196 protein-coding genes, 3 tRNA genes, 1 pseudogene and 3 riboswitches (2 of these 203 running past the window's edge) are annotated in these 230,686 nt (G+C 74.0%); of the genes and pseudogenes, 82 read left to right on the forward strand and 118 right to left on the reverse strand.

Features of this window, described 5'->3' with window-relative positions; all coding sequences use genetic code 11:
- On the reverse strand, positions 1-93 hold the 5' end (the start) of the coding sequence (locus tag OKX07_RS16045; RefSeq protein WP_265628992.1) for an NlpC/P60 family protein. The gene continues 1,260 nt to the left of window position 1, outside the view; the window shows 93 of its 1,353 coding nt (coding positions 1-93); the start codon lies at positions 91-93; its stop codon lies beyond the left edge, outside the window.
- A 190-nt stretch (positions 94-283) separates the two neighbouring features.
- On the opposite strand from OKX07_RS16045, the gene OKX07_RS16050 reads away from it, so the two are divergent.
- A complete protein-coding gene (locus OKX07_RS16050) occupies positions 284-847 on the forward strand; it encodes a DUF4255 domain-containing protein (protein ID WP_265628993.1) in 564 nt (187 codons plus the stop codon).
- Positions 848-899: 52 nt separating this feature from the next.
- On the opposite strand, the gene OKX07_RS16055 is transcribed toward OKX07_RS16050, so the two are convergent.
- Together OKX07_RS16055 and OKX07_RS16060 are read right to left on the reverse strand one after the other, a co-directional pair.
- Positions 900-4,490 (reverse strand): eCIS core domain-containing protein, encoded by a 3,591-nt coding sequence (locus OKX07_RS16055; RefSeq protein WP_265628994.1) that lies wholly within the window; start codon positions 4,488-4,490, stop codon positions 900-902.
- 604 nt (positions 4,491-5,094) lie between these two features.
- The gene (locus tag OKX07_RS16060) at positions 5,095-7,095 is read right to left on the reverse strand and encodes an AAA family ATPase (protein WP_265628995.1); all 2,001 of its coding nucleotides are present in this window, start codon (positions 7,093-7,095) and stop codon (positions 5,095-5,097) included.
- Between the two features lie 186 nt (positions 7,096-7,281).
- On the opposite strand from OKX07_RS16060, the gene OKX07_RS16065 reads away from it, so the two are divergent.
- Genes OKX07_RS16065 through OKX07_RS16080 form a run of 4 tightly spaced genes read left to right on the forward strand, consistent with a single transcriptional unit; the run spans position 7,282 to position 9,954 of the window.
- Entirely contained in the window at positions 7,282-8,835 is a 1,554-nt protein-coding gene (locus OKX07_RS16065) for a phage tail sheath family protein (RefSeq protein WP_265628996.1), read from the forward strand.
- Positions 8,836-8,864: 29 nt separating this feature from the next.
- Positions 8,865-9,311, forward strand: a complete 447-nt coding sequence (locus OKX07_RS16070) for a phage tail protein (RefSeq protein ID WP_265628997.1) — start codon at positions 8,865-8,867, stop codon at positions 9,309-9,311.
- A complete protein-coding gene (locus OKX07_RS16075; RefSeq protein WP_265628998.1) occupies positions 9,311-9,793 on the forward strand; it encodes a hypothetical protein in 483 nt (160 codons plus the stop codon). The genes OKX07_RS16070 and OKX07_RS16075 overlap by 1 nt, the downstream gene beginning before the upstream one ends.
- A complete protein-coding gene (locus OKX07_RS16080) occupies positions 9,787-9,954 on the forward strand; it encodes a hypothetical protein (RefSeq protein ID WP_265628999.1) in 168 nt (55 codons plus the stop codon). Before OKX07_RS16075 ends, OKX07_RS16080 begins: the two co-directional genes overlap by 7 nt.
- Before the next feature lie 66 nt (positions 9,955-10,020).
- On the opposite strand, the gene OKX07_RS16085 is transcribed toward OKX07_RS16080, so the two are convergent.
- Positions 10,021-12,300 (reverse strand): hypothetical protein, encoded by a 2,280-nt coding sequence (locus OKX07_RS16085; protein WP_265629000.1) that lies wholly within the window; start codon positions 12,298-12,300, stop codon positions 10,021-10,023.
- Positions 12,301-12,664: 364 nt separating this feature from the next.
- On the opposite strand from OKX07_RS16085, the gene OKX07_RS16090 reads away from it, so the two are divergent.
- The 8 genes from OKX07_RS16090 to OKX07_RS16125 all read left to right on the forward strand — a co-directional run bounded on the left by OKX07_RS16090 (position 12,665) and on the right by OKX07_RS16125 (position 19,853).
- Positions 12,665-13,123, forward strand: coding sequence for a hypothetical protein (locus OKX07_RS16090; RefSeq protein ID WP_265629001.1), 459 nt, complete (start codon positions 12,665-12,667; stop codon positions 13,121-13,123).
- A 93-nt stretch (positions 13,124-13,216) separates the two neighbouring features.
- The gene (locus OKX07_RS16095; RefSeq protein ID WP_265629002.1) at positions 13,217-13,711 is read left to right on the forward strand and encodes a phage tail protein; all 495 of its coding nucleotides are present in this window, start codon (positions 13,217-13,219) and stop codon (positions 13,709-13,711) included.
- On the forward strand, positions 13,708-14,460 hold the full coding sequence (locus OKX07_RS16100; RefSeq protein WP_265629003.1) for a hypothetical protein: 753 nt from the start codon (positions 13,708-13,710) through the stop codon (positions 14,458-14,460). Before OKX07_RS16095 ends, OKX07_RS16100 begins: the two co-directional genes overlap by 4 nt.
- Positions 14,457-16,220 carry a VgrG-related protein gene (locus OKX07_RS16105; protein ID WP_265629004.1) on the forward strand — a complete coding sequence of 588 codons (1,764 nt, stop codon included), beginning with the start codon at positions 14,457-14,459 and terminating at the stop codon, positions 16,218-16,220. Before OKX07_RS16100 ends, OKX07_RS16105 begins: the two co-directional genes overlap by 4 nt.
- Before the next feature lie 52 nt (positions 16,221-16,272).
- Positions 16,273-16,662 (forward strand): PAAR domain-containing protein, encoded by a 390-nt coding sequence (locus OKX07_RS16110; protein WP_265629005.1) that lies wholly within the window; start codon positions 16,273-16,275, stop codon positions 16,660-16,662.
- A gap of 25 nt (positions 16,663-16,687) precedes the next feature.
- The gene (locus tag OKX07_RS16115) at positions 16,688-17,197 is read left to right on the forward strand and encodes a GPW/gp25 family protein (RefSeq protein WP_265629006.1); all 510 of its coding nucleotides are present in this window, start codon (positions 16,688-16,690) and stop codon (positions 17,195-17,197) included.
- Positions 17,194-19,155, forward strand: a complete 1,962-nt coding sequence (locus OKX07_RS16120; protein ID WP_265629007.1) for a putative baseplate assembly protein — start codon at positions 17,194-17,196, stop codon at positions 19,153-19,155. The genes OKX07_RS16115 and OKX07_RS16120 overlap by 4 nt, the downstream gene beginning before the upstream one ends.
- Positions 19,156-19,295: 140 nt before the next feature.
- The gene (locus tag OKX07_RS16125) at positions 19,296-19,853 is read left to right on the forward strand and encodes a phage tail protein (RefSeq protein WP_265629008.1); all 558 of its coding nucleotides are present in this window, start codon (positions 19,296-19,298) and stop codon (positions 19,851-19,853) included.
- A 229-nt stretch (positions 19,854-20,082) separates the two neighbouring features.
- Here the strand turns inward: OKX07_RS16125 and OKX07_RS16130 are convergent, their stop codons facing one another.
- On the reverse strand, positions 20,083-23,121 hold the full coding sequence (locus OKX07_RS16130) for a BTAD domain-containing putative transcriptional regulator (protein ID WP_265629009.1): 3,039 nt from the start codon (positions 23,119-23,121) through the stop codon (positions 20,083-20,085).
- Between the two features lie 120 nt (positions 23,122-23,241).
- Between OKX07_RS16130 and OKX07_RS16135 the strand changes: the two genes are divergently transcribed.
- Positions 23,242-24,210, forward strand: coding sequence for a hypothetical protein (locus OKX07_RS16135; protein ID WP_265629010.1), 969 nt, complete (start codon positions 23,242-23,244; stop codon positions 24,208-24,210).
- Between the two features lie 67 nt (positions 24,211-24,277).
- Here OKX07_RS16135 and OKX07_RS16140 read toward each other — a convergent pair whose 3' ends face one another.
- Entirely contained in the window at positions 24,278-25,156 is an 879-nt protein-coding gene (locus OKX07_RS16140) for a hypothetical protein (protein ID WP_265629011.1), read from the reverse strand.
- Here OKX07_RS16140 and OKX07_RS16145 point away from each other — a divergent pair.
- Entirely contained in the window at positions 25,128-26,321 is a 1,194-nt protein-coding gene (locus OKX07_RS16145) for a hypothetical protein (protein WP_265629012.1), read from the forward strand. The genes OKX07_RS16140 and OKX07_RS16145 overlap by 29 nt on opposite strands.
- Before the next feature lie 32 nt (positions 26,322-26,353).
- Here the strand turns inward: OKX07_RS16145 and OKX07_RS16150 are convergent, their stop codons facing one another.
- Genes OKX07_RS16150 through OKX07_RS16170 form a run of 5 tightly spaced genes read right to left on the reverse strand, consistent with a single transcriptional unit; the run spans position 26,354 to position 30,504 of the window.
- A complete protein-coding gene (locus OKX07_RS16150) occupies positions 26,354-27,223 on the reverse strand; it encodes a prenyltransferase (RefSeq protein ID WP_265629013.1) in 870 nt (289 codons plus the stop codon).
- Positions 27,223-27,561: a lycopene cyclase domain-containing protein gene (locus OKX07_RS16155; RefSeq protein ID WP_265629014.1), complete on the reverse strand. Its 339-nt coding sequence runs from the start codon at positions 27,559-27,561 to the stop codon at positions 27,223-27,225. The genes OKX07_RS16150 and OKX07_RS16155 overlap by 1 nt, the downstream gene beginning before the upstream one ends.
- Positions 27,558-27,965 carry a lycopene cyclase domain-containing protein gene (locus OKX07_RS16160; protein ID WP_265629015.1) on the reverse strand — a complete coding sequence of 136 codons (408 nt, stop codon included), beginning with the start codon at positions 27,963-27,965 and terminating at the stop codon, positions 27,558-27,560. The genes OKX07_RS16155 and OKX07_RS16160 overlap by 4 nt, the downstream gene beginning before the upstream one ends.
- Complete coding sequence (crtI, locus tag OKX07_RS16165; RefSeq protein WP_265629016.1) at positions 27,962-29,614, reverse strand: phytoene desaturase family protein; 1,653 nt, start codon at positions 29,612-29,614, stop codon at positions 27,962-27,964. Before crtI ends, OKX07_RS16160 begins: the two co-directional genes overlap by 4 nt.
- Positions 29,611-30,504 carry a phytoene/squalene synthase family protein gene (locus OKX07_RS16170; protein WP_265629017.1) on the reverse strand — a complete coding sequence of 298 codons (894 nt, stop codon included), beginning with the start codon at positions 30,502-30,504 and terminating at the stop codon, positions 29,611-29,613. The genes crtI and OKX07_RS16170 overlap by 4 nt, the downstream gene beginning before the upstream one ends.
- A gap of 231 nt (positions 30,505-30,735) precedes the next feature.
- Here OKX07_RS16170 and galE point away from each other — a divergent pair, with 231 nt between their 5' ends.
- The gene (gene galE / locus OKX07_RS16175) at positions 30,736-31,725 is read left to right on the forward strand and encodes a UDP-glucose 4-epimerase GalE (RefSeq protein ID WP_265629018.1); all 990 of its coding nucleotides are present in this window, start codon (positions 30,736-30,738) and stop codon (positions 31,723-31,725) included.
- A 10-nt stretch (positions 31,726-31,735) separates the two neighbouring features.
- On the opposite strand, the gene OKX07_RS16180 is transcribed toward galE, so the two are convergent.
- On the reverse strand, positions 31,736-32,635 hold the full coding sequence (locus OKX07_RS16180; protein ID WP_265629019.1) for an LLM class flavin-dependent oxidoreductase: 900 nt from the start codon (positions 32,633-32,635) through the stop codon (positions 31,736-31,738).
- A 111-nt stretch (positions 32,636-32,746) separates the two neighbouring features.
- Between OKX07_RS16180 and OKX07_RS16185 the strand changes: the two genes are divergently transcribed.
- Positions 32,747-33,883 carry a S1 family peptidase gene (locus OKX07_RS16185; protein ID WP_265629020.1) on the forward strand — a complete coding sequence of 379 codons (1,137 nt, stop codon included), beginning with the start codon at positions 32,747-32,749 and terminating at the stop codon, positions 33,881-33,883.
- 162 nt (positions 33,884-34,045) lie between these two features.
- On the opposite strand, the gene OKX07_RS16190 is transcribed toward OKX07_RS16185, so the two are convergent.
- Entirely contained in the window at positions 34,046-34,390 is a 345-nt protein-coding gene (locus OKX07_RS16190) for a metallopeptidase family protein (RefSeq protein ID WP_265631942.1), read from the reverse strand.
- Between the two features lie 157 nt (positions 34,391-34,547).
- Here OKX07_RS16190 and OKX07_RS16195 point away from each other — a divergent pair.
- The 6 genes from OKX07_RS16195 to OKX07_RS16220 all read left to right on the forward strand — a co-directional run bounded on the left by OKX07_RS16195 (position 34,548) and on the right by OKX07_RS16220 (position 36,371).
- A tRNA-Glu gene (locus OKX07_RS16195) sits at positions 34,548-34,620 on the forward strand.
- Positions 34,621-34,674: 54 nt separating this feature from the next.
- A tRNA-Asp gene (locus OKX07_RS16200) sits at positions 34,675-34,748 on the forward strand.
- Between the two features lie 39 nt (positions 34,749-34,787).
- Positions 34,788-34,860: transfer RNA gene (locus tag OKX07_RS16205), tRNA-Phe, on the forward strand.
- Positions 34,861-35,060: 200 nt separating this feature from the next.
- Positions 35,061-35,492 carry a phage holin family protein gene (locus OKX07_RS16210; RefSeq protein WP_265629021.1) on the forward strand — a complete coding sequence of 144 codons (432 nt, stop codon included), beginning with the start codon at positions 35,061-35,063 and terminating at the stop codon, positions 35,490-35,492.
- A 160-nt stretch (positions 35,493-35,652) separates the two neighbouring features.
- Positions 35,653-36,087 carry a phage holin family protein gene (locus OKX07_RS16215; RefSeq protein WP_265629022.1) on the forward strand — a complete coding sequence of 145 codons (435 nt, stop codon included), beginning with the start codon at positions 35,653-35,655 and terminating at the stop codon, positions 36,085-36,087.
- Entirely contained in the window at positions 36,084-36,371 is a 288-nt protein-coding gene (locus OKX07_RS16220; RefSeq protein WP_265629023.1) for a DUF3618 domain-containing protein, read from the forward strand. The genes OKX07_RS16215 and OKX07_RS16220 overlap by 4 nt, the downstream gene beginning before the upstream one ends.
- A gap of 236 nt (positions 36,372-36,607) precedes the next feature.
- On the opposite strand, the gene OKX07_RS16225 is transcribed toward OKX07_RS16220, so the two are convergent.
- A complete protein-coding gene (locus OKX07_RS16225) occupies positions 36,608-36,817 on the reverse strand; it encodes a BldC family transcriptional regulator (RefSeq protein WP_265631943.1) in 210 nt (69 codons plus the stop codon).
- A 707-nt stretch (positions 36,818-37,524) separates the two neighbouring features.
- Here OKX07_RS16225 and OKX07_RS16230 point away from each other — a divergent pair.
- Positions 37,525-37,737, forward strand: a complete 213-nt coding sequence (locus OKX07_RS16230) for a DUF3073 domain-containing protein (RefSeq protein ID WP_265629024.1) — start codon at positions 37,525-37,527, stop codon at positions 37,735-37,737.
- A 260-nt stretch (positions 37,738-37,997) separates the two neighbouring features.
- On the opposite strand, the gene purM is transcribed toward OKX07_RS16230, so the two are convergent.
- The 6 genes from purM to OKX07_RS16260 form a co-directional block, all read right to left on the reverse strand.
- On the reverse strand, positions 37,998-39,119 hold the full coding sequence (purM, locus tag OKX07_RS16235) for a phosphoribosylformylglycinamidine cyclo-ligase (protein WP_265629025.1): 1,122 nt from the start codon (positions 39,117-39,119) through the stop codon (positions 37,998-38,000).
- Positions 39,116-40,663, reverse strand: a complete 1,548-nt coding sequence (gene purF, locus OKX07_RS16240; protein WP_265629026.1) for an amidophosphoribosyltransferase — start codon at positions 40,661-40,663, stop codon at positions 39,116-39,118. The genes purM and purF overlap by 4 nt, the downstream gene beginning before the upstream one ends.
- An 86-nt stretch (positions 40,664-40,749) precedes the next feature.
- On the reverse strand, positions 40,750-41,130 hold the full coding sequence (locus tag OKX07_RS16245) for a histidine kinase (protein ID WP_265629027.1): 381 nt from the start codon (positions 41,128-41,130) through the stop codon (positions 40,750-40,752).
- A 14-nt stretch (positions 41,131-41,144) separates the two neighbouring features.
- Positions 41,145-41,522, reverse strand: a complete 378-nt coding sequence (locus OKX07_RS16250) for a sterol carrier family protein (protein WP_265629028.1) — start codon at positions 41,520-41,522, stop codon at positions 41,145-41,147.
- Positions 41,523-41,526: 4 nt separating this feature from the next.
- On the reverse strand, positions 41,527-42,204 hold the full coding sequence (locus OKX07_RS16255; RefSeq protein ID WP_265629029.1) for a response regulator transcription factor: 678 nt from the start codon (positions 42,202-42,204) through the stop codon (positions 41,527-41,529).
- Entirely contained in the window at positions 42,156-43,499 is a 1,344-nt protein-coding gene (locus OKX07_RS16260) for a sensor histidine kinase (protein WP_265629030.1), read from the reverse strand. Before OKX07_RS16260 ends, OKX07_RS16255 begins: the two co-directional genes overlap by 49 nt.
- Before the next feature lie 139 nt (positions 43,500-43,638).
- Between OKX07_RS16260 and OKX07_RS16265 the strand changes: the two genes are divergently transcribed.
- Together OKX07_RS16265 and OKX07_RS16270 are read left to right on the forward strand one after the other, a co-directional pair.
- Entirely contained in the window at positions 43,639-44,199 is a 561-nt protein-coding gene (locus OKX07_RS16265; protein ID WP_265629031.1) for a hypothetical protein, read from the forward strand.
- Positions 44,142-45,800: an MMPL family transporter gene (locus tag OKX07_RS16270; protein ID WP_265631944.1), complete on the forward strand. Its 1,659-nt coding sequence runs from the start codon at positions 44,142-44,144 to the stop codon at positions 45,798-45,800. Before OKX07_RS16265 ends, OKX07_RS16270 begins: the two co-directional genes overlap by 58 nt.
- Positions 45,801-45,912: 112 nt before the next feature.
- Here OKX07_RS16270 and gdhA read toward each other — a convergent pair whose 3' ends face one another.
- The 6 genes from gdhA to OKX07_RS16300 form a co-directional block, all read right to left on the reverse strand.
- A complete protein-coding gene (gene gdhA, locus OKX07_RS16275) occupies positions 45,913-47,250 on the reverse strand; it encodes an NADP-specific glutamate dehydrogenase (RefSeq protein WP_265629032.1) in 1,338 nt (445 codons plus the stop codon).
- A 251-nt stretch (positions 47,251-47,501) separates the two neighbouring features.
- Positions 47,502-48,971, reverse strand: a complete 1,470-nt coding sequence (locus OKX07_RS16280; protein WP_265629033.1) for a glycoside hydrolase family 6 protein — start codon at positions 48,969-48,971, stop codon at positions 47,502-47,504.
- Positions 48,972-49,278: 307 nt separating this feature from the next.
- Positions 49,279-50,694, reverse strand: coding sequence for a glycoside hydrolase family 6 protein (locus OKX07_RS16285; protein WP_265629034.1), 1,416 nt, complete (start codon positions 50,692-50,694; stop codon positions 49,279-49,281).
- 230 nt (positions 50,695-50,924) lie between these two features.
- Positions 50,925-51,977 carry a ribosome small subunit-dependent GTPase A gene (rsgA, locus tag OKX07_RS16290; protein WP_265629035.1) on the reverse strand — a complete coding sequence of 351 codons (1,053 nt, stop codon included), beginning with the start codon at positions 51,975-51,977 and terminating at the stop codon, positions 50,925-50,927.
- Positions 51,978-52,054: 77 nt separating this feature from the next.
- Positions 52,055-52,855 (reverse strand): M15 family metallopeptidase, encoded by an 801-nt coding sequence (locus tag OKX07_RS16295; RefSeq protein ID WP_265629036.1) that lies wholly within the window; start codon positions 52,853-52,855, stop codon positions 52,055-52,057.
- A 34-nt stretch (positions 52,856-52,889) separates the two neighbouring features.
- On the reverse strand, positions 52,890-54,380 hold the full coding sequence (locus OKX07_RS16300) for an RNB domain-containing ribonuclease (RefSeq protein WP_265629037.1): 1,491 nt from the start codon (positions 54,378-54,380) through the stop codon (positions 52,890-52,892).
- A gap of 266 nt (positions 54,381-54,646) precedes the next feature.
- Here OKX07_RS16300 and OKX07_RS16305 point away from each other — a divergent pair, with 266 nt between their 5' ends.
- Entirely contained in the window at positions 54,647-55,216 is a 570-nt protein-coding gene (locus OKX07_RS16305) for an NAD(P)H-dependent oxidoreductase (RefSeq protein WP_265629038.1), read from the forward strand.
- Positions 55,213-55,755 (forward strand): flavin reductase family protein, encoded by a 543-nt coding sequence (locus OKX07_RS16310; RefSeq protein ID WP_265629039.1) that lies wholly within the window; start codon positions 55,213-55,215, stop codon positions 55,753-55,755. Before OKX07_RS16305 ends, OKX07_RS16310 begins: the two co-directional genes overlap by 4 nt.
- 196 nt (positions 55,756-55,951) lie before the next feature.
- Here OKX07_RS16310 and purL read toward each other — a convergent pair whose 3' ends face one another.
- A complete protein-coding gene (gene purL / locus OKX07_RS16315) occupies positions 55,952-58,351 on the reverse strand; it encodes a phosphoribosylformylglycinamidine synthase subunit PurL (protein WP_265629040.1) in 2,400 nt (799 codons plus the stop codon).
- A 310-nt stretch (positions 58,352-58,661) separates the two neighbouring features.
- Here purL and OKX07_RS16320 point away from each other — a divergent pair, with 310 nt between their 5' ends.
- Entirely contained in the window at positions 58,662-59,495 is an 834-nt protein-coding gene (locus OKX07_RS16320; RefSeq protein ID WP_265629041.1) for a hypothetical protein, read from the forward strand.
- A 136-nt stretch (positions 59,496-59,631) separates the two neighbouring features.
- Here the strand turns inward: OKX07_RS16320 and OKX07_RS16325 are convergent, their stop codons facing one another.
- Complete coding sequence (locus tag OKX07_RS16325; protein WP_265629042.1) at positions 59,632-62,103, reverse strand: FtsX-like permease family protein; 2,472 nt, start codon at positions 62,101-62,103, stop codon at positions 59,632-59,634.
- A gap of 118 nt (positions 62,104-62,221) precedes the next feature.
- Positions 62,222-63,031 carry a DUF2599 domain-containing protein gene (locus OKX07_RS16330; RefSeq protein ID WP_265629043.1) on the reverse strand — a complete coding sequence of 270 codons (810 nt, stop codon included), beginning with the start codon at positions 63,029-63,031 and terminating at the stop codon, positions 62,222-62,224.
- Positions 63,032-63,141: 110 nt separating this feature from the next.
- On the opposite strand from OKX07_RS16330, the gene OKX07_RS16335 reads away from it, so the two are divergent.
- The 3 genes from OKX07_RS16335 to OKX07_RS16345 are packed head-to-tail and all read left to right on the forward strand — an operon-like array spanning position 63,142 to position 64,641.
- Positions 63,142-63,312: a heme biosynthesis protein HemY gene (locus OKX07_RS16335; RefSeq protein WP_265629044.1), complete on the forward strand. Its 171-nt coding sequence runs from the start codon at positions 63,142-63,144 to the stop codon at positions 63,310-63,312.
- 58 nt (positions 63,313-63,370) lie between these two features.
- On the forward strand, positions 63,371-64,198 hold the full coding sequence (locus tag OKX07_RS16340; RefSeq protein WP_265629045.1) for an alpha/beta fold hydrolase: 828 nt from the start codon (positions 63,371-63,373) through the stop codon (positions 64,196-64,198).
- Positions 64,195-64,641, forward strand: coding sequence for a pyrimidine dimer DNA glycosylase/endonuclease V (locus OKX07_RS16345; RefSeq protein ID WP_265629046.1), 447 nt, complete (start codon positions 64,195-64,197; stop codon positions 64,639-64,641). The genes OKX07_RS16340 and OKX07_RS16345 overlap by 4 nt, the downstream gene beginning before the upstream one ends.
- On the opposite strand, the gene OKX07_RS16350 is transcribed toward OKX07_RS16345, so the two are convergent.
- The 15 genes from OKX07_RS16350 to OKX07_RS16420 form a co-directional block, all read right to left on the reverse strand.
- Positions 64,537-65,334, reverse strand: a complete 798-nt coding sequence (locus OKX07_RS16350) for a 4'-phosphopantetheinyl transferase family protein (protein WP_265629047.1) — start codon at positions 65,332-65,334, stop codon at positions 64,537-64,539. The two genes, OKX07_RS16345 and OKX07_RS16350, sit on opposite strands and share 105 nt — an antisense overlap.
- A complete protein-coding gene (locus tag OKX07_RS16355) occupies positions 65,331-66,551 on the reverse strand; it encodes a beta-ketoacyl-ACP synthase II (protein ID WP_265629048.1) in 1,221 nt (406 codons plus the stop codon). Before OKX07_RS16355 ends, OKX07_RS16350 begins: the two co-directional genes overlap by 4 nt.
- A 139-nt stretch (positions 66,552-66,690) precedes the next feature.
- Positions 66,691-66,927 (reverse strand): acyl carrier protein, encoded by a 237-nt coding sequence (locus OKX07_RS16360; protein WP_265629049.1) that lies wholly within the window; start codon positions 66,925-66,927, stop codon positions 66,691-66,693.
- 25 nt (positions 66,928-66,952) lie between these two features.
- Positions 66,953-67,720 (reverse strand): ABC transporter ATP-binding protein, encoded by a 768-nt coding sequence (locus tag OKX07_RS16365; protein WP_265629050.1) that lies wholly within the window; start codon positions 67,718-67,720, stop codon positions 66,953-66,955.
- Between the two features lie 11 nt (positions 67,721-67,731).
- On the reverse strand, positions 67,732-70,143 hold the full coding sequence (locus OKX07_RS16370; protein WP_265629051.1) for an ABC transporter permease: 2,412 nt from the start codon (positions 70,141-70,143) through the stop codon (positions 67,732-67,734).
- Positions 70,140-70,628 (reverse strand): DUF6790 family protein, encoded by a 489-nt coding sequence (locus tag OKX07_RS16375; RefSeq protein ID WP_322746796.1) that lies wholly within the window; start codon positions 70,626-70,628, stop codon positions 70,140-70,142. Before OKX07_RS16375 ends, OKX07_RS16370 begins: the two co-directional genes overlap by 4 nt.
- Before the next feature lies 1 nt (position 70,629).
- On the reverse strand, positions 70,630-72,003 hold the full coding sequence (locus tag OKX07_RS16380; protein WP_265629053.1) for an MFS transporter: 1,374 nt from the start codon (positions 72,001-72,003) through the stop codon (positions 70,630-70,632).
- Positions 72,000-72,749: a thioesterase II family protein gene (locus OKX07_RS16385; protein ID WP_265629054.1), complete on the reverse strand. Its 750-nt coding sequence runs from the start codon at positions 72,747-72,749 to the stop codon at positions 72,000-72,002. Before OKX07_RS16385 ends, OKX07_RS16380 begins: the two co-directional genes overlap by 4 nt.
- Positions 72,746-73,780: a hypothetical protein gene (locus OKX07_RS16390; protein ID WP_265629055.1), complete on the reverse strand. Its 1,035-nt coding sequence runs from the start codon at positions 73,778-73,780 to the stop codon at positions 72,746-72,748. The genes OKX07_RS16385 and OKX07_RS16390 overlap by 4 nt, the downstream gene beginning before the upstream one ends.
- Positions 73,781-73,797: 17 nt before the next feature.
- The gene (locus OKX07_RS16395; protein ID WP_265629056.1) at positions 73,798-75,135 is read right to left on the reverse strand and encodes an aspartate aminotransferase family protein; all 1,338 of its coding nucleotides are present in this window, start codon (positions 75,133-75,135) and stop codon (positions 73,798-73,800) included.
- Positions 75,132-77,111: a beta-ketoacyl synthase N-terminal-like domain-containing protein gene (locus OKX07_RS16400; RefSeq protein ID WP_265629057.1), complete on the reverse strand. Its 1,980-nt coding sequence runs from the start codon at positions 77,109-77,111 to the stop codon at positions 75,132-75,134. The genes OKX07_RS16395 and OKX07_RS16400 overlap by 4 nt, the downstream gene beginning before the upstream one ends.
- Complete coding sequence (locus OKX07_RS16405) at positions 77,108-93,454, reverse strand: non-ribosomal peptide synthetase/type I polyketide synthase (protein ID WP_265629058.1); 16,347 nt, start codon at positions 93,452-93,454, stop codon at positions 77,108-77,110. Before OKX07_RS16405 ends, OKX07_RS16400 begins: the two co-directional genes overlap by 4 nt.
- A 439-nt stretch (positions 93,455-93,893) precedes the next feature.
- Positions 93,894-94,223 (reverse strand): helix-turn-helix domain-containing protein, encoded by a 330-nt coding sequence (locus tag OKX07_RS16410; protein WP_265629059.1) that lies wholly within the window; start codon positions 94,221-94,223, stop codon positions 93,894-93,896.
- Positions 94,224-94,888: 665 nt separating this feature from the next.
- Positions 94,889-95,371, reverse strand: coding sequence for a RidA family protein (locus OKX07_RS16415; protein WP_265629060.1), 483 nt, complete (start codon positions 95,369-95,371; stop codon positions 94,889-94,891).
- A 289-nt stretch (positions 95,372-95,660) separates the two neighbouring features.
- Entirely contained in the window at positions 95,661-96,377 is a 717-nt protein-coding gene (locus OKX07_RS16420) for a DUF402 domain-containing protein (protein WP_265629061.1), read from the reverse strand.
- A gap of 129 nt (positions 96,378-96,506) precedes the next feature.
- Between OKX07_RS16420 and OKX07_RS16425 the strand changes: the two genes are divergently transcribed.
- Positions 96,507-96,887 carry a hypothetical protein gene (locus tag OKX07_RS16425; RefSeq protein ID WP_265629062.1) on the forward strand — a complete coding sequence of 127 codons (381 nt, stop codon included), beginning with the start codon at positions 96,507-96,509 and terminating at the stop codon, positions 96,885-96,887.
- A gap of 99 nt (positions 96,888-96,986) precedes the next feature.
- Here the strand turns inward: OKX07_RS16425 and OKX07_RS16430 are convergent, their stop codons facing one another.
- From OKX07_RS16430 to OKX07_RS16470, 10 genes and pseudogenes are all read right to left on the reverse strand, one after another.
- Complete coding sequence (locus OKX07_RS16430) at positions 96,987-97,283, reverse strand: hypothetical protein (RefSeq protein WP_265629063.1); 297 nt, start codon at positions 97,281-97,283, stop codon at positions 96,987-96,989.
- 38 nt (positions 97,284-97,321) lie between these two features.
- Positions 97,322-98,230, reverse strand: a complete 909-nt coding sequence (locus OKX07_RS16435) for a polymorphic toxin-type HINT domain-containing protein (RefSeq protein ID WP_265629064.1) — start codon at positions 98,228-98,230, stop codon at positions 97,322-97,324.
- Between the two features lie 186 nt (positions 98,231-98,416).
- Entirely contained in the window at positions 98,417-98,716 is a 300-nt protein-coding gene (locus OKX07_RS16440) for a hypothetical protein (protein ID WP_265629065.1), read from the reverse strand.
- 810 nt (positions 98,717-99,526) lie between these two features.
- A complete protein-coding gene (locus tag OKX07_RS16445; protein WP_265629066.1) occupies positions 99,527-100,018 on the reverse strand; it encodes a hypothetical protein in 492 nt (163 codons plus the stop codon).
- Positions 100,019-101,639: 1,621 nt separating this feature from the next.
- Entirely contained in the window at positions 101,640-101,789 is a 150-nt protein-coding gene (locus OKX07_RS20475; RefSeq protein ID WP_416220881.1) for an HNH/endonuclease VII fold putative polymorphic toxin, read from the reverse strand.
- Between the two features lie 233 nt (positions 101,790-102,022).
- A pseudogene (locus OKX07_RS20480) lies at positions 102,023-102,424 on the reverse strand (polymorphic toxin-type HINT domain-containing protein); the annotation flags it as partial.
- A 550-nt stretch (positions 102,425-102,974) separates the two neighbouring features.
- Complete coding sequence (locus tag OKX07_RS16455; RefSeq protein WP_265629068.1) at positions 102,975-103,226, reverse strand: hypothetical protein; 252 nt, start codon at positions 103,224-103,226, stop codon at positions 102,975-102,977.
- A 3-nt stretch (positions 103,227-103,229) separates the two neighbouring features.
- A complete protein-coding gene (locus OKX07_RS16460) occupies positions 103,230-109,463 on the reverse strand; it encodes an RHS repeat-associated core domain-containing protein (RefSeq protein ID WP_265629069.1) in 6,234 nt (2,077 codons plus the stop codon).
- A gap of 478 nt (positions 109,464-109,941) precedes the next feature.
- Positions 109,942-112,014, reverse strand: coding sequence for an acyl-CoA dehydrogenase (locus OKX07_RS16465; RefSeq protein ID WP_265629070.1), 2,073 nt, complete (start codon positions 112,012-112,014; stop codon positions 109,942-109,944).
- Positions 112,011-112,976, reverse strand: a complete 966-nt coding sequence (locus OKX07_RS16470) for a TetR/AcrR family transcriptional regulator (RefSeq protein ID WP_265629071.1) — start codon at positions 112,974-112,976, stop codon at positions 112,011-112,013. Before OKX07_RS16470 ends, OKX07_RS16465 begins: the two co-directional genes overlap by 4 nt.
- Positions 112,977-113,099: 123 nt before the next feature.
- Between OKX07_RS16470 and OKX07_RS16475 the strand changes: the two genes are divergently transcribed.
- The 4 genes from OKX07_RS16475 (at position 113,100) to OKX07_RS16490 (ending at position 117,599) form a co-directional block, all read left to right on the forward strand.
- Positions 113,100-114,437, forward strand: coding sequence for an acetyl-CoA C-acetyltransferase (locus OKX07_RS16475; protein WP_265629072.1), 1,338 nt, complete (start codon positions 113,100-113,102; stop codon positions 114,435-114,437).
- Between the two features lie 125 nt (positions 114,438-114,562).
- Complete coding sequence (locus OKX07_RS16480) at positions 114,563-115,954, forward strand: 3-oxoacyl-ACP reductase (RefSeq protein ID WP_265629073.1); 1,392 nt, start codon at positions 114,563-114,565, stop codon at positions 115,952-115,954.
- Positions 115,951-116,853, forward strand: a complete 903-nt coding sequence (locus OKX07_RS16485; protein WP_265629074.1) for a MaoC/PaaZ C-terminal domain-containing protein — start codon at positions 115,951-115,953, stop codon at positions 116,851-116,853. Before OKX07_RS16480 ends, OKX07_RS16485 begins: the two co-directional genes overlap by 4 nt.
- 140 nt (positions 116,854-116,993) lie before the next feature.
- Complete coding sequence (locus tag OKX07_RS16490) at positions 116,994-117,599, forward strand: pentapeptide repeat-containing protein (RefSeq protein ID WP_265629075.1); 606 nt, start codon at positions 116,994-116,996, stop codon at positions 117,597-117,599.
- Between the two features lie 27 nt (positions 117,600-117,626).
- On the opposite strand, the gene OKX07_RS20440 is transcribed toward OKX07_RS16490, so the two are convergent.
- A complete protein-coding gene (locus OKX07_RS20440; protein ID WP_322746797.1) occupies positions 117,627-118,712 on the reverse strand; it encodes a GNAT family N-acetyltransferase in 1,086 nt (361 codons plus the stop codon).
- Positions 118,713-118,877: 165 nt separating this feature from the next.
- Positions 118,878-120,326 (reverse strand): aminotransferase class V-fold PLP-dependent enzyme, encoded by a 1,449-nt coding sequence (locus OKX07_RS16505; protein WP_265629076.1) that lies wholly within the window; start codon positions 120,324-120,326, stop codon positions 118,878-118,880.
- Positions 120,327-120,359: 33 nt separating this feature from the next.
- Positions 120,360-120,473: riboswitch (SAM riboswitch) on the reverse strand.
- Between the two features lie 129 nt (positions 120,474-120,602).
- Here OKX07_RS16505 and OKX07_RS16510 point away from each other — a divergent pair.
- Positions 120,603-120,845 (forward strand): CopG family transcriptional regulator, encoded by a 243-nt coding sequence (locus tag OKX07_RS16510; RefSeq protein WP_265629077.1) that lies wholly within the window; start codon positions 120,603-120,605, stop codon positions 120,843-120,845.
- Complete coding sequence (locus tag OKX07_RS16515; protein ID WP_265629078.1) at positions 120,842-121,273, forward strand: type II toxin-antitoxin system VapC family toxin; 432 nt, start codon at positions 120,842-120,844, stop codon at positions 121,271-121,273. Before OKX07_RS16510 ends, OKX07_RS16515 begins: the two co-directional genes overlap by 4 nt.
- A 13-nt stretch (positions 121,274-121,286) precedes the next feature.
- Here the strand turns inward: OKX07_RS16515 and OKX07_RS16520 are convergent, their stop codons facing one another.
- A complete protein-coding gene (locus tag OKX07_RS16520; RefSeq protein WP_265629079.1) occupies positions 121,287-121,826 on the reverse strand; it encodes a GNAT family N-acetyltransferase in 540 nt (179 codons plus the stop codon).
- A 99-nt stretch (positions 121,827-121,925) separates the two neighbouring features.
- Positions 121,926-122,021, forward strand: a riboswitch (SAM riboswitch).
- Between the two features lie 4 nt (positions 122,022-122,025).
- Between OKX07_RS16520 and OKX07_RS16525 the strand changes: the two genes are divergently transcribed.
- Together OKX07_RS16525 and OKX07_RS16530 are read left to right on the forward strand one after the other, a co-directional pair.
- Positions 122,026-122,469, forward strand: coding sequence for a rhodanese-like domain-containing protein (locus OKX07_RS16525; protein ID WP_265629080.1), 444 nt, complete (start codon positions 122,026-122,028; stop codon positions 122,467-122,469).
- Entirely contained in the window at positions 122,466-123,725 is a 1,260-nt protein-coding gene (locus OKX07_RS16530; protein ID WP_265629081.1) for an O-succinylhomoserine sulfhydrylase, read from the forward strand. The genes OKX07_RS16525 and OKX07_RS16530 overlap by 4 nt, the downstream gene beginning before the upstream one ends.
- 55 nt (positions 123,726-123,780) lie before the next feature.
- Here OKX07_RS16530 and OKX07_RS16535 read toward each other — a convergent pair whose 3' ends face one another.
- From OKX07_RS16535 to OKX07_RS16565, 7 genes are all read right to left on the reverse strand, one after another.
- Positions 123,781-124,287, reverse strand: a complete 507-nt coding sequence (locus OKX07_RS16535; RefSeq protein WP_265629082.1) for a hypothetical protein — start codon at positions 124,285-124,287, stop codon at positions 123,781-123,783.
- 192 nt (positions 124,288-124,479) lie between these two features.
- A complete protein-coding gene (locus OKX07_RS16540; protein ID WP_265629083.1) occupies positions 124,480-125,019 on the reverse strand; it encodes a hypothetical protein in 540 nt (179 codons plus the stop codon).
- 228 nt (positions 125,020-125,247) lie between these two features.
- Entirely contained in the window at positions 125,248-125,976 is a 729-nt protein-coding gene (locus tag OKX07_RS16545; protein ID WP_265629084.1) for a DUF72 domain-containing protein, read from the reverse strand.
- A gap of 54 nt (positions 125,977-126,030) precedes the next feature.
- A complete protein-coding gene (locus OKX07_RS16550; RefSeq protein ID WP_265629085.1) occupies positions 126,031-127,068 on the reverse strand; it encodes a GNAT family N-acetyltransferase in 1,038 nt (345 codons plus the stop codon).
- Between the two features lie 5 nt (positions 127,069-127,073).
- Complete coding sequence (purQ, locus tag OKX07_RS16555; protein ID WP_265629086.1) at positions 127,074-127,769, reverse strand: phosphoribosylformylglycinamidine synthase subunit PurQ; 696 nt, start codon at positions 127,767-127,769, stop codon at positions 127,074-127,076.
- Entirely contained in the window at positions 127,769-128,056 is a 288-nt protein-coding gene (purS, locus tag OKX07_RS16560; protein ID WP_227576449.1) for a phosphoribosylformylglycinamidine synthase subunit PurS, read from the reverse strand. Before purS ends, purQ begins: the two co-directional genes overlap by 1 nt.
- Positions 128,057-128,168: 112 nt before the next feature.
- The gene (locus tag OKX07_RS16565) at positions 128,169-129,650 is read right to left on the reverse strand and encodes an amidohydrolase (RefSeq protein WP_265629087.1); all 1,482 of its coding nucleotides are present in this window, start codon (positions 129,648-129,650) and stop codon (positions 128,169-128,171) included.
- 307 nt (positions 129,651-129,957) lie between these two features.
- On the opposite strand from OKX07_RS16565, the gene OKX07_RS16570 reads away from it, so the two are divergent.
- Entirely contained in the window at positions 129,958-130,776 is an 819-nt protein-coding gene (locus OKX07_RS16570) for a DNA/RNA non-specific endonuclease (RefSeq protein WP_265631946.1), read from the forward strand.
- 246 nt (positions 130,777-131,022) lie between these two features.
- On the opposite strand, the gene OKX07_RS16575 is transcribed toward OKX07_RS16570, so the two are convergent.
- The 7 genes from OKX07_RS16575 to OKX07_RS16605 form a co-directional block, all read right to left on the reverse strand.
- Positions 131,023-131,343, reverse strand: a complete 321-nt coding sequence (locus OKX07_RS16575) for a type II toxin-antitoxin system PemK/MazF family toxin (protein ID WP_265629088.1) — start codon at positions 131,341-131,343, stop codon at positions 131,023-131,025.
- Positions 131,343-131,567, reverse strand: coding sequence for a hypothetical protein (locus OKX07_RS16580; RefSeq protein WP_265629089.1), 225 nt, complete (start codon positions 131,565-131,567; stop codon positions 131,343-131,345). Before OKX07_RS16580 ends, OKX07_RS16575 begins: the two co-directional genes overlap by 1 nt.
- Positions 131,568-131,608: 41 nt before the next feature.
- On the reverse strand, positions 131,609-132,535 hold the full coding sequence (locus OKX07_RS16585; protein WP_265629090.1) for a phosphoribosylaminoimidazolesuccinocarboxamide synthase: 927 nt from the start codon (positions 132,533-132,535) through the stop codon (positions 131,609-131,611).
- A 75-nt stretch (positions 132,536-132,610) separates the two neighbouring features.
- Positions 132,611-134,917, reverse strand: a complete 2,307-nt coding sequence (locus OKX07_RS16590) for a fibronectin type III domain-containing protein (RefSeq protein WP_265629091.1) — start codon at positions 134,915-134,917, stop codon at positions 132,611-132,613.
- Between the two features lie 140 nt (positions 134,918-135,057).
- Positions 135,058-136,350, reverse strand: coding sequence for a phosphoribosylamine--glycine ligase (gene purD, locus OKX07_RS16595; RefSeq protein WP_265629092.1), 1,293 nt, complete (start codon positions 136,348-136,350; stop codon positions 135,058-135,060).
- A gap of 57 nt (positions 136,351-136,407) precedes the next feature.
- Positions 136,408-137,694, reverse strand: a complete 1,287-nt coding sequence (locus OKX07_RS16600; protein WP_265629093.1) for an adenylosuccinate synthase — start codon at positions 137,692-137,694, stop codon at positions 136,408-136,410.
- Positions 137,695-137,884: 190 nt separating this feature from the next.
- Positions 137,885-138,301 carry a DUF3151 domain-containing protein gene (locus OKX07_RS16605; protein WP_265629094.1) on the reverse strand — a complete coding sequence of 139 codons (417 nt, stop codon included), beginning with the start codon at positions 138,299-138,301 and terminating at the stop codon, positions 137,885-137,887.
- A 183-nt stretch (positions 138,302-138,484) separates the two neighbouring features.
- Between OKX07_RS16605 and OKX07_RS16610 the strand changes: the two genes are divergently transcribed.
- The gene (locus tag OKX07_RS16610; RefSeq protein ID WP_265629095.1) at positions 138,485-138,850 is read left to right on the forward strand and encodes an STAS domain-containing protein; all 366 of its coding nucleotides are present in this window, start codon (positions 138,485-138,487) and stop codon (positions 138,848-138,850) included.
- An 18-nt stretch (positions 138,851-138,868) separates the two neighbouring features.
- On the opposite strand, the gene OKX07_RS16615 is transcribed toward OKX07_RS16610, so the two are convergent.
- Positions 138,869-140,932 (reverse strand): SpoIIE family protein phosphatase, encoded by a 2,064-nt coding sequence (locus OKX07_RS16615; RefSeq protein WP_265629096.1) that lies wholly within the window; start codon positions 140,930-140,932, stop codon positions 138,869-138,871.
- A 164-nt stretch (positions 140,933-141,096) separates the two neighbouring features.
- Here OKX07_RS16615 and OKX07_RS16620 point away from each other — a divergent pair, with 164 nt between their 5' ends.
- On the forward strand, positions 141,097-141,513 hold the full coding sequence (locus tag OKX07_RS16620; RefSeq protein ID WP_265629097.1) for an STAS domain-containing protein: 417 nt from the start codon (positions 141,097-141,099) through the stop codon (positions 141,511-141,513).
- Positions 141,514-141,588: 75 nt separating this feature from the next.
- Here OKX07_RS16620 and fbaA read toward each other — a convergent pair whose 3' ends face one another.
- Positions 141,589-142,611, reverse strand: coding sequence for a class II fructose-bisphosphate aldolase (fbaA, locus tag OKX07_RS16625; protein ID WP_265629098.1), 1,023 nt, complete (start codon positions 142,609-142,611; stop codon positions 141,589-141,591).
- 239 nt (positions 142,612-142,850) lie between these two features.
- Positions 142,851-143,504: a TrmH family RNA methyltransferase gene (locus OKX07_RS16630; RefSeq protein WP_265629099.1), complete on the reverse strand. Its 654-nt coding sequence runs from the start codon at positions 143,502-143,504 to the stop codon at positions 142,851-142,853.
- Between the two features lie 39 nt (positions 143,505-143,543).
- Between OKX07_RS16630 and OKX07_RS16635 the strand changes: the two genes are divergently transcribed.
- Positions 143,544-144,407, forward strand: coding sequence for a VTT domain-containing protein (locus OKX07_RS16635; protein ID WP_265629100.1), 864 nt, complete (start codon positions 143,544-143,546; stop codon positions 144,405-144,407).
- Positions 144,404-145,177, forward strand: a complete 774-nt coding sequence (locus OKX07_RS16640; RefSeq protein ID WP_265629101.1) for an HAD-IIA family hydrolase — start codon at positions 144,404-144,406, stop codon at positions 145,175-145,177. The genes OKX07_RS16635 and OKX07_RS16640 overlap by 4 nt, the downstream gene beginning before the upstream one ends.
- A 13-nt stretch (positions 145,178-145,190) precedes the next feature.
- On the opposite strand, the gene OKX07_RS16645 is transcribed toward OKX07_RS16640, so the two are convergent.
- Positions 145,191-146,036 (reverse strand): CPBP family intramembrane glutamic endopeptidase, encoded by an 846-nt coding sequence (locus tag OKX07_RS16645; RefSeq protein WP_265629102.1) that lies wholly within the window; start codon positions 146,034-146,036, stop codon positions 145,191-145,193.
- A 38-nt stretch (positions 146,037-146,074) separates the two neighbouring features.
- Positions 146,075-146,629, reverse strand: a complete 555-nt coding sequence (locus OKX07_RS16650; protein ID WP_265629103.1) for a PadR family transcriptional regulator — start codon at positions 146,627-146,629, stop codon at positions 146,075-146,077.
- Between the two features lie 152 nt (positions 146,630-146,781).
- Between OKX07_RS16650 and OKX07_RS16655 the strand changes: the two genes are divergently transcribed.
- Positions 146,782-147,801, forward strand: a complete 1,020-nt coding sequence (locus OKX07_RS16655) for an AAA family ATPase (RefSeq protein WP_265629104.1) — start codon at positions 146,782-146,784, stop codon at positions 147,799-147,801.
- A 33-nt stretch (positions 147,802-147,834) separates the two neighbouring features.
- On the opposite strand, the gene OKX07_RS16660 is transcribed toward OKX07_RS16655, so the two are convergent.
- The 6 genes from OKX07_RS16660 to OKX07_RS16685 form a co-directional block, all read right to left on the reverse strand.
- Complete coding sequence (locus OKX07_RS16660; RefSeq protein WP_265629105.1) at positions 147,835-148,404, reverse strand: LemA family protein; 570 nt, start codon at positions 148,402-148,404, stop codon at positions 147,835-147,837.
- Positions 148,405-148,458: 54 nt separating this feature from the next.
- Positions 148,459-149,289 carry a hypothetical protein gene (locus OKX07_RS16665; protein ID WP_265629106.1) on the reverse strand — a complete coding sequence of 277 codons (831 nt, stop codon included), beginning with the start codon at positions 149,287-149,289 and terminating at the stop codon, positions 148,459-148,461.
- 13 nt (positions 149,290-149,302) lie between these two features.
- Positions 149,303-149,878 carry an orotate phosphoribosyltransferase gene (pyrE, locus tag OKX07_RS16670; protein WP_265629107.1) on the reverse strand — a complete coding sequence of 192 codons (576 nt, stop codon included), beginning with the start codon at positions 149,876-149,878 and terminating at the stop codon, positions 149,303-149,305.
- A gap of 67 nt (positions 149,879-149,945) precedes the next feature.
- Positions 149,946-150,557 (reverse strand): OmpA family protein, encoded by a 612-nt coding sequence (locus OKX07_RS16675; RefSeq protein WP_265629108.1) that lies wholly within the window; start codon positions 150,555-150,557, stop codon positions 149,946-149,948.
- Positions 150,554-151,195: a hypothetical protein gene (locus tag OKX07_RS16680; protein ID WP_265629109.1), complete on the reverse strand. Its 642-nt coding sequence runs from the start codon at positions 151,193-151,195 to the stop codon at positions 150,554-150,556. The genes OKX07_RS16675 and OKX07_RS16680 overlap by 4 nt, the downstream gene beginning before the upstream one ends.
- A gap of 112 nt (positions 151,196-151,307) precedes the next feature.
- Positions 151,308-152,105, reverse strand: a complete 798-nt coding sequence (locus OKX07_RS16685) for an SDR family NAD(P)-dependent oxidoreductase (protein ID WP_265629110.1) — start codon at positions 152,103-152,105, stop codon at positions 151,308-151,310.
- A gap of 121 nt (positions 152,106-152,226) precedes the next feature.
- Between OKX07_RS16685 and recQ the strand changes: the two genes are divergently transcribed.
- Positions 152,227-154,326, forward strand: coding sequence for a DNA helicase RecQ (gene recQ / locus OKX07_RS16690; RefSeq protein WP_265629111.1), 2,100 nt, complete (start codon positions 152,227-152,229; stop codon positions 154,324-154,326).
- 15 nt (positions 154,327-154,341) lie between these two features.
- Here recQ and OKX07_RS16695 read toward each other — a convergent pair whose 3' ends face one another.
- Positions 154,342-155,394, reverse strand: a complete 1,053-nt coding sequence (locus tag OKX07_RS16695; RefSeq protein ID WP_265629112.1) for a LacI family DNA-binding transcriptional regulator — start codon at positions 155,392-155,394, stop codon at positions 154,342-154,344.
- Positions 155,395-155,539: 145 nt separating this feature from the next.
- Between OKX07_RS16695 and manD the strand changes: the two genes are divergently transcribed.
- Both manD and OKX07_RS16705 read left to right on the forward strand, forming a co-directional pair.
- Positions 155,540-156,775, forward strand: a complete 1,236-nt coding sequence (gene manD, locus OKX07_RS16700) for a D-mannonate dehydratase ManD (protein WP_265629113.1) — start codon at positions 155,540-155,542, stop codon at positions 156,773-156,775.
- Positions 156,772-158,787, forward strand: a complete 2,016-nt coding sequence (locus OKX07_RS16705; protein ID WP_265629114.1) for an alpha-glucuronidase — start codon at positions 156,772-156,774, stop codon at positions 158,785-158,787. The genes manD and OKX07_RS16705 overlap by 4 nt, the downstream gene beginning before the upstream one ends.
- A 74-nt stretch (positions 158,788-158,861) precedes the next feature.
- On the opposite strand, the gene OKX07_RS16710 is transcribed toward OKX07_RS16705, so the two are convergent.
- Entirely contained in the window at positions 158,862-159,902 is a 1,041-nt protein-coding gene (locus OKX07_RS16710) for an aldo/keto reductase (RefSeq protein WP_265629115.1), read from the reverse strand.
- An 88-nt stretch (positions 159,903-159,990) separates the two neighbouring features.
- On the opposite strand from OKX07_RS16710, the gene OKX07_RS16715 reads away from it, so the two are divergent.
- The 5 genes from OKX07_RS16715 (at position 159,991) to OKX07_RS16735 (ending at position 162,100) form a co-directional block, all read left to right on the forward strand.
- On the forward strand, positions 159,991-160,242 hold the full coding sequence (locus tag OKX07_RS16715; RefSeq protein ID WP_265629116.1) for a FitA-like ribbon-helix-helix domain-containing protein: 252 nt from the start codon (positions 159,991-159,993) through the stop codon (positions 160,240-160,242).
- A 5-nt stretch (positions 160,243-160,247) separates the two neighbouring features.
- Positions 160,248-160,631, forward strand: a complete 384-nt coding sequence (locus tag OKX07_RS16720) for a type II toxin-antitoxin system VapC family toxin (protein ID WP_265629117.1) — start codon at positions 160,248-160,250, stop codon at positions 160,629-160,631.
- 74 nt (positions 160,632-160,705) lie between these two features.
- Positions 160,706-161,281, forward strand: a complete 576-nt coding sequence (locus tag OKX07_RS16725; protein ID WP_265629118.1) for a hypothetical protein — start codon at positions 160,706-160,708, stop codon at positions 161,279-161,281.
- 5 nt (positions 161,282-161,286) lie between these two features.
- Positions 161,287-161,673 (forward strand): helix-turn-helix transcriptional regulator, encoded by a 387-nt coding sequence (locus tag OKX07_RS16730; RefSeq protein ID WP_265629119.1) that lies wholly within the window; start codon positions 161,287-161,289, stop codon positions 161,671-161,673.
- Positions 161,666-162,100: a hypothetical protein gene (locus tag OKX07_RS16735; protein WP_265629120.1), complete on the forward strand. Its 435-nt coding sequence runs from the start codon at positions 161,666-161,668 to the stop codon at positions 162,098-162,100. The genes OKX07_RS16730 and OKX07_RS16735 overlap by 8 nt, the downstream gene beginning before the upstream one ends.
- 17 nt (positions 162,101-162,117) lie before the next feature.
- On the opposite strand, the gene OKX07_RS16740 is transcribed toward OKX07_RS16735, so the two are convergent.
- The 5 genes from OKX07_RS16740 to OKX07_RS16760 form a co-directional block, all read right to left on the reverse strand.
- Complete coding sequence (locus OKX07_RS16740; protein WP_265629121.1) at positions 162,118-162,465, reverse strand: hypothetical protein; 348 nt, start codon at positions 162,463-162,465, stop codon at positions 162,118-162,120.
- 172 nt (positions 162,466-162,637) lie between these two features.
- Positions 162,638-164,740, reverse strand: coding sequence for an AHH domain-containing protein (locus OKX07_RS16745; RefSeq protein WP_265629122.1), 2,103 nt, complete (start codon positions 164,738-164,740; stop codon positions 162,638-162,640).
- Positions 164,741-164,966: 226 nt separating this feature from the next.
- Positions 164,967-166,919 carry a hypothetical protein gene (locus tag OKX07_RS16750; protein ID WP_265629123.1) on the reverse strand — a complete coding sequence of 651 codons (1,953 nt, stop codon included), beginning with the start codon at positions 166,917-166,919 and terminating at the stop codon, positions 164,967-164,969.
- Positions 166,916-168,784, reverse strand: coding sequence for an HSP90 family protein (locus tag OKX07_RS16755; protein ID WP_322746798.1), 1,869 nt, complete (start codon positions 168,782-168,784; stop codon positions 166,916-166,918). Before OKX07_RS16755 ends, OKX07_RS16750 begins: the two co-directional genes overlap by 4 nt.
- A 2-nt stretch (positions 168,785-168,786) precedes the next feature.
- Positions 168,787-169,281 (reverse strand): YbjN domain-containing protein, encoded by a 495-nt coding sequence (locus OKX07_RS16760; protein WP_265629125.1) that lies wholly within the window; start codon positions 169,279-169,281, stop codon positions 168,787-168,789.
- A gap of 238 nt (positions 169,282-169,519) precedes the next feature.
- Between OKX07_RS16760 and OKX07_RS16765 the strand changes: the two genes are divergently transcribed.
- The 9 genes from OKX07_RS16765 (at position 169,520) to OKX07_RS16805 (ending at position 175,690) form a co-directional block, all read left to right on the forward strand.
- A complete protein-coding gene (locus OKX07_RS16765) occupies positions 169,520-169,810 on the forward strand; it encodes a hypothetical protein (RefSeq protein ID WP_265629126.1) in 291 nt (96 codons plus the stop codon).
- Entirely contained in the window at positions 169,807-171,234 is a 1,428-nt protein-coding gene (locus tag OKX07_RS16770) for a hypothetical protein (RefSeq protein WP_265629127.1), read from the forward strand. Before OKX07_RS16765 ends, OKX07_RS16770 begins: the two co-directional genes overlap by 4 nt.
- Before the next feature lie 116 nt (positions 171,235-171,350).
- Positions 171,351-171,848, forward strand: coding sequence for a hypothetical protein (locus OKX07_RS16775; RefSeq protein WP_265629128.1), 498 nt, complete (start codon positions 171,351-171,353; stop codon positions 171,846-171,848).
- 276 nt (positions 171,849-172,124) lie between these two features.
- Complete coding sequence (locus OKX07_RS16780; protein WP_265629129.1) at positions 172,125-172,493, forward strand: hypothetical protein; 369 nt, start codon at positions 172,125-172,127, stop codon at positions 172,491-172,493.
- Between the two features lie 107 nt (positions 172,494-172,600).
- Entirely contained in the window at positions 172,601-173,095 is a 495-nt protein-coding gene (locus OKX07_RS16785) for a hypothetical protein (RefSeq protein WP_265629130.1), read from the forward strand.
- Entirely contained in the window at positions 173,092-173,709 is a 618-nt protein-coding gene (locus OKX07_RS16790) for a hypothetical protein (RefSeq protein ID WP_265629131.1), read from the forward strand. Before OKX07_RS16785 ends, OKX07_RS16790 begins: the two co-directional genes overlap by 4 nt.
- A gap of 86 nt (positions 173,710-173,795) precedes the next feature.
- On the forward strand, positions 173,796-174,338 hold the full coding sequence (locus OKX07_RS16795) for a helix-turn-helix domain-containing protein (protein WP_265629132.1): 543 nt from the start codon (positions 173,796-173,798) through the stop codon (positions 174,336-174,338).
- Between the two features lie 11 nt (positions 174,339-174,349).
- Positions 174,350-174,919, forward strand: a complete 570-nt coding sequence (locus OKX07_RS16800) for a PIN domain-containing protein (protein ID WP_265629133.1) — start codon at positions 174,350-174,352, stop codon at positions 174,917-174,919.
- A gap of 99 nt (positions 174,920-175,018) precedes the next feature.
- Positions 175,019-175,690, forward strand: a complete 672-nt coding sequence (locus OKX07_RS16805; protein ID WP_265629134.1) for an alpha/beta fold hydrolase — start codon at positions 175,019-175,021, stop codon at positions 175,688-175,690.
- A gap of 238 nt (positions 175,691-175,928) precedes the next feature.
- Here the strand turns inward: OKX07_RS16805 and OKX07_RS16810 are convergent, their stop codons facing one another.
- From OKX07_RS16810 to OKX07_RS16845, 8 genes are all read right to left on the reverse strand, one after another.
- Complete coding sequence (locus OKX07_RS16810; protein ID WP_265629135.1) at positions 175,929-176,234, reverse strand: type II toxin-antitoxin system PemK/MazF family toxin; 306 nt, start codon at positions 176,232-176,234, stop codon at positions 175,929-175,931.
- A complete protein-coding gene (locus OKX07_RS16815; protein ID WP_265629136.1) occupies positions 176,234-176,476 on the reverse strand; it encodes a ribbon-helix-helix domain-containing protein in 243 nt (80 codons plus the stop codon). Before OKX07_RS16815 ends, OKX07_RS16810 begins: the two co-directional genes overlap by 1 nt.
- 129 nt (positions 176,477-176,605) lie before the next feature.
- Positions 176,606-178,639 carry a beta-galactosidase gene (locus OKX07_RS16820; protein ID WP_265629137.1) on the reverse strand — a complete coding sequence of 678 codons (2,034 nt, stop codon included), beginning with the start codon at positions 178,637-178,639 and terminating at the stop codon, positions 176,606-176,608.
- 45 nt (positions 178,640-178,684) lie between these two features.
- The gene (locus OKX07_RS16825; protein WP_265629138.1) at positions 178,685-179,410 is read right to left on the reverse strand and encodes a glycosyl transferase; all 726 of its coding nucleotides are present in this window, start codon (positions 179,408-179,410) and stop codon (positions 178,685-178,687) included.
- A complete protein-coding gene (locus OKX07_RS16830) occupies positions 179,410-180,954 on the reverse strand; it encodes a GH39 family glycosyl hydrolase (RefSeq protein WP_265629139.1) in 1,545 nt (514 codons plus the stop codon). Before OKX07_RS16830 ends, OKX07_RS16825 begins: the two co-directional genes overlap by 1 nt.
- Positions 180,955-181,055: 101 nt before the next feature.
- Positions 181,056-182,714: an extracellular solute-binding protein gene (locus OKX07_RS16835; protein WP_265629140.1), complete on the reverse strand. Its 1,659-nt coding sequence runs from the start codon at positions 182,712-182,714 to the stop codon at positions 181,056-181,058.
- A 90-nt stretch (positions 182,715-182,804) separates the two neighbouring features.
- Positions 182,805-183,743, reverse strand: a complete 939-nt coding sequence (locus OKX07_RS16840) for a carbohydrate ABC transporter permease (RefSeq protein ID WP_265629141.1) — start codon at positions 183,741-183,743, stop codon at positions 182,805-182,807.
- The gene (locus OKX07_RS16845) at positions 183,737-184,780 is read right to left on the reverse strand and encodes an ABC transporter permease (protein WP_416220795.1); all 1,044 of its coding nucleotides are present in this window, start codon (positions 184,778-184,780) and stop codon (positions 183,737-183,739) included. Before OKX07_RS16845 ends, OKX07_RS16840 begins: the two co-directional genes overlap by 7 nt.
- 375 nt (positions 184,781-185,155) lie before the next feature.
- Here OKX07_RS16845 and OKX07_RS16850 point away from each other — a divergent pair, with 375 nt between their 5' ends.
- On the forward strand, positions 185,156-186,190 hold the full coding sequence (locus tag OKX07_RS16850) for a LacI family DNA-binding transcriptional regulator (protein WP_265629142.1): 1,035 nt from the start codon (positions 185,156-185,158) through the stop codon (positions 186,188-186,190).
- A gap of 70 nt (positions 186,191-186,260) precedes the next feature.
- Here the strand turns inward: OKX07_RS16850 and OKX07_RS16855 are convergent, their stop codons facing one another.
- Positions 186,261-188,840, reverse strand: coding sequence for a glycosyl hydrolase family 95 catalytic domain-containing protein (locus OKX07_RS16855; RefSeq protein WP_265629143.1), 2,580 nt, complete (start codon positions 188,838-188,840; stop codon positions 186,261-186,263).
- 157 nt (positions 188,841-188,997) lie between these two features.
- Here OKX07_RS16855 and OKX07_RS16860 point away from each other — a divergent pair, with 157 nt between their 5' ends.
- The 4 genes from OKX07_RS16860 (at position 188,998) to OKX07_RS16875 (ending at position 193,243) form a co-directional block, all read left to right on the forward strand.
- Complete coding sequence (locus OKX07_RS16860; RefSeq protein ID WP_265629144.1) at positions 188,998-189,459, forward strand: tRNA (cytidine(34)-2'-O)-methyltransferase; 462 nt, start codon at positions 188,998-189,000, stop codon at positions 189,457-189,459.
- 61 nt (positions 189,460-189,520) lie between these two features.
- Complete coding sequence (locus tag OKX07_RS16865) at positions 189,521-191,353, forward strand: gamma-glutamyltransferase family protein (protein WP_265629145.1); 1,833 nt, start codon at positions 189,521-189,523, stop codon at positions 191,351-191,353.
- Positions 191,354-191,568: 215 nt separating this feature from the next.
- Positions 191,569-192,447 carry an amidohydrolase family protein gene (locus OKX07_RS16870; protein WP_265629146.1) on the forward strand — a complete coding sequence of 293 codons (879 nt, stop codon included), beginning with the start codon at positions 191,569-191,571 and terminating at the stop codon, positions 192,445-192,447.
- Positions 192,448-192,508: 61 nt separating this feature from the next.
- Entirely contained in the window at positions 192,509-193,243 is a 735-nt protein-coding gene (locus OKX07_RS16875) for a FadR/GntR family transcriptional regulator (protein WP_265629147.1), read from the forward strand.
- Between the two features lie 23 nt (positions 193,244-193,266).
- On the opposite strand, the gene OKX07_RS16880 is transcribed toward OKX07_RS16875, so the two are convergent.
- From OKX07_RS16880 to uxaC, 5 genes are all read right to left on the reverse strand, one after another.
- On the reverse strand, positions 193,267-194,199 hold the full coding sequence (locus OKX07_RS16880; protein WP_265629148.1) for a hypothetical protein: 933 nt from the start codon (positions 194,197-194,199) through the stop codon (positions 193,267-193,269).
- A gap of 49 nt (positions 194,200-194,248) precedes the next feature.
- Positions 194,249-195,160: an alpha/beta hydrolase gene (locus OKX07_RS16885; RefSeq protein ID WP_265629149.1), complete on the reverse strand. Its 912-nt coding sequence runs from the start codon at positions 195,158-195,160 to the stop codon at positions 194,249-194,251.
- Between the two features lie 33 nt (positions 195,161-195,193).
- Positions 195,194-196,297 (reverse strand): sugar kinase, encoded by a 1,104-nt coding sequence (locus OKX07_RS16890; RefSeq protein WP_265629150.1) that lies wholly within the window; start codon positions 196,295-196,297, stop codon positions 195,194-195,196.
- An 82-nt stretch (positions 196,298-196,379) separates the two neighbouring features.
- The gene (eda, locus tag OKX07_RS16895) at positions 196,380-197,027 is read right to left on the reverse strand and encodes a bifunctional 4-hydroxy-2-oxoglutarate aldolase/2-dehydro-3-deoxy-phosphogluconate aldolase (protein WP_265631948.1); all 648 of its coding nucleotides are present in this window, start codon (positions 197,025-197,027) and stop codon (positions 196,380-196,382) included.
- Positions 197,028-197,145: 118 nt separating this feature from the next.
- The gene (gene uxaC / locus OKX07_RS16900) at positions 197,146-198,699 is read right to left on the reverse strand and encodes a glucuronate isomerase (RefSeq protein ID WP_265629151.1); all 1,554 of its coding nucleotides are present in this window, start codon (positions 198,697-198,699) and stop codon (positions 197,146-197,148) included.
- Between the two features lie 216 nt (positions 198,700-198,915).
- Between uxaC and OKX07_RS16905 the strand changes: the two genes are divergently transcribed.
- From OKX07_RS16905 to OKX07_RS16915, 3 genes are all read left to right on the forward strand, one after another.
- The gene (locus OKX07_RS16905; RefSeq protein WP_265629152.1) at positions 198,916-199,899 is read left to right on the forward strand and encodes a LacI family DNA-binding transcriptional regulator; all 984 of its coding nucleotides are present in this window, start codon (positions 198,916-198,918) and stop codon (positions 199,897-199,899) included.
- Positions 199,896-201,425 carry a mannitol dehydrogenase family protein gene (locus OKX07_RS16910; protein WP_265629153.1) on the forward strand — a complete coding sequence of 510 codons (1,530 nt, stop codon included), beginning with the start codon at positions 199,896-199,898 and terminating at the stop codon, positions 201,423-201,425. Before OKX07_RS16905 ends, OKX07_RS16910 begins: the two co-directional genes overlap by 4 nt.
- A 290-nt stretch (positions 201,426-201,715) precedes the next feature.
- Positions 201,716-202,255: a septum formation family protein gene (locus tag OKX07_RS16915; protein ID WP_265629154.1), complete on the forward strand. Its 540-nt coding sequence runs from the start codon at positions 201,716-201,718 to the stop codon at positions 202,253-202,255.
- Here OKX07_RS16915 and OKX07_RS16920 read toward each other — a convergent pair.
- The 8 genes from OKX07_RS16920 to OKX07_RS16955 all read right to left on the reverse strand — a co-directional run bounded on the left by OKX07_RS16920 (position 202,224) and on the right by OKX07_RS16955 (position 209,104).
- Positions 202,224-202,871: an ABC transporter ATP-binding protein gene (locus tag OKX07_RS16920; protein ID WP_265629155.1), complete on the reverse strand. Its 648-nt coding sequence runs from the start codon at positions 202,869-202,871 to the stop codon at positions 202,224-202,226. The genes OKX07_RS16915 and OKX07_RS16920 overlap by 32 nt on opposite strands.
- A 2-nt stretch (positions 202,872-202,873) precedes the next feature.
- Positions 202,874-203,959, reverse strand: a complete 1,086-nt coding sequence (locus OKX07_RS16925) for an ABC transporter substrate-binding protein (RefSeq protein ID WP_265629156.1) — start codon at positions 203,957-203,959, stop codon at positions 202,874-202,876.
- Positions 203,960-204,041: 82 nt separating this feature from the next.
- Complete coding sequence (locus OKX07_RS16930) at positions 204,042-204,827, reverse strand: ABC transporter permease (RefSeq protein ID WP_265629157.1); 786 nt, start codon at positions 204,825-204,827, stop codon at positions 204,042-204,044.
- Positions 204,828-205,168: 341 nt separating this feature from the next.
- Complete coding sequence (locus tag OKX07_RS16935; RefSeq protein WP_265629158.1) at positions 205,169-206,005, reverse strand: ABC transporter ATP-binding protein; 837 nt, start codon at positions 206,003-206,005, stop codon at positions 205,169-205,171.
- On the reverse strand, positions 205,998-206,804 hold the full coding sequence (locus tag OKX07_RS16940; RefSeq protein ID WP_265629159.1) for an ABC transporter permease: 807 nt from the start codon (positions 206,802-206,804) through the stop codon (positions 205,998-206,000). The genes OKX07_RS16935 and OKX07_RS16940 overlap by 8 nt, the downstream gene beginning before the upstream one ends.
- Entirely contained in the window at positions 206,801-207,847 is a 1,047-nt protein-coding gene (locus tag OKX07_RS16945) for an ABC transporter substrate-binding protein (protein WP_265629160.1), read from the reverse strand. The genes OKX07_RS16940 and OKX07_RS16945 overlap by 4 nt, the downstream gene beginning before the upstream one ends.
- A gap of 205 nt (positions 207,848-208,052) precedes the next feature.
- Positions 208,053-208,146, reverse strand: a riboswitch (TPP riboswitch).
- A gap of 155 nt (positions 208,147-208,301) precedes the next feature.
- A complete protein-coding gene (locus tag OKX07_RS16950; protein ID WP_265629161.1) occupies positions 208,302-208,637 on the reverse strand; it encodes an ArsR/SmtB family transcription factor in 336 nt (111 codons plus the stop codon).
- Entirely contained in the window at positions 208,634-209,104 is a 471-nt protein-coding gene (locus OKX07_RS16955) for an SRPBCC domain-containing protein (protein WP_265629162.1), read from the reverse strand. The genes OKX07_RS16950 and OKX07_RS16955 overlap by 4 nt, the downstream gene beginning before the upstream one ends.
- A gap of 175 nt (positions 209,105-209,279) precedes the next feature.
- Between OKX07_RS16955 and OKX07_RS16960 the strand changes: the two genes are divergently transcribed.
- Positions 209,280-210,326, forward strand: coding sequence for an AEC family transporter (locus tag OKX07_RS16960; RefSeq protein ID WP_265629163.1), 1,047 nt, complete (start codon positions 209,280-209,282; stop codon positions 210,324-210,326).
- 154 nt (positions 210,327-210,480) lie between these two features.
- On the opposite strand, the gene OKX07_RS16965 is transcribed toward OKX07_RS16960, so the two are convergent.
- Positions 210,481-211,071, reverse strand: coding sequence for a helix-turn-helix domain-containing protein (locus OKX07_RS16965; protein WP_265629164.1), 591 nt, complete (start codon positions 211,069-211,071; stop codon positions 210,481-210,483).
- Between the two features lie 66 nt (positions 211,072-211,137).
- Here OKX07_RS16965 and OKX07_RS16970 point away from each other — a divergent pair, with 66 nt between their 5' ends.
- Positions 211,138-212,136: an NAD(P)/FAD-dependent oxidoreductase gene (locus OKX07_RS16970; protein ID WP_265629165.1), complete on the forward strand. Its 999-nt coding sequence runs from the start codon at positions 211,138-211,140 to the stop codon at positions 212,134-212,136.
- Positions 212,137-212,235: 99 nt separating this feature from the next.
- A complete protein-coding gene (locus OKX07_RS16975; protein ID WP_265629166.1) occupies positions 212,236-212,874 on the forward strand; it encodes a class I SAM-dependent methyltransferase in 639 nt (212 codons plus the stop codon).
- A gap of 86 nt (positions 212,875-212,960) precedes the next feature.
- Here the strand turns inward: OKX07_RS16975 and OKX07_RS16980 are convergent, their stop codons facing one another.
- Positions 212,961-214,922: a beta-galactosidase gene (locus OKX07_RS16980; RefSeq protein WP_265629167.1), complete on the reverse strand. Its 1,962-nt coding sequence runs from the start codon at positions 214,920-214,922 to the stop codon at positions 212,961-212,963.
- Between the two features lie 236 nt (positions 214,923-215,158).
- Here OKX07_RS16980 and OKX07_RS16985 point away from each other — a divergent pair, with 236 nt between their 5' ends.
- Entirely contained in the window at positions 215,159-215,938 is a 780-nt protein-coding gene (locus tag OKX07_RS16985; RefSeq protein WP_265629168.1) for an ABC transporter ATP-binding protein, read from the forward strand.
- A 225-nt stretch (positions 215,939-216,163) separates the two neighbouring features.
- Here the strand turns inward: OKX07_RS16985 and OKX07_RS16990 are convergent, their stop codons facing one another.
- Positions 216,164-217,138, reverse strand: coding sequence for a diguanylate cyclase domain-containing protein (locus OKX07_RS16990; protein ID WP_265629169.1), 975 nt, complete (start codon positions 217,136-217,138; stop codon positions 216,164-216,166).
- A 337-nt stretch (positions 217,139-217,475) separates the two neighbouring features.
- Positions 217,476-220,010, reverse strand: a complete 2,535-nt coding sequence (locus OKX07_RS16995) for a non-reducing end alpha-L-arabinofuranosidase family hydrolase (RefSeq protein WP_265629170.1) — start codon at positions 220,008-220,010, stop codon at positions 217,476-217,478.
- 474 nt (positions 220,011-220,484) lie between these two features.
- Between OKX07_RS16995 and OKX07_RS17000 the strand changes: the two genes are divergently transcribed.
- The gene (locus OKX07_RS17000) at positions 220,485-221,531 is read left to right on the forward strand and encodes a LacI family DNA-binding transcriptional regulator (protein WP_265629171.1); all 1,047 of its coding nucleotides are present in this window, start codon (positions 220,485-220,487) and stop codon (positions 221,529-221,531) included.
- A gap of 35 nt (positions 221,532-221,566) precedes the next feature.
- Here OKX07_RS17000 and OKX07_RS17005 read toward each other — a convergent pair whose 3' ends face one another.
- Positions 221,567-223,870 carry a glycoside hydrolase family 3 N-terminal domain-containing protein gene (locus OKX07_RS17005; protein ID WP_265629172.1) on the reverse strand — a complete coding sequence of 768 codons (2,304 nt, stop codon included), beginning with the start codon at positions 223,868-223,870 and terminating at the stop codon, positions 221,567-221,569.
- A 134-nt stretch (positions 223,871-224,004) separates the two neighbouring features.
- Here OKX07_RS17005 and OKX07_RS17010 point away from each other — a divergent pair, with 134 nt between their 5' ends.
- From OKX07_RS17010 to OKX07_RS17020, 3 genes are all read left to right on the forward strand, one after another.
- Positions 224,005-224,175 carry a type II toxin-antitoxin system PemK/MazF family toxin gene (locus OKX07_RS17010; RefSeq protein ID WP_265629173.1) on the forward strand — a complete coding sequence of 57 codons (171 nt, stop codon included), beginning with the start codon at positions 224,005-224,007 and terminating at the stop codon, positions 224,173-224,175.
- A gap of 211 nt (positions 224,176-224,386) precedes the next feature.
- Positions 224,387-224,713 (forward strand): hypothetical protein, encoded by a 327-nt coding sequence (locus OKX07_RS17015; protein WP_265629174.1) that lies wholly within the window; start codon positions 224,387-224,389, stop codon positions 224,711-224,713.
- Between the two features lie 48 nt (positions 224,714-224,761).
- Complete coding sequence (locus tag OKX07_RS17020) at positions 224,762-226,507, forward strand: bifunctional 3'-5' exonuclease/DNA polymerase (RefSeq protein ID WP_265629175.1); 1,746 nt, start codon at positions 224,762-224,764, stop codon at positions 226,505-226,507.
- A gap of 13 nt (positions 226,508-226,520) precedes the next feature.
- Here the strand turns inward: OKX07_RS17020 and OKX07_RS17025 are convergent, their stop codons facing one another.
- Positions 226,521-227,138, reverse strand: a complete 618-nt coding sequence (locus OKX07_RS17025) for a sugar O-acetyltransferase (protein WP_265629176.1) — start codon at positions 227,136-227,138, stop codon at positions 226,521-226,523.
- Positions 227,139-227,245: 107 nt separating this feature from the next.
- On the opposite strand from OKX07_RS17025, the gene OKX07_RS17030 reads away from it, so the two are divergent.
- Positions 227,246-228,430, forward strand: coding sequence for a PrsW family intramembrane metalloprotease (locus OKX07_RS17030; protein ID WP_265629177.1), 1,185 nt, complete (start codon positions 227,246-227,248; stop codon positions 228,428-228,430).
- Positions 228,431-228,432: 2 nt separating this feature from the next.
- On the opposite strand, the gene OKX07_RS17035 is transcribed toward OKX07_RS17030, so the two are convergent.
- Positions 228,433-229,173, reverse strand: coding sequence for a cupin domain-containing protein (locus tag OKX07_RS17035; protein ID WP_265629178.1), 741 nt, complete (start codon positions 229,171-229,173; stop codon positions 228,433-228,435).
- Between the two features lie 112 nt (positions 229,174-229,285).
- On the opposite strand from OKX07_RS17035, the gene OKX07_RS17040 reads away from it, so the two are divergent.
- Positions 229,286-230,686 carry the 5' portion of an alpha-N-arabinofuranosidase gene (locus OKX07_RS17040; RefSeq protein ID WP_265629179.1) on the forward strand. The gene runs 138 nt beyond the window's last position, so the window shows 1,401 of its 1,539 coding nt (coding positions 1-1,401); the start codon lies at positions 229,286-229,288; its stop codon lies beyond the right edge, outside the window.

Genomic DNA, 230,686 nt, shown 5'->3' on the forward strand with positions numbered 1-230,686 from the left:
CAGGGCGATCGCGGTCATCGTCTGCGCCTGGTCGGGGCCGAACCCCGCCAGGCGCGCGTACCGGTAGATCTCCTGCGCCGACAGCACGGCCATACCTCACGGTAGGCCGCGGCAGCCGCCAAGAACAGGATGAACCAGGACAAGCGTGAAGGGTTGTTGCCGCTGTCCGGCAACAACCCTTCACACTCCGTGCCCGTTGGGGCAGGCGGACGCCGGTGCCGGCCCGCGCGGTGCGGTCCGGCGGGACGATGGCCCGACGACGGGCCCGACGAGGGGGTGGCGCATGATCTCGGACGCCGACGACGCGCTCGTCGCGCTGCTGCAGGCCGAGGCGTTGCGCGGTCAGCCCGCCGAGGTCGTCCTCGACGCGCCGACGTCGAGCTGGGCCGCACGCCGGACCGGACCCGTCGTCAACGTGTTCCTCTACGACCTGCGCGAGGAGGTCGACCGTCGCGACGTGCAGTCCCGCACCGTCCACGACGAGCGGGGACGCGTCGTCGGCTACTCCCCGGGGCCGCGCTGGTACCGGCTGTCGTACCTGGTGACGGCGTGGACGCAGCGCCCCGAGGACGAGCACACGCTGCTGGGCCTCGTGCTGGCGAACCTCGTGCGGTTCGACGCGATCCCCGCGGTGCACCTCGGTGGGGTGCTCGACGGTGCGCACGTCCCGCTGACCGTCGGGCTCCCCCCGTCCGGCGACCGCTCCGCGCCCGACCTGTGGAACGCGCTCGGCGGGGAGCTCAAGCCCGCGCTCGACGTCGTCCTCATCGCGCCGCTGACGGTCGCGACGACGCTCGTGGCCGGGCCGCCGGTCGAGGGGCGCGAGGTGCGGGTCGGCGATCGCTGAGGCGGGCGTCGAGGACGACCGCTCCGCGCACGACCCTCCCGCTGGGGCGTCCTCACCCCTGTCGGCGTGCCGTCGGGTCGATGAGGAGCTCCTTGAGCACACCCCTGAGCGCGGTCTCCGCCATGTCCTCGACCTCACCGAGCTGGGTGGCGACCGCGGCGCCGATGACGCCGAACGCCGGCACGGCGGGTTCGGCCGCACCGTCCGGACCCCGGCGGACGCCGTTGGTGTCCTGGAAGCCTGCGGCGATCTCGGCGTTCTCCTCGCGGATGGCGTCGACCGTGCGGTTCATCGCCGCGTTCGCCGCGGGTCGCAGCGCGTTCATGAACATGGCCGTGAGATCCAGCGCCTCGTCCAGGGCTCCCGAGTTCTCGGGATTGCCCACCAGGACGTCGAGCACACCGCCGAACCGGACCGCCGCCGCCGACCCCGCGGTCTTCGCCTGCTCCGTGAGGTCGTTGTCGGCGGGCGTCTTGATGCGGGCGGCACCGAAGTAGAGGACGACCGTGGTCTGCGACATGTCCTGCCACTCACCACGCTCGGGCGCGGACGCGGTCAGCGCGGTCCACAGCTGGCGCCCCGTCCCGAACGGCAGGACGTGCTCGGACTCCTGCTGCCAGATCGGGTCCTCGCTGCGCACCGAGGAGAGCACCGGGCCACGGATGCGCGGCGGCTGGTTGCCGTGCTTCGCGGTGTCGCCGATGTTCGGTGCGCTCGCCCCGGGGTACCCGGGCCGTCCGCCGCCGGCGTACGTGACGAGCGCGTTCAGCGCGGTGACGAGCCGGGCGCGCGTCGCGCCGAGGTTCGCCGTCGGGCGCGGGTTCGGCCGTCCGGCGTCGAGCCAGGCACGCCACGCCGTCCGCGCGGCGACGAAGTCCTGCTTCGCGGTGTCGAACGCCGCCAGGAGCGGCGCCAGCGGCTCGCCGGCACGCTCCATGGCGCTCAGGGGCACGGGCGTGCTGTGCAGCACCAGCGCGTTGGCGGTGCCGTCGTCGCGCAGGTGGTGGTCGCCGTCGGGCGCGTGCACGGTCTCGTCGACCGGGACCTCCTCGTAGTCCGCGGGCGCGGGCTCGGGCCCGGCGCCCTCCGCACCCTCGGGGTCGCCCGTCCCCGTGAGCGCCGCCAGCGCCCCCCGCCCCATCGCGACGGCCTGCTCGATGAGCCAGTCCAGCGCCTCGAACAGCTTCTCGCGCAGCCCGATGATGAACTCGGCGATCTTCTCCGGCGCGTCCCCCAGGCCGACCTGGTTGGCGAGGAACCCGATCGCGACCGGCACCGCCGCGGCGAGCCCGCCCTCGAGCATCGCGGCGCCCGGCCCGACGTCGCCCTTGGCGATCGCCCCGATCGTCGAGACGTAGGAGTCGACGATCTCGAGCAGCTCGCGCACGTAGTCCAGCACCGACTGCACGGCCCGGAAGAACGCGATAGCGCCGTTGATGACCGCCATGATCCCGGTGGGGTCCAGCATCGACAGGACCTTGGCGATCGCGGCGTCGACGATCTCCGTCATGATCCAGTCCTTGACCATGTCGAACAACGTGTCCCACAGCATCGACAGCTTCTCGGTCAGCCGCGCCCAGATGGCGGAGAACCCGCCCTCCTGGACCTCCTTGACGAACGCGAACGCCTCCCCGGCCATCTCGATCGCGCCGCGGATCCGGTCGACGGTCTCCTGCCCCAGGTGCGTGGCGAGCTTCTGCCAGATCACCTCCATGGTGATGCCGGACATCTGCACGATCAGCGTGATCGCCGCCTCGAGCGTCAGCTCGGTCGGCCGCTCGACGCCGATCTTGCTCAGGCCGCGGAACAGCCAGTCCGCCAGTCCGTTCAGCAGGTAGGTCCCGATCTTGCCGAAGAACGACGAGAACCCGGCCTTCATCGCCGCGATGAGGTTCATCAGGAACCCGACGGGGTCGTTGACGATGTCGTCGATCGCGGAGACCGCGTTCGCCACGACGTTGCCCACCAGCTCGGGCGGGAAGTTCATCATCCGCAGGATCAGCTCGATGACGACCTGCACGACGATCGAGATGAACTCGAAGATGCGCCCCAGCGGCTCACCGAACTTCGCGGTGATCTCGTTGAACGTGTCGATCGGCGAGAGCAGCTTCTCCAGCGTGACGATGTCCCAGACGCCCTTGAACGTCGAGGTGATGAGGTCCCAGGAGATGCCGAGGCTCTCGACGGCACCGTCGATCCGCCCGCCCGCCTGGGCGATGGCGCCGGACTCGGCGAGCTGGTCGTACATCGCGGCGCCGCCGGGCAGCAGGGTGATGAAGCCGCGGATGAGGTTCTCGCCCGTGCGCGGGACGCGGGCGTCGGTGAACGGGTTCTTCTCGATGATGACGGTCAGCAGGTGGAAGCCCGGGATCTCGTGCGCGTGCTCGCTCAGCCACTCCAGCAGCGACTTCTTGACCAGGACCAGGACCTGCGCGACGACGTCCCACGCGAACGCGCCCACGTCGCTGACCAGCGCGAACGCGCGGTCGGCGAGTGCGGGCAGGGTGTCGAGCAGGCGCGGCAGGTTCGACGGGCTGATCGCGTCCCACGCGTCGGCGAACAGCGCACCGGCCTGGCCCACCAGGGCGAGGAACCGGCCCATCATCGTGTCGAGCCAGTCCGCGGTCTCCTTCAGGGTGCCGCGCTCGTTCATCTGGTCGACGACCGCGCCCTTGCCGATGAGCCGCAGGAAGTCCGCGAGGATCTCGACGGTCGGCACGTCCACGGACTCGCCCGTCAGCGGGTTGTGGCCGAAGACCTTGACGGCGAGGTTCCACAGCGGCGCGATCTCGGGGGTCTGGAGCAGCGGCTCGGCGATCTTCGCGATGACCAGGCGGACCTGCGCGATGACGGCGTCCTTGACCTCCTCGACGAGCGCGCGCACGTCGGCGAGGAACGCGTCGACGTAGCGCTCGAGGATGGCGACGTTGCCGCTGATGCCCTCGGTGACGCCCATCTCGTCCCAGGCGTTGCCGATGTCGGTGCTGATCCGGTCCCACGTGAGGTTGTGCGCGACCATGCGTTCGCGCAGGTAGGCGACGATGTCCGCGAGGATCTCGACGCCCTGCAGCACCGGACCGACGGCCGCGCCGAACGGCCCCCAGGTGAGGATCTTCTCGACCAGCTCGAGGTCGGGCGGGCGCACGGGCTCGTCGGTCAGGGGGTCCTTGCCGGTGATCATCCCGACGAGCGAGTAGCCGGGGATCGCCTGCACGGCGGAGGTCACGCCGTCGATGATGAAGTCGGGCAGCAGGTCCGAGGCCTCGAAGTCGCGCGCGACGGACGCCCGCGCGGTGTCGCGCCAGGTGTCCAGCGCGACCTGCTGCACGACGTGCGTGGCCTCGTGACCCATGAGCTCCAGGTCGCCGACGGACTGCCCCTCGCCCAGGAAGATGTGCGCGCCCACCGTGAACGCGCGCGCCTGCAGCTCGCCCGCAGCGGCCGCGGCGGGCGGCCCGGTGTGCACCTGCACCCCCGACAGGTCCGCCCCCAGGTGCGGCTCGATGCGCGCGCGCACCGCCTCCGGGATCGGCACCCCGCCGCCCGGGCTCGCGATCAGCGACCGCGTCGCCTCCGAGACCGGCACCTCACCACCGGCCGCCACCTGCGACGCCGTCGACCCGGCGTCCCCGTCGCGCGCCACCCCGCCCCCGCCCGACCCAGGGCTGGAAGGACCTCTCGCGCCCAGGGGGGTGGGGGCGGGGGTCGCTGAGCCCGCGCGCGCCGCCCCGGCAGGGCTGGATCGACCTCTCGCGCCCGCAGGGGCGGCCGCACGCCCACCCCTGGTGGCGAGAGGGCGATCCAGCCCCACCCCACCCCCGGTGGCGAGAGGGCGAGCCGGCCCGGCCTCCGACGCGCGCTCCACGGACCCCGGAGACGGAGCACGCTCGTGCGCGATCCGCGCACCGAACGCCTCCGCCTCCCGCTCCGCCGGGTCGTGCGGATGGCTCACCGTCAACGTCGCCGACGCCACCCCGACCCGCGACACGCGCTCCGGACGCGACGCGCCGACCTGACGCGCCGCACGGGTGACCGCAGCGTTCGACACCACCGTCCCGCCCGCGCGACCTCCTCCGTCCGCGCCACCCGCACCTCCCGGGCGGGTCGTCGCCCGCGCGGACGTCCGCCCGCCGGCCGTGGCGCGTGACGCGGTCGCGCCCGACCGGCCGGACGTCCCCGTCCCGCCGGACGCGCGCGCACCCGGCGTCGCAGCGCTCCCGCGCTCGGTGGCGGCGGCCCGTTCCGTGTCAGCCCCCGATCCGCACGGCCGGCAGGCCCGCGGGCTCGTCGGCGGGATCGATCACGGACAGGTGGCCGAGCTTGACGAGCTCGCGCTGCAGCGCCCGCACGACGCGACCCATCGTGATGGCGCCGCCCTCGTCGGCCGCCGCGAACGCCGCACCGAGCGCCGCGTTGCGGATCACCCCGCCGGTGACCTTGAACCGGCGCGCGAGGACGTCGAGGTCGACGTCCTCGACGGGTGCGGCCGCCGGGAACACGCGCTGCCAGATGCGCCGCCGCTCCACCTCGTCCGGCGGCGTGAACGTCACGGACACCGCGATGCGACGCCAGAACGCGTCGTCGATGTTGCCCTGCAGGTTGGTCGCCAGGATCACCAGCCCGTCGAACACCTCGAGCCGCTGCAGCAGGTAGGCGACCTCGATGTTGGCGTACCGGTCGTGCGAGCTGGAGACGTCGGTGCGCTTGCCGAACAGCGCGTCGGCCTCGTCGAAGAACAGCACCATGTCGCCCGAGGCGGCCGCGGTGAACACCCGCTCGAGGTTCTTCTCCGTCTCCCCGATGTACTTGCTGACGACCGCCGACAGGTCGACCTTGTACAGGTCGACCCCCAGGTCGGCGGCCACGACCTCCGCCGCGAGCGTCTTGCCCGTCCCCGACGGCCCCGCGAACAGCGCGACGACACCCGACGACGGCACCGCGGGGAACCCCCACGTGCCGAACACGGTGCGCCGCTGCCGGTACCGCGCGACGAGGTCGCGCAGCTGCCCGGTCGGTGTCACGGGCAGCACCAGGTCGTCCCAGCCGCGGCGGGCGTGGACGCGGGACGCGACCCCGTCGAGGTGACCGCCCGCGAGGCGTCGGACGCCCGCGGCGACGCCGTCGGCCCGGCCCGCCGCGCCGGTGCCCGCGCCCGTCCCCGCCCCCGACGCCAGCCGCAGCTGCTCGCGGCTGAGCCGCACGCCCGCCGGGGCGGGGCTGCCCGTGCGCCGCCGCCAGTCGCCGTCGTCGGCCTCACCGTCGCGCACGTGGACCTCGCGCCACGGCCGCGCGGGCAGGCAGTCCAGCGGCAGCTCGCGCGCGGAGGCCAGGACGAGGGCCAGGTGGGGGCTGCGGTCGAGGTGCTCGGTGTCGTCGTGGGCCAGCCGGCCGTCGACCTCGACGACGACCGCCGCGCACCGCAGCGTCGCCTCGCGCACCAGCGCCGCCCAGGCCTCGGGCGACGCCGGCAGCGGGGCGACGAGCAGGTCGGTGCCGGGCAGCGCGGCGGCGGCGGCCTGCCGGCGGCTCTCGGGGTCGGCGCCGTGCACGAGGAGCAGCCCGCCCGCGCCGGGCGGCTGGTCCTCGGGTGGGCGGCGCCGCGTCCGCGCACCGGCCGCGGTCCGTCCCGCGTCGGCCGTCAGCAGCCGGGTCCCCGCCGGCACGTCGGGGTCGAGGGTGTCGTCGCCGCGCGCCGCCCACGCGACGCGCGGCGCGACGCCGCACATGCGCGTCCCCCACGCCCCGTCGCCGACGACGACGGCCAGGCCCGCGCGCACCAGCGGCCCGCGCGGCGCGAGCGCGTGCACCGCGTCGTCGCCCAGCACGCGGGCGACCCACGCCAGCGTGGGGCGCGGCAGCTGCACGCTGTCCTGCACGTACGCGACGAGCCGCTGGCGCTGCGGGTGCAGGTCCACGGCCAGGAGCACGGCCAGCACCTCGGCTGCGACGCCCCGCGCGCCCGCGTACCGGCACGCGCGCGCGAGCTCGTCGTCCCCGGTCCGCGCCCACGCGTGCAACGCCGCGCGGACCTCCGCGACGTACGGGTCGAGGCGCGCGCGCAGCGGTGCGACCTGCGCCGGCACCGGCCCGTCGAGGCCCGGCAGCGTCGCGAGCAGCGCGTCGATCTCGTCGTCGCCGACGTACATCCCGGCGAAGTCCCGCGGCGGCACGCCCTGGACGACACGGCAGACGGCGGCGTCGGCGGCCAGCACGACGTCCGCGAACCGCTCCCACGCCGGCGCGTCCATGCACCCGTCGTACCCCGGGCCGCAGGGCCCGACGCGACCCCCGCCGCACCCCTGCCTCTAGGTGCAGCACGGACGTCCCCAACCGGCGCCCACGCGGCACTGGTCCTGCACCACCGCCCGGCGAACGCTGGTGCGTGGTGCGGATCGTCGGGTCCGCGCCGCGCCGACGAAGGAGGGGGACGAGCCATGGCCACGCTGAGCAGCATCCGGTCGCCCGGTGTGTACGTGCAGGAGGTGGCGTCGGGCCCGCGACCCATCCAGGGTGTCGGTACCGCGGTCGCGGCGTTCGTCGGCGTCACCGCCGACGGCCCGTACGACCAGGCGGTGAAGGTCGTCAACTGGTCGCAGTTCCTGCGGACCTTCGGGTCGTTCGTCCAGGGCGCGAACCTGCCGTACGCGGTCCACCAGTTCTTCGACAACGGCGGCGGCGCCGCGTACGTCGTGCGCGTCGGGGCCATCGGGTCCGACGAGGGGCAGCGCGCCACCGCCGAGCTGACCAGCTCGGTGCGCGCCGGGCACGCCGTGTACCGGGTCGAGGCCCTCGACGCGGGCTCGGGCGGCGACGCGATCACCGTGGCCGTCGAGCCGAAGGTCGCCGTCGAGGGCGAGGGCGAGGCGCCCCCGGACGAGGCGTACACGCTCGTGGTGCGCCGCGGCGAGGACGTCGAGCGGTTCGAGAACGTCACCAGCCGCAAGGGTGCGGCGAACATCCTCACCGCGGTCGCGGAGTCGCGGCTCGTGCGCCTCACCGAGGTCGGCTCGTCGTCCGTCGCCGAGCGCGTCCCCGCGTCGGGGCAGGTCGCGCTCACCGGCGGTGCGGCGCTGCCGGCCCGCGTGACCCCCAACGACTACCTGGGCGACGTGACGGCCCGCTCCGGCATCGCCGGGCTCGACGTCCTGGACGACGTGACGATCGTCTGCGTGCCGGACCTCGCGGCCGCCTACGAGGAGGGGCAGATCGACGCCGACGGCTTCAAGGCCGTGCAGTCGGCGATGATCTCCCACTGCGAGGCCCGCAAGGACCGCATGGCGATCCTCGACACCCCGCGCGGCCTGAACGCCCAGCAGGTGCACGAGTGGGTCACCGAGAAGATGGCGTTCTCGTCCGCGTTCGCCGTCACGTACTTCCCGTGGCTGTCGATGTGGGACCCGGTCCTGGGCCGTGCGCGGCTCTTCCCGCCCAGCGGCGCGCTGGCCGGTGTGTGGAGCCGCAACGACGACACCCGTGGCGTGCACAAGGCCCCCGCGAACGAGGTCGTCCTCGGTGCGCTGGACGTCGAGTACGCCCTGACGCGTCGCGAGCACGACGACCTGAACCCCGCCGGCATCAACGCGATCCGCGCGTTCCCGGGCCGCGGCATCGTCGTGTGGGGCGGCCGCACGCTGTCCTCCGACGCGCAGTGGCGGTACGTCAACGTGCGCCGGCTGTTCAACTACATCGAGTCCTCGATCCTGCTCGGGACGCAGTGGTCGGTGTTCGAGCCGAACGACCCCAAGCTGTGGCAGCGCATCGAGCGCTCCGTGGGTGCGTTCCTGCTGGGGCTGTGGCGCGACGGCGCGCTCTTCGGCAACACGCCGGCGGAGGCGTACTACGTCAAGTGCGACGCCGAGACGAACCCCCCGGACCAGGTCGACGCCGGGTACGTCGTCATCGAGGTCGGCATCGCGCCGGTCAAGCCCGCCGAGTTCGTGGTGTTCCGCATCAGCCAGCTGCCGACCGGCGGCGCAGTCGCCGAGTGACCTGACCTTCTTCAGAGAGGACGACGCCCATGCCCATCGGCGACGACGCGATCGGTGCCAGCCTGTTCGAGGTACAGGTCGACGGTGTGACCATCGCGCAGTTCAAGGAGGCCTCCGGGCTCGGCATCGAGATCTCGGTGATCGAGCACCAGGAGAACAAGCCCGGGGGCATCCCCGTGCTCAAGAAGCTGCCCGCGTCCCAGAAGTTCAACGACGTGACGCTCAAGCGCGGCATGACCAAGGACGACGGCTGGTGGAAGTGGATCGCCGCCGTGCAGGAAGGTGACATCGACGGCTCCCGCCGCGACGCGTCGATCATCCTGCTCGACTACATGCACCACGAGGTGCTGCGGTTCAACCTGTTCTTCTGCTGGCCGTCCAAGATCACGCTCGGGTCGCTGCAGGCCGGGTCGACCGAGGTCGCGATCGAAGAGGTCACCCTGGTGCACGAGCGCGTCGAGGTGAAGGTCTCCTGATGAGCGCCGACGTCGCCACCGCGCCGGACGCGGGCTCGCCCGGGTCCGTGCCGGGGCTGGGTACCGGCCCCGTGCCGGTGCCCAGCGGCGGCACGGGCCTGCAGACGGAGTTCTGGTTCGAGCTGCCCGTGGGGTTCGAGGACGACCACGGGCGCGTGCACCGCCAGGGCACGATGCGCCTGGCGCGCGCCCGCGACGAGATCACCCCGCTGCGGGACCCCCGCGTGCGGGACAACGAGGCGTACCTGACGGTGCTGCTGCTGGCCCGCACCGTGACCCGGCTGGGCGACCTGCCGGCCGTCACCACGGGGATCATCGAGGGGCTGTTCACGCCGGATCTGGCATTCCTGCAGGACCTGTACCGCCAGATCAACAGCGCAGGCACGACGACCACGCCCGTCGCGTGCCCCGCGTGCCACGAGGAGTTCGCCGTCGACCTGCGCGGCGGCGGGGGGTCGGGTGGTGCGCCGGGGGAATGGTGACGTACGCGGCCGTCGACCTGCTCGACGAGATCGCGTACCTCGCGGCGGTGCTGCACTGGCCGCTCGACACCCTGCTCGACCTGGAGCACCCCGACCGCGCCCACTTCGTGGCAGCCGCCCGCGTCCTGACCGAGGGCGTCCCGGACGAGGGAGGCCGCTGATGACCGCGCGTCGCCCCGCCGCCTGGGCGGCCCCCGATCGCCCCGTCGATCTCGCACGTCGGCGGCTCATCGGGGGCCGGAGGCCGCCGAAGGACGAGGTCGGCGTCGTGCGATCCGTCGGAGGTGGCACGTGAGCGAGACCGGCGGGTGGCGTCCCGTGAGCGCGCGCCCCGTGGTGCCGCGTGCGGCGACGAGGAGCACGGGCTTCGCGCGCGGGCTGACGAGCCGTCGCGTCGTGCCCGCGGCTCTCGCACGCCCGATCGTGCAGGGGTCGCCCGGCGCGCCGACGTCGGCGACGGCGCCGACCGGTCGGTCGGGCGCGGCGAGGGCTGTCGCGCGGCCTGGGGTCTCCGGTGCGGACGCACAGCGCGCGACGGTGACGGGTGGCGGGGCGGACGGCGGGGCGGTGGCGCGCGCCGGGGTGGGCGGCGCGTCCGGGGCGAGCTCGAGGACGGGCGGCTCGGCGTCGAGCGGCTCGTCCGGGGGGGGCTCGTCGTCCGGGCACCCGTCCGCCGGTGGGCCGTCGGGCCGGTCGCCCCTGCGGCGCCTCGTCAGCCTGCTGCGCGGCCGACGTGACCGGGACGCACCCGCGTCGGACGTCACGACCGGGCCCGTGCTGGGCGCCGACGAGCACCCTGCCCGCGCCGCGCTGCCCCCCGTCATGACCGCCACCACGACGACCACCACGACCGGCGTGGGGGGCGGGCACGTCCACCGGACGTCCGGGACGCCCGCGTCGCACGTGGCGGGCCCGGAGGCCGCACGGTCGGTCGCACGTCCGACGAACGCGGCGGGCGCGGCCGGTCCGACGGGTCCTGCCCTCGCCCGTGCGCAGGCGCCAGGTCCCGGTGCCGCGCACGCGCCGAGCCCGTCCATGGGCGCCCCGTCCGTGGGCGCCTCGTCAGCCGCCCACCGCGCGCCCGGCCCTACCCGTGCCTCGACGTCGCCCCCGCCCGGACGAGCAGCGGGAGCGGATGTCGCGCGCACCGCTGCGACGGCGTCCCCGAGCGCGGGCGTGGCGCGCCGTACCGGCGGGAGCACCGCGGCCCGGGCCGCGTCCGGCGGTCCGTCGAGCGGGACGACGGCGGACCGGGCCGCGGGCGCCGGCCCGTCGGGACACAGCACCTCGACACCTGCAGCGTCCGACGGACCGCAGGCATCCGGCCGCGGTCCGGCCCGTGCCGCGCGCGCGTCCGCGGGAGCCGGACCCGCCACGGCGCCGCTCCCGGGCTCGCCCGCCACCTCCGCGACGTCGGCGACGGCGACGCTGGGCCGCGCACCCGTCGGCGCACCGCACGGCACCGGAGGCGCGCCCGCCGCGCCGGTCGCGCAGCGCCACGCCACGCCGACGGACGGGTCGACGACGCGGGACGCGAGCTCCGGTCGACCCCATGGCGCACCCGCCGACGCCGACACGTCGGCATCTTCGGCACGCGGGGCCGTCGGTGCGTCGCGGAGCCCGCTCGGCGGACCGTCGTCGTCCGCCGCGGGAGCGCCGTCGACCGTCGCCGGACCGCCGTCGACCGCCGCCCGAGCAGGGCGTGCACCGGCCGACCCGTCGCGGGCCGCCGCCGCGGCGCCGCTGCTCCGGGACATCCGCACCGGACCAGGGGCCGGCGGCTCCCCCGTCGCCGGCTCGTCCGCGAGCGCCCCGCCGGTCGCTGGCGCCGCGGGCCCGACGCCGTCACCGCACGCCGCCGACGGACCGGGCGCGGCGCGCGCGCAGCACGCCCAGCGCGCCCCGGGCCCGTCCGCGGCGGGAGCACCGGGTGCACCCGGTCCCTCGACGGGCGGCGGCACGGCCGGCCGGCCGGGTGCCGCGCACCCGGCGGCGTCCCGCGACACCGTCGCCGCACGCACGTCCGCCCCGCCCGTGCGGGGACCACTCCCGGCCGGGGCGGCGGCGACCCGAGCAGCGGGCACCCCCGCGGCCGCGCCGCCGAGCGGCAGCGCGTCGAGCACCGGGTCCGGGTCCGGGTCCGGGTCCGGGTCCGGCCACGGACCCGCGCCCGTGTCGCGCACGTCGACGGCGCGCACGTCGACGTCGACCGCGCCCGTGTCGCCAGCGTCCACGTCGCCGGGGTCGTCGTCGCCCGGGTCGTCGCCCCCCTCCGAGGGGGCGCCGGGGCCGATGTCCCCCGGGTCCGTGGCGCGCGCGTCCGTGGCGCGCGCGTCCGTGTCCCGCACCTCCGCTCCGGAGCCGTCCGTGCCGCCCGCGGCGACGTCGCTCGCACCGCCCGCGTCGGACGCACCCGCGTCGACGTCGTCCGCACCGTCCTGGTCCGCACCGTCCTCGCCCGCACCGTCCTCGTCCGCACCGTCCTCGTCCGTACCCGTGTCGCGCACCCCCGCCTCGCCGCGACCTCCCGTGCGATCGGGGCTCGGCCCGCCGGTCGGGCCGCACCGGTCGACCGTCCCCCGCGGGCCGGCCGCGCCGGAGCCCTCGTCGACGCGCGACGGCGACCTCACGGCCCACCAGGACGCCCTCGCGCGGCTCACCGCACCGGCCGCACACCCCGCGCACCGCGACCACGCCGCGCGTCGCGGCATCGTCCCGTCCGCACCGGCTCGCGCGGGGGTGGACCCGGACGTGTCGACGTCGACCGCCGCCGCCCCGTCGGCCGCCCCGTCGCCCTTCCCGTTCTCCTTCCCGGCGTCCGCCCCATCACCCACCCCGCCGTCTACCTCGTCGCCCGACGCGGGGGCCGCCGTGCCGAGGCGCTCCCTCGCCCCCGACGTCCGCCGGTGGCCCGCGGCCGGTGCCCCGCACGCGGGCGACGCGAGCGGTCCACGCGCCGCGAGGGCCGTCGACCGCGGGCTCGGGCGGCCGGCACCGCACGTCTCCCGTGCACCCCTCGGTACCGAGCGGCCGGCCACGGTGACGCACGCCGCGCTCGACCTCGTGGTCGGGCGTCACCCCGCGGCGCGCGACCCGCGGCCCGTCGCCGCGCGGGACGCCGACGACGGCGGTGGCGTCGTCGGTGAGGTGGTGTCCGCGGGGCCGTCCGACCAGGAGCCGGACGCGGCCGGCGCCGCACCCGGCGCGGGTGCGCAGACCCCGGCGGACCTCGCCGGGCTGGCGGACCGCCTGTGGGACCACCTCGAGCAACGCCTGCGCCGCTCGCTGCTGCTGGAGCGCGAGCGACGCGGCGTCCTCCCCGACCTGTAGCCGCCCCCGAGCCCGCCGGACCCCGTCCGACGACCACGAACCCGCCGCCCCCGAAACCGCCGACCACGACCACGACGACCCGAGGAGGACGCGATGCCCGACACCCGCGACCTGGACCCCGTCAGCACGATGAACTTCATGGTGACGATCGACAACGTGCACATCGGGGCCTTCACGGCGCTGGACGGCCTGTCCGCGCAGTACGAGGTCCGCACGTACGCGGCCGGCGGCGAGAACGGGTTCGTCCACAAGCTGCCCGGGCGGCTGACCTACGGCACGGTCAAGCTGACCCGTCCGGTCGGCTGGCGGGACGACGAGCTCGTGGGCTGGTTCGACGACGTCGCGCAGGGCAAGGTCAAGTCGCCCGGCACGGCGGCGGTGACGGCCCTGGACGCCGAGCGGCGGCCCGTCGTGACGTGGCAGTTCCGGGGTGTGTGGCCGGTGAGCTACAAGGGCCCGAGCTTCGCCGCCGAGGGCGGCAAGACCGCGCTCGAGGTGTTCGAGTTCGCGCACGAGGGCTGGACCGAGAAGTCCCACCGCCCGCCGGAGCCGACGCCCCCGGCGAGCAGAAGGATGTTCGGGCGATGACCGCCACCAGCGAGAAGCCGACGGAGAACCCGACGCCCGCCGTCGCGATGCTCGCCGAGAAGGACCGACCCGAGAACGCGCTGCACTTCCAGTTCAACCCGACGACGATCGCCTTCACGCGGCCCGTGCAGTACAACCGCACGCCCCGGCAGGCCGACGACCCGCCGGTGCAGTTCACGGGCGCGGGACCCACGACCCTGACGTTGCAGCTGCTGCTGGACGCGGGCCGCCGCGGCGTCCCCTCGGTGCAGCCGGAGCTGGACCTGCTGGCGAGCTGGACCACCGTGCCGGACGTCACCACGCCGGGCGACGGCCCGCCGACCATCGCGTTCACGTGGGGCGAGCTCGCGATCGCGGGCGACCGCAGCCTGGTCGGCAACATCTCCCAGCTCAAGGTGACGGTCGAGCTGTTCGACCGTCAGGGCCGACCCCTGCGGGCGCTGGTCGACCTCACGCTCGTCTCGGCCAAGAAGGAGCCCAAGGGCACCAACCCGACCTCGGGGGCGGAGCGCTCGCGGCTGCGCCACGTGCTGCGACGCGGCGAGACGCTGCAGTCGGTCGCGTGGTCACGCCTCGACGACCCGGGTGCCTGGCGCGCGGTGGCCGAGCTCAACGGCATCGACGACCCGACGCGGATGCGCGTGGGCCGCGAGCTGCTGCTGCCCGACGCCCAGGAGCGCGGCGCGCTGGGCCTGCGCCGGGGTGCGTCGGGCACGCCGTCGTGGCTCGCGGACGGGAGCCGGCCGTGACGGCGACCGCGACCCGCGCGGGCACGACCGGGACGGCGGGGTCCGCGGCGGGCAGCCCGACGGGTGCCCGTCCGACGATCGCGGTCGACACCCGCGAGCTCTCGGCGCAGCTGGTCACGGCGCTGCGCTCGGCGGTCGTCGACACCGACGTCGCCGGCCCGGACTCGTGCCGGCTGGTCCTCGACGACCCGCAGCGCGACGCGCTCGCGCAGGCCGCGATCGACCTGGGCGCGCGCCTCACGGTCGCGTCGGGGCGCGCGGGCGACCCGGCGACGACCACCCTGTTCGACGGTGTCGTCCACGCCGTCGGCTACGACTTCGACGAGCGCGGCGGCTGGACGACGGTGACGGCGTACGACCGCTCCTACGCGCTGTACACGGGCGTGCACACGGCGTCGTACCAGGACGTCACGGACTCCGACCTCGCCACGACGATCGCCCGGCAGGTCGGGCTCGACGTGGGGACGGTCCACGACACGAGCGTGGTCCACGCCCACGTCGCGCAGATCAACGAGACGCACGTGGCGCTGCTGGAGCGCCGCGCGCGCGAGTCGGGGCGGGTCCTGGTGGTCACGGGCACTTCGCTGTCGTTCGTCCGCCCGCCGCGCGCCGACGACGCGCCCCGACCCGGGGACCACCAGTCTCGCGGGCGGCGCCAGCTGGTGCCCGGGGGCAACCTGCAGCGGCTGTCGGTGCGGGTGACCGGCGCGCAGCAGGTCGCGGAGGTCGAGGTGCGGGGCTGGGACCCGGTGGCCAAGCGCGAGCTCGTCGCGACGACGGCGGCCGCCACGAGCAGCGCGGCGATGCAGGACACGCCCGCGGCCGTCGCGCGGACGTTCGGTGCGCCGCGCGCGGTGGGTGTCGACGTCCCGGTGTCGCAGCAGGCGGAGTGCGACGCCCTCGCGCACGCGTGGGCCGACCACCTCGGCGGTGCGTGCGTCCACGCGGAGGGCGTCGCGACGGGCGACCCGCACCTCGTGGCCGGCACGCCGGTGAGCCTGGGCCAGACCGGCGGCAGGTTCGACGGCAAGGTCACCCTGACGCGGGCGCGCCACGTGTGGGAGGGCGACGGGTACCGGACGTACTTCACGGCGTCCGGCGGGCACGACCGGTCGGTGCTGGGCCTGGTCCGCGGCGGCGCGTCCACGTCCGCGCCGCGCGCGCCGGGCCTGGTCATCGGGGTCGTCACCAACGTCGCCGACCCCGACGGGCACGGCCGGGTGCGGCTGCGGTACCCGTGGCTCGACGGGCAGTTCGAGTCCGACTGGGCGCGCGTCGTGCACGTCGGCGCCGGCAAGGACCGCGGCCTGCAGGTGCTCCCCGAGGTCGACGACGAGGTCCTGGTGGGCTTCGAGCACGGCGACCGGCGCTCCGCGTTCGTCCTCGGCGGCCTGTACAACGGCGTCGACGTGCCGCCGCGGGACAACCCCGTCGCGTCGTCGGGGACCGTGGACCTGCGGGTGTGGCGCAGCCGGACGGGCCACGAGGTGGTGCTCGACGACACCGACGGCGCGGGCAAGGTCGTCGTCCGCACGGCCGGGGACACCGTCGTGGTGACGCTCGACGTCGCCGCGAAGTCCCTGTCGGTGACGTGCGAGGGCGACGTGAAGGTCGACGCGAAGGGTGCCGTGCAGGTCGACGCCAAGGGCGACCTGACGGTCTCCGCGCAGGGGTCCGCGAGCATCACCGGCAAGTCCGGGCTGACGCTGGAGAGCAGCGGCAAGGTCACCGTCAAGGGCGCGACGATCGCGCTCAACTGACGCGCCACGTCGGCACGTTCGTCCGCACGACACCGAGGAGGAGGGGCACACGATGGGAGCACCGGCGGTCGTCATGGGCGACAAGGTCATGGGCATGTGCGCGGGGCACCAGATCCCCACGCCCACGGGCGCGCCCACGCCGGGCCCCCCGATGCCGCTGCAGGTCCCGCTCCTGCAGGGGCTGGCCACGACCGTGACGATCGGCGGCAAGCCCGCGGCCGTCAAGGGCAGCAGCGGGTACAACACGCCGCCGCACGTCGGCCTGCACCCGTCGGACTCCAAGCTCGTCCCGACGACGCAGGACGCGCAGGTCGTCACCGGCAGCGCGACCGTCACGTTCGACGGCAAGGCCGCCGCGTACAGCGGGTGCCCCGTCATGGGCTGCCTGGCACCGTCCGCGCAGGTGACGGGGACGGGGACCACCGTGCTGGTGGCGTCATGAAAACCGCGACAACAGGGGGTGCACGATGACGGGCCACGCGTTCGTCGGCACGGGCTGGCACTGGCCGGTCGAGACCGACGCCACGGGGGCGTTCGCGCTGACCAGCGGCAGCACGCTGCTGGAGCAGGCGATGTACCTGATCCTGTCCACGACGCCCGGCGAACGCCCCATGCGCCCCGAGTTCGGTGCGCAGCTGCGCCAGTTCGTCTTCGAGTCCGGCGACGCGACGACGGCCGGGCGCATCGCCACCGAGGTGCGCGCCGCGCTGCTGCGCTGGGAGCCGCGGGTCGACGTCGGCGAGGTCGCCGTGACGATCGACCCCGACGACGCGTCCACGCTGTGGATCGACGTCGCCTACCGCGTCCGGTCCACCAACGACCGCCGCAACCTCGTCTTCCCGTTCTACGTCATCGGCCGCCACGAGGAGGCGGACGAGGCGCTGCCCGCGTCGTCGTCGAACGGCCACGGCACCCTGCCGACCACCCTCCCCTCGGTCCCGCCCCCCGCCCCCGCGCTCGCCCGGAGGTCGTCATGACCCTGCCCACCCCGCGCCTGGACGACCGCACGTTCCAGGACCTCGTCGACGAGGCGAAGCGCCACGTGCAGCGCCGCTGCCCCGCCTGGACGGACCACAACGTCTCCGACCCGGGTGTCACGCTCATCGAGACGTTCGCCTGGATGACCGAGCTGCTGCTGTACCGCGTCAACCGCGTGCCGGACCGCATGCACCTGACGTTCCTCGACCTGCTGGGCGTGCAGCTCTTCCCGCCGCGCGCCGCTCGCGCCGAGGTCACGTTCCGGCTGTCGTCGCACCACGACGAGGAGGTCGTCGTGCCCGCCGGGACGGTCGTCTCGACGCGACGCGCCGCGGACCGCCCGCCCGTGGCGTTCACGACCGTGGCCCCGCTGGTCGTGCCACCGGCGTCGTCCCGGGCCGTCCTGACGATCGCCGCCGACGGGCGCACGGTCGACCGCACGCCGGGCCTCGGCGTCGGCGACGGCTTCCCCGCGTTCGGGGAGCCCCCCGTCATCGGCGACGCCCTGTACGTCGGCCTGGACGCGCCCGCGCCCGCGTGCGTGCTGCTTGTCCAGGTGGTGTGCCGCGTCGGCGGGCACGGCATCGACCCGCACCGCCCGCCGCTGGTGTGGGAGGCGTGGACGCCGGACGGCTGGCAGGTCTGCGCGGTCGAGCGCGACGACACCCTGGGCCTGAACGTGCCGGGCGCCGTCGAGCTGCACGTGCCGGACGGGCACGAGCGCTCGACGGTCGGCGACGTCGAGGCCGCGTGGCTGCGGTGCCGCGTGGTGCGGGCCACGCACGCGTACCGCTCGTCGCCCGTCGTCGTGTCGCTCACGGCCGCGACGGTCGGCGGGGACGTCGAGGCCGTGCACGCCGAGCCCGTCGTCGACGAGCCGCTCGGCACGTCCGACGGCACGGCGGGGCAGGTCCTGACGGTCAGCCGCCCGCCGGTGCTGGACGACCCGGACCGGCCGGTCGTGCTGCAGGTCGGCCGGGCTGCCGCGGAGTCCGACGCCACCGTGAGCTGGGAGACGTGGCGCGTCGTCGACGACGTCGCGTCCGCCGGGCCGGACGACCGGGTGTGCATGCTCGACCGCACGACCGGGGAGCTCAGGTTCGGTCCGCAGGTGCGCGCCGCCGACGGGTCGGTCCGCGCGTACGGGGCGGTGCCGCAGCTGGGCGCGCCCCTGCGGGTGTCGTACCGCACGGGCGGCGGCGCGGCCGGCAACGTCGCGGCCCGCACCCTCGCGGTGCTGCGCACGTCCGTCCCGTACGTCGCCGCGGTGTGGAACCGGCGCGGGGCCGTCGGGGGCGTCGACGGGGAGACCGTGGCCGAGGCCCGCGAGCGCGGCCCGCTGGAGCTGCGCACGCGCGGCCGCGCGGTGACCGCCGAGGACTACGTGCACCTGGTGCGGCACGCGGCGCCCGAGCTGGCGCGCGTGCACTGCGTGCCCATCGCGGAGGGCCCGGACGCCCCGGGGCTGCGGGTGCTGGTCGTGCCGGCGGCGCCGACGGGCGACCCGTACCTCGACCTCAAGGACCTGCAGCTGCCCGACGACGCCCGCGACCGGGTGCTCGACGCCGTCGACGCGGCCCGCGTCGTGGGGTTCCGGGTGGCGGTCGAGCCGCCGTCGTACGTCGGCGTGCGGGTCGACGCGCGCGTGCGGGTGCGGCCGGGGGCCGACCCGCGGACCGTCGAGCAGGCGGGCGTGGACGCGCTGTTCCGGTACTTCAGCCCTCTGACCGGCGGCCCCGACGGCGACGGGTGGCCGCTGGCCCGGCCCGTGCAGCCGGGCGAGGCGCACGCGGTGCTCGCGCGGGTGCCGGGGGTCGACTACGTGGAGGACGTCGTGCTGCTGCGCGCCAACCCGCTGGACCGCTCGGTCTCGGCCCCCCAGGACCGCATCGACCTGGACGTCACGCACGTGGTCCTGAGCGTCGAGCACACGGTCACGGCAACGGCCACGTCATGACCCCCACCGCCCCCCACCCCCACCCGCCCCCTCCCCCCGCCCGGGCGAGAGCCCGATCCAGCCCCGGCGAACCACGGATCAGCGGGCTCCTGGCCCGCAGTGAGCCACCGGATCCGTGGTTCGGCGGACGGGGGTGCGTGGTGAACCGGGCGCGGGGGGTCGACGTGCGCCCGGCGAACGTCGCCGTGTCGTTGGTCGACGGGCTGCCGGAGGCGTTCGTCGCGTCGCCGGGCACCGTCGCGTTCGTCCGGGCCTTCGACGACGGGTTCGCCCCCTTCGCGACCGTGCTCGACCACCTGCCCGCCTACGTCGACCCCCGGTACGCGCCCGACGACCTGGTCCGGTGGGTCGCGTCGTGGCTGGCCCCCGCGGTCGCGGCCCGTCGACCGGCGGCGCTGCTGCGCGCGCACCTGCCGGACCTCGTGACGTCGGTCGTCGCCCGCGGCACGCTGCGCGGGGTCGCCGCGGCCGTCCGGGCGTGCACGGGCCGCGACCCCGAGGTCACCGACAGCGGCGGCACCGCGTGGAGCCGACGCCCGCACGGTCCCATGCCGGGGTCGGCGCGCCTGCACCTCGACGTCGGCGTCCGCCTGCTGCCCGACGAGCCCGACCCCGACGACGTCCTCGACCTGGTCCGCGGCGTCGTCGACGACGTCCGCCCGGTCCACGTCCCGACCACGGTCCGCCTCCTGCCGTGACCCCCACGCCCACCCCCACCCGCGCCGAGAGAGCAATCCAGCCCGCCCCGCCCCACCCCTCCCCGCGAGAGTGCAATCCAGCTCCGGCCGGGGGAGCTGGATTGCACTCTCGCGGGAGCAGGGCGGGGCTGGATCGCCCTCTCGCGCGGGGAATCGGGGCTGGATTGCACTCTCGCGCGAGCAGGGCGGGGCTGGATCGTCCTCTCGCGCCCGCGCCCAGGTCGGTGGGTCAGGGGACCGCGAGGGCGGGTGGTGGGGTGAGCTCGGGTGGGGGCGTGCGCAGGGCCACGGGTGGGGACGCGAAGGCCGGCAGGGCGATCGTGACGCCCAGCTCCTGCAGGACGGCGGCGTACTCGCGGCGAGCGGCAGCCGCAGCGGCCGGGCGGCCGTCCGCGACGAGCCCGCCGACGAGCCGCCGCCACAGGTCGTCCTGGAACCGGTCGAGCGCGAGCCCGCGCCGGACCACGGCGACCGTACCCGACGTGTCACCGCGCGCGGTCAGCAGGTCGGCCAGCGCGGCGCACGCCCGCAGCACGCCGGACCGCACACGCTCGCGGGCGCCGACGACCCACTCGGCCGGCCCGTCCTGCGGCAGCAGCTCCGCGGTGCCCGTGTCGACGGCCTCCCGCAGGACGACGAGCGCGGCCACGTCGTCGCCGGCGCCGAGCGCCACCTCCGCCGCCCGCAGCACGCGCTCGAGGCGCCGCACGTCGTGGTCCGTCCCGCCGTCGACGCCCAGTGCGTACCCCTGCTCGACGCGCCGCAGCAGCCCCCCGGCGCCGGCCCGGGCCGCGTCGAGCGCACGACGCACGTCGCTGACCGCGACCTGCAGCGAGTGCTGCCCCCGCTCGGGCACCCGTCCGGGCCAGAACCACTCCACGAGGCGGTCGCGGTGCACGGGCGCGGGTGCGTGCAGCGCGAGGGCCCGCAGCAGCGCCGCGTGCTGGGGACGCAGGGAGGCCGTCGTCACGGTCTGCCCGCCGACGTCGAGCCGGAAGTCCCCCAGGCACCGCACGCTCAGACGGTCGGCGAGCGCCGACGGCTCCGGCAGGACGACCGCACCCCGGCCGACGGCGGACACGACGGGTGCGGCACCCGGTGCCGCGGCCTCGCCCACCACCGGGCCGGGACGCGCACCGCGGCGCGCCGCCACGAGCCGCACCCACGCCGGGGCGCCCGCCGCTCGTGCCAGCCGCCCCCACCGGTCGCCCGGCTCACCGACCGCGATGAGCGCGAGCGCGTGCGGCACCGGGCCCCAGCGGGCCGCGTCGACCGCGACCCCGACGGGTTGCGGGGCCTGGCCGTGACACGCCTGGGCGACGGCCGCCGCGGCGTGCGCCCACGCGGCGAGCGCGGGCGCACCGAGCGCGTCCAGGTCGGCCGCGGCGCGTTGCGCCGTCGCGGCCGTGCGTGGGTCGTCGACCGCCCCCGTCAGCCCGCCGAGCGCGTCGAGGAGCCCGAGCAGCGCCGTGCCCCACGCGTCCCCGACGCCGACGCAGCGGTCCTGCAGGTGGCGCAGCCCGTCGCTGCCGGTCGCGGGGCGGCTGCCGAGCTCGAGCCCGTCCGCGAGGCGCTCGAGCGCGGGCGCCCCGACGAGCTTGGCCGCGGTGTGGGCGCGCTCGCGGGCGTCGCGGGCCCCGCGGTCGTGCATGAGCGTGAGGCAGGCGGCCTCGCCCAGCAGCGCGACGGCCTCGACGACCGGCTGGGCCGCGGCACGTCCCTGGACGGCCGCGAACCGCCGGGCCGCGACCCGCACGTCCCCGCCGACGAGGCCCGCGACGGCCGAGGCGAGCGCACGCCCGACGTCGTCGGCGTCACCCGCGCCCATGGCCTCGCGCGGGCGGGCGAGCGCACGGCGCACCAGGGCGACCCACTCGTTCGACGCGCCCATCGGCGGCTCGACCCACGTGCGCACCATGTGCCGCTCGCGCGTGACCAGCGCGCGCCCGGACCCGGTGACCGCGCGCTCCTCGGCGACGGCGTACGCCACGAGCGCCGGGTCGAGGGCGCCGTCGACGAGGTGCCGGCGGGCGAGCGCGAGCGCCACCCACGGGTCGGACTCGCGGATCGCGCCGGGCAGCAGGTCGAGCCACGGTCCGGGACGACCGGCGAGGTCGTCGCCACCGATCGTCAGGACCCGCCGCGCGGCGTCCCAGTCCTGGGCACGGCACGACGAGCGCAGCGCGTCGTCGTACTCGCCGGCCGTCAGGGCCAGGGCGGCGGCACGGCGGTGCAGCTCGCGCGCGACCGCACCCCCGGCCCGCTCGGTGAGCGTGTCGAGCAGGTAGCCGCGCAGGACGTCGTGGCACTCGTACTGGGTGCCGTCGGCCTCGTCGACCGCCGCGAGCAGACCGTGGCGGTGCGCGGCGGCCAGCAGCCGCGCGCCCGTGTCGGTGCCGAGCAGCGCGTCGCACCGCTCCGCCGAGAGGCGTCCGAGCACGGACGTGCGCACCAGGAACTCGCGCACCGACAGCGGCAGCCGGTCGAGCACGTGGCCGGCGAGGTAGTCGGCCACGGCGGGTCCGCGGCCCGCGCGCTCCAGCAGGCGGGTGCGGCTGCTGGCGGGCCGGTCGCGCGTGGCCAGGTGGAACAGCTCGAGCCCGGCCGCCCAGCCGCGGGTCCGCTGCGTGAGCTCGGCGACCTCGGCAGCCCGCAGCGGGGACGCGTGGTGGCCGCGGAACAGCTCGTCGACCTCCCAGGTGCGGAACCGCAGGGCCTCGCCGTCCAGGACGCGCGCGGTCCCCGCCAGCTCGCGGGACGGCAGACCGGCCGGCATGCCGCGCGTGCCGAGCACGAGGCGCACCCCCGCCGGCTGGTGGCGCACGAGCACGTCGACGACCTGCGCGGCACGGCGGCGCTCCGTCGTGTGGACGTCGTCGAGCACGAGCAGCACCGGGGCCGTGAGCCCGTCGCCGAGCGCGGCGAGCGCGTCGTCGGGGGTGCGCCAGGACCCCGGCGGGGTGCGCCACGGCAGGACGTCGCACGCGGCGCGCAGGTGCTCGAGCAGCGCCGCGGGGTCGTCGAGCGCCGGGTCGAGCGTCAACCACGCGACCGGCAGCCCGGAGGCGTCGGCGACGTGCGCGAGGAGGGTCGTCTTGCCGCAGCCGGGCCCGGCGACGACCGCGACGAGGTGCGGGGCGACGGGTCCGACGAGCGGGGCGAGCAGGCGCGCCCGGCGCAGCCCCGTGGGGTCCGGACGCACGACGCGGGAGCGCAGCACCGGCACCTGCCCGGTGCGCGCGGGCACGTCATCGGCCGGCGCACGCATCTCTCTCCCCTGTGCTTCACCCTCGGCCCCCGCTGGGGTGTCGCGTACGCTGACCGTAGCGCTGGACGAACCGTACGAAAAGGACGATTGTCGGCGGCAACCGGGCGAGGGGACGCAGCGGTGCAGGATCCGGAGGGGGGCCCGGGTGCGGGCGGGGGGTCGGCGCAGGACGACCTGACCGACCTGCTGGCGCCTGCCGACGTGCAGTTCCACCCTGCTCCGGCACCGGCGCGGCCCCGTCGGGTGCCGCCGCCGCGACCTGTCCCGCGACCCGACGACGAGGACCCGCCGCCCGCAGATCTCACCCGACCGGCGCGCCCGTCGACGGCCGCGCCGAGCCCCGACCCGGTGCCCGTGCGGGTACCTGACCGGGTGCCCGAGCCGGCGCCGCCGTCGGACGCCCGCCCCGCCGTCACCGTCGTGCCGCCGCGTCCCGCACCGGTCGCAGCCGCGGCTCCCCCGCCGGCCGCGCCGCCCGCCGCGGCGCCCTCGTCGGCTGTGGCGCCCCCGCCCCGCCCGCCGGCACCCACCCGTCCCGTCGCCGCCGAGCTCCCGCCCGTCCCGCGCACCGGTCCGGACGTCGTGACGTTCGGCCGCTGGTTCCAGCCCGTGGCCGGCGGTGTGCTGCCGCGCCCGGACGTCCGCGACCCGGTCGTCGCGGTCGTCAGGGCGGCGCCCGGAAGCACGGTCCATGCCGTGACCGCGGGCCGGGCACGGCGCGCCCCCGCGGCGCTCGCGGCGGGTGGGCTGGAGATCGCCGGTGCGGACGGCGCGACCCTGGTCCTCATCGGGCCCGCCGACACGGCGTGGTTGCGCGACGACGAGGACGTCGCGGCGGGCGAGGTGGTCGGTGTCCTGCCCACGGGCGGTGGCGCGGGGAGCGGGGAGGTGGGCGGCGGGGGCCCGGGGGGCGACGTCGAGCTGCGCCTCCTCGTGATCGGCGCCGACGGCGTGCCGCGGGACGCCGTCGACCTGCTCGTGGGCCTGCCGGACCCGGGCGAGCTCGACCTCGGCCCCGGGCTGGGCACGGACCCGTTCGCGCTCGACCTGGAGATCGCGGGACGCGCTGACTCCCGGGGCAGGCGATGACGACGACCTGCCCGCGCTGCGCGCACGAGAACCCGGACGACGCCCTGCTGTGCGGCACGTGCCGCGCCTACCTCGGCTGGGCGCGGCGGCCCGCGGACGGTGCGCCGGCCGACGATCCCACGACCGCCCGGGCGCCCGACGGTCGCAGCGCCGCGCCGACACCGGCCCCGTCGACCCCCGCGTCCGCCGCGCCCGCGGCACCCGTGACGCCGGTCCCGACCCCCGCCACGTCGCCCCCGGTCCCGTCGACACCAGTCCCGTCGACCCTGGTCCCGTCGACGTCCGCCCCGTCGACGCCCGCATCCGCGCTCACCCCCGTCGGCGCCCCGGCGTCCGTCCCCACCTCCCCCGCCGACGCGTCGCCACCGCCGTCCCGTGACGCCCCGGACCACGCCCCGACCACCCCGCCGACGCCCCCGGTCCCCGCACGCGCGGCGCGCACCGTCGCCCCGCCGCCGCCGATCGTCGCGCCCCACGCCCGCGGTGGCGCACCCCGCGCGGTGCAGGTGCCCGCGTCGGGCACGACGCCGCGGCCGATGCGCCCGGCCCCCGCGTCCTCACCGGCCCCCACCTCCCCACGCACGGCCGCGTCCTCACCCACGGCCGCGTCCTCACCCACGGCCGCGTCTCCGCCCACGGCCGCGTTCTCACCCACCGCCGCGTCCCCACCCACGGCCGCGCCCGCACCGGCGCCCGCACCGGCGCCACCCGCCCCCACGTGGACGGGCCGGTCGACCTGGTCGCCGCCGACCTCCGGCTCGACCTCGGGTTCTCCGACGCCCACCTCGCCGACCGCCGCCGCGGCGCCGGGGCGCGCTCCCGCGGGCGGCCCGGCGCCGGTGCAGGTGATGCGCGACCCGTCGACGCCGCGGGCGACCCGCCCGGGCGCGCGCAGCGCCCCGCCCCGCACGATCGGCGTGCGCGTCGCGCCCGGTCCGGCCCGCATCGACCCCCAGCGGCCCGTGGAGCCGCAGACGTCCGCGCCGTCGCGCACGTCGAGCTTCGAGGCCCTGCAGCCCACGGCCGCCGGCACGGACGACGGGGTCACCCCCACCGGTGCGTCGGGCGCTCCGCGGTCGACAGCCCCGTCGGGCGGCGTGCCGGTCTTCGAGGACGCCGTGCGGTGCCCGTCGTGCGGGCGCGCGCTGCCGGTGTCCCGGCGCTTCTGCCGCTGCGGGGCGACGCTCACGCCACCCGCACGCCTCGCCGACGACGACGCCCCGGCGCCCGCACCCTGGTACCGCCGGGCCGCGGGTGCGGGTGCGTCGTTCCGGCGCCGGATGCGGGCCGCGAACCACGGGGTGCGCGTCGTCTTCGACCGGGGCCGCGCCGGCCAGGTGTACGTCTACCGGGCCACGGCGGCGCTCGCCGCGGTGGGGCTGGCCGGGGTCGTCGTCCTGCCGCAGGGGGCCGACCTGCGCGGGCGCGCGACGGCGGCGGTCCAGCAGCTCGACCCCCGCGGCTACACCCGCGTCACGGGCGTCACGGCGACGACGGACCCGCCGCCCGCGGCGCAGCCCGCCGATCCCGCTGCGGCGCCGGTGGACCCTGCCGCGCAGCCGGTCGACCCCGCGGCGCAGCCGGTGGACCCCGCGGCGCAGCCGGTCGACCCCGCGGCGTCCCCGGACCCCGCGGCCACGGCCGACCCGACGACCGCCGCCGCCCCGCAGGACCCCGTCTTCGGCCCGCAGAACGCGGTGGACGGCGCGACCGGACGCGCGTGGTCGGTGCCGTGGACGGCTCCCACCGACGCCGGCCCGCCCTGCCAACGGCCGGGCGGTGCGCCGGCGCTGGTGCTGACGCTGCCGGGACCGACCGACGTCGACCGCATCGGCCTCGTCGTCGGGCTGCCGGAGTCGGCGCCGGACCGGGCGCGCCAGGCGGTGCCGGCCCTGGTGGACGTGACGTGGTTGCCCTCGGGGCGGTGCACGACGCTCGAGCTCACGGACTCCCCGGAGCTGCAGGCGCAGGACGTCGCCGACGTGCGGGGATCGACGTCGGCGCGCGTCGTGGTGGTCGACGCGCACCTGCCGCAGGACCCGCCGGCCGACCTGCGGGTCGCGCTGGGCGAGGTCGTCGTGATGACGCACGGGCGCCTGGGCGCCGGCTGACGTCAGGTCGGCTGACGTCAGGTCAGCTGACGTCAGGTCAGCGCGATCGCGATCAGGAGCATCGTCACGAGGAACCCGGTGACGAGGTTGAGCCACAGGAACGCACGCCACCCGGCGTTGGCGCGCTCGCAGTCCTCGTCGGTGACCCCGCGGAACCGCCACGTGCTCACGGCGTACGGCAGCGGCAGCACCGCGGCGAGCACGGCGGGCCACGGCAGGGCGAGCAGCACGCCGGCCGCCGCCACGTAGGCGGCGGTCGCGGCGAGCACCGTGGGGCGCGCACCGAGGACGGTCGCGACGGACCCGATGCCGCCGGCGCGGTCGGCGCGCACGTCCTGGACGGCGCCGAACGCGTGCGAGGCCATGCCCCACAGCAGGAACGCGACGAGCACGGGCCACGTCGTGCGGGCCGTCAGGTCGGCGTCCGCGAGGACCAGCGCGTAGAGCAGCGGGCCGACGAAGTGCACGGCGGAGCTGAACGAGTCGAGGACGGGCCGCTCCTTGAACCGCAGCCGCGGCGCGGAGTACGCGACGACGTCGAACAGCACGAGCAGGAGCACGAGACCCGCGAGCGGGGACCCGAGGGCCAGGAGCCACACGACGAAGGGCACGGTCGTCACGACGCACGCGACGAGGATCCGCCGGTGCACGGTGTGCGCCCGCGCCGGGTCGACGAGCCCGCCCTCGATGCCGCCCTTGCGGGGGTTGGCCAGGTCGGACGCGTAGTCGAACACGTCGTTGATGCCGTACATCAGCAGGTTGTACGGCACGAGGAAGAACAGGGTCCCGACGACGAGCCGCACGTCGAGGCGCCCGTCCGTCGCCATGAGCCACCCGGCGGCGAACGGGTACGCGGTGTTCACCCAGGAGAACGGGCGGGACGCGGCGAGGACCTCGCGCATCAGCCCTCCGCCTCGGCGTCGGCCGCGTCGGCACGGGCGCGCGACGACGTCCGCGGGGACCGCCCGAGGACGGTCCACAGCACGGGGACGAAGAGCGCTGCGGCGGCGGCGTACGCGAAGTCCTCGAGCGGCGCGCCCCAGACGTACACGCCGAGGATCTTGGCGGGGTCGAAGACGTACAGGCCGACGTCGATCATGACCGTGTCGAACACCGCGGTGAGCACGCACAGGTGCAGGACGGTCCACACCAGGGGCCACCCGCGCAGCCGGCGCAGCACGGGCCACGAGACCGCGGTCAGCACGACGAGCACGAGCACGTTGAGGACGATGTTGGTCACGACGCGCCCCGTCCCGTCGTGCGGTCGGTACCCGTCGTGCGGTCGACGCCCGGCGCCCGGTCCGCGCCCGGCGCGCCTCGCCCGGTGGCGCGCTGCGCCGACGACCGGTCGAACCACCGCCACGCGAGCAGGGCGACGTAGCAGAGCAGCGCCAGGAAGAAGACCTCCTCGACGGGGAGCTCGGGGGCGAGCAGCAGGCCCGTCATGTGCGGGGAGTCCCCGCGCGCGAAGATGCCGAGGGCGAGCCCGGCCAGGTCCCACAGCAGGAAGCCGAGGACGCCGAGCCCCAGGGTCCACCCGGTTCGCCGGGCGTCGTACCAGAACGCGAGCGTGAACCGCCGGTCGAGCAGCGCGAGGCAGCCGAGCGAGACGAGCAGGGCGCCGAGGTAGAGCAGGCCCGTCATGCACGACCTGCCGCGACGTCCGACCAGAGCCCTCGCGGCAGCGCCGACCCGAGGTACCCGGGTCGCAGCGGCGCGGGCAGCGGGTGCGACGAGGTCTCCCCGAGCAGCCGCTTGGCGACGAGCTCGGCGCCGATCAGCACCATCGGCAGCCCGACGCCGGGCACGGTGCCGCCGCCGACGTGCAGCAGGTTGGGCACGCGACGCGACGCGACGCCGGGCCGGAACATCGCCGACTGCCGCAGCGTGTGCTCCATGCCCAGGGCCGTCCCGCGCCAGGCGGACATGTCGCGGGCGAAGTCGGCGGGCCCGACGACGCGCCGGACGACGACCCGCTCGCGCAGGTCCGGCACACCGGCCCAGGCGCCCACCTGGTCGAGGTACCGGTCGGCGTGCGCGTCGAGCTCACCGGGTCGCGTGCCGATCGCGGGGTCGGCCGGGTAGGGCACGAGGAGGAACAGGTTCTCGTGCCCGGGCGGCGCGGCGGTCGGGTCGGTCGCGGTGGTCCGCGAGACGTACAGCGACGCGACGTCGGGGACGCGCAGCCCTTCGGGCGGCGTGGCGCGCCCCGGGCCGAGGATGGCCTCGAAGTTGCCCTCCCAGTCCCGCGTGAAGAACAGCGAGTGGTGCGCGAGCTCCGGCAGCTCGCCGCGGACGCCGGCCATGACCAGCAGCGCCGAGATGCCGGGGCCGCGGCGCTCCCAGACGTCGGCGGGCAGGTCGGCGTGCGCGGGGTCGAGCAGCGCGGTCTCGGTGTGGTGCCGGTCCGCACCGGACACGACGACGTCGGCGGGGACGAGCGTCCCGTCGGCCAGCCGGACGCCGCGGGCGACGCCGCGGCGGCGCGGGTGCCGCGCGGTGCGCGGGGCGTCGTCGACCTCGACGGCGACGACGTCGGCGCCGGTGCGGATGTCGACGCCCTCCTCGCGCGCGGCGGTCGCGAGCGCCTCGACGAGCGTGTACATGCCGCTGGTCGGGTAGAAGACGCCCTCGCCGAGGTCGAGGTGGCTCATCAGCGAGTACAGCGCGGGCACGCGGTACGGCGACGAGCCGAGGAAGACGGCGTGGTACCCGAGGACCTGGCGCAGCACGGGGTGCTCGACGGTCTGCGCGATGCGGCTCGCGAGGCTCTGCGTGAGCAGCCGGGCCAGGGTGCCGGAGCGGGCCAGCACGTCGCGGGAGATCGCGCGGTCGGGGCGCTCGAACGTCGTGTAGAGGAAGTGGTCGAGCGCGGTCCGGTAGGCCTCGCCCGCGTCGGCGACGTACCGCCGGATCGCGGCGCCGGCGCCGGGCTCGATCGCGTCGAACGTCGCGGCGTTCGCGACGTCGTCGGCGACCACGTCGAACGCCTCGACGCCCGAGCCGGGCTCGGGGTACAGCCGGTACGCGGGGTCGAGGCGCTGCAGGTCGACGTGGTCGGACAGCCGCCGCCCGAGCAGCGCGAACGTGTGCTCGAACACCTCGGGCATGAACCACCACGACGGCCCGGTGTCGAACCGGAACCCGTCGACCTCCCAGGTGCCGGTCCGTCCGCCCAGCTGCTCGTGACGCTCGAGCAGGGTCACCTGGGCGCCGCCGCGTGCCAGCAGCGCGGCGGTCGCGAGCCCGCCGACGCCCCCGCCGACGACGACGACCCGCACGGGCCGGCTCACGCGCCGACCACCCGACGGGCGCGCGCGGACGCCTCGCGGGCGAGCGCGGAGGCCACGACCCGGCCGACGACCGCGGCCTTGACGGGCCCGGGCACGCGCACACGCCGGCGGGCGAGCTCGGCCGCGGGGGTCGTCGCGAGGTCGGCGAGGAGCCGGTCGTACAGCGCGGCGGTCGCCTCGACGGCGACGCGTGCGCGCGGGGGGAGCAGCGGCAGCGCGGCGCGCGCGGTCGCGAGGTCCCCGCGCACCTCGTCGAGGACCGTGCGCACGTCGGCGTCCGTCAGCCGGTCCGCGTCGACGCCGGGCAGGTAGGACCGCCCGAGGTCCCCGTGGTCGGCGCCGAGGTCCCGCAGGAAGTTGACCTTCTGGAAGGCGGCGCCCAGCGCGCGGGCGCCGGCGACGGCCTGGTCCGGCGGCTCGACCGGGGGGTCGCCGGGGCGGCGGTCGGCGGACAGGAACACCTTGAGGCACATGAGGCCGACGACCTCGGCGGACCCGAAGACGTACGTGTCGTACGACGCGCGGTCGTGCTCGCGCACGGACAGGTCGGCGCGCATCGAGGCGAAGAACGGGTCGACCTCGGCGTGGCCGATGCCCGTGCGGCGGGCCGCACGCGCGAAGGCGTGGACGACGATGTTGGTCGAGTAGCCGGTGACCAGGGCGCGCGCGGTCTGGGCCTCGAGCTCGTCGAGCTCCTGCGCGGCGTCGGGTCCGCGGTAGGTGTCGACGACCTCGTCCGCGAGCCGGACCAGCGCGTACACGGCCTCGATGTCGGCCCGGGAGCGCGGCGGCAGCAGTCGCGTGCCGATGCCGAAGGACGTCGAGTAGGCGCGCAGCACGGCCCTGCTGGCCCGTGCCGCGGTGACGTCGTACCGCCGCTGCGCCGTCATCCCCGCCGTCCGCGCCACGCGTGCCTGCCCTCGTCGTCGTGGACCCGTCGTCGCCGTCGGGCACCGTCTGACCACCGCCGACACCGAGGTCGCAGGTGGGTGTAGGCGAGCGTACGCGGGTTCACGCGCTCGTTCCTGCGACGTGATCAACACCGGACTGCCGTGTTTATATCTGTTGGAGTGTGGTGCGTTCTGTTCGTTCTGCGACGTCGCTCGCACTATGCTCGCGGCATGACGTGGCTGGTGACGGGCGGGGCGGGGTACATCGGGGCGCACGTGGTGCGCGCCCTCCAGGACGCGGTGCGCACGACGGGTGACGAGCGGCTGCGACCCGTCGTCGTCGACGACCTGTCGAGCGGCCACGCGGAGTTCGTGCCCCACGACGTGCCGTTCGTCGAGGCGTCGGTCGTCGACACGGACGCCGTCCGCAGGGCGCTCGTCGACCACGGCGTGACCGGCGTCGTCCACCTCGCGGGCTACAAGTACGCGGGCGTCTCGGTCCAGCGGCCGCTGCACACCTACGAGCAGAACGTCACCGGCACGGCGCACCTGCTGCAGGCCATGGCCGACACCGGCGTCGAGAAGATCGTGTTCTCGTCGTCCGCGGCCGTCTACGGCACCCCGGACGTCGACGTCGTGACGGAGGCGACCGCGACCGCCCCCGAGTCGCCGTACGGCGAGTCCAAGCTCGTCGGCGAGTGGCTGCTGCGCGACCAGGGTGTCGCCACCGGCCTGCGCCACACGTCGCTGCGCTACTTCAACGTCGTCGGCTCCGGCTCCGCCGACCTGTACGACTCGAGCCCCCACAACCTCTTCCCGCTGGTCCTCGACGCCCTGTCGTCCGGCCGCACGCCGCGCGTCAACGGCACCGACTACCCGACGCCCGACGGCACGTGCGTGCGCGACTACGTGCACGTCGCCGACCTGGCCGTGTCCCACGTCGCGGCTGCCCGCGCGCTCGCCGACGGTGCCCCGCTCCAGCCCGTCTACAACCTCGGCTCGGGCGACGGCCTGTCCGTCGCGCAGATCATGACGACGGTCGCGCAGGTCACGGGCATCGACTTCACGCCCGAGGTCGGTCCGCGGCGCCCGGGCGACCCGGCGCGCATCGTCGCGTCGGGCGCGGCCGCCGCCCGCGACCTCGACTGGGCCATGCGCCACACCGCCGAGCAGATGGTCGCCAGCGCGTGGGCCGCCCACCGCCGCACCACCACCCCCTGACCACCGGGGATCAGCGGGGGGCGGGCTCCAGGGTGCGCAGGCGCGGCAGCTCGGCGGCGAAGCGCTCGAGCTCGCGCTCGTCGCCCCCGTAGACGCCCGACGGCCGCGGCCAGTGCACGACGACGTCCCCGAAGCCCAGGGCCGCGGCCCGCTCGACGCCCTCGACCGCGAGCGCGGCGGACGTCAGGGAGAACCGCGGGGCGCCGTCGAGGTTGAGCCACCGCCCGACGGTGCGTCCGGCGGCGATCTCGTCGAACCCCTCGACCATGCGCGCGAGGCCCTCCCACCAGGACTCCTGGGCGAGGTCCGCCGCGACGTCGTCGTCGGGCACGGGGCCGTACGTCGCCCAACCCTGCCCGTACCGGGCGGCGAGAGCCATGGCCCGGGGGCCGTTGGCGGCGACGACGAACGGCGGCCGGGGGCGCGCGATCGTGCCGGGGATCATGCGGGCGGCGTGCGCCTCGTAGAACTCGCCGGCGTGGTCGGTCACGGGCTGCGTGAGCAGGGCGTCGAGGACCTCGAGGAACTCCGCGAACCGGCGGGTCCGGACGCCGCGGGTCGGCGCGGGGCCCAGGACGCCGGCGTCCCAGCCCTCGCCGCCTGCGCCGACGCCGAGCACGAAGCGCCCGCCCGAGACGTCGTCGAGGCCCATGACGTCCTTGGCGAACGGCACGGGGTGCCGGAAGTTGGGTGAGGCGACCCAGGTGCCCAGGCCGATGCGCTCGGTGACCGCTGCGGCGGCGGCGAGCAGCGGCACCGTCGCGAACCACGGTTCGTCGGCGAGGTCGCGCCAGGCGAGGTGGTCGTAGGTCCACGCGTGGTCGAACCCGAGCTCCTCGGCGCGCAGCCACCGCGCCCGCGCTCGGGCCCAGCGTTCCTGCGGCAGCAGCACCACCCCGACGCGCACCATGGCGCCACGCTACCCGCGCCGGGCGGAACCCCACCCGCTGAGACTCTAGATTCTCACTCCAGTCAGGCCCTAATGTGACTGCCACGTTCCCCATCGACGAGAGGCACGACCATGACCATCTCCGTCACCCGCACACGCCGTGCGGCAGCAGTGGGCGCCACCGCGCTCGCGCTGCTGCTCGGCCCTCTCGCACTGACCGGCGGCGCCACCCCCCTGCCCGCCGCCGCACCCTCCGCCGACCTTCCCGCCGGCATGGTCGACGCCCTGGAGCGCGACCTCGGCGTCCCCCGCGCCGAGGCCGGCCAGCGCCTGGCCTTCCAGGCCGACGCCGCCACCAAGGTCCGCACCCTCACGCAGGCCCTCGGCGCCACCTACGCCGGCGCGTGGGTCGACCCCGCCGCGGGCACCGTCCACGTCGCCACGACCACCCCGACGAAGGTGCGCGGCCCGATGGCCACCGGGGTCACGACGGTCACCGTCGAGCGCACCCTGGCCCAGCTCGAGTCCCTCGGCGCCACGCTGGACGCGGCAGGCCTCCCCGCGGACGTCGCCACCTGGTACGTCGACGTGCCGACCAACAAGATCGTCGTCGAGGCCGTCGGTGACACCGCGGCAGCCGCCGCGCTCGTGGCCGCCGCCGGTCTGCCGGCCGAGGCCGTGACCCTCGCCGCCGCACCCGCGGCGCCCCAGACCTTCATCGACGTGATCGGCGGCCGGGCGTACTACATCAACTCCCGCTCGCGCTGCTCCGTCGGCTTCTCGGTCCAGGGCGGCTTCGTGACCGCCGGCCACTGCGGCACGACGGGGGCGTCGACGACCTCCCCGTCGGGCACCTTCCGGGGGTCGTCGTTCCCGGGCAACGACTACGGCTGGGTCCAGGTCGCGTCGGGCAACACCCCGCGCGGCCTGGTGGACAACTACTCGGGCGGCACGGTCCGTGTCACCGGTTCCCAGCAGGCGGCCGTCGGCGCGTACGTGTGCCGCTCCGGCAGCACCACGGGATGGCGCTGCGGGACGGTCCAGTCGTACAACTCCACGGTCCGCTACTCGCAGGGCTCGGTCTCGGGCCTGATCCGCACGACGGTGTGCGCCGAGCCCGGCGACTCCGGCGGCTCGCTCGTCGCCGGCACGCAGGCCCAGGGCGTCACGTCCGGCGGCTCGGGCAACTGCCGCTCCGGCGGGACGACCTACTTCCAGCCGGTCAACGAGATCCTGCAGGCGTACGGCCTGCGGCTGATCCTCGGGTGATCACCGGCTGACGGTCGCGCGGCGGGCCTCTCCCTGTCCGCCGCGCGGCGCCCCGGGTCGTGCCGCGACCGCCCGGGGCGCCCCGGCTCGTCCCGTCCGACGGGCCCTGCAGGAGGTGGCGGGTGGCGCACGTCGGGGGGCTGCGCCACCCGCCACCGGCACCTAGGCCCAGCCGAGCGCGTGCAGCCGCTCGTCGTCGATGCCGAAGTGGTGGGCGATCTCGTGGACGACCGTGATCGCGACCTCGTCGACGACCTCGTCGCGGTCCTCGCAGATCGCCAGCGTCGGCAGCCGGTAGACGAGGATCCGGTCCGGCAGCGAGCCGGCCGCCCAGAACTCGCCACGCTCCGTCAGCGGCGTCCCCTCGTAGAGGCCGAGCAGGTCCGGCTCGTCCGCCGGTGCGTGGTCCTCGACGAGCACCACGACGTTGTCCATCATGGCCGCGAGCTCCTCCGGGATCTCGTCCAGAGCGTCCCGCACCGCGTCCTCGAAGTCCTCGCGCGTCATGTCCACCACGGCACCATCCTGCCCCCCATGGGGCCCTTCTGACCGGCTGCTGACCGGCTTCTGACCGGCCGACCGGAACCCGCTTTGGTGTTCGGGCCCCCAGCCCGTATGCTCAACACCGGTCTTCCGACGCCTCGACGTCAGGGGCGGACAACCCGCCCTCATCGTCTAGCGGCCTAGGACCCCGCCCTTTCACGGCGGTAGCACGGGTTCGAATCCCGTTGGGGGTACGAGCAGGACAGCACGACATCACGACAGCTTCACGGTGGCTCCGGTCACCACGAGGCCCCGTAGCGCAGTTGGTTAGCGCGCCGCCCTGTCACGGCGGAGGTCGCGGGTTCAAGTCCCGTCGGGGTCGCTGCGAGGGCCGACCGAGAGGTCGGCTTCCTCGTTGCGAGGCTCTGTAGCTCAGTTGGTAGAGCGTTCGACTGAAAATCGAAAGGTCACCGGATCGACGCCGGTCGGAGCCACACCAGACGGCCCCGCGGGACGCCCGCCGGGGCCGTCGCTGTGTCCGCTCCCCGGTGACCGACCGCTCGACGACGAGCGGGGTCGCGCCCGCGCCGGTCTCACCCGGTCGACCGTCCGACTCGGGCCCATCGTCCCGTCCGTCGGCGGGGCCTGCGCGCCTACGGTGGGATCACAGCTCCCACCGACCGAGGACACTCCTGTGACCACGACGACCGACCGCACCCGCCCCCGCATCCTCGACCGACTGACCGACCCGTTGACCGGGCGCGCGCGTGACCGGATCGAACGCGTGGAGGACAAGGTCCGCGCCGCGGTCCAGCACGAGCTCGACGCCGTCGGGCTGAGCATGCGCACCCGCGCCGTCCGCATCCGTCCGTCGGCGATCGCGTTCGGTGTGGCGGCCCTGCTGACCGTGACCGCCATCGCGCTGTTCGCGCTCGCGGCCGTCGTCGCCCTCTCCCACGTCGTCACGCTGTGGCTGTCCGCGCTGCTCGTCGGTGCCGCGCTGGTGCTGCTCGCGGCCGGCGCAGCCGCCTGGGGCCGTGCCATGCTGCCCGCCGGCAACCCGATCATCCCCGTGCCGCTGAGCACGCACCCGGCCGAGGAGCTCGTGCACCCCTGGGCGGACTGACCGCCGCGGGTCCACCAGCACCACGGCGCGCCCTCCCGGGCGACCGACGGTGACCTGCCCCGCAGGTCCGGGGCCGTCCCGCCCTCGCGCGCGGGCGGGCGGACCTGCAGACTGATGACCTGCGGCAGCAACCGTCACTGCAGGTGAGGAAGGTCGTCGAATGGTCACGAACTCCGGTTGGGCGAGCGACGCCCGTACCGACGCCCCCGAGGATCCTCGATCGCTCGGGCGGCTGGTCAGCGACCTCAGCGAGCAGGCGGTCCGGCTCGTGCGGGCGGAGATCGATCTCGCCAAGGCCGAGGTCACGGCCAAGGCGAAGGAGGCGGGCATCGGGGTCGGCCTGCTGGCCGGCGCCGGCGTCGTCGCGCTCTACATGGTCAGTGCCTTCATCGCGACCGCGATCATCGGGCTGACCACCGTGATGCCGGCGTGGCTGGCCGCGCTCATCGTCTCGGTCCTCCTGCTGCTCGTCACCGTGCTGCTGGCGTTCCTGGGCATCCGACGGCTCAAGCAGGGCGTGCCGCCCGTGCCGGAGCGTGCCATGGAGAACCTGCACGAGGACGTCGAGACCGTGAAGAAGGGACTGCAGCGGTGAGCGCGAAGGATGTCACGCCCTCCCCCGAGATCGCCGTGCTCGAGGCCGAGGTGACGCTCACCCGGGAGCAGCTCGCAGCGACCGTGGACGCGCTCGTCGACCGGGTCGACCCTCGACGTCAGGCCGATCGCGCCGCAGCGCGTGGCCGACGGCTCCTCTTCGACGCCACGGACCCTGCGGCCCTGCCGGAGGACCGCGCCCACGCCCGCAAGGTCCTGGTGATCGCCGGGGTCGCCGTCGCCCTCGTGGTGGTCGGCATCGTCCGCAGGGCGACGCGGGGCTGACGAGCGGGGCGCGCGACGCCCGACGGCACCACGCACGGCGACGGCCGCAGCCGGCCCGCTCTCCGGTCTCCCGGATGCGGACCGACTGCGGCCGTCGTCGTCGATGGATCCGTGCTCGCTCGACATCTCCCGGCGCCGCTGTGCGGTGCTGGTGGGTCCTGGTGTCGTGGACGTCTCGCGCACTCCCCCGCGGTGCGCGCAACACGCCGGCCTGACGACCGACCCCGTCGGGCGGGCTAGGACTCCTGGGTGGTCGGCCGCGGCTGCGGCACGCCGTTGAGCAGGTTGCGGACCTCGGACTCGCGGTACCGGCGGTGGCCGCCGAGCGTGCGGATCGAGGACAGCTTGCCCGACTTCGCCCATCGGGTGACCGTCTTGGGGTCGACCCGGAAGAGCGTTGCGACCTCCGAGGGCGTGAGTAGCGCCTCGGCCTCGGACGAGTGAATGGTGGACACGGAGAACCTCCTTCGTCATGACCGCCCCGGGGGACACGTGGCCGGAGTCGGCCACGACCCGGGACTCTGCGGTCGTGCTCTGCTTCTGACACATCGGGCATCCCGGGACACGGCGACCGGGTGCGGCGCGTGCCCCGACTCCGGGGCCCGAGCGGTGCAGCCGTCACCACGTCCCTGGAGTGACGTCGACACCCGCAGCCTAAACCCGTCCGAATCCGGACACACCTCAGGGTCACTCCTGCGCGGTGTCACCCGATCGTGTGACGGCCATGTGGTGCACTTCTCGCATGCACAGCCGATACTTGTCGTCGCACACGGCTGACCAGCGGGAACAGTGGCAATCGAAGCGCGTCGACGACGCGACGTGGGCGTATATCCCTCGTATGGACACGTTCCCGCGATCGATGTGGGCGATAATGTGATCTAGGTCACATTTCTGCCCGGCCACCTGGTGGGACGAGTACGTCCGACCGGCGGACTGCGAGGCGGTGGCGTCGTGACCGGAGTCACGTGACCCATTCTTCAGAGTCATCCCGACAGTTGCCGGACGGCCGACGTGTCGGAGCCCACCCGGGCGCAGGTGGTCGGAATGGATCGCGAGCATGTACCGTTGCCACACGAAGAGACTGAACAGCACCCCGGGGCCGCACGTGTCAGCACGGAGCCGCCCCGCTTCCACGTCAGAGGGGGTCGATGCCATGGGGCGCGGCCGTCAGAAGGCTAAGCAGACGAAGGTAGCCCGGGAGCTGAAGTACTTCAGCCCGGAGACCAACTACCGAGCCCTCGAGCAGGAGCTCTCGTCGCCGAGCCGCAACGATGTCGTCACGGACAGCCGCCGCAGCGCGGTGAGCACGGACGACGACGACCCCGCTGGTTGGGACCGTTGGCCGCCGCGGGACGACGACCGCTGACGACCCCTCGGCGCTCCTCCTGGACGCAGTCACGCGGCTCTCACGCCACCTGACCCACCTCATCGCCTGACCCGCACGGGGCTTGGGGCTTCGGGCTTCGGCCCCGTGGCTCCCGCTGCTCGACGTGCTCACGACGCGGACGGGCGCGCTCGACGACCGGCGCCCTCGACGACCCCCGTCGTCAGGTGCCGGCCGACGGCTCCGGACGGCACCGACGCCCGGCGTCTGCGGCGCACCCGGCTCGAGGCCGCGAGGCGTCGTCAGGCCGTCCGGTACGCGCCGTGCAGCCGGACCGCGCCGCCCTGCACACCCTTCGTGCCGGCGACCAGGCCGGGCGCCGTCGCGTCGTCGTCGTGCGCATCCCGCACGGTCCCGAGCACCCACGCCGGCATCCCGTGGTCCCGCGCAGCCCGCTGCAGGTCGTCCGCGACGTCCGCCGAGACGACGGCGACCATGCCGACGCCCAGGTTGAGGGTGTTCTCGAGGTCGTGCCACGGCACGGCGCCCAGACCCTGCACGAGCGAGAACACGGGCGGCAGCACCCAGGACGCGCGGTCCACGTCCGCGACCAGCCCCGGCGGCAGCACGCGCGCGACGTTGGCCGCGAGACCCCCGCCGGTGACGTGGCTGAAGACGTGCACACGGTCCGGGCCGAACTGGTCCACGAGCGCGAGGCAGTCCGTCGCGTAGACGCGCGTCGGCTCCAGGAGCTCCTCGCCGAGCGTGCGGCCCAGCTCGTCCACGTGCCGCTCCAGGCCCCAGCCGGCGACCTGCACGACGCGCCGCACCAGGGAGTACCCGTTGGAGTGCAGCCCGGACGACCCGAGCGCGACCAGCACGTCCCCCGCGCGCACGCGCTCGGGGCCCAGCAGCTCGTCCGCCTCGACGACGCCCGTCGCCGCACCCGCGACGTCGTACTCGTCGGGCCCCAGCAGGCCGGGGTGCTCGGCCGTCTCGCCGCCGACGAGCGCGGTCCCCGCGGCCGAGCAGGCGGCGGCGATGCCGCGCACCACGTCGGCGATGCGCTCCGGCACGACGCGGCCGCAGGCGATGTAGTCCGTCATGAACAGCGGGCGCGCACCGACCACGACGATGTCGTCGACGACCATGCCCACCAGGTCCCACCCGATCGTGTCGTGCACGTCCATGGCCTGCGCGATCGCGACCTTGGTGCCCACGCCGTCGGTCGACGTCGCGAGCAGCGGACGCCGGTAGGCCGTGAGCGCCGACGCGTCGTACAGGCCGGCGAACCCGCCGACGCCCCCGAGCACCTGCGGCCCGTGCGTCGCGCGCACGGCGTCCTTCATGAGCTCGACGGCGCGGTCCCCGGCCTCGGTGTCGACGCCCGCCGACGCGTACGTGACGGGCTGCGGGGCGCTCACGGGCGCTCCAGCGCGGACGCGCCACCGGCCGCGGGGACGATGCTGAGCAGGCCGTCCTCGGGCTGGCCCAGCGGCAGCTGGTTCTGCTCGAGCAGGTGCTTGCCGAGCTGCTCCGACGGGGGCAGCTCGATGGGGTACCGGCCGCTGAAGCACGCCGTGCACAGCTGCGACGCGGGCTGCTCGGTGGCGGCGATCATGTGCTCCTCGGACAGGTAGCCGAGGGAGTCGGCGCCCAGCGACCGGGCGATCTCCGCGACCCCCAGGCCGTTGGCGATGAGCTCGGCGCGCGACGCGAAGTCGATCCCGTAGAAGCACGGCCACTTCACGGGCGGCGCGGTGATCCGGATGTGGACCTCGGCCGCGCCGGACTCGCGCAGCATGCGCACCAGGGCGCGCTGCGTGTTGCCGCGCACGATCGTGTCGTCGACGACGACGAGGCGCTTGCCGCGGATGACGTCCTTGAGCGGGTTGAGCTTGAGACGGATGCCGAGCTGGCGCAGCGTCTGCGAGGGCTGGATGAACGTGCGCCCCACGTAGGCGTTCTTCGTCAGGCCCTGACCGAACGGGATCCCGGACTTGGCCGCGTACCCCACCGCGGCGGGCGTCCCGGACTCGGGGACGGGGATGACGAGGTCCGCCTCGACGGGGTGCTCGACGGCCAGGCGCCGGCCCATCTCGACGCGCGCGGCGTGCACCGAGCGGCCGTTGATCGTCGTGTCGGGGCGCGCGAGGTACACGTACTCGAACACGCAGCCCGCGCGGTCGATCGGGGCGAAGCGCGTCGAGCGCAGCCCGTCGGAGTCGATCGCGATGAACTCACCCGGCTCGACCTCGCGCACGTAGGACGCGCCGACGATGTCGAGGGCCGAGGTCTCGGAGGCCACGACCCAGCCGCGCTCGAGGCGGCCCAGCACCAGCGGGCGGACGCCCTGCGGGTCGCGCGCCGCGTACAGCGTGCGCTCGTCCATGAACACCAGGCAGAAGGCCCCCCGCAGGCGGGGCAGCACCTCGAGTGCCGTCGCCTCCAGGGTGTGGTCCGGGTCGCCCGCGAGCAGCGCGGTGATCAGCGCCGTGTCGGTGGTGTTGCCGCGCGCGAGCTCGCCGCGCCGCTGGCTGCCGTACCGCTCGGCGACCAGGTCGACGAGCTCGGCGGAGTTGGTGAGGTTGCCGTTGTGCCCCAGGGCGACGGTCCCGGCCGCGGTCGGGCCGAGCGTCGGCTGCGCGTTCTCCCACGTCGACCCGCCGGTCGTCGAGTAGCGCGTGTGCCCGACGGCGATGTGCCCCTGCAGGGCGTTCAGCGCGGTCTCGTCGAAGACCTGGGAGACCAGACCCATGTCCTTGTAGACGAGCAGCTGCGAGCCGTTGGACGTCGCGATGCCCGCGGACTCCTGCCCGCGATGCTGCAACGCGTAGAGGCCGAAGTAGGTGAGCTTCGCCACCTCTTCGCCGGGTGCCCAGACGCCGAAGACGCCGCAGGCATCCTGCGGGCCTTTCTCGCCGGGTAGAAGGTCGTGGTTGAGACGTCCGTCTGCGCGGGTGGCCACGGCACCATGGTTGCACACCGGATCCGCCGACCGCCGCCTGGGTCCACGCCTCGACGTGGAGCGCCGAGGCCCCTGCCGAGCCCGGCTCAGCCCTGCGCGGACCGCCGACGACGCGTGCTGCGCCGGTCGGCGAGCACCGCCAGGCCGCCACCGACGAAGGCGCCGACGACCCCGAGGGTCAGGGCCAGGATCCAGCGCACGCCGGCCTGCCCGTCGAGGAACGGCAGCACCCCCCCGCCGGAGTCGCCCACCCCGCTGCCGTCCGCCGTGAGCAGGGCCAGGACCAGGCCGGCGAGCACGCCGACCAGCGCACCGGCGACGATGAACGCCCCGTACCGCGGGGCCCGACGCACCGTCGCGGGGATCGCCACGCGGGCCAGCTCGGCCTCGCTCGGGACGTCGCCCGGCACCGGCACGTCGTCCGGGCGCGGGTCCGGGCGCGGGTCGTCAGGCTGCTCGTCGGGCACCCCGCGATCCTAGGTCAGCGGGCCCGCGCGGCCTGCAGCGGCAGCAGCCCCGACAGGTCGGCCCGCTCGCCCGACGCGTGCACGCGGCCCGCCGCGCGCGCGTCGTCCCAGGTCAGGTCCCCCGTGACCAGGCCGAGCCAGGTCACGGGGTCCATCTCGACGACGTTGGGCGGGGTGCCCCGCGTGTGCCGCGGCCCCTCGACGGCCTGCACGGCGCCGTCGGGCGGCACACGCACCTCGACCGCGTTGCCCGGGGCCACGTCGGCGAGCTCCTCGAGCGCGAAGCGCACCGCGGTGCGCCGCACGGCGGTCGGGGCGCCGTCCGGGTCGGCCCGCCACGCCTGCAGCGCGGCACGCCCGTCGGCAGGGTCGGTGCGGCGACGCGGTGGCACGTCCTCATCCTCCCCCACCGGTGGGGCCGTCGCCCGTCCCGTCGCCGCGCAGCCACGCGAGCACCGCGCGGACCCGGCGGTGGTCGTCGGGGCCGACGGGCAGGTCGAGCTTGGTGAAGATGCTGCTGATGTGCTTGGCGACCGCCTTCTCGCTGACGACGAGCGCGGTCGCGACCGCCGCGTTCGACAGCCCCTGCGCCATCAGCGCCAGCACCTCGCGCTCCCGGGCCGTGAGCCGGTCCAGCGGCGACGCGCGGCGCCGCGCCATGATCGCGGCCACCACCTCCGGGTCGAGCACCGTCCCCCCCGCGGCGACGCGGCGCACCGCGTCGACGAAGTCCGCCGGGTCGGCCACACGCTCCTTGAGCAGGTACCCGATCGCGCCCTCGCCGCTGGCGAGCAGCTCACGCGCGTACAGGTGCTCGACGTGCTGGCTCAGCACCATGACGGGCAGCCCGGGTCGCCGGGCCCGCGCCGCGATCGCCACCCGCAGCCCCTCGTCGGTGAAGCCGGGCGGCAGCCGGACGTCGACGACGGCGACGTCGACCGTCGGGTCGTCGAGCGCGGCCGCGAGCGACGGGGCGTCGCCGACGGCCGCGACGACGTCGCACCCGTGCGCGGTCAGGAGCCGGATCAGGCCGTCGCGGAGGAGGGCGAGGTCTTCGGCGAGGACCACGCGCACGGCACCTCCAGGGTGATCACGGTCGGCCCGCCCGGCGGGCTGACGACCATCATGGTGCCGTCGAAGGCCTGCAGGCGTGCCGCCACCCCGCGCAGCCCCGACCCGCGCGCCGGGTCCGCCCCGCCGGCGCCGTCGTCGGCCACCTCGACGCGCAGGGTCCCGTCGTGCGCGTCGAGCCGGACCGACGCCCGGGCGGCCGACGCGTGCTTGACCACGTTCGCCAGGGACTCGGCGACCGCGAAGTAGACGGCCGACTCCACCGGTGCGGGGGGCCGGCCGGGCAGCCGGTCGGTGAGCGTCACGGGGACGGCGAGGTCCAGGGCCAGCGCCTCGATGCCCCCCGACAGGCCGCGGTCGGCCAGGACGGGCGGGTGGATCCCCTGCACGACCGCGCGCAGGTCGCGCAGCGCGGCGAGCGTCGTCCCGCGGGCCTCCTGCAGCAGCTCGCGAGCCGCCCGGGGGTCGGCGTCGAGGAGCTCGGCGACCATGCCGAGGGTGAGGCCCAGCGAGACCAGCCGGGCTTGCGCGCCGTCGTGCAGGTCCCGCTCGATCCGGCGCAGCTCGCCGGCCGCGTCGTCGACGGTCTGCCGCCGCGAGGCCGCGAGGTCCTGGACGCGCTGCTCCAGCAGCTCCTGCCTGCCGGGCGACAGCAGCGCAGCGTCCACGTCGGCGCGCACCCGGCCCAGCGCGTCCCCGTACCGCCACCACGTCCCGCCCGCGAGCACCGCCCCGGCGGCGAGGGCCAGGACCCCGGGCACCGCCAGGTCGACGGTCGCGGGCAGCACGATCGCGAGGACGACCGCCGCGATCGCGACCAGCGGCAGCAGCACGACGGCGGCGCTGATCAGCGCGCCTCCCGTGGCCGCGACGCCGAGCCAGCCGAGCAGCCGCCACGTGTCGGTCTGCTGCAACCGGCGCCAGCCGGGGCGCAGCGGCTCGACGCCGGTGGCCATGAGCCCGACCGTGTCGGGGGTCGCGCCCAGCGCGGTGCCGGCCACGTGCAGCGCGTCCGTGTGGAGCCGACTGAACCAGTCGGGTCGGGTGGGGTGCGGGTCGTCCGTCCGGAGCGAGAGCAGCGGCACCGGACGGCCGGTCGCCCCCTCCGCGAGCCGGCGGTGCGCCCGGGCCACGCCGTGCACGGCCGTCAGCACGGCCTGCAGCATCGGCAGCCCCACGGCCACGGCCACGAGCGCCAGGCTCACCACGGTCGCCACGACGAGCAGCGCGCACGGCGCCCAGAGCAGGACCAGGAGGACGGACCTGCCGGTGGCCGCCCAGGGAGCTCGTCGTCGCATGCCACCATCCTGGCCGCCGCGGGGGGCGCTGTCGGTGGTGCCAGGTCCACCATCGGTCGGGGTCCTGGCACTCCTGACCTGCACGGTGGTGCCGGGCCACCGTGGACGTCGAGAAGTCCCGCCACCTCAGGAGGCCACCGTGCCCGTCCACCGACCCACCCCCACGTCGCGCCTCGCGGTCCGCGTGGCCCGCTGGAGCGCCACCCATCCGGCCCGCGCGATCGTCGGGTGGTTCACCCTCGTCGTCGTGTGCGCCGCCCTGACCGTCCTGGTGCCGACGCAGGAGATCGAGGACGCCGACCACGAGATCGGGGGGTCGGGCCGCGCCGCCGCCTGGGTCGCGGAGGCCGGCCTGACCGAGGCCGACCACGAGCTCGTGCTGCTCGCGCCGGCGGGTGACGGCGGAGCGGCCGACCTCGACGCCGGTGCGCGTGGCGTCGTCGCAGCGCTCGCCGGGGAGCCGGGCGTGGCCCGCGTCGACGAGCCCGTGCGCGCCCCGGACGGATCCGCGGTGCTGGTCTCGGTCGAGCTCGAGGCCGGGGTCGACGACGTCACGGACCTGCAGCGCGCCGTCGCGGACGTCGCGGAGCAGCACCCGGGCTCACCGTCGACCAGGCCGGGGACGTCTCGCTCGACGACGCGATCGACGAGCGCGTCGGCGAGGACCTCGTCTCCGCCGAGGTGGTCTCGCTGCCGGTGACGCTGGGCCTGATGCTGCTGGCGTTCGGCGCCCTCGTCGCGGCCGGGATCCCCGTCCTGCTCGCCGTGTCCAGCGTCGCCGCGACGCTGGGGATCTCCGCCGTGCTGTCCCACGTCGTCCCGGCGGACCCGACCGTCGCGAGCATGATCGTGCTCATCGGCATGGCGGTCGGCGTCGACTACACGCTCTTCTACCTCAAGCGCGAGCGCGAGGAACGTGCCCGGGGACGCACCACGCTCGACGCCGTCGAGATCGCGGCCGAGACGTCCGGGCACGCGATCGTCGTGTCCGGGATCGCCGTGATCGTGTCCCTGGGCTCGCTGTACCTGCTGCAGCTCGCGACGTTCACGTCCCTGGCGACGGGCGCCGTCGTCGTCGTCGCGGTGTCGGTGGTGGGCTCGATCACCGTGCTGCCGGCGCTGCTGGTGGCGCTCGGACGCTGGGTCGACCGTCCGCGCGTGCCGCTGCTGTGGCGGCTGCAGCGCCGCATCGGCCCCGGCGGGATCAGCCGCCGGGTCCTGGCACCCGCAGTGCGCCACCCGCTGGCGGCCGTGCTCGTCGCGGGCGTCGCGTGCCTCGTCGTCGCGGCACCCGCCCTGGGCCTGCGGCTGCACGGGCCCGACCTCGGCACGCTCCCGCCCGACCTGCCCGAGGTGCGCACGCTCACCCGGGTCGCCGACACCTTCCCGTCGCAGGGCTCGACGCTGGACGTCGTGGTGCGCGGCCCGGTCGCCCAGTCCGAGGACGTCGTGGCGGCCCTGCGGTCCCTCGAGGTGACGGCGGTGGGCTCCGGCCGCTTCCAGGACCTCGGCGTCGCCGCGCTGACGTCGGCCGACGACGGGCGCACCCACGTGCTGACGCTCGCGGTGCCGCTGGAAGGCGCCGACCCGGCCCTCGACGACGTGGTGCGGGACCTGCGGGACGACCTGGTGCCCGCCGCGCTCGAGGGCCTCGCCGTCGAGCACGCCGTCGGGGGTGCGCCCGCGTACGACCTCGACCACACCGAGCGGCAGTCGCAGCTGATGCCGTGGGTGATCGGCATCGTGCTGCTGCTCACCTGGGTGACGATGGCGGTCGCGTTCCGCAGCACGTCCGTCGCCCTGCTCTCCACCGTGCTCAACCTGCTGTCGGTGGGCGTCGCCTTCGGGGTGCTGCGGATGGTCTTCCAGGAGGGGTGGCTGTCTGGTCCGCTGGGCTTCACCAGCCCGGGGTTCGTCATCGACTGGGTGCCGCTGTTCGTCATGGTGATCCTGGTCGGGCTGTCGATGGACTACCACGTCTTCGTGCTCAGCCGGGTGCGGGAACGCATCGGCCAGGGCGTGGCGACCCGGACCGCGGTGCGCGAGGGCATCGGGGACTCGGCCGGGGTGATCACGAGCGCCGCCGCGGTGATGGTGGCGGTGTTCGCGATCTTCGCGACGCTGAGCATGCTCGAGCTGAAGATGATGGGCGTGGCGCTGGCCGTGGCGGTCCTGGTCGACGCCACCGTCATCCGGCTGGTGCTGCTGCCGGGGCTGCTCACACTCCTCGGCGACCGCGTGTGGCGTCGGAGCCTGCCCGCACCGGCCCCGGCCGAGCCCCGCCCCCTCGTCCCGGCCTAGCGCCACCCGCACCCCGCCCCACCCCGCCCTCCCCCGTCGCGAGTGAGCAGTCCAGCTCGACCGGATCGCTCTCTCGGCGGGGAGGGTCGGGGGGTGGGGGTGGGTTCTCGGGTCAGACGACGCCCAGGGCGAGCATCGCGTCGGCGACCTTGGTGAAGCCGGCGATGTTCGCGCCGAGCACGTAGTCGCCGGGGCTGCCGTACTCCTCGGCCGTGTCGGCGCACCTGTCGTGGATGCGCGCCATGATCCCGGCGAGCCGCTCCTCGGTGTGCTCGAACGACCACGCGTCGCGGCTCGCGTTCTGCTGCATCTCGAGCGCCGACGTCGCGACGCCGCCCGCGTTCGCCGCCTTGCCGGGCGCGTACAGCACGCCCGCGGACTGCAGCAGCGCGACCGCCTGGGGTGTCGTCGGCATGTTCGCGCCCTCCGCGAGGGCGAGCAGGCCCGCCTCGACGAGGCGCTTGGCCTCGGTCTCGTCGAGCTCGTTCTGCGTGGCGCACGGCAGCGCGACCTGGGCGTCGACCTGCCACACGCGGGCCGACGCGACGTAGTGGGCGCCGCTGCGGCGCGTCGCGTACGCCTCGACGGGGAGCCGCTCGACCTCCCGGACCTGGCGCAGGACCTCGAGGTCGATACCCGCCTCGTCGACGACGTACCCCAGCGAGTCCGAGCACGCGACGACGTGCCCGCCGAGCGCCTGCGCCTTCTCGATCGCGTGGATCGCGACGTTCCCGGAGCCGGACACCACGACGCGCATGCCGTCGAACGACAGGCCGCGTGTCGCGAGCATGCGCTCGGCGAACAGCACGGTGCCGTAGCCCGTGGCCTCGGTGCGCACGAGCGACCCACCCCACGTGACGCCCTTGCCGGTGATGACGGCGGACTCGTAGCGGTTGGTGATGCGCTTGTACTGCCCGAACAGCCAGCCGATCTCCCGGCCGCCGACGCCGACGTCACCGGCGGGCACGTCGGTGTACTCACCGATGTGGCGGTACAGCTCGGTCATGAACGACTGGCAGAACCGCATGACCTCGCCGGCCGAGCGACCGCGCGGGTCGAAGTCGGAACCACCCTTGCCGCCGCCGATGGGCATGCCGGTCAGCGAGTTCTTGAACACCTGCTCGAAGCCCAGGAACTTCACGATGCCCAGGTACACCGACGGGTGGAACCGCAGGCCGCCCTTGAACGGGCCGAGGGCCGAGTTGAACTCGACGCGGAAACCGCGGTTGATCCGCACGCGACCCGCGTCGTCGACCCACGGCACGCGGAAGATGATCTGCCGCTCCGGCTCGCACAGCCGCTCCAGCACGGCACCGTCCACGTAGTGGGGGTGCCGTTCGAGCACCGGACCGAGGCTCTCGAACACCTCCGTCACGGCCTGGTGGAACTCACGTTCTGCGGGGTTGCGCGCGAGCACCTGCTCGAGGACGCGCTCCAGCTTCTCCTGCACGGGTCGGCTCCGCTCTGCTCAGCGAGGACGGTGAGCGTCGAGCGTAGGCTCCCGGACGGGGCACCGGCGCCACGTCCGACCCGTGGTCGGTGCCCGGCCCGGCCCCGCACGCACGACGAGGCCGCGGACACGCCCCCGTCCGGGGTGTCCGCGGCCTCGTCCTTCGGTGCGCCGGGCCAGGTCAGCGCCGGCCCGGCGCACCGGCGGGTGGGCGCGCCGTCACCGACGCGCCACCGACAGGCTCCTGCGCGTCACCACTTGGCGTTGCGCGCGAGCTCCAGAGCCATCGACTGCCACCAGGCGCCGGCCGACGGGCCGCCGTTGCAGGCACCGTCCGACTCACCGGGCAGCTTGACCCACAGCAGCGCGTCGAGCCCGCTGCCGTCGTTCACCTTGGTCGGACGCTCGCCGAGCGCTCGTCCGCTCGGGTTGCACCACTCGGAGCCGTTCGGGCCGTTGCCGTTGCGCGACGTGTCGATGATGAACGTCTTGCCCCCGGTCAGGCGCGAGATCTCCTGGCCGTACGCCTTGGACTCCGCCGTCGTGCGGTAGTTCGACGTGTTGAGCGCGAAGCCGACCGCGTGGCTGAAGCCGATCCGCTGCAGGCGGTTGGCGGCCTCCGAGGCCGAGAGCCAGGCCGAGTGGCCGGCGTCGATGTAGACGCGGGCACCGGCGTCGGTCAGCGCCTCGGCGGCGTACTTGAGGAAGCCGACGCGGTCACCCTGGCCGGAGCAGTCACCCAGCTGGGCGAGCGCGTCGGGCTCGAGGACGACCCACGGGTTGCCCTGGATGCCCTGGGCGACCGTGTCGATCCAGCGGGCGTACTCGGACTCGGCGACCCCGCCGCCGGAGTGCGAGCCGCAGTCACGGCCGGGGATCGCGTAGACGACGAGCAGGGCGGTCGTGCCCGAGGCCTGCGCGGCACCGGTGATGTCCCGCACCTCCTGCTGGGCGTGCGCCGCGTCGTTCCAGTTGCCGACCCAGTAGGCCTGCGGCGTCAGCGCGATCTTCGCGAGCAGCGCCTTGTCGTTGCCGCCCGCGGCCTGCCAGGCGCGGTACGCCTGGTTGGTCGTGTCGATGTGGAACCCGCCGGTGGGGACGGGCGTCGGCGTCACGGACGGCGTGGGGGTGGGGGTCGGCGTGGGGGTGGGCGTCGGCGTCGGGGTGGGCGTCGGCGTCGGGGTGGGCGTCGGGGTGGGCGTCGGCGTCGGGGTGGGCGTCGGCGTCGGCGTCACGGACGGCGTCGGCGTGGGGGTCGGCGTCGGGGTCGACGTCGGGCCGACGACCGAGCCGGTGCACGTCGTGCCGTTGAGGGTGAAGCTCGTGGGCGTCGCGTTGCTGCCGCTCCACCCGCCGTTGAACCCGACCTGGACGGTCGCGCCGGTACCGACGGACCCGTTCCACGGCATGTTCGTGACGGTGACCTGCGAGCCGGAGGTGACGGCGTTGCCGTTCCACAGCTGCTGGATGGTCTGGCCGCTGGGGAACGCCCAGCGCAGCTCCCAGGACGACAGCGCGTCGCCCAGGTTCGTGACGGTGACAGCGGCACCGAAGCCGCCGGGCCACTGGCTCGTCACGGCGTAGTCGACGCGGCAGCCGGGGGCGGCCTGCGCCATGGTCGACGTGAGCGCGGTGACTCCTGCGGCCACGACCGCGCCGGCGGCGACAGCCGCGACGATCTTCCGTCTGGCGGTCGAGGCCACCTGCGTGCGGGGGGACATGGACTCTCCTCGTGTCGGTCAGCCTGTAGCGCGTCGGGGATCGGCGAACGCCGTCGACGCGCCCGGGACGGGCGTCGTCGTCGACGCCTGTCCCGGACGACCCCCCGATCACACCTGAGGGCAGCGGGTGATGGCGAGCCGACGGCCGATCCCTAATCGTTTCGACATCACGCCCGATGCCGTCGAATCGCTTCCTTGGCGGTCGCGCTCCCACGCTCGGGGACGAGCGGGCCTCGACCGTCCAGCACTCCGGCATGCGTGGGCCGGGGCGCGCCCGGCCCACGCATGCCTCGGAGTCACTCCCTCGTCACCACTTCGCGTTGCGCGCGAGCTCCAACGCCATCGCCTGCCACCAGGCGCCGGCGGACGGGCCGCCGTTGCACGTGCCGTCCGACTCGCCGGGCCGCTTGACCCACAGCAGCGCGTCGAGACCGCTGCCGTCGTTCACCTTGGTGGGACGCTCACCCAGAGCACGGCCGCTCGGGTTGCACCACTCGCTACCCGTCGCGCCGTTGCCGTTGCGGGAGGTGTCGATGACGAACCGCTTGCCGCCGGTCAGCTGGGAGATCTGCTGGCCGTAGGCCTTGGCCTCCGCCGTCGTCCGGTAGTTCGACACGTTGAGCGAGAACCCGACCGCGTCGGTGAACCCGATCCGGTTGAGGCGGTTGGCAGCCTCGGACGCCGAGAGCCACGCCGAGTTGCCCGCGTCGATGTAGACACGCGCACCCTTGGCCGTCAACGACTTCGCGGCGTACTGCAGGAAGCCGACGCGGTCGCCCTGGCCGTTGCAGTCACCGAGCTGCGCGAGCGCATCGGGCTCGAGGATCACCCAGGGGTTGCCCTGGATTCCGGCCGCGACGGTGTCGATCCACCGCGCGTACTCGGACGTCGAGACACCGCCACCCGAGTACGAGCCGCAGTCACGACCCGGGATCGCGTAGACGACGATCTGCGCCGTCTTGCCGGCGGCGCGGGCGCGGCCGGTGTAGTCGCGCACCTGCTGCTGCGTGACGGCGGCCGTCGACCAGTCGCCGATCCACAGCGCCTGCGGCGTCTGCGCGATCTTCGCGAGGAGCGCCTTGTCGTTGCCCGACGCGGCCTGCCAGGCGGCGTACGCGGCCGTCGTGGGGTCGACGTAGAAGTCACCGCTGGGCTGCGGCTGCTGCGTCGGCTGCTGCGTGGGCTGCTGCGTCGGCTGCTGCGTCGGCTGCTGCGTCGGCTGCTGGGTCGGCTGCTGCGTCGGCTGCTGGGTCGGCTGCTGCGTGGGCTGCTGCGTCGGCCCGGTCACCGAGCCCGTGCACGTCGTGCCGTTCAACGTGAAGGACGTCGGAGCACCGTTGCTCCCGCTCCACGAGCCGTTGAAGCCGACCTGCACGGTGGCGTTGGTGCCGAGGTTCCCGTTCCAGGCGACGTTCTTGACCGAGACCTGCGAGCCGGACGTCGTGACGGTGCCGTTCCAGAGCTGCTGGACGGACTGGCCGTTCGGGAAGGTCCAGCGCAGGTCCCACGACGACACGGCGTCGCCCAGGTTGGTGACGGTCACGCTGCCGCCGAAGCCGCCGGACCACTGGCTGGTGACGGCGTAGGCGACGCGGCAGCCGGCGGCCGCCGTCGCGGCGGTGGCTGTGAGGGCGGTGACTCCGGCAGCGACGACCGCGCTCGCGGCGAGCGCCGCGACGATCCTGCGCCCGGTGGCGGGTGCCACCTTCGTACGTGGGGACATGGGCTCTCCTCGGTTCGGGGTCGGCGGGCGGGACGTCGGAGGGACGCGCGCCGTGCTGACCTACCCGGGGCATGGGCAGCGACGCCGTCCCCGGACGACTCGCTGATCACACCCGAGCGCGGTGCGTGATGCGACCGCATCGGGATCACCTAAACGTTTGCGGTTGATGGCGCCCCACGTCGAACCGCTTCCGCCCGCAGCACGCTCCTCACCACGTCCGTTCGCGCCTCTCACGGACGCGGTGCCCCCGGCCCACGCAGGCCGCGGTGGTACTCCCGCGTCACCCGCTTCCACCGCGATCGCTCCGCCGCCGCCAGGCGGGCGTCGGAACGGCGCGCCTGGTACGCCGCCTCCCGCGCCAGCCGGCGCCAGCTCGTGAGCCGCCGCTCGGGCAGGTCGCCGTTCTCGACCGCCTCGCGCACCGCGCACCCCGGCTCCACCTGGTGCGCGCAGTCGGCGAAGCGGCAGCGCTCCGCGAACCCGGCGACGTCGGCGAACGTCGTCGCGAGCGCGCCGGCCTCGGCGACCATCCCGACGCCGCGCACACCGGGGGTGTCCACGAGCACGGCACCGCCCGCGAGCGGGACCAGCTCCCGGTGGGTCGTCGTGTGCCGCCCGCGCCCGTCGGCGCGGCTACCGCCCGTCGCCATGACCTCACGTCCCGCGAGCGCGTTGACCAGGCTCGACTTGCCCGCACCCGACGGCCCGACCGCGACGAGTGCGACCCCCGGCGCCAGCAGCGCCCGCACCGGGTCGAGCCCCGCGCCGTCGAGGACGCTGACGGCGTGCACGTCGACACCGATCGCGACCTGGGCGACCTGCGCGGCCATGCCGTCGGGGTCGGGCACGAGGTCGGCCTTGGTGAGCACGACGACGGGCCGGGCGCCCGACCGCCAGGCCAGGGTGAGCAGCCGCTCCACGCGTCCCAGGTCGGGCTCGGGGTCCAGGTGCTCCACGACGAGCACGACGTCGACGTTCGCCGCGACGACCTGCTCGAGCGACGTGCGTCCCGCCGAGTCGCGCACCAGCGAGCTGCGCCGCTCGTGCACGGCGCTCGCCTGCCACAGGCTGCCGCGGCGCACGTCCACGACGTCGCCCACCGTCGGCGGCACGCGCGTGCCGTCGGGCAGCGGCAGCAGGCCGTCGCGCGGCAGGTCGACACGGTGCGCCGCGGCGCCCAGGTCGTCGTCGGGGACGACGAGCAGCGCGCCACGGTCCGCCCGCACGACGCGGGCGCGCAGCGGCGCGGCGTCGTCGGGTGGGAAGGCGGCGGGCTGGGTCACACCTCGACGGTAGGTCGGCGGTCGGCGCGTGGCACCGGATTAATCGCGACCGGGACGCCGCCGCCGACGGCCCGCGGTCAGCCGTCCGGGTAGGCCGGCCCGCCTGGTACCCCGAACGCCTCCTCGAGCGAGCCGATGCCCTTCTCACGCAGGTGGGCGGTGAGCTCGCGGCCCACCCAGCGCAGGTGCCAGCCCTCCGGCGCGTACCCGGTGACGCCCGTGTTCTGCTCGGTGTACCGCACGACGAACCCGAACTCCCCCGCGTGCTCGGCGAGCCAGACGCCCTCGACGGTCCGGGCGAAGCACGTCTGGAAGCTGCAGCCCGGGTCGGAGCCGGACTCGATGTCCACCGCGAGGCCCGTCTGGTGCTCGGAGAACCCGGGGCGGGCCGAGTAGCGCTCGGCGTGCGCGAACCCGCGGCGGGCCTCGATGGCGCCCCGCGCCGACGCCTGCTCCGCGTACGACCGGTAGCCGCTGCCGACGACGAGCTGCGCGCCCGCGGCCTGCGCGGCACCGACCATGGCCGCCAGGTCTGCCTGCACCGCGGTCCGCACGAAGGCACCGCTGACGTCGACCAGGTCGGGGGGCTCGTAGCCCTCGGCGATCGGGCGCTGCTTGTTGACGATCACCCACGGGCTCGTCGGGTCGCTGGTGGAGTGCTGCGCGAGGTCGAACGTGGGTGTGGGCGTGGGCCGCGGGGCGAACGAGGGGACGGTGATCGCCTCGTCCCACGGCACCACCTCGGTGAGGCCCTGGAAGCGGGCCTGCTCGCCTGTGGACAGCTCGGTCCACAGTCCCGTGGCCGCACCGCCGACCGCGAGCACGGCGACGACCGCCAGGACGGCGAGCGCGACGGTGCGCCAAGGGCGAGGCCTCATGGACGCGATGGTAGGGCGAAAGCGGACGAATCGGTCAAGAGGCCACGAACGTCACCCGTCGGTGGGGCACGGACACCTCGTCCAGCCGAACGTCGAGCCGCTCCCCGAGGGGCAGCGGCCCCGTGCCCGTCACGGGCGCGACGACGGCGGGCTCGCGCAGCTGCAGCGCTCCCCGCACACGTCCGTCGCGCGGCTCGTCGACGTCCACCACCACGCCGCTGAACGTCTGACCGACGCGGGGTGCCAGCACGACGGCCTCGACGAGGTCGAGCGCGCCGCGGTCGAACGCCGCGACGCGTCGACCCGTCCGGGTCATCGTGGCGGGGAGCTCCGGCAGCGCCGCGTGCACCCACGCGGGTACGTCGCGCCCGGCGACGGCCGCGAGGCACACCTCGGTGCCGTAGCGGTCGACGAGGCGCCGCAGCGGTGCGGTCACATGGGCGTACGGGGCACGGATCGCCGCGTGCTCGGCGTCGTCGCCGGCGGGCACCGCGAGGTCCCCGCCGAACGCGCGGTAGCCGGCGCCGCGGAACAGGGTCGTCGCCTCACGCAGGAACGCCGCGTGGGGACCCAGGTGCGAGTCGAGGCGCGCCAGCAGGTCGGCGTAGGGCAGGGCGGCGGGCCAGTCGATGTCGAGGGCGGCCGCGGTGCGGCGCAGCCGTGCGACGTCCCGGTCGTCGGCGGGCGGCAGCGTGCGCACGACACCCACGCCGGCGTCGAGCATGAGCCGCGCGGCGACGATGCCCGTGAGCAGGGAGATCTGCGCGTTCCAGCCCTCGACGGGCAGCGTCGCGCGGAACCGCAGGTCGAACGTGCCGTCGGCGGCGCGCACGACCTCCTGCTCGGGCACGTCGAGGGACGCGCCCCCGCGCTCGCGCTCGCGCTCCTCACGGAGCCGGCCGACGTCGGCCAGCCCCCGCAGCAGGTCGTCGGCGGTCCCGGCGTCGAGGCGCTCCTGGACCTGCGCGTACGTGAGCTGCGCGCGGCTGCGGACGACGGCCCGCTCGACGTGCACGTCGACGGGCTCGCCGTCGGCGTCGAGGTCGATGCACCACAGGGCCGCAGGGCGCACCTGGTCGGCGAGGAGGCTGGCCGCGCCCTCGGAGAGCACGGTCGGGTGCAGCGGGACGCGCCCGTCGGGGCTGTAGCAGGTCATGCCGCGGCGGTGGGTCTCGGCGTCGAGGGTGCCGCCGGGCACGACGAACGCGGCGACGTCGGCGATCGCGTAGCGCACGCGCCAGCCGGTCCCGCGGCGCTCGACGTGGACGGCCTGGTCGAGGTCGGTCGACCCGGCGGGGTCGATCGTCACGAACGGCACGTCGGTGCGGTCGGTGCGCGTCCCGGGGGCGTGGGGCCCGTCGGGGGCGGTGCGGGCGGCGACGTCGGCCTCGGCGAGCGCGTCGGGGGGGTAGGTCACGGGGAGCTCGACCTCGGCGCGCAGCGCCGCGAGCCCGGCGGTGACCGCGGCCGTCGTGTCGTCGGGGTCGGCGGTGGCGGCGGTCAGGCGGACGGGGCGGGCTGGCACGGTCCGACTGTAAACGCAGGCGCGTCGTCTCACCCTGCGAGAAAGCAGACTGTTCTTATCCTCTTTTATCCTCGACGCACCTAACCTGCCGCAAGGACCACCCGCACCCGGGCACCCGCCCGGCCACCGACAGGAGACGCCCGTGAGCGCGACCGCACCGCACCGCCGCGGGCCCGCGCCGCGCGTGCGCCGCGGCGTCGACGCGCGCCGATGTCCGGCCCGCGCGCCCCCGCCACCCGCACCTCCCCGCACCCCGGAGCACCCTCATGACCCGACACGATCCCGCCCCTGCCCGCATCGTCGCCCTCGTCGGCAACCCACGCGTCGGCTCGCGCACGCTCGACGCCGCCGCAACCCTCGCCCGCACGCTCGCCGAGCACCTCGCCGCCCCCGCGCCCACGGTCGTGGACCTCGCGACCCTCGCGCCCGCGCTGCACGTGCGGCCGCGCACCCTCGAGCTCGACGCCGCCCTCGCGGCCGCCGCCGGTGCCGACGTCCTCGTCGTCGCCACACCCGTCCACAAGGCCTCGTTCACGGGCCTGCTCAAGTCCTTCCTCGACCTCTACGGCCCCGACGGCCTCGACGGCGTGGCCGCCGTCCCGCTCGTCGTCTCGGGGACGCCCGCGCACGCGCTCGTCGGCGAGGTGCACCTACGCCCCGTGCTCGTCGAGCTGGGCGCGACCGTCCCCACGCGCGCGCTGACCCTGCACGACACCGAGCTCGCCGACGTCTCCCCCGCGCTCGAGCGCTGGTGGCAGCGCGCCGAACGTCCCCTGCGCCGCGCGGTCGGCGCTCCCGTGCACCGCGCCGAGGCCCTGCTGGAGGTGGCCCGATGACCACCAGCACCCACGACCTGGGCCACCTGGAGCGCGCGCTGGCCGACCACGACGAGCCCGCCCTGACCCCCGAGCAGTACAAGCAGGTGTTCCGACGGCACGCCGCCGGGGTCGCCGTCATCACGCTGCGCGACGCCGGCCGACCCGTCGGCTTCACCGCCACGTCCGTGATCTCGGTCTCCGCGGCACCGCCGCTGCTGGCGTTCTCGCTCGCGTCCGGGTCGTCGTCGTGGCCGGCGCTCTCCCGCGCCGCGACCGTCGCCGTGTCGTTCCTCGCCGAGGGTCAGGAGGACCTCTCGACGCGCTTCGCGACGTCGGGCATCGACCGGTTCGCGGCCGGAGGCTGGACGGCCCTGCCGACCGGGGAGCCAGTGGTCGACGGCGCGCAGGCCTGGGTCCGCGCGCGCATCGTGCAGCGCACCCCCGTCGGCGACAGCTACCTGGTCTCGCTGCGCGCGCTCGCCCACGGCGTGGCCGACGTCGGCCCGCTGATCTACCGCGACCGCGTCTACCACCGCCTGCCTACGGCCCGCGGCTGACCGCCCGGCCCGCAGCCGGTGCTGGATTGCACTCTCACGCCCGGTGGGGTGCTGGATTGCACTCTCACACCCGGGGGCAGTGCTGGATTGCTCTCTCACCATTCCGTGAGAGAGCAATCCAGCACCCGCTCCCTCGTGAGAGAGCAATCCAGGCCCTGCACGGGGCGGCGGATCGCCCTCGTCGGGCGGGTGCCTGTCAGCCGAAGAGGCGCGGCAGCGTCGCCTCCCACACCTCGCGCGCCTCGGTCAGCGGCAGCGTGAACAGCCCGCGCACCTCGACGGCGGCTGCGTGCACGTGGTCCTGGTCGTCGTCGGGCGTGCCCGCACCCGGCGTGCACGTCTCCGCCGTCTCGCCCAGCCGCAGCGCCGGGACGCCGCGCGCGGTGCACAGGTCGTGCAGCCGGACCTCCTCCGAGCGCGGCACCGCGACGATCGCACGGGCCTGCGACTCGGAGAACATCGCCTCGAACGGGGTCAGTCCGTCGCGCTCGCACAGCGCGTCGAGCGAGACCTGCACCCCGACGCCGAAGCGCAGGCACGACTCGACGAGCGCGAGCGCGAGCCCACCCTCGGACAGGTCGTGCGCGGCGTCGACGAGGTCGTCACGGGCCGCGGACACCAGCACCTGCGCGAGCCGGCGCTCGGCATCGAGGTCGACGCGGGGCGGCACGCCGCCGAGGTGGCGGTGCGCGACCTCGGCCCACGCGGACCCGTCGAGCTCGGCGCGCGTCGTCCCCAGCAGGTAGACGGCCTGGCCGGGCGCGGTCCAGCCGGACGGCACCGCGTCGGCGACGTCGTCGAGCACGCCCAGCACGCCCACGACGGGGGTGGGGTGGATCGCCGAGTCGATCTGGCCGGGCTCGCCCGTGCCGTTGTACAGCGACACGTTGCCGCCGGTCACGGGCACCTCGAGCGTCTGGCAGGCGTCCGCCAGGCCGCGGATCGCCTCGACGAGCTGCCACATGGTGTCGGGGTGCTCGGGGCTGCCGAAGTTGAGGCAGTCCGTCACGGCCAGGGGCCGGGCGCCGACGGTGGCGACGTTGCGGTACGCCTCCGCGAGCGCGAGCTGCGCACCGGTGTACGGGTCGAGCTTGGCGTAGCGGCCGTTGGCGTCGGTCGCGAGGGCGACACCCAGGCCCGTCGTCTCGTCGACGCGCACGACGCCCGAGTCGTCGGGCTGCGCGAGCGCGGTGTTGCCCTGCACGAAGCGGTCGTACTGGTCGGTCACCCACGCGGGGGACGCGAGGTTCGGCGACGCGAGCAGCTGCAGGAGCGTCGCGCGCAGGTCGTCGGCGCTCGTCGGGCGGGCGTAGCGGGCCACGCCCTCGGGGGTGCTGATCGAGTCCGCGACGAGCGCGTCCTGCCACGCGGGACGCGCGTAGGGGCGGTCGTACACGGGGCCCTCGTGCGCGACCGTCCTGGGGTCGACGTCGACGATCCGGTGGCCGAAGTGGTCGATGGTCAGGCGACCGGTGCCCGTGACCTCACCGATCACGGCCGTCTCGACGTCCCACTTGCCGGTGATCGCCAGGAACTCGTCGAGCTTCTCCGGCCGGACCACGGCCATCATGCGCTCCTGCGACTCCGACATGAGGATCTCGCCGGCCGTGAGCGTGGGGTCGCGCAGCAGCACGTCCTCGAGGTCGACGTGCATGCCACCGTCACCGTTGGACGCCAGCTCGCTCGTCGCGCACGAGATGCCTGCAGCGCCCAGGTCCTGGATGCCCTCGACGACCCGCGCCGCGTACAGCTCGAGGCAGCACTCGATGAGCACCTTCTCCATGAACGGGTCGCCGACCTGCACGCTCGGGCGCTTGGACGGCTTGGTGTCGTCGAACGTCTCCGACGCCAGGATCGACGCCCCGCCGATGCCGTCGCCGCCCGTGCGCGCACCGAACAGCACGACCTTGTTGCCGACGCCCGACGCGTTGGCCAGGTGGATGTCCTCGTGCCGCAGGACGCCCAGGCACAGCGCGTTGACCAGCGGGTTGCCCTGGTAGCAGGAGTCGAAGACGAGCTCGCCGCCGATGTTGGGCAGGCCCAGGCTGTTGCCGTAGCCGCCGACGCCCGCGACGACGCCGTGCACGACGCGCGCGGTGTCGGGGTGCGCGGGGTCACCGAACCGCAGCTGGTCCATGACGGCCACGGGGCGCGCGCCCATCGAGATGATGTCGCGCACGATGCCGCCGACGCCCGTCGCGGCGCCCTGGTACGGCTCGACGTAGGACGGGTGGTTGTGCGACTCGACCTTGAACGTCACGGCCCAGCCGTCACCGATGTCGACGACGCCCGCGTTCTCCCCGATGCCGACGAGCAGGTGCTCGCGCATGGCCGGCGTGGTCTTCTCGCCGAACTGCCGCAGGTGCGTCTTCGACGACTTGTACGAGCAGTGCTCCGACCACATCACCGAGTACATGGCGAGCTCGGCCGCGGTGGGGCGGCGGCCGAGGATGTCGCGGATGCGCTGGTACTCGTCCGGCTTGAGGCCGAGCTCCGCGAACGGCTGCGCGAGGTCCGGCGTGGCGGCGGCGTTCTCGACCGTGTCGGACGTGTGCTGGGCGTGCGGGGCGTCGGGACGCGCAGGTGCGGTGGTCATCGGTTCCCTCGGTGGGGGCCGGGTCCCCGGGGGCGGCTCGCCCGCGCGGTCCCGCGCCGCAAGGTCGGCAGACGGCCCCAGCGTACCGGCGAGCGTGGGCTGTCCGTGCGGCCGTCCGCGCGGACGTCGGACGGGGGGACGACGCACCTCCGCCCGCGGACGTCGTGACTCTCACACCCTTCTCATCCGCTTTGCCCGTTCTGCACGATCTCCGCTCGATAACCTGCGTCTGCGCAGGTCAGCCCGGTGCCGCGATGTCGCCGCACCGGGCCGCGCCGCGCACTCTTCCCCTGCCGACGAACGAGGTCCGATGTCCGCGCGCCGTACCGCCGTGCTCTCCGCCACCACCGCCACGGTCCTGACCACGCTGGCGCTCGTCGGCGCGGCGACGGGAGCGAGTGCAGGCTCCGACGCGCCGACGCCCTACCGGGTGACCGGCACCGGGATCGAGCTGCCGGCGGGTGCGACGTTCGAGGTGCACGGGCACGTCAACGTCGTCGCCACCTCGGCGCTCGGCACGATGTCGCGCAACGTCCACATCGAGGGCCCGGGCTCCCGCTTCGGGGACCTGGCGGGCGCGTCGACGCTCACCTGGGACCGCATCGACCTGCCCCCGGACGCGTGCATCACGTGGGTGCAGGTCGCCGGGTACGACGAGCACTTCGGCGAGGGCGGCCAGGAGCCGGTGTGCCGCACGGGTACGACACCGCCCGCCGCGGCACCGGAACCGTCGGCCGCGCCGTCGGCGGGCGTGACGCCGTCCGCCGTCCCGTCCGCGAGCGTCGTCCCGCCCGCGAGCGCCACCCCGTCGGCCGCCCCGCCGGTCGTGCCGGCACCGACGCCGTCCGCGGACGTCGCCGCCGCGCCGACGCCCGCGCCGACGGCCACGGTCGGCGCCGCGCCCACCGCGACCGCGGTCGCTGCGCCCGCGCCCACCCCGACCGAGCGGTCCGAGGTGCTCGCCGCGGGCGACGCGACCCCGACGCCGTCACCGGCCACGCAGGTGCCGGCCGCCACCGCGGAGCGTTCCGACGTCCTCGCGGCGACGGGCGCCCGCACGGGTGCGCTGCTGGGCGGCGCGGCCCTTGCGCTGGCCCTCGGCACGACGCTCGTCGTCTGGCGCCGCCGCACCGCCCGCCCCTGACCACCCGCGCCCGGTGGACGGCCGGGCGCACGGAGTGTGAAGCGTTGTTGCCGCATCCCGGCAGCAACGCTTCACACTTTCGGGCAGCGGCAGCGGCAGCGGCGGCGGCAGCGGCGGCGCGCGGCGCGGAGCAGGCTCAGTCGATCGTGAGGGCCTCGGCCGGTGAGACCCGTGCGGCGCGTCGTCCGGGCATGAGCGACGCGAGCACGCCGGCCAGCACGGCGGCACCGAGGATCTGGCCGAGGGACCCGACGGGGACGACCATGTGCATCGGCACCCGCGTCGCCTCCACCCCCAGCGCCATGACGCCGACCCACGCGTACGCGGTCCCCAGCCCGACGCCCAGCACGGCCGCGACGGCCGCGACGAGACCGGCCTCGACGGCGAGCATCCCGCGCAGCTGCCGGACCGTCAGGCCGAGCGCACGCAGCACGGCCGACTCCCGACGCCGCTCGACCACCGACAGCGCCATCGTGTTGGCGACGCCGACCACGGCGATCACGAGGGACAGGGTGAGCAGCGCGAGGACCCCGAGGAGCATCAGGTCGAAGAGCTGCGTGTACATCGCGCGCTCCGGCGCACCGCCGCTCACGGCGACCCGGTCGTCGATCGACAGGACGGAGGAGATCGCCTGCTGCACCTGCGCACCCGTCAGGTCCGACGCCAGCCGCACCTGGAGCTCCACGACGGGGGCCGCCGCGACGAGCACGGCGAGCTCGTCCGCACGCATCGTCACCGTGCCCGGGACGGTGTCCGGCGTGACGTCGACGACCACGGCGGCGCTGCCGTCGGCCCCGACCACCTGGACCGTGTCGCCCGCAGCCAGGCCCGCCGCGTCGCGGTGGACGAGGACGGTGCCCTCCCCCGGCTGCGCGACGGGGGCGCGCGCCAGGCGCTGCGCGGCCGCGGGATCCACGCCGCGGGCGAGGAGGCTCCGCGTCCCGCCGTCCGCGAGCGTCACCTTCACCCGGACCCCGCCGGTGACCTCGGTGGTGCCGACGACCTCCGGCAGGGCGTCGACCGCCCGGCGGGTGGCGACGGCCAGGCCGGCGGGGTCCGACGTGGTGACGACGAGGTCGATCGGGCGGCTCGCGTCGATCTCGGCATCGACCGAGCTGCGTACGGAGGCCGTCGCGACGACCATCGTCGTCACGAGGGTCACGCCGACGAGCAGGGCCGTCGCGGTGGCGGTCGTGCGGCGCCGGTTGCGCGCCGCGTTCCGGGCCGCGAGACGTGCTGCGACCGACGTGCCCGACACGACGGCCCCGAGGCCGCGCACGCACCCCGGCACCACGAGCGGGGCGACGACCAGCACGCCCAGGAACGAGACGACCACGGCGGGGATCGCGACCACGATGCCGCCGTCCTCGGCCGCCACCGTGGCACCGGCGACCCCGGCGGCGAGCAGCAGGAGCGCAACAGCCGTCCTGAGCCACCGCCGGGGGGTCCCCTCCGCGACGGCCTCGATGGGGCGCAGCGCCTCGACGGGGAGCGCCCGGGTCGCCTGCCGCGCGGCAGGCGACGCCGCGACGACGGTCAGCGCGACGCCGACGACGAAGCCGACGGCCGGCGCGGCGGGGGTGGCGACGATCCCGTCGGCCGTCATCCTCCACCTCGCGAGCACCTCCGCCCCGAGGAGTCCCAGCCCCACACCCACGCCGGACGCGACCGTGCCGAGCGCGACGGCCTCGCCCAGGACGAGCCGGTGCACCTGCCGCTTCCCCGCACCGATGCACCGCAGCAGGGCGAGCTCGTGGGTGCGCTGCGCGACGAGGACGTGGAAGGTGTTGGCGATCACGATCGCGGCGACGACGAGCGCCACCACGCAGAAGCCGAGCAGGCTGCCGGTGAGGACGGTCGCGCTGCCGGACAGCTGCGCGACGCGGCGCTCGGTCGCCTGCTCCCGCGTGAGCACGACGATGCCGGGTACGCCGTCGAGCGATGCCGCGACGCCCGCGGCGACCACGGCGGGCGGCTCCCCGTCCCCCCGCACGAGGATCTCGGAGGCGGGCGGGCGGGCGCCGGCCGCGGCCAGCCCGTCACCGGTCACGACGAGACGCGGCATGTCGACCACGACCCCGGGACCCGTGGTGGTCGTGATCCCCACGACGGTGAGCACCACGGGTGCGGAGCGGTAGAGCCGGAACGTCACGAGGTCGCCGACCTCCAGACCGAGGGAGCCCGCCGCCCAGGCATCGATCGTCGTCTCCGTGGGCCCCGCGGGCCAGGTCCCGCCCGCGAGCTCCTGCCACCGCACCGATGCGTCGAGGAGGGTGCTGACCTGCACCGTCGTGCGCGTGTCGCCCACGAGGACCGCGCCGAAGGCGGTCCGCTCGGCGTCGGCGGCGGCGACGTGCGCGGCCGCGCGCACGCTCGGCAGCACCGCCTCGAGCACGTCACCGTCGACCGGCGCGGCCTCGTCGGCGGCGCCGACCCAGACGTCGGCGCGGGTCATGTTCGCGGTCAGCGACTGCTCCGTCGTCCGTACGAACGTCGCCGACAGCGCCAGCGTCCCCACCAGGAAGGCGACCGAGAGGACGACGGCGCACGCCGTGGCGACCAGACGGGAGGCGTGCGCGCGCAGGCCGGCGAGCAGGACGGTCCTCACCGCCCGCACACCTCTCGCACGGCAGAGCGCGCAAGGCGCCCCACCGCCGCCCCCCGCAGCGCTGCCACGCCGTCACTCTATGGTGCCTCTGCGCAGGCGCGTCGCGGCTGTGACCTGGTCATACGTCCACGTCGGTGGGGTTGCAGCGGGTCAGGAGCATCGTCGCCGTGGACACCTCCGGGCGCCACGGCTCGACGTCCCACGACGCCTTGTCCGGTGCGCCGAGCACGTGGCACCACAGCTGCGCCTGCATGGACGCGGACGCGGCCTCCGGCACCGTCTGCGCGACCTGGGACACCAGCGCCTGCTGCGCGGCGAGGCTGCCGCGCCGCACCCAGCCGGCCGGGACCACGAGGAGCGAGGGTCCGCCGTCGGCCTCGCCCCACGTGGCCGACGCCACTGCGGCCACCCCGACGACGAACGTCGCCGACCCCGTCGGCGCGTCGAGCGCGAGCACGCCACCGACGGGTCGCCAGGAACCCCGGGTGTCGTCGGCACCGGTCGCGGGCCCGAGCGCGGTGACGACCGTCCCGGCCTCGTCGTGCAGTGTGGCCGACCCGTCGGTCTGCACCTCGACGTGCCCGCCCCGCGGCGGCGCGACCCACGCCAGGGTGCCGGCGGGACCGACGACGGTCGTGCGGGTCGCGCCGTCGGCCCCGTCCTCGAGCTGCAGGCCGGCACCGTCGACGGGGAGCAGCGCGCCCGCGTCGTGCCCGAGCGACGCCTGGTCGGCGAGGGGCGCACCCGTGTCCCGGACGATGCCGGCGCCCGGGGGTGCGACGAGCTGCGGAGCGCCGGGGGCCGGGGTCACGAGCGGCCGCGCCGACGTCATGGCCGGACCGGGTCCCTCGTCCCCCGGCCCGCAGCCGGCGACGAGCAGGACGACGCCCGTCGCCACGACGACGCGCACCGCTCCCCGCACAGCCACGCCGCGACGGTAGCCGCCGGACACCCCCGGGACGACCCGCTGGGGAGGACGTCCATGGACATCACCCGTGCCAAGTGGGACATTGCCTGCACCCGACGAAGGGATGCGCCATGCCCGACACCGAGCCCCGCGCCGAGGCCGAGGCCCCCGCCGCGGACTTCCGTCGGCTCCCCGAGCCGATCGCGCTCGAGGACACCGTGACCAGCCAGGACGTCGGGCACGTCCCGGACCCCGACGGTGGGCGCGACCCGAACCACGAGTGGATGCTCCGGCACGGCTGACCTCGCCGGGACGTCGCCCCCGCTCGCGACGGCGACGGCCGCGTGCTGTGCTGCGGGGGTGGACGGGTTCACGCGCGGAGGTCTGCGGTTCGACGTGCGGGACGTCGGCACTGCCGACGGCGCACCCGTCGCTGTGCTGCTGCACGGGTTCCCGCAGGACGGGTCCGCGTACGACGCGGTGGTGCCGCTGCTCCACGACGCCGGCGTGCGGACGCTGGTCCCGGACCAGCGCGGGTACAGCCCCGGTGCACGCCCGCGAGGCCGACGCGCGTACGTGGTGGGCGAGCTCGTCGCCGACGTCGTCACGCTGCTCGACGCCGCCGGGGTGGGGTCCGCGCACCTCGTCGGTCACGACTGGGGCGGCGCGGTCGCGTGGGCGGTGGCCGCACGTCGGCCCGACCGCGTCGCGTCGCTGACCGCGCTGGGCACGCCGCACCCCACGGCGCTGCGCGCAGGCCTGCCGCGCGGCCAGCTGCGCCGGTCCCGGTACGTCGGGACGTTCCAGCTGCCGGGGCTGCCGGAGCGCTCGCTCCTCGCGGACGACGGCGCCCGGCTGCGGGGCGCCCTGCGGCGCACCGGGCTGGAGCCGGACCTCGCGGACCGGTACGTCGCCCGCATGTGCGAGCCCGGCGCGCTGACCGCAGCCCTGGCCTGGTACCGCGCGCTCGGCGTGCCCCGCGCGCGCAGCGGGGACCGCACGGTGCGCGTCCCCACGACGTACGTCTCCGCCCGCCGCGACCCGTTCTTCGCACCCGCGTCGGTCGAGGCGACGGCCCGGCACGTCGACGCGCCGTTCACGCGCGTCGACCTCGACGCCGACCACTGGCTGCCCGAGCACCGGCCCGCTGACGTGGCGGCGGCAGTCCTCGGTCAGGTGCGCGCGTGAGGCTGTGGTCCCTGCACGCGTCGCTGCTGGACCGGCAGGGCCTCACGGCGTGCTGGCGCGAAGGGCTGCTCGCCCAGGCCGTGCTGGCGGGCGGCACTCGCGGCTACACGCAGCACCCGCAGCTCGTGCGGTTCCGCCGGCAGCCGGAGCCCCTGGTCGCGGTCGCGGCGTACCTGCACGCCGTCGCCGACGAGGCGCGCGCGCGGGGCTACCGCTTCGACGCCACGCGCGTCGGCATCCCGGAGTCGGAGCGGACGCGCGCCACCCCGCGGATCGCCGTGACCGACGGACAGCTCGCGCTCGAGTGGCGGCACCTGCTGCGCAAGCTCGCCGTCCGCTCACCGGACCGGTACACCGCCGCGGTGCAGGTGGGGGGCCCGTCGCCGCACCCGCTGTTCGTCGTCGTGCCGGGGGACGTGGAGTCGTGGGAGCGGGAGAGCTGACGTCGTCGGACCGTCGCGCTGCTCGCCGAACAGCGGCGGGTGGTCCCTGTCCTGCGACCAACCGCCACGCCCCCGGCCCCGCCGCAGGAAGCGGACCCGGAGCACGGACCGCAGCTCCTCCTCGCGCAGGCCCTGCGCGCTGATGCTCAGCCGGAACCCCGACCCGCCGGAGGTCGTGAGGACGTCGCGTGCCGCGGCCGTGTCCACCTCCCGCAGGGGTGTGGACAGGCCGCGGCCCGTGCGTTTCACGACCGCTTCCTTCCGCGTCCACAGCGGGCTCAGGTCGTCGGCCCGCAGGAGCTCGTCCCGCAGATGACGCTCACCCGGCGCGGCGATGCTCTCGAACAGCCGGTCCTCGAACGGGACGCGCGACTGCACGTCGACGCCCACGGGCACCGGGGACAGCACGCACGCGCAGACGGACGCGTCGTGGGACAGGTTGAAGTGCCACCCGTCGACGCCGCGGAAGGCGGGTTTGCCGCGTTCCCCGCGGACGACGTCGGGCAGCGGACCCCCGATCCGCCGCCACCACAGGTACTGGAGCAGCGCGAACGCGACGACGCTCGCGTCGCGGTCCGCCTTGCGGCGGTAGCGGCCCACCCGCTCCTGCCGCTCGACCGGCAGGCCGGCACGCAGCCGCCGGAGCTCCGGCTCGTCCAGGTCGTCCGAGCGCGCGATCGCGAGATCGATCACCCCTCGGGGCGATCGAGGACGAGGCACGCGTTGTGCCCACCGAACCCGAGGGACAGCGAGACGGCACGGGAGAACTCCATGCTCCGGGCGGCACCGTGCACGACGTCGACCTGGATGTCCTCGTCGAGCTCGGTGGTGCCCACTGTCGGTGGGACCACCTGCCGGCGCAGCGCCAGCACCGACGCGACCGCCTCGACTGCGCCGGCGGCAGCCAGGAGGTGCCCGGTCATGGACTTCGTCGACGACACGACGGCCTTGCCCCCGAGCATGCGGGTGATCGCCGCGGACTCGAGCCGGTCGTTCTTCACCGTGCTGGTGCCGTGCGCGTTCACGTAGAGCGTCTCGTCCTGGTTGCCGGCGTCGGCGAGCGCGTCGGCGATCGCGCGGTCGACCGACTCGCCGTGCAGGGCCGGGGCGGTCATGTGCGCGGCGTCGTTGGTCAGCCCGTAGCCCGAGACCTCGGCGAGGATCGTGGCGCCGCGGGCCCTCGCGTGGGACTCGCTCTCGAGCACGAGCGCGCCGGCGCCCTCCCCCATCACGAAGCCCGAGCGGTGCCTGTCGAACGGCAGGCACGCCCGGTCCGGGTCGGCCTCGGTGGTGAGCGCGCGCAGGTTCTGGAAGCCGGCCACGATCAGCTTCTGGGTGGCCGCCTCCCCGCCGCCGCAGACCATCGCGTCGGCGTACCCGTGCCGGATGGCGCGCATCGCCTCACCGATGCTCACCGCGCTCGCTGCGCAGGCGGCGCCGTGCGCGGCCGCCGGGCCCCGCGCGCCGGTGTCGATCGCGACCAGGCCCGACAGGAGGTTGCCGAGGAACTTGGGGACCGTCAGGGGCGAGACCTTCCCCGCGCCCCGCTCCTGCATGACCGCGTTCTCCTGCAGGAGGGTGCCGGTCCCGCCGAACCCGGTCGTCATGAAGACGCCGAGCCGGTACGGGTCGACGTCGTCGAGGATCCCCGACTGCTGGACGGCCTGGCGCGCGGCGATCATCCCGTACTGGCTGTAGGTGTCCATGCGGTGCGCGTCACGCTCGGAGAAGAACTCGCCGGCGTCGTAGTCCTTGACCGGGGCGTTCACCCGCACGGCCATGTCCGTGGTGTCGAAGTGGTCGATGGTGACGATGCCGTGCCGTCCGGCGAAGAGGTTGTCCTCGAACTCCGCGACGTTCTTCCCGATCGGGCTGATCACGCCCAGCCCTGTGATGACGACCTTTTCCATGATGCTCCCGGGCTCGTTTCTTTCCGGTCGGTGTCGTGGCCGCGAGCAGCACCACGCCGTCAGCAGCCACCGTGCACCGGCGACTGCTGACGGCGATCGTCACGCTTCCCGCGGGATGCGGGTCGGCCCTGCTCGAAGGTCAGGCGTTGTGGAGCGCAGCGACCCTCTGGACGTGGTCGTAGAGGTCCTGCACGGTCGACAGGTTGTCGTCGATCTTCGTCGCGTTCTCGCCCACGCGGTCCTCGAGCTTGATCATCAGCTCGAAGACGCTGATCGAGTCGACGCCGATCTCGTCCAGCTCGTCCGTCATCGCCAGGTCCTCGGCGGGCGTGGTGGCGAAGGGGGCGAGCGCTTCCTTGAACTCGGTCTCGTTCATCGGTCTCTCCTTGGTCGTCGGGATGTCAGAAGCCCAGCTTCCTGAGCCAGTCCTGGAGGTCGTCCTCACGCTGCTGTGCCTGCTCCGCCTGCCACGGCCCCGCCTCGCGGGAGTCCACGAGCACGCCGTCGCGCAGGTAGATGACGCGCTCGCCGCGGGCGGCGACGGCCGGGTCGTGCGTGACCATCACGATCGTGGTCCCGCTGCGGTGCACGTCCGTGAGCGCGTCCATGACCTCGGCCGACATGCTGCTGTTCAGCGCGCCCGTCGGCTCGTCCGCGAACAGGACGGACGGCTCGCCCGCCAGCGCCCGGCAGATGGAGGCCCGCTGCAGCTGGCCGCCGGAGACCTGGGTGACGCCGTGGTCCTTGATGTGCGCGATGCCGAACCGCTCCATGAGCGCGTCCGCGCGGGCGATCGCGGCGTCCTTGTTCTCCTTGGACGCGGCCTTGAGCGCGGGCAGCAGGATGTTGTCCCGCACGTCGAGGTTGCCCAGGAAGTGCGCCTGCTGGAAGACGAAGCCCATCTGCGTGAGGCGGACGTTCGCCATCTCGGAGTCGCGCAGGGACGTCAGCTCGCGCCCTTCCAGCAGCACCGTGCCGCCCGTGGGCCGGTCCATCCCGCTGATGCTGTACAGCAGCGTCGACTTGCCCGAGCCCGAGGCGCCCATGATGACGAGGAACTCCCCCGCCCTCACGGACAGGTCGATCCCGCGGAGCACCTCGGTCGGCGGCTCGGTCGAGAAGTACGTCTTGGTGAGTGCCTTCGACTCGAGCGTCACGTTCTGGTTCATGAGTTGTCCCATCATTCTCGGAGCCACTGGCTCTTGTCGGCGCCCCGGATACCGGCGGTGAGCAGGACGACGCCGAGATAGCCCGCCCCCACGAGGAGCAGCGGGTACAGCGCGTACACGAGCCACGGGTCAGGGATGAACGTCAGGTCCGAGATGTTCATCTGGAGCGCGGCGAGCAACCCGGTCGCCAGGGACTCGCCGCCCGTCGCGGCGAACACGAGCCCGAGCACCGTGCCGGCGATCACCGTCACCAGCGTCTTGGTCCGGATCTGCCCGATGATCTCGCTCGCCGAGAACCCGATCGCGGTGAGCACGCCCATCTTCGACCGGTCCCGGGTGAGCCGGAGGTTGAGGAACAGGCTCGTGACGAGGATCGCCACCCCGATCCCGAAGATCAGCGCCAGCCAGGCCGCGCTGCGGAACGCGTCGGTGGTCCCGGCGAAGGTCTGCTCCAGGTACTCCGCCATCGGGAAGACGACGGCGGTGGGGAACTGCTCCTCCAGCGCGCTCGCGATGGTCACCGGGTCCTCACCGTCGACCACGTTCGCGTAGAAGATGTACGCGGACGCGCCCTGCGTGATCTCGCCCCGCATCTTGGCGGTCTTCCCACCGGCCGTGAGGTCCTGGTAGAGGCCGCTGACCTCGACCTCGGTCGAGGTGCCGTCGCGCTCGACGGTCATGGTGTCGCCGACGCCCACCCCGAACTCGGAGGCGTTCAGCGCCGACAGCGCGATCTGCCCGGCTTCCGGTGCGCCGCCCTCCGTGAACCGGATCGTCTCGCCGGAGTAGTCACCGACCTCGACGGGCAGGCTCACCGTGCCCTCGGCGCCCTCGGTCCGGTACTGCACGCTCGCGTACGCCCGCAGGTCGGTGAGCCGCTCGTCGCTCTCCAGGGCGGCGGCCACCTCCTCGCGCAGGCCGTCGACCTCGTCCTGGAACTGCAGGTCGACACGCAGGTCGCGCTCGGGCGCACCCATGTAGGTGACGAACTGCGGGCTCTCGAACGTGCTGAGCAGGTTGGCCGGCACCGTGATCAGCACCGCCGTCAGGAAGAACACGACGGGCACGAGGATCCACTGCCGGCCCTCGGCCCGCAGGTCGAGGAGGGCGAGACGCCTGTTGAGGGCCGTACCCCACGACGACGCCAGGCCGGTGCGCCGCACCCAGCGCGCCTGGCGCCGGGCGCGCCGGGCGGTCTGCTTCTCGTTCAGCGTGCTGCCGTGCACGAGGGCGTTGACGACCTCGATCTTCCTCACCTTGCGCAGCACCCTGCGGCAGATCGCGACCACGATCAGGAAGACGACCGCCAGCGCGATCAGAGGCACCAGGAACGTCCACGGCCCCACCTGCGCCGCGGCGTAGTTCGCCTGCAGGCTCCGCGTCAGGTAGCTCGTCGCGAAGATCGCGAGGATGCCACCCACGACGCAGGCCACCAGGGCCATCGCGACGTACTTGGACAGGTACAGGCCGGAGATCGCACGGTCCGGGATGCCGATCGCCTTCATGGCGCCGATCTCCTGGACCTCGTCCTCCAGCGTCCCCGTGATGACGAACCGCAGGTTGAGCAGCGCGACCACGATCAGCAGCAGGCTGACGAAGATCAGCGCCATGGCCGCCAGGCCGTCGCTGAACGTGTTGATGATCTGGATCTGCTGACCCGTGATCGCCGGGCCGTTCTTCGGCAGCGCCTCGTCGGACTCGTACGCGCCCTGCAGGCCGTTCGCCAGGCCGGCGTCCGTCAGCCGGTACTCGACGATGATCTCGGGCAGGCCCCCGGCCGCTCGGAGCTGCTCGAAGTCCTCGTCGGAGACCAGCACGCGCGTCGCGCTGTTCAACGACGCCGCCATCTGGGCGTCCTTCACGACGCCCTGGACCTCCAGGACGAACGGCCCCTCGTCGGTCACGACCGTCAGCGTGTCACCAGCCTGCAGGCCGAAGGCCTGCTGGTACTTGACCGGGACGTACACCTCGCCGCGCGCCGGTTCCGGTGCGTCGCCGTTCTCGTCGACGAGGTAGTCGAACTCGTCGTTCTGCGTCACGAAGAGGTTGTCGAACCGGCTCGAGCTCATGGAGCCGGACTCGCCCGTGGCCGGACGGTCCCAGCTCAGGGCGTTGCTCTCGTAGCCGACCATCTCGGTGACGAGCCACGCGTCGATCTCGTCGTGCTCGGCGGCGAACGCCTCGAGCGCCGAGCGGTCGTAGTCACCCTTGTGCATCTGCAGGAAGTGCGGCGGCTGCGCCTGCGCAAAGAGGCCACCGACCGAACCCGCGAGCCGCTCGATCACCATCGACCCCGTCGCCATGAGGAAGGCGCTCAGGATCAGGATGGCGATCAGTGCGGCATTGATGCCCTTGTTCCTGACCAGATCGTTGTACGCATAGCGGAGATACAGGTGCTCCCTGTTTCTCGCTCGTTTCGTCACGTAAAGCTCCAAACTCCTGGGATCTGCAGCGACATCCAGGTGAGGACGAGGTGGTAGATCACGTCGAGCACGATGTTAGCGGTCTCGACCCACTCGATGCGGCCGGTCTCACGACGCTTCCGCACGATCTCCTGCGTGTGCGTCCACAGACCGCTGAGACCGTAGATATAAAGCGTGACCAGCACCCCGACCCAGAAGTTCCCCTGGAACCAGATCGCCATCACGCCCATCACGCCGAGCCCCAGCTGGGCGAACCCGTACTTGATCTGGAACGGTCCGCTGGGCCAGTCGAGCTTGGCGGCGGTCCGCTCCGGGTACAGGACGTTGATGATGAAGCCGGCCACGGCGATGAATCCGTGCGACACCACGAACTGGTGCAGCAGCAGCGTCCTCATCACATACACCTGGTCGGACGGAAATCCTTGTATCGCCATCTGGATGAGCGCGGTCACCACCCCGCCACCGATGATTGCGACGATCCACATCTCAATGCCTCTCTGATACTGCCGCTAGGCGGGCAAAATCGCTCTCGATCGTCCGGATGCTCTTCACCCGGTAGATCACAACAGCCATGACGACGAGCAGCAGCCCGACGATCACGAACATCAAGCCAATTCCCCGCGACTCCCCGACCCCGACGACCCGCCCGAGCGTCGGCGCGAGCGCCCCCTCGGGGACGAGCAGGGGGTTGAACACGTAGTCGGCCAGGAGCCCCGAGACCGCGTACGCCGCGATGTACCCCAGCTGCGAGATCAGGCCGACGAGGCCCCACACCCGCCCCTGCGTCGCGTTCGGGATCGCGGACCGGACCAGCACCTCGACGCTGGTGTTCAGCACCGGCAGGGTCATGAAAAAAATGAAGGCGAACCCGCCGATCAGCAGCACGTTCTGGGTGGTCCCCATCCCGGCGACGACGACGCCCCCCACGGCGAGCGCGGACGCCATGGAGGCGCGGTGCCGTGTCCCCATGCCCAGGACGCTGATGGCGATGCTCGCGACGATCATGCCGACGGCCGCGACGGACCGGACGACGCCGAGCGCCTCCTCGTCCGCGAGGTCGAGCACCATCGGGGTGAGCAGGGTCTGGAGGAAGCCCATGCAGAAGGTCACGAGCGTGACCAGCAGCATCATCGCGGTGACGGCCCGGTGCCGGGCGAGGAACGCCACCCCGAACCGGAAGTCCTCCCAGAACCCCGTCGGCGTCGTCACCCCGTCGTCGTGGGACGACGCCCGCCCGCGTCCCGGCACGGTGCGCCAGACGAGCAGCATCACGCCGACCGTGACCACCATGGTCGCCAGGTCGATGGCGATGACGGTCTGGATGTCCGACGCCACCATGATCACGCCCGCGATCGCGGGCGAGACCAGGAACTGCGACGCCCCGGCGAGCTGGACCATCCCGCCGGCTCGCGCGTACTGCTCGGGCGTCAGCAGGTCGCTGACGGTCGCGCGGTACGCGGGATCCATGACGGACGTGAACACCGAGCTCAGCGCGACGCACGCGCAGATCACGGGGACGGATCCGTACCCGGTGCTCATCGCGATCAGCAGCAGCACCAGCCCGACCGCCGACAGCGTGTCGCCGAGGATCATCAGGAGCCGCCGGTCGAACCGGTCGGCGAGCACGCCCGCGAACGGCGTGAGCAGCAGCCCGGGCAGGAACGCCGCGAGCGTCACGACCGCGACGGCGGTGCTCGACCTCGTCTCCTGGTAGACGTGCACGCCGAGCCCGAACGCGGTCAGCCCGTTGCCGATCCGCGCGATCATCTGCGCCATCCAGATGAGCAGGAACGCCCGGAAACCGCGCTCGATCTCCGCGGGCGACCGGGTCGGCTGCGTCGTGTCCTGGGTCGTGCTCACGAGACCGCGACGCGGTTCAGCTCGTCGAGGATCCTGCCCACCTGCGCCGGAGCGTCGAGCACGTACATGTGCCCCTGCTCCGCGAGCAGGTGGTGCCGGACCGGCGTGGCGAGGTAGGCCTGCCACGCCGCCGTGGAGCCCGCCGGCGTCTGGGAGTCCCGGCCGCCGAGGATCAGCTGCGTCGGGATGTCGAGCACCGTGACCGGACGGCGTCGCGCCTCGTCGAGGACGTGGTAGTCCGCGCGGAAGGCGGGGAAGAACATCGCCATGAGCTCGGCGTCCCGCACCACCTCCTCGGGGAACGTCCCGAACGACTGCAGGTGGCGGATCAGGTCCGCCTCCGGCAGCTCGGCGTGCCCCTGCACCGGGAGGTGCAGGGGTGCGGCCGAGGCCGACAGGACGAGGTCGCTCGGGCGGCGCCCGTCGAAGCCGGCGTCCGCGGCCATCGCGAGCAGCACGTGGTACGCCACGACGCTGCCCATGCTGTGCCCGAAGAACACCGCCCCCGGCCTCAGGACGTCACGCAGGTTCCCCAGGTACAGGTGGACGAGGTCGTCGAGCCGGTGCACCGGCGGCAGCGCGCTGGAGCCGTGCCCCGGAGGGTTCACGGTCCACACGTCCCAGTCCGCCTCGAGGGTCGCGATCAGCGGGTTGAACGACGCACCGAACCCTCCCAGGAACGGGAACATGACGATCTGCCGCCCGGCCTCCGACGGCCGGAGGTTCCACAGCACCGAGGAGCTCACGCCGGCTCCGACGCCGTCGGCTGCTGCGCGGCGAGCTCCTTGCTGCGGTCGCCCTTGCCCGGGAACGGCGCGCCCACGCGCGTCGTGTACGCGTTCTCCAGGTACTCCGGGAAGGTGTGGACCGGCTCGAGCCTGCCGCCGCCCTGCGCCTTCAGCACGAAGTACAGGGCGAAGACCAGCGCCGTGAAGAGGCTGATCTGCACGACCTGCGTCTCCTTGGTGAAGAAGTACAGCCCGAAGTGGCTGCCCGACGCCGACACCCAGAACGGCAGGAGGAAGAAGAGCGTGTTGCCCTTCAGCCTGCTCATCAGCAGCGACATCCCGATGCCCAGCACGCACAGCTGCGCGGTGTACAGGGGCCACGCGGTCGCCAGCTCGAACGAGGCGAACACGTTGCCCGGGGCGACGAAGATGCCGATGCCGAGGCCCGTCAGGGCACCGGCCCGGACGCGGCTGCCCGTGGCGCGGTGCATGAGCGGCAGGAAGAACCCGAACCAGCCGATCGCGATCGCGATCATGCCGACTTCCATGTAGGACAGCTCGAGGAACCGCACCAGGCCGTCCACGAAGCCCATCGGCTCCGGCGGCACCTCGATGCCGAACAGCTGGCACACCCACCGCACCGCGAAGATGTACAGCAGCATGAGGCCCATGAGGACCGGGATCCAGACGAGGTCCTTCCTGCGGGGCACCCAGGTGCGGAGGTAGTTGGCCACCCCGCGCCAGCCGTCGTACCAGAACAGCACGACGAACGCGGCGATGGCCGGGCTGTGCAGCACGAGGACCACGACGGGGCTCGTGGTCTCGAGCTCACCCAGGATCCCCGCCATGTACTCGTAGTCGGGCAGGTAGAGCGCCACGACGCCCCACAGCACACCGATGGTGAGCGTCACGTAGAGGGCGAGGTACTTGCCGTACCCCTTCAGGCCCAGCCTCCCCCTCGTGCCCGCCGACGGCGTCGCCGCGGGCTCGGCCGTCTCGGTCCGGACGCCCTCGGGCTCCGCGGTGGAGGACACAGCAGCTTCGGACACGGTCTTTCCTTCCGGACTCATGAGTAGATCTCGTCGATCTGGTGCTTGGCCTCGACCAGGGCCTTCGGCGCCCGGTCGGCGAAGAACTCGACGTCGGCGTCGGACAGCGAGGCGTTCGCGTACATCCGCGAGATGCTCGACACGAGGACGCCGTGCCGCGCGAGGGCGGAGGTGACGACGATGTCCTTGCCCATCAGGTCGAAGTCGTACTGGGAGGGCGCCTCCAGCGGCGTCTCGCGGCAGTGGAACGAGGCCAGCCCTGCGGGGCCCTGCACGATCAGCGGCAGACCCACCCGCTCCGCCTCGGCGCGGAGGATCTCCTGGATCGCCACGACGCGCCCGCGCATGCCGGTCAGCGCCGCCTCGTCGTCGCGGCCGAGGATCTCGAACGTCGCCCGCACGGCGGCCGTGCCCAGCGAGTACCCGTTGAACGTGCCCGCGTGGACGACCCTCTTGCTCTCCAGCAGCTCCATGATCGAGCGCTTGCCGGTCAGCGCGGCGATCGGGACGCCGCCACCGGCGAGCGCCTTGCCGAAGGTGGCCAGGTCCGGCGTCACGCCCAACGCCTTCTGGGCGCCGCCGAGCCCCATCCGCATGCCGGTGATCACCTCGTCGAAGATGAGGACGACGCCGTACCGCGTGCACAGCTCGCGCACCCGCTCCAGGTATCCCGGGGCGGGTTCGACCGAGCCGCCGTTGACGCACACCGGCTCGGTGAGCACGCAGGCGATCTCCTCACCGCGTTCGGCGAGCAACGTCTCCAGGGCGTCCGCGTCGTTCCACGGCAGCATGAACGACTGGTCGGCCATGATGTCGGTGGCGCGTCCGGCGGTGCCCTTGAGGTCACCGCGGAAGTCCACCGGGACGGGGTCGGCGCGGTCGGGCACGCGGCCGCCCATGATGTTGTCGTAGCTGCCGTGGTAGTGGTTCTCGAACCGCACGAACCGGTTCCGCCCCGTGTACGCGCGCGCCAGGCGGAGCGCCGCCTGCAGGACCTCCGAGCCGGACACGGCGAACCGGACCATCTCCGCGCAGGGGATGTGCCGGTTCATGAGCTCGAGCGCGTCGGCGTCGAAGTCCGTGTGGCTGGCGCACAGCACGTCCCGCATCGCCGTCCCGAGCGCCTCGATGTACTCCTCGTGGGAATGCCCGAGGATCATCGCCCCGAATCGCGCGTACAGGTCGAGGTACTCGTTGCCGTCCATGTCGAAGAGACGACTGCCCCGGCCGCCCGTGAAGTGGATCGGCACCTCTTCCCAGGGCATGTTGAAGTTGTAGTGCACGCCGCCGGGCAGGACCTTCTTGACCCGGTCGTGGTAGGCGCGGTTCGACGTCGTGTCCAGGGTCGCCGTCATGCGGCACGCTCCTCGGCGAGGTACGCGCTGATGTCGTCGACCGTCTTGAACTCGAAGAGCGCGACCGGGTTGATGTCCATGTCGAGCTCCTTGCGCAGGCGGTTCACGATCTTCAGCGCCTGGACCGAGGACACGCCGAGCTGCGCGAAGCCCTCGTCGTCCCCGACGTCGCCGGGGGCGATGGACAGCTCAGAGGCGATCCCCTTGATGAGAACGGCCTTGATCTCGTCCTTCGTCATGTCAGTTCCTTTCGGTGGGTCAGCATCCAGCCAGTACGGCAGCCGGGAGAAGGGATACGGATCGAGACGGAGGGTCGTCCCGGTCCCGTCAGGGAAGAACTCGGTCCAGTCGATCGCGCCGCCGTGGAGGAACCGCTCGGCGGCGGCCTCGAGCGTCCGCGGCGGTTCGCCCTTGGGACGGCGGTCGGGCTTGGCGACGTGGTTCATGCGGGTCTGCGTCACCGCACCGGTCGCCGGGTCGAGGACGGCGGTCGCCCGCCAGGCGTAGGCCGGGCGGAAACGGGCGAGCGTCATCGCGAGGTCGTACGGGTCGGCGCCGCCGGCGGTGTGCCGTTCGACCTCCGTGAGCATCTGGCGCAGCGCGTCCTGCGACGTCGCCGAGAGACAGACCACCGGCTCCGGCAGCGCACCGCGCGGGCGCCCGCCGTCGTCGGCCTCCTCGACCACGACGTGCACGTTCGTCCCGCCGAGACCGAGCGACGTGATGGCGCCGACCCGCGGCCGTCCGTCCACCCGTGGCCACGGCCGGGGTGACGTCATCACCTCGAACGGCGTCCGCTCAAGCCGGAGCAGCGGGTTGATCGTCGTGAGGTGCACGTTCGGCGCCATCTGCCCGTTCCTCAGGCTGAGCAGGAGCTTCGCGAGGCCGGCGCCGCCGGCGGCGCTCAGCAGGTGCCCGATGTTGGACTTGACGGAGCCGAGCCCGATCTTCGCGTCGCCGAAGTCCTCCTTGCGGTAGACCTTCGACAGCGCGTTCACCTCGATGGGGTCGCCGACCCGGGTGCCTGCGCCGTGCGTCTCGATGTAGCCGACCGCGGTGGGGTCCACGACGCCGTCCGCGTACGCGTCGCGGATCACGGCGCCCTGACCGCGCGGGTTGGGCGCCATGATGCTCAGCGACGAGCCGTCGTTGTTGATGGCGTGCGCCGCGATCCGTCCGTAGATCCTGCGGTTCCGCGCCCGCGCGACGTCCTGGCGCTCCAGGACGACCACGACCACGCCCTCGCCGATCAGCGTGCCGTCCGCCTCCTCGTCGAACACGCGCGTGTGCGGGTGCGACGTCGTGATGCCGCCGGCGTTGCACAGCATCGTCGTGTAGGCGGCGCTGAGCAGGTTGACCCCGCCGACGACGGCGCCGTCGCACCCCCCGTTCCGGATGGAGTCGATGCCCTGCACCAGTGCCGAGAGGAACGACGAGCAGGCCGTGTCCACGGCCATGACCGGTCCGGTGAGGTCGAACTGGTGGGAGATCCGCGCGGCCAGCGCACCGTGGTACGTGTTCATGATCGTGCGCGGGGGCAGACCGGCCGGGCCGTGCTCGTCGAGGTAGCGGCAGACGAGGCCGTAGTAGGGGTTGCCGGTCATGGCCATGTGCACGGAGTAGCGCCGGCTGTCGCTCACGCCCGACTCGGCCAGACCGGCATCGCACAGGGCGTCGTACGCGACCTCCATGCCGACCCGGTGCTGCGGGTCCATGAACCTCGCCTCGTGCTCGTCGATGCCGAAGAACCCGGCGTCGAACAGCTCGATGCCCTCGACCTCGCCGATGACGTCGTCCCACCACGGCGCGCGCGCGAGCGCACGACGGCGGGCGCTGACCGGAGCCGTGCGGACGACGCCGTCGATGAGGAGCTGCCAGAAGTCGTCCTGGGTGGCGGCGCCGGGCAGGCGCAGCGCCAGGCCGGTGATCACCACGGGCGTGGCCGACGCGGCGGCGGTGGCGGGGACAGCGGTCATCGTGGGCCTCCGACCTGGTGCAGCACCCGGGCGTCGCTGATCCACTCGACGTGGAGGGCGTCGTCGTCGTGCCAGACGTTGATGTGGGTGCGCGCCAGGCCGGGTCCGCCGCTCGGCGAGACCTCCGGCATCTCGTCCGCGGGGATGTGGCCCTGGAAGTTGACGAGGGTCAGGTCGAGCTTCCCCAGGTCGTTCCAGTAGGCGGCTCGGAGCGCGTGGAGGTCCTCGGCGCGCAGCGGTCCGGCCTCGCCGAGGCCCTCGGGCTCGGCGGCCAGCGCGGAGACGAAGTTCAGGCCGGACCGCTGCGCCCGGGCGAGGCGGTCCGCCACCGCGGCCTGGTCGCCGTCGCCCGTCAGCAGCACGGGGACGACGTCGAGGAACTCGCCCACGCAGTCGGACCAGTCCTGCCCCGCCCAGCGACGCGAGCTGGTCACGAAGCCGATGGCGACCCGGTCCCCACCGCTGTGCCGGGCGAGCTGCGCGTGCAGGACGGCGAAGGCCGCGTCCAGCGGGTTCTCGCCGCCGACCAGCGGAAAGCTGTACCGCTGGACCGGGGCCCGGGACGCCGCGGGCTCCCCCGCGACGGCGTGCCCCGCCCGGAGGTTCGCCGCGAGCCAGTCGGCGTGGTCGAAGCCCTCGAGGCCTCCCCTCCAGTCCGGGGCGTCGGCGAGGGCCGCGAGGTACGCGCCGAACTGCCGCGGAGCGGGGAGCTCCACGCCCCGGGCGGCACGCACCGTCTCGTCCCGCAGGATCCCTGCGCTGAACCCGTCGAAGACGGCGTGGTGGAAGGCCCAGACCAGCCGCAGCTCGTCGTCGGAGACCCGGACCACCACGCACCGCCAGAGCAGGCCGTCGGTGAAGGGCTGCGCCTGCAGGGCGTGCGCCAGGTCACCGACGAGGGCGGCGACCTGGTCCCTGTCGATCCGGCGGGCGTCCTGGACCGCGATCAGGCCGGACAGGTCACCGAAGGCGTCGGGGCCGACGATCTCGAAGGAGTCCCCCACGAGGCGGGCGCGGAGGGACTCGTGGCGGACCACGGTCCGCCCGATGCCGTCCCGCAGGTCCTCGACGTCGACGCCCGTGACGGTCTGGATGAAGCCGCCGGTCTCGGTGCCGCTGGCGCGGTGCAACCGGGCCAGGGCACCGATGTCGAAGCCGTGCGCGGCGGGCTCGCCCGCGTAGGACTCCGCGACGCGGTGGGCGTCGTGGGCAGCCCAGGAGACGATCCTGCGGAACTGGTCCGCGGAGACCGCGCGCCGCGGCTCCCCGCCGCGGTCCGCGGGCTCCGGCTGCGCGCCGGCCGGGGGCTCGGGCTGCAGGAACGCGCGCAGAGCGTCCGCCGTCGGGTGCCGGTACAGGTCGCTCACCTGCAGCTCCGCACCGGACTCCCGGAGCCTGCGCACCACGGCGATCGCCTGGAGCGACTGCCCGCCGGCGGCGAAGAAGTCAGCGGTCCCGGCCAGCTCCGGCGCCGCGAGGACCTCCCGGAAGACGGCCAGCACATCGCCCACCGGCCGGCTCCCGACCGCGTCCGGAGCCGTCCGGGCCCCGGCGGCACCCACGGGGGCGTCGATCCGGGCGGCCAGCCGTGCACGGTCGACCTTGCCGTGCGACGTCAGCGGGAACTCCGGCAGGACGATCACGCGCTGCGGGACCATGTACCGCGGCAGCCTCGTGGCGAGCTGGTCGCGCAGCCCGGCCTCGGTCGGCCCGTCCGTCGTCGGCTCCGCCCGGCAGAACCCGGTCAGCCGGCTGTCGTTGCCGTCCTTGGTGTGGACGACGACGGCGTCGGACACCCCGGGGCAGCCCTGGAGCGCGAGCTCGATCTCGGAGAGCTCGATCCGGTACCCGGCGTGCTTGACCTGCCGGTCGATGCGGTCGAGGTAGACGATGCGTCCGGCGTCGTCCAGCACCACGCGGTCGCCCGTGCGGTAGACGCGGCCGGCGACCCCGGCGAGGCCGTCCACGAACTTCTCGGCCGTCAGCCCGGGCCGCTGGTGGTAGCCGAGCGCGACGCTCGGGCCGCCCACGCAGAGCTCGCCGGGCACCCCGCGCGGGACGTCGGTGCCGTCCGGGTGAACGATGTAGAGGTCACGGTTCCGGGCGGGGCCACCGATCGGCATCCGCGCGAAGTCCGGGTACTCGTCGACACGGAAGGACGTCGTGCAGACCGACGCCTCCGTGGGCCCGTACAGGTTCCAGAGCCTCCCGGCCCCCAGCACGTCGAAGGCGCGCTGTGCCGCCCACGGCTGCATCGCCTCGCCGCCGACGTACAGCGCGGACATCCCCGCGACCGCCTCGGGACGCTCCGCCATCAGCAGGTGGAACACCGCGGTGATGAGGATGCCTGCGTCGACCCGTTCCTCGCGGAGCAGGTCCGCCAGGAGGTTCATGTCCCTGGCGTGCTCGTGGCCGCCCATGACGAGGGTCGCGCCGGCGAGGAGCGCGCTGTGGACGTCGAGCAGCGACGGGTCGAAGGTGCAGCCCGTCAGGTGCAGGACCCGCATCCCCGGGGCGTAGTCCATGTAGCCGTTGTCCGAGCAGGTGCTCAGCACGCCGCCGTGGGTGACGAGGGTGCCCTTGGGCAGGCCCGTCGTGCCCGACGTGTAGATCATGACCAGGGGGCTGTCGGCCGTGACGTCCGACGGCGGTGCGTACGTCCCGGTCAGGTCCTGGGGACGGCGGGCGACGACGCCGGGCCGCTCCCACGCCTCCGGCGCCGTGGCCAGGACCACGGCGGCACCGCTGTCGGCCAGGATCCCGGCGACCCGCTCGTCGGGCAGGTCCACGTCGAGCGGGACCTCGATCGCGCCGCACTTCATGAGCGCGACGCGGGTGAGGACCTGCCACGGCCCGCGCTCCAGGAGGCAGAGCACGAAGTCACCGGTGCGGACCCCCGCGTCCTGGAGCCCTCCGGCCAGGTCGTCGGTGAGGCGGTCGAGGTCCGCGTAGCTCCACTCCTGCCCGTCCCAGCGCAGTGCGGGCAGGTCCGCGTGCTCGGCGAACGACTCCCGGATCCGGGTCAGCAGCGGCTCGGTGATCGCGGGCCCCGCGGCGGTCAGCTCGGCGCGCCGCCTCGCGTGCTCGTCCGGCGTCTCCAGCGGCAGCTCCGCGACGCGGCGTCCGGCGTCCTGCGTCATGGCGAGCAGCAGCAGGTCCAGCTGGGCACCGAGGCGCGCGATCGTGGCGTGGTCGAACATCTCGGTGCGGTACTCGATGTCCACCACGAGGTCGTCCGTGCGCTCGGCGACGCTGAAGGAGAGCGCGTAGCGGCTCTTGACCCGGCCGTGCGGCAGCGGCTCCATCCGGACGCCGTCGAGCTCGAGCTCCTCGGTGCCGGTGCTGACGTAGTTGAGCAGGACGTCGAACAGCGGGTTCGCGTCACCGCCGGGCCGGATGCCGAGCCGGGCCAGCACCGCCTCGAACGGTGCGTCCTGGTGGCCGAGCACGGCCGCCACGCTGTCCTTCGCCGCCGCGACCGCGTCGCGCACCGTGCGGTCCGACAGGTCGGTGACGCGCAGCGGCAGGGTGTTCACGAACATCCCCACGGTGTGCTCGCTCCCGGGGACGTGCCGGCCGGACACGGCCGTGCCCAGCAGGAACTCCCGCTGGCCGCTGTACAGGCCGAGCACGCGGGTGAGGGCGGCGAGGAACACCATGTACGGCGTCGCGCCGCACTCCCGGGCCAGGTCGGTCACGGCCCGACGGCTCGCCGTGCAGGTCAGGCCGTGCCGGTCGCCGTCGAGCGTGGCGGGCTCCGGCGGGGTGCGGTCCGCCGGGAGCTGGAGCCGCGGGAGGTCGCCGCGCAACGCGGTGGCGAAGTACTCCACGTCCGCATCGAGCCGGCCGGTCTCCGCCAGCCGGGCCAGCGCGGCGACGTGGTCGGCGTACGGCAGGGGCGCCGCGGCCGGGGACCGGCCACGCAGAGCGCGGGAGAGGTCGTCGGCGATGACGCCCAGGGAGGTCTGGTCCCCGACGATGTGGTGCAGGTCGAGCAGGAGGTAGTGCAGGTCGTCGCGGACGCTCAGGATCTCGACCCGCAGCAGCGGGGCGTCGGTGAGGTCGAACGGCCGCGGCCCGGCCGCGAGGCGGGCCTCGACCTCGGCAGCGGTGGCCGTGACGACGCGGACCACGTCCGGCACCTCGGTGCGCACGCGCTGCACCAGCGTGCCGTCGTCGGCCAGGTGGAACGACGTGCGCAGCTGCTCGTGCCGCCCGACGATCTGCCGGAACGCGTCCCGGAGCCGCTCGACGTCGAGCCGGCCGGTCACCCGGTACGCGATGGCGAGGTTGTACGCCGTGTCGTCGTCGCGGAGCGCGCAGACGGCGTACATCCTGCGCTGCGCGGGCGACGCCGGCGTCTCGACGACCTCGGCAGGGGCGGGGCGTGCGGGGTCGGTCGACGGCGGGGTCGGCGTGGACGCCTGGGTCTGCGCCGCCCTGGCGGTCAGGAGGGTGCGGATCGCGGCGTAGCTCGCGTCGGTGAACATCTCGCCGACGGTGATCGCGACGCCCGTGCGCTTCTCGACGAGCGCGGTGAACCTCACCGCGGCCAGGGAGTCGCCGCCCGAGCGGAGGAAGTCCGCGTCGTCGGTGGGCTCGGAGCCGAGCACCTCGACCCAGGTCCCGCGCACGGCCTCGTGGTCGAGGCCGGTCGTGACCGCCGGAGGCTCGACGTCGGACGCGAGGCCCAGGTCGTCCCAGCGGATGTCGGAGAGGAAGGGACGCGGCTCGAACGCGTAGCCCGGCGCCGGGACGCGCCGGCCGTCCGCGCAGAACAGCGTCCTGTCGACGTCGGCACCGCGCACCCAGCGGGTCGCGAGCACCCGCCGCAGGACGTCGAGCGTGACCAGGCCACCCGTCTCGGCAGGGGTGATCACCTCCGGCACCGCCTGCAGCGCCCGCTCCGGCGCCGTCCCGGCCCTCAGGTGCCCCATCGCCTCGCCGGAGCTGATCTCCGCGGTCGCGACGCCGAGGGCGATGCGCAGCAGCCGGTCGTCCCCGACGCGTGCGTGCAGGCTGTCGGGCCCGGCGAAGCGGGCGATCGCCACCCGGACCACGAGCTGGGAGATGCGATCGATCGGGGGGTTGTCCGGCGTGCCGACGTCGGACAACGCCGCGCGCACCTGGGCACGCAGGCCGTCCTCGAAGACGCTGAGCACGAGGTTCAGCGCCCGGACGAACGGCTGACCGGCCGGGGAGGTGTCGTCCGGCAGGCCAGCCGGGAGCGTCAGCCGCACCCCGTCCGACGCGTCGATCGCGAGCGCGTGCGCTCCCGGCTCGATCCACTCGAGGGCTCCGCCGGGCACACGGATCGCGGCGGCGCGGTGCTCGAACTGCGCGCGGCCCCGGGCCAGGGTGGCCGAGACGTCGAGCGCCGGGCCGCCCGCACCGAGGAAGTCCGCCAGCGCGTCCTGCATCCGGCGCCGGGACCTCTCGGTGCGCGCCGAGACGGGGAAGAGGCACTCGCCGCCGTCGTCCCTGTCCGACGGCTCCGGGCGCACCGGGGCGGGCTCCAGGATGACGTGCGCGTTGGTGCCGCCGATCCCGAAGGAGCTCACGGCGGCGAACGGCACGCCCCCGGCAGGGGCCGTCGCCCGGGTGGGCACGTAGATCGAGCCCGCGGCGTCGATGCCCCGGTTCATGGCCGTGAAGTTGGCCATCGGCGGGATGATGCCGCGGTGGACGACGCCGACGGCGCCGAAGAACCCGGCGACGCCCGCGGCCGCGTCGAGGTGGCCGACGTTGGCCTTGGCCGCGCCCAGCGCGACCGGGCGGCTCCCGCCGTAGACGTTGGCGAGCGCCTGGTACTCGATCGGGTCGCCGTGCACGGTGCCCGTACCGTGGGTCTCGACGTAGATGACGTCCTCGGCCTCGACGGCGGCGTCCGAGAGGGCGCTGCGGATGACCTGCTCCTGACCGCGCACGCTCGGAGCGGTGTAGCCGACCTTGGCGCGGCCGTCGTTGTTCGTCGCGCTGCCGGCGATCACCGCGTAGATGTGGTCGCCGTCGGCCAGGGCCGCGTCGAGCGGCTTGAGGAGGACGACGCCGACACCCTGGCCGCCGACCGTGCCGTTGGCGTCCTGCGAGAAGGGGCGGCACACGCCGTCGGCCGAGAAGATCATCCCCTCGTGCCAGGTGTAGCCCTCGGTGCGCGGGAAGTTGAGCGCGACGCCGCCGGCGAGCGCCATGTCGGCCTCGCCCTGGCGCAGGCAGCTGACGGCCTGGTGGATGGCGACCAACGACGTCGAGCACGCCGTCTGCACGTTCACGGCGGGGCCGGTGAGGCCGAGCTTGTAGGCCACCTTCGTGGCGAGGAAGTCCTTCTCGTTCATCGTCATCGCCTCGAACGCCCCGATCGGGTCGTCCTTGCGCCGCAGGAACCGGGCCATCCAGGCGAAGTTCGTGCCGCTGCCGGCGAAGAGCGCGATGTCGCCCGGGAACTCGCCGGGCACGTAGCCGGCGTCCTCCAGCGCGTGCCAGGCGGTCTCGTGCAGGAGCCGCACCTGCGGGTCCATGGTCTCGGCCTCGTGCGCGGAGTACTCGAAGAAGTCCGCGTCGAAGGTGTCGGCAGCGACGTACCCGCGGGCGTTGACGTAGCGCGGGTCGTCGACGGTGGCCTCGTCGAACCCGGCGTCGAGCAGCTCGTCGCGCGTGAAGCGGGAGATGCTGTCGACGCCGGCGAAGCGGTTGTCCCAGTACTCGGCGACGGTCGCGGCGCCGGGCAGGACACCGGCCATGCCGATCACCGCGATCTTGCGGCCCGGGTCCTGGGCCTCGGCGTGCTGCCGCTGATCCGCCCACTCCGTGATCCCCATGATGTCGACCGCGGCGATGGTGCCGGTCTCGTCGGCAGCGGGGGGACCTGCCGCGGCGGGACCTGCCGCGGTGGGGCCTGCCGAGGAGTCCGCCCGACCGGGGCCGGTCGCCGGGACCGCCCGATGACCGAGCGCCTCGGCCAGGGCCCGCGGCGTCGGGTTCTCGAAGAGGCGGACGAGCGGGATGCTCCGCTCCAGCTCCTCGCCGAGACGGTTGTTGACCAGCATGAGCTTGTAGGAGCTCCCGCCGACGTCGAAGAAGTTGTCACCGGCCGAGACGCTCCGCCCGAGCACCTCGGCCCACACGCCGAGGATCACCTCGAGCACGTCACCGGCAGGCGCGGTCGGCGCCGTGGCCGGTGCAGTGGTCGTCGGAGTGGTCGGCGCAGTCGGCGCCGCGGTCTGCCCCGCGGCCGCCTCCAGCGCCGCGCGGTCGACCTTCTTGTTGGGGAGCTTCGGCATCTCCGCGACCTGGCGGAGGCGGGCGGGGCGCATGTAGGCCGGGAGGGCCGCGTCGATCTGCGCGAGGACCGCCGCCGACCGGTCGGCGGCGTCCTGCGCCGTGTAGTGCAGCACCAGGTCGCCGTCGGACACCGTGGCGACGGCGTACGTCACGCCGTCGGCACGCATCGCGGTCTTCTCGATCTCGCCGAGCTCGATCCGGTTGCCGTTGACCTTGACCTGGTGGTCGAGGCGCCCGGACAGCACGATCTCGCCGTCGGGCCGCAGGTACCCGGCGTCGCCGGTCCGGTAGACGCGCACGCCGGGCAGCTCCCGCAGGGTGGTGAACGCCGCCGCCGTCTTCTCCGGGTCGTTGATGTAGCCGACGGCGAGCCCCTCGCCCGCGATGCACAGCTCGCCCGGTTCGCCGGCGGGCAGGATCGTCCCGTCCTCGCCGACGACGATCACGGCGGCACCGGACACGGCGCTGCCGATCGTCACGTCGTCACCGGGCGCGAACTCCTTGACGGTCGCGGTCACCGTGGTCTCGGTCGGCCCGTACATGTTGAAGACCCGTGCGCCGCTCTCCTGGAGCAGCAGCGCCAGCAGGTTCTCGGAGAAGTGCTCGCCCCCGCAGACCACCACCCGCAGCGCGGGCAGCTGGGCGCGGAACAGCCGGTTGCCGCAGAGCGCCGCCATCTTCGACACCGGCGCCTGGATGTGGGTCACGCCGTACGCCTCGACCCGCTGGGCGATCGCGGCGGCGTCCTTCTGGTCGTCCACCGGGCACATGTGGACCGCCGCACCCGAGGCCAGGGGCAGCAGGCTCTCGAAGGTGAAGATGTCGAACGTCGGGTCCGCCAGGCTGATGATCACGTCGCCCGGCGCGAAGATCCCGCGCGCGGCGTGGTCGTGCCACAGGTTCGTCACGCCACGGTGCTTGACCTGGATGCCCTTGGGCCGGCCCGTGGACCCTGAGGTGAACACCGCGTACGCCGGGACGTCCGGCCCGACGACGGGTCCGGCGGGGCGTCCGGCGGGGGCGGGTGCCGTGCGCGCCGTGCAGGTGGTGAGGTCGAACACCGTGCCGACGGCCGGCGCGGCCGCGAGACCCGGCTCCGCGAAGGCGAACCTCGGCGCCGCGTCGGCGAGGATCCGCTCCTGCCGCGCGACGGGCTGCTCGGGGTCGATCGGCAGGTAGGCGCCGCCGGCCTTGAGGATGGCCAGCTGCGCGACCAGCAGGTTCACGTCCCGCCGGGTGAACAGCGCGACGTGCTCGCCGAGCCGCAGCCCGGCGTCGACCAGGCGCGCGGCCTGCGCGTTCGCCATGCCGTCCAGCTGCGCGAACGTGTAGCGATCACCGTTCCCGTCGATGACCGCGACGGCCGCCGGGTGCTCCGCCGCCCGCTGCGCGACGAGCTCGTGCACCGGCGTGAACGGGGCGGCGACGAGCCGGGCGCGGATCGCGTCGGTCGGGGTGCCGAGCGGGATCCGGCCGATCGGGAGGTCGTCGTCCTGGCACGCGGCCACCAGGAGGGCCTCGAAGCACATGACCAGCCGCTCGATCGTGGCCCGGTCGAACAGCCCGGCCGCGTAGTCGAGCTCGACCGCGAGGCCGTCGGCGGTCTCCGTGCAGGTGATGACGAGGTCCATGGCGACGCCCGCCGGCCTCACCTCGAGCTCGCGGGCCGCGATCCCGTCGATCGCGACGTCGTGCCGCTCGATGTTGTGGTAGTCGAACGACACGTCGCACAGCGGGTGCCGGCCGGGGACCCGCTCCAGGCCGAGCGCGTCGACGACCCGGTCGAACGGCACGTCCTGGTGCTGCAGGGCGTCGACCACCGCGCTGCGGCTCGCGTCGAGGTAGTCGCCGAACGACGTCGTCGGCTCCGGGCGGAGCCGGATCGGCATCATGTTGACGAACATGCCGACCATCTCCTGCGTCTCCGCGAGGGTCCGACCGGCCACCGGCGCGCCGATCACGAGGTCGTCGCGGCCGGTCGTGCGGGCGAGCGTCGCGCCCCAGGCGGACAGCAGGACCATGAACGGCGTGGCGTCGTGCGCCTCCGCGAGCACCCGCACGCTCCGCATGCGGGCAGGGTCCAGGTGCTGCTTCACGCGTCCGGCTGCCCCGTCCCGCGCGGCGCCGCGCGGCCGGTCCGTGGTGAGGAGCGCCGCCGTCGGCGCGTCCCGCAGGGTCTCCAGGAGCTGCGCCGCGGACTCGGCGACCAGCCGGGCACGGGTCTCGTCGTGGTGCACGACGACGTCCTTGTAGTGCACGTCGAGCGGTTCGAGGTCGCCGGCGTACAGGGCGCCGAGATCGCGGGCGATGATCTCGGCGGAGACCGCGTCGGCGACGATGTGGTGGATGTCGAACAGCACGAGGCTGCCGCTGCTGCCGCCGTCGACCACCTCCATGCGGAACAGCGGGCCGGTGCCCAGGTCGAAGGGCCGCACGAAGCGGTCCATGAGCCCGTCGACGACGTCCTGGCCCACGTGTGCCGCGGTGGAGAAGACGAGCGGCAGCGGACCGGTCGTGCCGGGATCCGCGATCGCCTGCCGGAGCCCGCCGTCGCGCAGCGCGAAGGTGGTGCGCAGCGGCTCGTGCCGCGCGACCAGGCGGCCCACGGCGGTGCGCAGCGCGTCCGGGTCGAGCGTGCCGTCGAGCCACGTGGCGGACGCCATGTTGTAGACGAGCGCGGCGGGGTCGAGCTGCGCCGCGATGTACATCCGGACCTGCGCAGGGCTGAGCGGGTAGTCGTCCTGCGCGGGTGCGGGTGCCAGGCGGTGCACGCCCGCCGACGGCGCACCGTCCGCCGCGGCCCGCGCCGCCGGGGCGAACCGCTCCGCGAGCGCCGCGGGCGTCGTCGCCGCGAACACGTCCGCGACGGTGACGACCACCCCGAGCCGCGAGCTGAGCAGTGCGGCGAGCCCGGTCGCCTTGAGCGAGTCCCCGCCGAGCGCGAAGAAGTCGGCGTCGGCGGCGACCTCCGGGTACCCGAGCACGGCGACGAACGTCGCCTGCACCGCGGCGACGAGGTCGACGTCACCGCCGGCGGGACCGGCCACGTCGGCGGACGGGGAGGCAGGCAGGGGCCGGACGGCCGCGGCGCCGCCGGAGGCGACCCTGGTGGTCGTGGTGACGGGGTGGGGATGGCGGTCGAAGGAGTAGGTCGGCAGGGAGATGCGCCGGCCCGTGGTGTGGTGGGTCCAGTCCACGGGCAGCCCGGCGCTCCACAGGGTGCCGAGGGCGTTCAGCAGCCACGCCTCGTCCGCATCCTTCTCCGCGGCGCGCTTCAGCACGTGGACGAACACGTGGTCGTGCCGCTTGCCGGGGTCGTGCGCCGCGAACGTCGAGAGGCTCGGACCCGGTCCGATCTCGACGCCGAACAGCGGCCCGTCCGCCAGCAGCGTCGCGAGGCTCGTGGCGAACCGGACCTCGCCGGTGATGTGGTCACCCCAGTACGCCGGGTCCGTCATCTCGCCCGGCCCGACGACCTCGCCCGTGCGGTTCGAGATGATCGGCACCGCCGGGTCGCGCGTCGTGACGCCGGCGACGGCCTCCTCGAACGCCTTCGCGGCGTCGCTCATCATCGGCGTGTGGAAGGCGTGCGACGTCTGCAGCGGGATGCCCAGCAACCCGGCGTCGTCGAGCTGACGGACGACGGCGTCGACCACCTCGCTCCGCATCCCGACCACGGACCGCATCGCGGAGTTGTCCAGCGACAGCCAGACCCCGTCCATCCCCGCGATCACGTCCCGGACCTGTGCCGCGGGCGCGAGCACGGCGATCATCACGCCCGGCTCCTGGGCCTGCATGAGTCTGCCCCGCTCACGGACCAGCCGCACGGCGTCGCCGAGCTCCCACACGCCCGCGAGCGCCGCCGCGGTCAGCTCGCCGATGCTGTGCCCCACCAGCACGTCGGGGACGACGCCGAAGGCCTCCAGCACCTTCGCGGCCGCGAGCTGCGAGCCGAACAGCGCGAGCTGCGACCACTCGGTGCGGTGGATCCGCTTGTCGCCCTCGGGGCCGTACAGCACGTCGCGGAGCTGGGCCGCCTCGTCGTCGGCGAGGTGACCGATGACCTCGTCCATCCACCGGCGGAAGAGCACGCCCGACGGGCTGTCGCTCAGGTACAGCCCGCGCCCCATCGCGTGGTACTGGTTCCCCTGCCCGGAGAACAGCAGCGCCGTCCGCGCGCCGGACCGGGCCTGCGTGGCCGGGGCGGAGCGGAGCCGTTCCGCCCACCGCTCCGCGTCCCGGGGCTCGGCCGCCGACACCACCATGGTCTTGCGGTGCGTGAGCTGGGCGCGTCCCTGGCACAGCGTCCGGGCGGCGTCGCTCACGGACACGTCCGCGTGCGTCGCGATGTGCCGGACGACGGCGTCCGCCGTGCGGTCCAGCGCCTCCGGGCTGGCCGCGGAGAACTGCAGCACCTCGTACGCGTTGTCCTGGGTGGCGCCGGCCCGGGGGCCCTCTTCGACGATCATGTGCACGTTGGTCCCGCCGACGCCGAAGGAGTTGATGCCCGCGCGCAGAGCGCGGCCGCGCCAGGGCTCGCCCTGGCTGGTGACCCGGAACGGGGTGCTCCGGAAGTCGATGTGGGGGTTGGGGTCCGCGTAGTTGCGCGTGCCCGGCAGGTACCGGTGCTCGAGGCTGAGCGCGACCTTGCTCAGCCCCACCGACCCGGCGGCGGAGTCCGTGTGGCCCACGTTCCCCTTCACGGAGCCGAGCAGGACCTCGCCCGCGGGGACGCCCTCGAAGGCCCGTGCCAGCGACGCGACCTCGATCGGGTCGCCGAGCAGCGTCCCGGTGCCGTGCGCCTCGACGTAGCTGACGGTCGCCGGGTCGATCCCGGAGGACTCGTAGGCGGCGCGGATCGTCTCGCACTGGCCGTCCTCGCTGGGCGCGGTGTACGAGAGCTTGCGACGCCCGTCGTTCCCCACGGCCGAGCCCTTGATGACCCCGTAGACCCGGTCGCCGTCCCGAACGGCAGCGTCCACCGGCTTGAGCATCACCAGTGCCGCGCCGTTGGAGAACATGGTGCCCGCCGCGCGCGCGTCGAACGGCCGGCAGTGGCCGTCCGGGGAGAACATCATGCCGTCGGCATAGTGGTACCCACCGCCGTTGGGCAGCTCGAGGGTGACACCGCCCGCCACGGCCAGGTCGCACTCGCCGAGGCGGAGCGACTGCACGGCCAGGTGCACCGTCAGCAGCGACGTCGAGCAGCCCGTCAGTGCCGACATGGACGGCCCGGTCAGGTCGAACTGGTAGGACAGCCGCGTGCTGAGGAAGTGGTTCGTGGCCAGCGTGAAGTTCTGGTAGGCGTCGCCGTACCTGTCGGCGCCGATCACCTTGTCCTGGTACCAGGCGAAGTCGTCGTTGCCACCCGCGAACACACCGACCCGGCCGGGCAGCGCGGTCGGGTCGTAGCCTGCGTCCTCGCAGACCTGCCAGAAGGTCTCGTAGAGCAGGCGCAGCTGGGGCGAGGTGGCGTCGGCCTCGGCCGGCGGGATGCGGAACAGGGTGTGGTCGAACGCACCGACCCCGTCGAGGCGACCGGCGGCCTTGACGTACTGGGGGGCGGCGATGTCGCTCTCCGGGACGCCGAGCGCGCGCAGCTCGTCGTCGTCGTAGAACGTGATGCCCTCGGCACCGTCGCGCAGGTTCGACCAGAACTCGTGCACGCCGCTCGCGCCGGGCACCTGGATGCCGATGCCGATGACGGCGATGTCGCAGGGCACGGCGGCCGGGGCCGTGGGGGCCGCGGCGGTCTCGGCGGTCTCGCCGGTCCCGGCAGTCTCGGACGGCTCCTGGTGCGAGGGCTCCTCGAGATCCTCGAACAGCCCTGCCTGCGCCTCGACCGTCGGGTGCTTGAGCAGCTCCGTGACCCGGACCTCGCGGCCGAACTCCTCCTTCAGCTCCAGCTGGAGGCTCATCAGGCTGAGCGAGCTGCCGCCCTGCTCGAAGAACGAGGCGCGCGGGTCGAGCGTGCTCGTGCCGAGCACCGTCCGCCAGAGCGCCGCGACGCGCTCGGTGACGGGGGTGCCGCCGGGCGCGGCGGTGCCGGTGCGTGCCGACGACCCGCGGGTGGCCTGCGCGTCCGGCGACGCCACCGCCTGGTCCCCCGGTGCGGGCAGCCCTGGCGCGGCGCCCGCCTGCGCCCGCATCGCCGCGAGCTGCTCCTTGAGCGCCCTGCGGTCCAGCTTGCCCGCCGTCGACGTGGGCAGCGCGTCGATCGCCAGCAGGACGGACGGGATCATCTGCGGTTCGAGGGTGCGGGCCAGCGCGGCCCGCACGTCGGCCGTCGTCGGCTCGGTGCTCGCACCCGTCGAGGCCCGCGTCGTGTAGAAGCCCGCCAGGCGCGGCGGGACGACGCCGTCGTCGATCACGACCGCCGCCTCGACGACACCCTCGGTGCGCAGCAGCGCCTGCTCGATCTCGCCGAGCTCCATCCGCACGCCGCCGACCTTGACCTGGCGGTCGATGCGCCGGATGAACGCGAACCGGCCGTCCTCGCGCAGGTGACCGAGGTCGCCGGTGCGGTACATGCGCCGCATGTGCTCGGGGTCGCGGGCGTCGTCGAAGAACGGGTTCGCGACGAACTGCTGCGCGTTGAGCTCGTCCCGGTTCAGGTAGCCGACGCCGACACCGGCACCCGCGATGCACACCTCGCCCGGCACGTCGACGCCGCACAGGGCGTCGGAGCGTGCCACGACGTAGACGCGGTAGTCGTTGAGCGGCGTGCCGATCGGGGCGATCCGGGCGGTGTCCGCGGAGGTGATGGTGGTGTGGGTCGCCCACATCGTGGCCTCGGTCGGGCCGTAGACGTTCTCCAGGGAGCAGGTCAACGGCAGGGCGCAGAACCGTTCGACGATGTCCGCCGTCAGCGCCTCGCCCCCGCTGAACACGTACGTCAGCGACGCGAGGGCGGCCGCACGGTCGCCCGACTCGGCGGCTCCCACGAGAAGGCGCAGCATGGTGGGCGTGAAGTTCACGTGCGTCACGCCGGCGGTGCGGATCGCGTCGACCACCGCCAGGACGTCGCCCTCGTGGCCGGGCGGCAGGACGTGCAGGCGCCCGGCGCCGACCAGCCAGCCGTAGACCTCCGTGCCGAAGATGTCGAACGTGAAGGCCGTCTTCAGCAGGTAGACGTCGTGCGCCCGCAGCGGGAAGCGTCGTTCCAGGTCGAGGGCGGTGTTCTGGATGTTGGCGTGGGTGATGACGACGCCCTTGGGGACGCCCGTCGACCCGGAGGTGTACTCGATGTAGAGGACGTCGTCCGGGGACACGTCGACGTCGGCGGGCCGCACGCCGATCTCGACCCGCTCGTCGTCGCGCAGGGCGACGAGCTCGTCGATCGTGTCGATGTCGAGGCGCATGACGCCGTCGGGGAACGCGGCGTCCGCATCCGACGTGGTCAGCACGACGGCGATGTCCGCGTCGCGGAAGATCTGCGCGAGCCGCTCGGCGGGCGTCCCCGCGGACAGCGGCACGTAGGCGGAGCCGGCCAGAGCGGTGCCGAAGACCCCGGCGAGCAGCTCCGCACCGCGCGGGAGCAGGACGGCGACGCGCTTCTTCTCGCCGCCCGTGAGGTCGAGCAGGCGGCGCTGCACCACGACGGCCGCGTCGTGGGCCCAGGCGTTCGAGTACTCGCGGGAGGCGTCGGACCAGGCGATCCCTGCCGGGTCCGCCGTCGTCCTCGCGAGGAACAGGTCGCCGAGGTGCGTCGGGGTCCAGTCGTAGAAGTGGGTCTGCGAGAGCTCCGCCAGCAGGGCGGCGTCGGCGGCGGCCGACGACTCGCGGAGCGACGCCGCGGGCTCGTCCAGCGAGGTGGGGACCTGCTCGAGAAGGGTCACGTAGCGGTCCGCGAACCGCCGGATCTTCTGCTCGCTCAGGACCGGGTCCTTGTACTGGAAGACCAGCTCCGTGGCGCCGTCGACCTGCTCCAGGATGACGGTGAGCGTGCCGGGGAAGGGAACCGGATCTTGCCGCACCGCGCTGACGTCCTGCCGCACCGCGCCGTGCACGCCCTCGGGGTAGCTGAACGCGTCGTGGATGAACGTCACGTCGAACACGCGGGCGAGGGCCGGGTGGTCGCCCAGCAGCCTCGTCACCGGGTGGTCGAGGTGCTTCCAGGAGCCCAGCACCGCCTTGTGGAGCCGGCCGAGCAGCTCCCGGACGGTCGCCGTCGCCGTCGCGTCGACGTGGACGGGCAGCGTCCGGATGAAGCAGCCGATGCTGCGCTCCATCTCGAGGGCCGGCCGGTCGGTGAACGGGATCGACACGGCGACGTCGTCGGTGTGCGCGTACCGGGCGAGCAGCAGGCCGAACACGCCCAGGTAGACGGTGTACTCGGAGACCTCGGCGTCCCGGGCACAGGTCCGCAGCGCGTCGACCAGCCGGGCGTCCACGGGCACGCGGACCTCCCGTCCGACGACGTCGCCCGCGGTGGGGTCGAGCCAGTGCGACAGGTCCGGCGCCTCCTGGCGGGCGAGGCTCTGCTCCCAGAACTCCCGGTTGCGGGCGGCCTTGCGCTCGCTGGGCTGCTGGGTCTGCTTCTCCTGGTAGACGGCGAGTCCGGCGTCCTCCACGACGTCCGCGGCGAGGTCGTCGTCGCCGAGCGCGAGCTCCATGACCTGCTCGACCAGGTAGCTGACGGACAGTCCGTCCGCGACGAGGTGGTGGCAGACGACGACGGCCTGGTCCTCGCCGTCGAACCGGGCGTGGACCACGCGGAACAGCGGCGCGGTCTCCAGGTCGAAGGGAGCGGACGTCGCCTCGGCCACGATCGCGTCGAAGGCGTCCTGGGCGCCGTCCTGCCCCCGCAGGTCGTGGGAGGTGACCGGCGTCTCGACCTCGTCGGCCGGCACGACGACGTACGAGACGCCGCCACGGAGGTTCCGCACGGCGCTGCGCAGCGCCGGCTGCGCAGCCATCACGCGCCGGACCGCACCGCCGAACCGCTCGGGCAGGACCTGCGCGATCCGCAGGTGCACCGCGACGTGATAGTCCGACGCGTTCCGGACCTGGGCGTCGAAGTACATTCCGAGCTGCGACGACGACATCGGGAGGACGTGCATCTCTTATTGCTCCCTACGGCCGGCAGCCGCGTTCGGATCGATGGGGAGAACCAGGTGCGGGGTCCGGCCGAGAAGCGTCCGGTACGGCACGGAATCCCGAGACACGCCTGCCGGAGCCGCGGGCACGAAACGGTTCGGGGGGGTCATATCGCCATCCTGAACGAGCGCCCGACAGCCCGGAAGACCCCCTCACCGCCGCAAAAAGGTGGTCGGCTGAGGGCTCTTGTCCGTGGACTACGCCCCGCCGTTCTGCTATGCGCCTCGATGCGCAGTTGAGTGACAATTCATCTCGGCGTCGTGTGGCGTCTCCCGCGGTGATACCGGCTGTCTGGTAACTGCTCCTCGGGACGCATCAACCGTCGCTGGAGGACGCCCTCGAGACTCGCCGCGAGGGCTGGCCAGGACGCGGGACGAGGGCGGGCGGGTCCGGCCCGAGCGCTCAGCGGGAGGTCGCCGACACCAGCTTCCCGTCGGCGAGGTCTTCCTCTCGCAGGGTCAGCAGCTCCTGCATGCGACTGGCCACCCACTCCTGCTCGTCGAGGATGGGAGCGAGCCTGTCGAGCAGCATCATGCCGGCGTCCGTGACGCGGGCGACGCCGTCACTGGTGTCGACGACCTCGACCGCGCACGCCCGCGACAGGTCTTTCAGGTGCCGCCGGACGGCGGTCTCCGAATGGTGCTCGTTCCTGGCGACGCTGCCGATGCTGCCGTGCCTCGCCAACGCTCGAAGAAATTGCCAGTGCCGGGCGGTGATCTGGGGCTTCGCCACGTCCTGCGACCTCTCGTCTCGGATTGATCGTCAGGTTCTGACCGGAATGTCGAGCCAGAACGAGGGCTGTGCCGGGCATGCTCGATCTCGGACGACCGGTGTGACGTCAACCGGCCCGTGATGCAGGCACATTCCGCTGGAGGGACTCGACCACGGTGGGGTCCACGACGACTTGATGGTGCGCCGCAGAGCTGATGTGGTCCGACAAGGGACGCCGTGGGGGTCGCTCTCGCGGCGGGCGTCGGCGGGCCGCTCGACCCCGGGGACCGTCACGGCGGGCGCGACGACGTACGCCGTGACGTGACGCGCGACAGAGCGACGTGGACGCGTGGACATACCGACCCCCTACGCACGCCGACGCCAGCGCCACCGTGCCTCGCGACCGGCCCCTGCGCGGTCGAGCAGGGCTCACCCAAGGCCAGCGGCCTGCGGCCTGCCAGATGCGCCCGGATCGCGAGACGGCTACAGGCCGCGCAGTCACGGGCCCGCGCCGGGCTCATGACACGGCTGCGGAGGCGTCCTCCCAGGTCGCCTCGTTGCGTCCGCGTTACCGCGGTTCATGGACGTTTGTCCACAAAAGGGCCAAGAATGAGAAGACTCTCATAGTCTTGAATGCTGTGACCGCGCTGCTGCGCGCTCGGCGCTCGCGGGCCCGAGCCCACGGCTCACGGTCGGGACGGCGCGCCCGTCGTCTCACGGACCTCGAACAGGCACTCCACGATGACGGGTAGCCCGCCGCGCAGCGAGACCGCCCCCAGCACCGACCGGGTGTGGATGCCGGCGTCGCCGAACACGTCGACGAACAGCGTCGACAGGCCGTCCAGCGCCAGGTGGTGCTCCGCGTAGTCCTCGGTCGCGTTGACGAACCCCTGCACCCGCACCACGCGCACCACCGCGTCGAGCGAACCGAGGAAGTCGCGGACCGTCGCGAGCACCTCGAGCCCGGCAGACCGTGCGAGCCGCGCACCGTCGGCCGTCGTCAGGTCGCGGCCGAGCCTGCCGGGCGTGTGCGGCGCGCCCGGACCCTTGCCGGACACGAACAGCAACGCCCCGACCTGCACGCAGCTCGCGTACGTCGCCTGCGGGGAACCCGGGGTCGGCAGGTCGATCCCCAGCTCGGTCAGGCGTTGCTCCGCGGACCACGGCATCGTGCGACCTCCCGACGTCGATGTGCCGGCGACGCTACCGACACGTGCGTGACGCCGGCGCTCCCGTCACTCCTCGGACAGCGGCATGACACCCCGCTCACCCGGTGACCGTCGGCGCGGTGATCGTCTGCCCTGCTGGCGGCCCACCGCCCCCGTCGGCCGTCACCAGACCCGTACCCGGGACGAACGAGTTGCGCGTCTCGGACTTCTTGCCCGCTACGAAGAACTCGCCCTGACCTACCGCGGCGGCGCCGTCCTGGCCGCGATCTTCGCCTGGCTCCGCACACCCTCAGGGAGACTCGCCGTCGTCCTCGCCGGGCAGACGTTCCCAGCCGTCCGGCACGGGAACCGCTGCCCATCGCGCGTCGGGCAACCACGCGTCCCAGTCGGCGTCGAACGGCCAGCCTGCGTCCCTCGCGTGCTGCAGCAGCCGAGCGCCGACCACGCGGACGTGGCGGGCCTGCAGGTCGGTGACGTAGCCGCGGTCGACCATCCACGCGAGCTCGTCCTCGTCCTTGAAGCCCACCGTCCACGGGCCGCCGAGCGGGCTGCCTGCGGCGACCACGTCGAGAGCCCAGTCCTGCGTGTCGAAGCCGACCGTGGACCGACGCCACGGTGACTCGAGGTTGCCGTACCAGTGGTCCGTCCACCGCTCGCCGTCGTGCCACCGCCACACCGACCACCGGTCACCGCGCCGGTGGACGCGCACCACCGTGTGCCCCTGCCAGACACGCTCGTCGTACGTGCCGTCCCACGCCGCAGGCAGGACGATCCGGCCGTTCGGCCCGGCACCTGTCCCCGCGCGCATGCGCACCCCCGAGCCGGGCCGGGTGGACACGACCATGACGTCGTCGTCGTCGAGCACCACCGTGCCGGCGACGGCGTAGCCGACGGCGACCCCGTGCGGACGGCCGTGGTCCCGCACGCCGCGCAGCACGACGGGTGCGCCGCGCTCGAACGGGGGCGGTTCGGGCACGGGCGGGAGCGGAACCTCGTCGTGGACCACCGGCCCACGGTACCGACGGGCCGGGTGTGTGGTCGGTGTCGACGGTGAGGGTGTGGACGGTCGCGACGAGCCGACCAACGTCAACCCGACGAGGCCCTTGGCCCCGTACCCGGTGATCGTGGCAACCACGTGCGGGTGCGTGGTCGACCCATCGACGGCGACGGCGACGGCCGTGTCGCCCACGGCCAAGGGTCGATCGCCTTGACCGACCCTTCAGCCATCACCACACCGGTACCCGGCACGAATGAGTTCGTCTTGCACGTCTCGGACTTCTTGTTGTCCGCCGCCTTGCGCGCCTGGCCGTTCGCCCGCTTGGCGTCGTCGACCTCACGCGACGTGCGCGAGGCCACCGTGCGCGACTGGTTCGCCGCCGCCTTCGCCTGCTCCGCAGCGGTGTTCGCCTGCTTGATCGCCGCCGAGTCCGGCACGACCTTCGGGTTCCACCTCGGGATGTCCGCCAACGCCTTGCTCGCGGCCCTGAGCTTCGAATACCCCTCGACGAGCCGCTAACCCACACCGATCACGTTGATCGCGACCTTCGGGGGAAGTCATCGACACATTCACGTCGATCAACCGGTCCCGACCGTCCCTCGCGCCCTGAACGATCCGTCAGGTGTAGGTCGAGATGTCATACAGGGCGACCTCGGCGTTCCCCCGCGCGTCCGGGTCACTCAGCAGGTCTGTCAGTATGGGAATGAGTAGCTGATCGTCGACTGCCCCATGTATCCGCGCCAGATGCCCAACAGCGAGAGCCGCGACCGAGCGGACCGATCCATCTGGATCGTGCATCAGTCCCGCGAGCTGTTCCTCGACCCATACCCGGTCAGGATCGCGAAGAGCGATGGCGATAATCGCCTCGCGCAGCGTGAGGAGGTCTCGCTCCGCGAGAGACCGCGCCAGATCCACGCGCCCGAGGCCTCCCGGCTCGCAGTAAGTCCGCCGACTCATCGCATCTTGCCCTTCCTGTTGACCAGACCTGCCTGTTGGAGAGCGTTCTGCATCTGGTGATTCAGTTCATTCCACTGTCGCACATGCCCGTGGAACTCTCCCTTTCCTGGGTGAGTCTCGTCGAAAACCACAAACTCTTCGTTCTCCTTGTCGACCCCCACGCGCCGTGTCGTGTTGGGGCCGATGCTCACCGACTCGTCAAGAACCCCTTGACCGTTCGTCGGGCCTGGCGCGGCGTTCCCTCGCTGCGTCGGCCCGCGCTTCGGGCTGGGAACAAAACTAGGGCTCCGCGCGGACGCGGGACACGAGTCGTTGAGATCCTGGGCATCACTGATCGCCTCCCGAGACCCCTTGCCTCCTGGCAGCCTGTCGTTGTGGGTGACGACGTCAGTGCGGCCCGCAGTGACGACGGTGTACGTGTGGTCGGTGTCGACCGTCAGGTTGTGGACCGGCGCGACGACCGTGTCGTGCTCGACCGCTCCGATCGTGACGGGTATGCCGTCCGGGTCGACGAGCTGGTCCCCGACCTGCAGGTCCTTGGCCGGCACCCACTCGCCGCCGGCCGTGAGGAACAGGTGACCGTCGGTCGCAGTGATCGTCTCGCCCGCGGGCGGCCCACCACCCCCCGACCCGACCAAGGTCAGGCCGACGAGATCCTTCGCGCCGTGCCCGGTGATCGTGGCGACCACCTGCCGGTGCGTCCTGGACCCGTCCGCAGCGACCGCCACGACCGTGTCACCCACGGCCACGTCGTCGATCGCCTTGACCGACCCGTCGGCCATCACCACACCCGTGCCCGGGACGAACGAGTTGCACGTCTCGGACTTCTTGTTCTCCGCCGCCTTACGCGCCTGGTCATTCGCACGCTTGGCGTCATCGACCTTCCGCGACGTACGCGAGGCCACCGTGCGCGACTGGTTCGCCGTCGCCTTCCCCGCCGCCGCGCGCTGCGTGCACGCCCACGGGATCGACTCCTAACCAACGTCGGTGCATCGTCGGACACCGACCTGACGCGAGCAGTATCCCGAAACAATGCAGCACGACGCGATCAGAGATCTGATCAAATCATGCTCGTCGACGTTCGTGACGCCTCAGTCGATCTGATCAGTCTCCCACCACCGCAGGGGCGTCACGCCGTCATTGTCATAGACGTTGCCGTAGTACCACTCGGCGGAAGGGTGCGAACGGGTGAAATCGGCGAGAATCGCTTCGATTGCAGAGAACCCCGCAGCGACCGGCACCGTGTAGACGGTGAGCGAGGGCGTCTGACCATCTCGCCGACCACCCAATGCACTCATTCGGCGGAAAAGATCGTCTCCCTGGTCTGCGGGGGCAAAGACATGGATGGCGAGATTCCCCGCTGCTGACCGGCCGTGCTCGCCTCGCCTCATCAAGCTCGATCACGTCGTCGGCGGCGATACCCTGTGCGAGACCGGGTGAGGCGATCAGGCGCCACCTTCCCTCACCCATCTCTTCGACGAGGACTTCCTCGTCGACCCGCTCGCCAGACGTCTTTTCGGCCGCCCAGATCCGCATCGTCGTTGCTGCCATTAATCCGTCCTTCCGTACGGGGCACCACAGCTGCCCCGCTCGACGCACGACATGCCAGGCTTGGGTCTGCCACGGTTACCTGCGCTGAGGTTGCACGCGGCACCTTCGAGGCAGACATTCTCAGGGCTCAGGTTCCCACCCTTCGAGGTAGGAACGTTGCGGTGTCCGAGGTGCATGTTGGCGGGGTTGGTCGACGTCTGGCCGCAGCGCCAGCACTCGTAGACCCCGTCATCGACCGCGTCGATGAGAATGTGATGCGCTGATCGCCGAGACGCAACAAGTCCCGGAACTCCGGCAACGAGGTCGGAATACTCTCACCCACTGCCTCCAGCACGTCGACCAGTCCGGATCGAACTTCCCTCGCCGTCTGCAGGCCGGCGCCGAGAAGTCGGTCGACCACCACGACCGGGTCCACACCGAGCGCCCACCACTCGACGTACGCGTCCGATGCGCCCACCCCTGGTCAGGACTCGCACGTCGTGAGCGAGGTCCCGTCGCGACCTCCGACAATTTGATAGTACAATTATCACCGTTTCCAAAATCTCTGGTCGGCAACGGAGACAACGTTCGTTCTGTCGCAAGAACGTAAAACGAGTTGAGCAGCAGAATGCTGGGTTCCCGCGATTTTGCCACCACCCTCGATGCGCGACCTACTCCCCCTCAAGGATCGCTCGGGAGTGCTCTTTATCAAGGATTGCCAGGACGCTTTCGGCAGCCCGCCAAGCGTTGTAGCGGTCACGCTCCCTCGCGACAACGACGAGAGCCCAGTACCCTTTAATTGCTTCCAGGCGGCAAGCCTCGCGCAGATTATTTTGACGAGGTTCGGGGCTTAGGGGCGCCGAGCTGGGTCCAACCATCCGTCCGAGAAGGTCGAGCGACGACGCAAGAGCTGCGGGCTGGATCGAGCCCTCGGTTACGGCTGCAATGATGACAGACACAGCAGCTGGAGAGCAATCGAACAGGTGCCCCTGCGACTCGACCACGTTCTCGAGTCTCTCATAGGAACCGTCGTCTGACTCCTCGGTTGCGAAAAGAAGCATCTCGAGGTCCCTGGCTACCGCCGCCGCCTCCGGGCCACTTCCGGACTCCGTCATGTCCCAGTGGATAAGCTTCAACTGGCGTTGCGCGACCGATGAACTCACCTTCCCCACGCTCCTCCCGCCTGGCCAGGTGTGCCTGGCGGAAACAGACCTTGACCAAACTGTGGCTGGCATACCCTCGCGCAGACAGGTATGACCTGCCAGCTTTCGCTAGCCGACCCCTTCGGCTGACGCCAACCCATCGGCTCGGTCAGCCGTGCGTTCGGCACGGCGGCTCGTGCGACCTCCTCTGCATGGCGTCCGCCGATCTCGGAGGCGAAGGACCCGACCTGTCCCGTTGCGTCGTCATATGCACCGACGAACACCGCGGGGCGCTCCTTGTAGCGATCCAGCCCTTGCATGGCACTCCCCATCCGCCGCCAAGCCACCATGCCGCATGAGGCCGTAGCACTCCCGGCATCCACACCTCCTGCAACCGAGTGTCCAGGTCTGCGACACGCTGTCGCACGTCAGCGGTCTCGCCGTACGCGTGCAGCGGTGGGGACGTCAGAAACTCTTCGAGGACCGACCGAGGACTTGCGTCGTTCAACAGGCTGTACTCATCTCCGACATACCCTGCAAGGACGTCGTCGACAAAACGGCTCCACCGCGCCATCGCAAAGATCGGAAGAATGTCTGCAGCTCGCCCGAGAGCACTGCGGAAGAGCCCGTCACACGCGACTACATAATCGGGCGTCAACATTGCGTCCTCTTGGGCGCCCTCGTGGACGTCACTCTCGGAGTGCATCTTCGAAGTATCGCATCCCGCGCTCGGGCCGGAAGAACGTCGTCACCCAGCCGCTGGCCGATCTCACTCCGAATTTCCGGTCGTATCCGAACCGGAGCACAGCACCGTCCCGCGCACGGATTCCGTCCATGAAACCCAGGCTGGCGCATCACATGACGGCTCGGTGTCGGCTTCCTACACCATTATTGCCACATATGAACCGTCTCCGAACTTCAAGCTGTCCAGGACGCCAATCTCAAGTGCCGCTCCGCGACTGGGCGCACTCACCGCCCTCATTCTCCGGTCAACTACAAGTCGCGATGTTCGCGAAGCACGACCTCGCAACGATCGAGTAGAAGCATGGACGCGACGACGTCGACACCGGCTGAAGCATCGTCGAACTCACCGTAGGTTCGAGCTACGCACCGGGCGCCCTCAAGGAGCATCGCTGCTGCTATTTCGAAAAGTTTCCGACGGTCACCTCCGACACTTCCGAGTGACACAGGTGTCTGATCGCCCGATCCAATCAAGACTGAATCCAGGGCCCGACTCGCGACCAACGCCTCCGCGATGTTCGAACGCGCTATCTCAACGTGGCCATAGACTCTGGCGCGACCGTCGCCTTCATCTTCATGCCACCAGCGTTTCTCCCCCGCAAGACCACTGAACGCGCTCACACCGGGAAGTTGCCATGGTCCACTCAACTGGAGACGGCGGGCAGCCAGACGATTCGATACGTCGACGGACCCCAACCTTGCGATGAGGACCCATGACGAGGAAGCGAGTCTAGCTCCCACGTCAGCAACCACGGCCGCGAACTCTGCAGCGGCCGCACTGACTCCAGCTTCATGGTCGGCACCGGGCACATCGAACGACATGACGCCGTACGAGTCGCCAAGCGCAGCGGCCTGAAGCGCGGGCCAGGAGTCCAACGTCTCGCGAGTGATGCGCATGGTGCTAGTAATCATAGTGCGCACCGTCCTCCGTGTTGAAATGCGGCCCTCGATTCTGCGTCGGGTCGTCGGGGAAGACATGGCCTCCTGCGTCGTCTCGAATTCGCGCGGTGCGCGTACCACCACCCGGTGCAGGAATATCGAACTCGTACAACCTCCCGGGCTGGACATTCCCCTTCTGTCGAGATTGGGGAGCGTGCGGGTCGGGCTCATGCTCGCGGGAACGCCAGAGTCGCGCTTTGCTTGATTCAGCGCCCCCGACCGTCCCGCCCCGACCGGGGACAGATTCGATGGACGCTTACCCTGAGCGGGGCATACCTCGGCGTCCTGCGCACCCTGAATCGTGTCGCGAAGGCCTTTCCTACGCGGCAAGTTGTCGTTATGGGTGACGACGTCAGTGCGGCCCGCAGTGACGACCGTGTACGTGTGGTCGGTGTCGACGGTGAGGTTGTGGACCGTGGCGACGACCGAGTCGTGGTCGATGGCGGCGATGGAGACGGGCGTGCCATCGGGGTCGACGAGCTGGTCCCCGACGTGCAGGTCCTTGGCCGGCACCCACTCGCCGTCGGCCGTGAGGAACAGGTGACCGTCGGTCGCAGTGATCGTCTCGTCCGCGGGCGGCCCACCACCCCCCGACCCGACCAAGGTCAGCCCGACGAGATCCTTCGCGCCGTGCCCGGTGATCGTGGCGACCACCTGCCGGTGCGTCCTGGACCCGTCCGCAGCGACCGCCACGACCGTGTCGCCCACGGCCACGTCGTCGATCGCCTTGACCGACCCGTCGGCCATCACCACACCCGTGCCCGGGACGAACGAGTTGCACGTCTCGGACTTCTTGTTCTCCGCCGCCTTGCGCGCCTGGTCGTTCGCACGCTTGGCGTCATCGACCTCGCGAGACGTACGCGAGGCCACCGTGCGCGACTGGTTCGCAGCCGCCCTCGCCTGCTCCGCAGCGGTGTTCGCCTGCTTGATCGCAGCCGAGTCCGGCACGACCTTCGGATTCCACTTCGGGATGTCCGCCAACGCCTTGCTCGCGGCCTTGAGCTTCGAATACCCCTCGATCAGCCGCTTGCCACCGCGGACGCGGTCATGGTCTGCCGCGACCGTCGCGTTGTTGGACCGGGCGCCGAACGCTCAGAGGTTCGACGCCACACGTCCGGCGAGACCCATCATCGCGACACGGCCTGCGACGCGTTCACCGATCAGCCAACTGAAACGAGATGAACTTGTCGTCACCAAGGCGCCGCCTCACGTCCCGTGGTGCCGAGCTTCCGACCGTGGAAGGATAGCGATCTCTCGGCTACCACACCGCCGGCGTTCGCTCGAATCACCCCGCGAACTAAGCCGAGATTCCGAGCGCGAATGGGACGGACCGGTAGAACTCGCGATAGGCAGGCTCTTCCTCGCTGTCGGCGATACGCTCCACGAGAACGACGAACTCCTCGATGTCGGAGGGCGTCATCTTCTGCAGCTCATGTGATATCGCCTCCATGCCCGCTACAGCCACGTCCGGATCGACCTCCGAGTCGTCCGAGTTCTCCAGCAGGAGAAGTGCCGCGAGAACGCTCCTGACGAGTGGTTCAGAGTTCATTCTTCATCCCGCGATCCTGACGCTAATCGTCGACACCTTGGCGTAGTCCAAGAAGCGATTGGCCGCGGCGGCGGCTTCTGCTGTGGGCAACTCCCATACTGCCTGATACCCGTTGTAGGCCGCCACCCCGGCCTGTCGCCGGGCCTGGTCCACCGCCTTGGCCGTGAACATCGGGTTCGTCTTGCGGTCGATGATCTCAAGACCGTCGAGTCCGTCGAAGCGCGCAGTCACCACGCTTCCGTCCGCGCCTGGCATCACGAGCTGGGGGGCCATGGAACGTCCTGTGGCGGCGTTCGAGCGCGCACCCGGTGCTCCGGACTGATAGTCGTAGGCACGGCGCGACATCGACGGCCGTCCGGAACGGAGGTCGCCCCCCTCATCAACCCATCGGCAGCTGTTGGCCACCTGGGCCCCGCCCATGGCGTCACGGACGCTGTCGTTGTGCGTGACGACCGGGGCGCCGGTGGTGGTGGCGACGGTGTACGTGTGGTCGGTGTCGACGGTGAGGTTGTGGACCGTTGCGACGACCGTGTCGTGCTCGACCGCTGCGATGGCGACCGGCGTCCCGTCGGGGTCGACGAGCTGGTCCCCGACCTGCAGGTCCTTGGCCGGCACCCACTCGCCGCCGGCCGTGAGGAACAGGTGACCGTCGGTCGCAGTGATCGTCTCGTCCGCGGGCGGCCCACCACCCCCCGACCCGACCAGCGTCAGGCCGACGAGATCCTTCGCGCCGTGCCCGGTGATCGTGGCGACCACCTGCCGGTGCGTCCTGGACCCGTCCGCAGCGACCGCCACGACCGTGTCACCCACGGCCACGTCGTCGATCGCCTTGACCGACCCGTCAGCCATCACCACACCGGTACCCGGCACGAACGAGTTCGTGTTGCACGTCTCGGACTTCTTGTTGTCCGCCGCCTTGCGCGCCTGGTCGTTCGCACGCTTGGCGTCATCGACCTCCCGCGACGTACGCGAGGCCACCGTGCGCGACTGGTTCGCCGCCGCCCTGGCCTGCTCCGCAGCCGTGTTCGCCTGCTTGATCGCAGCCGCGTCCGGCACGACCTTCGGATTCCACTTCGGGATGTCCGCCAACGCCTTGCTCGCGGCCTTGAGCTTCGAATACCCCTCGATCAGCCGCTTGCCCACACCGATCGCCTTGATCGCGACCTTCGCAGCCTTGAACATCTTTCCCCACGGCACCGCGTTCAACGCCGTGGAGATGCACGCCCCGACATCGCCCTCACTGATGCACTTCTTCGCATCGGTGTACCCGATCAGGTCCAGCACCAGACCGACGATCTCGTCACCGATCTGCGCGACGAACGCCTCAGCCTCCTGAACCGCCTTCTTCGCCGCCGCACGCTGCGTCACATACGGATCGGTCGCCGTCGGCTGCGGCGCCCCGCTCAGGTGGTGCGGGCGCGGCTCCCTCCCCGTGGGGTCCGTCATCGCTGTCGGACGGTTCGACGCGTACGCGTACGACGACACCGCCGTCACCTGCCCCGAGCCCACCACCGGGTCCACCGAGTCGAACCGACCCGTCCCCGTGTCGTAGTTGCGCGCCCGCAGGTGGTACCTGCCCGACTGCGTGTCGTCGCGGTACCCACCGGTGAACTGCATCGGGTTGCCCGGCGCGTCCTCCGCGAGCCGCTGCCCACCGGCCTCCAGGTCGGTGCCCCGCGCCCCACCGAACGGGTCGTAGTCGTAGGCCCACTGCGCCTCACCGGCCGCCGACACCACCGCCGATGTGCCGCCCAGCCAGTCCCGCACGTAGTGCGAGAACTGCTCCCCGCCCTCGGCCAGACCCAGCGGCGACCCGTCCGGCGCGTACAGGAACGAGGTCGTCCCCTCCCCGTCCGTCCCGGTCCGCGTCTCCGTCGCGATCGTCGGCAGCCCGCCGTTCACGTCCCACGCCCACGCCGTCGACCCGGTCGCCCCGGCCTCGTCCGTGCTCGTCGACGACAACCGCATCCCCGCCGCGTCGTACGCGTACGTCGTGGACGTCCCGTCCGACGTCGCCGAGGCGAGCGTGCGGTCCAGGTGGTACTCGTACGTCTCCTCACCGTCCGACGTCAGGTTGCCCTCGGCGTCGTAGGTGTACTCCCGCGTCCCGGCCTCGACGTCCGGGATCCCGGTGAGCGTCCCGGTGACGGTCGTCTGCTCGCGGGTGAGCTGGTCGCCCGCGTCGTACGTCGCCGTGGTCGTGGCCTTGCCCGTCGCCGTGGTGACCGCGTGCGACGTGCGGTTGCCGACCAGGTCGTAGCCGTAGTCGTACCGCTCGGCGGCCGGCGCCCCCGGCTCGCAGCTCTGTGCGCCGTAGCAGGCGGACGTCAGGCGGTGCGCCTTGTCGTACGCGTACGACGTCGCCTCGACGACCTCCGGCCCCCCGGCGTTGCGCGTCTCCGTGATGCGTAACGGGTTGCCGACCGCGTCCCGCACGACGTCGTGAGCCGAGACGACCTCGCCCCCGGCGCGGGTCGTCGCGACGCGCGTCATGCGTCCCGCCGGGTCGTACGAGCGCTCCTCCGTCAGCCCGGTGGCCCCCGGGAACGTGATCGACGTGAGCTGGTCGGCGACGTCCCACCCGAAGCCGTACGTCGCCGAGCGCCCCGCGCCCGCCGCCGTGAGCGACGTCAGGCGGTCCGCGACGTCGTACGACGCCGTGACCGTGGTGCCGTCCGGGTACGTCCGCTCGGTGAGGTTGTCCTGGTCGTCGTAGCCGTAGGTGAACGTCTCCACCGCACCGCCGACATCGGTGCGCGTCACCTCGGACAACCGCCCGGTGGTGTCGAACTCGTGCGACCGCACGCCGCGCGGGTCGGCCATCGAGACGAGCCGGTTCTTGGCGTCGTACCCGAACGTGAACAGCTCACCCTGCGTGCCGAGCTTGCGGCTCACCAGCCGGTCGAGCGTGTCGTACTGCAGTGCGACCGTCCGCGCGTCGCGGTTCGGGTCGAGCCGCGGGTCGCCCTCGACGACGCGCGCCGTGACGAGCTGCGTGAGGTTGGAGTTCGCGTCGTACACGTACTCCCGGCGCCGCCCGTTGGCGTCGGTCGACGCGACCGTGCGCCCGGCACGGTCGTACTCGAGCTTCGTCTCGTGCCCCAGCGGGTCACGACGCCCCGTGATCTGGCCGTTGGCGTCGTAGGTGTACCGCAGGACCTGCTGGTCGCCCGTGGCGTCGGGTCCGCGGACGGTGAGCAGCCGGTCGGCGGCGTCGTAGCCGTACTGCACGGCCGAGCCCGCCGCGTCCGTGGCGCTGACGAGCCGCCCGACCGCGTCGTACGCCGAGCGCGTGACGTTGCCCAGCGGGTCACGGACCTCGACCGGGTTGCCGGCCTGGTCGTAGGTGTACCGGGTCGTGAACGCGGCCGGGTCGGCCCCCTCGAGGTGACCGCGCGGCTCGGTGATCGCGACCGGTCGGCCGTCGTCGTCGTACTCCCACGTGATGACGCCACCCGAGGCGGTGACCTGACGCGTCGGGTTGCCGACCTGGTCGTACTCGATCTGCGCCGGGGACGCCACGCCCGAGCCGCCCGTGCGGCGGTTGGCGTCGTCGTACGTCATGCCGAGCGCGTCGCCGTCCTCGTCCTTCATGCCCGTGACGTTCCCGGCGGCGTCGTACGACATCTCCGTCGTCGCGCCGAGCTCGTCGATCTGCTCGACCGGGCGGCCCAGCTCGTCGAACCGCGAGTCGACCTGGACCAGACGCCCCTGGGCGTCCGGGCGCTCGGCGCGCACGAGGTTGCCCCGGAAGTCGTAGTGGAACGTCGTCGTGTACGCCGCGCGTCGCGTCGCCAGCGCCTCGTCCGACTCCCCGTCGCGCTGCGCCGCGTTGCCCAGCGGCAGGCGCTCGGTGGCGACCCGCCCCTGCCCGTCGTACGTCCAGGTGGACCGGTTGCCCTCGCCGTCCGTGACCGACGCCGTGCGCCCCGCCGCGGTGTACGTGTACTCCGTGACGTTGCCCTTCGGGTCCTTCAGCGTCACCAGGCGCGACGAGTCGTCGTACGTGTACCGGGAGGAGTTCGCGAGCTGGTCGGTGACCACGACGACGTTGCCGATCTCGTCGTACGTGGTCTTGACCGGCGCGTCCTTGCCCGGGTCACGGCGCTCGACGAGCCGGTCCTGCTGGTCGTAGGCGTAGCGCGTGCGGAACTGGTCCTTGTTCGCGCCGGCGACCGTGCCGCGCGGGTCGACGACCGACACGAGCCGGCCCGTCTGGTCGTAGGTGAACTCCGTGCGGCGTCCCGTGGGCGTGACCTCGGCGGTGCGGTTGCCCACGGCGTCGTACTCGTACCGCGTCACCTTGCCGCGCGGGTCGGTGCGCGTCTCGAGCAGGCCGCGGCTCTCGTACGTGTACTTGTACCCCTCGTCCTGCTCCGGGTCCTTCTGGCCGGTGATCCCGTTCTGCTCGTCGTACGTGTACGTCCAGGTGTTGCCGCGGCCGTCCGTGTGCGTCCGGAGGTTGTTGCCCGCGTCGAACGCGTTGCGCTCTCTCCAGTCGAACGGTGCCGGCGCCTGGCGCTCGACGGGGTTGCCGGCAGCGTCGTGCAGCGCACCGGACTGGTTGCCCTCCGGGTCGACGACGAGGGACTCGTTGAGCTTGTCGTCGTACCGGTACGTCACGGTGTCGCCCTGGCCGTTGCGCGACCACAGCAGCACGTTCTCGCGGTACCCGTCGCGCGAGACCACACCGTCGGGGTCGGTCGTCGTCGCGACCTCCTCGGCCGCGTCCCACGCGAACGTCGTCACCGCGCCCGCGGCGTCCGTCTGGCGCACCACGCGACCGTCCGCGTACTCGTTGGCGACGTCCCGCTTGCCCCGCGCGTCCTGCACGTGGTCGAGGCGCCCGGCCGAGTCGTAGTGGTACTGCCACGTGTAGTTCCGGGCGTCCTGCACCTTCAGCAGGCGGCCGTCCTGGTAGTCGAACTGCACGCTGCGCCCGTCGGGGAGCGTGAGCTTGCTGATGGCGCGCACGTCCTGGCGCATCTCGACGCGCACGACGCGGCCCGCGGCGTCCGTCAGCGAGGCGAGCAGGCCGTTCGACCCGTACGCCAGGGTCACGCCGTGGCCGCGGGCGTCGGTGACGGACAGCAGCTTGCCCTGGGCGTCGAACGTGAGCCGGCGCTGGTCGGGCGGGGTGAGCACCCAGCCGCCTCCGGCGCGGTCGGTCAGCACGGCGCGCACGCCCGCGGGGCGCTGGTAGCCGTCGGCGGTGCGCGCGTACACGGCCTCCGAGCCGTCCTCGGCGCGCACCCGCACGGCGTCGGCGCCGGCGTCGGGGGCGACGATGCGGGCGTCGTACGTCCACGTCCACCCGGCGCCGAACATGCCGGTCCCGGTGTTGGCCGACGAGTAGAAGCGCACGGCCTCGAACGGGATGCCGTACGACGTCATCGTCAGGTCGCGCTCGGTGCGGTTGAACGCGCCGGTACCGGTGTTGACGAGCGCACCGCGCAGCTCCTGGCCGTCGACCGTGCGGCCCAGCACGTTGGCGCACGCGCAGCCCGCGGCCTGCTCGGCCGGCAGGGCGGGAGGGGTCGCCGTCGTGCGGGGGTTCGCGGGCGCCGACGGCGGCGAGTCGAGCGTCGTGCCGTCGTCCGCGAGCAGGGAGATCGTGACCGTGTACTGCCGGGCCGGGTCCAGCGTCCAGCCGTCGGCGGCACCGAAGCTGCGGCAGAACTCGCGCGGGGCACCACACCGCGACAGGTCCTCGCGGCCCAGGTCGGTGGACACCTGCTGGGTCCCGGCCTCGACGTCGGTGACGGTCGCGCGCCAGCGGGCCCACGAGGTCGGGTCCCCGTCCGCGACGTCCGCGTCGAAGTACACGACGAGCGACGTGTCGCCCAGCAGGTACCCGGGACGCACGACGAGGTCACGGGCACCGCCGTCGGCGAGCACCTCCGCCGCCGTGGCGGCGAACGTCGGCGCCTCGCCGCTGAACTGCGACCCGGACGGCCGCGCGAGGCCGGGCAGCAGGGGCGGGTTGACCGGCGCCTGCTCGGACACCGGGACGGCCGGCGGCTCGATCGGGACGTCGTCGGGGTCGCCCTCGCGGACGGCGTTGGCCGGCAGCGGCCGCTCGACCGGTGCGGCTCCGTCCTGCGCGACCGGCGCCGGGGGCGCCGGTGCCGCGGCGGCGATCGGTGGTGCGAGCACGACCCCGGTGACAGCGACGACAGGTGCCAGGACGTACGCCGTGAAGAGACGCACGACGGAGCGACGCGGACGCGTGGACATACCGACCCCCTACGCACGCCGACAGCCATGTCACCGTGCCTCGCGACCGCCCCCTGCGGCAGTCGAGCAGGGCTCACCCAAGGGGCAGCGACCAGCGGTCCGCCAGGTGTCGCCCGGATCGCGAGACGACCACAGGCCGCACGTCGCGGGCCTGACCGGCACGGACGCCGGCAGCTCGCGGAGGCGTCCTTGCAGGTCGCTCCGGCGCGTCCCACTTGCCCAGGATCATGGGCGTTTGTCCACAACGGCGCCGAGCATGAGAAGACTCTCATGCTCGGCGGGGGTTGAGGCCTGCCTGCGACTCAGGCCCTCAGCCGCTGTTCGACGGGCGTCCACCCCCGCACGCCGCGAGCCGCACGTCCGCCAGCACCGCCTGCGCCGCCGAGCTCGCAGTTCGGCGGTGACCGGCGGCCGAGAAGCCGCCGAAGTGCGAGCTCGGCGGCTACGCGACAGCCCGGCAGCCCGGCAGCCCCGTGCCTCAGCGCATCGCGTGCTTCTCCGGGATCGGCGCGTCGCCGCTGGCCCGCTGCGCCCGGTAGTGCGCCCGCGCCTCGTCCTGGCGGACGCGCTCGACGCCCGACGCGATCGGCGCGCGCAGGTGCTCCGGGCCGTAGCCGAACGCGTCGACGAGGTCCTGCGCGTGCGGCCGCAGGCGCCCCAGCAGGCGGTCGATGTACGACGTCACCGTGCGCGCGCGGCCCGCCGACAGGCGCCCGTTGATGAGGTACCAGGCCAGGTTGCGCTCGATGAGCGTGAGGCCGAACAGGTCGCGCACCCACGTCAGGACCTGCCGGGTGCCGGGGTCCTCGACGCGCTCGACGGCCCGCGTGAACGCCTCCCAGTGCACGCGCTCGGCGTGCGCGCGCGCCGCCTCGATGAGCTGGTGCTGGTGGGTGTTGAACAGGTCCGCCGCCTTCTCCGGGCTGAGCCGGCGGGCCGGGGCGAGGGCCTGCGCGACGTGCGCGACCATCGTCTCGACGCGGTCCGTGAGCAGGTCGCGCTGGGTCTGCGTGTCGCGCAGCTGCCCGACCGACCGCCGCGCGTCCCCGCGGTCCCCGAGCGTCTGCACGGCCCGCACCAGCGGCGTGCGGTGCAGGGCGGCGTCCGTGACGCGGTCGACGACGAACCGCGCGAGGTCCCCGCGGTCCGTCTGCACCGCTGCGAGCGACTTCGCGTAGTCACCGAGCAGCCGCTTGGCGACGAGCTGGTAGAGGACGGTGTTGTCGCCCTCGAACGTCGCGTAGACGTCGAGGTCGGCGTGCAGTCCGGTGAGCCGGTTCTCCGCCAGGTAGCCGGCGCCGCCGCACGCCTCGCGGCAGACCTGCAGCGTGCGTAGGGCGTTCCACGACGACGTCGGCTTGAGCGCCGCGGCGAGCGTCTCGAGGTCCTCGCGCTGCTCGGGGGTGTCACCGCGGCCGGAGAACACCTCGTCGAACGCCGCGAGCAGCTCCTCGTGGGCGAACGACGTCGCGTACGCGTCGGCGAGCAGCGGCAGCAGCCGGCGCTGGTGCTGCCCGTAGTCCAGCAGCACGACCTCGTCGGCGGTGCCGCCCGCGAACTGGCGGCGCTGGTTGCCGTACGTCACCGCGATCGCGAGCGCCATCTTGCTGGCGTTCGCCGCGGCGCCGTCGAGCGAGACGCGGCCCTGCACGAGCGTGCCGAGCATCGTGAAGAACCGGCGACCCGGGCTGGCGATGGGCGAGGTGTACGTGCCGTCGGGGGCGACGTCGCCGTACCGGTTGAGCAGGTGGGTCCGCGGCACCCGGACGTGCGTGAAGTGCAGGCGCCCGTTGTCGATGCCGTTGAGGCCGCCCTTGACGCCGTCGTCCTCGCCCCCGACGCCCGGGAGGAACGCGAGCGTCTGCGGGTCGCGGATCGGGACGTAGAACGCGTGCACGCCGTGGTTCACGCGCTCACCGCCGGGGGTCGCCGTGACGAGCTGGGCGAACACGACCGCGGCCGTCCCGTGCACGGCCGCGTTGCCCAGGTAGTCCTTCCACGCGTTGCGGAACGGCGTGTGGATCACGAACTCCTGCGTCGCGGCGTCGTACTCGGCGGTCGTGCCGATCGACGCGACGTCGGACCCGTGCCCGGCCTCCGTCATCGCGAACGCGCCGGGCACGCGCAGGTGCATGGCGTCGGCCAGGAAGGTCTCGTGGTGGTGCTCGGTGCCCAGGTGCAGGATCGCGGACGCGAACAGCCCCCACTGCACCCCGGCCTTGATCTGCAGCGACGGGTCCCCCGTGACGAGCTCCTCGAACCGCGCCAGCGAGCCGCCGTGGTCGTCGGCGCCGCCCAGGTGCGTCGGGAAGGCGCGCAGGACGTCGTGGTCCGAGGCGAGGCGGCGGAGCTGCCCGAGGACGCGCTCGCGGTGCTCGGCCATCGGCTGGCCCTCGATCTTCTGGAAGTCGGGGTCGGCCGTGACGGCGCGCGCCTCGCGGCGCAGGTCCGCGTACTGCCCCAGCAGCAGGTTCTCCAGGGCGGCGACGTCGACGCGGGGGGTGGTCGCGTCGGTGGCGCGGGTCGTGGGGCGGTCGGTGGTGGTGGTCATCGCTGCTCCCTGGGGGTGTGGGCGGCGGCGTCGCCGGCCGTGTGCTGCTGGTCCGCCGGGAGGGCGGGGTCTGCGGGGCCGGTCGGGCCTGCGTCGTCGTCGGGGCGGACGGACGTGGGGCGCGGGTGGGTGCGCGCGAGCATGCCGACGGGCCCGGCCCACAGCCATGCGGCAACCTGCGCGGTGAGCGTCGCGCGGTCGGGGCTGCCGGGCTCGGCGCGGTCGGCCAACCACCGCTCACCGGCCCCGCGGACGAAGCCGACGGCCCCCGCGGCCCAGGTCTCGGCGAGCGCCCTGGTCGCCGGGTCGGGGGTCGGGTCGGGGGTCGGGTCGGTGTCGTCGGTGCCGGGGCGGCGCGCGACGCTGCGGCCGTCGCGGTCCTCGGTGAGACCGCGCGCGAACGGTGCGGCGACCAGCGCGGTGACGGAGTCGAGGAAGTGACCGAGCGGCCCGCCGGACTCCACGGACCCGTCGCGCGTGACGAACGCGTAGACGTGCGGCGAGGACTCGATCATCTCGAGGTAGACCGCGACCATCGCGCGCAGGCCGTCGCGGGGGGTCGGCGCGACCCGCAGGACGCCCTCGAGGGCGCCCTGCATCTGCCCCACGACCATCTCGGCGACCGCGATCTGCAGCCCGGTCTTGTCGCTGAAGTACCGGTAGACGATCGACTTCGACGTGCCGGCCGCGGCGGCGATCTCCTCCATGGAGACGTCCGGCCCGCGGTGGTGGACCGTGCGGCGCGCGATGCGCACGAGCTCCGCGCGGCGGGCCTCGCGGTGGTCGGCCCAGCGGGTCGAACGGCCGTCCGCTGGGGCTTCGTCGGCCGCGTCGTCGGGCGCGTGCGCGCCCTGGTGGTCCGGCGCGGGCACGACGAGCCGCACGACGGACCTGTCCGTCGTGGCGGCACGGGCTCGGGTCGGGGAGGTCGTCGTCGACGTTCCCGGAGTGACGGGGCTCACGCAACTGAAGGTATCAGGTACTGTGGGTTCTGGACACCGATCGGGGACGAACGTCCCTTCCGTCATGGGCAGGTCCACGACACGACCGCACGCCACCGACGCCGATGCGAGAGCGAGCGCCACATGGCCACCCGCAACCCGAGCACCTCGACCCCCCGCGCCGCGTACGTCCTGGGCGGCAACCGCATCCCCTTCGCCCGCGCCGGCGGGAAGTACGCGCAGTCCTCCAATCAGGACATGCTCACCGCCGCCCTCGACGGGCTCGTCGCCCGTTACGGCCTGCAGGGCGAGTCGATCGGCGAGGTCGCCGCCGGCGCCGTGCTGAAGCACAGCCGCGACTTCAACCTCACGCGCGAGGCCGTGCTCGGCTCGGCGCTCGCGGCGACTACCCCCGCGTACGACGTGCAGCAGGCGTGCGCGACGGGCCTGGAGACCGTCGTCTCGCTGGCGAACAAGATCCGCCTCGGCCAGCTCGAGTCGGCCGTCGCCGGCGGCGTCGACACGACGTCCGACGCCCCGATCGCCGTCAGCGACCGGCTGCGGCGCGTGCTGCTCGACGTCTCGCACGCGAAGACCCCGCAGCAGCGGCTCAAGGCCCTCGCGCGGCTGCGCCCGAAGGACCTCGCCCCCGCCACGCCGCGCACGTCCGAGCCCCGCACCCGGCTGTCTATGGGAGAGCACCAGGCCCTGACGACCGCCCAGTGGCAGATCACGCGCGAGGCGCAGGACGAGCTCGCGCTGCGCAGCCACCAGCGCCTGGCCGCCGCCTACGACTCCGGGTTCTTCGACGACCTCGTCACGCCGTACCGCGGCCTGACGCGGGACGCGAACCTGCGCGCGGACACCTCGCTGGAGAAGCTCGCGAAGCTCAGCCCCACGTTCGGCCTCGGCCTGGACACCCCCGCCACGATGACGGCCGGCAACTCGACGCCGCTGACCGACGGCGCGTCGACCGTGCTGCTCGGCTCCCCCGAGTGGGCCGCCGCGCACGACCTGACGCCGCTGGCCGCGGTCGTCGACGCCGAGGCCGGCGCCGTCGACTTCGTGCACGGCGTCGACGGGCTGCTCATGGCGCCCGTGTTCGCGGTGCCGCGCCTGCTGGCCCGCCACGGCCTGCGCCTCGAGGACCTGCAGTACGTCGAGATCCACGAGGCGTTCGCGTCGACCGTGCTCACGACGCTCGCCGCGTGGGGGTCGCCGGAGTTCGGCCGCGAGCGCCTGGGGCTCGACGGCGCGTTCGGCACCGTCGACCCCGCACGGCTCAACGTGCACGGGTCGTCGCTGGCGGCCGGGCACCCGTTCGCCGCGACGGGCGGACGCATCGTGGCGACCATCGCCAAGGAGCTGCACACCCGGCGCGCCGCCCAGGTCGCCGCCGGCGACGACTCCCCCGTCCGCGCGCTGATCTCGATCTGCGCCGCCGGGGGCCTGGGCCTCACGGCCCTCCTCGAAGCCGCCTGACCGGGCCGGACCGCCCTCCCACCCCACCCCCCCGGGCGTGAGAGGGCGATCCAGTCCCCCCGTTCCTCCCCTCTCTCCCCGCGAGAGAGCAATCCAGCACCGCACCCGACGACGCAGGAGTCGTGATGACCGACCGCTACCTCGAGCTCGTCAACAGCGGACTCACCCAGAAGCTCTCGAAGCAGCTCGGCCTGCCCCGGCCGGCCGTGCTGCGCCGCCACCGCCCCGGGCAGCCGCTGCTCGACGGTCCCGCGCTCGTCCTGGGCGACGGGCCCGACGCCGACGCGGTCGCGAGGCTGCTGTCGTCCCCCGCGGGCGGTGCGACGCCGACGGGCGACGGGCCGGCCGTCCTGGACGGCTGGGACGTCGAGGTGCACCGCCACGCCACGCCCGACGTCCGGTACGCCGCCGTGGTCCTCGTCCTCACGGCCGTCGAGCACCCGGACGACCTCACCGCGCCGGTCCTCGCCGCGGCGTCGACCCTCAAAGGCCTGCGGCCGGGTGCGCGCGTCGTGACCGTCTCGCACCCCGCCCTCGACTCCGACGCGCCCGCGGTCGCCGCCGCGCGGCAGGGCGTCGACGGGTTCCTGCGGTCGGTCGCCAAGGAGCTGCGCAACGGCGCGACCGGCAACGGCGTCGTCGTCGCGCCGGGCGTGCCCGTCACCGCAGCGAGCGTCGTCGCGGCCCTGCGGTTCTTCCTGTCGGCGCGCTCGGCATTCGTCGACGGGCAGCTGCTCGAGGTCGACTCCGACGCGGGCGAGCTCCCGACCGACTGGGAGAAGCCGCTGGCCGGCAAGGTCGCGGTCGTCACCGGCGCGGCGCGCGGCATCGGCGCCTCGATCGCGGACGTGCTCGCGCGCGACGGCGCCACCGTCGTGGCCGTCGACGTCCCCGCCGCCGGCGAGCAGCTCGCACAGGTCGCCAACCGCGTGCGCGGCACCGCGCTGCAGCTCGACGTCACCGCCCCCGACGCCGGCGACCGGATCCTCGCGCACGCCAAGGCGCGCCACGGCCGTCTCGACGTCGTCGTGCACAACGCCGGGATCACGCGGGACAAGCTGCTCGCCAACATGAGCGACGACAGGTGGGCGTCGGTGCTGGCCGTCAACATCGCGGCGCAGCTGCGGATCAACGAGGCCCTGCTGACGTCCGGCGACTTCGTCGACGCGCCGCGCATCGTGTCGCTCGCGTCGACGTCCGGCATCGCCGGCAACCGCGGGCAGACCAACTACGCGGCGTCCAAGGGCGGGGTCATCGGCATGGTCCGGGCGACCGCACCGCTGCTCGCACCGTTCGGCGGCACCGCCAACGCGGTGGCACCCGGGTTCATCGAGACCGAGATGACCGCTCGCATCCCCGCGGTGACGCGGCAGGTCGCGCGGCGGCTCAACTCCCTGCAGCAGGGCGGGCAGCCCGTCGACGTCGCCGAGGCCGTCGCGTTCCTCGCCTCGCCCGCGGCCGGCGGGATCGTGGGACGCACGCTGCGGGTCTGCGGGCAGAACATGGTGGGCCGGTGACCACGCCGGCGCCCACCACCGAGGTCACGCTGCCGCACGTGCCCGCGCTCGGCGGGCTCTACGCGCGCGGCCTGCTCGCATCGGCCCGGCTCGGCGTCACCGGCGGGACGCGGTCCGGGGCGCGGGAGGTCCCGGACGTCACGTACGTCGTCGACGACGTCCGCGCCGACGCCGACCGCCTGACCACCTACCAGCACCTGCTGCACGAGCCCGCGACGGACACCCTGCCCGCCGGGTACGTCCACGTGCTCGCGTTCCCCGTCGCGACGGCGCTCATGGTGCGACCCGACTTCCCCCTGCCGCTGCTCGGCATGGTGCACCTGGCCAACCACGTGGAGCAGCGCAGGCCGCTGCTGCTCGGGGACCGGCTCGGCGTCCGGGCGTGGGCGCGGGGGCTGCGACCGCACCGGTCCGGGACGCAGGTCGACCTCGTGACGGAGGTCAGCGCGTCGGGCGAGGTCGCGTGGCAGGGCATCTCGACGTACCTCGCCAAGGGTGTGCGCCTGCCGGACGCCCCGCGCGACGACGTCCCGCGCGCCGCCTTCACACCGCCGGTGCGCACGGGCCGCTGGGAGCTGCCCGCCGACACGGGCCGCCGCTACGCCGCCGTGTCCGGCGACCGCAACCCCATCCACCTGTCGCCGGTGACGGCCCGTGCGCTGGGGTTCAAGCGCACGATCGCCCACGGGATGTACACGGCCTCACGCGCGCTCGCGGACGTCGGCGCCGTGCGGGGCGACGCGTTCACGTGGTCGGTCGAGTTCGCCGCCCCCGTCCTGCTGCCGGCGACGGTCGACGTCCGCGTCGCCCGTGAGGACGACGGGCACACGTTCACCGCGTGGCACCCCCGCACGGGCCGCCTCCACCTCTCCGGCGCGGTCACCCCCCTCCCCGCCTGACGGCCCGGGGCGGGATCGCCCTCTCCCGCCCTGCGGCGGGGTCCCCCCACCCCGTCCGCGAGAGAGCAATCCAGCTCCTACCGGTCCGGCAGGGAGCGATCCGGCAACCGCGTGTCCGTGCGGGGTGGCAGGCTCGGGGGATGCTGAGCGGCGACGCCTACGACCTCGAGCCCGACGCCGACCTCGACGCCATGGCGTTCCGCGGCCTCGACCTGACGGGGCGTGACGCCTCACGCGCGCGGTTCCTCGACTGCGAGGTCGAGGACTGCGACCTCGAGGGGGTCGTGCTCGACGGTGCGCGCGTCCTCGACACGTCGTGGACGGCCGTGCGGGCCGGGGCGTTGCGCGCCCCGTCGTCGACATGGCGCGACGCGACGATGACGGACGTGCGCATCGGCGCGTTCACCGCGTTCTCGTCGACGTGGACGCGGGTCACGGTCGTCGGAGGCAAGATCGACTACCTCGACCTGCGCGAGTCCACCGTCGAGGAGCTGCGGCTCGAGAACGTCACGCTGGGCGACCTCGACCTGAGCCACGCACGCGTGCGCCGCCTCGTGGTCGTCGACTGCGACGTGCGCCGGCTCGACACGACCGACACCCGGCTCGCCGACTGCGACCTGCGCGGCGCGCGGCTGTCGGTGGTCGAGGGCGTCGGCGGGCTCGGCGGTGCGAAGGTCACACCCGACCAGCTCCTCGACCTCGCGCCCCTGCTCGCGCGCCACGTGGGGCTCGTCGTCGACGACTGAGGCGGTCCGCTCGCGCGCGGTCGCCGCTCACCACCCCGCGAGCGCGACGACCTCCGCGGCGACCTCGGCCGGCATGCGGCCATCGGTGGCGACGCGGTGCACGTCGCCCCCCGCTGCAGCCTCGAGACGCACTGCCGCCGCGCCCGAGCGGGCCACGTGCGCGTCGTACGACGCACCGTCCTCGCGCCGACCCAGCCGCTCCCGCGCCGTGGCGTCCGACGCCGTGAGCAGCACCGACGTCACGCGCGGCCGGTCCCCCACGGCCGCGGCCAGGGCGTCCGCCTCGAGGACGCTCACGGTGTTCGTGTAGACGAGCCGCCGGTGGCCCAGCGCCCGGTAGCGGCGCCACACGTCGGCGAGGTTGGCCGCGGCGACCCCGTGCTCCCACGGGGCGGGGTGGGCGAGGTCGAGCGCGTCGCCCTCGACGACGGCGTGCGGGACGTCGCGCGCGACGAGCAGGTCGTGCACGGCGGACGCGACGGTCGACTTGCCGACGCCGGACCGCCCGCCCAGCAGGAGCACCGACGTGCGCTCGTCGGTGACCGCCTGCCCCGCGAGCCGGGCCTCCAACCGCGCCCGGGCGTGCGGCCACTCGTCGGCGAGGACCGAGAAGTACAGCGAGTCCTGGCGCGTCCCGTCGGCGGCGACGCGGTGCCCGCGCAGCCGACCCTCGGGGCGCGCGCCGAGCTTGGTGACGGCCGCGATCGACCGCGCGTTGCGCGCCTCGACGCGGTACGCCACCCGCGCGACGTCCCACGTCTCGAAGGCGTGCGACATCAGCAGCAGCTTGCACGCGGGGTTCACGTCGGTGCCCCACACGCGCGGGTCGTAGAACGTGTGCCCGATCTCGAGCCGGCCCATTCGCAGGTCGACGTCGTAGTACGACGTCGACCCGACGACCTCGTCGTCGACGAGCACCGCGAACGCGTACCGCGCGGGCGTCGCCAGCGCCTGCTCGACGACCCCGCGCACGTCGTCGACGCCCCGCGGAGTCGCCGACGTCATGCCGGCCCACACGCGCGCGTCGACGAACCCCGCGAGCGCGCCCGCGTGCTCGACCCCCAACGGGACGAGCCGGACACCATGACCGTCGAGCGTCAGTTCGTGCAGCACGCGCCCTTCCTGCCACCGCCCCGGAGAACCCGTCGCCACCCGTCCACCCCAGCACCCCACCGCCGAGCGCGGCACTCGACCGCCGAGCGCCGTACTCGTTCCTCCCGCGCTCGACCGTTGACCACCGCGCTCGGCGGCGTGGGTGGTGGGGCCGGGTGTGGGTCGTCAGTCGTCGAGGGCCGGGCCGCAGGCCGCCGCCGCCGTGGCCGCCAGGTGGTCCAGGCCCTGCACCTCGATGAGGGGGCGGGTGTCGTCGACGACGGTCCAGCAGCCGTCGACGACCTCGTACTCGGCCTGCGCCCCGCGGCGCAGCAGGGCCGCGAGGGCGTCGACGAGCCGGTCGACGTGCTCGGCCGTCGTTCCCACGCCCACCGACGCGCGGACGGCACCGTGCGACGCGCCGAGGTGCGCGAGCAGCGGGTGGGCGCAGAACCGGCCGTCGCGGACGCCGATGCCGTGCTCGGCGGACAGGTACGCGGCGACCAGACCCGGGTTGAGGTCGGCGACGGTGAACGTGACGACTCCCACCGGGGCGGACGAGTCGGGCCAGATGCGGGCGACCCGCACCCCGTCGAGCGCCTCGAGGCCCGCGACCAGGCGCGACCGCAGAGCCTGCTCGTGCTCCTCCAGCGCGCCGGCGGGCAGCGCGGCGAGCGTGTCGCACGCCTGCGCGAGGGCGATCGCGCCCAGCACGTTGGGCGACCCGGCCTCGTGCCGCGCCGGGGCCGGCTGCCAGACCGTCCGGTCCGCGCGCACGTCGCGCACCGCACCTCCCCCTGCGAGGTACGGCGTGCCCGTGTCGAGCCAGTCCCGGCGGCCCACGAGTGCGCCGGCGCCGAACGGCGCGTACGTCTTGTGCCCGGAGAAGGCGACGTAGTCGACGTCGGTCTCCGCGAGCGAGAAGCCGCGGTGCGGCACCAGCTGGGCGCCGTCGACCGCGACGCGCGTCCCGACCGCGTGCGCGATCTCGACGACGCGGTCGATCGGCAGCGCCTCGCCCGTGACGTTGGACGCGCCGGTGATCGTGAGCAGCGCGTACGGGCGGCGCGCGAGCTCGGCGCGCAGGGCGTCGAGCGTCGCGGCGACCGTCGGCTCCAGCGGCAGGATCGTCGCGATGCGACCGGTGCCGGCCTGCGCCCCGCCGCTGCGCTGCACCCACGGCAGCAGGTTGGCGTGGTGCTCGACGTCGAGGACGAGCACCGCACCACCGGCCGGGACGACGCCCGCGAGCAGGTTGAGGGAGTCGGTGGTGTTGCGCGTGATGACGGCGACGTCGTCCTCGCGCGCGCCGACGAACCGCGCGACGGCCTGCCGCGACGTCTCGTACAGCGCGGTCGACACCTGGGACAGGTAGCCGGCGCCGCGGTGCACGGACGCGTACAGGGGCAGCACCTCGACGACGCGGTCGTTCACGGCCTCGAGGGCCGGGGCGCTGGCGGCGCAGTCCAGGTTGGCGTAGGTGCGGCTGGTGCCGTCGACGAGGGGCACGGTCGTGGCCGCGCCGACGACGGGCAGCAGGGGCGTGGCACCGACGGGCGACGCGGGGGCCGAGGTCGCGGTCGCCGTGCCCGAGACCTCGTCGACACACGCGAACAGCTCGGTGATCGTCGTCATGGTGCTCCTCCGGAACGTCCGGGGACCGAGCAGGTCCCGCGCTTGCCGGCACCGAACGGGGCGCGGCCAGGTCGTCACCCGGGGCACCCCACCGCGGAGGAGGGTTGCCGGCCAGCGAGCCGGGGCTTGACGCTGGCGCTCATGACCTGGGACGAGGATCGGCCTCACGGCGCATCCGTGTCAACGCAGACTCTCATCATGCGAGACGCACCGTCTCGCATGATGTCGCGCCGGCGGGCTTCGCCATACCCGCATCCGGTGCGTATGCTTTTCTGCATGCGAACAACGCTGCACCTGCCGGACGCCCTGTACCGGGACGTCAAGGCCGCCGCCGCGCAGTCCGGTCGGACGGTCACCTCCGTCGTCGAGGACGCGCTGCGGGCCGAGCTCGCCCGGTTCCGTGCCGGCACCACCGACCGCACACCGTTCCGCATCGACGCCGTCGGCACGGGCGGCGTGCTGGCGGGCGTCGACCTGGACGACTCCGCCGCGCTCCTCGACCTGGTGGAGGGCCGGTGATCCTGCCGGACGTCAACGTCCTCGTCGGGGCCTTCCGTGCCGACGCCGCGCGGCACGACGCGTTGCGCACCTGGCTCGAGGCCGCGGTGGAGGCACCCGAGCCGCTCGGCCTCACCGACGCGGTGCTCGGCGGCACCGTGCGCGTCCTGACGCACCCCCGGGTCTTCGTCCGGCCCAGCCCGCTGCGCACCGCGCTCGACCTCGTCGAGCAGCTGCGCTCGCACCCCGGGACCGTGCGCGTGGCACCAGGCTCGCGGCACTGGGAGCTGGTCGCCGACCTGTGCCGGGCCGCCGACGCCCGCGGCAACCTCGTGGCCGACGCCCAGCACGCCGCCGTGGCGGTCGAGCAGGGCGCGACGTGGGTCTCGCAGGACCGCGACTTCGCGCGCTTCCCCGGTCTGCGTTGGAAGGTCGCCGTCGAGGCATGAGGCGCTGCGAGGGTCAGGCGACGCGGGGGCGCCTCAGGTCGTGCACCATCACGACGCTGCGGTACGACTTGCCGGGCCACTGCACGACGTCCGCGTCGACGAACCCCCACCGGCCGTACATCTCCCGCAGCGGCCCCGCGGGCTGGGCGGTGTCGAGACCGACCGACCGCATGCCCCGCGCGCGCGACCACTCGCGCACGACCCCCCACAGGAACGTCGCCAGCCCCCGGCCGCGCACGTCCGGGTGCACCGCGAGCTGGTTGAGCCACACGCGGTCCGGCTCGAGGGCCAGGCCCGTCAGCGCCTTGATGCCGCGCCCGGGCGGGCTCGTCGCCGTGACCGTGCCGACCAGCGCGCCCGTCGGGTCGACCAGCACCCACGAGGCACCGACCCCGAGGCTGCGGTTCGCGGTCGTCACCTCGTCCTGGCTCGCGCCGGTGAAGTTCAGGCCGCGGGCCGCCAGGTCGGCGTAGGACTCGTGGAGCAGCCGCGTCAGCGCCGGCACGTCGTGGGGCGTCACGGGTCGCAGCACGAGGTCGTCGGGGGCGTCCATCGCGCCCCAGCCTGGCACGCCTCCCCGACCGGGCGCAGTGGACGACGCGCGACGTGAGACACCCCGCCGACGTCCACCACCCGTGGCGTAGCATCCCCTCGACCATCCAGAGCGGCCGAGAGATCTGGCTCGACGACGCCGCAGCAACCCGCACGGGCAACCGTGGCCGAGGGTGCTACCGCCAGACGATGGGAGGACCATGAGCGTGCAGCCACGTCCCGCCCCGGGCTACGCCGGGGACATCACGCCGACCGAGGCGTGGGACCTGCTGGAGAACCGCGAGGACGCCGTGCTCGTCGACGTCCGCACCGACGCCGAGTGGCGCTACGTCGGCGTGCCGGACCTGCGGGGCCTCGGCCGCCAGGCCGCGCTCGTCGAGTGGGTGTCCTACCCGTCGGGGCAGCCGAACCCGCGCTTCCTCGAGCAGATCGCCGCGGCCGGCGTGACGCCCGGCGACGGGCGCCCCGTGGTGTTCCTGTGCCGCTCGGGGCAGCGGTCGATCGGCGCCGCGCGCGCCGCGACCGACGCCGGGTACGGGCCCGCGTACAACGTCCTCGAGGGCTTCGAGGGCGCGACGGGTCCCGACGGGCACCGCGGCCACGTGGGCTGGCGCGCCGACGGCCTGCCCTGGGTGCAGCCGTGAGCACGGCACCGCCGCCCGGCCCGGGCGACTGGGACGACCACCGCCTGGACCGCACCGCCCTGCGGCCCGACACGCTCGCCGTGCGCGGCGGGCTGGTGCGCAGCGAGTTCGGCGAGATGTCCGAGGCCGTCTTCCTCACGCAGGGCTACGCCTACGCGTCGGCTGCGCAGGCCGAGGCGGGGTTCGCCGGTGAGGTCGACCGGTTCCTCTACTCCCGCTACGGCAACCCGACCGTCACGACGTTCGAGGAGCGCCTGCGCCTGCTCGAGGGCGCCGAGGCCTGCTACGCGACCGCCACCGGGATGTCCGCGGTGTTCACGTCGCTCGCCGCACTCGTCCGCTCGGGCTCGCGCATCGTCGCGGCCCGCGCGCTGTTCGGCTCGTCCGTCGTGATCTTCGAGGAGATCCTGGCGAAGTGGGGCGTGCGCACCGACTACGTCGACGGGCACGTCCCCGCACAGTGGGAGCAGGCGCTCGCCACGCCGGCCGACGTCGTCTTCTTCGAGACGCCGTCCAACCCGATGCAGGACCTCGTGGACATCGGAGAGGTCAGCCGCCTCGCGCACGCCGCGGGTGCGACCGTCATCGTGGACAACGTCTTCGCCACCCCCGTCTTCTCGCGCCCGCTCGACCACGGCGCCGACGTCGTCGTGTACTCCGCGACCAAGCACATCGACGGGCAGGGCCGGGTCCTGGGCGGGGCGATCCTCGGATCGACGGAGTACGTGCGCGGACCCGTGCAGACGCTGCTGCGCAACACCGGACCGTCGCTGTCGCCGTTCAACGCGTGGGTCCTGCTCAAGGGCCTGGAGACGCTGAGCCTGCGGGTGCGTCACCAGGCAGCAGTCGCCCAGACGCTCGCGCAGTGGCTCGAGGAGCAGCCGGGCGTCGCGCGCGTCCGCTACCCGTTCCTCGAGTCGCACCCGCAGCACGACCTGGCGCGCGCGCAGCAGTCGGGGGGCGGCACCGTCGTCACGTTCGACCTCGCCGTCCCGCAGGACGCGCCGCCCGAGGTCGCCAAGAAGGCCACGTTCGGCGTGCTCGACGCCCTGCGCATCGTCGACATCTCCAACAACCTCGGCGACGCCAAGTCGATCGTCACGCACCCGGCGACGACGACGCACCGCAGGCTCGGCCCCGCAGGGCGCGCGGCGGTCGGCATCGGCGAGGCGACGGTCCGGCTGTCGGTCGGCCTCGAGGACGTCGAGGACCTGCGCGAGGACCTCGGGCACGCACTCGCCACGCTCGGGGCCTGACGCCTCGGGCGTGGCGGGTGCTCAGCCCGCTGCGGCGCTCAGCCCGCTGCGCCGCTCAGCCCGCTGCGACCAGGCCGACGGCGACGACGGCCTCCGTCGCCGCCACGACGCTCACGTCGAGCGCGCCGGCCGGCACGTCGAACGGGTCGCTGTCCGCGACCGTCGTGCCGCCCTGGAAGACGGGGGTGCACGGCGCCTGGTAGGACGTCAGCTCGGCGCCGGCGGCGGTGACGGTGACGATCACCGGGGCGCCGTCCTTCGAGGTGCAGGCGACGCGCAGCAGGTGCGGCCCGGCTGTCGCCTCGGCGACCTGAGCGGTCTCGGTCGCACCCTCGGCCAGCGGCGCCGCGAGCACCTCGGTCGCGTCGCCCGCCGCGCCGAGCGCCCCCTGCTGGTCCTCGACCGACGGCAGCTCGGTCCCGCCCCGGCCCTCACCGGTGATGGCGGGGACCGACGCACTGTCCTCCGGCGCCGCCGTCGGCTCCGGTGCGGCGTCGTCGGAGCACGCCGCGAGCGCGAGCAGGAGGAAGGGGACCGCAGCGAGGCGTCGTCTCAGTCGCATGGCGGGACGGTAGCGCAGCGACCTGTGCGGCGGCACCCCCGTCCACCGAAGGGACGAACCCGGACGAACCGGTCCGGTCGCGCCTCACCCGCACGGTCGCGGTCGACAGGCCGAGCGGCGGTCGCGGGGCCGTCGCGGTGCCGTCGCGGCGCCGTCGGCGGGCCGTCGTCGGGCGCGGTCGGGCCGTCGTGCTCAGCCTGCGGCGATCGCCGCCGCGTGGTGGCGGGAGCCGCCGACGAGCGCCAGAGCGACCGTGTCGACACCCGTGCGCGCCGCGAGCGCCGCCGCGTCCTGCGTCAGCCGGCCGACGGGCGCGACGAGCCACGTCGACGACGGCGACCAGGTGAGCGCCGCGAACGCCTCGGCGTACGCGACGGACGTGCGGCGGCGGGCGGCGTCCGCGGCGTCGGCGGCCACGACCGCCTCGACCTCGAGGACGAGCCGCAGGTCGTCACGGTCCCGGCCGACGGCCCGGACCTCGTCCTCCAGCACGCTGACGAGCGCGCGGACGGCGGCGACGGTCGGCAGGGCCGCGGAGTGGACGATCCGGACGACGTCGGCGCGGGCGGCCGCGAGCGCGAGCGTCGTGGGGTCGAGCGCGTCAGCGGCGAGCCGGAACTCGGTCGCGCCGGTGCGCGGCGCGTGCCCGACCACCTCGACCGTCGGGGCTGCGGGGCGGGCGGGACGAGTGGTGCGGGTCGCGCGGACGGGCGCGAGAACGTGCTGTGCCACGGGGATGTCCTCGGGTCGAGCTCGGGTGCGCAGCGAGGGCGGGGCCACAGGCGCGCGGGGTCGTCAGGTCAGCGACAACACACCCGGGTCGAGAACATGCGCACACGCTACCGGCAGCACCCGCACCGAGGCCAGCCCCCGCGCCCCCGAGATCCGCACCCACCCCGCCCCCCGGCGTGAGGTCGATCCAGCCCTGCCCCACCCCGTGACAGGTCGATCCAGCCTGCGTCACGCGCTCAGCAGCCCGCGCAGCGTCCACGCGTTCCGCACCGCGTGCCCGCCGCCGTCGTTGTTGAAGTACGCGACGACGTCGTGCCCGCCCGCCGACCACTCACCGATGCGGTCGGCCCACCAGCGCAGGTCGTCGTCGGAGTACGAGCCCGCGTAGAGGTGCTCGTGGTCGGGCCCGTGCAGGCGCACGTAGACGAGCCGGGACGTCGCCCGCAGGACGCACGGGATCCCGGCCCCCGACACCACGCAGTACGCGGCGCCGTGCCGGGCCAGCAGGTCGAACACCGCGTCCGTCTGCCACGACGGGTGCCGCAGCTCGACCGCGACCTGCACCCACGGCGGCAGCGTGCCGAGGAAGTAGTCCAGGCGGGCGTCGTCGCGCTGCGCGTCGGGCCGCAGCTGGACCAGCAGCGCCTCGCGGTGGCCGCGCAGCTCGTGCCACGAGCGCGCGATCCGCTCCGACCACACCTCGGGCCCGTACAGCCGACGCGCGTGCGTCAGCCCGCGCGGCGCCTTGACCGACATCGTGAAGCCGTCGGGCAGCCGGTCGCGCCAGGAGGCGAACGCCGCCTCGCGCGGCCAGCGGTAGAAGCTCGCGTTCAGCTCGACGGTGTCGAACGCCTCGACGTAGCGCGCCAGCCGCTCGCGCGCCGGGAGACCCGGGCGGTACAGGACGCCGTCCCAGTGGTCGTACGACCACCCCGACGTGCCGATGCGGATCGTCACCCTCGTACCCTCGCGCGACCCGCGCCGGTGCGCACGGCGTCGCAGTGACCTCTGTCAGACGTCGCGCGCGAACCACAGCGAGACGGGGAGCGCCTCCCAGGAACCCGCGGGCGGCGTCACCGGCCGGTAGCCGAGCCTCCGGTACAGCGCGATCGCCTCGGGCTGCCGGATGCCGGTGTCGAGGACCACACGCGCCGCCCCCTGCGCGCGGGCGTCGTCCTCGACCAGGCCGACGAGCCGGCGCGCGGTCCCGAGCCCCCGTGCCGCGGGGGCGACGTAGAGCCGCTTGAGCTCGGCGACGCCCGCGCCCCATCCCGCGGACGCGCGCCGGTGCGTCACGCACGCGACGGGGATCCCGTCGTGCCGGACGAGGAACGTCGTCACCGCGCTCGTGCCCTGCTCGGCGTCGAGGTGCTCGAACCCGTCGGACTCGCCGAACGCGTGCTCGGGGTACAGCGGCGCGAGCTCGTCGACCATCGCCCGCCGCAGCGCGACCGCGTCAGGGTGGTCCCAGGTCACCCGCTCGACGGCGTCGGCGGCCGGGGTGGGACCGGCGTGCGTCCGGGGCTGGATCGCCCTCTCGCCGGCAGCGGGGGTGGCGGGCGACGACGCGGGCCGCAGCAGCTTCGCGAAGCACCGGGACTCCACTACGCCCACGTACTCGCCGTAGTTCTCGACGGGGTGGTAGCCGGCGGCCAGGTACAGCCCGATCGCCTCGGGCTGGAGCACACCGGTCTCGAGCACCAGCCGGTCGAGCGCGTGCTCCGCGGCGGCGTCCTCGAGCGCAGTGAGCACCTGCCGCGACAGGCCGCGACCGCGCGCGTCGGGGCGCACGTACATCCGCTTGAGCTCGCCCGTGCCGGGACCATGCTCGTCCGACACGTCACGCAGCGCGCCGCACGCGACGGCACGGCCGTCGACGCGCAGCAGCAGCATCGCCACGATCCCGTCGCCGGTCATCGTGTGGCCGATGTCGTCGTCGTCGTAACGCTCGCGCAGCTCGGCCTGCTGGGCGGCCCGCAGCGCGTCCGCGTCCGCGTCGTCCCACGCGACGTGCTCGACGCGCACGTCCTGCTCCGCCTGCGCCGTCACGCGCGTCAGCCGACGAGCGCCTGCAGGACCGACGTGAAGAACCGCAGCCCGTCGGTGCCGGAGCGCGGCCCCTGCGGGCCGTCGGGGCCGAAGCCGGCCTCGACCGCGTGCTCGGGGTGCGGCATGAGGCCCACGACGTTGCCGGCGGCGTTGGCGATGCCCGCGATGTCGCGACGCGACCCGTTCGGGTTGTCGCCCTGGTAGCGGAACACGACCCGCCCCTCGCCCTCGAGCTCGTCGAGGGTGCGCTCGTCGGCGACGTACTGGCCGTCCTGGTTCTTCAGCGGGATCGTGATCCGCTCACCAGGCGCGTACGCGTTGGTCCACGCGGTGCTCGCGTTCTCGACGGTGAGCACCTGCTCACGGCACACGAAGTGCAGGTCGTCGTTCTTGATCATCGACCCGGGCAGCAGGTGCGCCTCGGTGAGGACTTGGAAGCCGTTGCAGATCCCCAGCACGGGCAGGCCCCTGCCCGCCGCGTCGACGATCTCGCCCATGACGGGCGCGAACCGGCTGATCGCCCCGGCGCGCAGGTAGTCGCCGTAGGAGAAGCCGCCGGGCAGCACGACCGCGTCGACACCCTTGAGGTCGGCGTCCGCGTGCCACAGCGCGACCGGCTCGCCGCCCGCGAGGCGCACGGCGCGCGCGGCGTCCCGGTCGTCCAACGTCCCGGGGAACGTGACGACCCCGATGCGACCCATCAGGCCAGGCCCTGCGACGTGACGGTCGCGGCGGCGTCGGCCTCGATGTCCGCGACGCGCACGACGTCCTCGATCACCGGGTTCGACAGGACCTGCTCGGCGGCGGCCGCGGCGGCCTCGAGCACCTCCGGCGTGACGGGGCCGTCGACCTCGAGCTCGAACCGCTTGCCCTGGCGGACGGCGGTGAACTGACCGAAGCCGAGGCGCGGCAGCGCGTTCGCGACGGCCTTGCCCTGCGGGTCGAGGATCTCGGGCTTGGGCATGACGTCGACGACGACTCGTCCCACGGGTGCTCCCTGGTTCGCGACGGGGGTTGGGTGCTGATCCTACGGCGCCGCACCCGCTCCCCCGGAGGCCGTCCGCCCACCGGTCGACGGCAGTGCCGCCGGCCGGCCGGGGTCAGAGGGTGGTGTGGGTCCAGGTGGCGGCGACGAGGGTGGCGGCGACGCGGGTGGTCCGGACGGCCCCCGGGGTCGTCGCGAGCGTCAGCGGGTCGTCGTCGAGGACCACGAGGTCCGCCGGGTCGCCGACGCGCAGGCCGAGCGGCCGCCCGTCGACCGACGACGCGAGCGCCGTGGTCGCGGAGATCGCCTGCTCGGGGTGCCACGACGGGCGCGCGTCGGCCGTGCGCCACACGGCCGCGTCGACCGCGCGCCACGGGTCCAGCGGCGCGACGGGGGCGTCGGACCCGAACGCCAGCGGGACGCCCGCCGCGTGCAGGTCCGCGAACGGGAACGCGCGGTGCGTGCGGCCCGCCCAGTGCCGGTCGGCGACGTCCCGGTCGTCGGGCAGGTGCGCGGGCTGGACGCTCGCCGTCAGGCCGAGCGCCGCGAACCGCGCGACGTCGGCGGTCGCCAGGAGCTGCGCGTGCTCGACCGACCCGCGGGCGCCGGTCGCCGCGAACGCGTCGAGGACGAGCGCGTTGGCGGCGTCCCCGATGGCGTGCACGGCGCAGCGCAGGCCGTGCGCGTGCGCGTGGCGCAGCAGCGGGACCAGCTCGTCCGCGGGCACGTTGAGCACACCGTGCGCGAGCGCGCCGTCGACCCCCGGGTACGGGTCGTGGCACCAGGCGGTGCGCGTGTTGAGCGACCCGTCGACGATGACCTTGAGCGGGCCCTGCGTGACGCGCGCACCCGCGACACGGTCACCGGTGTGCAGGTCCTCGCCGACGACGCGGTCCAGGTACGGCGGCCACACGCCTGCGCGCACGCGCACGGCCGGGTCGCCCGCGGCGACCCGGCGCCGCCAGACGCTCACGTTGTCCGCGATCTCCAGGTCGACGACCCCGACGACGCCCCGCGCGGCCGCGGCCCGCAGCGCGTCGGCGACGAGTGCGTCCTGCACGTCGTCGGGCACGTGGTCCAGCGCACCCATGAGCGGCATCCACTCCGTCTCGCGCAGGACGCCCGTGGGATGCGCGGGGACGCCGAACAGGCGCAGGCCCGCGGTCGAGACCCACGCGCAGTGCAGGTCCCCGGACACGAGCACCACGGGCACGTCGCCCGCGACCGCGTCGAGCAGGGCCGCCGACGGCGCGTCGGGCCACGTCCCGTCGCGGAACCCGAGGCCCACCAGGGGACGACCCGGGGGCGGAGGGTCGGTGCGCAGCCGCGCGGCGACGAGGTCGACGGCCTGCGCGGCCGACGCGGCACCGGACACGTCGAGCCGCCCGCGCGCCAGCGCCCACTGCGTCAGGTGCGTGTGCTGGTCCCACAGCCCCGGCAGCAGCAGCCGCCCGTCGACGTCGACGACGTCGGCGGACGCCATGTCCGGTGCGCTGCCGACCGCGGCGATCCGCCCGTCGCGCAGCACGACGTCAACGGGTGCGTCCTGCCCGAGCAGGCGCGCGCGGCGCAGGACGAGGGCGCGGGAGACGTCCACCGGGACCTCCGTGACGTGGGGACGGGACGGCTGCGTGGCGACCGTGGGAGGGGCCGCGGGTGGGGACGCTCGGAGACTACGCGCCCGCCCGACGACCCCGCCGCCGTCGGACCACCGACCCGCCGACCACCGACCGCCGCGGCGTCCCACCATCCGGGACGACCCCCGTGCGAGACCGGGCTGAGTAGTCCTTCGACCCTCCTGACGACGACTCGGCCCGGTCTCGCGGAGGCCTCGTCCCACCCACCGGACGCCTCCGGGTCGGTACCGTGTGGCGTCCGGCGGTCCGCTCGTGGCAGGGGTGCAGATGGCGTACGACCCGACGTTCCTCGGCCCCGTGGTGCCGCTCCCGGCCCCCGCACAGCCCGTGCGGGACCTGCCGTCGACGCACTTCACGGTGCTGCTCGACCCGGTCCGCCGGCTCGCGGCGGCGACGGCCGTCAACGTCGACGGCCGGGCGCTGCGCGACGTCCCGCGCGGCGACGACTGGTTCCTGGACCCGCGGGTGCCCGCCCGCGAGCAGGCGGGGCCGGAGCTGTACGCGCGCAACGACCTCGACCGCGGGCACCTGGTGCGCCGGCGTGACCCGGTGTGGGGTGCGCCGGGCGTCGCGGCGCAGGCCAACCGCGAGACGTTCGCGTACCCGAACGCGGCGCCGCAGGCGTCGGGGTTCAACCAGAGCCGCGAGCTGTGGCTGGGGCTCGAGGACCACGTGCTGGAGCACGCGCGCGTGCACCGCCTGCGGCTGACGGTGCTCACGGGCCCGGTGCTCGCCGGCGACGACCCGGTCTACCGGGGCGTGGGCCTGCCGCGCCGGTTCTGGAAGGTCGCGGTGTGGGCGCTCGACGACGGGCAGCACCTGGCCGCCGCCGCGTTCCTGCTCGACCAGACGCCGCTGCTGCCCGCGACCGAGCTCGCGGCCGCGACGCACGCGGCCGCCGAGGTCGACGCGCCGCCGCCGCTCGGGCCGTTCCGGACGTTCCAGGTGCCGGTCGCGGACGTCGCCGACCTCACGGGCCTCGACCTGGGCCCGCTCCCGGCGGCCGACGTGCTCGGCGTGACCGCACCGCAGGCGCTCGCGTGGCGCGAGCTGCACGCGCTGCCGGACGTCGACCTCGGCGCCTGACGCACGCGGCGAGCTGGATCGCTCTCTCACCACCCGGTGAGAGAGCAATCCAGCACGCACCGCACCCCGGCGAGAGAGCAATCCAGCACGCACCGCACCCCGGCGAGAGAGCAATCCACCACCCACCCCGGTGAGAGCAATCCAGCACGCACCGCACCCCGGCGAGAGAGCAATCCAGCACCCACCCCGGTGAGAGAGCAATCCAGCACGCACCCGGCGCGGAACGGGCTCCGGCAAGCGGGTCGCTCAGAGGTCGAGCAGGCCTGTGAGCGCCTCGTCGATGCGCTGCAGCTCGCCCAACGTCAGGTAGCCGACGTGCTCGCCGAGCCGCGCCTGCGGATCGACCGCGGTGAGCGCGTCGCAGAGCGCGAGCGTCGGGCCGTGGCCGGGCACCTCGATCTCGGGTCGGAACACGTACGTGTTCGCCCGGGTCGACGTCGGGACGACCAACCACGTGCTCAGGTGGTCGAACCGCGAGGCGAGGACGACGACCGCGAACCTGTCCTCCCGCTGCTCGTGGCCGCGCGCGTCCGCCGGTGCGCGGACCCGGTGGACGTCGCCCCGCATCAGCCGAGCAGGTCGCGCAGGACCGACGCGACCTCGGCGCGGTCGCCCGCGTCGGCCGCAGCGGACCGGGCGTCGATCTCGGCCTGGCGACGCCACTGCTCGCGTCGCAGCAGCGCGATCCCCTCGCGGATGACGGCCTCGACGGGCTCGTCGCGCTCGGCGCTCAGCGCGTTGAGCTCGTCGCGTGTGGTCGTGCGAACGCGAACGGTCGTCGTGTCGGCCATCGCACCAGTCTACATCTCGTCTACACGGCCCGTCGATGCCCTCACAGGTCGAGCGCGCGTCCCGTCAGCCGCTCGTACGCCTCGAGGTAGCGGTCGCGGGTGCGCGCCACGACGTCGGGGGGCAGCGGCGGCGGGGGCACGTCGGACGCGCGGTCCCACCCCGACGCCGGCGACGTCAGCCAGTCCCGGACGAACTGCTTGTCGAAGCTCGGCTGCGCCCGCCCCGGCTCCCACGCGTCCGCGGGCCAGAAGCGCGACGAGTCCGGCGTCAGGACCTCGTCCCCCAGCGTGAGGTCGCCGGTCGCCGGGTCGGTGCCGAACTCGAGCTTGGTGTCCGCGAGGATCACGCCGCGCTCGCGCGCCACGGCCTCGGCGCGCGCGTACACGGCCAGCGTCAGGTCCCGCAGCTGCTCGGCGACGGCGGGACCGACGGTGTCGACGACCACCGAGAACCGCACGTTCTCGTCGTGCTCCCCCAGCGCGGCCTTCGTCGCGGGCGTGAAGATCGGCTCCGGCAGCCGCGACCCGTCGACCAGCCCGGCGGGCAGCTCGATCCCCGTGACCTCGCCCGCGTTGCGGTACTCCGCGAGGCCCGACCCCGTGAGGTACCCGCGCGCGACGCACTCCACGGGGATCATCTCCAGGCGCCGGCACACCATCGCGCGCCCGGCGACGGCGACGGGCACGTCGGTCGTCACGACGTGGTTCGGGACCAGGTCGGCGAGCTGCTCGAACCACCACAGGCTCAACGCCGTGAGCACCGCACCCTTGTCCGGGATCGGCGTGCTCAGGACGTGGTCGTACGCCGACACCCGGTCCGAGGCGACGACGAGCACGACGTCACCGTGCCGGTCGCGCAGCGCGACACCCACGACCGAGCCGTCGGGCTCGTACAGGTCGCGGACCTTGCCGGAGTAGACGTGCCGCCAACCGGGCAGCGGGGGGACCGGGGAGGGTGCGTCGTTCACGTGCACAGTCTGGCCTGCGGCACGGGTGCGTCGCGACGTGCGACCGGGGGACGGTCGCACGTCGCGACGCGGCACTCAGGCCCGGGCGGTGCGTCGGCGCGACACCAGGACGAGCGCGGTGCCCAGCACGAGCCACACGGCTGCGAGGGCAGCACCGGACGCAGCCGGTGTACCGGTGACCGCCAGCGTCGTCGCCGACGCCGCGGCCGGAGCCGCAGCCACGACCGGCGCCGCCGGGACCGGGGTCGCGGGGACCGGGGTCGCGGGGACGGGGATCGCCGGGACCGGGCCCGCCACCACGCGGGCGTCGCCGATCGCGAGGAACGTCCCGTCCGCGGCGAGCTCGAACGTCAGCGCGGCGCGCGCAGGCGACCCGTCGGCGGCGGTGCCGTACGCGACGAGCTCGTGCTCCCCGACCTCCAGGTCCGCGGGCAGCACGCCCGCGGCGAGGACCGACCCGTCGGCCTCGACGACGGCCGTCGCGAGCAGGCGGGGCTCCGAGCCGAGGACGAGCGTCACCTCGGACCCCGGGAGCAGGCCCTGGCCGACGGTGAAGACGGACGCACCGGCGGACGGGTCCTCGAGGACCGCCGCGATCATGGGCTCGAGCCCCGGCGCGGGCGCGGTCGTCCCGATCGTCACGCGCGCCGAGGCGGGCAGCGTGTGCCGGTCACCGGCGGTGCTCGCGGTGATGACGCACGCGCCGACCCGCACGGCGGTGAGGTACCCGTCGGTCAGGGTGCATGCGCCCGACACCTCGAGGACGACCGGCAGGCCGTGCTGCGACGACGCGTCGGGAGCCGGCTCCGGCTGCCCGAGCCGCAGGGCCGGCAGCTCGCCGAGCGTGACGACGTCCGCACGCTGCGCGATCACGCCGGTGCGCTCCACCGACTCCCCGGCGGACGTGCCCGGGTCGCCGTCCTGGAACGCGACCACCGTGCACGGACCGACATCGGTCGGGATGAGCATCCCGTCCTCGATCTGGCACGGGCCCGTGACCGTGAGGGTGACGGGGAGCCCGACGCTCGACTCGGCAGCAGGGACCGGGACCGAGGTGCCGTAGACCAGCGGCGGCAGCTCGGCCATCGTGATGACCTGGGTGCGCGCGACGACCTCGGTGGTGAGGGTCTGCGCGGCGGGCTCGGTGTCACCGTCGCCCGGGTGGGACGCGGTGACCTCGCAGGTGCCCGCGGCGACGAGGCGGACGACGTCGCCCTCGACGGCGCACGCACCGGCGGCCGTGTACGTCAGCGGCAGGCCGAGGCTCGACGTCCCGGTGACGGTGAACGAGGGGTCGCCGTACGTCAGGTCGACCGGCAGGGCGCTGAGGGTGACGGTGTGCGCGCGGCGCGCCACCGTGACGTCGACGGAGCCCGTGGACTCGCCCACGGTCGCGGTGCCGGCGTAGACGGCCGAGGCGGTGAGCGGCCCACCCGACGCGACGAGACCCTGGACGGTCGCGCTACCGGCGACCAGCGCCAGGCCGGGGTACGTCGTGCCGCCGACGGTCACGTCGACCGTGCCCTCGGCGGTGCCGCTGCTCGCGCCGACCGTGACGTGCACGTCGAACGTCTGGCCGGCCACGAGGTCGGCCGGGTCGACGGTGACGGTCGTCGTCGTGGTCGCGCGCGGGACGGCGCTGACCGTCGCCGACGACTCCGACACGCCGACCAGGTTGACCGCCACGACGCGGAAGGCGACGGACTGCCCGTTCGTCAGGCCCGTGATCGTCGTGGACGTTCCCGGGGGCGTGCCGTAGGTCTCCGTGCAGACCTGCTCGGCACTCTCGGGGAGCGTGCAGTACACGGTGTAGCGCGTGATCCCGCCGGCCGCGTCGGTGGGCGCCGACCATTCGAGGACGACCGAGCCGTCGCCGGCCGTGGCCGTCAGGTCGGTGGGTGCCGAGGGGACGCGGGTGGCGAGCTGCATCGTCACCGAGCCCCGGCTGTTGGAGCTGTAGCCCCCCAGGCCGAGCTGGTAGGTCGTGCCGGCCGTGAGGTCCAGCAGCAGGGCCGCGTCGAGGCCGTACGAGTCGTCGTTGTGCGTGATGAACGTGTCGCCGGACCACAGCTCGAGGGTGTTGTCCCACTCGGGCGAGGTCGCACGGACGTACAGCCGCACGTCCTCCGTCGGCGTCACGGAGTACCAGGCGACGTTGTTCCAGACCTGACCGTTGGTCCCCGAGGGCGTCGAGATGTGCGCGTTGCTCCCCGTGAACTGCCCGTCGAGCGCGGACACCGGCAGCACCACGGCCGTGGCGCGCGTCGTACCGCCCGGTTCCGCGTGTGCCGCGGTGGGCGCGAGGGTCGCGGCGAGCGCGAGCACCAGGACAAGGGCTGCGCGGCCACGCAGGCCACGCCGTCCGGTCAGGCGGTTGTGCATGTCAGCTCCGTCGATAAGGACCTAGGTCCCCGCGAGCATGCGCGGACACGCCGCCTGACGTGCGGTTCGACCCCCGTCCCGCAGGCCGTCGCCGGGAACGCCCCGGTTCGTCGCAGCGCAGTGCACACCCCCGACGGCGGTCAGCCCCGGCTTGCCGCCAGCGCGATGTCGGTGCGGTGGTGCGAGCCCGCCAGGTTCACCTGGTCGACTGCGACGTACGCGGCCCGGCGCGCCGCGGCCAGGGTCTCCCCCACGCCGACCACCGACAGCACCCGTCCGCCGTCGGAGACCAGCAGCGGGGCGTTGAGCGGGTTCTCGGGGTCGTCGCCCGTCGTGCGCACCGCCGTGCCCGCGTGCAGGACGTGCACGCCGGGGACCGTCTCCGCGGCGTCGAGGCCCGTGATCGGGTCACCCGTGCGGACCTGCCCGGGGTACCCGTGCGACGCCACGACGACCGTGACGGCCGCGTCCGCGCGCCAGTGCAGCGGCTCGACGTCCGCCAGCCGACCCTGCGCCGCGGCCAGCAGGACGCCCGACAGGGGCGTGGCCAGGCGGGCGAGCACGACCTGCGTCTCGGGGTCGCCGAACCGCGCGTTGAACTCCACGACCCGCATGCCGCGGCTGGTCAGCGCCAGCCCGCAGTACAGGACGCCGACGAACGGCGTGCCCCGGCGCGCCATCTCGGCGACCGTGGGGCGCGCGACCGTCTCGACGACCTCGTCGACCAGCCCCGCGGGCGCCCACGGCAGCGGCGAGTACGCGCCCATGCCGCCGGTGTTGGGCCCCTGGTCGTCGTCCAGCGCGCGCTTGAAGTCCTGCGCGGGCACCAGCGGCACGACGTCCGTCCCGTCGCACAGCACGAACAGCGAGACCTCGGGGCCGTCGAGGAACTCCTCGACGACGACGCGGCCGCCCTCCTTGGCCAGGCACGCCGCCGCGTGCGCGAGCGCGGCGTCCCGGTCGTCGGTCACGACGACACCCTTGCCCGCGGCCAGCCCGTCCTCCTTGACGACGTGCGGCGCACCGAACTCGTCGAGCGCGGCGGCGACCTCGTCGAGCGTCGTCGCGACGCGCGCGGCCGCCGTCGGGACGCCCGCCGCGGCCATGACCTCCTTGGCGAACGACTTCGACCCCTCGAGGCGCGCGGCCTGCGCCGACGGGCCAAACACCGGGACGCCCGCGGCGCGCACGGCGTCCGCGACGCCCGCGACGAGCGGCGCCTCCGGGCCGACGACCACGAGGTCGACCCCCAGCGACGTCGCGAGCGCCGCGACCGCGGGACCGTCGAGCGGGTCCACGGCGTGCAGCGTCGCGCGCTGCGCGATCCCCGGGTTGCCGGGCGCCACGTGGACCGCGGTCACGGCCGGGTCGAGGCACAGCGTGCGGGCGAGGGCGTGCTCACGGGCACCGGTGCCGACGACGAGGATCTCCACGGCGCGACCCTACCGGCCGACCGCGCGACCCCCGGTCGCGCGTCCGGCGCGGCGGTGTCAGACGGTCAGCTCGTGCCGGATGATCGTCGCCTCGCGGCCCGGGCCGACGCCGACCGACGAGATCCGCGTCCCCGACACGTCCTCGAGGAACTGCAGGTACCGCTGGGCGGCCTTCGGCAGGTCGTCGACGTCACGTGCGCCCGTGATGTCCTCCGACCACCCGTCGAGGTACTCGTAGACCGGGCGGGCGTGGTGGAAGTCGCTCTGGTCGATCGGCATGTCGGTGACGCGGCGGCCGTCGACGTCGTACGCGACGCACACGGGGATCCGGTCGCGGCCCGTCAGCACGTCGAGCTTGGTGACGACGAGGTCCGTCAGGCCGTTCACCATCGAGGAGTACCGCACGACGACCGCGTCGTACCAGCCGGTGCGGCGCGGACGGCCCGTGGTGGTGCCGAACTCGCCGCCGGTCTGGCGCAGCCACTCGCCGTCGTCGTCGAGCAGCTCGGTCGGGAACGGCCCCTCGCCCACGCGCGTCGTGTACGCCTTGGCGACCGCGACGACGCGGTCGATGCGCGTCGGCCCGACGCCCGAGCCGGTGCACGCGCCGCCCGCGGTGCACGCGGACGACGTGACGAACGGGTACGTGCCGTGGTCGACGTCGAGCATGGTCGCCTGGCCGGCCTCGAACACCAGGGTCTTGCCCTCGTCGAGCGCGCGGTTGAGGTACTGCGGGGTGTCGGCGACGAACGGGCGCAGCCGCTCGGCGTGGCGCAGCAGGTCCTCGAGGGTCTCCTCGACCGTGATCGCGCGCCGGTTGTAGACCTTCACCAGCAGGTGGTTCTTCTGGTCGAGGGCGCCCTCGACCTTCTGCCGCAGGATGCCCTCGTCGAACAGGTCCTGGACGCGGATGCCGATGCGGTTGATCTTGTCGGCGTACGTCGGGCCGATGCCGCGGCCCGTCGTGCCGATGCGGCGCTTGCCGAGGAAGCGCTCGGCGATCTTGTCCATCGTGCGGTTGTACGGCGCGATGACGTGCGCGGCCGACGACACCAGCAGGCGGGACGTGTCCACGCCGCGCGCCTCGAGCGCGTCGATCTCCTCGAACAGCACCTCGATGTCGATGACGACGCCGTTGGCGATCACCGGCACGACGCCCGGCGTGAGGATGCCCGACGGCAGCAGGTGCAGGGCGTACTTCTCGCCCTCGATGACCACCGTGTGGCCGGCGTTGTTGCCGCCGTTGAACTTGACGACGACGTCGGTGCGGTCACCGAGCTGGTCGGTCGCCTTCCCCTTGCCCTCGTCGCCCCACTGCGCACCGAGCACCACGACGGCCGGCATGACGATCACCACTCCCCGCTGCCTGCGGTACGGCTCCGCCCGCACACGGACGCGAGCGGGCTCGCGGCGCGGGGGACCCGAGGACGCGCGGCAGTGACGCGTACCACGCCGAAGGGTACCGGAGTGCCGGGGCGCACCTCGGCGGGGCCCGCCGGGGGCCCTGCGCTCAGTGCTGCGCTCGGTGCTGCCCTCAGCGCAGCGCCGCGACCTCGTCGGCGGACGTGCCGCAGTCCCGCAGGAGCTGGCGGCACCGCTCCCCCTCGGCCGGCTCGCCGATCGCGTCGGCCGCCGTCGCCAGCGCGAGCAGCGCCCGCAGGAACCCCTGGTTCGGCTCGTGCGCGACCGGCACCGGGCCGCGGCCGCGCCAGCCCGCACCGCGCAGCGCGTCCAGGCCCCGGTGGTAGCCGGTGCGCGCGAACGCGTACGACGTGACGGGGTCGGCGACCCGCTCCGCGAGCAGCGCCCACACCAGCGACGACGCCGGCGCGGCCGACACCGCGTCGCGCGGGTCGGCGCCGCCCGCCAGCGCGGCGCGTGCGGCCCCGTCGGGCCCGTCGGCGGGCAGCAGGGTGGGCGCGGGGCCGTCGAGCAGGTTCTCGTGGGTCATGGCGCCAGTCTCGCACCGGGCCGCGGGGCCGACGGCCGATCGTGCGACGCCGGACCTGGGCGAACCGCCGCGACCCGGACCCGCACTCGCGTGCCGCGGGACGCGCCGTTACAGTCGAACGGCTGACCAGGACCCGACCCCGCGGGCCCCACCCCGGCCCGCCACGAAGCTCAGGGACCACTCATGATCGAGATCTCGACGTCGTCCACCACCACGACGCTGCTCGTCGCGGGGGATCTCGACCTGGCCGAGCGTGACCAGTTCCCCGAGGTGACCGCCCGGGTCGTGGGGCTGCGTCGCCAGCTGCTGGTCATCGACATGTGCCGCGTCACGTTCATGGACTCCACCGGTGCCGCGTTCCTCATCTCGCTGGCCGACGCGGGCCGTCGTCGCGGCGGGGCGACCGTGCTGCGGGGCGCGGCCGACCGCGACCTGTTCGTCCTGGAGATCTGCGGTGCGCTCGAGCTGTTCCGCATCGACCCCGACCACCGCTGCGAGCTGGGCGCCGAGTCGCCCCACGGCTCGCAGGACGCGCCCGCGCCGGCCTGACGCCGCCGCTCGGTCCCCCTACGTCTGCCGCGTGGCCGGCAGCGCGCCCGGACGCACCTTCGCCCACACCACCTTGCCGTCGCGCGACTGCCGCCACCCCCAGTCGGCGAGCCGCTCGACGATCTGCATGCCGAACCCGCCGACCCGGCCCGGGTGCCCGTCGGTCGTGACCGGCGGCGTCGGGTTGGCGTCCTCGACCTCGATGCGCAGGCCGTCACCCGTGTCGTGGAGCTGCAGCGCGACGTGCCCCCAGCCGTGCAGCACGGCGTTGGCGACGAGCTCGGAGACCACCAGCTCGGCATTCGACGCGTCCTCGATCTCCCACGCCTCGCACGTGCGCAGCACGGCGTGGCGCGCCCGCCCGATCGACGCGGGCTCGCTGGGCAGCGCCCAGCGCCGCCGCCGCGGGCTGACGGCCCCGGCCAGCTGGTCGTCGACCACCGGCACCCGCACCACGACGACGGCGACGTCGTCCTCGGGGTGGTCCGCGAGCCGCGAGAGCAGGTCCTCGCCGATGCCGGCCGCGTCGCGGGCGGTCACGCCGGCGGCGACGGTCTCCAGGACGGTCAGCCCGTCGCGCAGGTCGCGGTCCCGACGCTCGACCAGGCCGTCGGTGTAGTAGACGACGACGTCGCCGGGCTCGAGCGCGAACTCGTCGGTCACCCGCCCCCCGCTGCCGTACCCGACGAGCCGCCCGCCCGTGCCGCGCAGCTGCTGGGCGTGCCCGTCGCGGACGTGCAGCAGCGGCAGGTGCCCCGCCCGCGTGAACTGCAGGAGCCACCCGCCCGCGTCGTCGCGCCGGAGCGCGGAGTAGACCATGCTCGCGGCGCGCGGGATGCGCATGCCGCCGAAGAGCTGGTCGACCCGGTCGAGCACGGGCCCCGGTGTCGTGATGTCGAACGCGTAGGACCGCACGACGGAGCGCAGCTGGCCCATCGTCGCGGCCGCCTCGACGTCGTGGCCCACGACGTCACCGATGACGACGCTCACGGTCTGCGGGTCGATCTGCAGGACGTCGTACCAGTCCCCGCCCACCTGGGCGTCGTCGGCGCTGGGCGAGTAGTACGTCCACACGTCGAGGCCGTCGACCTCGGCCTGCTCGGGGAGCATCGCGCGCTGCAGCGTGTCGGCCAGGCGGTGCTCGCGGTCGTAGAGCCGGACGTTGTCGACGGACAGCCCGACGCGCCGCGCGACGATGTCGACGACGGTGCGCTGCGCGGCGCCGAACCCGGCCAGGCCACCGCCGCCCGGCGGCCGCACGACGAGCAGCCCGACGGTGCGCCGACGCCCCGGGACCGGCTGCACGACGACCCGCGGGTCGGCGTCGCCCACGTCGGGTCCGAGCCGCCGGGCGAGCCACCGGGCGTACGTGCCCTCGGGGTGGTCGGCCCCCAGGTCGAGCTCGACCGCGGCGTCGCGCGCACCCGACAGGAGCTGCCCCACCGGGTCGAGCGGGCAGCGCGACAGCATGCGGCCGACGGGCTCCTGGTGCCGGCCCGCGGCGCCGCGGTACGGCTGGAGGCCGTCGGCGGCCCACAGCCCGTTGTCGAACAGGAAGAACTGCGCCCGGTCGACGACCTCGGACTCCAGCAGATCGGCGATCTCGCGCAAGCCCTGAGGCTCGTCGACGTCGGTCAGCAGGTTCGAGACGCGCGCGATCAGGGACAGGCTGCGGCGTTCGCGACGTTCCTCGGCGGCGATCGCCGCCTGCTCCGCGGACGCCGCCAGCTCGGCCGTGAGGTCGTGCACGGCGGCGACGAGCGTGCCCGGCGGGACACCGGGGCCCACGGGGACGGGTGCCACGTGGGCGACGCACCGCACCTGCACGCCGTCCGCGCGGCGCAGCACCACCGGGTGGGAGGTCGGCCCGTCCCCGACGTCCCGGGCGGCGTCCGGGTCCGACGGCAGCACGTGCGGGTCGCCGAGCACGTCGACGCCGACGACGTCGCGCGCGTCGTACCCCACGGCCCGCGCGAGGGCGTCGTTCACCCAGGTGACCCGCAGGTGCGAGCGGGTGGTGCGCAGCAGCGCGACGGGGACCTGGGTCGCGCCCAGAGCCGCCTCGAGGACGCCGTGACCCACGCCACGCGTGGCGAGCGGACGTCGCAGCAGCAGGTCCGGCGTAGGCTCTGTCGGCGATCCGATGGCGTGGGAGTTGACCTCCACCACCTCCGATCGTCTAGCGTGCCGACCAGACGGACGACTCGACCACACCGGCGAGCCTCCGAGCGCCCGGAAGGAGCATCGTGCGAGACGGTAACAGCCCTTCCGCCGACGAGGACGCCGCCACGTCGGATGCGGCAGCCTCGACGGTCGCCGGCGAGCCCGGCGCCGTGCAGGTGATCGTCGGGACCGACCGTACCCGGATCGTGCTCTCGGGAGAGGTCGACGCCGACCTCGGCCCGGAGCTGCAGGAGGCCACCGCGGAGGCCGAGCAGCGCGGTCTGCCGATCGAGGTCGACGCGCACCACGTGACGTTCATGGACTCGTCGGGCGTGGCGTTCCTCGCCCGGCTGTCCATCCGCAGCGAGCACCGCGTCCGCCTGCTGCGCGTGCCGCCGACCGTGCGGTTCCTCCTCGAGGTCACCCGCATCGGCGAGCTGCTGGACGTCGTCGACGACGACAACGGTGAACCGTTCGAGCCGGTCGAGCCGACGGCCTGACGCGGGTCACCCTCACGACGACGGCCTCGGTCCCCCGTACGGGGACCGAGGCCGTCGTCGTTCGTCAGGGTGACGTCAGGCGATCCTGGTGCCTGCCGACCGCAGCTGCTGGCACGCCTCGACGATGCGCGCGGCCATGCCCGCCTCGGCGAGCTTGCCCCAGGCGCGCGGGTCGTAGGCCTTCTTGTTGCCGACCTCGCCGTCGATCTTCAGCACGCCGTCGTAGTTGGTGAACATGTGCGACACGACGGGACGCGTGAACGCGTACTGCGTGTCGGTGTCGATGTTCATCTTGATGACGCCGTTGTCGACCGCCTCGGCGATCTCGGCGGCCGTCGAGCCCGAGCCACCGTGGAAGACCAGGTCGAACGGGTTCTGCTTGCCGATCTCGGTGCCGACGGCCTTCTGGATGTCCGCGAGGATCGACGGGCGCAGCTTGACCGCACCAGGCTTGTACACGCCGTGCACGTTGCCGAACGTCAGGGCCGTCAGGTAGCGGCCCTTCTCGCCGGCGCCGAGCGCGCGGACCGTGGCCAGGCCGTCCTCGGCCGTCGTGTAGAGCTTCTCGTTGATCTCGGCCTCGTGGCCGTCCTCCTCGCCACCGACGACGCCGACCTCGATCTCGAGGATCGTGCGGGCGGCCTGCGACATCTCGAGCAGCTGCGCCGCGATGACCAGGTTCTCGTCGAGCGGGATGTCCGAGCCGTCGAACATGTGCGACTGGAACGTCGGGTTCTCGCCGCGCTTGACCTGCTCCGCCTCGAGCTCGAGCAGCGGGCGGACCCACGAGTCGAGGTTCTTCTTGACGCAGTGGTCGGTGTGCAGGGCGATCGTCACGCCGTAGTGCTTGGCGACCTCGGTCGCGTACGCCGCGAGGGCGAGCGTGCCGCTGACGCGGTTCTTGATCGTCGAGCCCGACGCGTACTCGGCGCCGCCGACGGAGACCTGGATGATGCCGTCCGACTCGGCCTCCGCGAAGCCCTGGATGGCGGCGGTGACGGTCTGGGACGACGTGATGTTCACCGCGGGGTAGGCGAACGAGCCGGCCTTCGCCCGGTCGATCATCTCGGCGTAGACCTCGGGGGTGGCGATGGGCATGGAGGTTCTCCTGATGGCTCGGGGTGCGGTACGACCCGAGTCTGCCACCACGGGCCCCGTGGCGTTCCAGGACGTCCACCGGGACCGTCGGCCGCCGCCGACCGTCACCTCACTCCCCGATCCGGCCCGCCGACGGTGAGTCGGGTTCCGGTGGGCGACCCCCCCGACCCGCGACCGGAACACCGGTCACCGGTGGGCGCTGGGAACCGTGAGTGGTGTTCCGGTCTGTGTGGGGGGCGTCAGCGGGGGGCGTGCTGGAGCAACCACGTGTGCATGGCGATCGCCGCGGCCGCGCCCGCGTTGAGCGAGCGCGTGCTGCCGTGCTGGGTGATGTGCAGGACGACGTCGCACGCGTCCTGCGCCTGCGGGGTCAGGCCCGTCGACTCCTGGCCGAGCAGCAGCACGCACGCGCGTGGCAGCGCGTACCCCTCGATCGCGACGGAGCCGGGCAGGTTGTCGATGCCGACGACCGGCAGGCGGGTGCCGTCGGGACCCGCGCCGGCGGCCCACGTCGCGAGCGCCGCAGCGTCGGGGTGGTGGTGCACGTGCAGGTAGCGGTCGGTCACCATCGCCCCGCGTCGGTTCCAGCGGCGGCGCCCCACGACGTGCACGCCGACGGCGTTGAACGCGTTGGCGGTCCGGACGACCGACCCGATGTTGAGGTCGTGCGCCCAGTTCTCGATCGCGACGTGGAACGGGTGCCGCCGGGTGTCGAGGTCCGCGACGACCGCCTCGACCGTCCAGTACCGGTAGGCGTCGACGACGTTGCGCCGGTCGCCGTGCGCGAGCAGCTCCCGGTCGTACCGCGGGTCGTCGGGCCAGGCGTCGGGGCCGCCGGGCCACGGCCCGACGCCGACCTCGTGCACGTCGTGCGCGCCGATCTCGTCCGTCACGGCTCGATCCTCCCGCGTCCGGCGCCGTACGCTGGGCACATGCTGACGACGACGGTGCTCGCCGCCGCCCTGACGACCGACGCGGCCCTGCCGCTCCTCGCGGGCGGCCCGCTCCCGGCGCTGGGGCCGGAGTTCCTCGAGCCCGAGAACCTCATCAACTCGTTCGGGACGGCCGCGCTGATCGGCATCGTCGCCATCGTCTTCATCGAGACCGGGCTGCTGTTCCCGTTCCTGCCCGGCGACTCGCTGCTGTTCACCGCCGGGGCGCTCGTCGCGCAGGACTCGCTGCAGCTCAACATCTGGGTGCTGTGCCTCCTGCTGTTCGCCGCGGCGTTCCTCGGGGACCAGGTGGCGTACGGGATCGGTCGCAAGCTCGGGCCCAAGGTCTTCAGCCGCCCCGACTCGCGCTTCTTCAAGCAGAAGTACATCGACCAGACGTACGCGTACTTCGACAGGTACGGCGGCCGGACCATCATCGTGGCGCGTTTCGTGCCGTTCGTGCGGACGTACGCACCGGTCGCGGCGGGCGTCGGCAAGATGAGCTACCGGCACTTCGTGTCGTACAACGTCGTCGGCGCGCTGCTGTGGGGCGCCGGGGTGACGCTCCTGGGCTACTGGCTGGGCAACTTCTCCTTTATCAAGGACAACATCGAGGCCCTGCTCATCCTCATCGTCGGTGTCTCGGTGCTGCCCGTGGCGTTCGAGCTCCTGCGTGCGCGCCGCAAGGAGAAGACCGGCGAGACCGTCGAGGGCCGCGACCCCGCGTTCGACGAGCCCGTGGAGCGCGCGGCGGTCGAGCGCGAGGTCTTCGGCCGGGCGACCACCGCGCCCGTGACGGGCCAGGCGGGCACCGAGGCCGTCGAGGGTGCGCCCGACGACATCGGGGAGCGAGCCGAGCGATGACCCGTGAGATCCGGTCGTGGCTGTCCGACATGGACGGCGTCCTCGTCCACGAAGGCACGGCGCTGCCGGGGGCGGCGGACTTCATCGACGCGCTCCAGGCCGCCGAGCGACCGTTCCTCATCCTGACGAACAACTCGATCTTCACGCCGCGCGACCTGCGCGCACGTCTGGTCGCCACGGGCATCGACGTGCCCGAGGCGGCGATCTGGACCTCGGCCCTGGCCACCGCGCAGTTCCTCACCGACCAGATGCCCGGCGGGTCCGCGTACGTCATCGGCGAGGCCGGCCTGACGACGGCGCTCTACGAGGCCGGCTACACGCTGACGGCCGCGCAGCCGGACTTCGTGGTGCTGGGCGAGACGCGGACGTACTCGTTCGAGGCCATCACGCAGGCCGTCCGCCTCATCCAGGGCGGTTCGCGGTTCATCGCGACGAACCCCGACGTCACCGGCCCCAGCAAGGACGGTGACCTGCCGGCGACCGGGGCCGTGGCCGCGATGATCTCCGCCGCGACGGGCCGCAAGCCGTACTTCGTCGGCAAGCCGAACCCCATGATGATCCGCTCCGCCCTCAACCGGATCGACGCGCACTCCGAGACGACCGTCATGGTCGGCGACCGCATGGACACCGACATCGTCGCGGGCATCGAGGCCGGTCTGCGGACCTACCTCGTGCTCACGGGGTCGACGCGGGCCCACGACGTCGAGCGGTTCCCGTTCCGTCCGACCCAGGTGCTCGACTCCGTGCAGGACCTGATCGCGCTCGTCTGACGCGTCGGGGTGCTCACGGTGCCGCTCCCCACCGCCGCTGCACCACGGCCGCCGTGGCGACCAGCAGCGCCAGCATGACGAGGCCCTCGGGTCGCGCCGCGAGCACCAGCGGGGTGTCGATGGTCACGACCGCGGGGTCGAGCAGCGGGTAGGCGATCGCGTTGGCGACGCCGTGGCCGAGGACGGCGGGCCACACGCTGCCCGTCCGGTCCCGCGCGACGCCCCAGATCACGGCCATCGCGAGGCACGCGAGCACGAACAGCGGGAGCTGCACGGCCAGGTGCAGCTCGGTGTACTGCGAGCCCATCGCGACGATGTACGGCACGTGCCACACCGCCCACAGCGCGCCGACCGCCAGGTGCCGGCGCAGCGGCGGGACGCCCAGCGCGGCGAGCCGCGGCTCGAGGTACCCACGCCAGCCCCACTCCTCGAACGCCGCGAACAGCAGCCGGGGCACCAGGCCGGCGACCGTCAGGGTGACGAGCAGCGACAGCCCCCCGGACCCGGGGGACATCCCCCCGCTGAGGAGGCCGACGGCGACGACGACCGCCGTCAGGACGGGGAACATCAGCGCGGTGACCAGGTACCAGCGGCGGCGGTGTCCGAGCCGCAGGCCCGCGTCGGCCCAGCCCTCGCGCCCGAGCGTGCGCAGCGCGACCGCCATGAGCACGGGGCCCAGGACGAACAGGAGCGCGCCGGGGCTCGTGGCCTTGTCGGCGGCGCCGGCCAGGAGGAGGGACCCGAGCACGGACAGCGTCAGGACGCCGACGGCGTAGACGGCGACGCCGCGCCAGGAGGCGGGGCGCGGTGGTCGGCGCCCGGGACGGTGAGGGGCGGTGGTGGGCGACGCGACGGACATGAGGGCTCCTCGGGGAGGGTGCGGGGGCGCGTGCGGGGTCAGGCGGGCGGGTCGTCGAGGGCGGCGAGCAGGTCGAGGGCCCAGGCGAGCTCGCCGCGGGCGTGCACGAGGCCGTTCTCGAGGGTCGCCACGCGCAGGCGGACGTCGAGGCCGACGGGCGACCCGTGGGCGGCCACGGCCTCGAGGGTGGCGTGCCGCGTGTGCTCGAGGACGGCGACGAGCTCGCGTGCCTCGTCGCCACGCTCCGCGATGACGGCGCGCGCCCGGTCGGGCCCGAGCCGCGCGACGAAGAAGAGGCGGACCAGGAACGACTCGCGACCGGGCACGTACTCGACGGGGCCTGCGAGCCAGGTGTCGAGCTCGGACGCGCCCGCGTCGGTGATCGTGTGCTCGCGCCGGTCGGGGCGACCGGCCTGGGGCACGGTGCGGACCTCGACCAGGCCGTCGGCGGCCAGCTGCGCGAGCGTGCGGTAGATCTGCGCCTGGTCCGCCGGCCAGAAGTGCGCGACCGACTCCTGCATGTGCTTGCGCAGGTCGTAGCCGGTCATGGGCTGGACGGAGAGGAAGCCCAGGACTGCGTGCTTCAGCGACATGTCCCGATCATAGGAGACACATCCTCTATATGACTAGTCCCCTATGCGCTCACCCCGGACCAAGGGCCGCAGACCCGCGTCGCCGCCGCCCACGCCAGCACCGAGGGCCGTTCGTCCCGGCGCCGATGCCCCGGACGGGTCCAGGCTGGGGCATGCGCAACATCGAGCTCGCCCCGGTGCTGCGCGCGGCCAACCCCTGGTGGTCGCGCCGCAGCCGCGCGTCCTGGGTGGTGGGCGACCCCGAGCTCGCGACCCGCGCCCGGCACGAGTGGGTGCCCGCGACGGCAGGTGCTCGCGCCATGCTCGGGAACCTCCTCGCGCACCCGCGCCCCGGCACCGTCACGCTCGTCGTCGGCCCGCGCGGCGTCGGCAAGACCACGGCCGTCAAGGACGTCGTCGCGCACCTCGTCGCCGAGCCCGCGACCGACCCGCGACGCGTCGTGCTCGTCCCCGTGCAGCGGACCGAGGTGGACGGCCTCACGGCCGTCCTCGCGCCCGCCGACCTCGCGACGGTCGTCCGCGCCCCCACCCGCACGGGCGCACCCGCGTGCGACGGGGCGCGCGTCCTCGTCCTCGACGAGGTCGGGGCCGTCGCCGGATGGCCGCAGGTCGTCACCGACGCGCACCGCCGCGGGGACCAGGTGCTCGTCACGACGTCCGTGCTCGAGCCCGCCGACGTCGCCGCGCTCGCCGCCGCCGGCGTGCCCGCGGTCGTGCACCACCTGCGCCCCGCCAGCCTGTCCGAGATCCTCGTCGCCTCGCCCGCCGGCGCCGCCCAGGACGTGCGCACGGCCTACCTGCGCCACGGCGGACTGCCCCGCGCGCTCGCCGAGCACCGCGACCTCGGGGACGTCGGCGACGAGCTCGTCGCGCGCGTCGCCGCGGGCCTGCACCTCGACGTGTGCCGCGGCGAGGACGGCTGCCCCGTCGACCGGCTGCTGGCCGCCGTGTGCGCGACGACCGGCCGCTTCGTGGAGCCGCGCGAGATCGCCCGGACCCTCGACCTGCCGACGTCCCGGGTCGCGGTGCTGCTCGACCGCCTCGAGCACGCGCACGTGCTCGACCCGCGGCGCGGCCTGGTCGACCCGCTGCTGCACCGCCTGCCGTCGCTCGTCGCCCCGGGGCTGCACCCGTGCCCGTCGGCGCAGCACATCGCGACGTTCTCGCGCTGAGCGCGACGCGCGCGCCCGACGCGCGCGGGGACGTCAGAAGCTGACGGACGGCGCCTGGCGGACCTGCGGGTCGTTGACCTCGAAGTACTCGGCGCGCGTGAAGCCGAACATGTTGGCGATGACGTTCGCCGGGAACGTCTCGACCTTGGTGTTCAGCTCGCGGACGTTGGCGTTGTAGAACCGGCGGCCGGCGGCGATGCGGTCCTCGGTGTTGGCCAGCTCGGCCTGCAGCTGCTGGAAGTTCTCGCTCGCGCGCAGCACCGGGTAGTTCTCGGCGACGGCGAACAGCCGGCCGAGGGCAGAGCTCAGCGCGTCCTCCTGCGCGGCCTGCTGGGCGGGGGTCGCACCGGCGCCCGATGCGGCGGCGCGGGCGCGCGTGACCTCGTCGAAGACCCCGCGCTCGTGCGACGCGTACCCCTTGACGGTCTCGACCAGGTTGGGGATCAGGTCGTGCCGGCGGTGCAGCTCGACGTCGATCTGGCGCCACGACTCCTGCACGAGGTTCCGCAGGCGGACGAACCCGTTGTACTGCGCGACCGCCCACAGCAGGACGATGAGGATGATCGCGACGACGACGATCACGACGACGGTGGTGGTGCTCACGTGCTCCTCCAGGGTTCGAGGCGCCCAGCCTATCGACCCCCGGTCACCGCTCCGTCAGACCTGCGGCGGAGGTGGTGCCCAAGGCGCCCACCGGGACGCGCGCGCGCCGGGCGGCCCGTCGACCACCGGGTCGTAGCCGTGGTCCTGCCAGACGTGCCGAGGGACCCCGCGCACGACCCCGGACAGCACCCCGAGGCGCGGCGCGATGCGCGCCGTGTCGGTCGACCCCGGCTCCCACGACTGCAGCCACGTCCCCTCGACGCGCCAGGCCAGCCCGACGGCGTCCGGGCGCAGCAGCCGCTCGAGGGTGCGCGGGTGCAGGATCGCGTGGGCCGTGCGCGGGTCGGCCGCGTCCACGCGGTACGCCGCGTTGAACGCCTCGGACTCCAGCTGGAGGTCCCGCGCGCCCAGGGTCTTCGCGAGCCGCGCACCGACGCCCTCGGCCGTGAGCTCGAGCGTCGGCAGGTACGCGGGCAACGGGACGCCGACGACGTGCGCCCGGTGGTCGCGCTCCTCCTTGCCGCTGCCGGTGGTCCACCCGTACGTGAAGGAGACGGCCGGCAGGTCCTCGTACGCCCCGGTGAGGACCTCCGTCACGGAGCGGCTGTGCCCCTGGCCGAACGGGCGGCCCGACTGCAGCGTCGCGAGCCCGATCCCGGGGTCGCGCGGCGCGTACGTCCACCCCGCGGCCGACGCCCACGCGGCGAGCTGCTGCTGCCGCTGCTGGTGCAGCCACCGGCCGCCGACCCCGACGGCGACCAGCACGACGAGCCCCAGCACGACCGCGACGCCGAACGAGCCGCCCCCCGGGACGTGCGCGCCCGCGACCCCCGTCCCGACGAGCCCGAGCACCACGACCGCCCCGACCTGCACCCCCCGGCGCACGGCCGCGCGCTCCCTAGACCAGGCCGAGGTCGGCCGCGCCGAACAGGTGGTGGTACGGGACGCCCAGGGCCTCGATCGCCTCGCGTGCACCGGTGTCGCGGTCGACGATCGTCGCGACCCCGACGACCACGCCGCCGGCCTCGCGGACGGCCTGCACGGCGGTGATCGGCGACCCGCCCGTCGTCGAGGTGTCCTCCACGACGACGACGCGCCGGCCGGCCACGTCGGGACCCTCGATGCGGCGCTGCATGCCGTGCGCCTTGGTCTCCTTGCGTACGACGAACGCGTCGAGGTCCTGGCCGCGCGACGCCGCCGCGTGCAGCAGCGCCGTCGCGACCGGGTCGGCACCGAGCGTCAGGCCGCCGACGGCGTCGATCTCCGCCGTGCCCAGCCCGGCCTCCTCGAGCATGTCGAGCATGAGGTGCCCGATGAGCGGGGCGGCGCGGTGGTGCAGCGTCGCCCGCCGCAGGTCGACGTAGTAGTCGGCCTGCTTGCCGGACGACAGCGTGACCCGGCCGTGCACGACGGCGAGGTCACGGACGAGGGCGACGAGCTGGTCGCGGGGCGTTGCGGCGGGGGCGTCGGTCACGGCCCCGAGGGTACCGGCCGGCGGACGTGCCGCACGGACGCGCCGGACGCGGCGGGCGGGTGACGCGTCAGCCCGTGACGCGCAGCTCGACGCGCCGGTTCAGCGCCCGGCCCGCGGGGTCGTCGCGGCCGTCGGCGCTCTCCCCGGCGACGGGCAGCGTGCTGCCGCGACCGGTGACCGTCAGGACGAGGTCGGGGCGCGCGGCCGCGAGCACGTCGGCCACCGCCTGCGCACGCGCCTGCGACAGGGGAACGTTCACGTCGTCTCCGCCCAGGCCGTCGGTGTGGCCGTCGACGGCCACCGCCGCGCCCTGCGGCAGGGCCGCGGCGAGCTCGCCGACGGCGGCCTGCGCGGCCGGCCGCAGCGCCGCGCTGTCGAACTCGAACAGCAGGTCGGAGGTGAGCGTCGTGACGCCGTCGGCCTGGCGCTGCAGCTCGCTCACCGACCCCGCCGGGTCGGGCACCAGGGGTCCGCCGAGGAGCGGCAGCGGGCCGCCGAGCAGGTCGAGCGTGGCGCCCCGGACCATGTCGGCGGTGACCGGCGTGCCGGCGAGCTCGGCCCACGGGGGCCCGTCGGCCGCGCCGGCGGGTGCCGCCTGCCCCACGAGCCCGGCGCACGTCAGGCCGGCGAGCAGCAGGCCGGCGGAGCGGCGACGCACGCGGCGGTCCGGGCGGATCACGACGCGGCCACCGCCGTGACCCCGGAGAAGACCGGCAGCCCCTCGGCGATCAGCACGTCGAGCGACCCGCCCTCCGGGTCGGGCGCGGGCAGCGCGGCCCAGCCCTCCAGGGTGGAGCCGTTGGCGATCTGGGTCGACGTCGTGCTCACGGGCGAGGCGAGCATGCTGCCCCGGCACAGCGAGCGCTCCGCGCCGCCCGCGTTCCACGCGCCCTGCGTGCACAGCGGCATGTACGCCCGCAGGTTCGTGGTGTCCGTGACGACCGGCGTCGGCTCGACGCCCAGGGAGAACAGGCTCATCGACCCCTCGGACCCCGGGTCCGCGGCGTCCCACCGCAGCGCCCACCGGAGGGTCATGACCTCGGCGTCGACGCGCACGTCGCGCAGCGTCAGCGTCAGGGTGCCGCCCGCGTTCTCGCTGCCCACCGGGGTGTCGATGGTCTGCTCCGCGATCACCTGCGCCGCGACGTCGTCGACGGGCGGCGGTGCGGGCTCCCCCGCGGTCTGCGACGCGCTCCCCGACGGCGGGTCCACCGGGCCGTCGGCGTCACCGGTGCAGCCGCCGAGCAGGACGAGCACTCCCCCGACGGCCAGCCCCGTCAGCGCGCGGCGGGCGGGGGGACGGGTGGTCGGACGCATGCGGGGTCCTCCGATGGTCGCGGGCAGCACCGGCAGGCTAACGCGGGAACCGGACGACCTCCCCGAAAGGTGACGGACCGGGCGCGAGGGAGGCGTGCACGCCTACCGGCCGTCAGGCGTCGGCGACCTGCGAGTCGAGGGCCTCGTCGGCCAGCGCCCTGCGGTAGCCGCCGAAGGCCCGCACGGCGGGGCGGGGCGCGAGCCGCAGGACCGCGGAGACGACCTTGTACCGCAGGCTCGGTGTCGAGATGACGACGCCCCGGCGCACGTCCGCGAGGGCTGCCGCGACCACGTCCTCGGCGTCCAGCCAGGCCGCCTCGGGGTAGTGCGCCGTGTCGATGCGGCCGCGCTCGTGGAACTCGGTGTGCGTGAACCCGGGGCACACGACGGTGGCGGTCACGCCGGTGTCCTTCAGCTCGACCGCGAGCGCCTCGGTGAAGACCCGCACCCACGCCTTGTGCGCCGAGTACGTGCCCGACGCGATGAGGCCGCCGACCGAGCCGACGTTGAGGATCGCGCCGCGCCCGCGCGCGACCATCGCGCCCGCCGCGACGTTCGACAGCACCAGGACCGCACGGACCATGAGGTCGAGCGCCTTCTCCTCGGCCGCGAGGTCGCCGCCGACGAAGTGCTGGTTGAGCCCGAGCCCGGCGTTGTTGACGAGCAGGCCGACGGGACGCTCGTCGGCGCGGAGCCGGTCGGAGACGCGCTCGAGGCCTGCCCGGTCCGTCAGGTCGGCGACCAGCACCTCCGCCCGGACGCCCGCGGCGGCCTCGAGCTGGCCCGCGAGGCGGGTCAGCTTCTGCTCGTCGCGCGCCACGAGGACGACGTCGTGCCGCGCCGTGGCGAGCTGCCAGGCGAACTCCAGACCGAGGCCGGCGCTCGCGCCGGTGACCAGTGCGGTACCCATGGACGCCACCCTACGGAACCGGGGGGCCGGTGCGCCTGTCGTCGGGTGCCGGCGGACGCGTCCGTCCACAGGCCGGGCACCGACGCCGCCCGGTGTCGCCGACGGCTCGTAGGGTGGGCGCGTGCAGCCGGACCCCGTCGCTCCCGAGCCCCGTCGACGACGGACGGCCGGCCCCGCCGACGACGCGCCACCACCCGAGCCCCCCGCCTGGGACGACGCGGCCGCGGACCCGTGGTGGGACGACGCGCCCCCGCCGGACGACGACGCCCCACCACCCGACGCGTGGGCGCCCGACGCGGACGGACCGGGGCGGGGTGCGGGCGGCGGCCGCACGACGTCACGGCGGCCGGACGCGCCGCGCAGCACGGCGGCGGGGAAGCCCGCGCCCTCGCACGGCACCCCGGCCGAGGTCCTGCACCGCGTGTGGGGCTACGACGCGTTCCGCGGCGACCAGGCCGCGATCGTCGACACCGTGGTGGCGGGCGGGGACGCGGTGGTCCTCATGCCCACCGGCGGCGGCAAGTCGCTGTGCTACCAGGTGCCGGCGCTCGTGCGCGAGGGCACGGGGATCGTCGTGTCCCCGCTGATCGCGCTCATGCAGGACCAGGTCGACGCGCTGTCCGCCCTGGGCGTGCGGGCCGGGTTCCTCAACTCGTCGCAGGAGCGGGACCAGCGTCGGGCGGTCGAGGACGCGTTCCTCGCCGGCGAGCTCGACCTGCTGTACCTCGCCCCGGAGCGGCTGCGCGTCCCGGAGACGCTCGACCTGCTGGACCGCGGGCACGTCGCGCTGTTCGCGATCGACGAGGCGCACTGCGTGTCCCAGTGGGGGCACGACTTCCGGCCCGACTACCTGGCGCTGTCGCTGCTGCACGAGCGCTGGCCGGACGTCCCGCGGGTCGCCCTGACGGCGACCGCGACGCACGCGACGCACCGCGAGATCGGCGAGCGCCTGCAGCTCACCGAGGCCGCGCAGTTCGTCGCGAGCTTCGACCGCCCCAACATCCGGTACCGGATCGTGCCCAAGGACAACCCGCGCGCGCAGCTGCTGCACCTGCTGCGCACCGAGCACGACGGCGACGCGGGCATCGTGTACTGCCTGTCGCGCGCGTCGGTGGAGCAGACGGCCGAGACCCTGCGCAAGGAGGGCATCGACGCGCTGCCGTACCACGCGGGGCTCGACCGGCGGGTCCGCGCGGCCAACCAGTCGCGGTTCCTGCGCGACGACGGCGTCGTGATGGTCGCGACCATCGCGTTCGGCATGGGCATCGACAAGCCCGACGTGCGGTTCGTCGCGCACCTCGACCTGCCGAAGTCGGTCGAGGGCTACTACCAGGAGACGGGACGCGCCGGCCGTGACGGGCTGCCGTCGACGGCGTGGCTCGCGTACGGGCTCGCCGACGTCGTGCAGCAGCGCCGCATGATCGACACGTCCGAGGGCGACGCCGCGCACAAGCGCCGCCTCACGCAGCACCTCGACGCGATGCTCGCGCTGTGCGAGACGATCGACTGCCGCCGCACCCAGCTGCTCGCGTACTTCGGTCAGGCGTCGGACGGGCCGTGCGGCAACTGCGACACGTGCCTCGAGCCACCGCAGTCGTGGGACGGGACGGTCCCGGCGCAGAAGCTGCTGTCGACCGTGGTCCGCCTGGACCAGCGCGGCCAGCGGTACGGCGCGGGGCACCTGGTCGACATCCTGCGCGGCAAGGCGACGCCGCGCGTCCAGCAGCTCGGGCACGACGCGCTGTCGACGTTCGGCATCGGGCAGGACCTGTCGGACGGCGAGTGGCGCGGGGTCGTGCGCCAGCTGCTGGCGGCGGAGCTGCTGGCCGTCGACACCGAGGGGTACGGCACGGTCCGCCTGCTGCCCGCGTCGGCCGAGGTCCTGCGCGGGGAGCGTGAGGTCCGGCTGCGCCGCGAGCCCGAGCGCACGGGCCGCGCGTCGCGCGAGCGCCGCGGGACGGGGCGCCCGTCGGCGGCGGCCGCGGACCTCACCGGAGACGACGCGGGGGTGTTCGAGGCGCTGCGGGCCTGGCGCGCGGGCGCCGCGAAGGAGCAGGGCGTGCCCGCGTACGTCGTGTTCCACGACGCGACGCTGCGGGAGATCGCGACGCGCCGGCCGACGTCACGGGTCGAGCTGGGGACGATCAGCGGGGTCGGCGCGACCAAGCTGGAGCGGTACGCCGAGGGCGTCCTGGCCGCGCTGGGGAGCGGCGAGGGCTGAGGGTGGGATGCCCCCTCAGCCCACCGGCCCCGTCGACGACCTGACCACCAGGTGCGTCGGCAGCAGCACGGGGTCGGCCGCGTCGCGGGGGTCGACCACGGGGTCGTCGTCCAGGTCGCGGGCGAGGCCGTCCTCGTCGTCCGGGCGGTCTCCCTCGAGGCGGGCGAGGAGCAGGTCGGCGGCCATGCGACCGGCGCGCTCGACGGGTGACTCGACGGTCGTCAGCGCGGGGCGGACGAGGTCGGCGCCGAAGATGTCGTCGCAGCCGATGACGCTCATGCGCTCGGGCACGGGGACGCCCCGCGCGTCGAGGCGTTCGAGGACCCCGAACGCGAGCAGGTCGTTGAACGTGATGACCGCGGTCGCGTCCGCCGCCAGGGCTGCGTCGGCGGCCTGCGCGCCGGACGTGCGGACGGGCGCGTACGGCCCGAGCACGACGAGCTCGACGCCGAGCCGGGAGGCCGCGGGCACCAGCGCCTCGCGCCGGCGCCGGTCGGACCACGACGTGGCGGGCCCCGACGCGTAGACGATGCGCGTGTGCCCCAGGCCGGCGAGGTGCTCGAGCGCCTGGACCATGCCGCCGGCGGTGTCGAGCAGCACGCCGGGCGTGCCGGGGATCGTGCGGTTGACGACGACGAGCGCGAGGTCGGCGGCCGCGGCCGCGATCTGCTCGTCGGACAGCCGCGAGGCCGCGAGGACGGCGCCGTCGACCTGGCCGCGCAGCTTGCGCAGCGTGTCGAGCTCGACCTCGGCGGACTCCTCGGTGTCCGCGAGCACCTGCACGTACCCGGACTCCCGCAGCCGCGCGCTGGTGCCGCGCACGAGGCCGAAGAAGAACGGGTTGGTGACGTCGGGCAGGACGAGCGCGACGGTCGCGGTGCGCCCGGACAGCAGCGCGCGCGCCGACGCGCTGGGGATGTAGCCGAGCTCCTGCGCCGCGGCGACGACGCGGTCGGCGGTGTCGGAGTTGACGCGACCGGGCCGGGTGAGGGCGCGCGAGGCGGTCGACACCGCGACCCCTGCCGCCGCGGCGACGTCGCGCAACGTGGGCTGCCGCCTGACGGCCATGCACCCTCCTGGTCGGTCGTCCGGTCCTGCGCGACGGTGCGCAGAACCCCAATCTTGCTGGCAAACGATTGCCAGCCTACCGTGTCCGTGCCTAGTCTCACTAGTGCCTTCGCGACGACGCGAACGGCGGAAGGAGCATGTCACGATGCCCGGCACCACCATCCGCACGGCCGAGGTTCTGGTCTCCAGTCCCGGCCGCAATTTCGTGACGTTACGCGTCGTCACCGAGGACGGCGTCGAGGGCCTCGGGGACGCCACCCTCAACGGACGCGAGCTGTCGGTCGCCAGCTACCTCACGGACCACGTCGTCCCCCTGCTCATCGGCAGGGACGCACACACGATCGAGGACACGTGGCAGTTCCTGTACCGCAGCGCGTACTGGCGGCGCGGCCCGGTGACGATGGCCGCCATCGCCGCCGTCGACGTGGCGCTGTGGGACATCAAGGCGAAGGTCGCGGGCCTGCCGCTGTACCAGCTGCTCGGCGGGGCGTCGCGCTCCGGGATCATGGCGTACGGGCACGCGTCCGGCCGTGACCTGCCCGAGCTGTTCGACTCCGTCCGCGAGCACCTCGACCTGGGCTTCCGCTCGATCCGGATCCAGACCGCCGTCCCCGGCATCGATGCGGTGTACGGGGTCGCCGCGCAGCCGTCGTCGTCGGGACGCTACGACTACGAGCCCGCCCAGCGCGCGCCCCTGCCGGCCGAGGAGGACTGGGACACCCGCGCCTACCTGCGGCACATCCCGCAGGTCTTCGAGGCCGTGCGCAACGAGTTCGGCCCCGAGCTGCCGCTGCTGCACGACGGCCACCACCGCATGACGCCCATCCAGGCCGCGCGCCTCGGCAGGGACCTCGAGCCGTACGACCTGTTCTGGCTCGAGGACTGCACCCCCGCCGAGAACCAGGACGCGCTGCGGCTGGTGCGGCAGCACACCGTGACGCCGCTGGCGATCGGTGAGGTGTTCAACACCGTCTGGGACTACCAGACCCTCATCCGCGAGCAGCTCATCGACTACGTGCGCTCGGCCGTCACGCACACCGGCGGCATCACCGCGCTGCGCCGCATCCTCGACTACGCCGCGCAGTACCAGATCAAGTCCGGCATCCACGGGCCCACCGACATCTCACCCGTCGGCATGGCGGCCGCGCTGCACCTGGACCTCGCGATCCACAACTTCGGCATCCAGGAGTACATGCAGCACTCCGCGACGTCGCACGAGGTCTTCCGGACGTCGTTCACGTTCACCGACGGCTACCTGCACCCGGGGAACGAGCCGGGCCTGGGCGTCACGTACGACGACGACGCGGCCTCCCGGCACCCCTACCAGGCGGCGTACCTGCCGTTCAACCGACTCAAGGACGGCACGGTGCACGACTGGTGAACGACACGACCTCTCCCTCCGTTCATCCCGCGTGGCTCCCCGACGCCGCCTTCGCGCCGCTCGGCTCCCGACGCGTGCTCGTCGCGCTCGGACCCGACGCGGGACCCGTCGGCGCGACCGTCGTCGACGAGGTCCGCCGCGCGACCACGGCGCACGGCGGGTCGCTGACGGTTGCCGACGTCGCCTCGACGGCGGACGGTCACGACCTCGTCCTGCGCGTCGCCCCCGACGGCCCGGAAGCCGGGTCCACCCGACTGCGGACCGGTGGTGTCACCGTCGTCGTCGCCGGCGACGCCACCGGTCTGCTGCACGGCCTGCACGACGTGGTCCGCACGGGCGAGTCGGCCTTCGGGGCGGATCATCCGCCTGTCGTCTCGCGGCCCGGCTCCCCGGTCCGCATGCTCGACCACTGGGACAACATCGACGTCCACCCCGTCATGGGCCAGGTCGAGCGCGGCTACGCCGGTGGCTCGATCTTCTACGCCGACGGACGTGTGCGCGACGACCTGTCCCGCGTCGCGGCGTACGCGCGGCTGCTCGGGTCGATCGGCGTGAACGCGGTGGCGATCAACAACGTCAACGTGCACCGGGCCGAGGCGCGGCTGCTGACCGACGGGTTGCCGGACGTGGCACGCGTCGCCGACGTGTTCCGTCCGCACGGGGTCCGCACGTACCTGTCGGTGTCGTTCGCGTCGCCCGTGACGCTGGGCGGCCTGTCGACGTCCGACCCCGCCGACCCGCAGGTGCAGGCGTGGTGGGCGGCGGCGGCCGACCGCGTCTACGCGACGATCCCGGACTTCGGGGGGTTCGTCGTCAAGGCGGACTCCGAGGGGCAGCCGGGGCCGTTCGCCTACGGGCGCGACCATGCCGACGGGGCGAACCTGCTGGCCAGGGCGCTGCGCCCGCACGGCGGCACCGTGTTCTGGCGTGCGTTCGTCTACAACCACGAGCAGGACTGGCGCGACCGACGCACCGACCGGGCCCGCGCGGCCTACGACCACTTCGCGCCGCTCGACGGCCGGTTCGACGACAACGTGGTTCTGCAGGTCAAGTACGGTCCCGTCGACTTCCAGACGCGCGAGCCGATCTCGCCCGTCCTGGCCGCGATGCCGCGCACCCGTCTGGCGGTCGAGCTGCAGGTCACGCAGGAGTACACCGGGCACCAGAAGCACGTGTGCTACCTGGGGCCGCTGTGGTCGCAGGTCCTCACGTTCCCGCTGGCGGACGACGCCACGCGGGCCGTCGCGTCGATCGTCGCGGGGCTGCCGAGCGGACCGGCCGGTGGCATCACGGCCGTGTCGAACGTCGGCGACGACGAGTTCTGGACGGGGCACCCGCTCGCGCAGGCGAACCTCTACGCGTACGGGCGGCTCGCGTGGTCCCCCGAGGCGGACCCCGTCGACCTGCTCGACGAGTGGATCGGCCTGACGTTCCCCGATGCCGACCCGCGCGTGCGCTCGACCCTGCACACGCTCATGGACGAGTCGTGGCTGACGTACGAGGCGTACACCGCACCGCTCGGCGTCGGCTTCATGGTCGACCCGCTGCGTGGGCACTACGGCCCCAACGTCGACGGGTACGAGTACTCCAAGTGGGGCACGTACCACTTCGCCGACCGCGACGGCATCGGCGTCGACCGGACGGTCGCGACGGGCACGGGCTTCGCGGGCCAGTACCCGTCACCGTGGCGCGAGACGTACGAGGACCTCGCCACCTGCCCGGACGAGCTGCTGCTGTTCTTCCACCACGTGCCGTACGGGCACGTCCTGCACAGCGGGAAGACCGTCATCCAGCACATCTACGACACGCGCGCGGACGCGGTGGACGTCGTGACGTCGTGGGTGGAGGAGTGGGCGGCGCTGCACGGACTGGTCGACGAGCGGCTGCACGCGCGCGTCGCCGAGCGGCTGACCGAGCAGGTCCGCTCGGCCACCGAGTGGCGCGACCAGCTCCGCTCGTACTTCTCCCGCAAGTCCGGCGTCCCCGACGCGACGGGCCGCCCGATCTACTGATCCGGGCGCCGAGAGTGTGAAGGGTTGTTGCCGGATCCCGGCAACAACCCTTCACGCTTTCGCAGGGCGGCGGTTCAGCGGCCCGTGCCGTCGATGGCGTGCTCGTCGATCGCCGTCAGCTCGTCGCCCGTGAGCGGGGGTGCCGTCAGCGCCGCCACGTTGGCCTCGAGCTGGGCCACCGAGCTCGCGCCGACCAGCGCGGACGTGACGCGCTCGTCGCGCAGCACCCACGTCAGCGCGAGCTGGGCGAGGGTCTGCCCGCGGCTCGACGCGATGTCGTTCAGCGCCCGCGCCCGCGTCAGGTAGGTCTCCGAGAGCGCGCGCTCCGACAGGAACGGGCTGGCACCGGCGATCCGCGACCCGGCCGGCGCGTCCCCGCCCAGGTAGCGGTCCGTCAGCAGGCCCTGCGCGAGCGGCGAGAACACGATGGTCCCGACGCCCAGGTCGCCCACGGCGTCCAGCAGCGACTCGCGCTGCCCCTCCCCCGCCTTCTCGACGTGCCGGTTGAACATCGAGTAGCTGGGCTGGTGGATGAGCAGCCGCACGCCCATCTCGGCGAGCACCGCGTGCGCCTCACGGGTCTGCGACGGCGAGTAGTTGGAGACGCCGACGTACAGCGCCTTGCCGCTGCGCACGGCCTGCGCGAGCGCACCCATGGTCTCCTCGATCGGCGTCGAGGGGTCCGGGCGGTGGTGGTAGAAGACGTCGACGTACTCCAGGCCCATGCGGCGCAACGACGCGTCGAGCGACGCCAGCAGGTACTTGCGCGACCCGCCGTCCTGGTACGGGCCCGACCACATGTCGTAGCCCGCCTTGGTGGAGATGACGAGCTCGTCGCGGTACGGGCGCAGGTCCGCCGCCAGGTGCCGACCGAAGTTCTCCTCCGCCGCGCCCGGCTGCGGGCCGTAGTTGTTGGCCAGGTCCAGGTGCGTGATGCCCAGGTCCAGCGCCCGACGCAGCACGTCGCGCTGCGTCGCGAACGGTGTGAGGTCACCGAAGTTGTGCCACAGCCCCAGCGACAGCGCCGGCAGGTCGAGGCCCGAGCGTCCCGTGCGGCGGTAGGTCATCGTGGCGTACCGGTCGTCGGCGGCGCGGTACGGGTCGAGCGCGGGCATGAGGTGCTCCTCGTCGTCGGGTGTCGTCCAGGCTATGTCCGGCGTCGCCAGGCGTCCGGCATGCTTGGTTCATGCTACCGTCATGCCCATGGCGACTCTGCAGGTCAAGCACCTTCCTGACGACCTCCATGCGCGGTTGGCGGACCGCGCGCGTCGGTCGGGGACCACCATGTCGGACTACGTCACCCGCTTGCTGGAGCGAGACCTCGACCGTCCTACCGTCGACGAGTGGCTCACCGCCCACCCGCTCCCCGCGTCCGGGCCGCAGATCGACGTGGTCGTGGCGCTCGACGCCGTGCGAGCCGAGTACGCGCCGGACGTCGCCGTCACGAGACCGTGAGAGTCGTGCTCGACGCGAGCGTTGCTGTCCACGTCGTCACAGGGGGCACGCTCGCGGCCTCTGCCCGTCGACGACTGTCCGGAACGACGCCCGTAGCCCCCTCGCTCATCGACACCGAGGTGATGTCGGCGCTCGCCCGGCTGGAGCGCGGCGGGCACCTCACGTCGGAGGCGGCGGACGACGCACTCGCCGCCTGGACCGGGTTCCCGTGCGATCGCCTGGACACGACCCGACTCATGCCGCACGTGTGGGCGCTGCGCGGACGGGTGCGCGTCGCCGACGCACAGTACGTCGCGCTCGCTGCTGCGCTCGACGCGCCGCTGCTCACCGCCGACCGCCGCCTCGTCGGTGCGCACGTCCCCGGTGTGAGCGTGCTGCTCGTGCAATGACGTGCACGGCACGGGCGCATCGCGGCGACCCGCGACGGCACGGCCCTGTCCCGTGCACCCGGTATCGTCCCGGCATGCCGACGCCCGGGCGCTCGTCCAGCAGCAGCGGTGGGTTGCCGGTCGACGTCTTCTGGCACGCGATCCCGGACCGGCACCTGCTGTCGGAGCACGTCGACGCGATCACCGAGGTCCTCATGGACGTCGTCACCGCCCCGGCCGGCCGCCGCTGGAACCCGTACAACGCGACGATGGCGCGCCGGGAGTTCCGGCACCGGCTCGTCGAGGCGAGCCGCGGCGCGCTCACGCCGCTCGACCACGTCAAGAGCATCGAGCACCCGCTGGCGGCCGAGATGTTCGAGGTCCGCTGGCAGCACGTCCGGGTCACCGAGGAGCGGCCGGACGGGCGGCTGCGGCACCGGGACGCCCAGGTGCGGCTGCTGCACGCCGAGCCCGGGGCGCTCGGCGTGGTCGCCCTGGGGCTGCACGCGCACGAGAAGGTGGTCGTGCCCGGCGACGCACGCGCGACGCGCGCGGCGCAGGACGCCGAGATCGTCCGCGCGACGTCCGTCTACGCGACGGCGCTGCCCGTCTGGCTCACCCGCTCACCCGTGCAGCCGTTGCAGCGGGACCTCGACGGCAGCATAGGATAGAACCTATGGCAGACGAGGACCTCGACACGATCACCCGTCGTGCCGACGCGCTCATCGAGGACCACGCGGCGCTGCGCACGCGGCTCGTCGCGCTGCGCAAGGAGCACGGGCTCTCCCAGGCCCTCGTCGCCGAGCGCATGGGCGTCAGCCAGCCGACCGTCGCCGGCTTCGAGCGCTACGACGCCAACCCCACGCTCGCGACGCTGCGCCGCTACGCGCTGGCCGTCGGCGCGCGTACCCGCTCCACCGTCATCGACGACTGCGCGGACGCGCACCGGTCGTTCGTCGCCGTCGTGACGGCGGCGACGCTCACCCCCGCTCCCGCCGCGAGGCCGCTGAGCGTCCCCTCGTGGAGCACCCGCACGACCGTCCTGGCGACGACCGGTGCCTGAGCAGTCCGACGCGCTGGCCGCGCTCACGGCGTCCGCCGCTCTCGAGGACCTGTCCTTCGTCGAGCTGCACGCCCTGCGCCGGCTCGACGCCCCGCCCGACGCCACCGGCGCGGGAGAACCGCAGTTCACGCTCCAGGCGCAGCAGAACGACGAGGACGACCGCCGGTTCCGCCTGCTGCTGTCGGTCGAGGTGGATGTCGGCATCGGCGAGCTGCGGGTCGCGACGCTCGCGCAGTACGTGGTCACCGACGCGGCGCTCCCCCTGCCGCAGCGGCTCGTCGTGGAGTTCGCCAACGACAGCGGCATCGCGACGATGCTGCCGTTCCTGCGGCACGGCATCGCGGACCTGACCCAGCGGGTGTTCGGCTCGACCCTGCTGATGCCGCTGCTCCCTCGCGGCGCGGTGGCCTTCCCGCTCCCCGACTGACCCGTGAGCCGGTCCGGTCACGCGATACGGGCCCGTTCGGAGCCGATGCCGGTCAGGCCTGCGTCGTTCAGTGCGGCCAGGACGTCGTCGGTGACGATCGTGATGTCGTTCAGCTCGGGCACGATGAAGACGCGGTGCCCGTCGAGCTTGGCGCGGTCCAGGACCCAGCGGATCGGCAGACCGCTGGGACCCCAGTTCGTGCTGCTGTGCAAGAGGTCGTAGAAGACCGGGAAGTGCATCACCCAGTACGGGAGATGTTCACCGGCCGGCATGGTGAGGGTGGCTGGGAGCCACTGGATCGCGTCGCGCTCACCGAGGCAGTCCTCCAGGATGGTCCGCACGCTGGGCGAGACCAGCCGAGTCATGTCCGCCGTTCCCACCCAGTCCTCTGCGGGACCCTCAAGCGGCCACCGCCAGATCAGCTCGGGGACATCCGCAAGGTAGCCCTCGTCCGTCAAGCGCCGCCTGAATCGTCTGTCGCTGGGCGCCACTCGCTCGGCGAGCCGGACCGCCTGTGACGGGCTGAGCACGTGGAAGTCAGTTGCCATACTTGTCACAGTTCCAGTAAGAGTGGCGCACGATGCTGGGATCGGCTTTGACGACATCGACGACCCAGGCCGTGAAGAGTCGCTTGAACTCGACGACGTCGCCGTCAGCCACTTTGTCTGCCTTGATCAGATTGTTGAGCACCCACTGGTGGTAACCGACTGGGTGAGGGCCGCGGTGTGGGATCTGAACCAGGTTCCACGCCTTGGCTGCGTCGTCGATGCTGAGACCATAAGCGTCCGCGATCTCCTGAAATCGCTGTCGCCAGGCACCGTACTTCGTCGCCATGTGGTGGTCCTGGTCGGGCATCGACTCGACGAGCTTGCCGCGGACCCATGGGTCTTCGATGCAGCTGGGCGGCGGCTTGATCCCTGCGCCGGCAGGGTCGGGTTCAGGCTCCGGCGCGGCCGTGGGTTCCTCGCTGGGCGCGCCCTCGTCGATGCATCCCGGCTCGTCGCGCTCGGAGTACATGCAGTCCGGATCGAGCACCGGCGGTTCGGGTCCGTACGGGGCGTCGAGCAGCGCAGCGAAGACACCGGCGCTGCCCGGGCTCCCGCTGGTACGGGCGGCGACACGCAGCGCGTCCTGGACGCCGTGGGCGCGGCAGACGATGACGACGTCGGGGATCCACAGATCGGGCGCCTGGGGGCGCAGCTTCTCGCCGAGGACGGCGCAGCCCTGCTCGAGGCCGTACCGGTCGACCAGGCGAGCGCGCAGGGTAGCGACGGGTGCTGACTCGAGGTCGAGGGCCGGCCAGGACGCGACCGTGATGGTGCCGTCGGGACCGATCGACCCGTTCGGTAGCAGTTGGCCGGGGTCGCGGAAGATCGAGCAGAACGACAGGTCGACCTGGTAGGGCCCAAATCCGCAGCCGTACGTGAGTGCCCGGTCCGGGTCGACGTACCAGTCCCCGCAGTCCACAGCGCCGAGCCCGCAGCTGGACGGCGGCGTGGTGTCGGTCCGGTACAGGTGCAACCGGCAATCGGCACCTGGCGCGAGGCACTCGGGGTAGGCGGAGGGGAGGCCGCGAACCCACGCCGGGGTCTGGGTTTCGGGCACTACCGTGACGCGCGGCGCGTGGGAGCTTCGGGGGATCCAGTCGGAGCCGAAGAAGGAGACGACCGAGCCGGGCGGGCAGGTCAGCGCGTCCAGGTGGTACCGGCCCCCGGAAGTGACATCTCCGTCCCAGCGTTGCGTGAGACTCGTGACCCGCCCGTCGGCGTCGACACAGGTGATGCTGCGCTCCAGCGTGCCCTCGCCAGGTTCCGCGTCGTCGCGCAGGGGGTGCCCCGGCGGGTAGTAGTGTCCCAGAACTTGGTTGTCGTACGCCGCGACGAAATCAACGTGACTGAACCCACCTTTGGAGGTGCCTTGGCATGCGGTGGCGCCAGGTTTGAAGGTATAACTGAGAGTCCCGGAGCTGTCAGACCCAGGCTTGAGGCCTCGATATGCCAGCGGTTGTGTTCCTAGCGCCGCGGTGCCGTTCTTGCAGCGGACGATCATCCCAATCGACGGAAGCTCATTCCATGCTGTCCACTTCCCCGTCCAGACGACGCTGTAATCGAAAGCGAAGGTGCCGGTCGGGGCCCCGTAATCGGGTAGTGACGGGTTCGACCATGTGATGAACGCGCTGGACTCGGGGTAGACATTCGCCCGCCGAACGCGCTCGTACGTCTCCGTCGGGGCGAATCCCGGGGCAGGTGGCACGGGCAAGCCCCCTGCGCCCGGCGATGCCTCGGTGCCGTCTCCGATGACCAGCTCGGTGGCGGCGTACCCCACCGCAGTCACGCCAGCGGCGGTGTTCAGGCCCAGCTGCGTCGCGGTGGTGACGCCGGTGACGCCAGCGCTCGAACCGGCAGTCGCGACAGTCGCACTGCCCAGGCCCGCGCCTGCGTCGAGAGCACTCAGGACGGCGAGCCCGGTGGGGTTGCACAGCGACGACATCGGAGGGCAACCAGTCGAGGTGCCGGCGACCATCGCGGTGACGGGGACCGGCACGGCGAGAAGAGCAGCGGCTGGTGGTGCGGCTACCACCCCGGACACGCCAAGCAGGAGGACGACACCGATCGACATCTGTCGCGTACGCACGTTCACGAGCCCCGTTCGTGTGGACCTGGTCATGAACCTAGGGCGCAGCAGCCAGGCTGACGTGCGGCGTTCGGGTGACATGGCGGACGCTGCGCCGCGACACGCCGACCGTCGGCACGAGCACCCGCTCCACCGTCATCGACGACTGCGCCGACGCGCACCGGTCGTTCGTCGCCGTCGTGACGGCTGCTGAGCGGCGCAGACACTCATGCGCTCGCTCGTCGGCCCCACCTCACCGCGTCAGCGAGCGCAGCACCTCGTCCGCCTGCTCGTCGCGGCCCGCGGCGCGCAGCACGTCGACCAGCGCCGACGCCGCCTCGCCGCGTGGTTCGCGCTGCCGGGCCATCGTGAAGCCCTCGACCGCCGACTCGAGGTTCCACACCGCGTCGTCGACCTGGCCCAGGCCGCCGTGCAGGCGGCCCGCGAGCCAGAACGCGTGCGCGGCGTCGTTCACGGCGTCGACACCCGCGTAGCCCTCGGCGGCCTTCGACGCGCGGCGCGCGGCGTCGGCGACGCGGTCGCCGCCCATCGAGGCGAGCACGCGCGCCGCGGTGTCGTGCAGGTCGGCGCGGGCGCGGCGCCGCGCGTACGACAGGCGCTCGTCGAGGTCGGCCCCGGCGGCGAGCGCGGCGGGGTCGGCGGACGCCCCCGGCGCGGACGCGTCGGTGAGCTCGTCGAGCAGCCCGTCGATGGCGTCGAGCACCGCCTGACCTGTCCCGGTGGTGACGGCCACGGGCGCCCACGCCACGACGACGGGCACGACGTCCGGTGCGGCGACCCCGCCGGCACGCATCCGGGCGACCGCGTCCGGGTACGTCGCGGCCGCGCCGTCGTCGTCCCCGGCCTCCTGCGCGCACCGGGCGGCCTCCGCCCGCGCGAGGCCCGCGTCGGCGAGCCGGCCCTCGACGTCCGCCTCGCCCGCGACCGCGAGCCACGCGGCTGCCGCGGCGACCAGGTCACCGGCCGTCGTCAGGCGCTCGGCACGCGCCACGAGGGTCTCCTCGAGGGCGTCCTCGTCCGACGTGCCCGCAGGGGCGACGACGTGCGTCGGGGCTCCGGACGTGCTCGCGGCGCCCTCGGCGACGGGGATCACCTCCAGGTCGAGGCGCACGTCTGCCGGGCGCGTCGTCCTGGCGCGCGCGAGGTGCTGCGCGAACCGGTCGGTCCCGTTGCGCTCGTCGAACGCGCGCGCCAGCTCCGCGGCCTGGGCGTCCGCCCACGCGTGCAGCCCGGCGACGTCGGTGACGGGGATGTCGGCGAGCGCGACGGGGGTGCCCGCGTGCTCCGGCAGCAGCGCCGCCGTCCCCGCGACGACGAAGGCGAGGAACCCGAACCGGTCGTGCGGGGTGTCCGCGCGCAGCAGGAGAGTCGCGTCGGACGCGAGGGCCCGCAGCGCGCGCGTGGGCTGGCCGCCCCGCGCGAGGAGCACGAAGCGCCGGCCGCGCGCACCGGCCATGTCCGACTGCGAGCCCGCGAGGGCCGCGACCGCGCGCCGGTGCACCGCGACCGCGTCCTGCGGACGGCCCGCGTCGAGGTGCAGCAGCGCGAGCGTCGACAGCATGTCGGCGGGCTCGGTCGCGCACGTCTCCCCGGAGTCGAGGGTCTGCTCGATGAGACGGACCGCCTCCGGCACGTCGCCGCGCTCCGCGAGGTACCCGGCGCGGTCGCCCGGGTCGCACGCCTCGCACTGCGAGTAGTCGTCACGCGGTGTGCGGACCCACTCCTCGTAGAGCGCGTCCACGTCGGCCGCGCCGCGCGACCGCGCCCACGAGAACTTCTCGTACGCGACCGCGTCACGTCCGAGGCCGGCGACGGCGTAGCGCCGCTCCATGTCCTCGACGGTCGCGTCGATCTGCTCCGCGGGGACGTTCGGGAAGTCCGACAGGTGCCCGACCATCCACTTGAACGACCAGAACAGGCCCTGCACGTCCTGCTCGTCGAGGTGCTCGGGGTGCTGCTCGTACCAGCGCACGGCCTGCGTGAACGGCAGGTACGCCCGGTCGACCTCACCGCCCCACACGAGCGACTCGACCAGCACGAGCAGCGCGAACGCGCGCGCCCCGTCAGGCCCCTCGGCCTCGGAGAGCCGCACCTGCTGCTCCGCCGCCTGCGTGCGCGCCGCCCCGTAGGGCAGCGCACGCACGCGGGAGATCTCGCGGTTCGCCTCGTCGAGCGAGCGGGTCACACGTCCTCCTGGGTCTCGTCGGGCACGCGCGGGACGTCGGACGCGAGTCCGGCGTCGAGCAGCACACCCATGGCGTCGTTCATCAGCTCGGCCTCGCGCACCCGCAGCGGCTCGCCCGCCAGCAGCACGGCCGTGACGTACAGCGAGCGCACGCCCGCGGCCAGGACCGGGGCGTCGGGCGCGGCCGTCAGCAGGCGTCGTACCGTCGGGTTGTCGTCGTTCAGGACGAGCCTGCGCCCCGGCGCGTCACCCTCGCCCGCGAACCCCGCCAGGACCCCGCCCCACAGGTCGTCCGCCTCGGACACCGCCCGCAGGACGTCGTCGCGGTGCCGCGCGTCCCGGTCCTCGAGCAGCATGGCGGGCACCTGCTCGGGCGCGAAGCGCCGCACGACGAGGTCGCAGTCCAGCGGCAGGACCACGCGACGGGCCGCCTGCACCTGGTCGAGGACCTCGAGCTCGCGGTGCGGCTCCAGGGGCTCGAGCACCTGGGCGACGTCCTGCGCGCGCAGCTCGCGCACCCGCCAGCCGGGTCTGCGCGCCAGACGCTCGAGCAGGTCCGCGTCGTACACGTAGCCGGCGTTGACGACCGTCATGCCCTGGGCGCGCGCGACGGACGCGACGCGGCGGAAGTCCTCGACGCGCGTGGCGTGCAGGACCTCACCGTGCGCGTCGCGCACGTCGACGAGCGTCTGCGCGCCGTCGGTCGTCTCGAACGGGAGGACCTGCGCGACGAGGTCCAGCACCTCGTCGTCGACGACCGCGAGGGAGCGCAGCGCCAGGTGGTGCGTCGTGACGACCTCCCGGCTCGCGGCCGACGACGACGTCAGGGTGCCGACCGCCCACGCGCGCACCTGCGCCGCCAGCGCCTCCTGCGCCGCGAGGAGCGTGTCGTCAGTGTAGAGCTGCTCGCGCGACGCGGTCGGCCGCAGCACCGTGGTGTCGACGACGCACCGGACGAAGAACGCCCAGTCCGGCAGCAGGTCCTCGACGTGGGCGCCCAGCAGCATGCGCTTGAGGTAGACCCGGTGCCGCGAGCCCGCGCCGGGCGGCACCGCGGTCGGCAGGACGTAGGCGACCCCGGACAACCCGGCGAGCGGCACCGCGAGGTCGATGTGCGCCAGCGGCGTGAAGCCCAGGGTGCGCTCGCAGTAGGCGGCGAGCGCGGCGGTGCGCGCGTCCTCGTCCGCGTACGTCGCACGCCACGGCAGGACCGGCTCGCTGGTCCGGCGCCACGCGTAGCCGTCGGTCCCCGTCAACGGGACCTCGACGGCGACGTCGAACGGCAGCAGCGCGCCGAACTCCTCCGCGAGCGCGACCACGGTCTCGGCGGCCAGCCAGTGCTCCATGTCGCGGCGCGCACGCAGCCGCACGGTGCTGCCCGCCGGGACGTCGGCGTCGGCCGGGAGCACCGTGAGGTCGTACCGCCCGTCGGCATACCCGACCCAGCGCACGGGCGGCGCGTCGGGGTCGGTCGCGGAGCGCGACACCAGCTCGATCTCGTCGGCGACCATGAACGCCGACAGCAGCCCGATGCCGAACTGCCCCAGGAACTCCTCACGCCCCAGCCCCAGGTCCAGGTCCCGCTTGGACGAGCGACCCACCGTGGCGAGCAGCTCCTCCGCCTGCGCCGGCGTGAGCCCGACGCCCGTGTCGGTGACCTCGAGGGTGCCGTCGGGACCCGGGCGCAGCCGCACGGCGGCGGGCGCGTCCGGGTCGACGGCACGCCGTGCCGTGATCGCGTCGACACCGTTCTGCAGCAGCTCGCGCACGTAGACCCGCGGCCCCGAGTACAGGTGCCGTGCCAGCAGGTCGACGACGCCGCGCAGGTCGACCTGGAAGGCCCGGCCCGCTGCGCCTGGCTCCACGCTCACTCTCCGGCCTGGTCCATCTCCGCCTTCGCCGCCGCGGCCGCCGCCGGGTACTGGTCGTCGAGGAACTCGAAGAGCTGCAGACCGGTGGAGATGCCGCACGCGAGCTGCAGGTCGATCTGCTCGTCGCTCACGCCGTGCTCGTAGTCGACCGTGTGCTCCGCGTACACGCCGACGACCTCGTCCTCCGTGCGCACGTACCCCTTGGGCCACAGGTGCGTCGCGTTCCACTCGTTGACGATCGCCAGCACGGCCGGCGTCTCCGCGACGTCCACCTTGCGGTTCCAGCGGCCGCGCACCTGCAGGTGCTCGCCGCTCTCGCCCATGATGAAGAAGTAGAAGAGGTGCCCGTCCCAGTACCCGCCGACGTCACCGTCGTCGTCGATGCCGTACCGCATGTCGCGGCCGTCGAGGGCGGCCGTGATGCGGTCGCGGCTCAGCGGGCCCAGCGCCGGCGGCGGCGGGACGGACGTGTCCTTCGTGAAGAAGCTCATGATCTCCCCGGTCGGGTGCGGTACGCGGCCAGGTCGCCGTGCGCCGGTGGCGCCGTCGACGACCCGCCCGCAGAGCCTAACCACCCTGTCCGACATGTCCGTTCCACCAAGCGGGGGAAAGTTCCGCGTGGAACGTCGGTACGACCCCTGTGGACAGACCGGGACGGCCCGGACGGCGCACCCCTACTCTCGGCGGCGGACGACGCTCGTCGTCGACGATCTTGACGCAGGGGGCGCCATGGCAGGAGAGCTGCGGGTCGACACCGAGGTCCTCGCGCGTGCAGGCTCGACGCTCGCCTCGATCGGTCACGACCTGTCCGGCGTGGCCGCGACGGCGGGCCTGCGGACCGCGCTGGGCCACGACGGGCTGGGCGACACCGTCGACCGGTTCGCGCGCGGCTGGGACGACGCGCGCGCGGCCACGGTGCGCGTCGTCGGCGAGCTGGGCGAGGCGTGCCGGCACGTCGCGGACACGTTCGACGGCATCGACGACGACCTCGCCGCCCGGCTGCGTGAGGCGTTCTCGTGACGGGCTCGTGGTACCCGCTGGCGTGGACGGACCCGGTGCCCGGCGACCCGACCGCCGTCCGCGCCGCCGCGCGGCAGTACGAGGACGTCGCCGCGCGCGTCACCCGGGCGTCTGCCGACCTGCGTGCCGTCGCGGAGGGGATGCCCGACCGGTCGCAGGCGGTCGACGAGGTCCGCTCGCGCGCCGCAGAGGCCGCCGAACGGGTCACCGCCGCGCACGACCGGTACGCCGCGACCGGTGCCGCGCTGGCCGACTACGCCGACGGCCTGGACCGTGCCCAGCAGGTCGCGCAGGACGCGCTGACCGCCGCCCGGCGCGCCGCAGAGGCGATCGAGCACGCCGACCAGGACGTGCGCCGGTGGGCGCAGCAGGCCGCCGACGCGGTCGACGTGGCGCAGTCGGCCGCCTACGACCGGCTCGCGGAGACTGCACGCGGGACACGTGACGACGCAGAGCACGCGCTCACCCGCGCCCGCGAGCTGCTCGACGGCGCGGTCGTCGCGCGGGACGTCGCCGCGCAGGCCGCACGAGACCTCATCGAACGCGTCATCGCCGAGGACGGGCTGGCCGACTCGCTGTGGGGCGGGCTGGTCGACGCCGCCTCGGCGGTCGGGTCGTGGTTCGGCGACGTCGGGCACTGGTTCTTCGACCACATCGACGAGATCGCCACGGTGCTCGGTGTCGCCGCGCTGCTGCTGGCCTGGGTGCCGGTCCTCGGCCAGGCCCTCGCCGCGGCCGCGCTGATCGCCGGCGCGCTGCAGCTCGCGCGGGACGTCTATCTCGCGCTGACCACCGACGCCGGGTGGGGTGCGGTCGCCGTCGGGGCGCTCGGGCTCGTGACGTTCGGCGTCGGGCGGCTGGCGGGTCAGGGGCTGCGGCTGGCGGCCAACAGCGCGCGGGCGCAGCAGGGCGTACGGATGTTGCCGGTCTCAGGGCAGGCCGCGAGCGCCGGTGCACGGGGTGGCGCTGCTGCGCAGGGTGCGCAGGCGTCGTTGCGGCGAGGCTTCGTCACACTCCCGGCAGGCACCCAGACGTGGACCTCCTCGGCTCTCTGGTCTGTCATGCGACCCGGCGCGATCGCTCGGGACCTCGTCTCTGACGTCACTGGAGTGGTCCGCTACATGAAGGATCCCGGCCTCGCCGCGAGCAGTGGAGCGCTCGGCCACGTTTCCCGCCCCGTCGACGTGCTGACCAACGCGTTCAGCGAGGGCGCTCATGCGTTGCGCAACACCCCAGCCGGCATCGAGCGAGTCACGGCTCTGCTGGGCGATGCCGGCGCGGCCCGCGACATGCGGTTCCTCACCGGCATCGGTGGCGACCTCGGACAGTCCGGCGCGGCCCTGCGTGGCTGGGCCGCTGGGCGGGGCGTGCTGCAGATCGTCGACGTCGGGATCGTCGTCGACAGCGTTACACCAAGGGGATGAATCGGATGGCGAAGAAGATCGTGGACGCTGAGTGGCGCTATCCCGATGACGAGCACTGGGTGTCGTGGAGCCCAGGAGAACCCATCGGAACAGTCGCTGACGAGCTCTCGACACGAGTGGGCACCACGCCGGAGGCCGTCGCCCTCCTGCACCGCAGCGTCGTCGCCGTCAATCGAGCTGCCCTGGGCAAGGGCAGCAACACCGTCGGCCAGTCCGCACTCTGGATACCGGACCCTGGCACGGGCGAGGTCAGAGGCGTCGTGGAGGTCTCGGTCGGCTCGTACGCGCACCCCCGCGAGGCGAACCCCGAGGCGTTCGTCGCCCGCAACTGGCGCCGCGACTACGGCGGCTGGCGCGTGAAGATCACCGAGCGCTCTGCCGAGATCTTCGAGTGCCCGGCAGGTCGTGGGGTCGTCGAGACGATCGTCGGGCGCCTGCGCGGCGAGCGGACCGTCCAGGCGTACTCCTCGTTCTTCGTCTTCCCCCACGACGGCACCCCCGAGTCCGTCCAGCTCGCTTTCAACACCGTCCACCTCGACCAGCTGGTCGAGCTCACCGTCCTCGGCCGCAGCATCACCGACTCGCTCGAGATCACGACGGGACCCGCCGCGTGACGGCGAGCCCGCGGACCGCCACGACCGGCACCGTCGGCGTCGTCCTGCCCGCGGACTGGCACGTCGTCGACCTGACCACCGACGCGACCCGGCACTCCGACGTCACCGCGCTCGGCACAGCAGGGCGTGCGGATGTTGCCGGTCTCGGGGCAGGCGGCGAGCGCCGGTGGCCGCGCGGCCGCGGCCGCGCGCTCGACGGCGCTGGCTTCCACAGGCCGGCCGGTCCTGCAGACGCTGCGGGGGCCGACGTGGTCGGCGTCGGAGCTGTGGTCGGTCATGAGACCCCGAAACATCGCGAGCGAGCTCGCCTCGGACCTCTCCGGCGTCGTCCGGGCCATCAAGGACCCCGGCGTCTACGCAGCTCGCGCGGCGGGCGCGCACGTCTCCCGGCCCATCGACGTCCTGACGAACGTCGTCGGGGAAGGTATGCACACTCTGCGTCAGACCCCTGCCGGCGCGGAGCGCCTCAGTGCACTGCTCGGCGATCTGGACGCCGCGCGGGACCTGCGCTTCCTCGGAGACCGAGGGGCGAGTCTCGGTCAGGCCGGCGCAGCCGTCCGGGGGTGGGCCGCCGGCAAGGGCGTGCTGCAGATCGTCGATGTCGGGATCGTCGTCGACAGCGTCCGACAGAAGGAGCCCTCATGAGGACGCAGATCCAGGGCTGGACCCATGCGTATCCCGACGACGAGCACTGGGCGGGATGGAATCCCGGTACAGGCGGACATCGAGTCGCGGACGAGATCGCGCACAGGTTGGCAGAGTCGGACGAGTCGCGCGCGCTGCTGCGCCGCAGCGTCGCCGCCGTCAACGACACTGCCGTCCGCAAGGGTGGCGCCGTCGGAACCGCCGCGGTGTGGGTCCCGGACCGCGGGACGGGCGAGGTCCGGGGCGTGCTGATGGAGATGCTGCAGGGCTTCGACGATCCTGGCGAGTCGAACCCCGAGGGATTCGTCGCCCGCAACTGGCGACGCGACTACGGCGGCTGGCGCGTGAAGATCACCGAACATTCGGCCGAGATCTTCGAGTGCCCGGCAGGTCGTGGGGTCGTCGAGACGATCGTCGGGCGCCTCCGCGGCGAACGCACCATCCAGGCGTACTCCTCGTTCTTCGTCTTCCCCGCCGACGGCACCCCCGAGTCCGTCCAGCTCGCTTTCAACACGGTCCACCTCGACCAGCTGGTCGAGCTCACCGTCCTCGGCCGCAGCATCACCGACTCGCTCGAGATCACGACGGGTCCCGCCGCGTGACGGCAAGCCCGCGGACCGCCACGACCGGCACCGTCGGCGTCGTCCTGCCCGCGGACTGGCACGTCGTCGACCTGACCACCGACGCGACCCGGCACTCCGACGTCACCGCGCTCGTCGACCGGCAGGTCCCCCGCCGCGACGACCTCGCGACGGTCCGCCGCCGGCTGCGGCGCGAGGTGGAGGACTCGTCGCGACGAGCCGCACAGTCGGGCGGGCGGTTCAGCGCCTACATGCTCACCGCCGTGGGTCCGCTCCCGCTCCCGGCGGTGCTGACCGCGTACCGGACACCGGGGTCCCTCGCCGCCGACGAGGACCTCGACGCTCTCGCGACGACGCTCGCTCAGCGGCTCGGTCCCGCGGGCGCCGTGGACGCCGGCGACGGGCCGCTGGGCCCGGTGCTGCGCGCCGTGACGCTCCGCACCGCATCGACCGACGCGGGCACCGACCTCCTCGTCTGCGACTACTGGTCCGACCCGGACGACCGTGACGGCCTGCTCCTGCTGTCGTTCTCGACACCGCTGGTCCCGCTGCGCGACGCCATGCTCGAGCTGTTCGACACGATCGCCGGCTCCGCGCAGCGGCCCCCCGAAGGCCCGAGTCGGGCTGGAGCGTGAGGCTGAGCGTACGATGCACTAGTCCGCTATATTCGAACGATACGAACACCGTAGGTCCTCTCTCACCGGACCGACCTGGAGCAGCCATGAGTGCCGCGCTCGCACCTCACACCTATCTGCCGAGCGACGCCGACAGCGACGAGATCGCCGAGGTTCGCAGCTTTTTGGCGGCACACGCCCGACGTGGGACCGACGTCGAGCCTCGTTACCTGCTGGTCGGGAGCGCCGAGGGCGAGCAGGTCGAACTTCCCCGACCGATCTACGAGGCCTTGCTTCTCGTGGCAGAGTCGCTCGCCTCTGGCAAGGGAGTCACTGTCGCCCCGGAGTCCCAGCAGCTGACGACCCAGCAGGCAGCTGATCTCCTCGGTGTCTCTCGACCGACCGTCGTTCGCCTCGCTGACGCGGGTTCACTCCCGAGCGAGCGGTTCGGCAACCGCCGTCGAATCCGCCTCGGGGACCTGCTCGCTTACCGGGAGCAGCGACGCAGCGACCAGTACGAGATGCTCGCCACCACGGCCATCGAGCTGGACGAGGAGGACGACATCGAGCTCGCGCAAGAGCGGCTCCGGGTAGCGCGCCACGCAGTCGCCGCGCGTCGTCGTGCCGCTGCGAAACCTCCCACCGGCTGACGGCTCGGCCCGTGTTCGCAGCTCTGCTCGACACGTGCGTGCTCTGGCCCAGCCTGCAGCGCGACGTCATCCTCTCCTTCGCGGTCGAGGGCCTGTACCGGCCCCTGTGGTCCGACGCCATCCTGGAGGAGCTGGAGTATCACGAGGCAGCAAAGCTGCGAGACCGGGGCGAGGCCGACGCGGCGGCGTCACTCCGCGCACGGGGTCTTGTGAGCCAGATGCGCGCCGTCTTCGACGACGCGTGCGTCACCGGGTGGCAGGGACTGGACGGCACCTTCGGCCTGGCGGACCCGGACGACGAGCACGTCGTCGCTGCGGCCGTGGTGGGAGGCGCCGGAGCGATCGTCACGGACAACCTCCGCGACCTCAGGGTGCCAGCCGTCCCCGCACACATCCACGTCCTCACGGCCGCGGAGTTCGCGTCCGACACCGTATCGGTCGACCCGGCACGGGCGTTCCGGGCGATCACGGCTGTGTCGGAACGCTTTCGACATCCGGCGATGAGTGTCGAGAGCATCTTCGGCCAGCTCGTGAGCCGCTACCGGTGGCTCGACGCCGTGGAGATGCTCCGGGACGTCTGAGCGACCCCCCTCACGATCTCGGTGAGATGGAGCCAGCGCCACCAGGTCCATGCGTCGCGGTTCGTTGCGATGCGCCGGGATTGCGGCACCATGCTGGCTATGGATGTGGTGTTCGTTCACGGATCGGGGCGAGAGGGAGCCGACGCCTGGCCGCAGCAGGCGGCGGCCGCGGAGCCCGGCTGGCTGTTCCTGACCCGCGAAGGTGTCGCCGACGATGCCGCTCGGGACGCTCAACGCCTTCTGGGATGGCTCCGTGCTCGCGGCGGAGGGCACGTCGTCGCCCATTCGTACGGCGCGAACGCGGCGGTGCTGGCCGCCCAGATCGAGCCCGCCGCGGTTCGGTCGCTGGCACTCCTGGAGCCCGCGTGCTTCGACCTTGCTCGCGGAAGACCGGCCGTCGAAGAGCACATCGCGGCGATGACGCCCGTGTTCGAGGTCGCCGACGACGCGTCCGTGTCGGCGCGTGACTTCTCGCGGCGGTTCTCGGCGGGGATGGGGATGGAGCCCCCTGACGTGCCGGACGACGAGCTGCGGGCGCGGGTCAGCCGCCTCCGGGCACTTCGTCCGCCGTGGGGCGCCGGACTCCGGCCGCAGCGGGACTTGCCGGCCGGGACGTTGGTCGTCACCGGCGGTTGGAGTCGCCTCTACGAGGAGACCGCCGAGGCCCTTGTCGCGCTCGGCGCACAGCACGTGACCCTCGAGGGCACCGGCCACCGCGTCCAAGACGACCCACGGGCATCCCAGGTACTCAGGCAGCACTGGGGCCGCTGAGCGGCGGCGTGCAGGAGCGGGTCCGCGCCGCTACCAGTCGGGCTCGGTGGGCGCTGCGGTGCGCTTCGGTGGGCGGCCGGTCTTCAATCCGCTCTGCGCTCCGCTGGTCTCGGGCATCCTTCTCGGCCGGGGATGCCCAGACGGGTTCGAGAAGCAGGTTCATCCGGACCCTGCTCACTGCAATCGTGAGGGGGCCGAGCTCGCGGGACAGTGGCACCCGTGGCACCAGGTCCGCCCCCTACCCCGGCTCCAGGTCGAACGCCAGCGCGATCGCCAGCGCGAGGCGCGCCTCCTGGTCCGGCAGCAGGTACCCCACCAGCCGTCCCAGCGCGGACACCGGCACGGTCTGCAGGTTGTCGCAGCTCGCGACGCAGTCGTGGTCGAGACCGTTGACCGGCCCCAGCGGCACCTCGGTCGACAGCCCGCGGATCGTGCTCGTGATCGGGGCGACGGTGACGTTCGACAGGTGCGGGCGCACCAGCTCCCGCGTGAGGACGAGGACGGGCCGCGCCTTGTCGAGCTGCGCGACGTGGATCGGGCGCATCAGTCGAGCTGCGCCGACGCGGGCAGCTGCTGGGCCCACGCGGCGAGCCCGTCGAGGTCACCGCCGGACGCCACGTCCCCGCGCAGGATCTCGACGTCGCGCGCGGCCAGCTCCCGGCGCAGGTGTCGCTCGAGGGCGACCTCGACGACCGACGCGCGGCTGCGCGCCCTCCCGGAGGCGACGAGCGCGTCGACGGCCTCGACGAGGTCGTCGTCGAGCCGCACGGTGATCTGGATCGTCATCCCGTCACGGTATCCCCACGGGATTCGATCTGCATCCCATTGTGCGATCGGACGGGCGAGCGGCGGAGAAGTGTGAAGCGTTGTTGCCGGACAGCGGCAGCAACGCTTCACACTCTCGACGTCGTCCGGCTATCGCAGGACCAGCACCTCCGTCGGGGCGAGCGTCAGCGTGTCGCCCACCTCGACCACCCTCCCCGTCAGCAGGTCCTCCCCCGCGACCTGCGCGGTCACCGTCACCGGAGCCGACCCGTGGTGCAGCACGAACGTGTAGGTCGTCCCGTCGGGCGCGACCCGCCGCGTCACCTCGACGCCTGCGTCGTCCGCGTGCGGCCCGACCAGACCGTGCCCCGCGAGCACGTGCCGCAGGACCCGCGCGACGCCCGCGTCGTCGAGACCCGTCGCGACGTGCCACGCGGCGCCGTCACCCCGCCGCGCCCGCGTCACCGCGGCCCTCCCGGCGTAGAAGTCCGCGCCGTACGTGCCGACGACCTCGGTGCCCTCGTCGGGCACGAGCAGCTCGAAGACGAGCGTGGCGTCGTGCGTCGTCGCTTCGCCGTCGAGCACGAGCGTCACGGGGTTCGACGCCCCGGGCACCCCGGAGTCCGTCTCCTCGACGCGTACGCCGACCAGCGGGTCGAGCGGCGGGACCCCGCAGAACGCGTTGTCGTCCTCGTCGACGCGCCCGCCGTAGAACGTCGTCACCAGCGACCCGCCGCGCTCGACGTGCGCGGTCAGCCGCGCGACGACGTCACCCTTCAGCAGGTGCAGGAGCGGCGCGACGACGACGTCGTACGGGCCCAGGTCCGCGGTCACCGGGACCACGTCGACCTCGGCGTTCGCCGCCCAGATCGCCCGGTGGTGCGCCAGCAGCGTCTGCAGGTACGAGACGTGCCGGTTGTAGCCGTCGGTCATCTCGACCGCCCACCACGAGTCCCAGTCGAGGAGCAGCGCGACGCGCGCCGGCGTCCGCGCACCGAGCAGCGCAGCCCCCGTCGACGCGAGCCCGGCACCCAGCGCCGACGCCTCCCGGAACACGCGCGTGTCCGTGCGCCCCGAGTGGTCGATCAGCGCGCCGTGGTACTTCTCGCACGCGCCCTTGGACTGCCGCATCTGGAAGTACAGGGTCGCGTCGGCGCCGTGCGCGACCGACTGCCACGTCCACAGCCCCAGCACGCCGGGACGCTTCACGGGGTTGACGTCCCGCGACGCGGTGGTCGACGGCGTCTGCTCCATGACCCAGAACGGCTGCCCGTCCTTCAGCCCGCGCATCGCGGCGTGCGTCGCCGCCATGCGGGCGGCGGTGCGCAGCGGGTCGTCGGGCAGGGGCGGGTAGTTGTCCCACGAGACGAAGTCGAGGTCGTCGGCCCAGCGGTGGTAGTCGAGCGGCTGGAAGAAGCCCATGAGGTTGGTGGTCACGGGTGTGCCGGGCACGTGCGCGCGGATCGCGGCCTTCTCCTCGACGTACCCCTCGCGCAGGCGGTCCGACATGTAGCGGCGGTAGTCGAGCGTGATGCCCTGGAACGCCGTGTGGTTGGGGCCGCGCCAGTGCTCGGACAGCAGCGACGGCGGCACGACCTCCTCCCAGTCCCCGACGACGTGGGACCAGAACAGCGTGTTCCAGGCCTCGTTGAGCCGGTCGAGCGAGCCGTACCGCGCCCGCAGCCACTCCCGGAACCCTGCGGCGCACAGCGGGCAGTAGCAGGCGCCGCCGTACTCGTTGCCGACGTGCCACGCCACGACCGCCGGGTGGTCGCCGTAGCGCTCGGCCAGGCGCGACGCCATCGCGACCGACAACCGCCGGAAGTCCGGCGACGACGGGCAGTGGTTGTGCCGCTGCCCGTACACGTGCCGCCGGCCCTCGAGGTCCACGCGGCACGCGTCGGGGTAGGCGCGCGCGAGCCACGGCGGCATCGCACCGCTCGGGGTCGCCAGGACGACGTCGCGTCCCTGCGCGTGCGCGCGCTCGACGATCGCGTCGAGCCGCGTGAAGTCGTACGCACCCTCCGCGGGCTCGGTGTGCGCCCACGCGAAGACGCCGACGGTCAGCGTCGTGACGTGGGCGAGGTCGAAGGCGGCGTGGTCCTGGTCCCACACCTCGGCGGGCCACTGCTCCGGGTTGTAGTCGCCGCCGTAGCGGAGGTGGTCGCTGGCGGGCAGGGACATGGCAGGCACCTCACGGGTCGGACGGGGTCGGGCTGCTCGGGTGGGTCAGACCGGCTCGGTCCGGTCGGCGGCGTCGGTCGGGGGCGCGGTGAAGCGTGCGGTCGCGTCCCGCACCACGGGTTCCGTCGTCGTGACGACCGCGAACGCGATCAGCCCGGACGCCATGACGAGCGCCCAGTCCGAGATGACGAAGACGATGCCCGCGCCGAGCACCAGCAACGACAGCGCCCCGAGCGTGACCAGCGGCTTGGCGGCCAGGTAGTACGCCGACAGCCGCGCGACGTCGCGCGTCCGCAGGCTGAGGCGCGACGACAGCGCGAGCGCGATCACCGCCCACAGCATCAGGGCCACGGCGATGACGACGAGCACGATGCCGTACCCGGACGGGACACCGGCGGCGCCCAGGTGCGCGAGCGAGAAGCCGATGACGGCGAGCGCCAGGACCAGCGGCGTCCACCAGCGCAGGACGTCGAGCGCGTTGAGCCGGTACCCGCGCCAGAAGTGGGTGGCGGGTCGCAGGTCCGGCTCGGCGGAGTACCGCCGCCACGCGAACATCGCGGCCGCGAGCGCCGGACCCATCGGCAGGGCCAGCAGCGCCACGATCCACAGGTTGCCGGCGTCGTCGCTGAGGAACGGGACGAGGACCAGCGGCAGCCCGCCGGTGAGCACCGTCAGGCCGCACACCACGAAGAACCACAGCACGACCGCGGCGCCACGCGACAGCGGGCCGGACCCGAGCTCGTCCAGATCGTCGGGGCGTCCGTTGCCCATCACGCCCGCCCGCGCTCGTGGGGCGCGACGAGCCGGTCGTCCTGGACGCCCAGGAGGCGCCGGTCGTCGAGGCCTTCGTGGTGCGTCGGCGTCACGGGCGTGAGCTCGACGAACGTCACCTCGTGCCGCCCGAGCACCAGGTCCAGCTCGACGCGGCCGGCGGCGGCCCGCAGCACGTCGTGCTGCACGGCGGGTCGGGCGCACGCGCGCAGCAGGTCCAGCTCGCGCGACGTCGGCGAGACAGGCCTCCCCATCTCGCGCCACGCGGCGAACGCGTTGCCGTCGTGCTCGTTGACGCGCTCGCGCAGGACGAACGCCGCGTCGCCGCGCACGGGCAGCGACAGCTCGACGCGGTGCTCGGCCGCGTCGGCGCCGTCGGTCCCGCCGACCGGCTGCCAGGCGAGCACGGTGATGCGCCCGTCGGGGTCGGCGCACACCAGGTGGTCGTCGCCGCGGGCCAGGACGTCGCGGCCCATGCGGGCCATGAAGGCGTACAGGTGGTAGGTCGGCTTGGCGACCTGCCGGTGGGTGAGCATGCCGAACCCGCCGTGGAAGAACGACGTCGGCACGTTCGCCTCCTCGAAGACGTCGCAGAACGTCCAGTAGGAGAACGAGTCGACGACGTCGCCGCCCCCCGCGAGCACCGGCGCCAGGAACGCGGCGTTGTACGCGGTGTCGTGGATGGGGTTGTCCGGGCGGTAGGAGGTGTTGAACTCCGTGATGTGCACGGGCAGGCCCGCCAGGCGCGTGCCCTGCAGGTACCGGCGCGGCGCGTCGAACTGCTCGAGCAGGTCCTGCGGCGGCATCTGCGTCTGGTAGGAGGCGAACGGGATCTGCTGCACGGGCCCGGCGGAGTACGCGTGCCGGCTGATGAAGTCGATCGGCACGTCGCGGCTGGTGACGAACTCCGTGAACGGCGCCCACCACTCGTCGTCGGAGCCCCCGCAGATCGCCGGACCGCCGACCTGCAGCTCCGCGTCGACGTCCTTGATCGCGCGCGCCGTCTCCTCGAACAGCCGGAAGTACGCCGGCTGGTCGGCGTCCTTCCAGAAGCCCGCGAGGTTCGGCTCGTTCCACACCTCGATGGGCCAGCGACGCACCTCGTCGATGCCGTACCGGTCGATCTGGTGGCGCAGCAGCGCCTGCACGAGCGCGACCCACTCGGCGTGGTCCCGCGGCGGCGTGACGTTGCCCTTCCACCAGAACACCGTCTGGTCGCCGGACGCGAGCTGCGTCGGCATGAACCCCAGCTCGAGGAACGGCCGGATGCCCACGGACAGGAAGAAGTCGTGCACCTGGTCGACGTACGTGAAGGCGTAGCGCGTGTGCGTGCGACCGTCGACCTCGTCGGTGCGCAGCACCCCCATGTCGTCGGACAGCAGGCCGTGCCCGCGGATGTGGCGGAACCCGATGTCGCGCTGCACCTGGGCGAGGGAGTCGCGGTAGTCGGCGCGCAGCGCCAGGTTCATCCGGCCCGTGCCGACGCACGCGCGCCAGGCGTCGGGGAGCGGACCGGTGGGCTGGGTGGGGACGACGGTGCGCACTTCGACTCCTGACAGACGGGGGACGTGCCCGGGCGTGCCCGGGGGAACGGGAAGGCCCGGCCTCCTCGTCCGCGGGGACGAGGGGGCCGGGCCTGATCCTGTCAGCCGTTGGCGTCGGCGTAGCGCTGCTGCGCGCCGTTCACGACGTCGAGGTACTGCGCCATGCTCTTGCCCTCGAGCTCGGCCACGTACGCGTCCCACTCGGAGAGCGGGCGCTGACCCAGGATGAAGGCGGCCGTGTTCTGGTAGACGTGGTCCTTCAGGGCCGTCTGCCACAGCGAGACCTGCTCACGCTCGAGCTCGTCCAGCGGCGCCGGGGGCGCGACCGTGGCGAGCTCCTTGTCGCTCATCGACTCGACGAAGTCCACGACCTCGGGACGGAGCATCGAGCGGTCCAGCTCGTCGGACGAGCCGTGCTCGAGCATCCAGACACCGTTGTGGTAGCCGAAGTCGACGTTGAGCGCCTTCGGCGCGCCGGGGTTCAGACCGTTCTGGTCGATGTCCGCCGCGAGGACGCGCGTGTCGCCGTCCCGCGTGAACGTCTCGCCCTCGACGCCCCACTTGGCGAACTCCAGGCCCTCGTCCGAGTAGAACAGCCAGTCGAGGAACTGCAGCATCGCGAGGAAGTCGTCCTCCTCGGCGGCCGACGCCGCGAGCATCGCGCCGCTGACCAGGCGCGTGCCGGCCAGGATGTCGCCTGCCGGACCCGCGGGCACGCGGATCATCACGACCTCACCCGCCGTGCCGACCTCGGTCATCGCGGTGCGGACCTTGAGGATCTCCTGGTCGTTGGTCAGCTGCGCGAACGTCTGACCGGAGGCCATCTTCTGGATCGCCTGGTCGTCCTCCTGCGTGAGGCTCTCGGGGTCCATGAGCCCGTCGACGACGAGACCGTTGTAGTACTCGAGCAGGTCGCGGTACTCGTCCATGGCGCCCGTGTAGACGAACTCCTCGGCGTCCTCGTCCCAGTACGTGCCCTCGCCGAAGCCCCACCCGGCGGCGGTGCCGAAGTTCGACGCGGCGACGTTGAGCGTGGCCTCGAGCGGGCCGTTGGCCGACCAGCGGTCGGACAGCGGGAACGTGTCGGGGTAGGCGGCCTTGACCTTCGCCAGGTCGGCGGCGAAGTCGTCGAACGACTCCGGCTCGAGGCTCAGCCCGAGCTGCTCCCAGACGTCCTTGCGCACGGCGTAGGAGTACGACGGCCGCACGGACTCGCGCAGGCCCGGCAGGAGGTAGTACTTGCCGTCCTCCTGGCGCAGGCGGTCGAGGTCGGCCTCGAGGCCCCACTTCTCGACCTTGTCGAGGAAGTTGGGCATGTGCTCGACGTAGTCGCTGACCGGCAGGATCGCCCCGCCGGCGACGAACGGCGACTCCTGGCCCGGGTACGTGACCGAGATGATGTCCTTGGCGTTGCCCGCGCCGATCGCGATCGACTGCGCCTGCTGCCAGTCGGACAGCGGGGCCGTCTGGATGTCGAAGGTGACCTTCTGGTTCTCCTCGAGCTTGGTGAGGATGTCCCAGTCGTCCTTGATCGGGTAGTTCGGGTGGTCGCGGTACATGAGCCCGAACTCGACGGGCTCGGTGGCCACGAACGTCGTGCCGACCGCGAAGTCCTCCATCGCGCCGACCTGGCCCAGCTCGCTGGCCTCCGGGGTCTCGGCCGCGTCCTCGTCGGCGCCTCCCGAGCAGGCCGCCAGGGCCAGCGCGAGGGTCGCGGCGGTCGCGGCGACCGCCAGGGGCCGCTTCTTCGTCGTCCTCATCATTCTCCTTCGGGTCGAACGTCGTCGTCCTGCAACCGGGGAAGAGCACCGCAGTCCGGGCGGACTGCGGGGGCTGGGGGCGCCAGGGCCCTACTGCTTGACCGAGCCGAGCATCACGCCCGACACGAAGTACCTCTGCAGGAAGGGGTAGAGGCACACGATCGGCAGGACGGTGAGCAGCATCGTCACCGCCTTGACGTTGGCCGCGATCTGCGTCGCCTCGGCGGAGCCGGCGGCCCCGTCGACGCTGGTGGCGCCCGCGATGAGGTTCCGCAGGTAGACGGTCACCGGGTACAGCTCGCGGTGGTCCATGTAGAGGAACGCGGCGAACCACGAGTTCCAGAACGAGACCGAGTAGAAGAGCACCATGGTCGCGATCACGGCCTTGCTCAGCGGCAGCACGATGCGCCAGAGCTTGCCGTACGTGCCCAGGCCGTCGATCTCCGCGGCCTCCTCCAGCTCGGTCGAGAAGTTCTCGAAGAACGACTTCATGACCAGGAGGTTGAACACGCTGATGGCGTTGGGGAGGGCGATCGCCCACACCGAGTTGCGCAGCCCGAGCTCGTTGACGAGCACGTAGTTCGGGATGAGGCCGCCGTTGAAGAACATGGTGAACACGGCGATGCCGATGAAGACCTTGCGCCCCTTGAGGTGGTACTTGGAGATCGCGTAGGCGAAGGTCGTCGTCAGGACCATCGCGACGAGCGTCGCGACGACCGTGTAGTAGACCGTGTTCTGGTAGTTGCGCCAGAACATGGCGTCGCCCATGACGAGGTTGAACGTCGTGACGTTGAACCCCTTGGGCCACAGGTTCACCTGGCCGGCGTTGATGTACGCCTCGGAGCTGAACGCCTGCGCCACGAGGTTGACGAAGGGGTACAGCGTGACGGCCGCGATGAGGACGAGCAGCGTCGCGTTGACGGCCCGGAACGCGCGGTAGGCGCGGGTGTCCTTGACGGTGCGGGTCTTGTGGACCGTCGGCCGCGAGAGCCGCTCGTCGAGGTGCGTGACGTTCTCGGCGGTCACCACAGGGACGCTCCCACCACTCGGCGCGAGATCGCGTTGGCGGACAGGACGAGGGTCAGGCCGATGATCGCCTCGAACAGCCCGATGGCCGTCGCGTAGGAGAACTGGCTGGACCCGATGCCGACGCGGTACAGGTACGTCGCGATGACGTCCGCCGTCGGGTACAGCAAGGGGTTGTACAGGAGCAGGATCTTCTCGAACCCGACGGCCATGAACGTGCCGATGTTGAGGATCAGCAGGACGACCATCGTCGGGCGGATGCCGGGCAGCGTGACGTGCCACGTCTGACGCAGGCGGTTCGCGCCGTCGATGCGCGCAGCCTCGTAGAGCTGCGGGTCGATGGTCGACAGCGCCGCCAGGTAGAGGATCGTGCCCCAGCCGACGGTCTGCCAGATCTCCGAGGAGATGTAGATCGTCCGGAACCACTCCGGCAGCTGCATGAACCCGATCGCGTCGCCGCCGAGGCCCGTGATGACCTGGTTCACGGTGCCGCGGATCGCGGTGAGCTGGAACACCAGGCCCGCGACGATGACGATCGACATGAAGTGCGGCAGGTAGGAGATCGTCTGGATGATCCGCTTGAACCGCTGCGAGCGCAGCTCGTTGAGCATGAGCGCGAGCACGATCGGCAGCGGGAAGATGATGACCAGGCTCAGGACACCGAGGATCAGGGTGTTCTGGAAGACGTTCCAGAACGTCGGGTCGCTGATGAACATCCGGACGTAGTGCAGCCCGACCCATTCCTCGCCGAAGATCGAGCCGCCGGGCCGGAAGCGCCGGAACGCGATGACGTTCCCGAACATCGGCAGGTAGCGGAAGATCGCGAAGAAGATGAGCGGCAGGATCAGCAGCGAGTAGAGCTGCCAGTCGCGGCGCAGCGCACGGCGCCACGTCAGGTGGCCGCCCCGCCGCTTGCGGGCCGCGCGCCCTGCCGGGCCCTCGGGGCCGCCGTCGGCGACACGCGCCGCTGCCGCGGCCGCCGGGTCGTGGGCGAGCGCCGCCTGGGCACCGCCTGAAGCCGTCACACCGTCCGTGGACAAGTCGTCACCACCCTTCGCAGGTCAGGAGCACCGTGGGTGCTCGGGATCGTCCGTGCCCGCCCACGCGGGGACGAACCGGGCGGCACCGTGTGCACGTCGTGCTGCTGCGCCTGCATCGATCTCCACGCCCTCGTGGCCGAAACGTGTCGGCAGGTGACCCCGCCGAGGTGATGGCCGCCACGTTAGGCAAACGTTTGCGGTGCGTCAACCCGCGTGACCGAACCGAGACCCGACAGCCCGTCCGGGCCGCCGGGCCGCCCCTTCCGGACACACGCGTCAGGCGGGTGCTACCGTCGGCTCGAAACTTGCGAACCCGTCCCGGGTGCGCCGGCCGGCACGGACGGTCGCGCGACGGGCCCGGTCAGAGGAGAACCCGTGGCTACCCCCATCGAGGGCCGTCGTACCGTGACGATCGCCGAGATCGCCACGCTGGCCGGCGTGTCGGTCCCCACCGTGTCCAAGGTCCTCAACGGCCGCGCCGACGTCGCCGCGTCCACCCGCAGTCGCGTCGAGGCGATCCTCGAGGAGCACAGCTACCGGCGACGCCGCGGACGCGGCACGGGCGACCCCAACCTCATCGACCTCGTGTTCCACCACATCGACAACGCGTGGGCGCAAGAGGTCATCAAGGGCGTCGAGGACGCCGCCGCGTCCCACCGCGTCGGCGTCGTGCTCTCCGAGCTCGGCGGTGCGCACCGCCCGCAGCAGGAGCTGATCGACGACATCCTCGCCCGTCGCCCGCTCGGGGTGCTGCTGGTGCTGTCCAGCCTCGACGCGACGCAGCGCCACCAGCTCGAGTCCCGGTCGATCCCGTTCGTCGTCGTGGACACGTGGGGCGAGCCGCCCGCCGGCGTCCCCACGGTCGGCTCGAACAACTGGAACGGCGGGCTCATCGCCACGCGTCACCTGCTCTCGCTGGGACACCGCCGCATCGGCGTCATCTCCGGCCCGGCGGACGTGCTGTGCTCCCGCGCCCGCGTCGACGGCTACCGCAGCGCGCTGGACGAGGCCGGCATCCACCCCGACCCCGCGCTCGTGCGCTGGGGCGACTTCCACGTCCTCGGCGGCTACGAGCACGGGCTGGACCTCCTCTCGCGGCCCGACCGTCCCACGGCGATCTTCGCCGGGTCGGACTACCAGAGCCTCGGCGTCATGCGCGCCGTGCGCGAGCTCGGCCTGTCGATCCCCGAGGACGTGTCGGTCGTCGGCTACGACGACATCCCGCTCGCCCAGTGGCTCGGCCCGTCCCTCACGACCGTCCGCCAGCCGCTGCGCGAGATGGCCGGCACCGCCACGGAGATGGTGCTCAGCCTCGCCGCGGGCCAGCAGCCCTCGAACCTGCGGATCGACCTCGCCACCGAGCTCGTGGTCCGCGAGTCGACGGCCCCGGCGCCCGCCGGCACCGTCTGACCCCGGGCGGACGCGAGCACCCGGGCGGGCTGGATCTCGGGGCGCGTCAGGTGGGGGGTGTCGGACCGACTCAGGCGGGGGGTGTCGGACCGACCTCGGCGGGTCGGCCCGGGCGGAGCGTGACCTGGCGGCGCACGTCGGAGCCCGCCTCGCGGACGTCGACGACCGTGGCCCGCTCGGCCTGCAGCACCGCCCGGACGAGGCGCCCGTCGCGCCACTCCAGGTCGACCAGCTGCACGCCACCGCGCAGCCGCAGCCCCCGGACGCGCCCGTGGGGCCACGCCGCGGGCAGCGCGGGCAGCAGGTGCACCTCGCGGACGCCGTCGACGCCCCGCCGGTGCGCCTGCACGAGCGCCTCGGCGACCCCCGCCGTGAACCCCAGGTTGCCGTCGACCTGGAACGGCGGGTGCGCGCACAGCAGCGACCGGTAGACCCCGCCGCGCAGGTGCGCGGGCGGGCCCGCGGGACGGTCGGCACCCGGCGCGTCGGCCGGGCGGCCCGCACCCGGCGCGTCGACGGGCCGCAGGAACGCGTCGACGAGGGTCGCGACGCCGTCCCCGTCGCGCAGCCGCGCCCGCAGCGCGAGGCGCCACGCGAGGGACCAGCCGGTCGACTCCGGGCCGCGCGCGTCGAGCGTGCGGGCCGCGGCCGCGGCGAGCGCCGGGGAGGTGTCCGGGTCGATCGACGTGCCCGGGAACACGCGGTACAGGTGCGACTGGTGGCGGTGCTCCGGCTCGGCGTCGGGCACGTCGGTGCGCCACTCCGCGAGGCGCCCGTCGGTGCCGACGCGCTCGGTGGGCAGCCGTTCGAGGGCCCCGTCGACGGCGGCACGCAGACCCTGGTCGTGGTCGCCCGCGGTGGGCGCGAGGCGGCGCACGTGCTCGAGCAGGTCACGCACCATCGCGAGGTCGGAGGTCGTGGCCACCGACACGGACACCGGCCGGCCGTCGGGGAGCAGGTAGAGGTTCTCGGGGCTCGTGGCCGGCGACGTGCCGAGCGTCCCGTCGGGCAGCTCGACGAGCAGGTCGAGCGCCGCCAGGGCCGCACCCCGCACGACGGGCCAGTGTCGGCGCAGCGCGTCGTCGTCGCCCGTCCAGTCGTGGTGGTCGACGACGTGCCGGGCCAGCCAGACGCCCCCGAGCGGCCAGCTCGACCAGCTCGCGGAGTCGGCGCCGCGGCCCGTCGGGCCGGTGAAGCACCACGGGTCGCTGTTGTGGTGCGCGACCCATCCGCGCGCGCCGTAGAACGTGCGGGCGGTGCCCTGGCCCGCCACCGCGAGGCGGTCGAGCCAGGTCAGCAGGGGCTCCGTGCACTCGGCGAGGTCGCCGACGAGCGTCGGCCAGTAGTTCATCTCGGTGTTGATGTTGATCGTGTAGTTCGCGTTCCACGGCGGGCGGACGTGCGGGTTCCAGATGCCCTGCAGGTTCAGCGGCAGCGTGCCGGGCCGGGACCCCGCGACCGTCAGGTAGCGGCCGTACTGGAAGGCGAGGACCGCGAGGTGCGGGTCGGGGGCGCCGTCGGCGTGCCGGACCAGCCGCGCGTCGAGCGGCAGGTCCGGGGCGTCCCCGCCGAGCTCGAGCGTGACGCGCCCCATGAGGGACACGTGGTCGGCGACGTGCCGGGCGGGGATGCCGTCCACGTCGGCGACGGCGCGCGTCAGAGCCGCTAGTGCGTCCGCCGCGACGCGGTCACGGTCTCCGTGCAGCGTGCCGGTCGCGACGTCGTGGTCGGTCGCGGTCGTCAGGAGCACGCGCAGCCGACGGGCGCCGCGCACCTCCACCGCGCCGTCGACCACGCGCACGGAGGCGTCGGGCCCGTCGACGAGCACCGCGAGCGCGACGGCCGCGTGCACGGCCCGACCGCCGTACCGCACGGGGTCCGGGTCGTCGACCCAGTCGGGCAGCACGTGCGACGGCATGTCGACGGTCGCAAGGACGACGACGCGGCTCCTCTCGGCGCCGCTCCCCGCCGCGCCGCTCACCTCCGCGCCCCTCCCCTCGGTGCCCACCCCCGCCGGCACCCCGACCCACGGATGGTCCGACGCCACCCGCACCGTCGCGTCGAACCGCGGATCAGGTCGCTCGTCGGGGCCGTGAGGCGACACGATCCGCGGTTCGGCGCCGTCGGCCCCGTCCTCGGAGTCGTCGTCGGCGTCGATCTCGCGGACGAGGAGCAGCGCGGCATCCGGGTGGCTGACCAGGACGTCCTGCCGCCACGGCGCCCCGGTGGCGGACCGCCACGTCGTCGTCACGACGCCGGTGCCCAGGTCGAGCGTGCGCCGGTACCCGACCTCGCCGCCGGCTGCCGGGACGTCGAGCACCACGTCGACCAGCGGCTGGTACGCCTGCGACCAGCCGCTCTGCAGGTGCGCCAGCTCCGCCTCGGCGGCGAGCGGGTCGCCATCGGCGAGCAGCCGGCGCGCGCGTCGGACGACCCCCGGGGCACCGTCGTCCCCCAGCGGACCGACGGGGACGGGCGGCCCGTCGGGCGGCGCGCCGGACCAGCACGTGTCGTCGTTGACCTGCAGGTGCTCGCGGTCCGTGCCGCCGTGCACCATCGCCCCGATCCGCCCGTCGCCGACGGGGAACGCATCGGTCCAGGTGGACGCCGGCGCGTCCAGCCGCAGCACCAGCCCGCCGTCGTCGCCCACGCCCCCACCCAACCACCCCCGCCGAACGGAACTCCACTCACCGTCCCGCGGTCGAGACGGTGACCGGTGTGCCGCTCGGCGGGGGTGGAGGGGCGTCGGGGGGCGGCGGGACGGCGCGGGCGTCAGGGGTGGCGGGTGGCGGTGGGAGGATCGGGGGGTGCACGTCGCCTTCCACGAACCCCGGATCCCCGGCAACACCGGCAGCGCGATCCGGATGTGCGCCGGCACCGGTGCGACCCTCCACCTGGTCGAGCCGCTCGGGTTCGAGATGACGGAGGCCCGGCTGCGGCGCGCCGGCCTCGACTACCACGACCTCGCCCACGTCGTCGTCCACCCCGACCTCGAGGCGCTGCTCGCGACGCTGCCGGACTCCCGGGTCCTGGCGTTCACGACGCAGGCCACGCGCCGGTACACCGACGTCGACTGGCGCGACGACGACGTCCTGCTGTTCGGCGCCGAGCCCACGGGCCTGCCCGACGCGGTCCTCGCGCACCCCCGCGTCACGGACCGGCTCCGCATCCCGATGCTCCCGGGACGGCGCTCGATGAACCTGTCGAACGCGGCCGCGGTCGCCGCCTACGAGGCGTGGCGCACGCTGGGGTTCCCCGGCGGCGTCTGACGACGCACCACCACGGCGCGGCCACCGCGACGCCCGCACGCCCGGCTGGGACCATCGAGGCATGTTCACGACCCGGCCGGTGCTGACCGGCACGTTCGGCATGGTCGCCTCGACGCACTGGCTGGCGAGCGCCGTCGGCATGCGCACCCTCGAGGCCGGGGGCAACGCGTTCGACGCGGCCGTCGCGGCGGGGTTCACGCTCGCCGTCGTCGAGCCGCACCTCAACGGCCCCGGCGGCGACGCGCCGATCATCGGGCACCGCGCCGCCGACGGGCACACGTTCGTCGTGTGCGGGCAGGGCGTCGTCCCTGCGGGTGCCACGGCCGACGCCTACCTCGCGCTCGGCGTCGACGAGGTCCCGGGCACCGGGCACCTCGCGGCCGTCGTGCCGGGGGCGTTCGGGGCGTGGCTCGACCTGCTGGCGCGGTACGGGACGCTGCCGCTGGCCGACGTCCTGGGGCCGGCGATCGGGTACGCACGCAACGGGTACCCGCTGGTCCCGGCGGCGGCGCGCACGGTCGCGACGGTCGCCGACATGTTCCGCACCCACTGGCCGACGAGCGCGGAGGTGTACCTGCCCGGCGGTGCGGCCCCGGGACCCGGTGCGCGGTTCAGCAACCCGGCGCTCGCGGGCACGTTCGAGCGCCTGCTCGCGGAGGCGGCCGCGGCCGGGCCGGACCGCGAGGCGCAGGTCGAGGCGGCGCGGCGCGCGTTCTACGAGGGCTTCGTGGCGGAGGCGGTCGGCGCGTTCGTCGCGGACGTCCCGGTGCACGACGCGACGGGCCGCGCGCACACCGGGTTCCTGCGCGCCGACGACCTCGCGGCGTGGCGCGCGACCGAGGAGCCGACGGTCGCGGTGCCGTTCGCGGGCGTCGAGGTGCACAAGACCGGGCCGTGGGGGCAGGGTCCCGTGCTGCTGCAGCAGCTGCGGATGCTCGAGGCGCTGGGCGTCGAGGACCTGGTCCGGGACGCGGGTCGGCAGCGCAGCGACGACGGGGGCGGGCCGCTGGCCGAGCTGGTGCACGTCGTCGTCGAGGTGGGCAAGCTCGCGATGGCCGACCGCGACACCTGGTACGGCGACGACGGGGACGTGCCGCTGGCGACGCTGCTGTCGCCTGCGTACGCGGCGGAGCGGGCGCGGCTGGTGGGACCGACGGCCGACGACGGGTTCCGGCCGGGGGCGCCGGACGGGCGCGTGCCCCGGCTCGCGCGGGCCCTCGTCGCGGCGCGGGCCGCCGCCGACGCCGGCGCGCCGGCGGTCCCGCTCGCGGACGGCCTGGGCGAGCCGACCGTGTCGCCGATCGGTCTGAGCCCGGGCGACACGTGCCACGTGGACGTCGTCGACCGGTGGGGCAACCGGGTGTCGGCGACGCCGTCGGGCGGCTGGCTGCAGTCGAGCCCGGTGGTGCCCGGCCTGGGGTTCGCGCTGCCGACGCGGGCGCAGATGTGCTGGGTCGAGGACGGGCTGCCCGCGAGCCTGACGCCGGGACGCCGGCCGCGCACGACGCTGAGCCCGTCCCTGGCCCTGGGGGACGGGCACGGGTTCGCGTTCGGCACCCCGGGCGGCGACCAGCAGGACCAGTGGCAGGTGCCGTTCCTGCTGCGGCACCTGATCGGCGGGCTGGACCTGCAGGCGGCGATCGACGCGCCGACGTGGCACTCGACGCACGTGCACGGCTCGTTCCACCCGCGGAGCCACACGCCGCGCGGGCTCGTCGCCGAGTCGCGGCTGGGTGCGGGCGTGCTGGCGGCGCTCGCGGCTCGGGGGCACGTGGTGCAGGACGCGGGAGCCTGGTCGCTGGGCCGTCTCAGTGCGGCGGGCGTGGGTCCGGACGGGTGGCTGCAGGCCGCCGCGAACGCGCGGGGGCAGCAGGGGTACGCGGCCGGACGGTGACTCACCACGACCGGGCTGTGATGTGACCGTGACCGCGCTGTGACCTGCGACATCGCTGCCGAGATGTCCCGTTGGTGACGGGTATGTGAACGCTCACCTTCCGGACGAAACAGACATCGGATGTCTCGGTGAGTCACAGGCTCCTTCATGAGGGTTCTATGAGGAAATGACCGCTGGGACGATTCAGACATCCGATCACCGCTACCTTCGGTCACATGCCCTACGACGTCGTGGATGCGCATCTGCAGGTGTGGGACCCCGAGATGGTCCACTACCCGTGGATGTCGCAGGACCCCTCGCTCCTGCATCGCACCTACCGAGTCCGTGACATCGGCGGCGCCTTGGACGAGCACCACGTGGACGGCGTGGTGCTCGTCCAGTCCGCCGACAACCGGGCCGACACCGAGCACCTGCTGTTCCAGGCGCTCTGCTCCGCCCACGTGCTCGGTGTGGTCGCCTGGGTGCCGCTGGACACCCCGGACGAGGCCGCGACGCAGCTCGACCACTGGCGCGTCGAGCCGGTCGTCGGCATCAGCCACCACATCGACCGCGAGGCCGACGGCGGGTGGCTCCTGCGCGACGGCGTCGACGAGGGTCTGACGCTGCTCACCGAGCGTCGCCTCGTCCTCGACCTGCCGGCCACCACGCCCGAGCTGCTGCTGCACGTCGCGACCATCGCCGACCGGCACCCGAAGCTCACGGTCGTCGTCGACCACCTCGGCGCGCCGCCGCTGGCCGCCCTGCGCGCCGGCGACACCGCGACCTGGCACCGCTGGACGACCGCGATCGACGCCGCCGCCGAGGCGCCCAACGTCGTCGCCAAGCTCGCCGGGCTCGGGCGCGCCGCCGGACCCGGGTGGACCCTCGATGACGTCCGCCCGGCCGTCGACCACGCCCTGGCCGCCTTCGGCCCGGACCGGCTCATGGCCGGCAGCGACTGGCCCACCGCCCTCGACGCGCACGGTTCGTGGGACGAGGTCTGGGGCGGTCTGCGCGCCACGCTGAGCGACCTCGACGACGCCGGCGTCGCCCGCGTCATGGGCCGCACCGCCGTCGAGACCTACGGCATCCCGCCGCTCGTCGCGGAGCGCTGAGGCGCACCTCCGCGCCCACCGACCGCGGCAGCGGGACGACGACGAGGACGAGGACGAGCCCGTGTCACGCACCCAGGACGTCGTCGAGGACGTCCAGCGCCTGATCCTGGACGGCGGCCTGCGCCCCGGGGACCGCCTGCCTGCCGAGAAGGAGCTCGCCGCCGAGCTCGGTGTCTCCCGCGGGTCGCTGCGCGAGGGGGTGCGCGCGCTGGTCGTCCTCGGGATCCTCGAGGCGCGGCACGGCGACGGCACCTACGTCACCGACCTCGACCCCGCGAGCCTGCTCGCACCCGTGGCGTTCCTCGCGGACCTGCCCGGTGACCACTCCCCCCTGCACGCCGTGCGGGCGACGCTCGAGACCGAGGCCGCCGGCCTGGCCGCGCTGCACATGACGGACGCGCACGTCGCCCGCGCCCGCGCCTCGCTCGACGACATGGCCCGCGCGCTGGTCACGGCGCGTCCCGACCCCGCGCGCATGGCCGCTGCCGACCTCGCGTTCCACCGTGCCGTGGCCGACGGGTCCGGCAACGCGGTGCTCTCGGCGCTGCTCGACGCGCTGGCCGGGGAGCACGCGCGTCGGCGCATCTGGGACGACCTGCACGAGCTGGCGGCCGCCCGGACGTTCGAGCAGCACGACGCGGTCCTCGCCGCGATCACGTCGCGCGACCCCGACCGCGCGCGCCTGCGCATGGCGATGCACATGGTCGCCGTCGAGGACCTGCTCGCCACGACCAGCACCGACGGCCCGTCGCCCCGTCGCCGCAACGGCCTGCCGGAACCCGCCCCCACCCGCTGACCCGGCCCACGGCCCTTCACGGGTCAGTCCGTGCGGGTGTCCGGGGCCTGGCCGCACGCCTCGCGGACGAAGTCGTACAGGGCCCCGCGCAGCGCGTCGGACGCCGCGACGTGGACGAGCGGCTGCTCGACGCCGTCGACGAACGCCTGCACGCCGAGCACCGTGCCGCGCTTGTCCTCCGCGATGGCGTGCAGGTCGCAGCGGGCGGGCACGGTCACCAGCGTCAGCCGACCGTCCGGCGGCGGCGCCGCGGAGTCGACGTCGACGACCCACTGGCCCGTCGCACCCGCGGGACGCAGCAGCGTCGTGGCGCGCACCGACACGATCCGCACGTGCGGGCCGCCGGGCACGGGCTCGACGAGCAGCGTCACGTCGGCGACGGGCGTCCCGGCGACGTCCCTCACGACCAGGCCGTCCGCCAGGGACAGCCGCAGGCCCGCCGCGACGGCCGCGGTCGCGCAGTCCTCGCCGTGGATGCGGCGCAGGTCGTCGGTCTCGTCGGTGGGCGTCACGACGAGCGTTCCGGCCCGTCCGTCCGCCGTCGTGACGTCCAGCTCGACGCGCGCGGCCGGGTCGTCGCCGAGCCCGGGCGTGCACACCGCCGGCCCCAGCGGGACGCGCAGCCGACGCATCCGGTCCGCACCGACCTCCCGCCCCTCCTGCGACGTGCCGGCGACGAACGCGCTGGTCAGACGCGCCTGCGTGACCCGCACGTCGACGGGGCCGGTGTTGCGCACCTGCAGCTCGACGACGCGCGCGACGCGGTCGGAGCGCGCCTGCGCGACCTCCACCTCGAGGGTGAGGGCCGCAGGCAGCGGTCCGGGGGTGGTGGACGCCGGCGCGCCGCTGCTGCCGTCCGCACCGTCCGAAACGCCTGCACCGCGCACACCGCACGCCGCCAGCGCGAGCACGCCGGCCACCGCGAGGGCGGTCCGCAGCCCGCGGGGGATGGTCATGCCCGAGCCTCGCACGCGGCGGCCCGCCGACGGCAGCCCCGGTGGGCGGTCAGTCCGTGACGAGCGCCCCGGCGAGGAAGTCCAGCGACTCCCCGATCGCCGGCAGGGCAGGCACGGGCGGGATGTCGAGGTGTCCGTGCAGCATGCCCGCGGCGACCATCGCGCGCGTCGGCACGCCCGCGTCCTGCAGCTGCAGCAGGAACATCTCCCCCGAGGGTCGCAGGTCGTCGACCTCGCTCAGCACGACCGTCGTCGGGGGCAGGCCCGCGACGTCGCCGTTGCCCGCCATGGCCTCCGGCGGGAAGCCGGACAGGCGGCCGAGGTACACCCGGGTCATCGACAGCATCACGTCGGGCAGGAACCGGATGCCGCGCGGCAGGCGACGCAGGTCGTCGACCTGCTCGTCGGGCAGCGCCGGCGACGGGAAGTGCATGCCCGGGTACGCGAGGAGCAGCGCGTCGGGGGCGCGCGTGCCGCGGTCCCGCACCCGCACGGCGACACCCCCGGTCAGGGCCGCCCCCGCGGACGCCCCGCCGATGCCGATGCGGTCGACCCCCAGGGAGGGCGCGGCGTCGACGAACCACGTCCACGCCGCGTCGACGTCGTCGAGCGGGATCGGGTGGCCGGCACCGGGTGTCGCGAGCCGGTACCCGACGGACGCGACGACGATGCCGTGCCGTGCCGCGAGCTCGGCGGACACGACGTGCGCCTCGGCCATGTCGAGGTCCCCGTACGCGAAGCCGCCGCCGTGCGCCCACACCAGGCCCGCCCCCGACGACGGCCGGCCGACCGGCCGGTACAGCCGCACCGCGACCGGGCCGTGCGGGCCGTCGACGGCGAGGTCCTCGACCTGGACGTCGGGCAGGCGGTACCCGGCAGCGAGCGCGGCGGTACCGGCCGCCCACGTGTCCCAGTCGGTGACGGCGGGCAGCAGGTCGGCGAGCAGCGGGTGGATCGGCACGGTCGCCGATGCTGCCACACGCGCGCGGGCGGCTCAGCGGTCGACGCGCGCCGATCCCCCGCCCGCGAGCTTGAGCACCTCGGCGCGGGTCGCCATGGTCGTGTCGCCCGGCGTCGTCATGGCCAGCGCGCCGTGCGCGGCGCCGTACTCGACCGCGGTGGCCAGGGGCTGCCCGTCGAGCAGGCCGAAGGCCAGCCCGGACGCGAACGAGTCCCCACCGCCGACCCGGTCGAGGATCTCCAGCCCCGGGCGGTGCGTGGCCTGCACCAGGCCGGACGCGCGCGACCACGCGATCGCCCCCCAGTCGTTGACCGTGGCGGAGCGGACCGAGCGCAGCGTCGTCGCGACGACCTGGACGTTGTCGTACGCGGCGACGACGCGGGCGATCATGTCGGCGAACGAGTCGACCTCGAGCTCCGACAGGTGCTCGTCGACACCCTCGACCTCGAACCCGAGCGCGGCCGTGAAGTCCTCCTCGTTGCCGATCATGACGTCGACGTGCGGCGCGATCTCGCGGTTGACCTGCTGCGCGCGGGCCTGCCCGCCCACGGCCTTCCACAGCGACGGCCGGTAGTTGAGGTCGTACGAGACGACCGTGCCGTGCCGGCGCGCGACCGTGACCGCCTCGAGCACCGTCGCGGCGGCCGAGTCCGACAGGCCCGCGAAGATGCCGCCGGTGTGGAACCACCGCACGCCCAGGTCGCCGAACAGGTGCTCCCAGTCGACGTCGCCGGGCGCCAGCTGCGACGCGGCCGTGTGCCCGCGGTCCGACACCCCGACCGCGCCCCGCACCCCGAAGCCGCGCTCGGTGAAGTTCAGGCCGTTGCGCACGGTGCGTCCGACGCCGTCGTCCGGCACCCACCGCACGTACGACGTGTCGACGCCGCCCTGCAGCACGAGGTCCTCGACCAGCCGGCCCACCTCGTTGTCCGCGAGCGCCGTGACGACCGCCGCCCGCAGCCCGAACGCGCGGCGCAGCCCGCGCGCCACGTTGTACTCGCCGCCGCCCTCCCAGACGCGGAACTGGCGGGCGGTCCGGATCCGCCCCTCGCCCGGGTCGAGGCGCAGCATCACCTCGCCGAGCGAGACGGCGTCGTAGCGGCACGCGGACGCGGGTCGTATCACCAGGTCGGACATCTTCGGCTCCTCCACGACGGGGCTGGGACGACCCCTCACGGGCGGGGGGTGGGGCTGGATCGACCTCTCGCGGGAGAGGGGATCAGGTGGGGCGCAGGCGGGTGGCGAGGGCGACCGCGTCGGCGACGAGGGCCCGCAGGGCCGCGGTGTCGCGGGCGCGGACCACGTCGCGCGGGACCATCCACGACCCGCCGACGGCCACGACGGACGGCAGCGCCAGGTAGTCGGCGAGGTTCGACGGGCCGACGCCGCCGGTGGGGACGAAGCGCACGCCGCCGAACGGGGCCGCGAGCGCCGCGATCGCGGGCGCGCCGCCGGACGTGCCGGCGGGGAAGAACTTCACGGTCGTGACACCGAGCTCGAGCGCGGCCTGGACCTCGGTCGCGGTCACGGCGCCGGGCAGCGCGAGGACGCCGTGCTCGGCGCAGCGCTCGACGACGGCGCGCGACGTGCCGGGCGACACCACGTAGTCGGCGCCCGCGGCGACGGCCTGGTCGACCTGCGCGGCGGTGAGCACGGTGCCGGCGCCGACGAGGACGTCGCCCCGGTCCCGCAGCACGCGGATCGCGTCGGCAGCGGCGTCCGTGCGGAAGGTGACCTCGGCGACCGGCAGGCCGCCCGCGACGAGCGCGGCCCCGAGGGCGTCGGCGTCCGCGGCGTCGTCGATGACCACGACGGGCACGAGCCGGTGGTCCGCGAGGCGGTCGAGGACCGGGGCCGCCGCGGGCACGGGGACACCGCCCACGACGGCACGCCGGTCCACGTCCGGGGTGCCCGTCACGGCAGCGCCGCCGACGCCCCGGGGACGCGCGCCACGACAGCGCGTCGGTCCGGACCGGGGACGCGTGTCATGAGCGGACCTCCACGGGGACGGCGTCCGGCGCGGGGGCACCGGCGCGCGGGTCGCGGGGCGTCCGGCGCGCGTACGCCGTGCGCGGCAGGCCGTAGGCCAGGTCGACGGCCGTCTCGAGGGCCTCGTCCAGGTCGAGGCGGTGCTCCACGACGAGCCGGGCCAGGTGCCCGGCGTCGACGCGCCGCGACAGGTCGTGCCGCGCGGGGATCGACAGGAAGGCGCGGGTGTCGTCGACGAAGCCCGTCGTGTTGGCGAAGCCCGCGGTGTCCGTGACGGCCTCGCGGAACCGGCGCATGCCGTCCGGGGAGTCGAGGAACCACCAGGGCGCGCCGAGCCGCACCGCCGGGTAGACGCCCGCGAGCGGCGCCAGCTCGCGGCTGAACGTGTCCTCGTCGAGCGTGAACAGCACGAGCCGCAGGTCCGGGTGGTGGCCGAAGGCGTTGAGCAGGGGCCGCAGCGCGTGCACGTACTCGGTCACGACGGGGATGTCGTAGCCGACGTCGTGCCCGCGGGACGCCGCCACGTGCGGGTCGTGGTCGCGCAGGGCACCGGGGTGCAGCTGCATGACCAGGCCGTCCTGCGTCGACATGCGCGCCATCTCGAACAGCATGTGCGCGGAGAACGCCCGCGCCGCGGCCGGGTCGACGTCGCCCCGCAGCGCCGCGGCGAACACGACCGACGCGTCCGTCTCGTCCATCGGGGTGGTGTCGGCCAGGACGTGGCCGTGGTCGGTGGCGCGCGCGCCCGCGTCGACGAACGCCCAGCGGCGGGCCTCGAGCGCGCGGACGTAGTCGCGGTACGAGCCGATCGCGATGCCGGCGCGCTCGGCGAGCAGGTCGACGTCGTGCGCCCAGCCGGGGCGGTCGACGTGCAGCACGGCGTCGGGCCGGAACGTCGGCACGATCCGCTCGCCCCAGCCGCGCGCGGCCAGGTCGGCGTGGTCGGCGAGGGTCGCGGACGCCGCGTCGGTGGTCGCGATGATCTCGATGCCGAACCGGTCCAGCAGCGCCAGGGGGCGGAAGTCCGGCTCGGCCAGGCGCTCGGCGATCGTGTCGTACGCGTGGTCGGCGGTGGCGGCCGACAGCCGCTCGGTCACCCCGAGCACCTCGACGAGCACGTGCTCCATCCAGAACCGCGTCGGGGTGCCGCGGAAGAGGTGCCAGTGCGCCGCGAACGTCCGCCAGATCGCGCGCGGGTCGGTCTCGACGGGTCCGCCGTCGCGCCGCGGCACGCCGAGCGCGTCGTGCGGGACGCCCTGCGACACGAGCATCCGCACCAGGTAGTGGTCGGGGACCACCAGCAGCGAGGCCGGGTCGCCGAACGGCTCGTCGCGCGCGAGGACGCCCGCGTCGACGTGACCGTGCATGGACACGATCGGCAGGTCGCGCGTCGCCTCCAGGATCTGGCGGGCGACGGGCCGCGTGACGGGGTCGGCCGGCAGCGCACGGTCGGGATGCAGCGCACGGTCAGGATGCGACGCACGGTCGGGATGCGACGCGCGGTCAGGAGGCAACGCCGCTCGAGGAGCGGCGGCTGCGGGGTCGGGCATGGGTCCTCCAGCGCCGGGCCGCGGCGGCGCTGCGGTGCGCCCCCGCAGTGCGGACGACGCTCGCCGCCCACCACGGTGAATACGTTTGCAGTCCGACACTGCCATCCGGTCTGCAGCGATGCAAGACCCGTCCGTCCCTGCTTGCGCCGCACCGACGGCCCGTGCTGAAATCGCTTTCATCGCACGCCCACGAGGGCCGACGCGGAGGAGCTGCCGATGGCCGTCACGCTGCGTGACGTGGCGCGCGCCGCGGGCGTCTCCGCCGCGACGGCGTCACGCGCGCTGTCGGCACCGGACCTCGTGTCCCCCGCGCGGCGCGAGCTCGTCCGACGCGTCGCGCGCGAGCTCGGGTACCACCCCAACCGTGCCGCGCGCGAGCTCATCACCGGGCGCAGCGGCCACCTGTGCCTCGTCGTGCCGGACCTCGAGAACCCGTTCTTCTCGGCCGTCGCCAAGGCCGTGCAGGCCCGCGCCCGCGCGGCCGGGCACGCGGTCGTCGTCGCGGACTCCGAGGAGGACCCGCTGCTCGAGGCCGAGCTCGTCGCACAGCTCGGTGCGCAGGCCGACGGCGTCCTGCTGTGCTCGCCGCGCATGTCCGCCGACGACCTCGCCGCGACCCGCGCGGGCGGGCGGCCCCTGCTGCTGGTCAACCGCGAGAGCCCCGGGCTGCCGTCCGTCGTCGTCGACACCCGCGACGGCGTGCGGCAGGCCGTGCGCCACCTGCTCGCGCTCGGCCACCGCCGCATCGCCTACGCGGGCGGCCCCGCAGGCTCGTGGTCGGGCGCACGCCGCCGCGAGGGGCTGGCCGACCTCGACGTCGACGTCGTCGACCTGGGCGCCCACACCCCCGTCTTCGCCGGCGGCGTCGCCGCAGCCGACCTCGTCCTCGCCGCCGGCGCGACGGCCGTCCTGGCGCACAACGACCTCATGGCCCTCGGCGTCCTCGACCGGCTGCACGCGCGCGGCGTCCGCGTCCCGCAGGACGTGTCCGTCGTCGGGTTCGACGACGCGCCCGTCGCGACGCTGGTGACGCCCGCGCTCACGACGGTCGCGGTGCCGCTCGCGCGCCTCGGCCGGACCGCGGTCGACCTGCTCCTCGCCCCGCCCGGCGACGAGGTCCCGCACGCCGTCCTGCCCGTCGAGCTCGTCGTGCGCGGGACCACCGCGCCCGCCGCGCCCCGGCCCCCGGAGCCCCGATGACCCTGCAGCACCCCCCACGCACCGCGGTGCGCCTGTCCTCCACGACCTGGCGTGCGCGTGCCGCACGCGGCCTGCCCGACGACGTCCGCGGCCCCGCGGTCGACCCGGCGGCGCTGGGCGTCGGGCAGGTCCACCTCGGCATCGGGGCGTTCCACCGCGCGCACCAGGCCGTGTGCACCGAGGACGCGGCGGCCGCGACCGGTGAGACCGGGTGGGGTCTGCTCGGGGTGACCCAGCGCAGCCCGCGCGTGGCCGAGCAGCTGCGGCCGCAGGACGGTCTGTACGGCGTGCTGACGGTGGGCGCCGACCGCACGTCGCTGCGCGTCGTCGGGTCCGTGCGGGACGTCGCCTACCCGGGGCGTGACACCGCGCGCGTCCTGGACACGATCGCGGCGCCGACGACGCACGTCGTGAGTCTGACGGTCACCGAGAAGGGGTACCGCCGCCGCGCGGACGGCGGGCTCGACGTCGACGCCCCGGACGTCGCGGCGGACCTGGCTGCCGCGCGCGACGAGCTGCGCGGTCCGTCCGAGGCTGCAGCCCGCACCCCGATCGGCATGCTCGTGCGCGGGCTGGTGCGCCGGCACCGGACGTCGCCCGCGCCCCTGACGGTGGTGTGCTGCGACAACCTCACCGACAACGGTGCGGTGCTCGCGGGGCTCGTCGTCCGCGCGCTGGCGGCCGTGCCGGGGTCGGACGACGTCGCCGCGTGGGTCGCGACGTCGGTGCGCTTCCCGGCGACGATGGTCGACCGGATCGTGCCCGCGACGACCGACGCGCACCGCGCCGAGGCCGCCGGTCTGCTCGGCCTGCACGACGAGGCGCTGGTGGTCGGCGAGCCGTTCTTCCAGTGGGTGATCGAGGACGACTTCGCGGGGCCGCGACCCGCGTGGGAGCGCGCCGGGGCGACGCTCACGGGCGACGTCGCGCCGTTCGAGCGCGCCAAGCTGCGCATCCTCAACGCGACGCACTCCGCCCTGGCGTACCACGGTGCGCTGCGCGGTCACGCGACGATCGCCGAGGCCGTCGCCGACCCCGACCTCGAGGCGCTCGCGCGCGCGCTCGTCGACGAGGACGTGCTCCCGACGCTCGTCGCGCCGCCGGGCACCGACCTGGGCGCCTACCGCGACGAGGTGCTGCACCGGTTCGCCAACCCGCGGACCGGGCACACGACCGTGCAGGTCGCGATGGACGGGTCGCAGAAGCTGCCGGTCCGCCTGCTGGGGACGGTCGCGGACCGCCTCGCGGCGGGCGCCGTGCCGCATGCCGCGGCGCGGGCCTTCGCGGGGTGGGTCGCCTACGTGCGGGCGGCGACGGCGGGCGACCTCGTCGTGGCCGGACGCCCCGTGACGCTCGACGACCCGCTGGCCGGGGTCCTGGCCGACGCGGTCGCGGGGCCGGACCCGGTCGGTCGGGTGTTCGCGCTGCGCGACGTGGTCCCCGAGCCGGTCGCGTCGTCGACGGCGTTCCGCGACGCGGTGACCGCCGCCCTGCGCGACCTGACGCCGGCGCCCGCGGCCCCCTGACGCGCCCGCCTGCTCGCCGACGACCCCGTCCCAACCTGTGGGACGACGCGTCGGCGAGACCGGCCGGAGTCGCCTCACAGGCGCTTCGAAAAGCGACGCAGCCCGGTATGACTGACCTTTCGTCTCAGGATCCGAGACGAGGCGAGCGCGACCGCCGGGGTCCCCCGAACGGCAGATGCGCAGGTCGCGCGTTCGGGTGACGGACGACACAGCCCGCTCACAGGTTCTTCATCCCGTCCGGCGGTGAAACAGGTCACACACGGGTCCCGCGGGCTGGTTCACTGCTCGCCGTGAACACGCGATCCTTCCGCCTCCTTGCCGCCCCCGTCCTGGCCGTCGCCCTCGCGGCGACGCTGACCGGCTGCGGCTCCCTCTTCGGCGGCGACGCCGAGCCCGCGCAGCGCGACGAGCCCGGTGGCGAGATCACCGCGTCCGCCGACGCGGACGTCTTCTCCCTGCAGGTCGGCGACTGCCTGGACTACCTCGCGCTGTCCGAGGACACGACCGAGTTCTCGTCGCTCCCGACGATCCCGTGCGCCGACCCGCACGACTCCGAGATCTACGCCGAGACGACCCTCACCGAGGAGCAGTTCCAGGCCGACCTCGCCCTCACGGAGGCCGGCGACACCGAGACGCCGACGACCGCCGACCAGTTCTGCTACGACGCCTTCGCACCGTTCGTCGGCGCCACGTACGAGGACTCGGTCCTGGACTACACGTACCTGTCCCCCACCGAGGAGAGCTGGGCGCAGGGCGACGACGTCGTGCAGTGCCTCGTCGTGCACCCCGACGGCGGCGTCACCGGGACCCTGAAGGACGCCGCGATCTGAGCGACGGCGGCACACCCAGCCGCCCCAGCAGGACCTCCCGCGCGTCGAGCACCCGGACCTCGTCGCCCAGGGTGAGCGCCTCGTCGACGTCGTGCGTGACCAGCACCGTCGTCACCGGGCGCGCCGCACGCACGTCGCGCAGCAGCGCGTGCGCCGCCAGCCGCGTCAGGGCGTCGAGCGCGCCGAACGGCTCGTCGAGGAGCAGCACCCGCGGGGCACGGACGAGCGCCCGTGCGATCGCCACCCGCTGCGCCTCACCACCGGACAGCGTGCGCGGCCACGCGTCGGCGCGGTCCGCGAGGCCGACCTCCGCCAGCGCCGCGAGGGCACGCGGCCGGTCCGCACGGCGCAGCCCGGGGCCGAGCAGGACGTTGCGCCACACCGGCTCCCAGGGGAGCAGGCGCGGCTCCTGGAAGACGACGGCCGCCGGTGCCGCGACGTCGAGCACGTCCGCCGACGCGCCGGGGTCGAGGCCCGCGAGGGCGCGCAGCAGCGTCGACTTGCCGCCACCGCTGCGCCCGACGACCGCCACGCACCCCCCGTCCGGCACGTCGAGGTCGAGGCCGGCGAGCACCTCGCGGTCACCGAACGCGCGGCGCAGCCCGCGCACGCGCACGCTCACCCGGTCGGCCCGGCGGTCGCGTCGAGGTCCGCCCTCTCGAGTGCCGTGACGTCGACCGCGACCCCCGCGACGTCGACGGGCGCCGGCACCAGGCCCTCCTGCGCGTACAGCTCCGCGACGCGCGCGAGCTCGGCCGCGAACCGCGCGTCCGCGGGCCCGACGCGCGGCGCCGCCAGCTCCCCGAGCGCCGCCGCGACGTCCTGCGCCGCCCCGGCAGCGCGGTAGGCGTCGACCCGCCGCCCGGGGTCGTCGGCCAGCGCCGTGGCCTCCGCGACGAGCGCGGCGTACAGCGCGACGACGGCGCCCGGCCGCCGCTCGACGACGTCCCGCGTCGTCACGTGGACCGTACGGTTGTCGGACCCGAGGTCCCGCGCGAGGGCGACGGTCCGCACGCCGGGCAGCGCCTGCGCCCCGACGAGGTACTGGTCCCACGTCGCCCACGCATCGACGCGCCCGGCGGCGAACGCGCTCGCCGCGTCCGGCGGGGTCAGGTACTCGACGGTGACGTCGGCCGCGGTCAGGCCGGCGCGGCGCAGCGCGAGCCGCAGCAGGTACTCCCCCGTGCCGCCCTTGTTCACGGCGACCGAGCGCCCGGCGAGGTCCGCGACGTCCGTGACGTCGCCGTGCGCGACGATGCCCTGCGTGTCGCCGTCGTCGTGCTCGACGGCGACGACGACGAGGTCGGGATCACCCGCGAGGGCCGCGACGACGGCGGTCGTCGAGCCGCTGACGACGTCGACGTGCCCGGCGGCCAGCGCCTCGGCCGCCGGGGCGAACGCGGGGAACGACGCCGTGACCTCGAGCGTCGTCCCCGCCGCGGCCAGGTGCCGTGCGGCGAGGCCGTCGTCGACGGCGAGGGTCAGCAGGTTCTGCGTCGACAGCGGACCGACGCGCAGCGTGGCAGCCGTGCCGGTCGGCACGGTGCCGGACGTGCCGGACGTGCCGGACGACGCGGTGCCGGACGACGCGGGCGACGCCGTGCCCGTCGCGGCGCAGCCGGCCAGGGCGAGCCCGACGGCGACCGCGAGCGCGGGCCCGGCGTGCCGTCGTGCCCGTCGCCGGGCGGGTGGGGCGGTCGTCATGGGAGCTCCTCGTGGGGGTGACGGGTGGGGTGGGGTGACGAGTCGGGTGGGGTGGGGTGACGAGTCGGGTGGGGGCGACGGGTCAGGTGGGGGTGACGGGTCCGACGGGCGTGACGGTCGGGACGGGGAGCCCGGCGGGTGCGACGCCCGGAGGTGGGGTGCCTGCGGCGGGGCCGCGCCACCGCAGCGCGCGCTCCTCGACCGCGCGGACCAGCGCGTCCGTCACCAGGCCGAGCGCGGCGTACAGCGCGACGCACAGCAGGACGACGTCGGTGCGCGCCCACGTGCGGGCGTCCGCGAGCAGCGCCCCGACGCCGCGATCGGTGGCGACCTGCTCGGCGACGATCACCGCGACCCAGCCGGTGCCCAGCGCGAGCCGGACCCCGGCGAGCACGGACGGGAGGGCCCCGGGCAGCACGACGCGCCGCAGCGTCGACCGCCGGTCCAGGTGCTGCGCGACGGCGAGCTCGCGCAGCCGCGGGTCGACGCCCTGCACACCGGTGACCGTCGCGACGTACACGGGGACGACGCTCGCGATCACGACCAGCAGCACCTTGGGCGTCTCGCCCAGCCCGCACCACACGATCAGCAGGGGCGTCAGCGCCGTGAACGGCACGGCCCGCACGGCCTGCAGGGGACGGTCGACGACGTCGTGCCCGCTCCGCGTCAGGCCGGCGACCAGTCCCAGCGCCAGGCCGATCGCGATGCCGAGCACCGCACCGACCGCGAGCCGCCCGACGCTCACCGCGAGGGCCGGCACCAGCGTCCCGGCGGCCACCAGCTCGGCACCCGCGCGCGCGACCGCGACGGGCCCGGGCAGCACCTGCGGCGGCACCCCACCGACCCCCGCGACGACCGTCCAGACCACGGCGACACCCCCGAGGCTCCACCACCCCCGCCACCACGCACCGCTCCCCCACGCCCACCGGAACCTCACTCCCCGTCCGGCGGCTCCATCGGGGACCGGTGTACCGCTCGGGGGCGAAGCGTCCGCCGACCGGAACGTGGGTCCCCGTCCGGCGGCTCCATCGGGTACTGGTGTTCCGCTCGGCAGTGAGGCGTCCGACCGGAACGTGGGTCCCTGTCCGTCGGGTCGAACCGGGACCGGTGTGCCGGTCGGCGGCGAGGCGTCCGCCGACCGGAACCTGGGTCCCCGTCCGGACTCCCCTGCGGTGAGCGGTGTTCCGGTCGGCGGGGGGTCGGGGGCGGTCATGGGGTCACGGTCGCGGCGGCGAGGGCGGCGGTGGGCGGCGGGGTGGGTGGGGCGGGGGGCGGCGGGGTGAGGATGGCGCGGACGCCCAGTCCGGCGAGGACGTCCTCCTCGACGCGTGCGGCGGCGGGCCCGCGGCGGGTCGGGTCCCGGGGGTGCGGGTCGTCGACGGGGTGCCGCGCGGCGACCCGCGCGGGCTGCCCGGACAGCCGGACGACCTCGTCGGCGAGCGTCACGGCCTCGCGCACGTCGTGGGTGACCATGACGACGGTCCAGCGGTGGGCCGCCCACGTCGCGGCGAGCCAGCGCTGCAGGTGCAGCCGGGTCAGCGCGTCGAGCGCACCGAACGGCTCGTCGAGCAGCAGCAGGTCGCGGCCCTGCGCGACCGTCCGCGCCAGCGCGGCCCGCTGCCGCATCCCCCCGGACAGCTCGGACGGGCGGGCGTCCGCGTGCGCACCGAGACCGAACTCGCCCAGCAGGTCGCGGACGCGCGCCCGCGCCTCGCGCCGTCGCACGCCCTGCACCTGCAGGCCGAGCGCCGCGTTGTCCAGGACGGTGCGCCACTCGAGCAGCAGGTCGTCCTGCGCCATCCACGCCGCGTGGCCCGTCGTGCCCGTGACGTCGCGGCCGTCGAGCAGCACGGCGCCGCGGTCGGGACGGCGCAGGCCGGCGACGACGCCCAGCAGCGTGCTCTTGCCGCACCCCGACGGCCCGACGACGCACGTGAACGACCCGCGCGGCACCGTCAGGTCGACGCCCGTGAGCACCGCCCGCGGGCCGTCGGCGGCGGGCAGGGCCAGGTGCACGTCGCTGACCTGCAGCACCACGTCAGCCACGACGCACCGCCCGTGGCCGTGCCCACGGCACGACGACACGCTCGAGCCCGGACGTCGCCGCGTACAGCGCGAGCGTCAGGGCAGCGCACACCCCGACGGCGGCGAGCACCAGGTCGGTGCGGAACGCGGCGCGCTGCATCGTCATGTACGTCCCGAGGCCCTGCACCGCACCCGCGTACTCCGCGACGACGGCCCCGACCACGGCGTACGTCACGCCGATCCGCAGGGCGGTGAAGAACCGCGGCATCGCCGCGGGGAGCCGCACGTACCGGAACTCCTGGAACCGGCTCGCGCCCATCGTCCGCAGCAGCGACGACGCCCCGGGACCTGCCGCCCCGAACCCCTCGACCAGCCCCAGCGCCACGGGGAAGAACGTCACCAGGGTCACGACCAGCACCTTGGGCCCGAGGCCGAACCCGAACCACAGCACCAGCAGGGGCGCCACGACCAGCACGGGCACGGTCTGCGACGCGACGAGCAGCGGGACCACGCCGGCACGCAGGCGCGGCACCGCGTCGAGCGTCACGGCCAGCACCCCCGCGACCGCGACGGACACGGCGAACCCCACGAGCGTGACGGTGAGGGTCGCACCCGCGTGCCCGGCGATGACCTCGCGGTGCGTCCACGCCTGCTGCACGACGCGCGCGGGCGACGGCAGCAACCGCGGCGTGACCCCGCCCGTCGCGACGGCGCCCTGCCACACCGCGAGCAACGCGGCGAGGGCGACCAGCACGGGCAGGGCACGACGGGGTCCGGCGGCCCCAGCCGGGCGCAGGCCGGTCTCACCCGCGCCGCTCACCGCTCCCCCGGGCGCGGCGCGTCGTGGTAGGTCGACCAGTCGGGGCGGCGGGTCAGCACGTCGCCGTCGGGACCCGCGAGCAGGCCCCGGTCGTACAGGAAGTCGGCATACCCGGCGAACTGCGCGGGGTCGATCGTCCCGACCGCGCCGTCGGCGTCGCGCAGGTACTCCGCGGCGAGCAGCCGCTGGCTCTCGACGACCATCTCCGGGTCGGCGAACGCGTCCGGGTGCGCGTCGAGCAGGATCTGCGCCGCCTCGTCGGGGTGGTCGGCCGCGAACGCGTACCCGCGGCGCAGCGCGTCGACGAACGCCGCGGCGACCTCGGGCCCGGCGTCGACCCACGAGCGCCGCGCGTCGACGAGCACCGCGTACGCGTCGGGGAAGCCGTGGTCGGTGTACCGGAAGTAGCGCAGCGGGGTGCCGGCGCGCGCGGCCTCGAGGCCCTCCCACGCGACGAACGGGATCGTGAAGTCCGCCTCGCCCGCGTACAGCGCGGCGTACGCGCTCGTCCCGAGCGTCACCGACGTGAAGTCGCCCACGCCGCCGTCGGCCCGGATCACCTCCTGCAGCAGGGGCACCTCCGCGACGCCCCCGAACCCCGCGTAGACGCGACCGTCCAGGTCGCGGGGCCGGGTGATCGTGTCGTCGTCGGCGCGTACCGCGATCGCCGTCGCCCAGTGCTGCAGCGGCGCGAGCACCGCGACGACGTCGGCGCCCGCGGCCTGCGCGACCACGGACGCGTCGTGGAAGCTGATGCCGGCTTCGGCTGCGCCCGCGTCGAGGAGCGCGTCCGGCGACGCGTCCGTGTACGGCAGGACGCGGACGTCGAGGCCCGCGTCGTCGAACCAGCCCTGCGCGAGTGCGACCTCCAGGCCGGTGTGGTTGGTGTTGGGCGTCCAGTCGAGCGCGAACCGGACGACGGGGCGGCCGTCGGCGCCGGTCGCGGGGTCGGCGCACGCCGCGAGCGCGGCGGTGAGGGCGGCGGCCGCGATCAGTGCGGGTGCGGCCCGTCGACGGGACGGGTGGGGGCGGGCGTGGGGCACGAGGTCTCCGGGGGTACGGGCGGACCGGCCGGGGCGCGCGGGCACGCCCGGGGGCCCCGGCGCGTGGGTGGCGGCGGGGACGACGGGTGGGCGTGCGGCGGCGGCCCGCGGACCGCGTGGACGGTCGGCGGGCGGCGGGTCAGGTGGTGAGCGGGCCTCGCCGGGGACGCGGACGGTGCCGGTGGGCGTGCAGAGGCGAACGCATGGGAGACATGCGCGACATCCCTTCGCTAGTGCGACCTAGATCAGGTTCGACGGGTGTGATCTCAGCCGCGGATGCGGCACCCCGTGTCACGACGTCGTCGACGCTACCGCTCCGCCCGCGCCCGTCCGCCCGCTCGTCCGCACTGTGGTCCGACGACGCGACCGAGCGCGGCACACGACTGCCGAGCGCGGGCGATACCTGTGCCGCGCTCGGCAGTCGTGTGCCGCGCTCGGCGACGGAGGGCAGGGGTCAGGGGGTCGGGGACTCTGCGAGTCGTGCGATCGCGGCGAGGCGCTCGTCCCAGCGGGCGCCGACCGCGTCGAGGGTGCGGGCGAGCAGGCCGAGGCGGGCGCCGACGGCCCGGTACCGCACCTCGCGGCCGACGCGCACGGGCTCGACGAGCCCGACCTCGGCCAGCACCGCGAGGTGCTTGGCGATGGCCTGGCGGGTGACGGGCAGCCGGTCCGCGAGCGCGGAGGCGGACGCCTCACCGCGCCCGACCTCGGTGAGCACCTGCCACCGGGTCTCGTCGCCCAGGGCGGCGCACACCGCGACCACCCGTGTCGTGTCGGTCGCCGACGTCACGCCGGCACCCCGCCGTGGACCAGCTCGACGAGCTCGTCGAGCTCGGACGTCCAGCCGCCGCGGTGGTCCTCGAGCTGCCGCAGCCGCTCGTCGCCGAGCTGGTCGAACCCGGTCTCGACGACGGTGAGCAGCGTGCCCGTGCCGTCGGGCAGGAGCGTGAACGTCGCGGTCAGGTCGGTGCCGGCGGTGAGCTCCCCGCCGCAGCCCGGCCACGCGAACGCGAAGCGGCGCGGCGGGTCGTACGCCTCGATGCGCAACGGGACGTCGTCCTGCCCGTCCCACCCGAGGGAGCCGATGCCGCCGACGCGCAGGTCGGGCAGGGAGGCGCGCTGGCCGAACCACTGGGCGACGAGGTCCTCCCGGGTGAGGACCTCGAAGACGCGGGCGGGCGGGGCGTCGACGCGGATGGTGCGGGTGACGGTCGAGGTGGCGTCGTCGATCGTGGCGGCGGTCTGGTGCGTGGTCATGGCGGGCTCCTTGTGTGCAACTGTTCTGTTGCATTAGAGCGTGCCACCGTCCCTGGCGTTGCGCAACCCCCAGGTTGCAACAGAGCGCACCGCCCCCGAAACCCCCGTGCGAGGATCGACGAGTGACACCGAGCGCCTCGATGTCCGCCCCGCCCCCGGCCCGGCGGACGCGCTGATGTCCGCGGTCCTGACCGCCCTGGGCACCATGGGCGCCGTCGTCGCGCTCGGCTGGGTGCTGGGCAGGTGGCGCGTGCTGGGCGAGCGCGCCGCGCCGGTGCTCGCGCGCGTCGTCTTCGCCGTCGCCGCACCCGCGCTGCTGCTGTCCACCGTCGCGCACGCCGACCTGCACCTGCTCGTGTCCCGCACGGCCCTCGTCACGTGGGTGAGCACGGCGCTGGTCGCGGTGCTGGCGGTCGTCGTCCTGCGGTTCGCGTGGCGCCGACCCGCGGCCGACGTCACGGTCGGCACGCTCGTCTCGTCCTACGTCAACGCGGGCAACGTCGGGCTGCCGCTCGCGGTGTACCTGCTCGACGACCCCGTCGCCGTCGTCCCGACCCTCCTGTTCCAGCTCCTGGTGCTGGCCCCGATCGCGTTCACGGTCCTCGACGCCCACGCCACCCCCACCGACCGGACCACCACTCACCGTTCGACCCCCGTGGCGGGGACCCCCGTTCCGGTCGGCGTGGAGGGGGGTGGCGAGCGGGACGCGGGTCACCGTCCCGACGGGGGGTCGGGGAGCCGGGTTCCGGTCGGGTTGCGGGTCGGTGCGGTCGTGCGACGGACGCTCAGCAACCCGATCATCGTCGCGACGCTCACCGGCCTCGTCCTGGCAGCCCTGCCGTGGTCGCTGCCCGAGGTCGTGTACGAGCCGTTCGCCCTGGTGGGTGCCGCGGCGGCGCCGCTCGCGCTCATCACGTTCGGCATGTCGCTCGCGGTCCCCCGGACACCGGGTGGCGCGGCCCCCCGGCGCGACCTGGCTCTGGCCGTCGGCCTGCGCTCCGTCGTGCACCCGGTGCTGACGTGGGGCGTCGGCACCGCGCTCGGCCTGCCCGCGCCCGCCCTGCTCGCCGTCGTCGCGATGGCCGCCCTGCCGACGGCCCAGAACGTGCTGGTCTACGCGATGCAGTACCGCCACGGCGAGGCGCTCGCGCGCGACACCGGCCTGGCGACGACGATCCTGTGCGTCCCGGTGCTGCTGGTGGTCGCGGCGACGCTGGGCTGAGGGGGGCACCGCGTCCCCACCGCCGGCGATCCCCGTCCCTCTCCCCGCCGTCCACGCCCTGGGACGGGTACGTCGCGAGACCGGGCTGAGTCGTCGTCTCGGCTCGGGACGACGACCCAGCCCGGTCTCGCCACGCGCCCGTCCCGCGATGCGGTCAGGCGTCGCGGCGGCGCGGACGGGCGCGGACGTGCATGCGCTCCCCCTGGGGGCCGTAGAGCGCGAGCACCTCGACAAGGCCGTCGGAGACGTTGCCGAGCCAGTGCGGCACGCGGGTGTCGAACTCCGCTGCCTCGCCGCCGACGAGGTCGAGGGTGCGACCCCCGAGGACGAGGCGCAGCGTCCCGCTCAGGACGTAGAGCCACTCGTACCCGTCGTGGACGCGCGGCTCGCCGACCTCGGCGGGTGTGCGCGGGGGGTACACGAGGCGGTAGGCCCGCGGCCCCTCGGTGCGGCGGCTCAGCGGGACGTACGTGACGCCGTGCCGGACGGTCGGGTGGAGCGGGACGCGCGGGTCGTCGCCGGCGGGGACGTCGACGAGCTCGTCGATCGTCACCTCGTGGAAGCGCGCGAGGGGCAGCAGCAGCTCGAGCGTCGGGCGGCGCAGGCCGGACTCGAGGCGCGACAGCGTGCTGACGGAGATGCCGGTGGCGCCGGCCACGTCGGCGAGCGTCGCCTCGCGCTGCTCACGCAGCGCGCGCAGGCGGGGGCCGACCGTGTCGAGCACGGCACCGAGGTCGTCGTCCATGGATCCAGTTTGCCGACATGGCAACGCTACTTGTCAAGACGGCACGGCGCGCGGCACTCTCGGGACATGGCGAACGCACCCCTGACACCCGACCCCGTCGACGTCCTCGTGCTCGGCGGCGGGGCCGCCGGCCTGTCCGCCGCGCTGAGCCTCGGTCGCTCGCGCCGCACCGTGCGCGTCCTCGACGCCGGCGAGCCCCGCAACGCCACGTCCCCGCACGCGCACAACCTGCTGACGCACGACGGCACCCCGCCGGCCGAGCTCCTCGCGGCCGGCCGGGCCGAGGTCGCGCGCTACGGCGTCGAGGTCGCCGCGACCCGCGTCGTCGCCGCACGCGCCGTGGCAGCCGACGACGACGCACCGACCGAGCCCGCGTTCGAGGTCGACACCGCCGACGGCGCGACGCACCGCGCCCGCCGCGTCGTCGTCGCCACGGGCATGCGGGACGTCCTGCCCGACGTGCCCGGACTGGCCGGACGCTGGGGCCGCGACGTCCTGCACTGCCCGTACTGCCACGGCTGGGAGGTGCGCGACCGCACGCTCGCGGTGCTGGCGACCGGGCCGCGCGCGGTGCACATGGCGCTGCTCGTCCGCCAGCTCAGCGCGGACGTCACGCTGCTGCTGAACGACGCGTTCACGCCCGACGCCGAGCAGCAGGCCGACCTCGCGGCGCGCGGCGTCCGCGTCGTCACCGGCCGGGTCTCCCGCGCGCGCACCACGGACGACGCGCTCACGGCCCTGGTCCTCGCCGACGACGAGGTCGTCGCGTGCGACGCCGTGTTCGTCGGCACGCGCGCCCTGCTCGACGACACCCTCGTCGACGGCCTCGGCCTGGCGACCGCCCCGCTCGACTTCGCGGGCGAGGACGTCGGCCGCGCCGTCACCGTCGACGCGACGGGTGCGACGTCCGTGCCCGGCGTGTGGGCTGCGGGCAACGTGACGGGCCCGCAGCACGCCCTCGCGTCGAGCATCGCCGCGGGCTCCCTCGCGGGCGCCCACGTCAACGCGTCCCTCGTCCTCGCCGACCTCGCCTACGCCCGCAGCAGCACCGCCGCCGCCGCCTGATCCTGGGGCTGGATCGACCTCTCGCGAGAGGTCGATCCAGCCCCACCCCCTGGGCGCGAGACGTCGATCCAGCCCCTCATCCACGTCAGGAGAACCCCCGTGCACGACCACCAGCACCGCACCGACCAGATCCCCGACGACACCGAGCTCGACCCCGCCTGGTGGGAGGAGCGCTACCGCGCGCACGACCAGCTCTGGAGCGGGCGGGTCAACGCCTCGCTCGTCGAGCTGGCGTCGCACCTGACCCCCGGGACGGCGCTCGACGCGGGCGCCGGCGAGGGCGGTGACGCCGTGTGGCTCGCGGAGCGCGGTTGGACCGTGACCGCGGTCGACGCCTCCCGGACCGCGCTCGACCGGGGCGCGGCGGAGGCGGCGCGGCGCGGGCTCGCGGCGACGTGGGTGGAGGCGGACCTGCGCACGTGGGACCCGCCCGCGCGGTACGACCTGGTCACGTCGCACTACCTGCACGCCGAGAGCGGGCGCGGCTGGGGCTGGCTCGCGGACGCGGTCGCGCCGGGCGGGACGCTGCTCGTCGTCGGGCACGACCTGTCCGACCTGGACGGCCCGGTGCCGCGGCCGCACCTGGCGCGGCTGGGGTACACCCCGGAGCAGATCGCCGCCGACCTCGACCCTGCGCAGTGGACGTCGATCGACCCGCGCGTCCTGGCACGCACGATCGACCACGAGGGCACGGCGGTCACGGTCCGTGACGCAGTTCTGGTCGCGCACCGCCGCTGACGGGCCCCCAGGGGGCCGACCAAGAAAGTGTGAAGAGTTGTTGCCGGGGAGCGGCAACAACTCTCCACACTTTTCCTGGCTGAGGGTCAGGCCCCGTTGGCCGGCAGGATCTGGGCGTCGTGGGGGGCCAGCGCGACGGTCCGGCCCGCGACGTCGAGCGTCACCGGTTCCCCCGTGTGGTTGACGACGACCAGCCGGTCCCCGCGGCGCACGGCCTCGACGCCCACGACGGGCGACGGGAACAGGGCGGGGACGTCGGCGTCGGTCAGCAGCCGGTCGACGAGGGCGTCGAGGACCTCGGCCGACGGCTGCGTGCCGACGTACCACGCGACGCCGTCGCCGTGGTCGCGGCGCGTGACGGCCGCACCGCCGGCGGCGTACCCGTCGGCGAACGTCGCGACGACCTGTGCGTCCTCGACGACGAGCACGTCCTGCCAGAGCGACGCCGCCCCGGCGAGGTCGCCGGCCAGCCGCAGGCCGCCGCCCGGCGACCCGCCGGGGCCCGCGGTCGGCGCGAGCTCCTCGACGCGCACGCCCAGCGTCGCCTGCAGCGGGCCGAGGTACCCGCCCAGGTAGATGCGCAGGTCCTCGTCGACGATCGCCGACGCGTACGTCACGACGAGGTGCCCGCCGCCGCGCACGTACGCGTCGAGCGCGTCGAGGTCGGCACGCCGCGCGACGTGCTGCACGGGGACCACGACGAGGTCGTAGCCCACGAGGTCGGCACCCGCCCGGACGACGTCGACCGTGACCCCGCGCCGCAGGAACGGCGCGTACCAGTCGCAGAACCGCTCGACGTACTCCACGCGGGTCGGCAGCGCGCCCTGCTCGAGGGCCCACCACGAGTCCCAGTCCATGACGACGGCGACGCGCGCGGGGACGGGTGTGCCGACCAGGTCCGACAGACCCGTCAGCTCCTCGCCCAGCGCGGCGACGTCCCGGAAGAGCCGGGAGTCGGGGCCGGCGTGCGGCACCATCGCCGAGTGGAAGCGCTCGGCTCCTGACGCGGACTGGCGCCACTGGAAGTGCAGGACACCGTCCGCGCCGCGGGCGACGGCCTGCAGCGACTGGGCACGGTGCTCCCCCCGGGGACGCGGCGCGTTGCGGGGGCGCCAGTTGACGGCGCTGGTCGACTGCTCCATGAGCAGCCACGGCCGCCCCTCGCCGAGCCCGCGCACGAGGTCGCGCTCCGCGGCGAGGCGCACGTACGCGGCGGGGTCGGCGGGGTCCGGGTAGGCGTCGTCGCTGACGACGTCGACGTACGGCGCCCACGCCCAGTAGTCCGCCCCCTCGAAGAAGCCCATGAAGTTGGTCGTGATCGGCACGTCGGGGCTGTGCCGGCGGATCACCTCGACCTCCGCGCGGTGCAGCGCGAGCATCGCGTCCGAGCTGAACCGGCGGAAGTCGATCAGCTGCGTCGGGTTGCGGGACGCCGGCGCGGCGGACGGGACGCCGACCTCGTCGATCGACCCGTACCGCTGCGACCAGAACTCCGTGCCCCACGCGCGGTTCAGCTCCTCGACGCTGCCGTAGCGGCGCTCGAGCCACGTGCGGAACGCGGCGGCGCTGTGCGCGTCGTACGAGCGCGACACCTGGCAGCCGTACTCGTTGTTGACGTGCCACATCTCCAGCGCGGGGTGGTCCGCGTAGCGGGACGCGACCTGCTCCACGAGCGCGAGGGCGTGCCGCCGGTAGTCGGGCGACGACGGCGAGTAGTGCTGCCGTGACCCGAAGGCCAGCCGCACACCGTCCTGCGTGACGGGCAGCGAGTCCGGGTACCGCAGGGAGAACCAGGCCGGTGGGGACGCGGTCGCGGTCGCCAGGACGACGCGGACGCCGCCGGCGTGCAGCCGGCCCATCACGTCGTCGAGCCACGCGAAGTCGTACTCGCCGGGGCGCGGCTCGAGGCGGGACCACGAGAACACGCCGACCGTGGCCGTGGTGACGTGGGCGTCGCGCATGAGACGCACGTCCTCGTCCCACACGTCCTGCGGCCACTGCTCGGGGTTGTAGTCGGCGCCGTAGCGGATGCGGGCGTCAGTGGGCACGGCATGTCCTCCTGGGACGGCGCGGCGGGCCGGGACGGGCGCCGTGCGGGTGGGGCGTCGTCGCCCCGCCTCCGCGGGCCCGCTCCGGCGGCGTCTCGGCTGAAGGTGGCGTGTGAACGCTAACAGGAGTCGCGACGGTGGTCACCGATCGCGGGATCCGACGCCCCTGCCCGTACGTTGGGACCAGCAGCGGGCGCCCGACGGCGCCACCCGACGACATGAGACGAGCAGCACGCATGAGCAGCACCCCGGGAGTCCTCCAGGCCACCGACATCTGGGCCGGGTACGGCGGGGACCCGGTCCTCGCGGGCATCGACCTCACGCTGCGCCCCGGTGACGCGGTCGGCGTGCTCGGCCGCTCCGGCGTCGGCAAGACGACCCTCCTGGAGATCCTCGGCGGCGCCCTGGGACCCGGCCAGGGGCGCGTCACGCTCGACGGCGTGCCCGTCGGCAAGACCCCCCGGCGGCGGCGCAAGGACGTCAAGGCGCGGCTGCGCCTCGTGCACCAGAACGGCATGGCCGGCATGGACGTGCAGCGCACGGTCGAGCAGACGGTGCTCGACGCGTTCACCGAGGCCCGCAAGGCCGGCCGGACCACCGACCACGACGTGGAGTCCGCGTTCGCGATCGTGGGCCTGCCCATCCGGTTCGTCACGCGACGCGTGGGGACGCTGTCGGGCGGTGAGCGGCAGCGCCTCGCGATCGTGCGCGCGCTCGCGACGCGTCCCGACCTGGTCCTGCTCGACGAGCCGCTGACGGCCGTCGACCCGTCGATGCGGGAGGACCTCGCCGACGACATCCGCGCCCTGGTCCGTGCCGACGGCATCGGTCTGCTGGTGGCGTCGCACGACGTCCACCTGCTCGAGCGCCTGACGGACACCGTCCACGTGCTCGCCGAGGGCCGCCTCGTCGAGTCCGGGCCCCTGCGCGACCTGCTGCGCGACCCCCAGCACCCCGACACGCGCGGCATCGCCGAGTCCCTGCCCGAGGCGGTCGGCGGCCGGCCCCCGAGCTGACCCGGGGCGGACAGCACCCGCAACGCCCGTGCTGGATTGCTCTCTCACCACAGGGTGAGAGAGCAATCCAACCCACCCCGGTGAGAGAGCAATCCAGCACCCGCAAGGCTCGGCGAACCTGACCTTCGGCGGCCACCGGCGACTCGGGAGCCGCCATCGTGCGAGCTCAGCCGGCTGACGGGAGGACGGTCGGGACGTCCTCCACCTGCCGGCGCGGGGCGTGTGTCAGCGGCGTGCCTGCAAAGGGGCGGCGTGGGGCGCCGTGCCCGCGGTACGGGCGGTCCGCAGGTCCCGCTCGACCTCCAGCAGCAGCAGGGTCGCGTCCGCCCAGCCGGCGGTCGACGCGGTCGTCGCGACGCGCACCCCCGCACCCAGGGTCGCGCACGCGCCCCGCAGCCGGTCGCGGACCGTCCCGACGATCTCCTGGGCGCGCTCCTCGGGTACCGCGGGCAGCAGCACGAGGACGGCGAACGCGTCGCCGTCGAGCCGTGCGGTCACCGCGCCCGACGGGGCCGCGGACGCCACCCGCGACGCCAGCTCGCGCAGCAGCGCGTCACCGGCGTCGAGGCCGTGCGTCGCGTTGATGTCCTCCATGCGCACGACGTCGACCGCCGCGAGCAGCAGGCGACGACGCGTCCCGGGCAGGGCCTCCGCCGCCCAGCGCGCGGCCGTGGCCATGAGGTGCGGGCGGCTCAGCACGCCGGTCAGGGGGTCACGCGCGGCTCGCTGGCTGACCGCGGCCGTCAGCGCGGAGACCAGGTCGGCGGTGCTGGCGGCGGACCACGACGGCCCGGGGACGAGCACGTCGTCGTGCCGGACGCCCGCCGCACGGGCCATGGCGGCGCGGGCGGCGTCCACGACGGTCGTCGCGGCGTCGAGCACGAGGGGTGACCAGTCGGCGATCTGCCCGACCGGGCGGCGCGTCAGCACGGCGCGGCCGTAGCCGAGGCGGCCGGTCATCGCCGCGGTGAAGCGGTGCCGGGTGAGCAGCCCGACCGGCGCGGCACCGTCCCCCTGCACCGCGAGCGCCGCGCAGGAGGGCGCACGGAACAGGACCTCGACGTCGGCCATCATGTCGTCGGCGCTGACGGCCCGCAGGGGCACCGCGACGTCCCCCAGGCTCTGCGGCAGCCGCTCCACGGCGGGGATCCCGGTGGTCGCGACCCTGTCGCGCACGTCTGCGGGGGGTGCGCCGACCATGGAGCCGCTCACCGCCCGCGGACCGGGGAGGTGGGCCGGATGACTGTCCACGCGAGCGTGACGGGCGGGTCGGTGGGGTGCGGATCGGGGTTCACGGCGACATCGTGGTGCCACCGGTGCGCGCAGGGGGCGAGTTCGCGTGGTGCTCGCCGACGTTCGCCGAGCCTTCACCGCGTGGCCCCCTGCGCGTCACCGCGACGAGTGTGGGCCGGGCGGGCCCCCGCTCCGCCCGGCCCTCCCGGGTCCGAGATCCCGGGCCTCGACGGTCCGGCCGTCGTTCGTGCGGAACGACGGCCGGACCACGGTGTGATGCGTCAGCAGACGGTGCTCGTCCGCGTCAGCGCTGGAGCGTCAGCAGGCCGGGCCGGTAGGGCAGCAGGCCGTAGTCGCCGCCCGAGCTCGGGCTGCGACCCTGGTAGAGCAGCCGCAGGTTGCACGGGTCGACCGTCATGGTCTGGTCGGCGTTCGTGCGCAGCAGCTCACCGTGGCTGATGTCGTTGGTCCAGGTGGCGCCGCTGTTGGCCTTGCCGGCGAAGGGGTTGCCCTCGGTGGCGGCCTGCGGGGTCCACGTGCCGTCCAGGCTGGTGGCCGTGAAGGACCGGAAGTACCGGCCGTTCGCGCCGATGGCCTCGACGATCATGAGGTACCGGTTCTGGCCCTGGAGCTTGTAGACCTGGACCGCCTCGAACAGGTTGTTCGTCGAGTCGGTCATGATGGTCTGGTAGGACGACCCGAAGCTGCCCGGGAAGTTCCCGATCGGCATCGAGGCCCGGTAGATGCGGCCGTTGTCACCGGCGAAGAACAGGTACATGTTCCTGTCGTCACCGATGAGCGCCTGGTCGATCGGACCGGTGCCCGAGTTGGTGATGCTGCCGGTGAACAGGTTCTGGTGCGCACCCCAGCCGTTGACGTTGTCCGGGTTGGTCGAGGTCCGGTAGGAGAACGCGGGACCGCCCCACTGGTAGGCCATCACCCAGATGTCCTTCGGGGCGAAGTAGAACATCGACGGTGCGACAGCGCTGAACGGCATCGCGGTCTGGCTCGCGGAGCCCATCTGGTTGTAGTTCGAGAACAGCCCGAACTTCATCGAGCCCCACGACGTCCCGTTGTCGTGCGTCGTGGCATACACCAGCTGCTGCCCGTTGTACGGGGCGACCGTGAAGTCCTTGAGCGAGACCCAGCCCGAGCGCGGCTGCGCGAGGACCCCGGAGTCCGACCAGCGGTAGGACGACGGGAGGTTGCAGGTCGGGCTCGGCGTGGGGGTGGGAGTGGGGGTGGGCGTCGGGGTCGGCGTCGGCGTCGGCGTCGGGGTCGGCGTCGGCGTCGGGGTGGGCGTGGGGGTGGGCGTCGGCGTCGGGGTCGGGGTGGGCGTCGGCGTCGGGGTCCCCGTACCGTTGCAGCCCGCACCGTTGAGCGCGAACGCCGTGGGCACCGGGTTGTCGCCCGAGTACCCGCCGTTGAAGCCGAAGTTCACGGTGCCGCCGGCCGGGACGTTGGCGTTGTAGCCGGCGTTCCGGATGGTGACCTGCTGGCCGCTCTGCGCGGAGACACCGTTCCAGGCCTGCTGCACGGTCTGGTTGCCGGGGAAGGCGAACGTGAGCGTCCAGCCGTTCAGCGCGGCCCCGTGGTTGGTGATGTTGACGTCGGCCGTGAAGCCGCCGGGCCACTGCGCCGTGACGCGGTAGGCGACCGTGCAGGCACCCGTGCCGGGGTTCTGCGTCGGCGTCGGGGTGGGCGTCGGGGTGGGCGTCGGCGTCGGGGTGGGCGTCGGGGTGGGCGTCGGGGTGGGCGTCGGCGTCGGGGTGGGCGTCGGCGTCGGGGTGGGCGTCGGCGTGCGGGTGGGCGTCGGCGTCGGGGTCGGCGGCGCCGCGTTCAGCGCGTCGAGGACCGCGGTGTACGCAGCCTTCTTGTTGCCCGAGCTGTCGAAGAGCAGCGGGTTGGTCCCGGTGCGCCAGGAGTCGCTGTCCCGCACGCCCCACACCGTGATGCCGGTGCACCGCGCGACGGCCAGGCACGCCTGGGTGACCTGCCGGTAGGCGTTGGCCTGGTTGGAGCCCTGCTGGATGTCCAGCTCGGTGATCTGCACGTCGACGCCCAGGTCCGAGAACCGCTGCAGGTTCGCCTGGTAGTCGCCGGGCACGGTCGTGCCCAGGTGCGACTGGAAGCCGACGCAGTCGATGGGCACACCGCGCGACTTGAAGTCCCGGACCATGTTGAAGATCCCGGTCGACTTCGCGTTGATGCCGTCCGTGTTGTAGTCGTTGTAGCAGAGCTTGGCGCCCGGGTCGGCGGCGCGGGCGGCGCGGAACGCGGCCTCGATCCAGTCGTTGCCCGTGCGCTGCAGGTTCGAGTCACGACGGCCGCCGCCGTTGCCGTCGGCGAACGCCTCGTTGACGACGTCCCAGCTGTGGATCTTGCCGCGGTAGTGCGCCGCGACCTGGGTCACGTGGTTGATGAAGGCGCTCCGCAGCGCCTGGCCGGACATGCTCTCCATCCAGCGGGGCTGCTGAGCGTGCCACCCCAGCGTGTGACCGCGGACCTTCTTGCCCTGGCTGATGGCGTGGTTGACGATCCGGTCGCCGTTGGTGAAGTTGAACTGGTTCTGGTTCGGCTCCGTGGCGTCCATCTTCATCTCGTTCTCGGCCACGATCGAGTCGAACTCACGGTTGACGATCCCCATGTAGGTCCCGTCGTTCATCTTGCTCGCCGCGATCGCCACGCCGAAGTAGCGCCCGGACTGCTGGGCGGCCGCACCGAGGGTGCTCGCGGCCGCCTGCGCCGGGAGCGTGGCGAAGACACCCGTGAGCGTCAGGGCGGCGATCGAGGCCGACGCGACGAGGGCACGTCGGCCGCGTCGCTGTGTGTTGTGCATGCGTCACCTCTTCTGCAGTCACCCGCCGTCGCCGACGGGTGGGCTGACGGTGGTCCCGGGCGCTCCCCGCCGGCGGTGCGCCCGGGGAGCCGCACCGGTCCTCGTGGGAGGTGCGTGTCCTCGTGCGCGCCGCCGTCGGATGCCGTCCGACGCGGGTGGGCATCGTCGTCCCCCGCGTGCGGTCGGGGTAGAGCAGATCGTCCCGGTTCCGCCATGTGTACGTTCACAATCGCATGATCATGGGCTCTGCCGAAGAGCTTGCGGGATCGCGAAACGTTTAACGATCCACCAGGCGGCAGCGCCGCCCGACGGGCATCGCCAGGACCTCGCGGCAGCGATCGGAGACGCCCGCCGACGGCACGAATCCCTCGATCGACTCGCGGCGTCCCGGGCTCGCGGGCACGTCCGAGGTCTAGCATCAGCGGCGGGGCAGGCCGTGGCGCGGCGCGGCGCAGGACGGGCAGGAGGTCGTCGATGACGACGAGTGAGCGCGTTCCGGCGCGACGACCGTCGATCACCGACGTCGCCAGGCGCGCCGGCGTCTCCGTCGGGACGGTCTCGAACGTCCTCAACCGGCCCGATGTCGTCGCCGCTGCGACGCGCGAACGCGTCCAGTCCACGATCGACGAGCTCGGCTTCGTCCGCAACGCGTCCGCACGCCAGCTGCGCGTCGGAGCGCTGCAGACCGTGGGCGCGATCGTCCTCGACATCGCCAACCCGTTCTTCACGGAGGTCGCCCGCGGGATCGAGGACCGGCTCTCCGCCGACGACCACACCCTGATCCTGTCGTCGTCCGACGAGGACCCCGAGCGCGAGGCGCGCTACCTGCGCCTGCACGAGGAGCACGGTGTGCGGGGCGTCCTCGTCTGCCCGTCGCACGCCTCCCTCGACCACATCCTCGCCGTGCGCGAGCGCGGCCTTCACGTCGTCCTGCTCGACGCGTCACCGGGCCGCACGGACGTCTCCAGCGTCGGTGTCGACGACGTGCGCGGTGGCAGCCTCGCGGTCGAGCACCTGCTCGGCCTCGGGCACCGGCGGCTCGGGTTCATCAACGGCCCCCCGGTCATCCGCCCGTGCATCGACCGCCGCACGGGCGTCGTCAGCGCGCTCATCGCGGCCGGCCTCGACCCCGCCGAGGTGCTCGTCGAGGTCGGCGTGCCCTCCCTGAGCGTCGACGCGGGCGACATCGGCATGACGCGGCTGCTCGAGCTGCCCGTCGGCCGCCGACCCACCGCGACGTTCTGCGTCAACGACCTGACAGCTGTGGGCGCGCTGCGCGCGCTGCGTCGCGCCGAGGTGCCGGTGCCGTCGCGCATGGCCGTCGTGGGGTACGACGACGTCCAGATCGCCGCGATGCTCGCGGTGCCGCTGACCTCGGTCCGTCAACCGACCCACACGCTCGGCTGGACCGCCGCCGACCTGCTGCTGCGCGAGGCGCTCATCGGCCCCTCCGCCCAGCACGAGCGCGTGCTCTTCCAGCCCGAGCTGGTCGTGCGCGACAGCACCGCGCCCGTGGCCTGACCTGATCGACCGGACCCGCACGCGCGGGCCGCGGATCAGCCCGTGACCGCCACCGAGAACCCGGCACGCAGCAGGTCGCGGTCGCGTGACGACCGGCCGACGAGCAGCTCGAAACCACCGGGCTCGACGACGCGCCGTCCCTCCGCGTCGACGATCGTGCAGTCGGCGACGGGCAGCTCGAGGTCGACGACGACCGACTCCCCCGCCGCGACGTCGACGTGGCGGTACGCCTTGAGCTCCTTGTCCGCCCAGGTCAGGGAGGTCACGAGGTCGCTGACGTAGATCTGGACGACCTCGTGCGACGGGCGCGTGCCGGTGTTGGTCAGCGTGACCTGCGCGCGGACGACGTCGTCCGGGCGCAGCACGGGCGTCGCCACCGTGAGGCCGGAGTACTCGACGGACGAGTACGACAGCCCCTCGCCGAACGCGAACGCCGGGTCCTGGCTGAGGTCCGCGTACCGGTTGCCGTGCTGGCCGCGCAGGCCGTTGTAGTAGACGGGCTGCTGCCCGACGTGACGGGCGAACGTCAGCGGCAGCCGCCCCGCGGGGTCGATCGTGCCGAGCAGCAGCTCGGCGATCGCACGCCCGCCGCGCATGCCGGGGTTGGCGGCCCACACGATCGCGTCGGCACCCAGGGCCGACGCGGGCAGGACCAGCGGCTTGGACGCGATGACGACGACGGTCATCGGGGTGCCCGTCGCGGCGAGCGCGTCGAGCAGCGCGACCTGCCCGCCGACGAGCTCGAGCGTCGCGGTGGACCGCGTCTCGCCCATGAGGCCGATGGTGTCGCCGACGACCGCGACGACGTGGTCGCAGGCGCGCGCGGCGGCGACGGCCTCGGCGATCATCGCGGCGTCCGGCGCGGCGGGGTGCATGATCGGCATCCGCGGCTGGCCGTCGGGGCGGAACGCGCCGTCGGGGTCCGGGCCGAGCGTGCCGATCTGCGCGCCCTGCGCGTACGTCAGCTCCCAGCCCTCGGGCAGCAGGCCGCTCAGCCCGTCGAGCACCGTCTCGGTCATCTCGCGCGGGTGGCCCTCCTCGCGCATCCAGTCGACCTGGCCGGAGCGGCCGGCCCAGTCGCCGAGCTGCGCGTCGACGTCGTCGGCGTTGGGGCCGACGAGCGCGATCCGCAGCGGCGGCGGGACCGAGCCGTCCGGGGCGGTGGCGCGCCCGTCGAGCCCGGACTCCAGGCCGCCGCCGAGCGGCAGGACGCCCGAGTTCTGCAGCAGCACGAGGGATCGGCGCGTGACCTGCAGGTTGACGTCCTGGTGGTCGTCGGACCCGATGACCTCGGCCTGCCGCACCGGGTCGGGGCGGCGCGGGTCCTCGAACAGGCCCAGCTCGAACTTGATCGTGAGGATGCGCGTGACGGCGGCGTCGAGCTGGGACTCCTCGACCCGCCCGTTCGCGACGGCCTTCTGCACGCCCTCGAAGAACCCGGGCGTCGTCATGACCATGTCGTTGCCGGCATCGACGGCGGCGGCCGCGGCGTGCTCGTGGTCGGCGGCGACCTGCTGCTCCCAGACCATGCGCCCGACGTTGTCCCAGTCGGTGATGAGCGTGCCCGTCCAGCCCCACTCGCCGCGCAGGACGTCCTGCAGCAGCCACTTGTTGACGACGATCGGCACGCCGTCCATCGACTGGTAGCCGATCATGAAGGTGCGGGCGCCCTCGCGTGCGACGCGCTCGAAGGGCGGCAGGAACCACGAGCGCAGCTTGCGGCGCGAGAGGTCGGCCTCGGACGCGTCGCGCCCGCCCTGCGTCTCGGAGTACCCCGCGAAGTGCTTGGCGCACGCGAGGATCGCGGTCGGGTCGGTCAGGCCGTCGCCCTGGTAGCCGCGCACCATGGCCGCGGCGAGCTCGCCGATGAGGAAGGGGTCCTCGCCGAACGTCTCGGTGACGCGTCCCCAGCGCAGGTCGCGCGTGATGCAGACGACAGGCGAGAACGTCCAGTGCAGGCCGGTGGCCGACACCTCGACGGCCGTGACGCGCGCCATCGCCTCGGCCGCGGCGGGGTCCCACGACGCGGCCACCGCGAGCTGCGTGGGGAAGATCGTCGCGCCGCGCCAGAACGAGTACCCGTGGATCGCGTCGTCGGCGACGAGCAGCGGGATGCGCAGCCGGGTGCGCTCGACCGCGTCGAGCGCCTCGAGCACGCGCTGCGGGGACGCGTGCAGGATCGAGCCGACGTGCTGCTCCAGGACGAGGTCCTCGACGCCGGGCTGGGCGTCGAGCTGCAGCATCTGCCCCGCCTTCTCAGGCAGCGTCATGCGGCTCAGCAGGTCCGCGACGCGCTCCGGGACGGGCAGCGACGGGTCCTGGTACGGGAGCGTGTCCACGGGTGGGTCCTGTTCAACGTTCGGATCGGTACGGCCGGCGCCCTGCGACGCTAACGCAGGTGGGGGCGCCCGCGGTAACCGCGGCGGGGAGCGAGGGGGCAGACCGGCGAGTACGACCCGCGGTAGTACCACGGGTGTGGCCCGCGCTGCTCTCGACGCGCACGGGTCTCGACGAGGACTGCAAGGCGCAGGCCGAACAGCTGCACTCGGTCGACGTCCGCCGCCTGGTCGGCCGGGCGGGCGTCGTCCCGCGGGACCTCATGACCGCCCTCGACCAGCGCATACGTGTCTGGCTGAACCTCTGACGGACGCCGCCCGACCCCCGTTCGGACGCGCGATGAGACCCGTACGCCGAGCGCATCGACCCACGTCACCCGATCGCACCGGTATCTCACCCCGGTCGCCGCCCCCCTGTGTCAGTGGGCGCCGATAGCGTCCGGATCGACCCGGCGTGGCCCGCGGTCGGCCGGGGCGGCGGGGCCCGGGCGTCGCGACGAACGAGAGAAGGACCACGACATGGGCGAGACGGGTGCAACACCGGTACTGACGTCGGCGGACTGCGTGCTGGTGCACACGTCCGCCACGGTCGCGACGACCGTGCACCGCGACGGTGCGCACCTCGTCGTGCACTTCCTGCAGGCGTCCGGCGTCACGCGCTGGACGTGGCCGTGCGAGATCGTCGCCGCGGCCCTGCGCAACCCCGGTGTGGTCAGCGGTGACGACGCGGTCGAGATCGTCGTCGACCCCGACACCGCCGACCTCGTCGTGACGCTCGACGGGCAGGACGGCACGGCGCTGCTCGCGGTGCCCGGTGACGCCGTGCGGACCGCGCTCGCCCGCTGAGCTCCCGGCCCCGCAACGCCGTGTCGGTGGGGCGCGCGAGGATGAGGCGTGCCCGCGTACGTCCTGCTCACCCGTGACGCGCTCGCACGCACCGTCACACTGACGTCGCTGGACGTCGAGGTGCGTACCCTGGACGTGCGGGTGGTCGGCGTCGACGACCTCGCGGGCGTCGTCGCGCAGGTCGAGGCCGACGACCACCCCCGCTGGGTGTGGGACGACACGCGCCGCTGGTACCCGCCGCTGCTCGCGGCGGACGTGCGCGTCGACCGCTGCCACGACCTGCGGCTCTGCCACGCGATCCTGCGGCTCGCGGCGTCCGCGGCGGGCTCGCGGCTGCAGGCGTCACCGCCCGGCCCGTTCGACGCCCCGGCCCCCGACTCGCCCCCGCCCCGCGAGCCCGACCTGCTCGACGCGCTCGACGCGCTCGACGCACTGGACGCGCCGCCGCCCGCGGCGGACCCCGTCGCGACCCCCGCGGCACCGCCCCCGCACCGCGCCGCCGACGCGCCCGACCCGCTCCCCGACCTCACGGACGAGCTGCGCGACCAGCTCGACGCCGTCACCGGCTCGACGGCGCCGGGCCGGCTGCGGCTGCTGCTCGCAGCCGAGTCCGGCGGAGCGCTCCTCGCGGCCGAGATGCAGCACGACGGCCTGCCGTGGGACGCGGCCCGCCACGACGAGCTGCTCACCGACCTCGTCGGCCCCCGGCCCGCGGGCGGCGGACGACCGCGGCGCGTGGAGGACCTGGCCACCACGGTCCGGGACCTGCTCAACGACCCGCGGCTCAACCCCGACTCCCAGCCCCACCTGCTGGCCGCGCTGCGGCGCCAGGGGTTCTCGCTGGCCTCCACGAGCAAGTGGGAGATCCGCGAGCTCGATCACCCCGTCGTCGAGCCGCTGCTGGAGTACAAGCGGCTGTCCCGGCTGCTCAGCGCGAACGGGTGGGCGTGGCTGGACGCGTGGGTGCACGACGGGCGGTTCCGGCCGGCGTACGTCGTCGGGGGTGTCGTCACGGGTCGCTGGGCGACGGACGGCGGGGGCGCGCTGCAGCTGCCCGCCTCCCTGCGCGGCGCCGCGCGCGCCGACCCGGGCTGGCGGCTCGTCGTCGCGGACGCCGCGCAGCTCGAGCCGCGCGTGCTGGCCGCGATGTCCGGCGACCGCGCGATGGCCGAGGCCGCGCGCGGCTCCGACCTGTACCAGCGCATCGCCGACGCAGGCACCGTGCCCACCCGCACGGACGCGAAGTACGCGCTGCTGGGCGCGATCTACGGTGCGACGACCGGCACGGCGGGCATGCTCATGCCCCGGCTGACCCGCGCGTACCCGCAGGCCGTCGCGCTGGTCGAGGCGGCCGCGCGCGCCGGCGAGCGCGGGGAGCCCGTCACGACGTGGCTGGGCCGCACCTCACCGCCCGCGGACGCGGCGTTCCTCGACCGGCTCGGCGCGGCCGGTGCCGAGGGCGCCGAGCCCGACGACGTCCGCGACGCCCGCCGCCGTGCGCGCGACCGCGGCCGGTTCACGCGCAACTTCGTCGTCCAGGGCACCGCCGCCGAGTGGGCGCTGTGCTGGCTCGCGTCGCTGCGCCGTCGCCTGCGCGACATCGGCGACGGCCGGGCGCACCTGGTGTTCTTCCTGCACGACGAGGTCGTGGTGCACTCCCCCGAGGCGGACGCCGGCGCCGTCGCGGCGGCCGTGCGGGAGTCCGCGGACGAGGCGGGCCGCCTGCTGTTCGGGACCGCACCCGTCGAGTTCGCGCTGGACCTGGCGGTCGTGGAGTCCTACGCGGACGCGTGAGGGGTCGGCGCGGTCAGGTCATCGTCCCCGGCGCGCGGTACGTGAACTGCCGGTCCGCGTCCGTGATGGCCCGCAGCACGCGCGCGGGCACGCCACCGACGACGACACCCGGCGGCACGTCCTTCGTCACGACGCTGCCGGCCCCGACGACGGACCCCGCACCGATCGTCACGCCGGGCAGCACCACGACGTGCGCACCGAGCCACACGTCGTCCTCGAGGACGACGGGCGCGGAGAACTGCGCCATGCCCGCGCGCAGCCCCGGGTGGATCGGGTGGCCGGTCGCGGTGATCGTGACGTTGGGCGCGATCATCACGCGCGAGCCGATGGTCACCTCGATGTCGTCGACGAGGGTGAAACCCACGTTGACGAAGACGTCGTCGCCGAACGTCACGTTGTAGCCGTACGACACCTGCAGCGGCGCCTCGATCCACACGCGCTCGCCGACGGCGCCGAACAGCTCGCGCACGAGCGCCTCGCGCGCCGGCACGTCGGCGGGGTTCGTCATGTTGAAACGCCAGGTCAGCTCCTTGGCCCGCTGCCGCTCCGCGACGAGCGCCTCGAGGCCGTTGCCCTCGTCGTCGTACAGCTCCTGCGCGCGCATCCTGCGCCGGACCTCGAGCTCGTCCATGCCTGTCCCTCCGTCGTCGGCCCGTCGGCCGGGCCCCGGTCACCCTACGGTCGCCCGGACGGCCACACCCAGGGACAGGCGTCCCGGGACCGACCTAGGGTGAGCGCGTGAGCAGCCACGACCCCGTCGGTCCCACCTCCCCGCCCGGTGCCGTCCCCGCGCAGTGGGTCCCGCCGCGGCGCGCGACGAGGATGCGCGACATGGCCGGGCTGCTGGCGGCCGCGCTCGTGGGTGTCGCGGCGCTGGCCGCCCTCGCCCTGATCCTGGTCCAGGTGGGCGTCGGCAAGGGTGTCGTCGGGACGGCGCTCGCGGTGGTCCCGCTGAGCCTGGTGCTGCTGGGCATCCGCTGGCTCGACCGGTGGGAGCCCGAGCCGCGCGGCGCGCTGGCGTTCGGGCTGCTGTGGGGTGCGGGGGTCGCGGTCCTGATCTCCCTCGTCGTGAACGACCTCACCATGTACACGGTCGCGCAGGCCACGGGCGACCTCGACGCGGGCGTGCTCGCCGCGATGCTGGTGTCCGCGCCGGTGGTCGAGGAGCTCGCCAAGGGTGCGGGCGTGCTCGTGCTGTTCCTCGCGCGGCGGCGGTACTTCGACGGGGTGGTCGACGGGCTCGTGTACGCGGGCGTCGTCGCGGCGGGCTTCGCGTTCACGGAGAACGTCCTGTACTTCGGCCGGGCGGGCGACGCGCTGGCCGAGACGTTCGTGCTGCGGGGGCTCGCGACGCCGTTCGCGCACCTGCTGTTCACGGCGTGCACCGGCGCCGCACTGGGGCTCGCGGCCCGCTCGCGCCACCGCGCGGCGGCGTGGTGGCTCTTCCCGCTCGGCCTGCTGGCCGCGATGGTGGGGCACGCGGCGTGGAACGCGACGAGCCTGTACGCCGGCAGCGGGTACCTGCTGGTGTTCGCGCTGGTGCAGGTCCCGCTCTTCGCGGGTGTCGTGGGCCTGGCGGTGTGGCTGCGCCGGCAGGAGTCCGCCGTGATCCGGCGGAACCTGGCGGAGTACGCCCGCGCCGGCTGGTTCGCCCCCCACGAGGTCGACATGCTCGCGTCCCTGCCGCGTCGCAGCACGGCCGTCGGCTGGGCACGGCGCGCGGGGGGCTCGGCGGCGGGTGAGGCCATGCGCCGGTTCCAGCGGGACGCGACGACGCTGGCGTTCCGGCGTCAGCTCGCCGCGACGGGCCGGATCGACCTGCGCGCGCACGCCGCGTCGGAGCGCGACCTGCTGACCGCGGTGACGGCCGAACGGCACCTCGTCCTGGCGGCAGCGGCGGCGGCACCCGGCGCGCGTCGGTGAGCTCAGGCGGGCCAGGTCTCCAGGCGTCCGCACAGGCCGTAGCGGCGGGGTGCCGGGTGGGACTCGACGCGCTCGGCGCGTCCTGCCTGCAGGTGCGGCGCCGCGCCGCGCATCAGACCCTCGAGGACGCCCGCCGTCGCGTCGGTCTCCGCGAACGCGGTGCGTCCCCACAGGTCCTGCCAGCGTGGCACCGACGTCCGCACGAGGCGCACGGCCGCGTCGTAGAACGGCTGCAGGGCCGCCCGGGGACCGTTGGCCTCGGCGGCCTCGCGCAGCTGCCCGTACCCCTGCAGCGCCAGGTCGCGCCGGGCGCGTGCGGCGTGCGCGACCTGCTCGTCGGTCACGTCGGCGTGCGCGCCGGCGCCGGTGGGCAGCGTCGCGGCCTCGCGGTAGGTCGCGACGTCGAGGAGGGCCGGGGGCGGGAACGTCATGACGGCGTCGCCCATCTCCGGCAGGCCGGCGTTCGACATGACGACGAGCATCTCGAGGTCGCCGTCGTTGACGGCGCGGTGCACGACGCCCGGCTGGACCGTGACGACGACACCCGGCCGCAGCGGGTGCTCCGCGAAGCCCTCGGGGCCGAGCGTGTGGAGGGCTCCCGTGCCGGACAGCACCACGTAGGCCTCGGTCGACGCGATGTGGACGTGGGGCGTCCCGCTCCCGGAGCGACCGACGCCGTCGGGGGCCGGCCAGTCGTAGACGCGCAGCCGGCTGACGGAGACACCCCCGGGAAGATTGGTCATGCGTTCAGCATGCCTGGCACCGCCCGATGTGCCCAACCGGCCACCTGAGGACGTCCACCGTGCCGGTATGCTCATCCGGTTTACATCGTTGTGAATCCGATACGGAGCTTCCATGAGCACGCGCGCCACCGTCCTGCTGCACCCCGAGTTCCGGACGGGCACGATCGACCGCCGCCTGTTCGGCTCGTTCGTCGAGCACCTCGGCCGCGCCGTGTACACCGGCATCCACGAGCCCGGGCACCCGACGGCGGACGAGCACGGGTTCCGGCGCGACGTCGCCGACCTCACCCGCGAGCTCGGGGTCACGATCGCGCGCTACCCCGGCGGCAACTTCGTCTCCAACTACGTGTGGGAGGACGGCGTCGGCCCTGTCGCCGAGCGCAAGCCGTTCATCGACCTCGCCTGGCGGACCGTGGAGCCCAACACCGTCGGGACCGACGAGTTCCTGCAGTGGGCCGAGCGCGAGGGCATCGAGCCGATGATGGCCGTCAACCTCGGCACGCGGGGCGTCGCCGCCGCGGCCGCGCTCGTCGAGTACTGCAACGGCGTCGCCGGCACGCGCTGGGCGGACCTGCGCATCGCCAACGGCCGCACCGAGCCCTACGGCGTGCGGCTGTGGTGCCTGGGCAACGAGATGGACGGCCCGTGGCAGATCGGCCACAAGGACGCGCACGAGTACGGCCGCCTCGCCGCCGAGGCCGGCAAGGCCATGAAGCTCGTCGACCCGACGGTCGAGCTCGTCGTGTGCGGGTCCTCGGGCATGCAGATGGCGACGTTCGGCGAGTGGGAGCAGACCGTCCTGTCGTACACGTACGACCTGGTCGACCACATCTCGATGCACGCGTACTACGAGGAGCTCGACGGCGACCGCGCGTCGTTCCTCGGCTCGGCGACGGGCATGGACCGGTTCATCCGCCGGGTCGTCGCGTCGGTCGACGCCGTGGGCGCGCGCCGACGGTCCGACAAGGAGATCTCCATCTCGTTCGACGAGTGGAACATCTGGTACCTCAAGTCCCGGTTCCCCGGGGAGTCCCACCTGCCCCTGCAGCACCCGCCGGCGCGCATCATCGAGGACGTCTACTCCGCGCTCGACGCCGTCGTCCTCGGCGACCTGATGGTGACGCTGCTCAACCACGCCGACCGCGTCCCGATCGCGTGCCTCGCGCAGCTCGTCAACGTCATCGCGCCGATCATGACCGAGCCGGGCGGCGCCGCCTGGAAGCAGCCGACGTTCCACCCGTTCGCGGCCACCGCGCGCCTCGCGCAGGGCGACGTGCTCGACGTCCGCGTGCAGGCCCCGACGATCACGACCGCCGAGCACGGCGAGGTCCCCGCGGTCACCGCCGCCGTCACGTGGGCGGGCGAGCCCACGTCCGGCGAGCTGGGCGTCTTCCTCGTCAACCGGACCGCCGAGCCCGTCGAGGTCGAGCTGCGCCACCCCGGCGTCGCCGTCACGCTGCGGGGCGGCGTGCAGGTCACCGCGGACCACGAGCCCGCCGTCCACGGCCCCGAG

It is taken from the genome of Cellulomonas sp. S1-8, from assembly GCF_026184235.1.
GTDB lineage: Bacteria > Actinomycetota > Actinomycetes > Actinomycetales > Cellulomonadaceae > Cellulomonas.

Bases quoted from the DNA above. Each gene is read 5' to 3' on its own strand.
- OKX07_RS16635 (WP_265629100.1), top strand. From the start codon at position 143,544: ATGCTGACGACGACGGTGCTCGCCGCCGCCCTGACGACCGACGCGGCC.
- purQ (WP_265629086.1), bottom strand. From the start codon at position 127,769: ATGGGTCGCATCGGGGTCGTCACGTTCCCCGGGACGTTGGACGACCGG.
- OKX07_RS16170 (WP_265629017.1), bottom strand. From the start codon at position 30,504: ATGACGGCGCAGCGGCGGTACGACGTCACCGCGGCACGGGCCAGCAGG.
- OKX07_RS16365 (WP_265629050.1), bottom strand. From the start codon at position 67,720: ATGAACCAGAACGTGACGCTCGAGTCGAAGGCACTCACCAAGACGTAC.
- OKX07_RS16180 (WP_265629019.1), bottom strand. From the start codon at position 32,635: ATGGTGCGCGTCGGGGTGGTGCTGCTGCCGCAGGAACGCTGGGCCCGA.
- OKX07_RS16815 (WP_265629136.1), bottom strand. From the start codon at position 176,476: ATGACGATCCAGATCACCGTGCGGCTCGACGACGACCTCGTCGAGGCC.
- OKX07_RS16600 (WP_265629093.1), bottom strand. From the start codon at position 137,694: ATGCCGGCCGTCGTGGTGCTCGGTGCGCAGTGGGGCGACGAGGGCAAG.
- OKX07_RS16490 (WP_265629075.1), top strand. From the start codon at position 116,994: ATGCTGAGCGGCGACGCCTACGACCTCGAGCCCGACGCCGACCTCGAC.
- fbaA (WP_265629098.1), bottom strand. From the start codon at position 142,611: ATGCCCATCGCCACCCCCGAGGTCTACGCCGAGATGATCGACCGGGCG.
- OKX07_RS16740 (WP_265629121.1), bottom strand. From the start codon at position 162,465: ATGACTCGGCTGGTCTCGCCCAGCGTGCGGACCATCCTGGAGGACTGC.
- OKX07_RS16715 (WP_265629116.1), top strand. From the start codon at position 159,991: ATGGCGACTCTGCAGGTCAAGCACCTTCCTGACGACCTCCATGCGCGG.
- OKX07_RS16710 (WP_265629115.1), bottom strand. From the start codon at position 159,902: ATGCCCGCGCTCGACCCGTACCGCGCCGCCGACGACCGGTACGCCACG.
- OKX07_RS16395 (WP_265629056.1), bottom strand. From the start codon at position 75,135: ATGACGGCGACCCTGGACACGACGTCGAACCGCGCCTACCACGACCGG.
- OKX07_RS16480 (WP_265629073.1), top strand. From the start codon at position 114,563: ATGACCGACCGCTACCTCGAGCTCGTCAACAGCGGACTCACCCAGAAG.
- OKX07_RS16730 (WP_265629119.1), top strand. From the start codon at position 161,287: ATGGCAGACGAGGACCTCGACACGATCACCCGTCGTGCCGACGCGCTC.
- OKX07_RS16100 (WP_265629003.1), top strand. From the start codon at position 13,708: ATGACCGCCACCAGCGAGAAGCCGACGGAGAACCCGACGCCCGCCGTC.
- OKX07_RS16440 (WP_265629065.1), bottom strand. From the start codon at position 98,716: ATGAGGCGAGGCGAGCACGGCCGGTCAGCAGCGGGGAATCTCGCCATC.
- OKX07_RS16865 (WP_265629145.1), top strand. From the start codon at position 189,521: ATGTTCACGACCCGGCCGGTGCTGACCGGCACGTTCGGCATGGTCGCC.
- OKX07_RS16795 (WP_265629132.1), top strand. From the start codon at position 173,796: ATGAGTGCCGCGCTCGCACCTCACACCTATCTGCCGAGCGACGCCGAC.
- OKX07_RS16825 (WP_265629138.1), bottom strand. From the start codon at position 179,410: ATGGGCAACGGACGCCCCGACGATCTGGACGAGCTCGGGTCCGGCCCG.
- OKX07_RS16680 (WP_265629109.1), bottom strand. From the start codon at position 151,195: ATGCGTCCGACCACCCGTCCCCCCGCCCGCCGCGCGCTGACGGGGCTG.
- OKX07_RS16110 (WP_265629005.1), top strand. From the start codon at position 16,273: ATGGGAGCACCGGCGGTCGTCATGGGCGACAAGGTCATGGGCATGTGC.
- OKX07_RS16150 (WP_265629013.1), bottom strand. From the start codon at position 27,223: ATGCGCGAGGTCCTCGCCGCGTCCCGCCCGTTCTCCTGGGTGAACACC.
- galE (WP_265629018.1), top strand. From the start codon at position 30,736: ATGACGTGGCTGGTGACGGGCGGGGCGGGGTACATCGGGGCGCACGTG.
- OKX07_RS17035 (WP_265629178.1), bottom strand. From the start codon at position 229,173: ATGACCAATCTTCCCGGGGGTGTCTCCGTCAGCCGGCTGCGCGTCTAC.
- OKX07_RS16510 (WP_265629077.1), top strand. From the start codon at position 120,603: ATGCGAACAACGCTGCACCTGCCGGACGCCCTGTACCGGGACGTCAAG.
- OKX07_RS16810 (WP_265629135.1), bottom strand. From the start codon at position 176,234: ATGCGCCCGATCCACGTCGCGCAGCTCGACAAGGCGCGGCCCGTCCTC.
- OKX07_RS16095 (WP_265629002.1), top strand. From the start codon at position 13,217: ATGCCCGACACCCGCGACCTGGACCCCGTCAGCACGATGAACTTCATG.
- OKX07_RS16655 (WP_265629104.1), top strand. From the start codon at position 146,782: ATGCGCAACATCGAGCTCGCCCCGGTGCTGCGCGCGGCCAACCCCTGG.
- OKX07_RS16685 (WP_265629110.1), bottom strand. From the start codon at position 152,105: ATGGGTACCGCACTGGTCACCGGCGCGAGCGCCGGCCTCGGTCTGGAG.
- OKX07_RS16645 (WP_265629102.1), bottom strand. From the start codon at position 146,036: ATGTCCGTCGCGTCGCCCACCACCGCCCCTCACCGTCCCGGGCGCCGA.
- OKX07_RS16360 (WP_265629049.1), bottom strand. From the start codon at position 66,927: ATGAACGAGACCGAGTTCAAGGAAGCGCTCGCCCCCTTCGCCACCACG.
- OKX07_RS16535 (WP_265629082.1), bottom strand. From the start codon at position 124,287: ATGCGACTGAGACGACGCCTCGCTGCGGTCCCCTTCCTCCTGCTCGCG.
- OKX07_RS16070 (WP_265628997.1), top strand. From the start codon at position 8,865: ATGCCCATCGGCGACGACGCGATCGGTGCCAGCCTGTTCGAGGTACAG.
- OKX07_RS17025 (WP_265629176.1), bottom strand. From the start codon at position 227,138: ATGGACGAGCTCGAGGTCCGGCGCAGGATGCGCGCGCAGGAGCTGTAC.
- OKX07_RS16820 (WP_265629137.1), bottom strand. From the start codon at position 178,639: ATGTCCCTGCCCGCCAGCGACCACCTCCGCTACGGCGGCGACTACAAC.
- OKX07_RS16230 (WP_265629024.1), top strand. From the start codon at position 37,525: ATGGGGCGCGGCCGTCAGAAGGCTAAGCAGACGAAGGTAGCCCGGGAG.
- OKX07_RS16130 (WP_265629009.1), bottom strand. From the start codon at position 23,121: ATGCGTGCGCCGGCCGATGACGTGCCCGCGCGCACCGGGCAGGTGCCG.
- OKX07_RS16320 (WP_265629041.1), top strand. From the start codon at position 58,662: ATGTCCGCGCGCCGTACCGCCGTGCTCTCCGCCACCACCGCCACGGTC.
- OKX07_RS16475 (WP_265629072.1), top strand. From the start codon at position 113,100: ATGGCCACCCGCAACCCGAGCACCTCGACCCCCCGCGCCGCGTACGTC.
- OKX07_RS16285 (WP_265629034.1), bottom strand. From the start codon at position 50,694: ATGTCCCCACGTACGAAGGTGGCACCCGCCACCGGGCGCAGGATCGTC.
- OKX07_RS16520 (WP_265629079.1), bottom strand. From the start codon at position 121,826: ATGGACGCCCCCGACGACCTCGTGCTGCGACCCGTGACGCCCCACGAC.
- OKX07_RS16455 (WP_265629068.1), bottom strand. From the start codon at position 103,226: ATGAACTCTGAACCACTCGTCAGGAGCGTTCTCGCGGCACTTCTCCTG.
- OKX07_RS16970 (WP_265629165.1), top strand. From the start codon at position 211,138: ATGGCGAACGCACCCCTGACACCCGACCCCGTCGACGTCCTCGTGCTC.
- OKX07_RS16260 (WP_265629030.1), bottom strand. From the start codon at position 43,499: ATGCGACGACGAGCTCCCTGGGCGGCCACCGGCAGGTCCGTCCTCCTG.
- OKX07_RS16215 (WP_265629022.1), top strand. From the start codon at position 35,653: ATGGTCACGAACTCCGGTTGGGCGAGCGACGCCCGTACCGACGCCCCC.
- OKX07_RS16310 (WP_265629039.1), top strand. From the start codon at position 55,213: ATGACCACCAGCACCCACGACCTGGGCCACCTGGAGCGCGCGCTGGCC.
- OKX07_RS16415 (WP_265629060.1), bottom strand. From the start codon at position 95,371: ATGCCGTGGTCCGCGGAGCAACGCCTGACCGAGCTGGGGATCGACCTG.
- OKX07_RS16355 (WP_265629048.1), bottom strand. From the start codon at position 66,551: ATGGAAAAGGTCGTCATCACAGGGCTGGGCGTGATCAGCCCGATCGGG.
- OKX07_RS16765 (WP_265629126.1), top strand. From the start codon at position 169,520: ATGGCAGGAGAGCTGCGGGTCGACACCGAGGTCCTCGCGCGTGCAGGC.
- OKX07_RS16465 (WP_265629070.1), bottom strand. From the start codon at position 112,014: ATGACCACCACCACCGACCGCCCCACGACCCGCGCCACCGACGCGACC.
- OKX07_RS16890 (WP_265629150.1), bottom strand. From the start codon at position 196,297: ATGTCCGACCTGGTGATACGACCCGCGTCCGCGTGCCGCTACGACGCC.
- OKX07_RS17000 (WP_265629171.1), top strand. From the start codon at position 220,485: ATGACGACGAGTGAGCGCGTTCCGGCGCGACGACCGTCGATCACCGAC.
- OKX07_RS16115 (WP_265629006.1), top strand. From the start codon at position 16,688: ATGACGGGCCACGCGTTCGTCGGCACGGGCTGGCACTGGCCGGTCGAG.
- OKX07_RS16080 (WP_265628999.1), top strand. From the start codon at position 9,787: ATGGTGACGTACGCGGCCGTCGACCTGCTCGACGAGATCGCGTACCTC.
- OKX07_RS16190 (WP_265631942.1), bottom strand. From the start codon at position 34,390: ATGACGCGCGAGGACTTCGAGGACGCGGTGCGGGACGCTCTGGACGAG.
- OKX07_RS16160 (WP_265629015.1), bottom strand. From the start codon at position 27,965: ATGACGGGCCTGCTCTACCTCGGCGCCCTGCTCGTCTCGCTCGGCTGC.
- OKX07_RS16910 (WP_265629153.1), top strand. From the start codon at position 199,896: ATGACCCTGCAGCACCCCCCACGCACCGCGGTGCGCCTGTCCTCCACG.
- OKX07_RS16060 (WP_265628995.1), bottom strand. From the start codon at position 7,095: ATGGACGCGCCGGCGTGGGAGCGGTTCGCGGACGTCGTGCTGGCCGCC.
- OKX07_RS16805 (WP_265629134.1), top strand. From the start codon at position 175,019: ATGGATGTGGTGTTCGTTCACGGATCGGGGCGAGAGGGAGCCGACGCC.
- manD (WP_265629113.1), top strand. From the start codon at position 155,540: ATGCCCGGCACCACCATCCGCACGGCCGAGGTTCTGGTCTCCAGTCCC.
- OKX07_RS16335 (WP_265629044.1), top strand. From the start codon at position 63,142: ATGCCCGACACCGAGCCCCGCGCCGAGGCCGAGGCCCCCGCCGCGGAC.
- OKX07_RS16870 (WP_265629146.1), top strand. From the start codon at position 191,569: ATGCCCTACGACGTCGTGGATGCGCATCTGCAGGTGTGGGACCCCGAG.
- OKX07_RS16590 (WP_265629091.1), bottom strand. From the start codon at position 134,917: ATGCACAACCGCCTGACCGGACGGCGTGGCCTGCGTGGCCGCGCAGCC.
- OKX07_RS16570 (WP_265631946.1), top strand. From the start codon at position 129,958: ATGGCGTACGACCCGACGTTCCTCGGCCCCGTGGTGCCGCTCCCGGCC.
- OKX07_RS16990 (WP_265629169.1), bottom strand. From the start codon at position 217,138: ATGGTCGGCGCACCCCCCGCAGACGTGCGCGACAGGGTCGCGACCACC.
- OKX07_RS16580 (WP_265629089.1), bottom strand. From the start codon at position 131,567: ATGGCCGACACGACGACCGTTCGCGTTCGCACGACCACACGCGACGAG.
- OKX07_RS16960 (WP_265629163.1), top strand. From the start codon at position 209,280: ATGTCCGCGGTCCTGACCGCCCTGGGCACCATGGGCGCCGTCGTCGCG.
- OKX07_RS16995 (WP_265629170.1), bottom strand. From the start codon at position 220,010: ATGCACAACACACAGCGACGCGGCCGACGTGCCCTCGTCGCGTCGGCC.
- OKX07_RS16400 (WP_265629057.1), bottom strand. From the start codon at position 77,111: ATGACCGCTGTCCCCGCCACCGCCGCCGCGTCGGCCACGCCCGTGGTG.
- uxaC (WP_265629151.1), bottom strand. From the start codon at position 198,699: ATGCCCGACCCCGCAGCCGCCGCTCCTCGAGCGGCGTTGCCTCCTGAC.
- purL (WP_265629040.1), bottom strand. From the start codon at position 58,351: ATGACCACCGCACCTGCGCGTCCCGACGCCCCGCACGCCCAGCACACG.
- OKX07_RS16780 (WP_265629129.1), top strand. From the start codon at position 172,125: ATGAGACCCCGAAACATCGCGAGCGAGCTCGCCTCGGACCTCTCCGGC.
- OKX07_RS16610 (WP_265629095.1), top strand. From the start codon at position 138,485: ATGATCGAGATCTCGACGTCGTCCACCACCACGACGCTGCTCGTCGCG.
- OKX07_RS16985 (WP_265629168.1), top strand. From the start codon at position 215,159: ATGAGCAGCACCCCGGGAGTCCTCCAGGCCACCGACATCTGGGCCGGG.
- OKX07_RS16905 (WP_265629152.1), top strand. From the start codon at position 198,916: ATGGCCGTCACGCTGCGTGACGTGGCGCGCGCCGCGGGCGTCTCCGCC.
- OKX07_RS16925 (WP_265629156.1), bottom strand. From the start codon at position 203,959: ATGACGACCGCCCCACCCGCCCGGCGACGGGCACGACGGCACGCCGGG.
- OKX07_RS16405 (WP_265629058.1), bottom strand. From the start codon at position 93,454: ATGCACGTCCTCCCGATGTCGTCGTCGCAGCTCGGAATGTACTTCGAC.
- OKX07_RS16050 (WP_265628993.1), top strand. From the start codon at position 284: ATGATCTCGGACGCCGACGACGCGCTCGTCGCGCTGCTGCAGGCCGAG.
- OKX07_RS16120 (WP_265629007.1), top strand. From the start codon at position 17,194: ATGACCCTGCCCACCCCGCGCCTGGACGACCGCACGTTCCAGGACCTC.
- OKX07_RS16460 (WP_265629069.1), bottom strand. From the start codon at position 109,463: ATGTCCACGCGTCCGCGTCGCTCCGTCGTGCGTCTCTTCACGGCGTAC.
- OKX07_RS16280 (WP_265629033.1), bottom strand. From the start codon at position 48,971: ATGTCCCCCCGCACGCAGGTGGCCTCGACCGCCAGACGGAAGATCGTC.
- OKX07_RS16295 (WP_265629036.1), bottom strand. From the start codon at position 52,855: ATGAGGCCTCGCCCTTGGCGCACCGTCGCGCTCGCCGTCCTGGCGGTC.
- OKX07_RS16375 (WP_322746796.1), bottom strand. From the start codon at position 70,628: ATGTGGATCGTCGCAATCATCGGTGGCGGGGTGGTGACCGCGCTCATC.
- OKX07_RS16640 (WP_265629101.1), top strand. From the start codon at position 144,404: ATGACCCGTGAGATCCGGTCGTGGCTGTCCGACATGGACGGCGTCCTC.
- OKX07_RS16955 (WP_265629162.1), bottom strand. From the start codon at position 209,104: ATGACCACGCACCAGACCGCCGCCACGATCGACGACGCCACCTCGACC.
- OKX07_RS16880 (WP_265629148.1), bottom strand. From the start codon at position 194,199: ATGACCATCCCCCGCGGGCTGCGGACCGCCCTCGCGGTGGCCGGCGTG.
- OKX07_RS16305 (WP_265629038.1), top strand. From the start codon at position 54,647: ATGACCCGACACGATCCCGCCCCTGCCCGCATCGTCGCCCTCGTCGGC.
- OKX07_RS16650 (WP_265629103.1), bottom strand. From the start codon at position 146,629: ATGTCGCTGAAGCACGCAGTCCTGGGCTTCCTCTCCGTCCAGCCCATG.
- OKX07_RS17015 (WP_265629174.1), top strand. From the start codon at position 224,387: ATGGGCGAGACGGGTGCAACACCGGTACTGACGTCGGCGGACTGCGTG.
- OKX07_RS16605 (WP_265629094.1), bottom strand. From the start codon at position 138,301: ATGACCCACGAGAACCTGCTCGACGGCCCCGCGCCCACCCTGCTGCCC.
- OKX07_RS16965 (WP_265629164.1), bottom strand. From the start codon at position 211,071: ATGGACGACGACCTCGGTGCCGTGCTCGACACGGTCGGCCCCCGCCTG.
- OKX07_RS16065 (WP_265628996.1), top strand. From the start codon at position 7,282: ATGGCCACGCTGAGCAGCATCCGGTCGCCCGGTGTGTACGTGCAGGAG.
- OKX07_RS16525 (WP_265629080.1), top strand. From the start codon at position 122,026: ATGAGCGTGCAGCCACGTCCCGCCCCGGGCTACGCCGGGGACATCACG.
- OKX07_RS16185 (WP_265629020.1), top strand. From the start codon at position 32,747: ATGACCATCTCCGTCACCCGCACACGCCGTGCGGCAGCAGTGGGCGCC.
- OKX07_RS16725 (WP_265629118.1), top strand. From the start codon at position 160,706: ATGCCGACGCCCGGGCGCTCGTCCAGCAGCAGCGGTGGGTTGCCGGTC.
- OKX07_RS16575 (WP_265629088.1), bottom strand. From the start codon at position 131,343: ATGCGGGGCGACGTCCACCGGGTCCGCGCACCGGCGGACGCGCGCGGC.
- OKX07_RS16835 (WP_265629140.1), bottom strand. From the start codon at position 182,714: ATGAGGACGACGAAGAAGCGGCCCCTGGCGGTCGCCGCGACCGCCGCG.
- OKX07_RS16075 (WP_265628998.1), top strand. From the start codon at position 9,311: ATGAGCGCCGACGTCGCCACCGCGCCGGACGCGGGCTCGCCCGGGTCC.
- OKX07_RS16695 (WP_265629112.1), bottom strand. From the start codon at position 155,394: ATGGCCGTCAGGCGGCAGCCCACGTTGCGCGACGTCGCCGCGGCGGCA.
- OKX07_RS16505 (WP_265629076.1), bottom strand. From the start codon at position 120,326: ATGACGACGATCACCGAGCTGTTCGCGTGTGTCGACGAGGTCTCGGGC.
- OKX07_RS16140 (WP_265629011.1), bottom strand. From the start codon at position 25,156: ATGCGGGCCGGACCGGGCGCGACGCGCACGCCGATCGTGCGGGGCGGG.
- OKX07_RS16760 (WP_265629125.1), bottom strand. From the start codon at position 169,281: ATGAGCTTCTTCACGAAGGACACGTCCGTCCCGCCGCCGCCGGCGCTG.